Raw genomic sequence first — 226723 nt, 5'->3', positions numbered from 1 at the left:
TGCAGGATAAGGGTCGGAAGCTCGCGCTTCTTGGCGAGGACGACATCGTGTCCGTAGGATTTGCGCAGGCTATGGCTGCGATCGAATGCCAACTGCTCGGCAGCACTCAGATGAAAGGCTCCATCTGCAAACGTGCCAGTCGCATCATCTTCGGTGACGGGTCTGTAGAGTGCGGTGATCAATCGGTTCAGCATTTTTCACTCCCTGGGCTTCGCTCACTAAAGTCGGAAGAGCTCGGTTCCGTTCCCCTGACCGCGAGGAATATTCGTGAAATATTTACCATAGGATCAACACAGCCAGATGACGCGAACACGCTGCATACAGCCTCCCCCCCAGGGGTATCTTCCGAGGACGCCGCGTTTTGCAGGCGCCCTTCATCACCGGTACAGACAGGCGCCGCTGACGAAGTGGATAAAAACGTCGAGGATTGAACAGAAGGGTATTGCACCCATCGGAGATTCGTTCTAATTCGGCGCCACCACTCGCTTTTTTAGCATCGGATGGCCTCGTGGCGGAGTGGTGACGCAGAGGACTGCAAATCCTCGTACCCCGGTTCAATTCCGGGCGAGGCCTCCATCCCTTTCTCGATATATCGCAATGGGTTAGCATCGGCTTCAGCCGATCGACACGATCTGTCCGATCGCAACCGGTCGCGCACATTCCTCGATGTTGTTTAGGTATTGCGACTGGTGCACGAGAACGCCAGCGGATCTTCTTTCACGCCCGCCAGCCTTCCGCCAATTCGCGACTGAAGCTGTCGCCTGCCCGGATCAGCCCACCGGCCGCACCAGTTCTTCGACCAAGCCACGATACGCCTCTGCGGCCAGTTCCAACTCCGCGATGAGGGTCTCGTTCGATGTCGTCTGCGTCCTGAACCCGCTCGTGGTTAGCCACTCGATGTCCGCACGAAGGATTTGGATAGTGTCTTTATAGCGTTGGACGCGATTTTCCGGCTGCATGTTCGGCTCCTGTGAACCGGAACAACTACCGCGCTTTGCGTTCGAGGCAATAAGCGGGATGCCAGAGACCGGACGTTTATCGGCACCGGTCGCTGGTTTGTGTCAAGAATTCAAGGATTGGGCGCGAAGCGTGATGATGTCAGAGAGCAGACGCCGCGGCCGGCTTGCGTCCCCTGGCTGCCGCGGAAAGATCGATCGAGCTTATGGTCGCCACCAGGAACATGACCGGAATGCCGAATTCCAGCACTTCTTCGACGATACCCAACAGAAGATTGGTGTGATCGCTGACAATGACGCCAAAAGGCGCAAGCTTGCGATCCAGCCCATCGATCGACTTGGACACAATGGCAAGACCGATCGCCGCGATGATGTTCCAAGCCCAGGACGCGCGATACCTGACGCCGGAGAGAAGCTCAGGGCCGTTGCGAACGATCAGCCGGAACGCGACGGTTGCCACGAACAGGATCACCAGAACGCCAAAGACGCGCTCGACAGGTTGCGCCATGTTCGTCAGGTAGAGGTTGCTCTTGAGCATGCCGACACTGGTCAGCCGCTTGTCGAGGTCGAGTTCTCGCCCCATCATCAACAGCATGATGGCCGCAACCTGCCAGTCCCGCCGCCATATGTCGCCGGTGCGCGTCCACAGCCACACCATTGCGGTATAGGCGTAGAGCAAGGCCGTCGAAATCTCGAGCGCGCCGGTTTCCTTCGTCAGTGCTGTCGTAAAACCGTTACTCGCAAGGTCTATAGCGAACAGAACGGCAGCCCCGACCAATGCCAGTGTCAAAAGATACCAAGGACGGGAAGTAACAGCGTAGGCGTGGTGTGGGAGCATTTCGATTCTCAAAATTCATGTCGACGAGTGTTGATTGAGGGCGTGGACCGCTTAGCGGACCGCTGACCGGTGCCGTGCGCGCCGATTCTGGATGAAAACGGTCTACTACTGGAGAAGCCGGTAGTCCATGTTTTTGACGGCGGACAGATTCTGCTCGGCCCCTGTTTCCAAGGAAACCGGCAAACCCGAAAAACTGTCGAGCAGTCCTTCACGCCGTTGATTTATTGCTTCTATTAGCAAATTTCCTTTACATTTCTGCAGGCGCGTCTATTTCCGGCCCCTCACGGAATGATCGCAGCGAGGCCGACTTGAAGGATGATCCCGCCACACAACTCGCAGATATTGCGCGGCAACTCGCACTGCTTGCGGAGGCAGCCAAGGCATTGTCGCAGACGCCGCTGGTGGAACTGTCCGGTCAGCTTCTGCCGGCCGGCCGCGACAAGCCGGACGAGCCCAAAACCCCTCTCCCAAACAGCATCAATTAGACAGAACGGCTCGTATCGGACAAGCTTGCCGTGATCACATGGTCGCGCAGCGGTATGGGGTCTGCGCGGGTGCCGAGAGAGCCCCGCCCATAGCATCGACACGATGCCGCAACATTTCACGATCGGGTCGTAACCAGATATTAACGTTCCTCCATAGGGCTGCGTTAAACTATTTGTCCTAGAAATAGGCAGACGGCGATGTTGCCGCCATACCCTTGTCAGAGGATCGCCATGACGGCGATGGTTCGATATGAAGCTCTCATCTTCCGACGCCGTCATGGCGTTCACGACTATTATATCCCTCGTCAGCATCATTTATGTGGGGCATCTTTTCGTTGCCCTGTTTTGACGGTCTCACCGAGACACGCTGACTGACGGCCTCTCCTCGTCCCCCACAAGCCGCACGCTCGCCCTGATCAACATTCTCGCTCACGGATCAAAATCGTGTTAGAGTGTCTGAAGTCAGGTGTGGGAGACATCTGGCGGCTTGGGTAACGGGAAGAGGAGACCGTTATGCAGTATCTCGATTTTGTAGCCGCGTTGAATCCATTCGTTTTGTGCACTCTTGCTGTCGTGGTGGCCTGCGGCCTCTACGACCGCTGGGCGCAATCGAAATAGTGGATTGCATGCGCAGCCGGGAAATCGCGACGCGTTGCTCGTGTCAATAACCGGTACATCTGGAGGCGGCTTGATGGTCGACTGACGCGCCGCGCGTCGCGCGAGTTCGTTTTGTTGCCTTTGAGTTGCTCGTTGCTGCTGTTATTCAGACTGCATTTCTTATGATAGAGGTGCAGCTTTGCAGGATAACGCGGAATTCGAAGATACATCGGCAGGTCTCAGCGAAACGCTGAGGAAATTGATCGGTCGGATTGACGGCGGCACCGTGACGCTGCGTCAGTTGATGGATGGCGTCGGTGAACAGGGTCTTTTGCTGATCTGCGCGGTCACTTCCCTCCCCTTTCTGCTGCCCGTTTCGATCCCGGGTGTTAGCACCGTGTTCGGCGCGGCCATCATAATGATCAGCATTGCTGTGGTGCTGAACCGGATGCCTTGGCTTCCTCGTGCGATTCTCGATCGGGAACTCGACAGCGCAAAGCTGGTGCCGACCCTTGAGAAAGGTGTGAAAATCGTCTCCAGGCTCGACAAATATCTGAAGCACCGCATGGCCGGCATCACGACCGGGCCCATTGCCAACAGGGTCAATGGCCTCGCAATCACGTTCGCCGGTGTGCTGCTGATGTTTCCGCTCGGCCTCATCCCCCTGTCCAACACGCTGCCCGGCATTGCTATTCTGCTTCTGTCGACAGGCATGGTTCAGCGGGATGGTCTCGTCGTTCTCGGCGGTTATTTCTTCAACCTTGCAACGATCGTCTATTTCGGGGCGCTTGCTTATGGCGCGTTCGCCGCCGGCCAGGGCCTGGCGTCACTCGCCGGATAAGACTCATCCCGGGAGAAGCTCTCGCACCAGGCGACAGCTTCTCCCGGTCTGGTTGACGTCATGTCATTTCCGAAGCGAAGCTGCTTGTTTCTCGCGGCGTCTGCGACCCCACCAGACTTCCAGACGACGACGACGACGTCTGACGAAAGCGAGATCCTGCGACAGGATCAAGATACCCAGCGGCACCATCCAGAAGCCTAGAATCGGCAGGAAGCCCAGAATGCCGCCGACGATAAGAACGGTTCCGATGCAGAGCCGCGCCACGCGCGAGCGCGGCATCGGAATGGACCGCCCTGCGATGAAGAGACGACCCTGCCCCGGATCCATTCCAAACCGCCTGCCTTGAGGTTTTTCCACCACGTATACGGCTCCAACTAAACGCTTTTTTGTAGGGGCGAGATGGGGATGCATGGGGATAAAACAAGCCGGACCTAATTTTTTTGAAAAAACCGCTTGGCAAATGCGTGAAGCATTTGTATTACCCCGCTCACACCGCAAGCGCGGTTGTTCCCTGGTAGCTCAGCGGTAGAGCATTCGACTGTTAATCGACAGGTCGCCGGTTCGAATCCGGCCCGGGGAGCCAAATTCTGCGATAAGCGCCTGTTTTTGTTGATCCCTATCCGAAGACAGGCGCTTCTCCACTTCCCCTATTTTGACAAAGCGAAAAAGCAACTTGATATGGCGATTGGTTTCGCGTTCGGGGATGTGTAACGCTGTTGCGTGCAGTTCCACTGCCAAAGAAGAAAGCCGGTCGCGTCCGCTAAGTCGCAACGTGAGTCTTCTGTTTGCTCGCGCTCATCTCAAAGTCGTCTTCACTTCTGATCCGAGGGTGCGGGCGTGCCGGGAAGCGCATTTTCGCGGGATGGGGCAGCCGGCGTATCGTAATGCGTGCCCTGCGGATCGGGCGGCACACTGTTGGCGGTCGGAGCCTGCGTGACGCCGATGCTAACCGCGACGCCGACGGCGATCGCAACGGCCAAGCCGGCCAACGGAATCAGAGAGCGATGTCGGCTCTCCTTGTAGGAACCGTACGCAAGTGCGAGCCCAAGCATTGCTGCTCCGCCTGCGACGACGATAAACCACATGTAATTAGCCATTATTTTTCCTCCTGAAACCAGAACATGCGTATCTGGCCGAAGTTCCGCGTCCAGCGGAGACGCCTCACCGACGCGACTGTTGCAGGCTGGTGCCGCGCGACGTCGCGAGTGGCGACAGTTGTTCTCGTGCCTTGAAGTGAGCAGACAGGCTAATTCGATCGCGTTCGTTGGGGCGGTGTCACGACGCCCTGTCCCTGGGCACAGTGCCCGGCGATGCCGCCCCTTAAATGCTCCCAACACACATCCGAACCCGGAAAATCCGCTTGTCCTAATGGAACATTGCGCTAGGCTGGAGGTAGAGGACAGTTGACTTAGGGAGGAGACAACTATGCCGCAGCCGAACTGGCAAAAACCGGTCAAAGTCGCGTTTGGGAATCTTGGGACCGAGGTAATCAATGGGCCATCCGAGGCCCTCATCCTGCTACTGGACCACTGGCCGGATCTTCGGGGTCCGCATTTCGTGCGGGCGCGCAGTGCCTGCCGGGCTGCCCTCGACGGCCGTCGTTCGCCGGAGGACGCACGACAGTTTTTCGAGCAGGCCGTGAGCGAAGCGCAAATGCACGTAAACTGATTGGTCTGACTGCTGCGTTTTCAGTTCTGGCCGATTGACGAATGGTTGACCGCGAACCAACCATTCGATGACAGTGTTCGGCTTTAAAGTCCGATCATATCGCCCATGAGCTGGATCGGCGATCCGCTGAGAGCGATCGGTGCAAACAGGACGGAAAAGCAGACGCACGGCCCCGAATCACCAACGATCGGCCGGTGATCGAGCGTCTCGTCAGCGACCGATATGTCGCCCTGCGTGAAGTTTCCGCGGTGATCGTGGAATTCGCCTTCGATCACCAGCGTGAGTTCGAGACCGTTGTGGCCATGGTTTGGAAGTGCCCTCCCAGGACGGGCCCAGAGAAGACTTGCTTCCACGTCGGGCGACCGTTCGATAACATGCTCGCGCAGTCCCGGCAGCTTGCGCCGCCACGGAATAGAGGTCAGGTCCTTCCCCGTATAATCCCGCAACAGGGCCGGCAACTGGGAACCTTGCCCCGGTGGCAACACGCTCCATGCCGGCGGGTCCGATCTGACAATATCGCTGATGGCCCTGTCTCGAAATTCACGGGACAACGTCTCATCGCAGGTCATGTCTTCCAACCCATCGCCGGCCAGTCGTTGAAGGGCATCGACAAGCTGGGCATTGGGTTTCTGCATCTGCAGATGGGAACCTAACAAGACGTGGGCTGCCTTTGGCAGAGAGCCGGCTACGTATTGCGAGATCAGAAAATCGACTCTCTCAATATTCAGATGCATAAACTAAGCCGCAATCGTTGGCGTGAACGAAATTCAGTTCTCAAAATCAATGCCATCAGGTCGAATCGTCTGAAACCAAAACCGAGCGCTCCACTCTGCGTAGTGCAGGGCGAAGGATGTATTATACAGTTGCATCCGAGCCATGTCGATAAACCTGCCGGTATTGTCCGGTAGATGACAGTCCTCGGTATGGCGGGGGCGATCCCATCGCGCGCGACACGCGGAAAGGATTTTCTTGGCGCGGATGCCTTGCCCGCCGAATGCAGCCTGATTACATGATCCTTGAAAAAGAAGGCATTTCCCATGGCAATACAATCTTCTGTTCTCGACCTCATCGGCAATACGCCGCTCATCAGGCTGGCGGCTGCATCCGATGCAACCGGATGCGAAATTCTCGGCAAGGCCGAATTTCTCAATCCCGGTCAGTCGGTCAAGGATCGCGCGGCGCTCTATATCATTAGAGATGCCGAGAAGAAGGGGCTTCTGAAGCCGGGCGGAGTGATCGTCGAAGGGACCGCCGGCAATACCGGTATCGGTCTGACCCTGGTCGCAAAGGCATTGGGGTATCGAACCGTCATCGTCATTCCGGAGACCCAGAGCCAGGAGAAGAAGGACGCGCTGAGACTGATGGGCGCCGAGCTCGTGGAAGTACCAGCCGTTCCCTACAAGAACCCGAACAACTATGTGAAGGTTTCCGGTCGCCTTGCCGAGCAGCTTGCCAAGACGGAGCCTGCGGGCGCGATCTGGGCAAACCAGTTCGACAATGTTGCCAACCGGCAGGCCCATATCGAGATGACTGGCCCGGAGATCTTCGAACAGACGGGCGGCAAGGTGGACGGCTTCGTGTGCGCAGTCGGCTCCGGCGGTACGCTGGTCGGTACAGCCATGGCGTTGCGGGCGCTTAAGCCCGGCGTCAAGATCGGCATCGCGGATCCGGAAGGTGCCGCACTCTACGAATTTTATGCGCACGGCGAGATTAAATCCGAGGGAAGTTCGATCACCGAGGGCATCGGTCAGGGACGTATCACCGCCAATCTCGAAGGGTTTGCGCCTGACTATTCCTATCGCATTTCGGACGCTGAAGCGCTGCCGATCGTGTTCGATCTGATTGAGAACGAGGGGCTTTGCCTCGGCGGCTCTTCCGGCATCAACATCGCGGGCGCGATGCGCCTGGCAAAGGATCTCGGCCCCGGCCATACGATCGTGACGATCCTCTGCGACTACGGCAACCGCTATCAGTCCAAACTCTTCAACCCGGATTTCCTGCAGTCCAAGGGCCTGCCGGTTCCGGGCTGGCTCACGAAGAAGACCAAGATCGATATTCCGTTCGAAACCGTCTGAAACCGACCGCAGAGAACAGAACCGATGGCAACCGAACTCCTCTATCGCGACGACTTCTATCTCTCGACACTGGAGGCGGTTGTTACCGTGATCCACGAGGATGGCGGCATCGAATTCGACCGCACCTGCTTCTATGCGACATCTGGAGGGCAACCTGGTGATACCGGCAGTCTGGAACGCGCCGACGGAACCAGTATCAAGCTTGGTCAGACACGGCACGGCGAGACGAAGGACATCGTCGTCCACGTTCCGCTGGAAGGCGAACCGCGGCCGACGGTCGGCGAAACTGTTGTCATGCATGTCGACTGGGACAGACGGCACAAGCTGATGCGGATGCATACGGCCTGCCACCTGCTGTCGGTCGTCTGCTCCTACCCGATCACCGGTGCCGCAGTTGGCGAAGACGAATCGCGTGTCGATTTCGACATGATGGCCGTGATCGACAAGGATGAGGTCACCGCCGGCTTGATGGATCTCGTTGCGCAGAACCATCCGGTCTACCTGCAATGGATCACCGACGCGGAACTGGCGGCCAACCCTGGCATCGTCAAATCGAAGAACGTCCGGCCGCCGGTCGGGCTCGGACGCGTCAGCCTTGTCTGCATCGGCGAGGATTCGAGCGTTGACAGCCAGCCGTGCGGCGGCACACATGTTGCAAACACCGGGGAAGTGGGCGCTATCCACATTTCCAAAATCGAGAAAAAGGGCAAGGAAAACCGTCGCTTCCGGATCCGGTTCGGCGATATCGCCACGGATGCCTGAAGACACTCGTTTGTCCGAACCGGTTTCTCACCGAATACCGCGTTTTATCAAGGTAGGAGTTTTGACATGAGCGACACCAGCCGTTTCGTCGTTTCGTCCAAGTGGCTCGAAAACGAGCTCGGAAGCCCGAATTTGAGAATCGTCGACGCCTCCTTCTACCTGCCTGCCCACAACCGCGATGCAGATGCCGAATATGCGGCAGGGCATATTCCCGGTGCCGTGCGTTTCGATCACGACAAAGTCGCGGATCATTCCACCGGTCTCCCGCATATGGTGCCCTCGCCCGATGTGTTTGCCGATGCTGTCGGCAAGCTCGGCATCAGCGAGAATGACCGCATCGTCATCTATGACGGCCCGGGCATCTTTTCTTCGCCGCGCGGCTGGTGGCTGTTCCGAATCATGGGGGCGAAACAGGTGTTTATCCTGGACGGTGGCCTCGATGGCTGGAAGGCGGAAGGGCGCGCGCTCGAAACCGAGATCCCCTCGCCGGTTGCGTCCAATTTCGATGCGGAGCTTCGCCTCGACAAGGTCATCGACTACCATCAGATGATGTCGATCGTCAGCGATCGTACAAGCCAGATCGCCGATGCACGGCCGGCCGGACGCTTTACCGGCACAGAGCCGGAACCCCGCGCTGGCATGCGCTCCGGTCACATGCCGGGTGCCGTCAACGCTCCCTCCAGCAGCTTTTCGACAAACGGCAAGCTGAAGACGATACCCGAACTGCGCCAGGCTATTGAAGCCGCGGGAATCGATTTGGGGCGCCCGGTCGTGACGAGCTGCGGTTCGGGCATTACCGCTGCGATCATCACGCTTGCGCTGGAATCGCTCGGGCATGAGGACAACGCGCTTTATGACGGGTCTTGGACGGAATGGGGCGGACGCTCGGACACGCCGATCGAGACAGGACCGGCTAAGCCTACCCCTGCAATCTCGTCGCAGGCGTAACGATGGCGAAAAAGCCCGTACCGCTGAAGGCGCGCGTCACCGTTCTGGAAATGACGGCCGCGCCCAAGACCAGCATGCCGATTCCGGCCAACATTCAAACCGCCATCATACGCGCCACCGAAGTGCCGTTGCATTTCTACCGGTACCTATACCGGCAAGTCGGCAAACGCTGGCACTGGTACGATAGGCTGCGGCTGTCCGACGCCGAGCTTGCGGCCGCGATACACAACCCGCGCTGTTCGATCACGATCCTTCTGGTCGACGGATCGCCAGCCGGCTTCTACGAGCTGAACTCTACTGACGACAACGTCGTAGAGCTGTCCTATTTCGGCCTGTTCGAGCGGGCCCTCGGGCTCGGCATCGGCAAGTGGTTCCTGACGCAGGCTCTTTATTCTGCGTGGCAGAACAACCCGGAGAAGGTCACCGTCACCACCAATTCGCTCGACCATCCCCGGGCGCTGCAGCTCTACCAGATGATGGGTTTTTCGCCCGTCTCGACATACGAGGCCGAGATCGTGCCGATGACCAGCGCGGAACTGGTAAAGGTGCTGGACAGCTAGCTCGCGCAAGGATCGGGTGGCGCTTCGAAGCCCGACGGGTCATCTCCTATATATAGAAAAGGAGACGACCATGCCAATCTTCAACGCGATCCCGGGTGACCACGCAGAGCATCTATGGAACGGAGGCAGCGATTCCTACGGACACCAGCCGGAGACCATGATCTCGGATGGTCCCGGATATCCCTGCCGCCATTGCCTCAGGAATATCGGCGTGGGCGAAAGCCTGTTCGTTCTTGCCTATCGACCGTTTCCGACAACGCAGCCCTATGCCGAAACCGGTCCCATCTTCCTGCATAAGACGCCCTGCCCACGGTTTATCGCGGAAGAGGTTCTACCGCCAATTCTGGTCAGTCCGGATTACATCGTCCGGGGTTATGGAGAGAATGACAGGATCGTCTATGGCACGGGTGCGGTGACCCCGACGTCCGAAATCATGCGGCGCGCCGAAGACCTGCTTCAACGCGCCGATATCGCCTATGTCCACGTTCGCTCGGCCCGCAACAACTGTTTCCAGTGCCGGATTGACGCGGCTTAGCAGGAGCCCCTTATGCCTGCGGGTCTCCGCCGTCCCGCTCCAGCTTTTCGGCAAAATCGAGGAGCTGCCGCACGAGATCGCCCGCAGCCTTGTCGTTTTGTTCGATCCTGCGAGCCGACACTTCTCTCAGGTTGAGAAGCGCCGCTTCCACACTGCGCGGCAGAGCCGGGCCGCGGTCATGATGTGGCCCCCTGTCGTGATCGCGGTGGTGTTCGTGCCGTTCCTGCTTCAGCTTGATCTTTTCAGCCAGCTCGGACAAGCGCTCGAGGATGGTCGTTGCGAAACTGCGGTTCTCATCGAGATGCGCACGGCCCTCGTCAGTGATGGTGTAACGCTTCTTGTTGCCATCCGCTTCAGCCGTCACGTAGCCGGCTTCCTCAAGATAGGTCAGCGTCGGATAGATGACGCCGGGGCTGGGTGCGTAAAAACCATACGTCATATCTTCGATATGTTTTATGATCTCGTAGCCGTGGCGGGCTTCTTTCTCGATCAAGGCCAGGACGACCAGTCTGAGATCGCCCTGCATCAGAAAGCGACCGATACGTCCCTCGCCATCGTCGCCGAAGCCACGACCACCGCCCGGCCCGCCTTTTCCGCCAAAACCCCTACCCGCAAAGCCTTTGCTGAACGGACCGCCCCGCATGGTAAATAGTCCCTCGAAGCCCGAGCGATCGGCGTTGCAGCTTCTGTGGGTTTCAAATCGTTGAAACATCTTACTCTCCTTAGAGTATCTTTCGATATATCTAAAGCTAGCACATTTCCGCAATACTGCAAGCTGCCAGATATATCTAAGTCATATCCGTTTGATTTTTGTGGCGGATTTTTTTCGATCTATCTGCGGCGCGCGGTGCGGCCGATCCGGATTGACCGTCGCGTCGTTACCCGGCAGTCACCGAACTTTCGCCGACCGTCATTTTAGGGATGCGTCCGTGGGCGATTGTGCCTAAGCTCGCCTCCATCAGTGATCCGGAGGGAGATATTAGATGTCGCTTTTCACCAAAGACCTTTTCGAAAATCATGCGGTCTCGCGCCGATCCCTTCTCGGTGGCATTGCGGCCACATCGGCGCTGGTCATGCTCCACCCGTTTGCGGCACGCGCGGCCGCCAACCAGGCGCATCTGCGGCTGATGGAGACGACAGACATCCACGTGCATGTCTTCCCTTATGATTATTATGCCGACAAGCCGAACGACACACTTGGACTGGCCCGTACCGCCTCGATCATCGATTCGATTCGAGCCGAAGCCGGAAATTCGATGCTGATCGACAACGGCGACTTCCTGCAGGGCAATCCGCTCGGGGACTACATCGCCTATGAGCGTGGCATGAAGGAGGGCGACAAGCATCCGGTGATCACTGCGATGAACGTGCTGGGATATGACGTCGGCACGCTTGGAAACCACGAATTCAACTACGGCCTCGATTTCCTGTTCAAGGTTCTTGCAGGATCCGGCTTCCCGCATGTCTGCGCCAACCTGACCAAGGGCCAGCTTGCCTCCAGTGCCAAGGACGACGATCTCTTCTTCAAACCCTACGTGATCATCGAAAAGCAGATCCGCGACGGTTCCGGCCAGTCGACCCCGATCAAGGTCGGCTTCATCGGCTTCGTGCCGCCACAGATCATGACCTGGGATAGCAAGAATCTTGAGGGCAAGGCGCAGACGCGCGATATCGTCGATGCTGCCAAGGCCTGGGTGCCCGTCATGAAGGAGGAAGGCGCCGACATCGTCATCGCCCTCTCCCATTCCGGCATCGATGGTTCCGGCCAGAGCGATCGGATGGAAAACGCGTCTCTTTATCTCGCAGGGATCGAGGGTATCGATGCGATCTTCACCGGCCACCAGCATCTGGTCTTCCCCGGCCCGAAGGATTTCGAGGGCATTGCCGGCGCCGATGCCAAGAAAGGCACGCTGATGGGCAAGCCCGCCGTCATGGCCGGGTTCTGGGGCTCCCATATGGGTCTGATCGACCTGTTGATCGAAAAGGATGGCAGCGGCTGGAAGATCGTCGATTCCACCTCGGAAGTCAGACCGATCTATCACCGCGACGAAAATCGCAAGGTCGTTGCCGACGTCAAGGACAAGCCTGAGGTCACCGCGGCCATCAAGCCGGAACACGAGGCGACGCTTGCCTATATTCGCCGTCCGGTCGGCAAGACATCCGCGCCGCTCTATTCCTACTTCGCGCTGGTCGCGGATGATCCGTCGGTGCAGATCGTTTCGAATGCGCAGACCTGGTACATCAAGGACATGCTGAAGGATGGCGAGTACAAGGACCTCCCGGTGCTATCCGCCGCCGCTCCCTTCAAGGCCGGCGGTCGCGGCGGTGCGGATTACTTCACCGACGTCCCGACCGGCGACATCGCCATCAAGAATGTTGCGGATCTCTATCTCTATCCCAACACGGTTCAGGCCGTGCTGATATCGGGCGCGCAGGTGAAGAACTGGCTGGAAATGTCGGCTGGCATGTTCAACCAGGTCAAGCCGGGATCAAAGGATGTTCCGCTGCTCAACGCCGGTTTCCCGTCCTACAATTTCGACGTGATCGATGGCGTGACCTACCAGATCGACCTGTCCCAGCCGTCGCGCTTCGACAAGGATGGAAAGGTACTGGACGAGAATGCTCACCGTATCGTCGACCTGAAGTTTGACGGCAAGCCGATCGATCCGGCACAGAAGTTTGTCGTCGTCACCAATAACTACCGTGCCGGCGGTGGGGGCAAGTTTCCGGAGATCGCCAGCGACAAGGTCATTTTCGTCGCACCAGACACCAACCGCGACGTCGTTGTTCGCTACATCATCGATCAAGGGACGATCAATCCTTCGGCCGACGACAACTGGTCGTTCAAGGCGCAGCCCGGATCCACGGCCCTGTTCGAGACCGGACCCAAGGCGCGCCAGTTTGCCGGCAGTCTGAAGGGGACGAAGATCGAGGATGCCGGCGACGGCGAGAACGGTTTCGCGAAGTTCAGACTGGTTCTTTGAGGCGCCACATCCAGTCGTCCGGCCGAGGACCCGTGTTATTCGGCAGCCTGCCAATACGTCCTTCCCGGCTCCTGCTTCAGGAGTTCGGGAAGGTCATCATGGTTTGGACATGAGGACAGCTTGGCTGCAAACGATTCGATCAACCACTGTCCCGCGGGTCCGGGCGGATTGGATGCCTTTCGCAAGGCGTAGATCGGATATTGCCCCTGCTCGTAAGCGTCGATATCCAACGCGACCAGATCGCCGTTGCGGATGTCATCGAGCACCAGGGACGCCGGAAGCCCCCCCCAACCAAGCCCACCCTTGATCAGCTGATACTTGGTGGCGATGTCGCTGATGCGCCAGATCTTGTAGGACAGGACATTGAAGTTACGCCCTGCGGTAAGCCCTGACGCGTCGGTCACGACCAGTTGCGTCTCGTCGCGCACATCGGCAAGGGTGAGTGTGCGGTTGAGCTTCACCAGTGGATGGTCAGGCGCTGCGACCGGCAAGAGGTAGGAATGACCGATCCTTTCGGCAATCAGCGAATCGTCCTGCTTCAGGAGAGCGCCACCGATGCCGATGCCGGCCCGCCCACTGATGACCTGGCCCATCACCATGCCGAGTTCCCCGACGCTGAGGTTGAGGGCGACACTTGGAAATTTCTCTCGGAATTCGCGTAGCTGGCTGACCACCGCGTCGGCCGGCACCATCACGCTGACGGCCAGCGTGATCTCGGCTTCCAATCCCTGAGTGATGCTCTTTGCCCGAGACCGCATGATCTGCAGGTCGGCAACGATCCGCCGCGCATCCATCAGCATCGCCCGCCCGGCCTCGGTCAGTTTTGGCTGACGCGCCCCGGCCCGGTCGAACAACTGAATCTCGAGCTGCGTCTCGAGGTTGGCAATCGTGTAGCTGACAACCGACTGAGCCCGGTTCAGCAGGCGTGAGGCGGCCGAAAAACTGCCGCTTTCGGCAACTGGTATAAAGACCTGCAGCTGATCGAGGGTGGGATTCGCGTCCATGTGACCTATCCAGATTTTAGATGGAAAGCTTCGACATTATCTCCATTCCATCGATTGCGGTCTACTCCTATTTGTCTTCCCAGACAGGCGACCTCCAGTCTCCCACCGTCGAGAAATTCATAGGAAACAAAGCAATGCCATCCATCCTTCTCGTGACATCCAGCCCTCGCGGCAACGAATCACTGTCGACAAAGATTGCGACGGAATTTGTCGACAAGCTGAAGGTCCAGCATCCGGGCGCGACCGTTGTGACCCGTGATTTGGGTCAGAACCCGATCGCCCATCTCGACACCGTGACCACATCTGCGATCCGCAAGCCCGCAGATGCTCGCAATTCCGAGGAAGCGGCAGCAGCGAAACTGTCCGACGAACTCGTCGCCGAGTTGCTCGCCGCCGATACGGTCGTGCTTGCCACGGGCCTGATCAATTTCAATATCTATTCGACGCTGAAAAGCTGGATCGACAACGTTGCCCGCGCCGGCATGACGTTCCGCTACACAGCCGAAGGTCCGCAGGGACTTGCGACCGGCAAGAAGGTCTATGTCGTTCTGTCGGCTGCCGGCATCTATTCGGAAGGCCCGGCCATGGCGATGAACCACGCCGTTCCTTATCTCAAGACGGTTCTTGGCTTCATGGGCATGACGGATGTCGAAGTGATCTACATTGAAGGTACCGCATTCGGTCCGGAAGCGTATGAGAAGGCGATTGCCGCCGCACAGGATCGCACGCAGCAGCTTGCACTGGCCGCCTGATCCTAGACGTCCACACCGGTCGGTGAGACGAGACGCCCCTGACGGCCGTGGACATTGTCCCGGCCGTCTTTCTTTGCGTGATAGAGGCGTTGGTCCGCAACGCCGAACAGCGTGGCGAATGTGTCGCCATCGTCTGACGTGGTCGCCACTCCGATCGATACGGTGATGCACTTGCCATCCGGCCTGATGACAGACGCACAGATATCCTGGCGAAGCCGCTCGGAGAGTGCCAAGGCTCCTTCGTGGTTCGTGTTCGGCATGATCAGCACGAACTCCTCGCCGCCGAACCGCGAGAGATGATCGCGCGGCCGCGTTCGGGCCTTGAGCTGCGCTGCCACGTCCTTGAGCACCTCGTCCCCCTTCATGTGACCGAAGAGATCGTTCACGTCCTTGAACCGGTCTGCGTCGATGATCACGAGACTGAGCTGCTGCCGCATGTCGATACTTTGCTTGATCATCGCCGGCGCATCGGCTTCCAGCCGGTTGCGATCGAAAACGCCGGTCAACCGATCGACGCCGCTTGTGGCAAGCAGCGCCTGATACCGCTCGCGAAACGTCAGATCATGAAAAATGTCGGCAATTTCGCGCCGCGACAAGGCAAGCCTCGGGATCTGTTCGACCCTGAGATAGGCGAGCAGCAGCACGGAATAGATGATCACCGCGAGCATTTTGGCGTACCAACCGCCGAACAGGACCGACAGCGGCGCGTCGAACAGCAATCGCAGTCCGGAATAGAAGGCAAGCTGGTCAAAGCTTAGAACGATCGCACCGCTGACGGCAAATCGCAGGATGATATGGCGCCTGAAGATCCGGCCGAAACGCTCATAGAGAAGAATGATGGCGATGGCGTCGATATAGAGCAGCGCCGTGCCCCATACCATGAGTGAGCCCATCTCGTTGAGAAAGACCATGTCGGCAGGCCGTCCCGCAGGAAGGGTGACGACCGGATGCGCCTGCAGAATCTGCGCGATGAGAACCGTCAGGAGATTGCCGAGAAACAGTCCGTAGATGGGCTGGCGCACCGTCGAGGCATCCTCTTTCAAGTACAAGAGGAGGATCATCATCAGCTTGCCCGCGAAGAAGACGGACGATCCGGGCGATACCAGCCCGAACGGCAGCTCGACATAGAAGACCGCCGCGAGGTAGGTCTCCATGAAGTGCATCACACCGAGCGCAGCCAAGAACACGCCAAGGCCAAGCTGGCGCCTGAAATGCAGGAAGGCGGCCATGATCGTGAAATAGACGATCGCTTCTGCAACGAACAGAAAGAGGTTCAAAACCTGCATCATCACGCCTTTTAAGCCTGGCGGACCTCGCGTTCACATCCCAAAGCCATGACTTTGTTAGCTAATCGCAACACCAGTTATGCCGGTAAATTGCTGCGGCGCAATAGAGGATCTCGCGGGACGGACGAACAATCAGGCAGAGCGCGAAACGGCGCCATCCGAGAACAGCGAGGCGCCGTTCTGATCAATGATCTGCTGTGCCTTGCGAACGGCATATTCGGATGCGTCCTCCGCAGAGGTGAACATGTCTGCCCGCACGAAAGTGCGCACGAGTGTTTCGCCAGCGACATCTTTTTCGATGCGGCCGGCAAGCCGGAACTGGCTGCCTTCCTTGATCGGTGCAGGATAGATGCGGCATTCGGCATGCATCTGCGGCTCGGCTTCCCGTGCGGGCGCGGTTTCGGATTTCGGGCCGGAAAACATCGAAAGAAGAGAGGAAAGAAACGAAGCCATGGATGAGTGCTACCCTTTGCTCGGCACCGGCGGAATCCGAAGACCATTCCGGTGCGATTTCGACAAAATCAGATGATCAGGTTGGCAAGGATCTCGTTTTCGGTGATGTCCTCGTAACCAAGCCCCGCCGCCTCGAAGCGCTCGTGCAGACTGGCAAAGTTTCCGGACGCGGTCGTTTCAATACCGATGAGGATCGAGCCAAAGTTGCGGGCCGACTTCTTCAGGTATTCGAAACGCGCGATATCGTCTTCCGGACCGAGCAGGTTAAGAAAGTCTCGCAGGGCGCCCGGACGCTGCGGAAGGCGCAGGATGAAGTATTTCTTCAACCCCGCATAGCGCATCGCACGTTCCTTGACGTCCGGAAGGCGTTCGAAATCGAAGTTGCCGCCGGAAACGATGCAGACTACCCGCTTTCCGGCCAGCTTCTCGCGGCCGAGCATCTCGAGCGCGGTGATCGACAGAGCACCGGCGGGCTCCAGCACAAAGCCTTCGAGGTTGAGCATCTCCGTGAGCGTCACGCAGATCGCGTTTTCGGGAACGAGCAGAACCTGATCGGGAGAAAATCCCTTCAGCATCTCGAAATTCAGTTCGCCGATCCGCGCAACCGCAGCGCCATCCACGAAGTTGTCGACCTTCGGAAGTGTGACGAGCGACCCGGTCTGGAGGCTGGTCTTCAGGCTTGGAGCACCTGTCGGCTCGGTGAAAATAAAGTTTTCCTTCGCCACCACGTCGGAAAGATAGCCGCTCAGTCCTGACGCAAGCCCACCACCGCCGACCGGCATGATGACGAGATCAGGCGTTGCGCCTTCCGGCAGTTGCTCGAGGATTTCGGCAGCGACTGTCGCCTGCCCCTCGATGATATGAGCCGCATCGAACGGTGGCACCATCATGCCACCGGTCTCCTCCACATGGGCGCGTGCCGCGGCATAGCACTGGTCAAAGATGTCGCCGACGAGCTTGATGGTGATGTACTGGCCGCCGAAGATCCGCGTCTTGTCGATCTTCTGCTGCGGCGTCGTTACCGGCATGAAGACGACGCCCGGCACTTCGAAATGCCGGCACACGAAGGCAAATCCCTGCGCGTGATTGCCGGCCGAGGCACAGACGAAGGTGCGATCCTTTGCCCCGTCGGCGATCGCCTTGCGAAGAAAGTTGAAGGCGCCGCGGATTTTGTAGGAGCGGACCGGAGACAGGTCCTCGCGCTTCAGCCAGATCTCTGCGCCGTATTTACGGCTCAAATGTTCGTTGAGCTGAAGCGGCGTCTCCGGAAAGATCGTCCGCATTGCGGCTTTTGCTTCGTCGACACCGAGCTTCGTCACGCTAAACATCCCAATTCTTCACGATTTCATCCGCTATGCCACACGTGCCGTAACAAGACCAAGGCCGTTTTGCAGACTTTCCGTTCTGTGCGCGTTTTTGGGAACAAAAACATCGATGCCCCAGAATCTTCGGGTAATGGCGACGCGCTCTGCGCGGCACTATTGATGCAGGAGTTTGCCGATGAACCGGGTCGCTTCCGGCAGACCCGAGCGCCAATAGGTCCAGTCGTGGCCACCTTCACGCGCCATGAAACGGTGCGGCACGCCGAGCTTCTGCAGCTTGACCGTCAGTTCCGCATTGCCCACGAAGAAGCTGTCGGACGATCCGCAATCGATGAACAGTTCCGTTTTGCGGATTGCGTCTGGAGGCGTCTTGTCGACGAGATCGAGAACGCTGTTGGCGTAGTAAGGCTGGTTCAGCCGATCCGTGCCACTCAACCCCTCACCCCATGCCTTGCCGTACCGACGGTCATAGCCTGCCTGATCCATCGCTACAATCTGCTGATCGGTTCTGAACGCAGCACTCAGCGCTGCAGCACCGGCAAACAGATCCGGATATTTCAGCGCGTAGGCCATGGCTGCATAACCACCCATGGAGAGGCCCAGAATGCCGCGCGACTTCTTGCCTGCGATCACCGGGAACGAGCCCTCAACGTGCGGAATGAATTCCTTCACGAACATATCCTGCCACAGATATTTTCCGTCGGCATCGTTCATATAATAGGTGTTGAACTTGTTTTCCTCGTCCCGCCGACCCTCAGGCGTCACGGCAATGAAGGGCGGTACTTCGCCGCTTTCGATCAGTTTGTCGAAGATCAGGTTGGCGTTCCCATACCGGTACCAGTCCTGATTCTTTCCATCGCCACCACCGTGCATCAGATAGATGACAGGGTATCGCCGTTCGTCGGATCCGTAGCCTGGAGGAAGATAGAGCGTAAACTCGACATTCTTGCCAAGGATCCGGCTCGCCATCACCTGGCCTTCCTTTACGACGCCAGCCGCGAATGCATTCGCGCTGACGAATAGACCGGCCACAACGATCAAAATTGCCCTGAGCATACGTTTTTCTCCTACCGCTCCTGATGGAAGTAGAGGGCAAGGAGATCAATTCAATTTGGAAAGGTTAAGAATGATGGTGCGGACGACGGGGGTCGAACCCGTAAGACCTGAGGTCGGCAGATTTTAAGTCTGCTGCGTCTACCAATTTCGCCACGTCCGCCTGGTTTCCTGTTTCGTGAAGTTCGCCTTCGACGTCAAGGACGGAAATTGCAGGCGGCAGCAGGTGCGCAACAAAAAAGCGCGGAGCCGAGGCCCCGCGCTTTTTCACTTGAAGTGGGCAGATCAGGCGCTGAGCTTGGCTGCAGTCTTTGCAACATGGGCGCCCTGGAAGCGTGCGCCTTTGAGTTCAATCTCGGAAGGCTGGCGCGAGCCGTCGCCGTTGGTAATGGTCGTGGCGCCGTAAGGGGAGCCACCCATGACTTCTTCCGTGCCCATCTGGCCCTGGAAGGAGTAAGGCAGACCAACCACGGCCATGCCCTGGTGAAGGAAGGTCGGGATGAAGCCGAGAATCGTCGATTCCTGGCCGCCATGCTGGGTGGCCGACGAGGTGAACACGGAGCCGACCTTGCCGATCAGCTTGCCGGCGAACCACAGGCCACCGGTCTGATCCCAGAAATTGCGCATCTGCGAGGCAACCGAACCGTAGCGGGTCCCGGCACCCACGATGATCGCATCGTATTCAGCGAGCTCGTCCGGTGTGGCGATCGGAGCCTTCTGATCAAGCTTGAAGTGCGATGCCTTGGCAACCTCTTCAGGAACCAGTTCAGGAACGCGCTTGACGGTCACTTCGGCACCGGCCGAGCGAGCGCCTTCGGCGACAGCATACGCCATCGTCTCGATATGGCCGTACGAGGAATAGTAGAGAACCAGTACTTTTGTCATTGTTTTCAATTCCTTTGCAGGTGCTGGAATGATGATCGCAAGGCGGCGACGGACCACGTCACGATCATGGCAAGCAGGACGCTTTCCGATAACAGGCCTTGAGGCTTAGCTAGCGCAGTGTCACAGCACCGGCCAGAGGGCGATCTCTGCACGGACTGTCCACAATTGCTGAACGCGATCGAATGTTTGTCGTTTCATTCGCACGTCAGTTTTTGGATTGAACGATTGCAATCGTTTCCCGGCGCGCGCTAACGTTCCCGTGCAATGAGAAAGCGAGCGCCTCCATGTCCGATACCCTGTCATCCTCACCTACCCTCGTCAGCGCGGCGATGCTCGCCATCGGCGACGAGCTTCTTTCCGGCCGGACCAAGGACAAGAATATCGGCCACCTCGCCGACCTGCTGACGCTTTCAGGCATCGACCTGAAGGAAGTGCGCATCGTTGCGGACGAAGAAGACGCGATCGTTGAGGCTCTGAACGCTTTGCGTGCCCGGTACGATTACGTCTTCACGTCCGGCGGCATCGGCCCGACCCATGACGACATCACCGCGGATGCAGTCTCAAAAGCATTCGAAGTGCCCTGCATTCACGACCCGGAAGCGATGCGGTTGCTCGCCGAGATGTACAAGCGCCGCGAAATGGAATTCACCGAGGCCCGCCAACGCATGGCGCGGATGCCGCAGGGTGCCACGCATATTGCCAATCCGGTTTCGACGGCACCCGGCTTCGTCATCGGCAATGTCCACGTGATGGCCGGTGTACCGCAGGTGTTCCAGGCGATGATGGACAATGTTCTGCCGACGCTCAAATCGGGCTCGAAAGTGCTGTCGCGGGCAATTGCCTGCCCTTATGGCGAGGGCGATATCGGGACCCCGCTTGCGGCTGTGCAGAAGGCGCATCCGGAGACTAGCATCGGCTCTTATCCAAAATACGACGGCAAGCGCTTTTCAACCGAGCTGGTGGTCCGCGCCCGCGATCCGCAGGTTCTGGACGCGGCCGCGCAGGCTGTCGCGGACATGATTGCCAATATCGACGGCACCCGGATTGCCGACAACCCGACGGCGGACGCATGAGAGAGACCTGCGCGAGCTGGCCTTCCCCAAGTCGATCGACCAAGCCCGATCTGGGCATCACGTAACAATTAGAGACCGGATTTCGGCTCCCCGGCGCCGGTCAACAAGGGAGATGACGCCATGGCTTACAAAACCATTCTTGCTGTCCTCGACATTCCGCAGAACGCCCGGCAAATGGCGGATTTTGGCGCGGCCCTGGCTGAAACGTTTTCCGCCCACCTGATTGGCGTGCATGCCGAGACGCTTGCCGCCGTGCCGTTGATTGCGCCAATGGAGATCCCCGATCCCGCAGCGGTCCAGGTCCTGCAGGAGGTTGCCCAGAAGGAAACGGCCATGGTCGCCGACATCTTCAACACGGTGTCCACGCGTGAGGGACTGTCGCGCGAATGGCGCAGTTTCGTCTCCTCTGCCGGATATGGCGCGAGTTCGGTGATGGAGACTGCCCGGACCGCGGACCTCATCATTGCAAGCCAGAGCGACCCTTCGCATTCGGATCACCGGGCCGATCTCGAAACCTTCCTGTTCGAGAGCGGTCGCCCGATGTTGCTCGTTCCACACCGGATGACCGCCTTTAAGCCGATCGAGCGTGTTCTGATCGGTTGGAACGGCTCCAAGGAAGCGGCCCGCGCGACCTTCGATGCCCTGCCCTTCCTCAAGACCGCCACAAGTGTGGAAGTGCTCGTCGTCGACCCGCCGGAGCGCGGCGACCAGGCGGCAGAGTTTGCGGGAACCGAGATTGCCACAAGTCTTGCGCGACATGGCGTCAACGTCACTGTCACCACGCGGATCGGTAGCCGCGAGACGCCAGCCAAAGCCATCGAAAACCGGCTTTTGGACAACAGTATCGATCTGCTGGTCATGGGTGGCTACGGCCATTCCCGCTGGTGGGAAATGCTGTTCGGAGGGACGACACGCAGCGTTCTGGATTCAATGACCGCGCTGACGCTTCTGTCGCGATGAAGGGTCGGGCGGAAGTCGTCCTACCCACCTTGCCAGAAACATCCGTTTCCCGCTATTAGCGAGAGCCAAAGCAGATCTAAGCCAAGGCTCTCCAATGTCTCTTCCCGAAAAAGCTTTCCCCGTCTCCTGGGACCAGTTCCACCGTGATGCGCGCGCGCTGGCGTGGCGTCTCGCCGGTTTGGGTCAGGAGTTCAGAGCGATCGTCTGCATCACGCGCGGCGGCCTTGTGCCGGCGGCGATTATTTCGCGCGAGCTGAACATCCGCCTGATCGAGACCGTCTGCATCGCGTCCTACCACGACTACGTCAACCAGGGTGAGATGAACCTTCTGAAAGGGATTTCGCCCGAGCTCTGCGAAGACGGTGGGCTTGGCATCCTAGTGATCGACGACCTGACCGACACCGGCAAGACAGCCTCCGAGGTGCGTGCCATGCTGCCAAAGGCGCATTTCGGCTGCGTCTATGCAAAGCCGTCGGGCGTGCCGATGATCGATACGTTCGTGACCGAGGTCAGCCAGGATACGTGGATCTATTTCCCCTGGGATATGGGCTTCACCTACCAGGAGCCGATCGCCAAGGGCCACAAGGGCTGAACTGCCATACGACATCCAGACCGGCCCACCCGTGCCGGTCTGTCTTCGCGCAACCGGTTTCAGACGATCAGGAAATCCTGATAGCTCAGCGCCAGGCTCTTATCGAGATGCGCAATCATGATCGAGCCGCCGGACTTGCTGCCGTTGGCATCGTAGAACAGATTTCCGGTATCGGTTTCGTAGACCAGAAAATCGTTGCTGTCCTTCGCCGTTGGCGACGTGCTTTTCAGGAAATTGCCGCTGGAAATCGCTCCGTTCTTGGTGAAGGCGGTGAAGATCGCGTTCTCCAGATGGACTAGATCGTCCACGACCGAGAAGTCGGTGATCGTATCGACATTCGTTGAGCTGTTCAGCGCCGAACTGAAGACGAACGTGTCCTTGCCGCTGCCACCGGTCAGGGTATCGTTTCCGGTACCACCGATCAGCTTGTCGTTGCCGCCGTTGCCGATCAGCTTGTCTTGTCCAGCCCGACCTTCGAGGATGTTGGCGACCGCGTTGCCGACGATGACATCCACGCCCTTGCCGCCAATCGCGTTCTCGATCACCGTGCCCCGCGACAGCGAGAGATTGTTGATCCCGCCCGAGACGCTCGAGAATTTTTCGGCATTGAGGTCGATCCGCTGGTTTCCCGACGCCCAGCTGAAATTCAGCGTATCGCTGCCGCCGGTATCGACCAGGTTCATCGCGACATCCTTGCCGAGGAAGTCGGACTTGAGGTCGTAGGTCGTGTTGCCCGAACTGATCGCCGTGGTCCCGTAGAGGTTGCGGATGGCAAGGACGTCCACCATCATCGGCGTGATGGAGGAGGTGCCGGAGCCACCGGCCCAGACACTGACCTGATCGTCGAAATAGGACATCACCGTCAGTTGTGAGGAATCGTTTTCGAACCGATTGTCGATGCCCCAGGTGGCGTTGCCGTCATAGTTGCCCGCATGGCCGAGCCCCAGCGCATGACCGATCTCGTGCACATAGGTGGACATCGTGTAGCTGTCTGCGCCCGCGCCGTAGTCGGTGATCCAGCTTGCCGCCACATTGACGAAAGACGCCGTGGTGAAACCGCCGATGATCGACGTCGATCCGCCGTAAGCGCCGCCCTCCTTGTCGTCGAAGGAGATCTGTGCCGAACCGGCCACGAACTTGAACTTGATGCCGGAGGCTTCCGTCCAGGCAGTGAGAGCCCACTTGGCCAGCTGCTGGCCCTGGGTGGTCAGCGCACCGATGTTGACGGTCAATGTGCCGCCGGCCGCGATATTGAACTTGAAGGGCGTGCCGCCGTCGCTGGTCCAGAAATCAGTGGTCAACTGCTTGGCGATCGTATCGTAGCTTGCGAATTTCGGGGCGGTAACAACCGTCGTCTTCAGCGCATAGTCGCCTGACCATTCGTCGTGACTGCCGACGCGGATATAGTAGGTGCCACTCTTTTCGGCAAAGACGCTGAGCGTCGACTTCTCGAAGTCCGTGTCGAGACTGTTCTCGTCGATATCAATCGCGATGCCGTCCGCGTCCATGACCTGGAGACCGGCCCAGCCGACCGTCCCCGACATGTCGAACTGATAGGCTTTGCCTGCCGTAAGCGAGACCTTGATCCAATCGGCATCTCCGGTCGCCAGCGCGCCGGTGAACGTGTCGCCGGCAGCGATCTTGTAGGCCGTGGAACGGCTAGCCGCTGCGTCAGTCTCTTCCGTGTAAGTCGCCATTCAAGTCTCCCCCGGCCTTCCTGTGGCCATTCAAAATCCTGATGCCTCGACAAGCTGCCGGGCAAATGCCTTCAGAATATCGTCATTCAAAGCCGCGTCCGAGACGACGGTCGTCACGACCGGTCCGGAACGCCAGCCAGCAGCTCCGTCTGCCTTCCAGCGCAATCTCGCAGACACGCTGTTTGTGCGAGCGCGCGTTACCTCGAAGACGAACTGTCCATAACCAGGTCCTCGACCCGTCATCTGCTCGACTGTGGAGCGGACAGCATTACAGGCGGATCTCGAAACTGCAGTATCCATGGTATGCGCAAATTCGCAACGATACGAAGGTCGTTGCGTCGCATCGGCAAACGCGGGGAGCGAGCCGGAGGTACAGATCAGCGCGAGCCCGAGTGTGCGAAAGATTGCCTGACGACTATGCCGTGCAACGACGTCGCCGAACATCACGGGCTCCCTCTTTTGAACTCGCTTTTTGCGAAACCTACTTGCATCCCGGTTAGATATACGAAAACCGTTTACGGTACATTTGCGGAATACGAGGGATGAGAAATCGGAGCGATGGACTTACCCCTGCAAGACGTGCCGTTTGGAAACATTTCCGGCTGTCAACAGAGCGAACCGCATTTTCCCAACCTCGAAAATAATCCGAAATTGTCGCCAGTGTCACACAGATGCTTCAGAGCATAGGCAAAGTCCCTGCTTTACAGGCGTCGCACTGTCGAAGCAGTCCTGATCGCGAACGCCGTCCAATTGCGTGAACTTCGCGCAGTCCGGTACTTGACGTCGTAAATCACTGAGATTCCTCAACGTTTTTTCTTCCCCGTTATCCACAGCCAAACCTACAATATCTTGTGGTTACGAAACCACTAACAACTACGGCTTGACGAATCTCCCCTGGAGGTCGACATTGCCATCAGGTTGCGGCGGCGACTGGACCGGGAGTAACGAGGCCGGTTCTTTTTCGAGTCAAAATGGGTTTCCTGCAGGTCGTGGCGGTTCTTGAGGATCGCCTGGTGACGGATTTCCATGGCCGCTCGATGGTCTGCTGAAACGGTGCTGGCGCTGGCGGAAAGAAACTGTTAATACTATATTTAGTGTTTGCAGCCACCATCCATCACAAGATACAGACATGCCATCCATGATGTTTCACTGGGTGATAAAATTTTGACCGGCTGCCCATGATGGCGAGCAGCCGGCATGAACACGTGCGCCCCATCGAGTGGCGCCTCACTGACGAGGGATTAGGCAATGCGCATCGAACGTCGTTTCACCAAGCCGGAAACGGGCGCCTACGGAGAGATTGAATTCCGCAAGGCAACCAGCGAGATCCGTAATCCGGATGGCTCGATCGTCTTCCGGCTTGCGGATATCGACGTGCCCACGCAGTTCTCGCAGGTTGCGACGGACGTTCTGGCGCAGAAGTATTTCCGCAAGGCCGGCGTGCCTGCGCGCCTGAAGAAAGTCGAAGAAAACGACGTTCCGTCGTTCCTCTGGCGTTCGGTTGCCGATGAAAAGGCGCTGCGCGATCTTCCCGAAGGCGAGCGTTACGGTTCGGAAATCGATGCGCGCCAGGTATTTTCGCGTCTTGCCGGTACCTGGACCTACTGGGGCTGGAAGGGCGGCTATTTCACGTCGGAAGACGACGCGTCCGCGTTTATGGACGAGCTTGCCTATATGCTTGCCACCCAGCGCGTTGCGCCGAACAGCCCGCAGTGGTTCAACACCGGCCTGCATTGGGCCTATGGCATCGACGGTCCCGGCCAGGGCCATTTCTATATCGACCCGTTCACCGGCAAGCTGACCAAGTCGAAGTCGTCCTACGAGCATCCGCAGCCGCATGCCTGCTTTATCCAGTCCGTCGGCGATGATCTCGTCAACGAAGGCGGCATCATGGACCTCTGGGTCCGCGAAGCACGCCTGTTCAAATACGGCTCCGGCACCGGCTCCAACTTCAGCCATCTGCGCGGCGAAGGCGAAAAGCTCTCGGGCGGCGGTCGCTCCAGCGGCCTGATGAGCTTCCTCAAGATCGGTGACCGTGCAGCCGGCGCCATCAAGTCGGGCGGCACGACGCGCCGCGCGGCCAAGATGGTCGTGGTCGATATCGACCATCCGGATATCGAGGAATACATCAACTGGAAGGTCAAGGAAGAGCAGAAGGTTGCTGCCCTCGTCACCGGTTCCAAGATCGTCAGCCGTCATCTGAAGGCAATCATGAAGGCTTGCGTCAATTGCGAAGCCGATGGCGACGAGTGCTACGACCCGCTGAAGAACCCTGCCCTGAAGCGCGAAATCAAGGCCGCCAAGAAGGACCAGGTTCCGGAAAACTACGTCAAGCGCGTCATCCAGTTCGCCCGTCAGGGCTACAAGGATCTCGAGTTCAAGACCTACGACACCGACTGGGATTCGGAAGCATACCTCACTGTCTCCGGCCAGAACTCCAACAATTCCGTTTCGCTGAAGGACGACTTCCTCAAGGCGGTCGAGAATGACGGCGACTGGAACCTGACCGCTCGCAAGGACGGCAAGGTCATGAAGACGCTGAAGGCCAAGGACCTGTGGGAACAGATTTCCTATGCCGCATGGGCGTCTGCCGATCCGGGCATCCACTTCAACACGACGATGAACGACTGGCACACGTCGCCGGCCGGTGGACCGATCCGCGGCTCGAATCCGTGCTCGGAATACATGTTCCTCGACGACACGGCCTGCAACCTTGCCTCGCTGAACCTTCTTCAGTTCAAGAACCCGGCGACGAAGAACATCAACATTGCCGATTACGAGCATTCGGTCCGCCTGTGGACCGTCGTTCTCGAAGTCTCGGTCATGATGGCGCAGTTCCCGTCCAAGGAAATTGCCGAACTCTCCTACCAGTACCGCACGCTCGGCCTCGGCTATGCCAACATTGGTGGCTTCCTGATGTCGTCGGGCATTCCGTATGACTCGAAGGAAGGCCGCGCCATTGCCGGCTCGCTGACCGCGATCATGACCGGCGTTGCCTATGCGACGTCTGCCGAGATGGCCGGCGAACTCGGACCGTTCGCGAATTTCGCACCGAACCGCGAAAGCATGCTGCGGGTCATCCGCAACCACCGCCGCGCGGCTTACGGCGAAACCTCCGGCTACGAGCAGCTGTCGGTCGATCCGGTTGCGCTGATCCACTCGGAAAACCCGGACCAGGATCTCGTCATCCATGCAAAGGCTGCCTGGGACAAGGCGCTGCAGCTGGGTGAAAAGCACGGCTACCGCAACGCCCAGACAACCGTGATTGCGCCGACAGGCACGATCGGTCTGGTCATGGACTGCGACACGACCGGCATCGAGCCCGACTTTGCACTGGTCAAGTTCAAGAAGCTCGCCGGCGGCGGCTACTTCAAGATCATCAACGGTGCGGTTCCGGAAGCGCTTCGCAGCCTCGGCTATACCGAAAGCCAGCTTGCCGAGATCGAGGCCTATGCGGTCGGTCACGGCAACATCAACCAGGCTCCCGGCGTCAACCCCGGTTCGCTGAAGGCAAAGGGCTTCTCCGACGAGAAGATCGCTGCCATCAACGGCGCAACCAAGGCTGCCTTCGACATCAAGTTCGTGTTCAACCAGTGGACGCTCGGCACCGACTTCCTCAAGGAGACCCTCAAGGTTTCCGACGAGCAGCTCGCCGACATGAGCTTCAACCTGCTTGAGCATATCGGTTTCTCGAAGAAGGACATCGAAGCTGCCAACATCCACGTCTGCGGTGCGATGACGCTGGAAGGCGCACCGTTCCTCAAGGACGAGCATCTGCCGGTGTTCGATTGCGCCAACCCGTGCGGCAAGATCGGCAAGCGCTACCTGTCGGTTGAAAGCCACATCCGCATGATGGCGGCGGCCCAGCCGTTCATCTCCGGCGCGATCTCCAAGACGATCAACATGCCGAACGAGGCAACCGTCGAAGATTGCGGCGCAGCTTACATGCTGTCCTGGAAGCTGGCTCTGAAGGCCAACGCCCTCTACCGCGATGGTTCGAAGCTGTCGCAGCCGCTCAACGCCTCGCTGATCGACGAAGACGATGCAGAGGACGCGATCGAGGAGCTGATTGCAGCACCAACTGCCGCACAGGCCGTGACGATCACCGAAAAGATCGTCGAGCGGATCGTCGAACGCGTCACCCGCGAACGGGAAAAGCTGCCAAACCGCCGCCAGGGTTACACCCAGAAGGCCAATGTCGGCGGACACAAGGTGTATCTGCGTACCGGCGAATTCGGTGACGGCCGCATCGGCGAAATCTTCATCGACATGCACAAGGAAGGCGCCGCCTTCCGTGCGATGATGAACAACTTCGCCATCGCCATCTCGCTCGGTCTCCAGTACGGCGTGCCGCTTGAAGAATATGTGGAGGCCTTCACCTTCACCAAGTTCGAGCCGGCCGGCATCGTGACTGGCAATGACGCGATCAAGAACGCCACGTCGATCCTCGACTACGTGTTCCGCGAACTGGCCGTGTCCTATCTCGGCCGTCACGATCTGGCGCATGTGGATACGTCGGACTTCTCGCAGACGGCACTTGGCAAGGGTATCGAGGAAGGCAAGACCAACCTTCTCTCCACCGGCTGGACGCGCGGCTACAAGCCGACACTCGTCTCGGGTGGTTCCGACCGGTTGGCCGGCAACGAGCCGAAGGGTTCGGCAGGGGGCTCCGCGGCAAAGGCCTCGGTCGGCAGCGGCGGCGGCAACGTCACCTCGTTTGCCGGCTCGGCTGCCCGCAAGCTCGAGACCACGCTTGCGATCTCCACATCGGAAGTCGTGTCCTTCAAGCGCGACTACGAAGAGCGGCCTCGCGAAGTGGCGGATGATATCGCCGACGAGCAGCTTGCCGACGAAGGCCAGCAGGTCGCAACCGCCCTCTTCTCGGACAAGGCTGAGGCAGACGCTGCCGCTGCCAAGGCGGAAGCCAAGAAGAAGGAAGCCGATCGCCGCATGAAGTCGATCATGCAGGGCTACACCGGCAACATGTGCACCGAGTGCCAGAACTTCACCATGGTCCGCAACGGAACATGCGAAAAGTGCGACACCTGCGGCGCAACGAGCGGCTGCAGCTGAGTTGAGACGGGATTGGTGAGTGAGCGGCTAGCCCTCAACTGAGCCAAATTAGTCTAACCTGATCCCCGCACTGATCATGTTCAGTGCGGGGATTTTTCTTGCGGCCTTTTCCTCAAACACTGAATAAACTCTGTTCGTAGCTGTTCCCTCGAAACAGTCTTTCCCGTGTATGCCAAAAGCGAGGAACCGAGCTTAGAGCGCTGGCGACCCACGGCCAGCAACAGCATGACCTGCAATCCGGTTTGATCCTAGCGTGGCCCACCCCACTTCACAAAGCCGTGTCACCGCACTTCGCCTTGCGGCCATCAACCTCCCGTTAGCTTTTCGTTGACCATAATGGTCCCGTATTCGCCGGGCTGCGGTTTTCGCATCCCGCTGTCACAGTTTGCGTAAAGCGGGTTTGTCGTGTCCCAGTCTCTGTCGATTAAGTCTGTACCCGGTGCTGCACGCGCACTTGTGAACCTCGCCTCGCAAGCGGCCGGCAAGGCTGCACGGTCTGCGGGCGCAGCCGGGCTTGCGGTGGCGGCTTTGTTGGGATCGGCGTCGTTTGCCTTTGCCGAGGATCGGTCTCTCAAGCTTTATTTTACCCATACGGGCGAAAAGGCGACGATTACCTACAAGCGGGACGGCAGGCTGGATCAGAAGGGTCTTGCCCAGATGAACCGGTTCCTGCGCGACTGGCGCCGCAACGAGACGGCGCGAATGGATCCGAACCTGCTCGATCTCGTCTGGGAGATCTACGAGCGTTCCGGCACCAACAATTACATCCACGTCGTATCGGCCTATCGTTCGCCTGCCACCAACAACATGCTGCGCGGTCGCTCACGCTCCACCGGGGTTGCGCGCAAGAGCCAGCATATGCTTGGCAAGGCGATCGATCTCTACATTCCCGGCGTCAAGCTTTCGACGCTGCGGGCCATCGCTGTTCAGATACAGGGCGGCGGCGTCGGTTATTACCCGACATCCGGCTCGCCCTTCCTGCATGTGGATGTCGGCAATGTCCGAGCCTGGCCACGTCTGTCGCGGCAGGAGCTGGCGCGTATCTTCCCGAACGGCAGAACCATCCATGTTCCCGCCGACGGAAGACCGCTCCAGGGCTATAGCGTCGCGATGGCCGATCTCAAACGCCGTGGCAGCGGCAAGTCGATCGCTATTGCGCGTGCGACCATAGATATCGAGGCCGACGATGATGCAGGTGCCGGAAAACGGGTCGGCAGCGGCCTGATCACCGCGATGCTGCCAACACCACGCAGCCGCGCGCTTGCAGCACTCGACGAGCAGACGACGCCACGGCCATCGGCGCGTGCGACGGTTGCCGTGGCGCCGGTACCCGCCTTTGCCGATCTGGCATCTCTCGCAATCCCGGCCCCGGGCCTGCGTCCGGCGGCTGAAACCGCGTCATCGGCTCCTGCCGCCGTCATCGAAACCGCCTCGCTTGGTCCGGCACCGACGGCCGCATCGGCGTCCGCGCTCGGAAACAGCATGCCGATGCTGCCTCGCCCTGCACCGGGCTTCGTACCCGCCCTCGCCCTTGCTGCGCCGGCGAAAGGACTTCCAGAACCAAGACACTCGCTGGCATCGCTGCCGATCACCGGGCCGCAGATCGATCCGGAAGACGAGTTTGATGGCGAAGACGTTTTGATCTCCTGGGCGATCTCGCCCCCCGGCGCATCGACCGGAATGACCGCGCCGCTCGTCGTCGGCCGCACGCTGACGGATCTGACTGCAAAACCCAGCAACGCAGAGCCTCTGCCGCTCGGTATTGCCGAAGAGTTCGATCACAGCCGGTTCTGGTCGGACGGCTGATCGGCCACCGGTTCAGACCCATCGTTTTCATACCGATCATGAAGAGGGCCCGCGATTGCGGGCCTTTTGAGTTTATGGGATGAGCGATGGGGCAGAAGTTGTGGCTCGCAGCGTTTCCCGACGGACATCGATAGGCAAACCGTTGAGGCGGCTCAGCCCAAGTCCCCAACGAAAAAAGGCCCGCGTGAGCGAGCCTTTTCCGTTCCGGGTGTGACCGGATTAATCAGAACCTGTAGTTCACGCCAGCGGTAACCGAGTGGTCATGAACGTCCTTACGGGTTTCGACGCCCTGGTAGGAGCTCTTGACGTTGTCGGTCATGACATAGTTGTACTCGACGCGGGCCGAGATGTTGCCGGTCAGCTTCTGCTCGATGCCGGCACCCAGCAGGAGGCCAGGCTTCCAGCCGTCCGGGCCGGTAACATTGTCGCCATCGCGATACTTCGTCATGGCAAGACCGGTCGTGCCGTAAAGCAGCGTCTGGTCGAGCGGAACACCAGCCTTGACCTTTGCGGCCATGCGATGACGCTCGGACAGCTTGCCGCCGCGGGCCTTCACGTCGGCATCGCCGAGATAGGAGTAATCGAGTTCGCCACCAACGATAGCGCCGCCCAGGTCGTGGTTGTAGCCGCCGTGAACGCCGAGGTTGAGGCCCTTGCCGCTGGCAAACGGGTTGATCCTCGGCGACGTTACACCGCCGTGTCCACCGACATAAGCACCTGACCAACCGGCCGGTTCGCTCGCAGGTTCGCTGTAGGCGGGCGCCTCATAGGCGCTGGTGAGATCCGCAGCCATAACGGGGCTGGCGGCAAAGGCGGCGACGAGCGCCAGGGCAAGTGTCTTCTGGGTCATTGCGTTTACTCCATACAAAGCCTGCAAGTGGCGGATGCGCAGGCGATACAACCGGCTGAAAGCCGCGGGACGATCCAGGCAACCCAGCCCAGATAGCGAGGACAATCCCGCACCGTATTGCGATTTATTTTCACGAATTCATAAACGCATCGTTAACTGCGACCGTCCGGAACGACCTTTGTGCGATATCTTCAGATCACGATATTGGGATGCCAGAAAGCCCGCAAAATCGACGTTTTTTGGGAACCTTTTCGGGGGTCGTTAAATTGGATAGATTCGACCATCACAGAGGAGAACCGCACATGCTGACGAATACCGCACGGCAGTCCGTCCCGTCGCCGGAGGAGAATGTCCTGACCGTCCAGGAAGCGCTCGAGCCGCTGTTTCTTGCGCTTGAGGAAGAGGCGGAAGTAAGGATGATTGCAGCGGCCCTGAAGGCCGGCTGGACCGCGGAAGAGGCTGTCACAGCAATCGACGAACTGCGAATGAACGAACTGCTGCCGAACAACCCCTCGCACTAGGACCGGCCGAAATTATCGGTCGCCTCGCTTCTACCGCTCCCCTACACTGCTTCCGACTTACGTCGGAATGCAGCGAGGACAGATGTCGTTCAGAAGAATTTGCGTATATGGCGCGGGCGCGCTCGGAAGTGCATTTGCCGCAAAGATTGCGGCTGGATCAGGAGCCGACACGGAGCTGTCGGTTGTGGCGCGAGGCGCACAGCTTAAGGCAATCCGAGAGAACGGGTTAAACGTCGTTTATGAAGACATAGGCATCGATCCGGTCCGCGTACGGGTTGCCGCGACGGATGATCCGTTCAGTCTGCCTCCACAGGATATTATCATTACCGGTTTGAAGGGCCATCAGCTCGCAGCCGCAACAGATGGTCTGGCGGCACTGATTGGCGAAAGCACGCGCGTCGTGATGATCCTGAACGGAATTCCCTGGTGGTATTTCCATGGGGACATGGAAAGCGGGTTTGGAGGCCGGCAAATCCCCGAGCTCGACGCAGACAGCTGCATCTGGAACGCCATCGGTCCGGAACGCGTGATCGGTTGCGTCGCGTATCAAGGTGCGGAAATCATCGAACCCGGCAAGACCCGCCTGAACGGCAAAGGCCACTTCTTTCTCGGAGAACCCAGCGGCGAGATGTCCGGCGAACTGTCGTCGATCGTGGACCTTTTCCAGCGCTGCGATCTCGATGCCAAGGCAACGCCGCGGATCAGAGACGAGATCTGGGCGAAGCTTCGTGGCAACGCCGCCTTCAATCCCATCAGCGCCCTCACCCGCGCCTTGATGATCGACATGATGTCAAACCCGGATATCGCCGAAATCGTTCGGAAAATCATCAACGAGGTTCAGGCCGTCGGCACCGCCTTTGGTGCGAGGTTCACCCAGACGGCCGATGAAATGTTTGCGAGAGCGCAAGGTTTCGGGCCAGTAAAAACCTCGATGCTTCAGGATCTACTTGCGGGCAAGGCGCTGGAGATCGTGCCGTTGACGGGCATGGTCGTGTCGCTCGGAAAACTGGCCGGCGTGCCGACGCCCGTGTGCGAAACCATCTTTGCGCTGACCGCCCAACTGGACCGCCAGCACCTCACAAACTGAATCAAATCGCTCTCGACCTGAGTCCGGAAATTGCTTCAAGTCTTTGTAGAGACAGCTTTTTACGAAACCGAAAAAAGAAAAGTCCCGCTGCGGGGAACAGCGGGACCAGGTAGATTGGAGGTCAAATATTTTGTCGTTTTTGGGCGACGCGGGGGGAAACATCGCCTTGCTTTATCTGTCTTGCCAGCGGGCTGGTGGCTCAGCGCGTCGGCATCATGCTTAAATAACACCCAGGAACGCAGTAGGTTCCATAGATCTTTAACCGGGTGTCTGTAGGATTGTTGTACCCATATACTGGCATGAATGAGGCAAGCATGGCAGGTCCGAATTTTCGCTACACGCATTATGATCTCAAACCGCAGCGCGCCGGCACGATCATCGAAGTCACGCTCAATGGGGTGAACAACGTCCGCCTGATGACTGCTGCGAACTACCAGCGGTTTACGGAACAACTCGATTTCAAGTTCGTCGGCGGCGTTGCGAAGAAATCGCCGCTGCGGATCGCCGTTCCGGAAAACGGCCACTGGCATCTGGTGGTGGATATGGAAGGGCATCACGCTCTGGCCGAGTCTTCGGTGAGGCTCGTCGCGGCACCGGGTCAGGCGCAGAAACCAGGCATCGCCAGGGCTTCCTGAGGCTTAGCTGCCGCCGCGCTCCTTGCGCAGCTTCGACCACCAGTCGAGACGCTTTCTGATGTCACGCTCGAAGCCACGCTCCGGGGGATCGTAATAGGTCTGGCGGCCCATTTTTTCGGGGAAGTAATTCTGGCCTGAAAACGCGTCGGGCTCGTCGTGATCGTAGCGATACCCGTCATTATAGCCCTCGGCTTTCATCAGCTTGGTCGGGGCATTAAGGATATGCTTGGGTGGCAGAAGCGAGCCGTTTTCCTTGGCAGCACGGGTCGCTGCCTTGAAGGCCATATAGACCGCATTCGATTTCGGAGCCGTCGCCAGGTAGACGCAGGCCTGGGCGAGCGCCAGCTCGCCTTCAGGCGAACCTAAATAGTCGTAGGCATCTTTGGCGGCATTGCACACGACAAGCGCCTGCGGGTCGGCAAGGCCTATGTCCTCCACCGCCATCCGGACCAGACGTCGGCCGAGATAGAGCGGGTCCTCGCCGGCATCGAACATCCGCGCGAGGTAATACAGTGCTGCATCGGGATCCGAGCCACGCACCGACTTGTGGAGCGCGGAGATGAGATTGTAGTGGCCGTCCTGCGCCTTGTCGTAGACGGGGGCACGACGCTGGACGATCTCGGTCAGACCAACCGTGTCGAAGACCTCGCCCGCGCGCGCTGCACGCCAGATTTCCTCGGCCAGCGTCAGAACCGCACGGCCGTCTCCGTCCGCCATCCGGATCAGGCTTGTACGCGCGCCGTCATCGAGCGGCAGCGGCTTTGCCTCCACTTGCTCAGCGCGTTCCAAGAGTTCGCTGAGGCTGTCCTCGTCGTGACTGCGGAAAGTCAGAACCCGGGCACGCGACAAGAGAGCGGCGTTGAGTTCGAAACTCGGGTTCTCTGTGGTGGCACCGACGAGGATCACCGTTCCGTCTTCCATGACGGGCAGGAAACTGTCCTGCTGGGCGCGGTTGAAGCGATGGATCTCGTCGACGAAGAGAAGCGTCTGGCGGCCCTGCATGCGTCTCAGGCGTGCCGATTCGAACACCTTCTTCAGATCCGCGACGCCGGAAAAGATCGCCGAAATCTGCTCAAAAGCGAGCCCCGCCTCGCCTGACAGCAACCGGGCGACGGTCGTCTTGCCGGTACCGGGCGGCCCCCAGAAGATCATCGATCCAAGCGAGCCAGAATCGATCATGCGACGAAGCACACCATCGTCACCCGTCAGATGAGCCTGACCTGTCACCTCCGAAAGCGTCTTCGGCCGCAACCGGTCGGCAAGCGGCCGCCGGCCGGCGACCTCTTCTGGGACTTTCGGTGCAAACAGGTCGTCGCTCATCAGCCCTCACCGTTCATCGGAAGAACTGCCGGATACGCTGTCCCTTGCGTTCGATCTCGACCCGCCAGAACCCCGGATCGGTGCGGAGCATCTTCTCCATTACAGTCGTCGAAGCGACCGCCTCGCCGTTCAGCGAGACGACGATGTCCTGTGGTTGGAAGCCGAGACGACCGGCAGGCGAGCCGCGCGAGACGTCGGTGACGACGACCCCGCTCTTGTCCGTGGGCATGCGCAGTTCCGTGGCGAGTTTCGGTGACAGGTTGGCAATCCGAAGGCCCGCGAAGGGATTACGGCCTTCCAGCACCCGCTCGTCGCGCGGCGTGCTTTCCGGCGCGGAATTGAGCGCAAGCTGGAGGTCGCGCATGCCGTCGGGCGTCTGGACGCTCAATTTCGCTCCCTTGCCGAGGCCCGCCGTCGTCAGTCGGTAGCCGAGCGCATCGGGATGCTCGACTGGAATGCCATTGACGGCCGTGACAACCTCGCCGGGCTTCAATCCTGCCTTGTCGGCCGGACCGCCTTCGACGACACGCGACACCAGAGCGCCGCGGGCGGCCTTCAAGCCAAGCGCTTCGGCGACGTCAGAGGTCACGGCATCGAAGGTCGCGCCGACATAGGGACGGTCGAAGACCGACTTGCCTTCGGAGGCAGCCGCCAGGAAGACCTTGACAAGATTTGCCGGAATGGCGAAGCCGATTCCGTTCGATCCGCCGCCGCGCGAGAAGATCGCGGTGTTGATGCCGATCAGTTCGCCATTCATGTTCATCAGCGCGCCGCCGGAGTTACCGGGATTGATCGACGCGTCGGTCTGGATGAAGAAGCCGAAATCACCCGACGACACCTGGTTGCGGGCAAGCGCCGACACGATGCCGCTTGTGACGGTCTGGCCGACACCAAACGGATTGCCGATCGCGAGCACCAGATCACCGACCTCGGTGCGGTCCGAATCGGCAAGCGGCAGGACCGGGAAATTTTCCTTTGCCTTGATCCGCAACACGGCCAGATCGACGCTCTCGTCCTTCAGGACGAGTTCGCAGGGAAACTCCCGGCCGTCCGCCAAGGCGATCTTGATATCATCAGCGCCTTCGATGACGTGATTGTTGGTAACGACAAGACCGTCGCCGGAGAGAATGACACCGGAACCGAGCGAAGACTGCTTTTCCGAACGGTTCGGCATGCGCTGGCCGAAGAACTGCTCGAAGAAGGGGTCGCCGGAAAACAGGTTCGGGCGCTGCACGACGCGCTCGGCATAGACGTTGACGACGGCACCGGAGGTTTGCTTGACCAGCGGCGAGAACGAGAGCTGCATTTCCTGCCGGCTTTGCGGCACCGTCTTCTGGTCCTGCGCAAAGGCGCCAGCGGGCGCCAATACCGCGAGCAGGACGACGCTGAGCGAGAGCTGCCTGAGATGCCGTTCGAACGGTCGCTTGAGCTTGCTGGACATGTGATTCCTCTTACAAATTGCTGGATGACGTTGTAGCGCCGCAAGCGGCAAAAGAAAGGTGCCCGGAACCCGATGACGCGTCCTTGCGACCGCGTATATGGGTATCTGGCACAGGCAGGGAAAGACGCTGCCGGACAAAGCCCGCGGGCGGGTGTTGCTGCTTCCAGCTGATCCGCAAAAAGCATCGGCTTTTCAGCACGATCCTATCCTCCATCATCCTTGCTATCTCGCGCATGTGCATCATGTTTGTCCTTGGGAGTTTACGATGCCGTTTGGGATCGGCTCCAGAGACTGCACACAGGAGCGTTCCAGCATGAAAACCATATTCGCGGCCACCGGCGTGGCTGCACTTGTCCTGAGCGCCGGCCTTTCCCTTGCACCTCGCCCGGCAGCGGCGGCGAGCTTCGATTGCGAGAAGACCGATCTGGTCGCCGACGAGAAGGTGATCTGCGACACACGCACGCTGAACGATGCCGATGTGAAGATGGTCACCACATTCGACATCCTGACCAGCCTGCTCGCCATGGGCAATCGCGACCAGCTGCGCCAGGAACAAAGCGACTGGTTGAAGAAGCGTCGGGCTTGCGAGGCAGACGTCCAATGCCTGACGACGGCCTATGCGGAGCGGATGAAGCAGTTGCAGGAAGCGTTTAGCGGACTGAGCAAAGAGCCGCTTTAGTCCTTAAGCGACGTTCATTGGAAACAATCAAAGACAATGGCCTCGGTGTTGTGCACCGAGGCCTTTGAAGTTTTGAGATCTCTGTCTGCGGGGTTGGTTCGACCCGAGACTTACTCAGGCAGAATCCGGACCGCGCCCTTGTCCGCACTCGACGCAAATGCCGCATAGGCTTTGAGGGCCGTCGTGACGTTGCGCTTGCGGGGCGCTGACGGCTTCCAGCCGAGTGCATCCTGCTCGTGGCGACGCGCCGAGAGTTCAGCATCCGACACCGCCAGATGGATGGTCCGGTTCGGAATATCGATCTCGATCATGTCACCCTGACGGACCAGTCCGATCGCTCCGCCCTGGGCTGCTTCCGGGGAAGCGTGACCGATCGACAGGCCGGATGTGCCGCCGGAGAATCGGCCGTCGGTGATCAGCGCGCAGGCCTTGCCGAGGCCCTTCGACTTCAGATAGCTGGTCGGATAGAGCATTTCCTGCATGCCCGGTCCGCCCTTTGGACCTTCGTAGCGGATGACGACGACATCGCCGGCCTTGACCTCGTTGCTGAGGATCGCCTTGACGGACGCATCCTGGCTTTCGAAGACGACAGCGGGACCGCTGAACTTCAGGATCGACTCATCGACGCCCGCGGTCTTCACGATGCAGCCGTCGGCCGCGATATTGCCGTAGAGAACCGCCAGGCCGCCATCCTTGGAGAAGGGATTTTCAACCGAGCGGATGATGCCCGTGTCGCTATCCGTATCGAGCTCGTCCCAACGCGAAGACTGGCTGAAGGCAACCTGAGTGGGAACGCCTCCGGGTGCTGCCTTGAAGAAATCGCGGACGCTCTCGGAATTGGTGCGAGTGATGTCCCAGCGGTCGATCGCATCGCCGAGCGTTGCTTCGTGAACCGTGTAGCAGTCCCGGTTGATCAGACCGCCGCGTTCGAGTTCGCCCAGGATACGCATGATGCCGCCGGCGCGGTGAACGTCTTCCATGTGGACATCGCTCTTGGCCGGCGCGACCTTGGACAGGCACGGCACCTTGCGCGACAGCTTGTCGATATCCTCCATGCCGAAATCGACGCCGCCCTCATAGGCAGCCGCCAGGATATGGAGAACCGTATTGGTCGAGCCGCCCATGGCGATATCGAGCGACATGGCGTTTTCGAAAGCCTGCTTGGTGGCGATATTGCGCGGCAGGACCCGTTCGTCATCCTGCTCGTAGTAGCGGCGGGCGATATCGACGATCAGGTGACCGGCTTCGACGAACAGGCGACGGCGATCCGAATGGGTGGCGAGTGTCGAGCCGTTGCCGGGCAGCGACAGGCCAAGCGCTTCGGTCAGGCAGTTCATCGAGTTGGCGGTGAACATGCCGGAGCACGAGCCGCAGGTCGGACAGGCGGCCTTTTCGATGGCGGTGACGTCTTCGTCCGACATCTTGTCGTCAGCGGCTGCAACCATGGCATCGACGAGGTCGAGCGCAACGGTCTTGCCGTGCAGGACCACCTTGCCGGCCTCCATCGGGCCACCGGAGACGAAGACGGCCGGGATGTTCAGGCGCATGGCGGCATTCAGCATGCCAGGCGTGATCTTGTCGCAGTTGGAGATACAGACCATGGCGTCGGCGCAGTGGGCGTTGACCATGTACTCGACCGAATCGGCGATGATCTCGCGCGATGGCAGCGAGTACAGCATGCCGTCGTGGCCCATGGCGATGCCGTCATCGACGGCGATCGTGTTGAACTCCTTGGCGACACCGCCGGCTGCCTCGATTTCGCGGGCGACCAGCTGACCCAGATCCTTGAGGTGGACATGGCCCGGCACGAACTGCGTGAAGGAATTGACCACCGCGATGATCGGCTTGCCGAAATCGCCGTCCTTCATGCCGGTGGCGCGCCAAAGGCCGCGCGCGCCAGCCATGTTGCGGCCGTGGGTCGTGGTTCTTGAACGATAGACTGGCATGATGTTTCCTCGATCGCGTTCAGCCATTGCTATTTACCGCGTCGGATCACGCGGCGCAAAGGACCTTGTTTTCTCCGTCCTACTGCAGGCTAAAGCCAGTGTCACTACCAATGGGGCGAAAAACAGTACGGTACGGTACGGTTCTCATCAGCGCACTAGAAATCGGCCCGGCGATGTAGGCGCGGTCGGAGTTTCATAGCGGTTCTGCTCCGGCGTGGCGTTTGGGGAGCGAGGCAACGTCACCGTCCCTCACCCTCTCCTCGTGTCCACTATCGCTTCGCGCGGAGCTCGTCCGCCGTCACACCGAAATGGTCGAGAACGATGTTGAGGTTGCGGCGGTGCGACTTGAAGAAGACGTCGAACAGATCACCGGCCAGCGGCACGCTGCCGACGACAGAATCGACCGCAAGGTTGCCGATCATCTTTGCAAGCTTGTCGTTCGGCACACCCATGCGGCGGGCCTCGTTGACGATATAGAGGCCAATCAATGCGCCCCCGGCATCGCCCACGAGCGGAACAAGGCCCATGATGGAATCGGCACCAAACCGAAACCGGGTGCCGGGAATACCGATCGCCGTATCCATCATACGGGCGACGCCGTGGATACGCCGCAAACGCCGCAGTCGATCGATCCGGCCCGCATCGGTTTCCGTGAAGCGTTCGCTGGCAGCATCCCAGGTTTTCGTCGCCATACTCACTATCCTTGATTAATGTCAAAGCTGAAATGAGCATGCGATTTCCCGGTTCAAGGCTTAGCGTATGTTTCAACGCTAATTCTTTCACGCAAACGTGGTTTAATGCCTTTCCTCCGCCTCTGTGAAACCAAACCTGTCGGCGGTACGTATAAGCACAGGATAGGCTTTTGCCTGAAGGAGATCCGCCATGCCCGCATTTCGCCCACCCCGCATTTCGCCGACTGAGATCACGCCGCGCGACATCTATCTGTCGCGCCGGAATTTCGTGGGCACCGTCGCCGCGGGCGCCGGCCTTTCAGTCCTTGGAGGCTCAAGCGCATTCGCTGCGGCTCTCAGCGCATCGCCCGGCCCCTACAAGCTGGACGAAAAGCTGACGCCTAAAGAAGCCGTCACCACCTACAACAATTTCTACGAGTTCGGCGTCGGCAAGGAAGATCCCTCGCAGAATTCCAGCGCGTTCAAACCGACACCCTGGACCGTCAAGTTCGAGGGCATGGTGGGCAAGCCGAAGGAATTCGGTCTCGACGAGATCCTCAAGATGAAGCTCGAGGAGCGGACATACCGCATGCGCTGCGTCGAGGGATGGTCGATGGTGATCCCGTGGATCGGTTTCCCCCTGGCGGCGATCCTCGACCAGGTCGAGCCTCTTGGCAGCGCGAAATACGTGGCGTTCGAGACGGTCGTGCGTCCCGAGGAAATGCCCGGCCAAGGCGGTCTCTTCCAGGCTCTACCCTGGCCTTATGTCGAAGGCCTGCGCCTTGACGAAGCGCGCCATCCGCTGACCATTCTCGCTGTCGGTCTCTACGGCGAAACGCTGCCCAACCAGAACGGTGCGCCGATCCGGCTCGTGGTGCCGTGGAAGTATGGGTTCAAGGGGATCAAGTCGATCGTCAAGATCAAGCTGGTCGAAGAGCAGCCACAGACCACCTGGAAGAATTCGAACGCCCGGGAATACGGTTTCTATTCCAACGTCAATCCGGCCGTCGACCATCCGCGCTGGAGTCAGGCGACCGAACAGCGGATCGGCGAAGGCGGCTTCTTCGGAACCAAGCGCGTCGATACCCTGCCCTTCAACGGCTATGCGAACGAAGTGGCGAGCCTCTATACCGGCATGGACCTGAAAGCGAACTACTGACCATGCTCTCGATCCCAGCCCTGCCCCGCCGATACCATGCCGCCAGCATCTGGGCACTTTACGTCGTGGGGCTTTGTCCCGCGGCGTGGTACTTCTATCAGGCCGCGACGGGCGGGCTGGGTTTCAATCCGGTCAAGACGTTCGAGCACCTGATCGGCATCTGGGCGTTGCGTTTCATCATCCTGACGCTCGCCGTCACGCCCCTTCGCGATATTCTCGGGATCAACTGGATCCGCTATCGCCGTGCGCTAGGGCTGCTCGCCTTCTATTACGTCGTGTTCCATTTCAGCGTCTATCTTCTGCTCGATCTGCAGCTGAACTTCGGCGCTGTTGGCAGCGATATCGTGCGGCGCCCCTATATTACGATCGGCTTTGCCTGCCTGCTTCTGCTGATCCCGCTCGCGGTGACATCCAACAACTGGTCGATCCGCAAGCTCGGACAGACCTGGGTGAAAATGCACAAGCTGATCTATCTCGTGGCACTGGGCGGCGCGCTCCACTATGTGCTCGCGGTGAAGTCGGTGACGCTCGTTCCGTTTATCCATATCGCAGCGATCGGGCTGCTCCTCGCCTACCGGCCGCTCAGAAAACCGTTCCTCAACTGGAAGCGCGGCAAGAGCCGCCCGGCTCGGCCCGCGCCTACGACATAGTGGGCGGCGTCAACGCATGGCAGGTATGGCGCAGGCCTCGCCGCCGCGGAACAGCCGAGAACGGGTGAGGAAGCGCTTTTCACGCCCATTGTCGAGCGAGAACATGCCGCCCCTTCCGGGCACGACATCGATGATCAGTTGTGTGTGCTTCCAGGCCTCGAACTGGCTGCCGCTGATATAGACCGGCACGCCGCCGATTTCGCCGAGCTTCACGTCGTGGTCGGCAAGCATGAAATCGCCCTTCGGATAGCACATGGGTGACGACCCGTCGCAGCAGCCGCCGGATTGGTGGAACAGGATGTCTGGGTGGTCCGCCTGGATCTCGGCAATGAGGGTCAGCGCGGAATCCGTGGCCGTGACGCGCGGTTCGCCGTTGATTGTCGCATCCATCATGTCATTCCTGTTCGCATCGAGACATTGAAAAGGCTCCCGACCCTGCAGCCGGGAGCCCATGCTTCGGTTGAGATCGATCAGAAGAACCCGAGCTTCTTCGGGCTGTAGCTCACCAGCATGTTCTTGGTCTGCTGGTAGTGGTCGAGCATCATCTTGTGATTTTCGCGACCAATCCCGGACTGCTTGTACCCGCCGAATGCCGCATGCGCGGGATAGGCGTGATAGCAATTGGTCCACACGCGGCCGGCCTGGATCTCCCGGCCGAAGCGGTAGGCGCGGTTGCCGTCGCGCGTCCACACGCCGGCGCCGAGCCCGTACAGCGTATCGTTGGCGATCTCCAGCGCCTGCTTTTCGTCCTTGAAGGTCGTTACCGACACCACCGGTCCGAAGATCTCCTCCTGGAAGATCCGCATCTTGTTGTGGCCCTTGAAGATCGTCGGCTTGATGTAGTAGCCGTTCGCCAATTCCCCGCCGAGATCGTTCTTGACGCCGCCAGTCAGCACTTCCGCGCCTTCCTGCTTGCCGATGTCGAGATAGGACAGGATCTTTTCCATCTGCTCCGAGGATGCCTGCGCGCCAATCATGGTCGAGCTATCGAGCGGGTTGCCCTGCGTGATGGCTTCGACGCGTTTGACCGCCCGCTCCATGAAACGATCGTAAACCGATTCCTGGATCAGTGCGCGGCTGGGGCATGTGCAGACTTCGCCCTGGTTCAGCGCGAACATCGCAAAGCCTTCCAGCGCCTTGTCGAGGAAATCGTCGTCTTCATTCATCACATCGGCGAAGAAGATGTTCGGCGACTTGCCGCCAAGTTCGAGCGTGACAGGGATAAGGTTTTGGCTGGCATATTGCATGATCAGCCGGCCTGTCGTGGTCTCTCCTGTAAAGGCGATCTTGGCAATCCGGTTGCTGGTCGCAAGAGGTTTTCCGGCTTCGAGGCCGAAACCATTGACGATATTCAGCACGCCGGGTGGCAGGAGGTCACCGACGAGTTCCGCCCAGACCAGAAGCGAGGCCGGCGTCTGCTCGGCCGGCTTGATGACAACGCAGTTGCCGGCGGCAAGCGCCGGTGCAAGCTTCCAGGCGGCCATCAGAATCGGGAAATTCCACGGAATGATCTGGCCGACGACGCCAAGCGGTTCGTGGAAGTGATAGGCGACCGTATCGTGGTCGATTTCACTGATCGAACCTTCCTGGGCACGGATGCAGGATGCGAAATAGCGGAAGTGATCGATGGCGAGCGGGATGTCGGCTGCCATTGTCTCACGGATCGGCTTGCCGTTGTCCCAAGTTTCGGCCTGCGCCAGAACTTCCAGCTTGTCTTCCATCCGCTGGGCGATCTTCATCAGGATGTTCGAGCGGTCAGCCGGCGCCATGCGGCCCCATTTCTCCTTGGCGGCGTGTGCAGCGTCGAGCGCCGCATTGACATCCTTTTCGTCAGACCGCGGGATCTCGCAGATCTTGCCGCCGGTGATCGGCGTGACGTTGTCGAAATACTTGCCGCTGATCGGTTCTTTCCACTCACCGCCGATATAGTTGCCGTATTTCAGCTTGAACGGTGACTCAACGATTTTCTGATGCAGCATGTCATCCTCCCATGATGAACAGGTTCAAAGCGAACCCGATGGAACAGAATCTGCGCTTCTGGCGTGGTGAAAACAGGCCTCACCCGCGATACCGCGATGCACTCTGTCGCAAGTCTGCGACAAAACTCCCCGTCATTGAATGCCAAATCGCTTCATCTTGCGATGCAGGGTGGAACGGCTGACGCCGAGCACCTGGGCTGCCAGCGAGACGTTGCCGTGGACACGAGACAACGCCCGAAGAAGCGCCGAGCGCTCGGCATCGCCCAGGAGTTCTCGCGCATCCCGGCTCGATTCGTGAAGCAGATCGGAGGCCGGGATCCCTTCCGCAATCCGATCGTCGTCCAGACGCAGCGCCGATCGCGCAGCGCGCGTGGCACCGATCACAAGGTCGTCGCGATCTACAGCCAGGAGCGCCATTGGAGATCCCGTCTCACTCGGCACCATCACGAAACGGGCACCTTGAAACGCGTTTCGGAACAGGTTCAGCTCGATCCGGGATGCCGCCTCACGCACCGTCTGCGACAGGATGGCGATCGTGCCTTCGTTTGCGTCACTTCGGCACGTCGAGACATCGAGCGCGCCGGCCAGAACTCCACGGTGATCACGAATGGGCGCAGTCGTGCAGCTCAGATCGATATTGGATGCAAAGAAGTGCTGGTCGCGGATGATCGATATCGGCCGGTCGTCGGCGATTGCGGTGCCGATCCCGTTGGTGCCGATACTCTCCTCGGTCCAGACCGAGCCGGTCCAGAGGCCCAGCGCACGAAAATCCTTGTCGTCGCCCGCTGCGCCGCGACGGTCAAGCGCGATACCTTTGCTGTCGGTCATCAGGATGCAGCAGCCGACGCGACCGACGACCATGAACAGCCGGTCGAGCTCGTCCCTCGCCTGCCCGATAAGACGCTCCGACTGGTTTCGGGCGACGTCCAGTTCCTGCTCTGTCACCCGCTCCGGCATCCGCCGGTCCTCTGGCGCCAAGTGATGCATGGTCATGCAGCGGCGCCAGGACGCGACTACAGCTGAACTCGCGACAGGGGAACTGGCCGACGCGTAGACTTGGTCGGCATGGGAAACAGGGTCATGCATCGGGCTCCTCCCACCAAATGCGTTACGGCTCGATTGTCGCTAAAAAAACGGGATGTGGCAACAGCGATATAGGGAGCTTCAGTCATTCGGCGGGCCGGTCAGCCTGCCATCCCCCGGACTTGACAGTCACAGTCGCCGCAGGCTTCAGTCCGTGCAGCGGAGATGTTTTGATGACACCAGAATCGACTGTGGACGGCGGACGACTATCCTTGCTGGATGTCTATCTTTGCAACCAGCGGCCGTTTGGAGAGATCCACGGTATCACGCGTTTCGTCATCGAGTTTCTCTACTTCGGCATCAAGGAAGCGCGGGCCTGCCTGTTCGCCGGCCTGTTTTTTGTGTCGATCTTCATCGTTCCGCGAACGGGCGTGCTCGGCATCCCGCGCTACGACGTTCTGCTGATCATCGCGCTCGCCATCCAGTCCCTGATGATCTGGAGCAAGCTGGAAACCTGGGATGAGGCAAAAGCGATCGGCCTTTTCCACGTGGTTGGCTTTGCGCTCGAAGTGTTCAAGACCTCCGGCAGCATCCAGTCATGGTCATACCCTGACTTCGCCTATGCGAAAGTGCTGGGCGTACCGCTGTTTTCGGGCTTCATGTATGCCGCCGTGGGGAGCTACATCATCCAGGCCTGGCGGCTTTTCGATCTGCGGATCAACCACCATCCCAGCTACTGGATGGCTGGCCTGATCGCGATTGCGATCTACGCGAATTTCTTCACCCACCATTTCATCGGCGACTATCGCTGGTATATCGCTGCCTGCGCGCTCGGCCTTTACGCCCGCACCACCGTCACCTACCGGCCCTACGATCGCGACAGACGGATGCCGCTTCTGGTGGCCTTCGTGCTGATCGGCTTCTTCATCTGGCTGGCGGAGAACATCTCGACCTTTTTCGGGATCTGGAAATATCCGAACCAGATCGGGGCGTGGTCGGTGGTGCATCTTGGTAAATGGAGTTCGTGGTCCCTGCTGGTGGTGATGACATTCACGATCGTTGCCAATCTCAAGCACATCAAGCGGCAGATCCACGTCCCCGTCTGAGCCTCCACGCCTCGACAGTTGCGGCGATGCTAATACCAACGGCGTAAGCTGCGATATTCCACAGGGAAAACACACGTCCGAGCAACAACTTGCCGGCGACAGTCAGTCGGAACGCGTCCATTGCAGGCGTGTGGTAGAGCCTTGAGAGTTCGACGCTCAGGGCGATGAGAAATGCCGTAACAGCAAGCCTGCCGATATTCACCGATCCAGTCAGGGTGGCCGATGCAAGAAACACCATCGCACCCCAGAAAGCCGACCCACCGTATTTCACCACGAAGAATGGCAGACCGAGATCGTAGCCGAAGCGGCGCAGCAGAAGCCCCGCGGAGATCGCAAGCAGCGCGGCGAGGCAGCGTTGAACGCGTATGGATCGTGGTGCAGTCATGCTAGAGCCCGCCCCCTCATTTCCCAAAAGAAAAGGCCGGGCGTTTCCACCCGGCCTTTTCGAAAAGTGCGATCCTGGGATCGAATTATGCGGCTTCGGCAGTTTCTGCTTCAGCAGCAACGCGAGCCTTGTCGGCTGCGCCCTTGGCATCGACGTCGCGTTCGACGAATTCGATGACAGCCATCGGAGCGTTGTCGCCCTGACGATAGCCAGCCTTCATGATGCGCAGGTAGCCGCCGTTGCGGGTTGCGTAACGCGAAGCGATGGCATCGAACAGCTTGCGAACAGCGTCCTGATCCTGGATTTGCGAGATGGCCTGACGACGAGCGTGCAGGTCGCCGCGCTTGCCGAGGGTTACGAGCTTTTCGACGATCGGGCGAATTTCCTTCGCCTTCGGCAGGGTTGTTACGATCTGCTCATGGGTGATGAGCGAAGCCGCCATGTTGGCAAACATAGCTTTGCGGTGGCTTGCGGTGCGGTTGAGCTTACGGCCCGAATTTCCGTGACGCATGGTGTGTCTCCTTCACTTGCAGGCATTCGCCTGCAGTCTGATCCTGTTAGTATTGGTCTTCGTAACGCTTGGCGAGATCTTCGATGTTTTCCGGCGGCCATGCAGGAACTTCCATACCAAGATGGAGGCCCATGGATGCCAGAACTTCCTTGATCTCGTTCAGCGACTTGCGACCGAAATTCGGAGTGCGGAGCATCTCGGCTTCGGTCTTCTGGATGAGGTCGCCGATATAGACGATGTTGTCGTTCTTCAGGCAGTTGGCCGAACGGACGGAAAGTTCCAGTTCGTCGACCTTCTTGAGGAGTGCCGGGTTGAACGCGAGTTCGGTGACGGCTTCCTCTTCTGCTTCCTTCTGCGGCTCGTCGAAGTTGACGAAGACCGACAGCTGGTCCTGAAGGATACGAGCGGCGAAGGCTACGGCGTCTTCACCCGAGACCGAACCATCGGTTTCGATGGTCATGGTCAGCTTGTCATAGTCGAGAACCTGGCCTTCACGGGTGTTTTCCACCTTGTAGGACACTTTCTTGACCGGGGAATACAGGCTGTCGACCGGGATGAGACCGATCGGAGCGTCTTCCGCACGGTTACGATCGGCAGGAACGTAGCCCTTGCCGTTGTTGACCGTGAATTCCATACGGATCTCAGCACCCTCGTCGAGCGTGCAGATCACGTGGTCGGGGTTGAGGATCTCGATATCGCCAACCGTCTGGATGTCTCCAGCGGTAACCGAACCCGGACCCTGCTTGCGCACGACCATGCGCTTGGAATCGTCACCATCCATCTTGATGGCGATTTCCTTGATGTTCAGCACGATGTCCGTCACATCTTCCCGAACGCCGGGGATGGAGGAGAATTCGTGCAGAACGCCGTCAATCTGCACTGCGGTAACAGCAGCACCGCGCAGCGACGACAGAAGTACGCGACGAAGCGCGTTGCCGAGCGTCAGGCCGAAGCCGCGCTCGAGAGGCTCAGCAACAAGCGTTGCCTTTGTACGGCCGGAAGAGGAAAACTCCACCTTGTTCGGCTTAATCAGTTCCTGCCAGTTCTTCTGGATCATGACCTACTACCTTCCGTTCGTTACCACCATCCAATCGTGGTAACCGAGCACGAGGAACACCGGAAATACCCTTCCGGCTATACGGTGAAAGCCGCCTCGACTCTTTCAGGAGACGGAGCGGCTATTACCGGGTTCAGATGAAGATCGCTGCGAAGCGAGCTCCAAAAACGTCCATTAGACGCGGCGCTTCTTGCGCGGGCGGCAACCGTTGTGCGGGATCGGGGTCACGTCGCGGATCGAGGTGATCATGAAGCCGGCAGCCTGCAGAGCGCGCAGAGCCGATTCGCGACCGGAACCCGGACCGCAGACTTCGACTTCGAGCGACTTCATGCCGTGCTCCTGAGCCTTCTTGGCGCAGTCTTCGGCAGCGATCTGAGCTGCGAACGGGGTCGACTTGCGCGAACCCTTAAAGCCCTTGGCACCAGCAGACGACCAGGCAATTGCATTGCCCTGTGCGTCGGTGATGGTAATCATCGTGTTGTTGAACGTCGAGTTGACGTGGGCAACGCCCGACGTGATATTTTTGCGTTCGCGGCGGCGTACGCGTGTGGCTTCCTTGGCCATGGTATTCCTTTCGTTGATCTCTGCACCGCCGTAATGCCAGCGGCTCCACCTCAGATCAGACAGTCACGAAAAAGCGGACAGGAGCCCTGCCCGCTTTGCGACTATCGATCCAAAATTACTTCTTCTTACCAGCAATCGCCTTTGCCGGACCCTTGCGGGTGCGGGCATTGGTGTGCGTGCGCTGACCGCGGACCGGAAGGCCACGACGGTGACGCAGGCCGCGATAGCAGCCGAGGTCCATGAGGCGCTTGATGTTCATCGCGGTTTCGCGACGAAGATCACCTTCGACGCGATAATCGCGGTCGATGGTTTCGCGGATCTGCAGGACTTCAGAGTCGGTCAGCTGATGGACGCGCTTTTCAGCGGCAAGACCAACCTTCTCCATAATTTCCTGTGCGAATTTCGGGCCGATCCCGTGAATGTAGGTCAGCGCGATGACAACGCGCTTCGCAGTCGGGATGTTGACGCCAGCGATACGTGCCACGTCTATTCTCCTTGCGTTCCGGTTGCCATCCGGCAAGCGGTACTTCTTCCATGAAAGCGACCTTTGGATACGGTCGCCAGTTCAAACTTCATACGAGACAGGCAAAATGATCGCCCCGGATGTCCTTGCGGGAATCCGCGCCGATCGCTGTAAAACTGTCGCGAGTTGGCGCGGTGTGTAGCGGAATCAGTGCTTGAATGCAACTGCTCCACCCCAAGATTCTTTAACCCATCCAAGACAGTCTCAGAGACTGGCAAGGATCTTTTCGATATCGGCCGTGACAGTATCCATCTCGGCCATGCCATCGACAACCTTGAGCTTGCCTTTGGCATAGTAGTAACCAATGAGCGGCGAGGTTTCCTTGTAGTAAACCTCGAGACGCTTAGTCATAGTCTCGGCGTTGTCGTCCGGCCGACGCTTGAAGTGGGTCGAGCCACACTTGTCGCACGTGCCCTCCGACGAAGGCTTCTTATCCGAGTCGTGGTAGACCGTCCCGCACTGGGCGCAGGAATAGCGACCGGAGACGCGACGGACAAGCTCCTTATCGTCGACGCGAAGTTCAATCACGACGGACAGATCGAGCCCCTTGGCAGACAGCATCGCCTCAGTGGCGTCCGCCTGCACGAGCGTGCGGGGAAAACCGTCAAGGATGAAACCGTTCGCGCAGTCAGGCGCGTCTATGCGCTCGGAGACGATCGCGTTGACGATGTCGTCAGAGACGAGGTTGCCCGCATCCATGACTGCCTTGGCGCGCTTGCCGACTTCGGTCTCAGCTGCCACGGCTGCCCGCAGCATATCACCAGTGGAGAGCTGCGGAATGCCATGCTTCTCCACGATCCGCTGGGCTTGGGTCCCCTTGCCCGCGCCCGGCGGTCCTAAAAGAATCAGTCTCATCGTCCCCTCTTTCCACCGCGTAGTTTCGACTTCTTGATCAATCCCTCATACTGCTGCGCGATGAGGTGTCCCTGGATCTGCGCAACCGTATCAAGGGTTACACTGACCACGATCAAAAGCGAAGTACCACCAAGGGCTAACGGAACGCCCGTTCTGGCCACCAGGAATTCGGGAAGAATGCAGACCACGACGAGATAGATAGCGCCGACGACCGTGATTCGGGTCAGGACGTAATCGATATATTCCGCGGTACGCTCGCCGGGACGGATGCCGGGAATGAAGCCGCCGTGCTTCTTCAGGTTATCAGCCGTATCCTTCGGGTTGAAGACGATGGCCGTGTAGAAGAAGGCGAAGAACGCGATCAGCATGGCGTAGAACAGCATAAACAGCGGCTGGCCGTGGCCAAGAGCTGCAATGATCCCCGTCGCCCAGTCTGGCAGCTGTGAATTGCCGGCAAAGCCTGCAGCCGTTGCCGGCAGAAGCAGAAGCGAGGATGCAAAGATTGCCGGAATAACGCCCGCTGTATTGAGCTTCAGCGGAAGGTGCGAGGTATCGCCCTGGAACATGCGGTTGCCGACCTGACGCTTCGGATACTGGATCAGGAGCCGGCGCTGGGCGCGTTCAACAAACACGATCAGCGCAATGACGGCGATCGCGACGATGATAACGGTGAGAATCAGAGCCGTCGGCAGAGCGCCGGTACGACCGAGTTCCATTGTGTTGGCGAGCGCGCCAGGAAGGCCTGCGGCAATACCGGCAAAGATGATCAGCGAAATACCGTTGCCGATACCGCGCGAGGTGATCTGCTCACCAAGCCACATCAGGAACATCGTGCCGCCAAGCAGCGTGACGACCGTTGAGAGCGTGAAGAACCAGCCCGGGTTGGACACGATGCCCTGACCGCTCGAAAGGCCGGCAGCGATGCCGTAGGCCTGAAGCGAGCCGAGAATCACGGTGCCGTAGCGAGTGTACTGGTTGATGATTTTGCGACCCGCCTCGCCTTCCTTCTTCAGGTTCTCGAGCGACGGGACGACCGAAGTCATCAGCTGCACGATAATCGAAGCGGAAATGTAAGGCATGATACCGAGGGCGAAGATCGCCATGCGCTCGACAGCACCGCCGGAGAACATGTTGAAGAGGCCGAGAATGCCACCCGACTGACCGCTAAAGGCCTGCGCATAGGCTTCAGGGTTGAGGCCTGGCAGCGGAATATGCGTGCCCAAGCGATAGACAAGAAGCGCTGCCAGCGTGAACCACAGGCGTTTCTTGAGATCTTCCGCCTTGGCGAAAGTTTTGAAATTCAGATTTGAGGCCAGTTGTTCAGCTGCAGAAGCCATGCAATTCTCCGCCCGACCCATCCCCCGGCGGCATGTGCCTTCCGGAACGCAGTCTTGATTCTGTTTTCAGAAAGCTGGGGGCGCGAGATGCTGTCGCAATCGCCTGCCTCACCCATTTTTCCGTCTGATCCCGGTAGCTGACCGGCCGGACTGCCTTGGGGATCGTGAGGCTCACATATGGACATAAAATCACCCGGTGTGAAGCTCACACCGGGTGATTTTCAAACGATTTATTCAGCGGCTGTTTCAGCAACCACGAGCAGCTTGATCGAGCCGCCCGACTTTTCGATCTTTTCGACGGCAGCCTTGGAGGCACCGGCGACTTCGATCGAAACCTTGGTTGTCAGTTCGCCGCCGGACAGGACGCGAACGCCGTCCTTGAGGCGACGGATGACGCCGGCAGCCTTGAGAGCTGCTGCGTCGACAGTCGCGTTTGCGTCGAGTTTGCCAGCATCGATCGCAGTCTGGATACGGCCGAGCGATACGGTTGCGTATTCAGATGCGAAGATGTTGTTGAAGCCGCGCTTCGGAAGACGACGGTAGATTGGCATCTGACCGCCTTCGAAGCCGTTGATCGAGACGCCTGAACGGGCCTTCTGACCCTTGACGCCACGTCCACCGGTCTTGCCCTTGCCGGAACCGATACCGCGACCAACGCGGATACGGTCCTTCGAAGAGCCTTCGTTGTCCTTGATCTCATTCAGTTTCATGGTCAATTCCTCCGTCTCACTTCTCTTCGACGACGCGAACGAGATGCTGGACAGCACGGATCATGCCACGAACGGAAGGAGTATCTTCCAGAGTGCTGGTCCGATGCATCTTGTTGAGGCCAAGACCGATCAGCGTCGCGCGCTGTTCGGCCGGGCGGCGGATTGGGCTGCCGATCTGCTGAACGGTAACCGTCTTTGCTTCAGTCTTCTGCGTAGCCTTAGCCATGGTTCAGACTCCTCTTATTCTTCCGACGCATTGCCGGAAGCGGCGCGGCGCGACTGCAGGGTGGCATACTTGAGGCCACGCTGAGCTGCTACGTCCTTCGGATGCACCTGGTGCTTCAGAGCGTCGAACGTTGCGCGAACCATGTTGTATGGGTTCGACGAACCAGTCGACTTCGCAACAACGTCATGGACGCCGAGCGTTTCGAATACAGCGCGCATCGGGCCGCCGGCGATGATACCGGTACCAGCCTTGGCCGAGCGCAGCAGAACCTTGCCGGCGCCGTGACGACCATTGACGTCGTGATGCAGCGTACGGCCGTCACGCAGCGGTACGAAGATCAGATCGCGCTTTGCAGATTCGGTTGCCTTGCGGATGGCTTCCGGCACTTCGCGTGCCTTGCCATGACCGAAGCCAACGCGACCCTTCTGGTCGCCGACGACGACGAGAGCAGCAAAACCGAAACGACGGCCGCCCTTGACGACCTTGGCGACGCGGTTGATCGCGACCAGCTTGTCGACGAATTCGCTATCGCGTTCTTCGCGGTTCTGGCGATCGTTGCCCGAACCTCTTCTTTCCTGTGCCATTGTCCTTTTCCTTTTTCTTTTGCGGGTGGAACGGCAGGTTGAGATTGTCCGGCGTACCGGACGTGATGCGGTAAAACCGCAAATCGCCCGGCCTCCCCTTCTTCAGGCAGACCGGGCGAAATTTCTTAGAAGCTCAGGCCGCCTTCGCGGGCAGCTTCAGCAAGAGCCTTGATGCGGCCGTGGTAGATGAAGGCGCCGCGGTCGAACACGACTTCCGTCACGCCAGCCTTGGCAGCGCGCTCTGCAACCAACTTGCCAACGGCAGCAGCTGCTGCGACGTCCGCACCGGTCTTCAGCGACTTGCGCAGATCGACGTCGAGCGTGGAAGCGGCTGCAAGCGTGCGGCCGGCCACGTCGTCGATGACCTGAACGTAGATGTTTTTCGAGGAGCGGTGAACCGACAGACGCGGACGGCCATTTGCGACCTTCTTGATCTGACGGCGAACACGGCTCGCACGCTTTGTGAGTGCTTCTTTTCTGGTAGCCATGATCCCGCGTCCTTACTTCTTCTTGCCTTCCTTGCGGACGATCCGTTCCTCAGCGTACTTGACGCCTTTGCCCTTGTAGGGCTCTGGACCGCGGTATTCGCGGATTTCCGCTGCTACCTGACCGACCTGCTGTTTATTAATGCCGGAGACGATGATTTCCGTCGGCTTCGGCACGGCAATGGTGATGCCTTCCGGGGTCTGATAGACCACGTCGTGGCTGAAACCGAGAGCCAGCTGCAGGTTCTTGCCCTGCAGCGACGCGCGGTAACCAACGCCGTTGATTTCAAGCTTGCGCTCGAAACCGTCCTTCACACCCTTCAAGATGTTTTCGATCATCGTGCGGGACATGCCCCACTTCGAACGAGCATCCTTGGAATCGTTGACCGGAGTCACCGAAATGGCATTGTCTTTGATTTCAAGCTTGATTTCGTCGTTAGCGACGAAGAAAAGCTCGCCCTTCGGGCCCTTGGCAGTGACTTTCTGGCCATCAACCGAGGCCGTGATCCCTGCAGGAACCTGAACGGGCTTTTTACCGATACGAGACATTATTCAATCCTGTCTGTTCGCTAGGGAGATCCTTGCGCAGTCTTAGAAGACCGAGCAAAGAACCTCGCCGCCTACGTTCTGTTCGCGAGCCTGGTGATCGGCCATCACGCCCTTCGGAGTCGAAAGGATGGTGATGCCGAGGCCGTTCGCGACCTGAGGGATGGACTTGACCGAGACATAAACTCGGCGGCCCGGCTTGGACACGCGGCCGATCTCACGGATCACCGACGCGCCTTCGTAGTACTTCAGTTCGATTTCGATCTCGGCCTTGCCGTTGCCGAAATCGGTTTCAGTGTAACCGCGGATGTAGCCTTCAGCCTGCAGCACGTCGAGAACGCGAACGCGCAGCCTGGAGGCTGGCGTCGAAACGGTCGACTTGCGGCGGGAAGCGCCGTTGCGGATACGTGTGAGCATATCGCCCAAGGGATCAGTCATGGTCATCTAACGATCTCCTTACCAGCTCGACTTGACGATGCCCGGCACTTTGCCGAGGCTGCCGAGTTCGCGAAGTGCAATACGCGACATCTTAAGCTTGCGATAGAAAGCGCGTGGACGACCGGTGACTTCGCAACGGTTGCGGATACGCGTCTTCGAGCCATCGCGTGGCAGAGAAGCGAGCTTGATAGTTGCCTTGAACCGCTCTTCGATCGGAAGTTCCTGGTTCATGATGGTCGCCTTCAATACAGCACGCTTGGCTGCATGGTCCGCGACGGTCTTGCGGCGGCGCTTGTTCTTTTCAACTGCGCTGGTTTTCGCCATATCGGAGTTCCTTTTAAACGCTCGTCGTTACGGTTACTGGCGGAACGGGAAGTTGAACTCTTTCAGGAGAGCCCGTGCTTCGTCGTCGTTGGTAGCCGTCGTGCAAACGATGATGTCCATGCCCCACATCTGATCAACCTTGTCGTAGTTGATCTCCGGGAACACAATGTGTTCCTTGATGCCCATGGCAAAGTTGCCACGGCCGTCAAAGGACTTCGGGTTCAGGCCGCGAAAGTCGCGAACGCGCGGAAGCGCGATGTTGACCAGTCGATCCATGAATTCGTACATGCGGGCGCCGCGAAGCGTAACCTTGGCACCGATCGGCATGAATTCGCGAACCTTGAAGCCCGCGATGGAATTCCGTGCCTTGGTGATGACCGGCTTCTGGCCGGCGATCGCTGCGAGGTCGGCTGCTGCAACCGTTGGCTTCTTGCTGTCGGCAGTTGCTTCGCCCACACCCATGTTGATGACGATCTTGTCCAGCTTGGGGATCATCATGTCGTTGGAGTAGGAAAACTGCTCCTTCAGCGCGGCGCGGATGCGGGAAACGTATTCCGCCTTCAGCCGCGGCTCATACTTGGACTCAGCCATCGATCACATCTCCCGTACGCTTGGCGACACGCACCTTCTTACCGTCGACGACCGAGAAACCAACGCGAGTTGGCTTACCGTCTTTCGCGGCAACCGCGATGTTCGACAGATGGATGGACGCTTCCTTGTTGATGATGCCAGCTTCCTGCGTCTGCGACTGACGCTGGTGGCGCTTCACCATGTTGATGCCGCGAACGACCGCACGGTCTTCCTTCGGCATAACCTGGATTACTTCACCGGTGCGGCCCTTGTCCTTGCCGGTCAGTACGACGACGTTGTCGCCCTTCTTGATCTTCTGCATATCTCTCGCTCCTTACAGAACTTCAGGAGCCAGCGAGATGATCTTCATGTGGTTCTTGGCGCGAAGTTCGCGCGGAACCGGTCCGAAGATACGGGTGCCGATCGGCTCTTTCTTGTTGTCGATGAGGACCGCTGCGTTGTTGTCGAAGCGGATGACGCTGCCGTCGGCGCGACGGATGTCCTTGGCGGTACGCACAACCACCGCCTTCATCACGTCACCCTTCTTCACGCGGCCGCGCGGAATAGCTTCCTTGATCGAAACGACGATAACGTCGCCGATCGAAGCGTACTTGCGCTTGGAGCCGCCCAGCACCTTGATGCACATGACACGACGCGCGCCGGAATTATCCGCCACGTCGAGGTTTGTTTGCATCTGAATCATGTCAGGTCGCCTTTTTCTAATGACCAACTATCCGCGCGCATGAATACGAACGGAGCTGGCTATGAACACATTTTCAGTATGCGCGGGATCGGTCTTGCCAAGGTGGTTTCCCTAAGTGGGACCTTCCGTGCGCTGAAAGCAAAAGAACGCTCGTTTCCGAGCGTTCTACGCCAGTGGCGTGCTTCTTACAGGATTCTGTGTCCGACGCAAGGGCCTGACGCAAAATCCTGAAGTCTTTAAGCCTGGGCGTTGATAACCGTCCAGGTCTTGTCTTTGGAGATCGGGGCGCATTCCTGAATGGAAACTACGTCACCAACCTTGAACTGGTTGTTTTCGTCATGGGCCTTGTACTTCTTGGACCGGCGAACGGTCTTCTGAAGCAAAGGGTGAGCGAAGCGGCGCTCGACGCGGACAACAACGGTCTTCTCGTTCTTGTCGGAAACGACTACGCCCTGCAGAATGCGTTTCGGCATATTATTCTTCCTTTAGGCCTTGGCTTCTGCCGCCTTCTGGCGGGCAATGGTTTTCACGCGAGCGATATCCTTGCGGACCTCGGTGATGCGCGAGGATTTCTCGAGCTGGCCGGTGGCCTTCTGGAAGCGCAGGTTGAACTGCTCCTTCTTCAGGTCAGCAAGCTTGTCCTTGAGCTGGTCGGCGGTCAGGCCGCGTACGTCTTCGGCTTTCATCGTGCCTTCTCCTTAATCTGCGATGCGCTGTACGAAGCGCGTCGTGACCGAGAGCTTGGCAGACCCGAGGCGAAGTGCCTCGCGCGCGATCTCTTCCGAAACGCCGTCGATCTCGAACATGATACGACCAGGCTTGACCTTGCAAGCCCAGTATTCGACAGAACCCTTACCCTTACCCATGCGCACTTCGGTCGGCTTTGCCGTGACCGGTACGTCTGGGAATACGCGGATCCATACACGACCCGCACGCTTCATGTAACGTGTGATCGCGCGGCGAGCCGCTTCGATCTCACGTGCGTTGACGCGGTTAGGTTCCTGAGCCTTCAGACCGAATTCGCCGAATGCGAGGTCGAAGCCACCCTTGGCAACGCCCTTGATGCGGCCCTTGAACTGCTTGCGGAACTTGGTACGCTTTGGCTGCAACATTTTATTACTTCTCCGAGCTTATCTTTCGCCAGCGCTAATCAAGCGTTTTCACGTTCGCGGCGACGGTCGCCACGATCGCCACGCTCACGGCTTGCCGGACCCTGCGCATCGCCTTCCAGCGCGCGACGTTCCGACGCCATCGGATCGTGCTCAAGGATTTCACCCTTGAAGATCCAGACCTTGATGCCGCAGATACCGAATGCGGTTTCGGCTTCAGCCGTACCGTAGTCGATGTCGGCGCGCAGTGTGTGCAACGGCACGCGGCCTTCGCGGTACCATTCGGTACGAGCGATTTCCGCGCCACCGAGACGGCCGGCGCAAGTGATCTTGATGCCTTCGGCGCCAAGACGCATGGCGGACTGAACAGCACGCTTCATCGCACGGCGGAAAGCCACGCGGCGTTCGAGCTGCTGGGCGATCGACTGGGCAACGAGCGTTGCGTCGACTTCCGGCTTGCGCACTTCAACGATGTTGAGGTGCGTTTCGGAGTTGGTCATCGTGGAGATCTTCTTGCGAAGCTTCTCGATGTCCGCACCCTTCTTGCCGATGATCAGACCCGGGCGAGCCGAGTGGATCGTGACGCGGCACTTCTTGTGCGGACGCTCGATAACCACCTTGGCGATGCCGGCCTGCTTCAGCTCGGACATCAGGTATGCGCGGATCTTCAGGTCTTCATGAAGCAGCTGGCCGTATTCGGCGTTGTCGGCGAACCAACGGCTGTCCCATGTACGGTTGATGCCGAGGCGAAAACCGATAGGATTGATTTTCTGACCCATTATGCGGCCTCCCCTTTTTCCTCGACTTCGCGAACGACGATCGTCAGATGCGCGAACGGCTTTTCGATCCGCGATGCACGGCCACGGCCGCGAGCGTGGAAACGCTTCATCGTGATCGACTTGCCGACGTAGGCTTCCGCTACGATCAGCGTGTCGACGTCGAGGTCATGGTTGTTTTCGGCGTTGGCGATAGCGGACTCGAGAGTCTTCTTCACCGTGCCTGCGATGCGCTTGCGGGAGAACTCGAGTTCTGCCAGAGCGCGTTCAACCTTCTTGCCGCGGATCATGGCGGCAACCAGGTTTAGCTTCTGCGGGCTGACGCGAAGCGTACGGGCGACTGCCTGTGCTTCGTTGTCCTTCAGCCGGCGTTCGGTCTTTGCCTTCGCCATGATTACTTCCTCTTCGCCTTCTTGTCCGCGCCGTGACCGTAATAGGTCCGGGTGGGAGCGAATTCACCAAACTTGTGTCCGACCATGTCTTCGTTGACGCTGACCGGCACGTGCTTGTTGCCGTTGTAGACGCCGAACGTCAGACCGACAAACTGCGGCAAGATCGTGGACCGACGGGTCCACATCTTGATTACTTCACTGCGTCCGCCTTCGCGCACCTTCTCAGCCTTCTTGAGAAGATAGCCGTCAACAAACGGACCTTTCCAAACTGAACGAGCCATTTAACGACTTCCTCTCTTACTTCTTGACGTGGCGCGAGCGCATGATGAACTTGTCCGTGGACTTGTTCGAACGCGTGCGCTTGCCCTTGGTGGGCTTGCCCCACGGGGACACCGGATGGCGTCCACCAGAGGTACGGCCTTCACCACCGCCGTGCGGGTGGTCGACCGGGTTCATGACAACGCCGCGGTTATGCGGACGCTTGCCACGCCATACGGTACGACCGGCCTTGCCGTCGTTGATGTTGCCGTGATCGGGGTTGGAGACAGCACCGATCGACGCCAGGCAGGAGCCCGGAACGAGACGCTGTTCACCAGAGTTGAGGCGCAGGATCGCCATGCCGGCATCGCGGCCGACGAGCTGCACATAGGTGCCGGCGGAGCGAGCAATCTGACCGCCCTTGCCTGGCTTCATTTCGACGTTGTGAACGATCGAACCAACCGGGATGAACTGCAGCGGCATGGTGTTGCCGGGCTTCACGTCGACAGCCTTCGAGGAAGCGATGACCTTGTCGCCTGCAGCAAGACGCTGCGGAGCGATGATGTAGGCCTGTTCGCCGTCCGTGTAGGTGACGAGCGCGATGAACGCGGTACGGTTAGGGTCGTATTCCAGACGCTCGACCGTGCCTTCAATGTCGAACTTGCGACGCTTGAAGTCGACCAGGCGATAGGTACGCTTGTGACCACCGCCGATGAAGCGGGCAGTGATACGACCGTTGTTGTTGCGACCACCGCTCTTGGACAGACCTTCAGTCAGCGACTTGAGGGGCTTGCCCTTCCAGAGGCCCGAACGGTCGACGATAACCAGCTGACGCTGGCTCGGGGTCGTCGGATTATAGCTTTTCAGTGCCATTTTTCTTTACCTCAGAGACCGGTGGAGATGTCGATCGTCTGACCTTCGGCCAGGGTTACGACAGCCTTCTTGACGTCCTTCTGCTTGCCGATGAAGCCCTTGAAGCGCTTCACCTTGCCCTTGCGGACCAGCGTATTGACGGCAGTGACCTTCACACCGAAGAGAGCTTCCACGGCAGCCTTGATTTCCGGCTTCGAAGCAGTCTTGGCAACGTTGAAGACGATCTGGTTATACTCGGAAACCAGTGTCGACTTTTCGGTGATCGAAGGAGATACGATCACATCATAGTGGCGAATGTCGGTCACTTGAAACGCTCCTCGAGGGCTTCAACCGCAGCCTTGGAAAGCACGAGCTTACCGCGACGCAGGATGTCGTAAACATTGATGCCCTGGACCGGCAGAACGTCCACATTCGGGATGTTCTGGGCTGCGAGCTTGAAGTTGCTGTCGAGCTCAGCACCGCCGATGAACAGCACGTTGGTCAGGCCAAGCGATGCGAACGTACCGACGAGAGCCTTGGTCTTTGCTTCAGAAGCAACCAGGTTGTCGATGACGATCAGATCTTCAGACTTCAGCTTTGCAGACAGAGCGTGACGCAGAGCAAGAGCGCGAACCTTCTTGGGAAGATCATGCTCGTGGCTGCGAACGACCGGGCCGTGTGCACGACCACCGCCGCGGAACTGCGGAGCGCGAGCCGAATGGTGACGAGCGCGGCCCGTACCCTTCTGCTTGAACATCTTCGCACCGGTGCGAGCAATCTCGGAACGGCTCTTGGTCTTGTGCGTGCCCTGCTGCTTCTTAGCGAGCTGGTAACGCACCATGCGTGCGAGGATATCCTCGCGTGGGTCGAGGCCGAAAATCGCGTCCGACAGGGAAACCTGGCCGGCGTCTTTTCCCTCGAGGGTCTTGACGTTGAATTCCATAATAGCTGGCTCCCTTACTTCGCGGCCGACTTGACGGCGTCGCGAACTTCAATCCAGGCGCCCTTGGAGCCGGGAACGGCACCCTTGACGAGGATCAGTCCGCGGTCTTCATCCGTCGAGACGATTTCGAGGTTTTGCGTGGTGATACGCGTCTGGCCCATGTGACCAGCCATGCGCTTGCCCTTCCAGACCTTGCCCGGATCCTGGTTGTTACCAGTCGAACCGTGCGAACGGTGCGACACGGAAACACCGTGGGTCGCCCGCAGACCACCGAAGTTATGGCGCTTCATAGCACCGGCAAAACCCTTACCGATCGAAGTGCCGGTGACATCCACCAGCTGACCAGCAGCAAAATGATCGGCCTTCAGCTCAGTGCCAACGTCGATCAGATTTTCTTCGGAAACGCGAAACTCAACGAGCTTCGACTTCGGCTCGACGTTAGCGATGGCGAAGTTGCCACGCATAGCCTTGGAGGTGTTCTTTACCTTGGCGACGCCAGCACCGAGCTGAACGGCAACATAGCCATTCTTCTCAACAGTGCGCTGTGCGACGACCTGGCAGCTCTCCAGCCGCAAAACGGTAACCGGGATGTGCTCACCAGCGTCGTTATAGACGCGGGTCATTCCCACTTTCTGTGCAATTACACCCGAACGCATCGGTTCAATCCTTCTCACTCAGCTCGAGACATAAGCCTCAGAGCTTGATCTCAACATCGACACCTGCGGCGAGGTCGAGCTTCATCAGCGCGTCCACGGTCTGTGGTGTCGGGTCTACGATATCGAGAAGGCGCTTGTGTGTGCGCATCTCGAACTGCTCGCGGCTTTTCTTGTCGATGTGGGGGGACCGGTTAACCGTAAACTTCTCGATGCGAGTCGGAAGCGGAACGGGGCCCCGGACGCTTGCGCCGGTGCGCTTCGCCGTCGACACGATCTCACGCGTCGAAGCGTCGAGAATGCGGTGATCGAACGCCTTCAGGCGAATGCGGATATTTTGGCCGTTCATTCGACGTTATCCTTGTTTCTTGTTTCCACGTGCCAACGTTACAGCACGAGTTGTTCGTTATCCTAAGGCGGGACCACCAGTGTCAAAGATCGAACGGGTGCGCTAACAGCGGCAGTCCGTTCTCGTCTCCAGGCCGAAGGCCCACCTTAATGTCTTTGGCAATTGCCTGCCTCGATAAAACGAAGCAAGGCGCAAATAGCGCTCGCGCGCCATTTGCTACATTTTCATGTCATAAGCAAGTCAGCAGGGCCAACTTGCTTAAAAAAAGTGAACCGGGCGGGACCCGAAGAACCCGCCCTGCCCTCTGATTTGTTACTCGATGATCGAGGCAACGATGCCGGCGCCGACGGTACGACCGCCTTCGCGGATCGCGAAGCGGAGCTTTTCTTCCATCGCGATTGGAACGATCAGCTCGACTTCAACGGTGACGTTGTCGCCTGGCATAACCATTTCCGTGCCTTCAGGAAGCGAAACGATACCGGTCACGTCCGTTGTACGGAAGTAGAACTGAGGACGGTAGTTCGTGAAGAACGGCGTATGACGGCCGCCTTCTTCCTTGGTCAGGATGTAGGCTTCTGCCATGAACTTCTTGTGCGGCTTGACCGAACCCGGCTTGCACAGGATCTGGCCACGCTCAACGCCGTCACGCTGTACGCCACGGATCAGAGCGCCGATGTTGTCGCCGGCCTGGCCCTGGTCGAGCAGCTTGCGGAACATTTCAACGCCGGTAACAGTCGTCTTGGTCGTGGCGCGGATGCCGACGATTTCGACTTCTTCACCAACCTTGACGATGCCACGCTCGACGCGACCGGTCACGACCGTACCACGGCCCGAGATCGAGAACACGTCTTCGATCGGCAGCAGGAACGGCTGGTCGATCGGACGCTCAGGCGTCGGGATGTAGGCGTCAACAGCTGCCATCAGTTCGCGAACGGCGTCTTCGCCGATCTTCTTGTTCGAATCTTCAAGAGCGGCCAGAGCCGAACCCTTTACGATCGGAATGTCGTCGCCCGGGAAGTCGTAGGACGACAGAAGTTCGCGAACTTCCAGTTCGACGAGCTCGAGGAGCTCTTCGTCGTCGACCTGGTCAACCTTGTTGAGGAACACGACGATCGCCGGAACGCCAACCTGACGAGCAAGCAGGATGTGCTCGCGGGTCTGTGGCATCGGGCCGTCGGCAGCCGAGCAAACCAGGATCGCGCCGTCCATCTGCGCCGCACCGGTGATCATGTTCTTAACGTAGTCGGCGTGGCCGGGGCAGTCGACGTGTGCGTAGTGGCGGTTTGGCGTTTCGTATTCGACGTGTGCCGTCGAAATGGTGATGCCGCGGGCCTTCTCTTCAGGAGCAGCGTCGATCTGGTCGTAGGCCTTGAATTCGCCGAAGTACTTCGTGATCGCCGCAGTCAGCGACGTCTTGCCGTGGTCGACGTGACCGATCGTGCCAATGTTGACGTGAGGCTTATTGCGCTCAAACTTGCTCTTTGCCATTTCCGGCTCTCCATTTTGCGTGAGCCCTCAAGGGCTCCAATTCTTGTTGTCGCCCCGGCACGAGGCCGAGGCGTATTTTGGATCGGTATTCGGATTACTTCTGACCGGAATACTTAGCCTGGATTTCGGTCGCGACGTTCGACGGAACCGGTGCGTAGTGATCGAAGGTCATCGAATACTGTGCACGGCCCTGCGACATGGAGCGCAGGTTGTCGACGTACTTGAACATGTTCGCGAGTGGCACGTGAGCGTTGATAACGATCGCGATGCCGCGCTGTTCCTGGCCCTGGATCTGGCCACGACGGGAGTTCAAGTCGCCGATCACGTCACCGACGTAATCTTCCGGGGTCACAACTTCGACCTTCATCATCGGCTCGAGAAGCTGTGCGCCAGCCTTCTTTGCCGCTTCACGGAAGCAAGCACGCGATGCGATTTCGAACGCGAGGACCGAGGAGTCGACGTCGTGGAAGGCGCCATCCATCAGGGTTGCCTTGACGCCGAGCATCGGGAAGCCCGCGAGCGGACCCGAAGACAGAACGCTTTCGATACCCTTCTGAACGCCGGGGATGTATTCCTTCGGAATGGAACCACCAACGATCTTGGATTCGAACTTGAATTCGTCGCCATCCGGGTTCGGTTCGAAGACGATCTTGACGCGCGCGAACTGACCGGTACCACCGGACTGCTTCTTGTGCGTGTAATCTTCTTCGTGCGTGCGTGTGATGGTTTCGCGGTAGGCAACCTGCGGCGCGCCGACAGTAGCTTCTACCTTGAATTCACGGCGCATGCGGTCGACGAGGATGTCGAGATGCAGTTCGCCCATGCCGGCGATGATCGTCTGACCAGACTCTTCATCCGTCTTGACGCGGAACGAAGGATCTTCAGCAGCCAAGCGGTTGAGCGCGAGGCCCATCTTTTCCTGGTCGCCCTTGGTCTTCGGCTCGATGGCGATCTGGATGACCGGCTCAGGGAATTCCATACGCTCGAGGATAACCGGGTGCAGCGGATCACACAGGGTGTCGCCGGTCGTGGTTTCCTTGAGACCTGCGAGAGCCACGATGTCGCCTGCAAAGGCTTCTTCGATGTCTTCACGGGAGTTGGAGTGCATCTGCAGCATGCGGCCGACGCGCTCGCGCTTTTCCTTGACCGTGTTCATGACGGCCGTGCCCTTGGTGAGCTTGCCGGAATAGATACGGGCGAAGGTGAGCGAACCAACGAAGGGGTCGTTCATGATCTTGAAGGCCAGCATCGAAAGCGGCTCATCATCCGACGGATGACGGGCGATTTCGGCTTCGGTCTTGACGTCGATACCGTTGATGGACGGGATGTCGAGCGGCGAAGGCAGATATTCGACAACGGCGTCGAGCAAAGGCTGAACGCCCTTGTTCTTGAACGCAGTGCCGCAGAACATCGGATGGAACTTGACGTCGATGGTACCACGACGAACCAGCGCACGGATCTTGTCATTGTCCGGCATGATGCCGTTCAAGTAGTTTTCCATGGCTTCTTCATCGATATCGACGACCTGTTCGATCATCTTCTCGCGGTATTCGGCAGCCTTTTCCTTCATGTCGTCAGGAATCTCGACGACGTCCCAGGCAGCGCCGAGCGACTCGTCGCGCCAGATCAGGGCATTCATCTCGATGAGATCGATAACGCCCTTGAACTCGGTTTCTGCACCGATCGGGAGCTGCATGACAACAGCGATGGCGCCGAGACGGGTTTTGATCATTTCTACCGAGCGGTAGAAGTCAGCGCCGGTCTTGTCCATCTTGTTGCAGAAGATCATCCGCGGGACATGGTACTTCTCGGCCTGACGCCAGACGGTTTCCGTCTGCGGCTCTACGCCGGCGTTTGCGTCGAGAAGAGCGATCGCACCGTCGAGCACGCGCAGCGAACGTTCGACTTCAATGGTGAAGTCGACGTGGCCGGGAGTGTCGATGATGTTGAAGCGGCGCATCTTGCCGTCACGGCCCTTCCAGAAGGTCGTGGTCGCAGCGGAGGTGATGGTGATCCCACGCTCCTGCTCCTGCTCCATCCAGTCCATGGTGGCTGCGCCATCATGAACTTCGCCGATCTTGTGCGACTTGCCCGTGTAGTAAAGAATCCGCTCTGTGGTCGTGGTCTTGCCGGCGTCGATATGCGCCATGATACCAAAGTTGCGGTAGTCTTCGATTTTATATTCGCGAGCCATAGGACTGCCTTTCGAAACTCGATCGGGTGAAGATTACCAACGGTAATGCGAGAATGCGCGGTTTGCGTCCGCCATCTTGTGGGTGTCTTCACGCTTCTTGACGGCGCTGCCACGGTTGTTCGAAGCATCCATGAGTTCGCCCGAGAGGCGATCGATCATGGTGGTTTCGTTACGCTTGCGGGCAGCAGCGATCAGCCAGCGGATGGCGAGAGCCTGACGGCGCTCCGGACGAACGTCGACCGGGACCTGATAGGTTGCACCACCAACACGACGCGAACGGACTTCGACGTGCGGAGCGACGTTGTCGAGGGCTGTGTGGAAGATGCCGAGCGGATCGGCCTTGGACTTGCCCTGCACGGAGTCAAACGCACCGTAGACAATGCTTTCGGCGACAGACTTCTTGCCGTGAAGCATGATGGCATTCATGAACTTAGTGACGATCAAATCGCCGAACTTAGGGTCCGGATTGATCTCACGCTTTTCTGCACTATGGCGTCGGGACATATTACTCGTCTCTCAAACGGTTTAGACGCTTTATCACGCGGAGAACCTCGCGCAGCGCCGGAAAATTGGAAATCCGAAGGATTACTTCGGACGCTTCGCACCATACTTCGAACGGCGCTGCTTACGGTTCTTGACGCCCTGGGTGTCGAGAACGCCGCGGATGACGTGGTAACGAACGCCTGGCAAGTCCTTTACGCGGCCGCCACGGATCATGACGACAGAGTGTTCCTGCAGGTTGTGACCTTCACCCGGAATGTAGCCGATGACTTCGAAGCCATTGGTGAGGCGAATCTTGGCAACCTTACGCAGAGCCGAGTTAGGCTTCTTCGGGGTCGTCGTATAAACGCGGGTGCAAACGCCGCGCTTCTGCGGGTTTTCCTGCAGAGCAGGAACCTTGTTGCGCTTTACCTGTGCCTGGCGTGGCTTACGGATCAGCTGGTTTACGGTAGGCATATACCCATCCCTTGCAAAATCTTCTTTCAAGCCCCTTTCGGGACCATTCGGATGCCGTTTCCGGCGGCGACACACACATCTCCTCATGCACGAAACGTGGCCCGATCCGTATCCGGATGGACCACATAAGGCAGAGGACGCATTGAAAACGCGTCGTGCGTGCAGCATTCTTGTAGTCAACGTGCGTTTTTTGGAAACCTGTTTGAGGCGAACTCCGGAGAAAGACTCTCCAGACGCACATGTCTCACATGGTGTCCGATGCCGCGGCGTTTACTGACTTAACCCTTCTGCGTCAAGAGCTGGCCCGAAAATAATGGCGGAAAGCCTTGTTTACTGGGGTTTTCGATCGCCTGAAAAGCCGCCCCAAAACATTAAAGTTCGACCCCGGCATTTCCGTTTGGGAATCACTGAATATGGCAATAAAGGAGGTTTTGGAACATTCCTCGCTCTTGCCTCTTGATGACAATGAAGCGTCAGCCCCTTTACCTGGAGATTGCACATGGCAAACCCCGCCGATAACGACAACACGCTCGATGACCCGATGATTTTCATCATTATCGGCAAGGCTTACGAGACCAAGGGCGGCGAAGGCATCGAGATGCATGTCATTCTGCGCGCACCCGACGATGACTCCGCCGTACGCGAGGCGCTGAACGCGCTGACCGAAGAAGGCTTCCTGGAGGCCGACCTCGATCAGATCGGCGTCCTGACCGACGAGCCGCCGGAAGAGCCGCATGCATCCGCCTATCAGGGTGCGCTCGAAGGCGAAGTCGCGATCATCCGCTTCGACTAACCTGTTTCTGAATTTAGATAAAAGAAAACGCCCGGATCGCTCCGGGCGTTTTTTTGTCGTGCGTTCCTGAAAAGAGAGCGCCCGTTTCCGGGCGCCCTACCCTCGCAGCCTTATTCGGCCGGAGTCTTTTCCGGGTTCATGTTCTGCAGCATCGGTGTAGCCGAGCCAGCGCCTGAGCCCTTCTTGCGTTCCTCGAGGATGAGGTCGTCGCGCGAAGTGGCGATGCGGCGGATCTGCGTCATGGTGCCGCCAGTACCAGCCGGGATGAGACGGCCGACGATGACGTTTTCCTTCAGACCCTGCAGCGTATCCGTCTTGCCGGCAATTGCAGCTTCCGTGAGAACCTTGGTGGTTTCCTGGAAGGATGCAGCCGAGATGAAGGACGGCGTCTGCAGCGATGCCTTGGTGATGCCGAGCAGTACCGGGTCGCCGAAGGCAGGCTTCTTGCCTTCCTCGATGAGACGGTCATTGGCATCGTCAAGTTCGATCCGGTCGACATTGTCACCGACGATATACTGGCTGTCGCCGCTATCGGTGATCTCGACCTTCTGAAGCATCTGACGAACAATCACTTCGATGTGCTTGTCGTTGATGACAACGCCCTGCAGACGGTAGACTTCCTGGATTTCGTTGACCAGGTAGGAAGCGAGTGCTTCCACGCCCTTGATCGCCAGGATGTCGTGCGGCGCAGGATTGCCGTCGAGGATGTAGTCGCCCTTTTCGATGTAGTCGCCTTCCTGAAGGTGGAAGGGCTTGCCCTTCGGGATCAGGTATTCGACTGCTTCGACACCGTCTTCTGCAGGCTCGATCTGGACGCGACGCTTGTTCTTGTAGTCGCGGCCGAGGCGGATCGTACCATCGATCTCAGCGATGATGGCGTGATCCTTCGGACGACGAGCTTCGAACAGTTCGGCAACGCGCGGCAGACCACCGGTGATGTCCTTGGTCTTGGCGCTTTCCATCGGGATACGCGCCAGAACATCGCCCTGCGATACCTTGCTGCCCGGTTCTACGGACAGGATGGCATCGACGTTGAGGTTGAAGCGGGCGTCACCACCACGCGACAGCTTCATGATCGCACCCGAAGCGTCCTTGATGACGATTGCAGGCTTCAGATCGATACCGCGCGGGGTCGAACGCCAGTCGATAACCTGACGCTTGGTGATACCCGTGGATTCGTCGGTCGATTCCGAGACCGAAATCGAGTCGACCATGTCCTCGAAGAACACCGTACCGGCCACTTCCGTCATCATCGGACGTGTGTAGGGGTCCCATTCTGCAAGACGCTGACCACGACGAACCTTGTCGCCGTCATCGACATGCAGCTTCGAACCGTAAGCAACGCGCTGCGAGGAACGCTCGACACCACGCTCGTCGAGAATGGTAACCGACATGTTGCGGCCCATTGCGACGAGAACGTTTTCCGAGTTCCGCAGCATGTTGCGGTTCTTGATGAGGATCGTGCCCTCATAGGACGCTTCCAGGAACGACGAGTCGACCACGTTTGCCGTACCGCCCAAGTGAAACGTACGCATGGTCAGCTGGGTACCAGGCTCACCGATCGACTGAGCAGCGATAACGCCGACAGCCTCACCCATGTTGACCGGGGTACCGCGCGCAAGGTCACGGCCGTAGCAGATCGAGCATACGCCTGTCTGAACTTCGCAGGTCAGTGCAGAGCGGATACGGATCGACTGAATGCCAGCCTTTTCGATCTCGATGACATCGGGCTCGAGGATCATGCGACCAGCATCGACGATGCGCTCACCCGTGACTGGATGATCGATGTCGTCGAGGGCCGTACGACCGAGAACGCGTGTACCGATGGACGCAACAACCTGACCGGCGTCAACGATGGCGGTCATGGTGAGACCGCTCTCGGTGCCGCAATCGACCATGTTGACGATGCAGTCCTGGGCCACGTCGACGAGACGACGGGTCAGGTAACCGGAGTTCGCCGTCTTCAAGGCGGTGTCTGCGAGACCCTTACGGGCACCGTGGGTCGAGTTGAAGTACTCGTTAACGGTCAGGCCTTCTTTGAAGTTCGAGATGATCGGGGTCTCGATGATTTCACCCGACGGCTTCGCCATCAGGCCGCGCATGCCGCCCAGCTGACGCATCTGGTTCGGTGAACCACGGGCGCCGGAGTGGGACATCATGTAGATCGCGTTCATCGGCTTCTGGCGACCGGTCTCTGCGTCGAATTCGACAGCCTTAATGCGGGCCATCATGTCTTCGGCGACCTTCTCGGTGGCCTTACCCCAGGCGTCTACGACCTTGTTGTACTTCTCGCCCTGAGTGATCAGGCCGTCGTTGTACTGCTGTTCGTATTCCTTCACGAGGGCTTCGGTATCACCGACGATTTTCACCTTCGAGTCCGGGATGATCATGTCGTCCTTACCGAACGAAATGCCAGCCTTGCACGCATGGGTGAAGCCGAGCTGCATGATACGGTCGCAGAAAATGACCGTGTCCTTCTGACCGCAGTGGCGGTAGACCGTGTCGATCATCTTGGAGATGTTCTTCTTGGTCATTTCCTGGTTGCAGGTCTCGTACGGCACCTTGAAGTTCTTCGGCAGAAGTTCGCCGATGATCATACGACCAGGTGTCGTTTCATAGATCTTGGAAACCGGCTTGCCGTCCTCGTCGACCGTCTTGAAACGACCGCGAATCTTTGCGTGCAGGGTGACGACCTTGTTTTCCAGAGCATGGTGCAGTTCGCCCATGTCCGAGAATACCATGCCTTCGCCCGGCTCGTTCTGATTAAGGATCGACAGGTAGTACAGGCCGAGAACCATGTCCTGCGAAGGAACGATGATCGGCGCGCCGTTTGCCGGGTGCAGAATGTTGTTCGTCGACATCATGAGCACGCGGGCTTCAAGCTGGGCTTCCAGCGAGAGCGGCACGTGAACAGCCATCTGGTCACCGTCGAAGTCGGCGTTGAAGGCCGTGCATACGAGCGGATGCAGCTGGATAGCCTTGCCTTCAACCAGAATCGGTTCGAAGGCCTGGATGCCCAGACGGTGGAGCGTCGGTGCGCGGTTCAGAAGGACCGGATGCTCGCGGATGACCTCGTCGAGGATATCCCAAACTTCTGGCTTTTCCTTTTCAACCAGCTTCTTCGCCTGCTTGACGGTCGAGGAATAACCCTTGGCGTCGAGACGGGCGTAGATGAACGGCTTGAACAGCTCGAGCGCCATCTTCTTCGGCAGGCCGCACTGGTGCAGCTTCAGTTCCGGACCGGTCACGATGACCGAACGACCGGAATAGTCGACGCGCTTGCCGAGAAGGTTCTGGCGGAAGCGGCCCTGCTTGCCCTTGAGCATGTCGGACAGCGACTTCAGCGGACGCTTGTTGGCACCGGTGATGACGCGGCCACGACGGCCGTTGTCGAACAGCGCGTCCACAGATTCCTGCAGCATGCGCTTTTCGTTGCGGATGATGATGCCGGGAGCGCGCAGTTCGATCAGGCGCTTCAGACGGTTGTTACGGTTGATGACGCGGCGGTACAGATCGTTGAGGTCGGACGTCGCGAAACGGCCGCCGTCAAGCGGAACCAGCGGGCGCAGATCCGGTGGGATGACCGGAACGACCTTCATGATCATCCATTCCGGGCGGTTGCCGGATTCCATGAAGTTCTCGACGATCTTCAGGCGCTTCATCAGCTTCTTCTGCTTGAGATCCGATGTGGTCTCAGCAAGGTCCGTGCGAAGGTCACCAGCGATCTTTTCGAGATTCATCGATGCCAGCATCTCGTAGATGGCTTCAGCACCGATCATCGCCGTGAACTGATCTTCACCGAACTCGTCGATGGCGATCATGTATTCCTCTTCCGACAGAAGCTGATTTTCCTTCAGCGACGTCAGGCCAGGCTCAGTGACGATGTAGTTCTCGAAATACAGAACGCGTTCGACATCCTTCAGCGTCATGTCGAGCAGTGTCGAGATACGCGAAGGCAGCGACTTCAGGAACCAGATGTGGGCAACAGGCGCAGCAAGTTCGATATGGCCCATGCGCTCGCGGCGAACGCGCGACAGCGTGACTTCAACGCCGCACTTTTCGCAGATGATGCCCTTGTACTTCATGCGCTTGTACTTGCCGCACAGGCATTCGTAGTCCTTGATAGGTCCGAAAATGCGCGCGCAGAAAAGACCATCGCGTTCAGGCTTGAACGTACGATAGTTGATCGTTTCCGGCTTCTTGATCTCGCCGTAGGACCACGACAGGATCTTTTCCGGGCTCGCAATCGAGATCCGGATCGAATCGAAGTGCTGTGCGGGCACTGTCGGGTTGAAAAGGTTCATGACCTCTTGGTTCATGCCTGTCTCCTTGATGGGGCGTAACGCCCTCAGTCGGGTCGCGGTACCGGCAAATTCCCGGGATGCCGATCCTCGACCCATAAATGACAATAACCGCAGAATGCGGCAAAACTCCCCTCACCCGATGCAAACTCCACCGGCGGAGGGAATGGCGTGCGCGGTTGCCCCCGCACGCCCCTTGTCAAATTTTATTCAGCCGCGTCGGGCAGTGCGTCAGCCGTATCGAGCTTGGAATTTTCCAGTTCGACCGACAGACCCAGCGAGCGCATTTCCTTGACGAGAACGTTGAAGCTCTCCGGAATGCCTGCCTCGAACGTGTCGTCGCCTCGGACGATCGCCTCGTAGACCTTGGTACGACCTGCCACGTCGTCCGACTTCACCGTCAGCATTTCCTGCAGGGTGTAGGCGGCGCCGTAAGCTTCCAGAGCCCAGACTTCCATTTCCCCGAAGCGCTGACCACCGAACTGAGCCTTACCACCGAGCGGCTGCTGGGTGACGAGCGAGTACGGACCAATCGAACGCGCGTGGATCTTGTCGTCCACAAGGTGGTTCAGCTTGATCATGTACATGTAGCCAACAGTCACCTGACGGTCGAAGGCTTCACCGGTACGACCGTCGTACAGGGTCGACTGACCGCTTTCGTGCAGACCGGCCTTCTTCAGCATCGAAGCAACGTCTGGTTCATGCGCACCGTCGAAAACCGGCGTTGCGATGGAGACGCCCTTGCGGGACTGTTCGGCAAGTCTGACCAGCGAGTCATCGTCGAAGTCGACGACTTCGTTCTTGGCCTCACTGGCATACACGTCGGTCAGAACTGTCTTCAGCTCGCCGATGTCCATGGTCTTGCGGTATTCGTCGAGGAGCTCGCCGATCTTCTTACCCATGCCGGCGCAAGCCCAGGCAAGGTGGGTTTCGAGGATCTGACCGACGTTCATGCGCGAAGGCACGCCCAGCGGGTTCAAGCAGATGTCGACATGGGTACCGTCTTCGAGGAACGGCATGTCTTCGACAGGCACGATACGCGAAACAACGCCCTTGTTACCGTGACGGCCGGCCATCTTGTCTCCCGGCTGGATCTTGCGCTTCACAGCGACAAAGACCTTGACCATCTTCATGACGCCCGGAGGCATTTCGTCGCCGCGCTGGACCTTTTCGACCTTGTCCATGAAGCGATGCTCGAGCAGCGACTTCGACTCGTCGTACTGACCACGCAGTGCTTCGATCTCGCCCTGGACCTTTTCGTCTTCGACCGCGAACATCCACCACTGGGAGCGGGGATATTCGGAGACGACGGCGTTGGAGAGCTCGACGCCCTTCTTGAAGCCCTTCGGACCGGCGACAGACGCCTGACCACGGAGCATCTCGATCAGACGGCCGTAGACGTTACGGTCGAGGATCGCCTGTTCGTCGTCGCGGTCCTTGGCGAGGCGTTCGATTTCCTCGCGTTCGATCGCCATCGCACGTTCGTCCTTTTCGACGCCGTGACGGTTGAAGACGCGAACTTCGACGACGGTGCCAAACGTGCCCGGAGGCATACGCATGGACGTGTCGCGAACGTCGGAAGCCTTTTCACCGAAGATGGCGCGCAGAAGCTTTTCTTCAGGCGTCATCGGGCTTTCGCCCTTCGGTGTGATCTTGCCGACGAGGATGTCGCCCGGCTGAACTTCGGCGCCGATATAGACGATGCCGGCTTCGTCGAGGTTCTTCAGCGCTTCTTCCGATACGTTCGGAATGTCGCGCGTGATTTCTTCAGGACCAAGCTTCGTGTCGCGCGCCATCACTTCGAATTCCTCGATGTGGATGGAGGTGAACACGTCGTCAGACACGATGCGCTCGGACATGAGGATCGAGTCTTCGTAGTTGTAGCCGTTCCAAGGCATGAACGCGACGAGCGCGTTGCGGCCGAGAGCCAGGTCACCGAGGTCGGTCGAAGGACCGTCAGCGATGATGTCACCCTTGTTCAGAATGTCGCCGACGGCGACCAGCGGACGCTGGTTGACGCAGGTATTCTGGTTGGAGCGCTGGAACTTCTGCAGGCGGTAGATATCGACGCCGGACTTGCCGGATTCGAGATCTTCCGTCGCACGGATAACGATACGGGTCGCATCCACCTGGTCCACAACACCGCTACGGCGGGCAGCGATCGCCGCGCCGGAGTCACGCGCAACCACGGGCTCCATGCCGGTGCCGACGAACGGCGCTTCGGCGCGAACCAACGGAACCGCCTGACGCTGCATGTTGGACCCCATGAGGGCGCGGTTGGCGTCGTCGTTTTCGAGGAACGGGATCAGAGCCGCTGCGACGGAGACGAGCTGCTTTGGCGAAACGTCCATCAGGTTGACGGTGTCGCGCGGGGACAGCATGACTTCGCCGGAATGGCGGCAGACCACGAACTCTTCAACGAAGGTGCCTTCGGAGGTGAGTTCCGAGTTCGCCTGCGCAACGTAGTACTTCGCCTCTTCCATAGCGGAGAGATAGACGACGTCCTTCGTGACCTTGCCATCGATGATCTTGCGGTACGGGCTTTCGATGAAGCCGTACTTGTTGACGCGGGCAAAGGTTGCAAGCGAGTTGATTAGACCGATGTTCGGGCCTTCCGGCGTTTCGATCGGGCAAATACGGCCGTAGTGGGTCGGATGAACGTCGCGGACTTCGAAGCCTGCGCGCTCGCGGGTCAGACCACCCGGGCCAAGTGCCGAAAGACGACGCTTGTGGGTGATTTCCGAAAGCGGGTTCACCTGGTCCATGAACTGCGACAGCTGCGAGGAACCGAAGAATTCGCGAACCGCGGCAGCAGCCGGCTTCGCATTGATCAGGTCCTGCGGCATGACGGTGTCGATCTCGATCGACGACATGCGTTCCTTGATGGCGCGCTCCATGCGGAGCAGACCCAGACGGTACTGATTTTCCATCAGTTCGCCGACGGAACGAACACGGCGGTTGCCGAGGTTGTCGATGTCGTCGATTTCGCCCTTGCCGTCACGCAGTTCGACGAGCATCCGGACCACGGCCAGGATATCGTCCTTGCGCAGAACGCGCATCGTGTCTGGAGCGTCGACGTCGAGACGCATGTTCATTTTCACGCGGCCGACGGCGGAGAGATCGTAACGCTCCGAATCGAAGAACAGCGAATTGAACATGGCTTCGGCCGAGTCCATCGTCGGCGGCTCGCCCGGACGCATGACGCGGTAGATGTCGAACAGTGCATCCTGACGATGCTCGTTCTTGTCTGCGGCCAGCGTGTTGCGGATGTAGGCGCCAACATTGATGTGGTCGATGCCGAGAACCGGGATCTCGTCGAAACCGTGGTCGAGGATGACCTTGAGGGTCTTCTCGTCGATTTCGTCGCCGGCTTCGAGATAGATCTCACCCGTCGAGTAGTTGACGATGTCTTCGGCCAGATAGTTGCCGTAGAGATCGTCATTCGTTGCCTTGATGGCCTTGAGGCCCTTCTCGGTCAGCGAACGAAGCAGACGCGGGGTCAGCTTCTTGCCGGATTCCACAACGACTTCGCCCGTATCGGCGTCAACCATTTCCGACAGCGCCTTGGCACCCTTGAGGGTTTCGGCGTTGAACGGAATGCGCCAGCCTTCACCGTCGCGAACATAGTTGGACTTCGTATAGAACGTCGACAGGATTTCTTCGCCGTCCATGCCGAGTGCCATCAGCAGCGACGAGACGGGGATCTTGCGGCGACGGTCGATACGCGCGTAGACGATATCCTTGGCGTCGAATTCGATGTCGAGCCAGGAACCGCGATACGGAATGACGCGAGCAGCGAAAAGCAGCTTGCCGGAAGAGTGGCTCTTGCCCTTGTCGTGGTCGAAGAACACGCCTGGCGAACGGTGCATCTGAGACACGATGACGCGCTCGGTACCGTTCACGATGAACGTGCCGTTGTCGGTCATGAGCGGCATGTCGCCCATGTAGACGGACTGTTCCTTGATGTCCTTGATGGACTTCGCGCCCGTATCCTCGTCGATATCAAACACGATGAGACGCAGCGTCACCTTGAGAGGCGCTGCGTAGGTCAGATCGCGCTGACGGCATTCTTCGACGTCGAACTTCGGCGGTTCGAATTCGTAGGACACGAATTCGAGCATGGAAGCGCCGGAGAAATCGCTGATCGGGAAGACAGACCTGAACACGGAGTTCAAACCTTCGTCCGGACGACCACCCTTCGGCTCTTCAACCATCAGAAACTGATCGTAAGACGCCTTCTGAACCTCGATGAGGTTCGGCATTTCTGTGACTTCGGGGATTTTCCCAAAAAACTTGCGTACGCGCCTGCGACCGTTAAATGAAAGGGTCTGAGCCATCGTCGCTCCTTCAAAATTGCATCCGGGCCTGCAACGGACGGGGTTCGCTGGCCAGTCGATCCCGTCGAACATGGTATTCTCAAACTCGTCCTACTTCCCGAAAGCGAAAGGCCGGATTGCCTTCTCGGTTCGGTTCAGGACCATCCTCTTGAGAACCCATTACCCAGGGGCCGTTTTCACGATCCCTGGGTAATAGTTTCGGAGGAAGAATGCGGGGGAGACTGATCTCCCCCACCGTATTCCGATATTACTTGACGTCGACCTTGGCGCCTGCGTCTTCAAGCTTCTTCTTGAGGTCTGCAGCTTCAGCCTTGGAAACGGCTTCCTTGACAGCCTTAGGAGCGCCTTCGACGAGGTCCTTAGCTTCCTTCAGGCCGAGACCTGTGATTGCGCGGACTTCCTTGATGACGTTGATCTTGTTAGCGCCGGCTTCAACGAGGATAACGTCGAATTCGGTCTTTTCTTCTTCAACGACAGCAGCAGCACCGCCGCCAGCAGCAGCTGCTGCGACAGGAGCAGCAGCCGAAACGCCCCACTTTTCTTCGAGCATCTTGGAAAGCTCAGCAGCTTCCAGAACGGTGAGGGCGGACAGGTCTTCAACGATCTTTGCGAGATCAGCCATTTTATCAGTTCCTTATATTCGGTTCGAACTTGGTTTTGAACAGCGAAAAACCGCCTTACGCGGCTTCGTCCTTCTTTGAGTAAGCCGCAAACACGCGAGCAAGCTGAGCTGCTGGTGCGGATACAACCGTTGCAATGCGGGTAGCCGGGGCGTTCAAGAGGCCCAGCAGCTTGCCACGAAGCTCGTCCAGCGAAGGCAGGGTCGCAAGCGACTTGACTGCTTCTGCGTTGAGCGTGGTTGTTCCCATGGCTCCACCGAGGACAACGATCTTGTCGTTGGTCTTGGCGAAATCCACGACGACTTTGGGAGCAGTGATCGGGTCATTGCTGTAAGCAATGAGTGTCTGACCGGTGAAGAGATCGGAGATCCCTTCTGCTTCCGTACCCTGAAGAGCGATCTTGGCCAGGCGGTTCTTCGCGACTTTGACGGTGCCGCCAGCAGCACGCATTTTTGAACGGAAGTCGTTCATCTGCGCAACTGTGACACCAGCATAGTGGGCCACGACAACTGAACCAGAAGCCTTGAAGACTTCATTCAGCTCCGTGACGAATTCGCGTTTTTCCGCTCTTTCCACTGTCTGTCTCCAGTTGATAGGACCGCAATCCTGCAGGCCCTACCGGGTTTGCCTTTGCCTCGAACGATCGTTTGACGGACCGTCCGTGGCGGTTGAGGATCCTGTCCCCCCGCTCTGTCGCCACGAAGGCTTCAGGCTTAAGGCACACAAGGCTCGAACCGAATTGACAACGCCGGAGCGCCGAAAATCTGCGTTCTTACCCGTCTCATGCAGGCCAAGTGATTAAGGGAAAACCACCTGCAATCTCGGACAGGAATTCCGGATTTCTCCGGAAATTCCCGCTCCCCGAAGGGAGAGGGAATTCATGCAGCCGGAGCCCTGGGGCTCCGGCAATTCATTAAGCGGCTGTGACCGACGAAGGCTCGATCTTGACGCCTGGGCCCATCGTCGACGAAATCGCGACGCGCTTCAGGTAGTTGCCCTTGGCGCCAGCCGGCTTTGCCTTGATGACGGCGTCAGCAAAGGCACGGATGTTTTCTTCGAGTGCCTTGGCATCGAAGGAAGCCTTGCCGATGCCGGCGTGAACGATACCGGCCTTCTCGACGCGGAACTCGACAGCGCCGCCCTTGGAAGCCTTGACGGCTCCGGCAACGTCCATGGTCACAGTACCGACCTTCGGGTTCGGCATCATGCCACGCGGGCCGAGAACCTTACCGAGACGACCGACGAGCGGCATCATGTCAGGAGTTGCGATGCAACGATCGAAGTCGATCTTGCCGCCCTGAACGATTTCCAGCAGGTCTTCTGCGCCAACAATGTCTGCACCAGCAGCCTTGGCTTCATCAGCCTTGGCGCCACGTGCGAAAACAGCAACGCGAACGTCACGGCCGGTGCCGTTCGGCAGGTTGACAACGCCGCGGACCATCTGGTCTGCGTGACGCGGGTCAACGCCGAGGTTCATCGAGATTTCGACGGTTTCGTCGAACTTAGCCGTCGCACGTTCCTTGACCATCGAGATGGCTTCGGTGAGAGCGATGAGCGTTGTCGGATCCACGCCTTCGCGGATCTTCTTCATGCGCTTTGCGAGCTTTACCATGTTAAGCCACCACTTCCAGGCCCATGGAGCGGGCAGAGCCCTCAACCATCAGCATTGCGCCTTCGACGTCGGCTGCGTTGAGATCCTTCATCTTACCTTCGGCGATCGCACGGACCTGAGCCTTGGTGATGGTACCGGCCTTGCCACCCTTGCCAGGTGTCTTGGAACCGGAAGTGATCTTCGCTTCCTTCTTCAGCCAATAAGTAACCGGCGGCTGCTTCATCGCGAAGGTGAAGGACTTGTCCTGGTAGTAGGTGATGACGACCGGGATCGGCATACCCTTTTCCATTTCCTGCGTGGCGGCATTGAACGCCTTGCAGAATTCCATGATGTTGATGCCACGCTGACCAAGCGCCGGGCCGATTGGCGGGGACGGGTTAGCCGATCCTGCCTTGACCTGAAGCTTGAGCTGGCCTGCTACTTTCTTAGCCATTTCTCTGCCTTTCGTTATGGACCGATATCTTGGTCCGAAATGCCGGATTGACCGGCGGCTGCGGTTGCGTGGTGCGGCTTATCGAGGTCCGGCTAGACCCCTCACCTTCCACGCGGGTTGCGGCAAACGCCGCACAGGGCCGCCAACTCAATGGCAGCCCATATTCAAAAACAATCAGACCTTCTCGACCTGAGCGTATTCGAGCTCCACCGGAGTGGCGCGGCCAAAGATCGACACTTCGACCTTGAGGCGCGAACGCTCTTCATCGACATCCTGAACAACGCCGTTGAACGACGCGAACGGACCATCGGAAACACGAACCTGTTCACCAACCTCGAACGAGATCGAGGACTTCGGCCGCTCGACACCTTCCTGAACCTGACCGAGGATACGATCGGCTTCGGAGTCAGGGATCGGAACAGGCTTGTTGTCGGAACCAAGGAAGCCGGTAACCTTCGGCGTGTTCTTGATCAGATGGTAGGCTTCGTCCGTCAGGTTCGCACGAACCATGACGTAGCCTGGGAAGAACTTGCGTTCGCTATCGACCTTTCGGCCGCGACGCACTTCCACAACCTTTTCCGTCGGAACGAGGATCTGTTCGAACAAATGCTCAAGCCCCTTCTGGCGAGCCTTGTTCTCGATGTCCTCAGCGACCTTTTTCTCAAAGTTCGAATATGCGTGGACGATGTACCAGCGGGCCGCCATCTTAATACTCCAGGATCAAACGCTGACGTTCAGCACGAAGCCGAGCAACCAGCCAATAAGCTGGTCCGCAGCGAAGAAAAACAGCGCCGCAACCACGACCATGACCAGAACCATGATCGTCGAGATCGTGGTTTCACGGCGGGATGGCCAAGTGATTTTAGACGCTTCGGAACGAACCTGCTTGAAGAACGTTGCCGGATTGGTTTTGGATGCCATCGATTGCCCACGCAATTACGGCACGTAAAGCCGATATCGTTCAGCCCCACGCACCGCGTGTCTGTTGTTCCCTACATAAACACCCATTTCCCGTTAAACAAGAGGAAAAAGGTGCCTACATGATATTCCCAACTTTGGACAACAACCGCTCAGCGCCTATCAATTACAGTCGCAAGCTATGTGTTGTGCGAAGGCTGGCAGGGGCAGCCGGGCTTGAACCGACGACCTGCGGTTTTGGAGACCGCCGCTCTACCAACTGAGCTATACCCCTTCAAACCGAAGACTGACGGACCATCAAGATCCTCTCCGTCACCGGCTAGGCGCTCCCTTTAAGACGCTGCGCCGGACTTGGCAAGAGTGTTTTTCGAACTTTGCCAGGCTATGTGAATTTGCCGCCGACGTTGTCGCCGAGATCTCTTGCCGAGACCGGGGACAAGACTTGATCCGGCTTCCCTAGGAGAAGATCGCGCGTTGAAAGCTCGACGGCGCCCGTCGCCGTCCCGGTCGCCGGCACGCGCCTCTCTGTTGGCAGCGGAAGCCGTTGCCATGCCAGACGCGGCGGTTTTTCGACGAAGGCACCAGGTTCGTTGACGGTGCGGTCGCGGACGCGGGTAATGATCGATTCGATCGCGAGCGCGCGGCCTTCTTCGTGATAGAAATTGCCCTTGATCTGTACCGTGCCGGCCAATGCCTTGATGAAGGCGCGCAGCAGGTTCGCGTCAAGCGGCTCGGGGTTAGACCAGAACGAGTCGATCCCGCCCTGATGGGTCAACCCGGGCATGTCGTAAACTGCCGCACCGAGCGCAATCGTCGGAAGACCGGCTCTCAGGCTGTGCATCGCCGTCGTGGAGTTGGCAACGATCGTCCCGTGCGAATGCTTTAGGATCGCACCGAGCTCGCCCTTTTCGATAAACACGACCCGGTTTGACACATGATAGCGTGCGGCGATCTTCGACACGACCTTGCGCCAGCCCTCGAGATCGTTGTCTAGTGGATGCTGCTTGACGATCAACCGTGAACTTTCGGGCGCATGCAGCGAGAACGAATGGATAACCTGATCGATCATCTGAGAGAGATGCCGATAAGGAGAGTTTGCTCGGATCTGGTAGTCGCTCTGCAATTGCAGAGCCAGGAGGTAATTCTTGCCGGTTTCGCCGTCGAAAAATCCCTCTGGCAGATCGTGGCGCGAACGGAACATACGCGGCAGCCACGACAGATAGTCGATCAGCGGATCGTAGTATTTGTCCGAGCGGTAGAACGGGAACATCGGGCGGCCGAAATATGCCAGGAGATTATAGATGACCTCGTTTGTCGCCTCCTGTCCGAACGTGTGGCCGTAGCGCGCCTTGAGATCCGGTTCGGGAACCTGCTCGGCAACCTTGCGAATCACGTTCGGATCGTTGGGGAAGTGCGAGAAGCGGCCCATGCCATTGCGTTCGAGCGTGATCCAGTCCGGCCGAAGATAGCCGAACTCGACGGCATGACACTGAATGCCCAACCGACGCGCAACGCGTCCGGCAAAGCGATGGTAGGGCAGCCTGTCGGCGTAGTAGAGAATGTCGGTGATGCCTTCGCGACGGATGAGGTCAGCCAGATAGCGTGGCCAGGCCCTCAGCGTTCCGCGATAGTTGATCGCTCCGGACTTACGCCAGTAGGCCTGGTCTCCGAACGAGAAGTTCACACGTTTCGTACCGATCCCCTGCGCTTCGAACGCGTTTGCCAGCTCGAGCCAGAACACGGACGGTGGACCTTGGAGAAACAGGACTTTTGTCATTCGAAGCCAATACCGCTTGATTCGGGATCATGAAATTGAGGGTCGTCTAGCCTGATCGGGGTTCTCCCGACGTAATACACAGCTCCCCGTACGTGAGACGGATGCCAATTCACACAATTACCGTTAAACAGTTCCGGTACTTTCACGAAGGCACCACCGTCGTCAATGGCGCCTTTTACGCACGAAGCATATCCCAAGGTTACGTCGCCATGCATCAACGCCGATTCCTGCTGCTTCAAGGACCCGCCTCGCCGTTTCTCAAGAAGCTCGCGGAAGCCATTGAAAACAAAGGCGCGAAGGTATCGAAGATCAACCTATCCTTAGGTGATGTGGTGTTTTGGTGGCCGCGCAAAAGCGAACTGTTTCGCGAAAAGCCTGAACATTGGGCAGTGTATCTCGATCGCTACATAAGCGATCACAATGTAACCGATATCGTCATGCTTGGTGATGGTCGTGCGCCGCATCACAGCGCGGCTGCCGTTGCGTCAGCCAGAGCCGTTGACGTCCATATTCTCGAACACGGGTATCTGCGGCCCGACTGGCTGACGATAGAGCCGGATGGCATGTCGGCACATTCTCGCTTCCCGCAGGATGCGGAGCGTATCCGCATGATCGCGGAAAGCGCACCGGCCATTGACGGGGTCGGACGCTACCGCTCCAGCTTCTTGACCTACGCGCTCTACGATCTTGTCTATCACGTTCCCAATGTTCTCTTGGGATGGCTCGTTCATCCCCACTACCGGACCCATGGGCCCGTGCATCCGGTTGGGGAATATGCCGGCTGGATCTGGAAGGCGCTAAGGATGAAATCTCGGCGACGGAACGCCGATCTCGCGACCACAGCCGCCCTCACCCCGATTCAGACGGCGGATGGCGTGCGCTTGCCTCGGGTCTTCCTGTTTCCATTGCAGCTTCCTGGGGATTACCAGATCATCCGTCACGCCCCCGGCGGCGACCTCTTCGCCATCGTCGATTCGGTGATTGCTTCTTTCGCAAAGCACGCAGGCAGTAACGACCGCCTGCTGTTCAAGGTCCATCCGATCGACAATGGACTGTCGCGCTGGCCCGAGCGCATCCGGGCCGCCTCAAACCGCCACGGAATATCGGACCGTGTCTTCTATGCGGATGGGGGCGACACCGACGACCTTATCACCCGCGCGGCCGGCGTCGTCACAGTCAACTCGACCGTCGGACTGACCGCGCTATCGATGGCAAAGCCGGTAGTTGCGCTGGGCGCTGCGGTATACGACATCCCCGGGCTGACGTTCCAAGGGCCACTCGCGGAGTTCTGGACGAATCCGGGACGGCCGGACATGGAACTGTTCGACGCCTTCCAGCGGGCGCTTGCCGCGACGACGCAGGTCCGCGGTGGTTTCATCGGGAGAGACGCGATTGAAGCAGGCGCCGAGAATGTTGCAGCACGGCTGATGGAGCCTGCGCCACGCCTGCCGAAGAGCTGGGCCAAGCCAGGCGGCAGCACGCAGTTCCGCTATATGAATGAACTCTTTGGCTGAACGGCGTACGCGCTTCCTGCGGACGTCTCCTGACCGATTTCAACACGCTGTAACGAAAAAGGCCCCGCGGTTTCCCGCGAGGCCTTTTTCAAGTGGTTGATCTATCGATTACTCGATGATCGAGGCAACGATGCCGGCGCCGACAGTACGACCGCCTTCGCGGATCGCGAAGCGCAGCTTTTCTTCCATCGCGATCGGAACGATCAGCTCGACTTCAACGGTGACGTTGTCGCCTGGCATAACCATTTCCGTGCCTTCTGGAAGCGAAACGATACCGGTCACGTCCGTTGTACGGAAGTAGAACTGAGGACGGTAGTTCGTGAAGAACGGCGTATGACGGCCGCCTTCTTCCTTGGTCAGGATGTAGGCTTCTGCCATGAACTTCTTGTGCGGCTTGACCGAACCCGGCTTGCACAGGATCTGGCCACGCTCAACGCCGTCACGCTGTACGCCACGGATCAGAGCGCCGATGTTGTCGCCGGCCTGGCCCTGGTCGAGCAGCTTGCGGAACATTTCAACGCCGGTAACAGTCGTCTTGGTCGTGGCGCGGATGCCGACGATTTCGACTTCTTCACCAACCTTGACGATGCCACGCTCGACGCGACCGGTCACGACCGTACCACGGCCCGAGATCGAGAACACGTCTTCGATCGGCAGCAGGAACGGCTGGTCGATCGGACGCTCAGGCGTCGGGATGTAGGCGTCAACAGCTGCCATCAGTTCGCGAACGGCGTCTTCGCCGATCTTCTTGTTCGAATCTTCAAGAGCGGCCAGAGCCGAACCCTTGACGATCGGAATGTCGTCGCCCGGGAAGTCGTAGGACGACAGAAGTTCGCGAACTTCCAGTTCGACGAGCTCGAGGAGCTCTTCGTCGTCGACCTGGTCAACCTTGTTGAGGAACACGACGATCGCCGGAACGCCAACCTGACGAGCAAGCAGGATGTGCTCGCGGGTCTGTGGCATCGGGCCGTCGGCAGCCGAGCAAACCAGGATCGCGCCGTCCATCTGCGCCGCACCGGTGATCATGTTCTTAACGTAGTCGGCGTGGCCGGGGCAGTCGACGTGTGCGTAGTGGCGGTTTGGCGTTTCGTATTCGACGTGTGCCGTCGAAATGGTGATGCCGCGGGCCTTCTCTTCAGGAGCAGCGTCGATCTGGTCGTAGGCCTTGAATTCGCCGAAGTACTTCGTGATCGCCGCAGTCAGCGACGTCTTTCCGTGGTCGACGTGACCGATCGTGCCAATGTTGACGTGAGGCTTATTGCGCTCAAACTTGCTCTTTGCCATTGAATGCTTCCTGTGAACATAAGAGGTTGACCCGGCGACCGGGTTTGGTGTCGCCGTTTAAGGCTTTCCCAAGGATTGCGCAAGACATAATTACGCCGCCGCCCCGTACAAGGGGCAGGCCGAAAGATGGCGCTCTATCTGCCTGTATTTCAAGGCCTCGGCGTGTCGCCCTCCCCGTCTGCCGGAAGTATGGCCGCCGCAGAGATGGTGATGGCCTGATACGTAATCCTGACGTCCGATCCGGTTTTTGCGCGTGCCGCACGTGATCAACACGAGCACAAATCGACGCGATGTTTGAATGGATCAAACCGGTCGAAAATAGAAATCATTTGTCCGGGATATTGGAGCGGGTAGCGGGAATCGAACCCGCGTATTCAGCTTGGAAGGCTGCTGCTCTACCATTGAGCTATACCCGCGGGGGTGGTCCGATCTCGAAGACGAATGGTGGAGAGAGTTGGATTTGAACCAACGTAGGCGTAGCCAACGGATTTACAGTCCGTCCCCTTTAACCACTCGGGCATCTCTCCATTCGTCTGGATCGTTAGACCAAGTCTGCTGACCGTCTGGCTTGCCGCCCCTCGGTCTGCGCCGCGTATATGACGGCCTCATGTCCGTCTGTCAACACGACCTCTTTGAAAAAAGGAGGAAAAAATTGGATATCGTCATGACATCCGACGAAGGCTCGAGCGGAGGGCTTTGCCGAAACCGCGCTCCTCGATATAAGGCAGCATGAGCACAAAAGATCCTAAAGACAAAACCGCCCGCGACACCCATTACGCGACGCTTCGCCGGAATGTTCGCGATACCAAGCGCGAACGCGGCGAGATCCCGACGCCGCAGCAGGGCCGCGTCAAATCCAACAAGGGCGCCAAGGATTGGACGCCACCGCAGCTGCAGCCGGAACAGGTGCTGCTCTACGGTCTCCATACGGTTCGGGCTGCGATCCAGAACCCGGAGCGCAAGCTGATCAAGCTTTCGGTGACACAAAACGCCTTTATGCGACTGGAGATCGGCGAATCGAGCGAGCTGTCTTTTCCTGTCGAGTTCGTCTCGCCGCAGGATATCGACAAGGTGCTGGGTCCCGAGGCGATCCACCAGGGCGTGATGCTGGAAACGCGGCCCCTGCCCGTACGCCGGCTTGAAGCCCTTAAAGAGAGCCCGCTTCTCCTGGTACTCGACCAGGTAACGGATCCTCATAACGTCGGTGCCGTCATGCGATCGGCCGTAGCGTTCGGCGCAGGCGCCCTCATCACTACTCAGAGACATAGCCCGACCGAGTCAGGCGTGCTGGCAAAATCCGCATCCGGCGCACTGGAACTCATCCCGTATATCCAGATCACCAACCTCGCCGACGCACTGGAATCGATTCACAAGCTTGGTTTCCAGACGATCGGGCTTGATTCGGAAGGTCCTGCCCCGCTGGAAGGCACGTTCTCCGGTGAGCGGATTGCTTTGGTCCTCGGATCCGAGGGCAAGGGCTTGCGCCAGAAGACCCGCGAAACGGTGAATGCGTTGGCCCGGCTCGACATGCCCGGCGAGATCAAGTCGCTCAACGTCTCGAATGCCGCAGCGATTGCTCTTTACGCGACAAGGCAGCATCTCCTGAAGATCTCCTGAAATTACGTTAGCGGCCTGACGAAAACCGTCGGGCCGCTGCGCTCCATCCTGGCGCAAGCTTTATATGAGCACCTCCTAATTATCTTAAATGGGAGAGCTTGGATGGATCGCGGGACTTGGAAGCAACCTGTCATCCTGGAAATCTTCGGCCAACCGGGGCCGATCATCGTGCAAGGCACGCTGGATGCCGCTCTTATGCTGCTCAGCGGATGGCCGGCCGCACGCACAGAAGCGCATATGGCGGCGGTGATGGCGTGCCGCGATGTGCTGACGGGCCGAAGCGTAGCGGCCCTTGCCCGCGCCGATTTCATTGAGGCTGCACTAGAGGCCGGCTTTCATGTTCAACCGCAAACCTTTCTTGCCGATATCGATGCCGAACCAATCAAAGACGTCCCGGCCTCACTTGCGACCCTGCCGATCTCGCCGGACCGCCTCGCCCCCCTCGCACCGTTCCGGCGTCGCCTCAGTAAGTCGCCCCGCTTACGCGGGCTTACCCTTGCTTATACCGAACCCGATGCTGGCGGATCCGATTCACTTCCGTCATATCACCACCCGGTGATTAGCTGGAGCGAGCCGCATTCCGCGGCATCGGGGGCTGGGCCGGCCAGCCCACACACACCCTGCATGCGCGAATTATTGGCAGAGCTCTCGCGGACGATCGGCATGATTGCACGGCTCGGCGCCCGACGCGCCGCGGGCGTGCTGCGGCCCCAGCTTCGCCACGGAGCATCGGATCTTCCGGCCGCGGCGGATGCGCACCTTGGCAATTCCTGGGCCGTCGGTCGTCAGCAACCAATGGCATAGGCACGGTGATGTAGAGGCGAGACGAGCTTGCGCTGCTGAAGGCAAGGCAGTAGATCGTCTTCATGATGAGTATGCTTTCCATATTCGAGACGATCGCGCTCGATGCAGGCCGCACGATTCTTGAGATCCGTGGCCGTGGCGCTCATACCCACTACAAGCCTGACCACTCGCCGGTGACGGAGGCTGACGAAGCCGCGGAAGCGATCATTCTCGAAGCGCTTGCGCAGCATTGGCCGGCGATCCCCGCGGTTGCAGAAGAAGCCGTCGCCGCCGGGCAGATCCCCGATATTTCCGGTGGTCGTTTCTTCCTGATCGACCCGCTTGACGGCACACGTGAATTCATCAACGGCCGCGATGACTTCACCGTCAATATTGCGCTGATCGAAAATGCCCTTCCGACCGTTGGTATCGTGTATGCTCCGGCGCTCAACGTCGGCTATGGCGGCGCACAGAACCAAGCGTCCAAGCTCGCAATCGCCCCCGGTTTCACCATCGAAAACCGTCAGGCGATCCGCGCCCGCGTCATGCCACGGCGACCCATCGCCTGTGCCAGCCGGTCCCACCGAACTGTCGAAACGGATGATTTCCTGGCGCAATACGGCGACCTCGAAACCCTTTCCGTCGGTTCATCGCTGAAATTCGGTCTGCTGGCGGAAGGTGCCGCCGACATTTATCCGCGGTTCGGCCGGACGATGGAGTGGGACACGGCAGCCGGAGATGCGGTCCTGCGCGCCGCCGGTGGCAAGACCTGCGCTATCGACGGACAGCCGCTCCGGTACGGCAAGGTCGGTCGATCGGATGAGACTGATTTCGCCAATGGCGACTTCATCGCGACCGGTGCATCGGTTGAAGTCCTGTAGTTTTCCAAATTCTCTCGACCACGAAAAAAGGCGCCTCCTTTCAGAAGCGCCTTCCTAAGACAGCTCGATATCTCAGAGGAAGAAATCGCTGTCGTACATTTTGGTCTGGCCCGCGATCTTGATCTGGAAGTCGGCATAACCGTCGCCGTTCACATCGCCTGAGACGATGCCGCCGCTAAAGCGCAACTCGCCCGCCTCGCCCGAAAAGCCTTTCGAACCGATGAAATCGAAGGACTGATTACCGCCGAAGGTCGTATCCGCATCGATCGACCGGAGATCGATATAATCGTCTTCGGCGCGGCTGAAGTCCTGGATGATGTCGCGGCTGCTGTTTGCCTTGGAGTCTGCGATCGAGGTGAACACGAACGTATCGGCGCCGGATCCACCATAGAGATGGTCGTTGCCGGATCCGCCGTACAGCTTGTCGTTGCCGCTTCCACCGTAGAGGTCGTCGTTACCGGCGCCGCCGTAGAGCGTGTCATTACCGCCCTTGCCGTCGATCAAGTCGTTTCCATCATCGCCCCAAAGCTTGTTTGCGCCGGATGAGCCGTAGATCTTGTCGCTCGCACCGGTTCCGATGGCATTCTCGATGCTGACGAGCGTCTCTTTGTAACTGGTTCCGAGCGTCTGCGCCGAGCCCTTGCCGAGATCGATGGCGACGCCGAGACCGGCCAGATCATCATCCTCGTCCTGCGTCTCATAGCTGATCGTATCGGTCCCCGAGCCACCGTTGAAATAGTTGCGATAGCCGACCGAGAAGAAGGCGTCATTGCCCGTCTCGCCGTAATAGTCGCTGTGATAGGTGGAGACTTCGAAAGAGTCGTTGCCGCTGCCGGCATAGACGACATCATAGAGCTTGCTCGACGTCGAAAATCCTGTTGCGACGTAGCTGTCGTTGCCGGAGCCGAGATCGATCTTGTTGCCGCCTTCGAAGGAATTTTGCACCAAATCGTCGTCAGCGCCTGCATAAACCGTGTTGAAACCACCGTATTTGCCGACGAGGTTGAGGAAGATCCGGTCGTCGCCGCCATAGGTGTAGACGGTGAGATCAGAATCGTAATCATCCTGGTAGACGGTGTTGTCGTAATCGTTGCCGTAGAATGTGGGCATCCGTTTCCTCCGGTCCGCTCCTGGCATGAGAATCGCCGCGGATTGCTGTGCTTATGCTAGACTACGAATCCTGACGGAATCCGTAATATCCCGTTGTCTGCCATTCAGGTTCGTTAACGCGCAATGGCCGCCTTCGTCATCCCCTCGCTTCGACGCTTTATCTCAATCAGATGAAGTACCACGTTGAAAAATCTTTGCGGAACCTCTTTGATTTCCATGGGTTGGTAGGGCTCACAGGAGATACCGACCATGAAAAAAACAATTCTCACCGCAGCATTTCTCATGACCGCAACGGCAGCTTTCGCGCAGTCGGCTGCAGAAAGCACCGGCGCAAACTCGGTTCTGGGTCGCGCTCCGACCACCGCAGACTTTATCATGCAGGCGTCTGCGAGCGGTATGTACGAGATCGAGTCGAGCAAGCTCGCGCTGACCAAAGGCGACGACGCCACCAAGAAATTTGCGCAGCAGATGATTACAGACCATGAAAAGGCTTCTGCCGAACTCAAGGCGCTGATCGACAGCGGCAAGGTCCAGGGCAATCCTGTCACGGCATTGACCGAAGATGACAAGGAAGATGTCGACGAGCTGGCAAAGCTTGAAGGTGCCGATTTCATCGAGGAATATTTCGACGATCAGGTCGAAGCACATGAAGACGCGGTAGACCTCTTCAAGCGCTACGCTGAAGAAGGTGAAAATGCCGATCTAAAGGCCTTTGCCGCGAAGACACTTCCGGCCCTCGAGCATCACTACAAGATGGCACAGGACATGGATAAGTAAGAACTACCCTTCCACAACTGCCATACTCTAAAGAGACAGCCGCCCGATTCGTCGAGGCGGCTTTTTCTGTTGCTTCGCCCTCAGACCCGACGCCCCGGAGGTTCGTTGGAAGCTTACTGAGCAGCGAACCGTCAAACGGATGGTTTTGAAAACGCGAGATAGCGACGCACGAAGGATGCATTGACGTTTCCGTCAGGCCTCAACCGCTGCGTCACGCTTCTTCTTGCCGTCCAGTAACTGAGCGAAGAGTTCGGCCTGTCTTTCGGTTGCTGCTCGGATCGCATTGAGCTGCAAAAGCATGCTGCCAAACGCTGCGACGAGCACAGAGCCGATGAAGGCGGGTGCCGCCCAAGGCAGTGCTGCCAAGAGCGCGAGCAGGGCATAGGACCCCTGCCCGGCGCTGGCCATCAGCGCCACGAGGGCGCAGACCACCAGAACGATCCCGATCCAGCCAATCCACATCAAGACTTTTCCCATCAGTCTCCCCTTAAATTTAAGAGATCCTGACAGAGCGCATTCCATGTTGCAAGGATTGGCCGGCACGAGAAGAGATGCCGGAAAGACAACGGAGCGACGTGCGTCACACCCTGCTCTCCTCAGCCCGAGAAAAGCATGATCAACCGATCAAAATGAATGGGATAGAAGTGGTGCCCCCGACAAGGTTCGAACTCGTGACCCCCTGATTACAAATCAGGTGCTCTACCAACTGAGCTACAAGGGCACTTCTGGGGGTGGAATTACCAGATTCTGATTTCGTGTAAAGCGAAAATTCCGTTGATCGCGATAAACACTTTCGAGAAACGAGATACTCGTGGTCTACCCGCAGCCGGAATGGCTGACGAAGTACCGACGCCGCACCGAAGCGGCTTGTTCGTCCTGTCTTTTCTCCTATAGCTACCTGCTGGACGCCGTATGTTGACGATGCGGTGTTTCAGACCTGTATTCCCTGAGCGCATGTCCGCGTCACACCAAAGGCCTTCCCATGTCGATCGCGACCGAAAAGCTCGCATTCATCGCCTCAACGGCACCCGATGCCGAGGCAGCGTTTGACGAGCTGACCCGGCTTTACGGAAACGTTCCCCTGGTGGAGGCCGACGTGGTCGTGGCCTTGGGTGGTGACGGGCTCATGCTGCAAACGCTGCACGAGACCATGCATATCGGCAAAAGGGTCTACGGCATGAACCGAGGCTCGGTCGGCTTTCTGATGAACGATTTCGAAACGGTCGATCTTCCCGACCGAATCGCGCGTGCCGTCGAAAACGAGTTTCACCCGCTAAAGATGACGGCGACCGATGCCTGGGGTGCGATATCCCACTCGCTCGCGATCAACGAGGTCTACCTGTTCCGCCAATCCTATCAGGCCGCGAAGCTGAAGGTGGTGGTCGATGGGCACACAAGGCTGGAGGAACTGATCTGCGACGGCCTGATGGTCGCGACGCCTGCCGGCTCCACCGCCTACAATCTGTCGGCGCACGGGCCGATCCTGCCGCTGGAGGCGCCGCTTCTGGCGATGACGCCCGTCAGTGCGTTTCGTCCGCGTCGCTGGCGCGGTGCGCTTTTGCCGAACCGGGTCTGCGTCGATATCGAGATCCTCGAGCCGGAAAAGCGGCCGGTCAACGCTGTTGCCGACAATACCGAGGTGAAATCCGTCATCCATATCCGCATCGCGCAATCGACTGAATTGACGGCACGGCTTCTATCGGATCCCGACCATTCCTGGTCGGACCGTATTCTGGCCGAGCAGTTCAACGACTGACAACCACAAAATGAAACGAAAACGGCCGGATCGCGAGATCCGGCCGTTTGTGATTCGGAATGCCTTTAAACCTTACTCGGCGTCGCCGCCGAGATCGGGCTTGCCGCTGATGCGGTGTGCAAGGGCTGCTTCCATGAACTCGTTCAGTTCGCCGTCGAGAACGTCGCCAGGCGCCGTGCTTTCGACGCCGGTGCGCAGGTCCTTGACCAACTGGTATGGCTGCAGGACGTAGGAACGGATCTGGTGACCCCAGCCGATGTCGCTCTTCGAGGCAGCTTCCGCATTGGCGGCCGCTTCGCGCTTCATCAGTTCCGCTTCGTACATGCGGGCACGCAGCATGTCCCACGCCTTGGCGCGGTTCTTATGCTGCGAGCGTTCCTGCTGGCAGGCGACGACGATACCGGACGGAATGTGCGTGATACGCACGGCCGAGTCGGTGGTGTTGACGTGCTGCCCGCCGGCACCCGACGAACGATAGGTGTCGATGCGGCAATCGCTCTCGTTGATCTCGATGTTGATCGAGTCGTCGACCACAGGATAGACCCAGATCGACGAGAACGACGTGTGGCGGCGTGCCGCGCTGTCGTAGGGCGAAATGCGCACCAAGCGATGGACGCCCGACTCGGTCTTCAACCAGCCGAACGCATTGTGTCCCTTGACGAGTATGGTCGCGGACTTGATGCCGGCCTCTTCGCCATCGTGCACTTCCAAGAGCTCGACCTTGTAGCCCTGGCGCTCGGCCCAGCGGGTGTACATCCGCAGCAGAATGTTCGCCCAGTCCTGGCTTTCCGTGCCACCGGCACCGGAATGCACTTCGACATAGGTATCGTTGCTGTCTGCCTCGCCCGAAAGCATCGCCTCCACCTGCCGGCGGTTGGCTTCGGTGCGCAACGTCTTCAGCGCTTCCTCGGCCTCTTTAACGATCGAGTCGTCGCCCTCGTCTTCCCCCATCGCGATGAGTTCGACATTGTCGTTGAGCTGCTGATCGAGCGCTCGCACGCCGTTGATGCTGTCATCCAGCTGCTGACGCTCGCGCATCAGCTTCTGCGCTTCGGAGGCGTCGTTCCAGAGGTTTGGATCCTCTGCCTTGTTGTTCAACCAGTCCAGTCGTCTTACCGCCTGATCCCAGTCAAAGATGCCTCCTCAGCAGGCTTATGGCCTGCTTGATTTCGTCGGTTACGTTGATGATTTCCGCGCGCATGGCGTAATGCTTCTCTCGTCTTTTCGTTGTTGACCGAAGTTGCGGTGGACATAGTTGCGCCGGCCCCGGAAGTAAACCCCGGGCCGGCGCGACGATGTCCTAGAGGATGTCAGTATGAGGATCAAAACAGGCCGGAGGCACCGGACGTGATGGCCTGCTGTGCCTGTGGCGAGGAGTCCAGGATCTGGTCCTGCGTCATGTATTCGCCGCCACCGATGACCTGGAAGACGTCGGCCGGGCCGGTGCCGGGCTTGAAGGCTTCGGTGATCGTATCCGGCTCGCCTTCCATGGCCATCATGCCCGTCTTGCGGTTGACAGCGACGAACTGCATGCCTTCCGGCACCAGGAATTTTTCAGCCGGCATATGCTTTGCCGCCGCTTCGATAAACTGACCGAAGATCGGCGCTGCAAGTCCGCCCCCCGTGCTGCCGCGTCCGAGCGGAGCCGGTGTGTCGAAGCCGATATAAAGGCCGGCCACGATGTTCGGCGTGAAGCCGACGAACCAGGCGTCCTTCTCGTCATTGGTCGTTCCGGTCTTGCCGGCGACCGGACGGTCGGTCAGATGGATCTTGCCGGCCGCGCTGCCGCGCTGCACGACGCCTTCCATCATCGAGGTGATCTGGTAGGCGGTCATCGGATCGAGAACCTGCTCGCGGTTGTCGGCCAGAACCGGCTCTTCCTGGTTCGCCCAGCTGTTGGCATTGCAGCCTTCGCAGGTGCGCTCTTCATGGCGGAAAATGGTCTTGCCGTAACGGTCCTGAATGCGGTCGATCACGGTTGGCTTGATCTGCTTGCCGCCGTTGGCGATGACCGCATAGGCCGACACCATCCGCATCACGGTCGTTTCGCCGGAACCGAGCGACATGGCCAGAACAGGCAGCATCTTGTCGTAGATGCCGAAGCGTTCGGCATATTCCGCCACCAGTTCCATGCCCATGTCTTGCGCCAGGCGGACAGTCATCTGGTTGCGCGACTTTTCGATACCGGTGCGCAGCGTTGCCGGACCGTTGCCGTCCTTGTCACCGTAGTTCGACGGACGCCAGACCTGGCCCCCTGTAACAATCTCGATCGGCGCGTCAAGCACAACCGATGCCGGGGTGTAGCCGTTGTCGAGCGCTGCAGAATAGACGAAGGGCTTGAACGACGAACCCGGCTGACGCATCGCCTGGGTGGCGCGGTTGAATTCCGACTGTGCATAGGAGAAGCCGCCGACCATGGCGAGAACGCGGCCGGTATTCGGGTCCATCGCGACAAAGCCGCCCTGTACCTTCGGAGGCTGACGCAGCCGGAAGGTCTTGGCTTCTTCATTGATCGGCTCGACATAGACGACGTCGCCCGGGCTCAGCACGCCATCGGGACCTTTCGCCGTCCGGCGAGAACCCTTGGCGTCGCGATAGGCCCATTTCATGGCGTCCGCGGGGATCGTTCCCGTCACGCGCTCTTCGGTCACCTTGCCGCCACCATCGGCAGCGGGACGCAGACCGATCTCGGCGGACTTGGCGGACGCGCTGATCACGACGGCAAGCTGCCATTCCGGGACATCGCGCAGGTCAGGCGCCTTGCCGTCGGTGATCGCCTTGGCAAGCGAGACACCCCAATCCGGTGAAATGTCGACCGTGGTCACCGGGCCCTGAAAACCGCGGCGTTCGTCGTAATCAAGAAGCCCGTTCTGCAGCGCGGCGCGCGCAGCAAGCTGAAGCTCGGGATTGATCGAGGTGCGGACGGACAGGCCGCCTTCATAGAGCGACTTGTCGCCATACCGGCCAATGATCTGGCGACGCACCTCTTCGGAGAAATAGTCGGACGCGAACAGATGCGTACCACTCCGGCGCTGCTTGACGCCAAGCGGCTGGGTCTTGGCATCGTCGGCGTCCATCTGGGTAATGTAGCCGTTTTCCGCCATGCGATCGACAACCCAGTTGCGGCGATCAAGCGCTGCCTGCTGATGGCGGAAAGGATGATAGTTGTTGGGGCCTTTCGGCAGCGCCGCGAGATAGGCTGCTTCCGCCGTCGTCAGTTCCGTCACCGACTTGTCGAAATAGGTCAACGCCGCACCGGCGATGCCATAGGAGTTAAGGCCGAAGAAGATCTCGTTGAGGTAGAGCTCGAGGATCTTCTCCTTCGAGTAGGCCTGTTCGATGCGGAACGACAGGATCGCTTCCTTGACCTTGCGGTCCATCGTCTGGTCTGCCGACAGAAGGAAGTTCTTTGCCACCTGCTGGGTGATCGTGGACGCACCTTCCGGACGACGGCCTGAGCCGAAGTTCTGGAGATTGTTCACAACCGCGCGGCCAAGGCCGAAGATATCGACGCCGGGGTGGTTGTAGAAATTCTTGTCTTCAGCAGACAGGAAGGCCGCCTTGACCCGGTCGGGGATAGCCTGGATGGGGAGGAACAAGCGACGCTCGCGCGCATATTCCGTGACCAGCGCACCGTTGCCGGCATGGACACGCGTGGCAACCGGAGGCTCATAGGCAGCAAGGACCGCATAATCGGGCAAATCCTTGGATACACCATTCAAATAGATGGCAACCGCTGCAGCAACGCCCAGAAAAAGGACGCAGGCCATTCCAAAGAAGTATCCAATCAATCTGATCATGTCGAAGCTACCGTTCGGCTTTCGGGTTGCTGCGCAAGGCGCAACATCGCATGGTTCTCGGCGTTTTGCACGGTGATTACGCCAGCGCAAGGCGTCGAGGATAAAAGGCGCGTTATCCGCCCTGCCTCGTGCAGCAGGGTGTAACCGTCTGAATGTGCGTAAAATAGGGCTTCAACCAAGGTATTTCCGCAACTTAGCTTGTATACCGGGATATTCCCGGGCCGTTGTTGCACGTCAGCCACGCCGCATGGGACGCAGCACTCCCTTCACCCGCCGTTGGCGACAGAGTGACCGCGATACCGATCGACGGCTGCGGCAATCAGGTCTGCAATCCGGTTGCGCCAGTTCTGATCGAGCAGAAGTTTTTCGTCTTCCTGATTGGACAGAAAACCCAGCTCGAGCAGGACGGAGGGAATATCCGGCGCCCGCAGCACCTGGAAGCTTGCCTGCCGATGCGGGTTGTTGATGAGCCCGATCTGCCCCTCGAACGACTTGACGACATTGTCCGCCATGGCGATCGAGAAGGCCTGGGTCTCGCGCCGCGTCAGGTCGAGAAGGATATCCGCCACGTCCGACGGTCCGTTCTGAATGCTGTAGCCGGCGAGCTGGTCAGAAAAATTTTCTCGCGCCGCAAGGTTTTCCGCCATCCGGTCCGATGCCTTGTCGGAGAGGGTATAGACGGTGGCACCGCGGATATCCTTTTGCGTCAGCGTATCGGCGTGAAGGGATATGAAAAGGTCGGCGCGATGTTCCCGCGCCGTCGCCACCCGCTCCGACAGCGAAAGAAACGTGTCGTCGTCACGTGTCAGAAATGCCTTCACGCCGGATAGCCGGTTCAAGCGCTCGGCAAGCGTCTTTGCGAAATCGAGGGTAATGACCTTTTCCTGCGTCTTCGTCGTCAGCGCAGTCGCACCGGCATCGATCCCGCCATGGCCTGCATCGACCGCAACGGTGAAAACGCCGTCGTCGGCCATCAGTGGCGTCGGCTCCGAGTCAGTTTGCGTCGTGGCGCGCCAGTCCTGGCCTTTGAGGAGAACGGCAAATTCTTCCTTCGAGACGACCTCGGCATCAAGGACGAGGCGCCAGACGCCGTTCTCACCGGGCCGAACATCCGCCGTCGAGAGCTTCACTGGCCGGTTGGTGGTCAGCACGATCCGGGCGCTCTGTTCATCCATGGTGCCGAAGCGGATATCCTTGAACAGACCGCGCGGCGATAGATCTTCGGGCGGAAACCCGAAGGCGGTCGCCGAGAGGTCGACAATGACGCGTTCGGGGCCGCCGACATAGTGCACTGAAAACTCAGGCTTCGATTCGAAGTCGATGACAATGCGGCTGCGTGCCGCGTCGCCGGCAATGCGGGCTCCGAATGCGAGGATCGGCTTCGTGGTTGCCGCCATCGCAGGCGCCAACGCTGCCCCAGCCAACAACATGACCAAACCAAAAGCGATTCGCCTTACGACACCGGTTGCACCGGTCGCGAAATCGTATCTGGACGTCTCATGTGATACACGCAACGCACCCGTCGGTTTGCCCACCCTCACATAAGTCCCCTAACCTGACTTCGCACATTCGGAATGCAGCAACGGCAGCCGCTGCAGCCGCATGTTTTTAACATAGCAATTTCATGCAGATCGGATGCGAATCATCTCGTCCGCCCGTTGTTTTTGCATAGAATGGCAATTCGATCGACAATATGGCAAAGGCGGCTTTTCCCTTGCTATTGTGACAGATAAACCATACAACGCGAGCGAAGGTTGAAGTGTTGACGGGATAGTCTGCCGATAGGCTGCCAGCTGATAATGATCTGGCGCCATGGACCGACAGACATCCGCCGTCGCTACGCTTCATCCTGATACACGATCCGCCCGGCGGTGGCCGGAAACATATCGGGTGGCATGCCACCCACCGCTCCATCGAGCAAATCTCATTGGAGCAAATTCATCGGGCCCCGTTTGGGGCCTATGGTAAAGTCATTCTCGTTTGGTTTTTGATGGCGCGGCACAATTTTCAGAACCGGGAGAGATCAGGGACGCCTTTGGCTCCGTCTTCTTTCCGGTTGCCCGCACAATCCCACCCGACGGGATCCTTTTTATCCGGCGGAACGACCATTTCGCATGACAAGCCTGTTGTCGGGGAAATCCTCGCGGCAGGCTTTTGTGCATTTGCTCGGCGCCGAGGAGCAGAATTTACATGGCAGACAAAATGCTTATCGACGCGTCTCACGAAGAGGAGACGCGGGTAGTCGTTGTACGCGGCAACCGTATCGAAGAATTCGATTTTGAATCGGAACACAAGAAACAGATCCGGGGCAATATCTATCTGGCCAAAGTGACGCGCGTTGAGCCGTCGCTGCAGGCCGCGTTCGTCGATTACGGTGGCAACCGCCACGGCTTCCTGGCTTTTGCGGAAATCCACCCCGACTACTACCAGATCCCGCTGGCCGACCGGCAGGCGCTGATGCAGCAGGAAGCTGAAGACCAGCGCCGCATTGCGGAAGCCGATTCGGCGGATCCTGGCGATCCGGTGGTCGATCTCTCCCAGCAGGACCAGCCGGATGTCGGCATCGTCCCTGTCAACGCCGTAGAAGAACCGGTTGAAGCTGCAGTTGAAGACGCCCCGGCTGCCGAGGACGCACCGGTTGCAGACGTGGTCGAGAAGAAGGCCAAGCCGAAGCGCACCCGCTCGCGCAAGAAGGTTGTCGAGCCGACTGCCGAAGATGCGCCAGCTACTGAAACTGTCTCCGAAGAAGAAGCGCCCTCCTCCGACGAAAACCCGTCTTCCGACGACGAGGGTTCAAAGCCCGGCGAGATGGCCGCAATGGTCGACACCGATTCGATTTCCGAGGATGCCGGTGGGCGTGGCGGTAACGAAGATGACGATGATGGTGACGACGATCACCACGAGAAGGAAGAGATCGAATCCGTTGGCGCCGAAGACGCCATGGAAGAGGTTCCGGATCGCATCCAGCGCAAGCCGCGCAAGCAGTATCGCATCCAGGAAGTCATCAAGCGTCGCCAGATCCTGCTCGTGCAGGTCGCCAAGGAAGAGCGCGGCAACAAGGGCGCAGCTCTCACGACCTATCTGTCGCTCGCAGGCCGCTACTCGGTTCTGATGCCGAACACGGCACGTGGCGGTGGCATTTCCCGCAAGATAACCCAGCCGACCGACCGCAAGCGTCTGAAGGAAGTCGCTCGCGAATTGGACGTGCCGCAGGGCATGGGCGTCATCCTGCGCACCGCCGGTGCCAACCGCACCCGCGTCGAAATCAAGCGCGACTTTGAATATCTGATGCGCCTCTGGGAGAACGTCCGTACGCTGACGCTCGCCTCGACCGCACCTTGCCTCGTTTACGAGGAAGGCTCGCTGATCAAGCGCTCGATCCGCGACCTTTATAATAAGGACATCAACGAGGTCATCGTCTCCGGCGAAGAAGGCTATCGTGAAGCGAAAGACTTCATGAAGATGCTGATGCCGAGCCATGCCAAGGTGGTTCAGCCCTACCGCGACCTTCACCCGATCTTTTCCCGTTCGGGCATCGAGGCACAGCTCGACCGCATGCTGCAGCCGCAGGTGACGCTGAAGTCCGGTGGCTATCTCATCATCAACCAGACCGAAGCTCTGGTTGCAGTCGACGTGAACTCCGGTCGTTCGACCCGCGAACATTCGATCGAAGACACAGCACTCCAGACAAACCTTGAAGCTGCCGAAGAAGTCGCACGCCAGCTTCGCCTGCGCGACCTTGCCGGTCTGATCGTCATCGACTTCATCGACATGGAAGAAAAGCGCAACAACCGCGCTGTCGAGAAGAAGCTGAAGGATTGCCTCAAGAATGATCGCGCCCGCATCCAGGTCGGCCGTATCTCGCATTTCGGCCTGCTCGAAATGTCGCGCCAGCGTATCCGCGCATCGGTTCTCGAATCGACCACGCAGATCTGCTCGCATTGCGGCGGCACAGGTCATGTGCGCTCGCAGTCGTCGGTTGCGCTTCATGTTCTGCGCGGCGTCGAGGAATACCTGCTGAAAAACACCACACACGACATCACCGTGCGGACCACGCCTGACATCGCGCTGTTCCTGCTGAACCACAAGCGCGGCAGCGTGGTGGATTACGAGAACCGCTTCGGTGTGTCGATCTTCATCGAATCCGACGTCACCATCGGTTCGAACCACTTTGCAATCGATCGCGGCGAAGCCGTCGAGAACCCGGTCAAGATCGAAAGCCTGATGCAGTTTGCGGCGATCCCCGTTGAAGACGAGGACGACGACATCATCATCGAGGTTGATGAAGAGGAAGAAGACGAGGAGATCGTCGCTGCTGCGCCTGCCGCCAAGCAGGACCGCGAGCGGACCGAAGGCGATGATCAGAACGGACGCAAGCGCAAGCGTCGCAGGCGTCGTCGCAACCGCAACGGTGAGAAGAATGGCGAAGGCCAGACGCTCGACGCTGCCGGCGATGCCGAATCGGGTGCCGATGACGAAGACGATGAAGACGGCGATGAGAACGAAGCAGTGGCTGCCGACGGAACTGCGCCTGTCGCAGACGGCGACGACTCGGATGAGAACTCGCGTCGCAAGCGCCGTCGTCGCGGCAAGCGTGGCGGACGTCGCAACCGGACCGAAGACGGTCAGGAGCTGAACGCGTCTGACGACGAGACCGAAGCCGCAGAGGGTGACGACAGTTCTGAAGCCGGCCCGGCCCAAACTGCCGCTGCTGACGCGGACGCTGATGTCGGTGCTGCAACCGAAGCTGCGCCTGTTGACGTTGCCGCAGCGCCGGTCGAGCCTGCGCCGAAGCCACGCCGTTCGCGCCGTGGCAAGGCGTCTTCTAAGACGGAAGAGGTTTCGTCCGAAGTTGAGGCTGTTGCCGAACCTGATGCCGTCGTCGAGACTGCTGCCGAAGCTCCGGCTCCTGCCCCGGTCGAACTTCCGGTGGAAGCTCCGGTCGCAGCGATCGTCGAACAGGTCGATGCAGCCCTTGGCGAACAGACACCTGCCGAGGCCCCTGAAGCTACGCCGGCCGCTGAAGCCTCACCTGTCGCAGAAGCCCCGCAGGCCGAAGAAGCCGCGCCGGTCGCAGAGCCTGCTCCACAGGCTGTCGCTGCCGATGATGCGGACGAATCGAAGCCTGCCCGCGCGAACCGCGCCTCCAACATCTCTTCGTCCAGCGAAGCGGTGGTGAAGAGCTCCGATCCTGCCAAGGCAGCGACCGAGAGCGACGGCGATCCGGCCAAGCCCAAAAAGGGCGGCTGGTGGCAGAAGCGCGGCTTCTTTTGAGCCGTAACCCATCCTAGAAATCGAAACGGCCGCGTCTGACGCGGCCGTTTTTTTGTCTGCGGCATGTCCTCAGAAAATGATTCAAGTCGCTTGCTGATTGATTCCGGAAATGGATCCAAGGCTTTGATTGTGAGTGCTTTTTCTACCGCCTGCCCTACGGAGTCGGCCACTGTTGCGCAGTCCCGGGCACCCCTGCCGTTTTTACTCTATCGCCTCGCGCCACGCTGGCTTAGTTTTGGCGCAAACAGACATGATGGTGCGGCGTTTCGCGCGAAGCCACGCCCAATAGACCGACGAGGAAACGAATGACCCGCCTTCTCAACCCGATACTGAAGACGCTTGCTGCCGGTTCGATGCTGGCCGCAACGGCGTTTGCCGTTCCGGCCTTTGCGCTTGATGACCAGCAGAAGAAGGAGATGGGCGAATTCATCCGGGAATATCTTATCCAGAACCCGGAAGTGATGATCGAGGTCCAGAACGCGCTGGAGGCCAAGCAGCAGAACCAGCGCGTCGACCAGTCCACCAAGGCGGTCGCGGCCAACAAGGAGGCGATCTTTGCCTCCCCCACCGACATCACGCTTGGCAATCCGAAGGGCGACGTCACGGTCGTTGAATTCTTCGATTACAATTGCGGCTACTGCAAGCATGCGCTGGCCGACATGGACACCATTCTCAAGAAGGACAAGAACGTCCGCTTCGTGCTGAAGGAATTCCCGATCCTCGGCCCGGACTCGATTGCTGCGCACAAGGTGGCCAATGCGGTGCGTCTGGTCGCCCCGACAAAGTATGCCGAGTTCCACCGCACGCTGCTCGGCAGCCGCGAGCAAGCGTCCGAAGAGACCGCGCTCTCTGTCGCCACCGCGCTTGGGATCGACGGAGCAGCACTGCGGAAGTCGATGAAGGACAATCCCAACGACGATCTCGTACGCCAGGCCTATCAGTTGGCCACCGCGATCGGCATCACCGGCACGCCGACTTATGTTGTCGGAGACGAGGCCGTGTTCGGTGCTGTTGGCCTCGATACGATCGAGGAAAAGGTCGCCAATGTGCGCGCTTGCGGAAAGGCCAGCTGCTGACGGCCGAGATTTCGAGCGGGATGCTGCATTCTTGCCCGTTCGCCGGTGGATGCATGGCGTTTAGGCGCGTCAGGGGCTTTCCCTTGCCGTCCCAGCGGTTTATACGTGGCCGCTGAATTCTGGGTGGAACAAATAGTTATCTCGATGAGCAAACCGATTTTCGTCCTCAACGGTCCCAACCTCAACATGTTGGGAAAACGCGAACCTGGCATCTACGGCGGCAAGACCTTGGCCGATGTCGAGCAGGAATGTGCGGCCGTTGCTGACGAACTCGGACTGACTGTCGAGTTTCGCCAGAGCAATCACGAGGGCGTCCTCATTGATTGGATACATGAAGCCGGCGAGCGGGCTTCTGGTGTCGCCATCAATGCCGGCGCCTTCACCCATACCTCGATCGCCCTTCATGATGCGATCAAGGCCATTTCCGTACCGGTGGTGGAACTTCATATCTCGAATGTGCATGCGCGGGAGGAATTCCGCCACCATTCCATGATTGCACCGGCCTGCAAGGGCATCATCTGCGGGTTCGGCACGCAGAGTTACGTGCTCGCGCTGCACGCCTTGAAGTCCACCATCGCCTGACAACATAACAAAACAGTAGGGTTTGCCATGTCTGAGAAGAAAGCCGGTATCGACAAGGGACTGATCCGCGATCTCGCGAACATCCTCAACGACACCGATCTCACCGAGATCGAAGTCGAACAGGACGACCTGCGCATCCGTGTTTCGCGCGCAGGCACCCCCCAGTACGTTCAGGCTCCGATTGCAGCCGCTCCGGCGCTTGCCGCCGCTCCTGCCGCAGCAGCACCCGTTGCCGCCGCCGGCCCGGACCTCAAGAACGCGCTCACCGCTCCGATGGTCGGCACTGTCTACCTTGCACCTGCTCCCGGTTCGCGCAACTTCGTTGAAGTCGGCGCAACGGTGAAGGAAGGCCAGACCCTCGTCATCATCGAAGCAATGAAGACGATGAACCAGATCCCCTCGCCGAAGTCCGGCAAGGTTACGGAAATCCTGGTCACAGACGGGCAGCCTGTCGAATATGGCCAGCCGCTCGTTATCATCGAGTAAGGCGATCTCATGATCTCGAAAATCCTCATAGCCAACCGCGGCGAGATTGCACTTCGCGTCCTGCGCGCCTGCAAGGAACTCGGCATCGCGACCGTCGCCGTTCACTCGACGGCCGATTCGGATGCGATGCATGTGCGCCTCGCCGACGAGAGCGTCTGCATCGGCCCGCCGCCTTCGCGTGACAGCTATCTGAACATCCACCAAATTGTTGCCGCCTGCGAGATCACCGGTGCCGACGCCGTTCATCCCGGTTACGGCTTCCTGTCCGAGAACGCCAAGTTCGCAGACATTCTGGAAGCACACGGCATCACCTTCATTGGACCGACCGCCGAGCACATCCGCCTGATGGGCGACAAGATCACTGCCAAGAAGACAGCAGTGGAGCTTGGCATTCCGGTCGTTCCCGGTTCGCCCGGCGAAGTTCTGCCTGAGAACGCGCTCGAAATTGCCCGCGAAATCGGTTTCCCGGTGCTGATCAAGGCGACCGCCGGCGGCGGTGGCCGCGGCATGAAGGTGGCAAAGACCGAGGCCGAGCTCGAGGAGGCCGTGTCCACGGCCCGTTCCGAAGCGCTCGCAGCTTTCGGCAACGATGCCGTCTACATGGAAAAGTATCTCGGCAAGCCGCGGCATATCGAGATCCAGGTCGTCGGTGATGGCGAAGGCAATGCCATTCATCTGGGTGAACGCGACTGCTCGCTGCAGCGCCGCCACCAGAAGGTCTGGGAAGAAGCCAATTCGCCGGCCCTCGATGTCGAACAGCGCATGAAGATCGGCCAGATCTGCGCCGACGCCATGAAGAAGATGAAGTATCGCGGCGCCGGTACGGTCGAATTCCTCTACGAAAACGGCGAGTTCTATTTCATCGAAATGAACACCCGTCTTCAGGTCGAGCATCCGATCACCGAAGCGATCACCAATATCGACCTGGTGCACGAGCAGATCCGTGTTGCCTCCGGAAACGGCCTGTCCGTGACCCAGGAAGAGATCCAGTTCCAGGGCCATGCGATCGAGTGCCGCATCAATGCCGAGGATCCACGGACCTTCGTTCCGTCGCCCGGCACGATCACGCATTTCCATGCTCCCGGCGGTCTCGGCGTTCGCGTCGATTCGGGTGCCTATGCCGGCTACAAGATCCCGCCTTACTACGACAGCCTTATCGGCAAGCTCATCGTGCACGGACGCACCCGCGCCGAATGCATGATGCGCCTTCGCCGCGTGCTGGACGAGTTCGTCGTGGATGGTATCAAGACCACGCTTCCCCTCTTCCAGGAACTGGTGGACAATCCGGATATCTTGAGCGGCAACTACGATATTCACTGGCTGGAGAACCATCTGGCCGGCGACAAGTCTCACTAGACGCTACCTACCGGATCCACACGATCCGTTAGCGGTTCATAAGATGCTGTCGACCATTCCGCGCCAGATGAGGCGCGGAATGCGATGGCCGGATCAAGGAGACCGATGGCAGGGCGTCGTGGCAAATATTACCCGGCAATAACCCCGGAAATTCTGTTGCGAGCCTATTCCATCGGGCTTTTCCCGATGGCGGAAGCCGCCGATGATCCGGAGATATTCTGGGTCGATCCCGAGATGCGGGGTATCCTGCCGCTCGACGCTTTTCACGTCTCCAAGAGCCTGCAGAAAACGGTCCGCAAAAAACCCTTCGACATCCGTTTCGACACCGACTTTGAGGGCGTCATCGCGCTTTGCGCGCAACCGGCCGATGACCGGCCGAGCACCTGGATCAACGAGACGATCCGCAAGCTCTATCGCGAACTCCACCACATGGGCCATGCCCATAGCGTCGAGGCTTATGACGGCGATGAACTCGTCGGCGGGCTTTACGGCGTTTCGCTTGGCGCTGCTTTCTTCGGCGAGAGCATGTTTTCGCGCCGAACCGACGCGTCCAAGATCTGCCTCGTGCATCTGGTGGAACGGATGAAGGCCAAGGGGTTCGAGCTGCTCGATACGCAGTTCACGACAGAACACCTGAAGACCTTCGGGGCGATCGACGTTCCGAAGGATGACTATCTCAAGCTGCTGCATGCGGCAGTCAACTCGCCGCATCTCGAATTTTGATCTGTCCGGAAATCGTTGATTTCAATTGGTCGCGCGGGCGGGTGCCGGCACGTCGGAAGTCTGCTTGCAGCCTGTCAGCCAGACGTCATAGATTGGGTGCTCGACGGCGTTGAGGCCGGGGCTGTCCGCAAACATCCAACCGGTGAAGATGCGGCGGATCTTGCGGTCGAGTGTGATCTCGTCGACTTCGATAAACCCGTCGATCTTTTGGGCTTCCGTTTCGTCTCGGGAATAGCAGACCTTCGGCGTCACCTGAAGCGCGCCATACTGCACCGTCTCGTTGAGATAGACGTCGAATGTGGTGATGCGGCCGGTGATCTTGTCGATGCCGTTGAAGACGGCAACCGGATTTTCGATCCGCGCAGCCGAGGCATTTCCCCCTGTCAGAACCGAGACGACGGCCAGAAAGACGCCAATCGATCGTGTGCGTGGGGAAAGCTTGGTACGTGTCATTATTGGTCCCGTCTCGAAAAGGCGTCCTTGGAATGCCCGATCGAGGACTAGTTGTGGAATATGGCCAAAACAGGTGCCAGTCAGGCTCAGTTGCCGGGCGTCCAGGCGTCATAGTCGCCGGTGACGCGAGGACGTTCACCATTGGCCGACAGAGAACCCTGAGGCCGGTATGCAAGCGGCGATCCGGTGAGGTTCGGCTTGTGCGACTTCTGCCATTCGCGCGCCTTGTAATCCTCCTGCGACGGAGGCGTATCGGTGCGGTAATGCATCCAGCCGTGCCAGCCTGGCGGGATCGCGGAGGCTTCGGCGTAATCCTTGTAGATCACCCAGCGCTTCGGCTTACCCCAGGAGGTCATCGGGCCTTCGAAATAGACGTTGCCCAACTCATCGTCGCCCACCTTCTTGCCATGGCGCCAGGTGAAGAAACGCGTGCCCATGGTTTGGCCGTTCCACCAGGTGAAGATCTGCAGCAGGAGATTTTTCATGGGCTTGTCCATAGGATTGGCAAACAGGTGACCAGTCGAACTGGCTCCACCGCTTATGCCGCCAGACAGCGGTGATGTCCAGCATTTCCGAGATGTAGACCTCTATTTGAACTTCATCTTGAAGCCCGCATGGCTCTTGGCAAAACCCAACCGCTCGTAGAAGCGATGGGCATCCGTGCGCGCCGCATTGGAGGTCAGTTGCACGAGGCGGCAGTCGCGCCGCTTTGCCTCTTCGATCGCGTAACCGATCATCTGCGCGCCGATCCCCTTCCCGCGCATGTCGGGTCTCGTCTGCACGGCTTCGATAATCATCGACAGCGAGCCGCGACCGGTCAGCGTTCGGTTGAACAGGATCTGGAACGTGCCGACAACGTCGCCGTCCCGCTCGGCAACGAAAAGCTGCTCGTTCTGGGAGGCATCGATCATGTTGAAGGCGCGCAGGTAATCGTCGTAGGCGTCTGCATCGGTCGTATCGCCGTGGCCACCGACATCGTCGGAAGCAAACATTGCGATCAGTTGGGAGAGGTCCGATTCGCGAGCCCTGCGAATGATGATGCCGTCCATGTCACCCTCCCCTGATCCGAGCCGTCTAAAGCGACTGGAGCCGCTTTTCCATGATGATCGCCGGCAGGCCGGAGTTCGGCGCGCCCCATTCCTCCATGCGGTCGACTTCGGCAAAGCCAAGCCGCTGGTAGAAGGAGGCGGCACGCACATTCGGCAGCGACACCTCGACCCGCATGATTTCCGCATCCGGGAAGCAGGTCTCGATTTCGGCAAACAGATCCCGACCGATGCCGTCATTCTGGCAGGCGGGCGCGACGTAGAGCTGATGCAGCATCACCGTCTTTGCCATCTTGGGATAGACGGCGGCGTAAGCGATGCCGCCGATCTTGCTTCCATCGTCGGCGACGAGAAACTCGCCGTCCTTCTTGATCAGCCGCGTGCGGATGGCGACCGGCGAATGCCAGTTGCGCACCATCTTCTCGACGGCGTCTGAACCGTAGAACGGGTCGTAGGACTGATGAAACGTCTCGGCGAGAAGGACGCGGATCTTCTCCACGTCCTCGTCGCCCGCTGTGCGAATGAAGTAGACCAACAGGTTAGTCCTCGATGCCCAGCTTGGCCTTGACCAGAGCCTGGACGGCCTGTGGATTAGCCTTGCCGCCGGTCGACTTCATCACCTGTCCCACGAACCAGCCGGCAAGCGTCGGCTTGGCCAGAACCTTGGCGACCTGATCGGGATTGGCGGCGATGATGTCGTCCACCGCTTTTTCGATGGCGCCGGTATCGGTGACCTGCTTCATACCGCGGCTCTCGACGATGTCAGCCGGGTCACCGCCTTCGGAAAAGACGATCTCGAACAGATCCTTGGCGATCTTGCCGGAGATGACTTCCGACTTGATCAGATCGATGATGCCACCAAGCTGGGCGGGAGAAACCGGAGTCTCTTCAATGCCTTTGCCCGCTTTGTTCAAGGCGCCCAGCAAGTCGTTGATGACCCAATTGGCCGCCATCTTGCCGTCGCGGCCCTCAGCCACGGCTTCGTAATAATCGGCGATTGCCTTCTCAGACACCAGAACCGAGGCGTCGTAGATCGAAAGGCCAAGTTCAGCCACGAAGCGAGCCTTCTTGTCGTCAGGCAGCTCGGGCAGGTCCTTGGCAAGCTCTGCCACGAACGCGTCGTCAAAGACGAGCGGAAGCAGGTCCGGATCCGGGAAATAGCGATAGTCATGCGCGTCTTCCTTGGAGCGCATCGACCGCGTTTCGCCCTTGCCCGGATCAAACAGGCGGGTCTCCTGATCGATCGAGCCGCCGTCCTCGAGGATGGCGATCTGGCGACGGGCTTCGTATTCGATCGACTGGCCGATGAAGCGGATCGAGTTGACGTTCTTTATTTCGCAGCGCGTGCCGAAACCTTCGCCCGGACGACGCACGGACACGTTGACGTCGGCGCGCATCGAGCCCTCGTCCATGTTGCCGTCGCACGTGCCGAGATAGCGCACGATCGAGCGCAGCTTGGTCATGTAGGCCTTTGCCTCGTCGGACGAACGCATGTCCGGCTTCGACACGATCTCCATCAGAGCGACGCCTGACCGGTTGAGGTCGACATAGGACATGGTCGGATGCTGGTCATGCATCGACTTGCCGGCATCCTGTTCCAGATGCAGGCGCTCGATGCCGATCTCGATATCCTCGAACTGACCCTGACGGTCGGGACCGAGCGAGATGACGATCTGGCCTTCGCCGACGATCGGATCCTTGAACTGCGAGATTTGGTAGCCCTGCGGAAGGTCGGGATAGAAATAGTTCTTGCGGTCGAAGATCGAACGATTGTTGATCTGCGCCTTCAGGCCAAGCCCGGTGCGGACAGCCTGGCGGACGCATTCCTCGTTGATCACGGGCAGCATGCCGGGCATGGCCGCATCGACCAGCGAGACGTTGGCATTGGCAGGCTTGCCGAACTCGGTCGAAGCGCCGGAGAACAGTTTCGAATTGGAGAGAACCTGGGCGTGCACCTCCATGCCGATGATCACTTCCCAATCGCCAGTGGCGCCGGGAATGAAGCGTTTCGGATCGGGCGTGCGGACGTCAACTAGGGTCATCTTATGCTCGTTCGGGCTTAGTTTCGAAGTGCTTTGTGGGTAGAGCAAATGTTGGCGAGGTGCAAGCGTAGGCCAAGGCTTGCCGGGTGAAACATCTGATACCGCCGGGGATGAATCTTAACCGGAGCGCGGTTAGCAAAGCTTCATGACCCTCAACCTTGCGCTGACACTTCTCGTTCTCTGCATCCTCTTCAACGCAGTCGTCTTTTCCATCTACTGGATCGACAAGCGGGCCGCCAGGAATGGACGCTGGCGGGTCAGCGAAACCACGCTCCTCCTGCTTGCATTTGCCGGCGGAAGTCTGGGCGCCGTGGCGGCTCAGCGCATGTTGCGTCACAAGACGCACAAGGAGCCGTTCAGGACCATCCTTGCCGCCATCGTCACGCTACATGTCTGCGTGAGTATCGTGCTGATCCTTGCGGTGTCCGGAATGCTCGCATCGATCTGGACGCTGCTCGTCGGCGTTTAAAAATTCGGCCCGTAGGTGCCCGGATCGTCGGATACGAGTTGCTTCGACAGTCCGATGGACTGGATATCGCGATCGATCTTCGGCTGGTAGGCGCTCGAAAGCCAATGGACGCTGTATCCCTGCTTTTCGAAGAAACCGACTGCCCCGTCGTTCTGCGCATGGGTCTCGACCCGCGCCTTGTCGAACCCGCGACGAACGATATCGGCCTCGATATCGGCGAGCAGCGCCTTTCCGAGCCCCTGCCCCTCAAACTGCGGCTCGATCCAGAAGTCGGTGATCAGGTCGTCGCGATTCTCACAGGCCGCCCAACCCGCAACCGTGCCGTGCGCCTCGATCACGAAAATCGTCAGCCAGGACGAGGAAACGAAGTCGCGGAATGCGGCAAGCGCACTTTCGCGCATGCTGGACGGATCGCCAACGGCGCCCATCGCTTTTTCCCAGCTGAGCAAGCCGATCTGAACTAGCGCGGCTTCGTCGTCCTGGCGTGCGTTGCGAATGACTGCCATGGAGTCTCCTGTCTCAGGAACAGTAGATCATCGGCGTGCGATTCGGGCTAGAACCGCACTGGGTTGGCAGATGCCGGACAGCCGACCTGCCGCTACCACCATTTCGCAGGCGTGAACTTGCCTGCCGCCTGTTCGATCACGTGCGCTGTGCGGAACAGGGTTTCCTCGTCGAACGGCTTACCGATCAGCTGCAGGCCAAGCGGCAGGCCCTTCTTGTCGAGACCGGCCGGTACGGCGATGCCGGGAAGGCCTGCCATGTTGACCGTCACGGTGAAGATGTCGTTCAGGTACATCGCGACCGGATCGGCAGCGAGTGCCTCGTCGGCAATGCCGAAGGCAGACGACGGTGTCGCTGGTGTCAGGATGGCGTCGACACCGGCATGGAAGCAGAGTTCGAAATCGCGCTTGATCAGCGTGCGGACTTTTTGCGCCTGCAGGTAGTAGGCGTCGTAATAGCCGGCCGAAAGAACGTAGGTGCCGATCATGATGCGGCGCTTGACCTCAGTACCGAAGCCGGCAGCACGGGTCTTCTCGTACATGTCGGAAATGTCCTTGCCGTCGACGCGCAGGCCGTAGCGAACGCCGTCATAGCGGGCAAGGTTGGACGAGGCTTCAGCGGGCGCCACGATGTAATAGGCAGGCAGCGCGTATTTCGTGTGCGGCAGCGAGATATCGACGATCTCGGCACCGGCATCCTTCAGGAAGGCAATGCCCTTCTGCCACAGGGCCTCGATGTCTTCAGGCATGCCGTCGACGCGATATTCCTTCGGAATGCCGATCTTCATGCCCTTGACCGACTGGCCGAGCGCCTTCTCGTAATCCGGAATAGGCAGATCGACCGAGGTCGTGTCCTTGCGGTCGACGCTTGCCATCGACTTCAGCATGATCGCGGCATCACGCACGTCGCGTGCAATGGGGCCGGCCTGATCGAGCGAAGATGCGAACGCGACAGTGCCCCAGCGCGAGCAGCGGCCATAGGTGGGCTTGATGCCGACGGTGCCGGTAAAGGCGGCCGGCTGGCGGATCGAGCCGCCGGTATCGGTCGCGGTCGCACCGGCGCAAAGATGCGCGGCGACGGCAGCGGCTGAACCGCCCGAGGAGCCGCCCGGAACCAGCTGAGTGTTCGAGCCTTCGGCTTTCCAGGGATTGACCACCGGTCCGTAATGCGAGGTCTCGTTGGAGGAGCCCATGGCGAACTCGTCCATGTTGAGCTTGCCAAGCATGACGGCGCCGTCATCCCACAGGTTCTGAGTGACGGTCGATTCGTATTCGGGCTTGAACCCGTCGAGTATATGGCTGCAGGCCTGGGTGTGGACGCCCTTGGTGGCAAACAGATCCTTGATGCCGAGCGGAATACCTTCCAGCGCCCCGACTTGACCCGAAGCGCGACGGGCATCGGATGCCCCGGCCATCTCCAGCGCCATCTCGGGCGTGACGGTGATGTAGGCGTTCAGGACGGAATTTGCAGCGTCGATGGCGCCCAGATATGCGTTGGTCAGGTCGACGGAGGTGAATTCCTTCGATGCCAGTTTGTCGCGGGCTTCGGCAATGGTCAGGCTGGTCAGGTCGGTCATGATTTTTCGTGCTCTCGAAAGGCTAAAACGGGTCGGCGGCGCTTGGGCTAAAGCGGCTTATTCAACGACCTTCGGCACCATGAAGAAATTGCGGTCGGTTGCCGGCGCGTTGGCGACGATCTCGTCTGCCTTGTTGCCGTCGGTGACGACGTCGGCGCGCAACCGCATTTCCATCGGCATCACCGAGGTCATAGGCTCGACGCCGGAGACGTCCACTTCCGAGAGTTGCTCGACGAAATCGATGATACCGTTCAATTCGCCAACCATGCGATTGGCCTCATCCTCCGTAACCGCAATACGGGCGAGGCGCGCGACGCGCTTGACGGTGGCGAGATCGACGGACATGGCAGGGCTCCGGTGGTAAAATTCACCTTCGCTATAATGGCCATGCCCGTCCTTCGCAACAGGCAGGGCGCCGGTTTCCTGGCGCGCCTTAACTGAAATGCCCGTTCAGCAGGTCAGCGTCACGCCGACGCCCGGCACCTCGACGGCGGTGCGGCTGCCTTCCATGCCCTTGACGAACTTATCGGGTGTCTGCTCGATCATCGGGAACGTGCCGTAGTGGCAGGGAATGGCGTGCTTGAAATCGAAGAAGCGCTGGCAGGCAACGGCTGCGACAGCACCGCCCATGGTGAAGCGGTCGCCGATCGGCACGATGCCGATATCCGGCTGGTGCAACTCGTTGATGAGTCCCATGTCGGTAAAGATATCCGTATCACCCATGTGCAGAACCGACATCTCGTCGTCGAAATGCAGCATCAGTCCGTTCGCGGAACCGAGCGAGTGGGACACGCCGAGCTCGTCGATCTGGCCGGACGAATGGAGCGCCTGTGTGAAGGTCGCGGTGAAGCCCTCGAAGCCGACTGTGCCGCCGGTATTGCCCATCTCGAGCTTCTCGACGCCTTTTCCACCCAGCCAGGAAGCAAGATCGGCGTTGGCCAGAACGATGGCGCCCTTTTCCTTGGCGATCGCGACCGTATCACCGACATGATCACCATGACCGTGGGTGAGAAGGATATGCGTGACACCTTCGGTCACGTCTTTCAGATCCTGGCCGGCAAAGGTCGGGCTATGAGTCAGGAACGGGTCGATCAGGATCTTTGCCTTTGCCGTTTCGATGCGGAAGGCGGCATGGCCGAGCCAGGTAATTTTCATGGGGAAGTGTCCTTGAGGATGGCAAAAAGAGAGGTGATGACACCAAATCAAAATTCATAGATGGAACTTCGAAAGGGAGGTTTCGAAGCACCGAAAGCGGATGAGACTCTGAACTCAGTTGTCTCACCTCACACCTCATCAAATAACGCGGCGCTTTCACATTTCAAAGGTCTAGGACAATGATTGCGCGAGCAGCGCCCGTATCGGAATTGACACACAGGCGGCGCCACGTTGCCACGGACTTGCCACTGGGTTAAGCGGTCGCATCCCGATATGATCGTCGCATGCTCGCTGCGATTGCGTCACATCCGAACCCCTAAGGAAACCGACATGGCCGACGACGATTATATTTATGACGAGGCTACCGGCGAATGGCTGTCTGCAGCCGATGCGGCTGCGAAGGCTTCCGCTGCATCCGAGGTGCGTGACTCAGCCGGCAATATTCTTGCCGATGGCGATGCGGTCACTCTCATCAAGGATCTCAAGGTGAAGGGTGCCGGTCAGACGCTGAAACAGGCCACCGTCATCCGCTCAATCCGTCTCACCGACAATCCGGAAGAGATCGATTGCCGGCACGATGCGATCAAGGGCCTCGTGCTGCGCACCGAATTTGTGCGCAAGAAAACCTAAGGTCAGCATATGGCAATTCTGACCATAGAAGAACTCGCCGCGACACTTGCGCCCGGCAAGGCTGTTGCAGGGCTCGATCTCGGTACCAAAACCATCGGGCTTGCGATGTCCGATCTCGGCCGGCGGTTTGCCACGCCCCGCACCGTCATCAAGCGCGTCAAATTCACCAAGGATGCCGAGGTTCTGCTGGCGTTTGCGGAGAAGGAGAAGGTCTCGGCCTTCATTCTGGGCATGCCGATGAACATGGATGGTTCGGCCGGGCCACGCGCCCAGGCAACCCGCGCCTTTGTGCGGGCGATGTCGGACAAGACTGCCATTCCTTTCGTCTTCTGGGACGAGAGACTATCGACGGTCGCGGCCGAACGGGCACTTCTGGAGATGGACGTGTCGCGGGCCAAGCGCGCCGAACGCATCGATTCGGCGGCCGCGAGCTTTATTCTTCAGGGTGCCTTGGACAGGCTTTCGTCCCTTGCCAGAGAAACCGGCAACGACGTCCCCACCTGACGGCTACGCCACCAGGCTGCAATCTGCTTGCGCTTGCGGAAGGCGATGATGGCGAAAACGACAAGACTGTCGAATGCGATTGCGCGGGCAACCAGGGGCGGGATGGTTTCGGGCGGAATTCCGAGGACGTCGCCATAGACCTGAAAGACCAGATCATGGGTCTGACGGGTCAGCATGAAGAAGCCGAAGCTCATGTCGTAATAGGAAAGCCCGTACCAGCTGCCCAGCAAAAGCACGGGCCCTGCCCACAAGATCAAGAGCAACTTCATGCGGTTTCGCCTTCTGGTTCCGCTGGAGACAGGTCCAGCGTTACGACCCATCTCGACAGCGCCATCAGGCTGAGGACCAGAGCAGGAATGGCAATGTCGAGCGCCAGCACTGCGAAGATCGTCGTCATGACGATCAGCAATGCGATGCTCGTTGTGGAAGTTGCATTCTTGCCCATGGACGGCCGCGATTTGGTTAAGAAATTATTAACCAGAGATTTAGTCCGCATGGCGAAAGCTGCAATTCAAAACGCCAAACATGGTTAATTTCCAGAGCGTCGCTGTGGAGAACGTCTGCTGCTCAGCCGTAGATGGCGCGAACCAGGCGGCGGACGGAAGACGCTACCTTTTCCCAGTCTTTCTCGGACTTTAACGGTATGCCGGCGAACTGGCCGCTGACGGCAGACGAGACGACCAGATGCTGGATGGCGGCAAACAGGATGGCATTCGTGGTCGCGACATCGACACCCTTCGGGGGTGTGAGCGAGCCGCGCATCTTGTCCAGCCACTTTGAGAGAGCCTTGGTGCGTGATTCGGTCAGACGCCGCACCTGTGGCGTATCCTGCGAGACTTCCCAGGCGACGATCTTGCAGACGAGCGGGTCCTCGCGCAGCGCATCCATGAAATAGATGGCGAGCTTTTCCATCAGGTCGCCGTAGGTCAGAAGAAACATGCCGCCGGTATCTTCGGGAATGCGATCCTTGACCCAGTTGCCGAGATCGGCGCCGATCGCGTCGATGAGGCCGTTCAGCCCGCCGTAATAGCGATAGATCAGCTGCTTGTCGCAGCCGGCGCGCCGTGCGACCGCATTGACGCCGAAGCCTTGAAACCCTTCCTCGGCCAGCAGCGTGCGGGCAGCAATGAAGATCGCCCGCTCCGTGCCGGCCCGGTTCCGCGGACGTATGGCCTGAGCTGATGCAGCACCGGTCTCGGTATTCGTCTCGGCTATCTGAAGCATCGCCCGCCTGTTTCGCAACTCTTTGTTAACCATGGCGATACCCCGCGGTTTCCCGTCATCGCAAGCGGCAGACGACGCCATGCACAGGATAGAAGGCGGAAAACGGTGTAGTTGCCGCAACCGGGCGGGCAGCCTAACGTCTCGTCTGTCGGCGATCGCAGCTTACGTTGCTGGCGGGTAGAGAAGATCGACGATGTAGCGGGCGTCGAAGCGGGCATCGAGCATGCCATAGGTCGAGCGCCAACCGCCGGCGAGACGTGTTTCGAGGAAGGCATCGGCGATCTTGCCGGCACCGAGGCGCGCAAGCTCTGCGGCACCGGCGGCCAGCGCCAGCTGCTCGATCAGAAGCCTCGCAGCGCCCTCGTCGCGTTCGCACAGCGCCATCGCGGCACGCAAGACTTCCACGGTCTTCTTGCCCGATGCGCCGAGATCCCGCTCGAAACCGGCCAGAACCGTATCGAACAGATCGCGGCCTCGCGACAGCACGCGCAAAACGTCGAGCGCCATGACACTGCCCGAGCCTTCCCAGATCGCATTCACCGGCGCCTCGCGGTAATGCCGGGCAATCGGACGCTCCTCGACATAGCCATTGCCGCCCAGGCACTCCATTGCCTCGGCGATCAGCGATGGCGCGATCTTGCAGTTCCAGTATTTGATGACTGGCGTCATGACGCGGGCATAGGCCGCATCGCCGGGGTTGCCGCGGGCGCGATCAAACGCATCGGCCAGCCGGAATGACAGAGCGGTCGCTGCCGCGACATCGAGCGCCATATCGGCGAGCACGCGCGTCATCAGCGGCTGGTCGATCAGGTTCTTGCCGAACACGGCACGACCGCGGGTATGATGGACCGCTTCGGCCAGCGACGCGCGCATCATGCCGGCAGACGCGACAGCACAATCGAGACGGGTCAGCGTCACCATATCGAGGATGGTGCGGATGCCTCCACCGGACTCACCGAGCAGATAGCCGAAGGCATCGGTAAACTCGACTTCGGACGATGCATTGGAGCGGTTGCCCAGCTTGTCCTTCAGCCGCTGGAAGTTCAAGCCATTGGCCGAACCGTCCTCAAGAAGCCGCGGCACGAGGAAACAGCCGATTCCCTCATTTGTCTTTGCCAGCATGATAAAGCCGTCGCTCATCGGCGCCGACATGAACCACTTGTGGCCGGAAAGGCGGTAGATCCCCTCGCCCACACGCTCGGCGGTAGACCGGTTGGCGCGCACGTCGGTGCCGCCCTGCTTTTCGGTCATGCCCATGCCGACCGTGATGGCGGACTTCTGCATGGCCGGCCGATTGGTCGAATCGTATTTGCGCGACAGAACTTTCGGCGCCCATTCCTTGTGGACGCGTGGGGAAGCCATCATCGCCGCAATCGAAGCGCTCGTCATCGTCAGCGGGCACAGATGACCGCATTCCAGCTGGGCGGACAGATAAAAGCGGGTGGCGCGAACCTTGTGTTCGTGGGCGCGCTGCTCCGGAATGGTCTCCCAGATCGACGAGTGCAGGCCGCTCTGCATCGAACGGCGCATCAGGGCATGCCAGGCAGGATGGAACTCGACCGTGTCCTGCCGCTCGCCGCGCGGACCATGGGTGCGCAGTTTCGGCGGATTTTCGTTCGCCATCCGCGCCAGTTCCTGGGCTTCCGGAGAGGTCACGTAATTGCCGAGCTGGTCGTATTCGTCGCGGATCGCGCGGTTCAGATCGCCGGTCAGGTCGACCACAAGGGGATCGGAGCGGTAGGCATTGATCCCCGACCAGGGCTTCGGCTGGTTCAGTTCGCCAAATTTTTCTTCATCGCGCGACATGTCGTTCATGGGCCGGTTCTAGCGGAAGTTAAAGGGCGTGGGAACGGTAGCGCAGAAGGAATTTCAGCGTTCTCAACAAACGGCTTGCGGTTGGGAATCACGGAAACGGGGGAAAACAGCAGTGACATAACCTCCCATCCCGCTTGCGGCCTTTCCCCCCAGACCTTATAGACCGCCGAACGCAAGCGGAGACGCCCCCTATGGTCTTCTTTCCCCACCGCCATCTTCTTGGCATCAAGGGTCTCACCCGGCAGGACATTACGACGCTTCTCGACAAGGCCGACGAGGCCGTGCAGATTTCCCGGCAGCGGGAAAAGAAGACGTCCACGCTTCGGGGCCTCACCCAGATCAATCTCTTCTTCGAAGCCTCGACGCGCACGCAGTCCTCGTTCGAGCTTGCCGGCAAACGGCTTGGCGCCGACGTGATGAACATGTCCGTCAGCAATTCGTCGGTGAAAAAGGGCGAAACGCTGATCGATACGGCGATGACGCTGAATGCCATGCACCCGGACGTGCTGGTTCTCAGGCATTCGTCGGCCGGTGCCGCGGCCCTGCTTGCCCAGAAGGTGACCTGCTCGGTGGTCAATGCCGGCGATGGTCAGCATGAACATCCAACGCAGGCGCTGCTCGACGCTTTGACCATCCGCCGCGCCAAGGGCAAGCTGTCGGGCATCATCGTCGCCATCTGCGGCGACGTTTTGCATTCGCGGGTCGCCCGCTCCAACATCATCCTCTTGAATGCCATGGGCGCCCGCGTCCGGGTCGTCGCGCCATCGACGCTTCTTCCCTCAGGCATCCGCGACATGAGCGTCGAGGTCTTCCACTCGATGGAAGAAGGTTTGCGGGATGCGGATGTGGTGATGATGCTGCGCCTGCAGCGCGAGCGCATGGCCGGCTCCTTCGTGCCGTCGGTGCGCGAATACTTCCACTTCTACGGTCTCGATGCGGAAAAGCTCAAAGTCGCCAAGGGTGATGCGCTGGTCATGCATCCGGGTCCGATGAACCGCGGCGTCGAGATCGCTTCCGATGTCGCCGACGGTCCGCAGAGCGTCATCGAGCAGCAGGTCGAAATGGGCGTCGCCGTCCGCATGGCGGTCATGGAAACGCTCCTGACCTCCAATCAGGGAGAGCGCGCATGAGCACGACCATGTCCAACGGCACCGTTCTCAGGAACCTACGCATCATCGATCCATCGCGCAATCTCGATGAAACCGGCACGATCATCATCGGCGCAGACGGCCGCATCCTCGCGGCCGGAAAGGATGCCCAGAACCAGGGCACACCCGACGGCGCCACGGTGCGCGATTGCCAGGGTCTTGTCGCCACGCCAGGACTTGTCGATGCGCGCGTCTATGTCGGCGAGCCGGGTGCGGAACATCGCGAGACGATCTCATCGGCCAGCCGCGCCGCTGCTGCCGGTGGCGTCACCTCGTTCATCATGATGCCGGATACCGATCCTGTTCTCGACGATATTGCGCTCGTTGAATTCGTGCAGAAGACGGCGCGTGACAAGGCGATCGTCAATGTCCACACTGCCGCAGCGCTCACCAAAGGGCTTGCCGGCAAGGAGATGACCGAGTTCGGCCTGCTGCAGCAAGCCGGTGCCGTGGCCTTTACCAATGGCCGTCACGGCCTGTCCGATTCGCTGCTGCTGCGCCGCGCGATGACCTATGCGCGCGAGTTCGATGCGGTCATCTCGCTCGAACTGCGCGAGAAATATCTTGGCAACGGCGTCATGAACGAGGGCTTGTTCGCCTCCTGGCTCGGCCTGTCGGGCGTGCCGAAGGAAGCGGAGATCATTCCGCTTGAACGCGATCTGCGCATCGCCGGCCTCACCCGCGCCAAATACCACGCGGCAAAAATCTCGGTGGCGGAATCGGCCGAAGCCATGCGGGCTGCCCGCGCACGCGGTGCCAACGTCACCTGCGGCGTGTCGATCAACCATCTGTCGCTCAATGAAAACGACATCGGCGAATACCGCAGCTTCTTCAAGCTGTCGCCGCCGCTGCGTTCCGAAGACGATCGAATCGCCATGGTCGAGGCGCTCGCCGACGGCAGCATCGATATCATCGTGTCCTCGCACGATCCGCAGGACGTCGACACCAAGCGTCTTCCCTTCGCCGATGCCGCCGATGGCGCGATCGGGCTTGAAACCATGCTGTCGGCTGCCCTTCGCCTGCATCACGACGGTCGCGTGCCGCTGATGCGGCTGATTTCTGCGATGTCGACCCGCCCGGCCGAGATCTTCGGTCTCGATGCCGGTACGCTGAGACCGGGCGCAAAGGCCGATATCACGCTGATCGATCTCGACGAGCCTTGGATCGTCGCCAAGGATATGCTTCTGTCGCGCTCGAAAAACACGCCGTTCGAGGACGCGCGCTTTTCCGGCCGGGCCGTCGCGACCTATGTCGGCGGAAAATGCGTCTACAAACTGGGATAGAGATGGGGCGGGCCAACCCCTCGCCTGCTTGCGGGAAAGGGTTGGAACGGGGCAAACCCGACTAGGGGCTTTGGGGGAAACACATGATAACCGACCTTCTAACCTGGCAGATCACGCTGCCGATCGCAGCCGGCGCGCTTGTTCTCGGCTATCTCTTGGGCTCGATCCCGTTCGGCCTGCTTCTCACCCGCGCCGCCGGTCTCGGCGACATCCGCTCGATCGGTTCCGGCAATATCGGTGCGACCAACGTTCTTCGCACCGGAAATAAGAAGCTCGCCGCCGGCACGCTTCTGCTCGATGCCTTGAAGGCGACGGTCGCAGCGCTGATCGGCTGGTACGCGTTCGGGCCGGAAGCGGGCATTCTTGCGGGCTTTGCAGCCTTCATGGGTCACCTCTATCCGGTCTGGCTCGGTTTCAAGGGCGGCAAGGGTGTCGCGACCTATATCGGCACGCTGCTCGGCGTTGCGCCGCTGATGGTTCTGGTGTTTGCGGCCGTCTGGCTGTCGGTTGCCAAGCTCAGTAAGTACTCATCGCTGTCCGCCCTGGTTGCAACCCTTGTCATTCCGGTTGTGCTGTGGTTCATACAGGAACCAAAGATTGCTGCCGTCATGGCTCTCATGACGATCATCTCCTTTATCAAACACAAGACCAATATCGAGCGGTTGATTGCCGGCACCGAAAGCAAGATCGGCCAAAAGGGCTAGTCCCTTAAAGGACCGATCATGCCGGGAAGCGGCGCAAGACGTATCGGAATTGCGCTCACCGAACGGCAGAAGATCGCGTGGCTGCGGTTGATCCGCTCCGACAATGTCGGCCCGGCGACATTCCGGGATCTCATCAATCATTGCGGCTCGGCGGAAAATGCGCTGGCCATGTTGCCGGAGCTGTCAGCGCGCGGCGGATCGACACGGGCAATCCGCATCGCCAGTGCCAGTGAGGCCGAACGCGAGCTGGAGATAGCACGCCGCCAGGGCGCACAGTTCATCGGCATCGGTGAACCCGACTACCCTCCCGCGTTGCGACAGATCGAGGCAGCGCCGCCGCTCGTTGCGGCAAAGGGCGATCTCTTCACCGCCAACCGCCCCTCGGTCGGCATTGTCGGCTCGCGCAACGCCTCAATCGCCGGGGCGAAGTTTGCGGCGGCGATTGCCAGAGATTGCGGCCGCGCCGGTTATGCGATCACGTCGGGACTTGCGCGCGGCATCGATGCGGCGGCGCACCGCGCCAGTCTCGATACCGGCACGATCGCGGTTCTGGCCGGCGGCCTCGACCGTCCCTATCCGCCGGAAAACGTCGCCCTGCTCGATGAGATCACCGCCGGCAGGGGCCTTGCCGTTTCAGAGATGCCATTCGGGTGGGAGCCCCGGGCGCGTGATTTCCCCCGTCGCAACCGGCTTATCGCTGGAATTTCGCTGGGCCTTGTTGTTGTCGAAGCGGCTGAGCGTTCAGGTTCGCTGATCACCGCAAGGCTTGCTGCCGATTTCGGCCGGCTGGTGTTTGCCGTCCCCGGCTCGCCACTCGATCCGCGCTGCCACGGTACGAACGGACTTCTCAAGCAGGGCGCCATCGTCACGACCGGCGCTTCGGATGTGCTGGACGCGTTGGCGCCGCTGTCCGATCTCGATAGATTTCAAAATACCGTCATCGAAGAGCCCGGCAGAGGCAGCACACTCCTGCCGCCCGATGACGACGACAGGACGCGCATCATTTCGGCGCTTAGTCCGACACCGGTCGATATCGACGATATCATCCGGCATACGGGTGTTGCCGCGGCCAGTGTCTATCTTATTCTGCTGGAACTCGATCTTGCCGGTCGGCTGCACCGGCACCCGGGCGGCATGGTCTCACTTGCTATGGAAGACTGATCGCGGTCGTCGCCCGGCCTGCACGTCGCCAGCCTCGACATAGGCCATCTCGATGAGGTAGCACAGCATATCAGCCCCCTCGCTGAGCGCGACCTGCCGCAACTCTGCCAGCATCTGCCGGATGTAGGCGATGTTGCGTGAATTCTCGTCGCCCCGTCCGTCCTTGTCACCGTGAGAGACCATTTCACATCCTGACAAATAGGGCGCGACACCGCCTAATATAACTATTCGTCACCTTATCAGCGCAGCTTAGAGATGTTTATTTAAGATTGCAACTAATTGCACATCACTCTCAGGTTGCAGTTCGTTGTATCCTACTAATTAACGATGACCTCTTGACCCCGGGACAAACGCCCGCCATGTCGGGAGACCAGATTTCCGCCTGGATCGTTACGAGACCGGGCAAAGCTCTATTGCAGAGAAACAAGATGAATGTAGTCATTGTAGAATCTCCAGCCAAAGCCAAGACCATCAACAAGTATCTTGGCTCGGGTTACAAGGTTCTCGCGTCTTTCGGCCACGTCCGCGACCTTCCTGCCAAGGACGGGTCGGTTTTGCCTGACCAGGACTTCGAGATGCTCTGGGAAGTCGACAGCGCATCCCAGAAGCGGATGAAAGATATTGCCGACGCCGTGAAAGGTTCGGACGCCGTTTATCTCGCGACCGACCCGGATCGCGAGGGTGAAGCGATTTCCTGGCATGTCCTCGACCTTTTGAAGAAGAAGAAGGTGATCGGCGATAAGCTGGTGAAGCGCGTCGTATTCAACGCCATCACCAAGAAGGCGGTTCTCGATGCGATGGCCAACCCGCGCGATATCGACGTGCCGCTGGTAGACGCGTATCTCGCCCGCCGCGCGCTCGACTATCTCGTCGGCTTCAACCTGTCTCCGGTCCTGTGGCGCAAGCTTCCGGGTGCCCGTTCTGCCGGCCGTGTGCAGTCGGTCGCGCTTCGCCTCGTCTGCGACCGCGAAACCGAGATCGAGCGCTTCGTTTCGGAAGAATACTGGAATATCTCTGCGCTTCTGAAGACACCGCGAGGCGATGAGTTCCTGGCCAAGCTGGTGCAGGCCGACGGCAAGCGTCTGCAGGGCAAATCGATCACGAACGGCGAGGAAGCCGGCCGCGTGAAGACGCTGCTCGATGGCGCCGCCTATAGCGTCGAGACCGTTGAAGCGAAGCCGGTCAAGCGCAATCCGGGCCCTCCGTTCACCACGTCGAGCCTGCAGCAGGCCGCGTCCTCGAACATCGGCTTCGGCGCGTCGCGCACGATGCAGGTCGCGCAGAAGCTCTATGAAGGTATCGATATCGGTGGCGAGACTGTCGGTCTCATCACCTATATGCGTACCGATGGCGTGCAGATGGCGCCTGAGGCGATTGAGCAGGCTCGTAGCGCCATCGTCGAGCAGTTCGGCCCGCGTTACATGCCCGAAAAGCCGCGCTTCTACTCCACCAAGGCGAAGAACGCGCAGGAAGCCCACGAAGCGATCCGTCCGACCGACTTCAACCGCACGCCGGACAAGGTTCGCCAGTATCTCGATGCAGATCAGGCGCGGCTTTACGAGCTGATCTGGAAACGCGGCATTGCCAGCCAGATGGCATCTGCTGAGATGGAGCGCACAACCGTTGAGATCTCAGCGACAAACGGCGCCGAGAAGGCTGGCCTTCGGGCCGTCGGTTCGGTCGTGCGCTTCGACGGCTTCCTCGGCGCCTATGTGGACCGCCGCGAAGAGGATGACAAAAGCGAGGACGACGACGAAGACGGTCGCCTGCCCGAGATCAACGCTCGCGAAAAGCTCGACAAGAACAAGGTCAACTCGAGCCAGCACTTCACCGAGCCACCACCGCGCTATTCGGAAGCATCGCTGATCAAGAAGATGGAAGAGCTCGGCATCGGCCGTCCCTCCACCTATGCCGCGACGCTGAAGACGCTGTCCGATCGCGAATACGTGATCATGGACAAGCGCAAGCTGATCCCGCATTCCAAGGGACGGCTGGTGACGGCGTTCCTAGAGAACTTCTTCACGAAATACGTCGAATACGATTTCACGGCGGATCTCGAAGAGAAGCTCGACAGGATCTCGGCTGGCGAACTGGACTGGAAGCAGGTTCTGCGGGAGTTCTGGCAGGACTTCTTCGGCCAGATCGAAGACACCAAGGAACTGCGCGTCACCAACGTGCTCGATGCCTTGAACGAAGCGCTTGCACCGCTGGTCTTCCCGAAGCGGGAAGACGGTTCGGATCCGCGCATCTGCCAGGTCTGCGGCACAGGCAACCTGTCGCTGAAGCTCGGCAAGTACGGCGCATTCGTCGGCTGCTCGAACTATCCGGAGTGCAACTTCACCCGTCAGTTGTCGTCCGAAGGCGGCGCGGATGCGGAAGCTTCCGGCCTCAACGAACCGAAGGAACTTGGGACCGATCCGATGACCGGCGAGCAGCTGACGCTGCGGTCGGGTCGTTTCGGACCTTATATCCAGCGCGGCGACGGCAAGGAAGCCAAGCGTTCCTCGCTGCCCAAGGGCTGGCTGCCTGACGATATCGACCATGAAAAGGCGCTGGCACTGATCAACCTGCCGCGCGACGTGGGCAAGCATCCGGAATCGGGCAAGATGATTTCGGCAGGTCTTGGCCGTTACGGGCCGTTCCTGCTGCATGACGGTGGCTATGCGAACCTGGAAACGATCGAGGACGTGTTCTCGATCGGTCTCAACCGCGCCGTCACCGTGATTGCCGAGAAAAAGGAAAAAGGCCCCGGCGGACGCGGTCGTGGCACACCGGCAGCGCTCAAGGACCTTGGCGCGCATCCGGACGGCGGCGCGATCACCGTGCGCGACGGCAAATACGGGCCTTACGTCAACTGGGCCAAGGTCAATGCCACGCTGCCGAAGGGCATGGACCCGCAGTCGGTAACGATGGAACAGGCGATGGCGCTGATCATCGAAAAGGGCGGCAAGGCATCGTCGGGCAAGGCCAAGGCGAAAGCGCCTGCCAAGAAGGCCACAGCAAAAAAGGCTGCTGCCAAGACAGAGGCGGACGCAACGACCGAGACCGCCACAAAGAAGTCGCCTGCCAAGGCTAAGACCGCAGCCAAGAAGGCGCCTGCCAAGAAGGCACCTGCCAGAAAGACAACCGCATCGAAGGCGAAGAAGACGGACACGTGAGAGAACCGAACGAGCGATCCAATCGCCAGCAGAAACGCGCCGCGAAGGCTGACCGTGGCGACAGCCAGTCGGCGAGCAGACCGGTAATTGTCCAGGGTGCGGTTCCTCCGCGCGATGTGCTGCTCCAGTTCATCGCTGACAATCCCGACAAGGGCTCGAAACGGGAGATTGCCAAGGCTTTCGGCCTGAAAGGCGATACGCGGATCGAGCTCAAGGATCTGCTGCATTCGCTCGAGGAAGACGGTCTTCTCACCAAGAACCGCAAGTCGCTCTCGCGTCCGGGCGCCCTGCCCCCGGTCACCGTGCTCGACATCACCACCCGCGACAAGGATGGCGAACTGATCGGCCGGCCGACGGAATGGCCGGAGGATCTGGGTGCTGCCCCTGCCGTGCTCATCCGTCAGTCGCATGACAGCCGCGGAAAGGGCAAGGCGCCAGCCGCGGGTCTCAACGATCGCATTCTGGCAAAGATCTTCCCGAACAAGGACCGCTCAGGTCCGGCCTATACGGCCCGCGTCATCAAGGTCATCGACAAGCGCCGCGGCGCGGCCCTCGGCGTCGTCCAGAGACTGGCTGACGGCGAAATGCGTCTTCTGCCGACCGAGAGGCGCGGCGAGGAAATGGTGATCGAACCCGAGGACATTGGAGACGCCAAGGACGGCGACCTGGTCGAGTCGGAAGTCGTTCGCAACGGCCGGTTCGGCCTGCCCCGCGCCCGCGTCCTCAACATTGTCGGTTCCGTCGGTTCCGAAAAGGCGATCTCGATGATCGCCATCTATTCGCACGGCATTCCGCACATCTTCCCGAACGAGGTGATGGAAGAAGCGCAAGCTGCAAAGCCGGCGAGCATGTCGAAGCGCGAAGACTGGCGCGACGTGCCGCTCCTGACGATCGATCCCGCCGACGCCAAGGATCACGACGACGCTGTTTATGCCGAGCCAGACACCTCGCCCGACAATCCGGGCGGCGTCATCGTCACCGTCGCGATCGCCGATGTCTCCTGGTATGTCCGCACCGGCAAGCCGCTCGACCGCGAGGCGCAGAAGCGCGGCAATTCCGTCTACTTCCCCGACCGCGTCGTACCGATGCTGCCGGAACGCATTTCCAACGATCTCTGCTCGCTGCGTGAGGGCGAAGACCGGCCGGCGCTTGCCGTGCGCATGGTCTTTTCCAAGGAAGGCCGCAAGGCCGGCCATACGTTCCACCGCATCATGATGAAAAGTGCGGCCAAGCTCTCCTACCAGCAGGCTCAGGCCGCCATCAACGGCGAGACCGACGACAAGACCGGTCCGTTGCTGGAGCCTGTCCTGAAGCCGCTGTGGGACGCCTACCGGATCATGACGATCGGCCGCGACCGTCGACAGCCGCTCGAACTCGATATGCCCGAGCGCAAGATCATGCTGAAGCCGGATGGCACGGTGGATCGTGTGATCGTGCCAGAGAGGCTCGACGCGCATCGGCTCATCGAAGAGATGATGATCCAGGCAAACGTCTGCGCCGCCGAAACGCTCGAGAAGAAGAAGCAGTCGCTGATCTACCGGATCCATGATGGCCCCTCGCTTGCCAAGCAGGAGACGCTGCGCGAGTTCCTGAACACGCTGGGCATTTCCATGGCTCGCGGCGGCCAGATGCGCTCCAACTCGTTCAACGGCATCCTGTCGCAGGCACAGGGCACGCCGCACCAGATCATGGTCAACGAGATGGTGCTGCGCTCCCAGAGCCAAGCGGTCTACAGCCCCGACAATATCGGCCATTTCGGCCTCAACCTGATGAAATACGCGCACTTCACGTCGCCGATCCGGCGCTATGCGGATTTGATCGTGCATCGCGCGCTGGTCGGGTCGCTCGGCCTCGGCGAAGGTGGGATCACGCCGGGCGAAGAAGCCCAGCTCGAAGATATTGCGGCAGAGATCTCCACCTTCGAGCGCCGCGCCATGGCGGCCGAACGCGACACGGTAAACCGTCTTGTCGCGCACCACCTCTCGACGAAGATCGGCGAGGAATTCCAGGGCCGCGTGTCCGGCGTGACCAAGGCAGGCCTGTTCGTGGCCCTGCCGACCTATGGCGCCGATGGTTTCGTGCCGGTGTCAACGATCGGCGACGATTACTATATCTATGACGAGGCGCATCAGGCGCTGACAGGCGAACGTTCCGGTCTCGGCTACCAGATCGGCGATACCGTCGATGTGAAGCTGAAGGCGGCAGTTCCGCTTGCCGGTGCACTTCAGTTTGAAATGCTGAGCGAAGGCAAGAAGCTGCCGGGCGGCGCCCGCTCGTTCCACAAGTCTGCGCGACGAGACAAATCTGGCGGACGGCCCAAAAAGCCAGGTACGCGCCCCTTCCGTGGCGGCAGGAGATAGCAATGCAGTCAGATGGCGAACAGACGGTCCGCTTCGGCGGGTCGGACCCGGTCGATCGACCTCTTGGCCGATCCATCAAACGGGGCCTCACCTGTCGCTGTCCTGCCTGTGGAGAGGGCCGGCTTTTCCGTGCCTTCCTGAAGCCAGTCGATCATTGTTCCGTCTGCGGTGAAGATATCTCCCACCATCGTGCAGACGACCTTCCGGCCTATCTCGTCATCGTCGTGGTTGGTCACGTGCTGATGACCGGCTACATGCTGACCGATATGATCCTGCGTGTCTCTCCTTGGGTCCACCTCGCCATCTGGGCACCGCTTGCGGTGCTTGCCGCCATCGCGACGATCCAGCCCATCAAGGGCGGTGTCATCGGCCTGCAATGGGCAAACCGCATGCATGGGTTCGGCGGCGGCGAGGACGGGACCGATTCGACCAGCGGTCCGAGCAACAGACCGAACTGATCATGGACCACCGTTCGTTACCACCTTCCCGTCCTATTTCATGCGTACGGACGTCCAGTCCGAAGCCGACTTGTAAGGAAGTCTGAATGCCTCAGCCGACGACCGACGAAAACGGCCATGTCGCGGAGATCCACTGGCCATCCCTGATCGCAGCCACCGCCGCCGTCAGCGCCGTGGGAATAGCCATGGGGCTCGGCCTGCCGCTGCTGAGCATCATCCTTGAAAAACGCGGTATCTCATCGACGCTGATCGGGTTGAACGCTGCCATGGCAGGCGTTGCAGCCATGGTTGCCGCCCCGATCACGACGAAATGTGCTCATGACTTTGGTGTGGCGCGCAGCATGATGATCGCCGTGGTGATCGCCGCCTTCAGCGCCATCTGTTTCTACTATGCTGACCAATTCTGGATGTGGTTTCCGCTACGCTTTACGTTCCATGGCGCGACCACGGCTCTGTTCATCCTTTCCGAATTCTGGATCAATGAAGCCGCGCCACCCAGACGACGCGGATTGGTCCTCGGCATATACGCAACGGTGCTGGCGGTCGGGTTTGCGATCGGGCCGATGCTGTTTTCGCTTCTCGGCAGCGATGGCGTGCTTCCGTTCATCGTCGGCGCACTCATTATCATGACGGCCATCATACCGATCTTTCTCGCCCGTCACGAAAGTCCGAAGCTAGACAGCAAGCCCGAGCGGCACTTCTTCCACTATATATTCCTCGTTCCCAGTGCGACGGCAGCCGTCTTCGCCTTTGGTGCAGTCTCGGTTGGCGGACTGTCGCTGTTTCCGATCTATGCGTTGCGCGAACAGATGACCGAATCGCATGCGGCCATCCTCTTGACGGTGATGGGACTGGGCAACATGGCCTTCCAGATCCCGCTGGGGATGATTTCGGACCGCATGCGTGACCGCAGGCCGCTTCTGACCGGCCTCGCCGTGCTGGGCGTTCTCGGCTCGCTGACGATCCCCTTCCTGATCGGCAACTGGATGATGACCGCGGTTCTCCTATTCATGTGGGGCGGCTGTATCTCCGGCCTCTACACCGTTGGCCTCGCGCATCTGGGCGCTCGCCTTCGAGGTGCCGATCTGGTCGCTGCCAATGCCGCCTTCATCTTCTGCTATGCCGTCGGCACGGTTGCAGGACCACAGGGCATCGGCGCTGCCATGGATGTCGCGGGCAATGACGGCTTTGCCTGGGCGCTGGCCGGTTTCTTCGGCTTTTACGTGGTTGTTTCGGGGGCTCGATGGTTTTTACCAACGAAACAAGGTTGACATTCTGACCGCGATTTGTAATTTCGCCCCAGATTTCGCCGTCGACCGTCTGCGTCCGCGGCTCCACTTTTCTTAAAGGCGCTAAGACCATGGCAAAAGCTACGACCATCAAGATCAAGCTGCTGTCGACGGCTGATACCGGTTTCTTCTACGTGACCACGAAGAACAGCCGTACGATGACAGACAAGATGACCAAGACGAAGTACGATCCGGTTGCCCGGAAGCACGTCGAATTCAAGGAAACCAAGATCAAGTAAGATCTGGTCCCTTAAAGGCATGAAAGAAGGCGCAGGCTGATCAGCCGGGCGCCTTTTTCTTTGCCTACTGTTTTCACGAGTGAGTACCAAAACGCAAAAAGCGCCACCGTCATTTCTGACAGCGGCGCTTTGATTGGGGGTCGACCGGCTTGCAATCGCGGCACGAGGAGCCGTTGAAATTGCTTGCCAGTCGACCGACCCCACGACCCAGGAGATGCGGCGGACCTGAGCATCATGGGGTATCTCGACGTAAGCTGAAGGAACCCTTCGCCCCGTTGAAACCAAAATTGCGCAAAATCAATGGAAAATCAACACATACTTAGATCAGTACGAAACTGTTTGGATATGATGGTTAAAATCCACACGCGTCTTTGTAGAAAGACGCTATTCCGGCTCTTCAATTGTTAGGTTTATTCTGAGCCAAAGCGTTTTTAGCTTTATCCACTCTACGGTGTTTGGTGCGAGCTCGAAGATTAGCCCGGCTTCGAGACGGAAGTAAAAGGCGATTATAAATCGTCAGCGAGAAGCAGGACTTTCTCGCTTCTGTGTAGATGCTACCGTATTGTTCGGCAATGCTCAAACAAAGCACCGGTCTTCCATTCCCGTATGCGTTTTATTTGGCTCGAAGCCGCGTACGAATCGTCAAATTTAATTGAGGAAACTGGGGGACGAGCGCTTCTTTATCAAAAAGCCTCGCTGCAAGACGAAAGATATTATATTAGCGTATTTTAATATACGACGATTCTCGTGCAAATCTTAAGCGGCGGCTGCAACGACTCGGTTGCGACCGCTGTTCTTGGCGTCGTACAGCGCACGGTCGGCTTGTTTCAACAACTGCTCCGGCGTTTCCGCTCCACTGCGGCTACAGGCAATGCCAAGCGAAGCTGTGATGTTCAGGCTGGCGCCAGTGCTTTTCAGCACGAACGGCGTCTGCTCGATGATGTTGCGCAATCGTTCGGCAATCAAAGCCGCGGCGGCGCTATCCGTATCGGGCATAACCACAACGAATTCCTCGCCACCGAACCGGCAGGCGAGATCCGCGCCGCGTACTGTGGACCGGATACGGGCCGCAACTTCCTTCAGCACCTCGTCACCGGCGTCGTGGCCGTGCGTGTCGTTGACCGATTTGAAGCGATCGATGTCGGTGATGCAGACGGACAGCGGCCGCCCACGGGCTGTTGCGCGGGCAAACAGCACCTTCATGTGATTGTCGAGATAACGGCGATTGTGCAGACCGGTCAGGGCATCTGTCACAGCCAGTTCGATCGTATGGCGCACGCTTAACCGCAGGCGGTCGTTGTAACGCTTACGCTTGATCTGCGTCAGGGTCCGGGCCACGAGTTCATTCGGATCGATCGGCCGGATGATGTAGTCGTTGACGCCGAGATCGAGCGCCCGGACGATGACCTGGTCGTCGCCATGTTCCGTCACCAGCAGCAACGGCAGGAATCGGGTCCGCTCCAGCGATCGGAGTTGTGAACAGAGCCTCAGCGGATCGTAGTCATCGAAATTCGTATTGACGATCACCAGATCGAACGGGTTTTCAGCCGCTTCGAAAAGGGCTGCCTGCGGATCGGAGATGGCAGTGATATCCGCGACCGGTTTCAGCGCCCTGACGATGCGTTCCTGCGAGCTTCCGCGGCCATCGACCAGTAGGACCTGCGCGACGTCGTCCTGAGCGTCCTGCCCCGCTGCACTCTTCATCATGTCCTGCAGCGTGAGATCCTGCGCGGTGTCGGACCGGATGCGCAGCTCGTCACTCAGCGTCTTCAGCCGCACGAGGCTTTTGACACGGGAAATCAGCTGCAGGTCGTTGACCGGCTTGGTCAGAAAATCGTCGGCACCGGCTTTCAGGCCGCGCACGCGGTCGGAGGGCTGGTCCAGCGCGGTGACCATGACAACAGGGATATGGGATGTCCGCGGATTGGCTTTCAGCCGCTCGCAGACTTCGAACCCGTCAATGCCCGGCATCATGATGTCGAGCAGGATGACATCGACATGGGCCTGTTCACAGATCGCCAGCGCCTTGTAGCCGTCATCGGCAGTCAAAACGTCGAAATATTCCGCAAGCAGGCGTGCCTCGAGCAGCTTCACGTTTGCGGGAATGTCGTCGACTACCAGGATCCGTGCCGTCATGTCATTCTCCGACCTTACGCGTCGCCAAGATACGTCTTGATGGTCTCGATGAACTTCGGCACCGAGATGGGCTTCGAAACATAGGCTTCGCACCCGCCCTGTCGGATTCGTTCCTCGTCGCCCTTCATCGCGAATGCGGTGACGGCGATGACCGGTATGACGTGCAGTTCGTCGTCTTCCTTCAGCCACTTGGTCACTTCCAGACCCGATACTTCGGGCAGCTGGATATCCATCAGGATCAGATCCGGACGGTGACGGCGGGCAAGATCCAACGCCTCCATGCCATTGCGCGTCTGGATCGTCTCGTAGCCGGACGCTTCGATCAAATCGCGGAAGAGCTTCATGTTCAGCTCGTTGTCTTCGACAATCATGACCCGTTTGGGCATGTCGATCCGTTCCTTAAATCGCGCCTTGCAAGCGTGCTTTCAGTCTATAAGCTTTCCGAACACGAGATTCTTTAAGCCACTAGCGGCACACGTTAAGGGCATTTGGTTGAGAAATAGGTAACTTGAGCAGGCGATGAGGTTCGATCCGTTGAATAACAAGGCACCCGCCGCAGCCCCCGAAGAGACGGCCGGCGCAATCCTCAGCTGGCTTGCGGACGAGCCCGACATGTTTTCAAGGTTTCTGGCGCTGTCCGGTCTCCAGCCCGGTCAGCTGCGTTCTGTGATCGACGATCCGGGCTTTCTCGGCGGAATGATCGATTTCCTGATGAGCCACGAACCGACCCTGATGGCTTTTTGCGAAGCGACTGAGACGAGACCAGAAACGGTCGCCGCAGCCTCACACTATTATTCCAAGCCTGCACTCGATTCGGGCGACTACTGAGATGGAGAACTCTTCCGGCGTTGCCCTCGATTTCTCCCATGTCCAACTGGGCGACCGCCCGCTGGTCGTATGCGACGTCGATGACGTCGTTCTGGACTTCGCGGCACCTTTCACCGAGTTCATCAAGGCAGAGGGGCTGGAGCTGCTGCCGCGCTCCTTCCGCCTCACCGGCAATATCGTTTCGGTCGAAACGCAGGTCCCTATCGAGGAAGCGGACGTCAAACGCCTGATCGGCGCGTTCTTCGACCGCCAGGAAGACTGGCAGACGCCCTCTGCGCTTTCGATCGAGACCCTTAAGGCGATCGGTAAGGCTGCAGACGTCATCTTCCTCACTGCCATGCCGCCACGCTATCAGGAACAGCGTCGCCGGCTTCTCGACCGGCTCGACCTCACCTTCCCTCTCGTCGCGACGGAGGAGAAGAAAGGCCCTGTCATGCAGATGATCCATGCCGCGCGCCCCCTTCCCTCGGTCTTTATCGATGACATGGCCCACAACCTGCATTCGGTCCGCGACCACGTCGAGAACTGCCTGCTGATTCACATGATGCCGGACAGTCCTCTGCACCAGCTTGCTCCGAAGCCTGATCAACCGATCATCCGGGCCACAGACTGGCCGCATGCCGCAGAGATGATCGACGCCTACATCCTGTCCCACATCCCGCATCATCGAACCGCAAAATAGTGGTTGAAGGATGTGCGTTCTACTCTTGAGAGGTTGCAGCTTACGGCCTATTGTCGGAATGTTCAACCTTTGTTCCGCCGATGACAGTCGTACCAAATCACAAGCCCGGCTTCTGTCGAGACTGCTTTACCGAGCAGAAGGCAGAGGTGCGACGGTGTCGCGCCTGCGGCAGTCCACGGCTGGTGTATCACCGCGAACTTCATGACCTGACGCTTGCGCATATCGACTGCGATGCCTTTTACGCCACCATCGAGAAACGCGACGACCCGAGCCTTGTGGACAAGCCGGTGATCATTGGCGGCGGCAAGCGTGGCGTGGTGTCGACCGCCTGCTACATCGCCCGCATCAGCGGCGTCCGGTCGGCAATGCCGATGTTCAAGGCGCTCGAACTCTGCCCGGATGCGGTCGTCATCAAGCCGAACATGGAGAAATACGTGACTGCCGGCCGACAGGTGCGGCAGATGATGATGGATCTGACGCCGCTGGTGCAGCCGATCTCGATCGACGAGGCGTTTCTGGAACTGGCAGGCACCCAGCGTCTGCACCACGATCAGCCCAGCCGCATTCTCGCAAAGCTCGCAAAACGCGTCGAATCCGAGATTGGCATCAGTATTTCCGTCGGGCTCTCCTACTGCAAGTTCCTCGCCAAGGTCGCTTCCGACCTCGAAAAGCCGCGGGGTTTTTCGGTGATCGGTCGCGCAGAAGCCGTGGAGTTTCTGGCGACCCGACCGGTCACGACGATCTGGGGCGTCGGCCGGGCTTTTGATGCGACGCTGGAGGCGGACGGCATCCGCACCATCGGGCAGTTGCAAGCCATGAACGAGGCCGACCTGATGCGCCGCTACGGCACGATGGGCCAGCGCCTCTATCGTTTGTCTCGCGGTATCGACGACCGCGAGGTGCATCTCAACGACCCGGCGAAAAGCGTGTCGGCCGAGACCACGTTCTTCGACGACATCTCCCGCCACGACGACCTGGTCCCGATCATGCGCCGGCTTTCGGAAAAGGTGTCTAAACGACTGAAGAGCGAGGACCTTGCAGGCCAGACGGTGGTGTTGAAATTGAAGACCGCGGAGTTCAAGAGCCGCACCCGCAACAAGCGGCTGGAAGACCCGACCCAGCTTGCCGACCGCATCTTTCGCACCGGTATCTCCATGCTGGAGCGGGAGACGGATGGTACAAAATTTCGCCTGCTCGGGATCGGCGTCACCGATCTGACCGACCCTGCCCGTGCAGATCCGCCGGATCTCGTGGATGTTCAGGCCGGACGCCGGGCGGCTGCGGAAGCGGCCATGGACAAGCTGCGTGAGAAGTTCGGAGCTGCGGCCGTCGAGACCGGCTATACGTTTGGCGACAAGCGCCGCGACCGATAGTTTCAATCAAACGTGATTAAATCTTTCCTGCTAAACTTGACGAGATCAGCGCGGATGCAAACCTTCGTTAAACCTCGCTCGGTAAAATGCGGCTCAAGTTTTGCGTATGAGGTTTAGCATGATGCGTCGCCTGGTTTTGGGGTTCTGTCTGATGTCTGCGACGATGCTGTCGCCTCCAGCGTTTGCAGCGGACAGTGCTCCCCTGCAGATCATCGTTTCCAAGGACAAGCAGTCGCTGACCGTCTACGAGGGCGAGACCGTGGTCGCCAGGTCGCGGATATCGAGCGGCAAGGCCGGGCACGATACGCCGACCGGCATCTTCTCCATCCTTGAGAAGCGGAAATACCACGAGTCGAACATCTATTCGAATGCACCGATGCCGTTCATGCAGCGAATCACCTGGTCAGGTATCGCGCTGCACGAGGGCAATGTTCCGAACTATCCAGCGTCGCACGGCTGCGTGCGCCTGCCGAGCGGTTTTGCGACCAAGCTTTACGGCCTGACCGAGCGTGGTGCGCATGTGATCGTGACCGACGCGGACGTGGTGCCGCAGCGCATCGAGGACGTCGTGCTGTTTTCGCCGCGCAAGCCTTTGCCTGCCGGCGCGCTGATGACCGATGTCGATCTTCGCACCGCATCGATCAAGGCCTCGCCGAAGAAGCCGGTGGAAGTGGCGATGAATGTCGCGCCGGCCAATCCGAACCGCGCCACGGATGCTCTTCCGACGCAGCCTGATGATCTCGAGGAAGCGCAGACGCACGCGCTGCGCATCCTGATCACGCGGCGTACCGACCGCGAGACGCTGATGGACGCCCAGAAGTTGCTGGAAGAAATGGGTTTTGAGACCGGCGGCTCCGACGGCTATGTCGGGCCGCTGACCCGCAGCGCCGTTGCCGGCTTCAAACGCTGGAAAGGCCTGAAGCAGACGGGCCCGATGATAAGCGGCGAGTTCATCGACGCGCTTTACGCCTCTGCCGGCCAGCCGAAGCCACCTGCCGGCCAGATCATGGTGCGGCAGAATTTCGAACCGCTGTTTGAGGCCCCTGTCGGCATCAAGGCGCCGGAAGTGGCCCTCGGCACGCATCTCTTCACTGTCGACAAGATCGATCGCTCGATCGAATCAGCCGATTGGCACGCGGTGACGTTGCCGAACGTGCTGTCCGATGCGACGATGAAGCGGCTGGGGATCACCGTGGCGGCCGATGCGAAACTGCCGGGTGCCGCAAAAGCCGCACTCGACCGGATCGAGATTTCGCAGGACGTTCGCGACCGGATCGAGACGCTAATGGCGGATGGGACGTCGGTCACGATCAACGACGAATCGCTTGGACCGGAGACAGGCAAGGGCACCGATTTCGTCACGCTGACCAAGTCGTCGAAAAGCGAGATGGTGGCAGTTCAGGATATTGGCTCAACGCCTGCCGCCGAGCCGCGCGCCAAGCGCAGTGTCATCCGTTACCAAGGCGGCGTCGGCCTCTACTGAGGCCAACGCCACCGCGGTCGGTTAGACCAGTTCCACATCCAGCACACCGGGCGCCGCCTTCAGAGCGGCGGCGATTTCCGGCGAGATACGATACCGTTCCGTCAGTTCCACCTCGATCTCGCGCTTGCCATCATCCTTGATGACGATAAACGAGACGAGGCCATCGCCGCGGGCATTAAGATGCCGGGCGACCGTCTTCAGCGGCCCTGAGTCGCGCACGAAGACCCGCAGCGCCTTCTGCATGCGGACCGACTGTTCCTCCAACGACTGCACCGTCTGGATCCGCAGGCCAATGCCTTCCGGACGCTCGTCGGCCTGAACGGTGATGACAAGCGATTTTCCGGGCTCAAGCAGATCGCGGTACTGAGCAAGCGCTTCGGAAAACAGCACCGCCTCGAACTGACCGGTGGAATCGGAAAACATGACGATGCCCATCTTGTTGCCGGTGCGCGTCTTGCGTTCCTGCCGACCGGTGACGGTCCCGGCAAGACGGCCGGCGGTGGCGCCTGCCCTCACCGCCGTCGAGAAGTCGGCGAAGGTCTGGACGCGCATCTTGTCGAGCACCGCACCGTAGGTATCGAGCGGATGGGCCGACAGGTAGAAGCCGAGCACCTGATACTCCCGCATCAGCATTTCAGACGGCATCCACGGATTGAAGGTTGGAAGCACGAGTTTTTCCGGACCGCTTGCCGCACCCGAGCCGAAGAAATCGGACTGACCGGAGACCTTCTCCTCCTGGGCGCGCTGGGCATAGCCGATGACGCGGTCCATACCGGCGCTGAGCTGCGCCCGATCGAAGCCGAAGCAATCGAAGGCGCCAGCGGCGTTGAGGCTCTCAAAGACGCGGCGGTTGATCTGCTTTGGGTCGATGCGCAGGCAGAAATCCTCGATCGACGCGAAGGGCGTGTCGCCGCGGACTTCGACGATGTGATCGACGGCGTTTTCGCCGACGCCCTTGATGGCGGCGAGCGCGTAATAGATGCGGTTGTCACCTGTCTCGAAGCGGCGGAACGAGGTCTGAACCGATGGCGGAATGACCTTGATGCCGAGCCGGCCCGCGTCTTCGCGGAAATCGTTCAGCTTTTCAGTGTTCGCCATATCGTAGGTCATCGACGCGGCGAGGAACTCGACCGGGTAATGCGCCTTCATATAGGCCGTCTGGTAGGAGACGATGGCGTAGGCGGCGGCGTGAGATTTGTTGAAGCCGTAGTTGGCGAACTTCGCCAGCAGTTCGAAGATGTTCTTCGCCTGCGGCTTCGACACACCGTTCTTGATGGCGCCACTGACAAAGCGCTCGCTCTGCTGGTCCATCTCGGCCTTGATCTTCTTGCCCATGGCGCGGCGCAGAAGGTCGGCTTCGCCGAGCGAATAGCCCGACAGGACCTGGGCGATCTGCATCACCTGTTCCTGATAGACGATGACGCCCTGGGTTTCCTTGAGCAGATAATCGATCGACGGATGGACCGATTCGATTTCTTCCTCGCCGTGCTTGCGGGCATTGTAGGTCGGGATGTTTTCCATCGGACCCGGGCGATAAAGCGCCACCAGCGCAATAATGTCCTCGATACAGTCCGGCTTCATGCCGATCAGCGCCTTGCGCATGCCGGCGCTTTCCACCTGGAACACGCCGACGGTCTCGCCGCGTGACAGCATCTGGTAGGTCAGTTCGTCATCGAGCGGGATCTTGGCGAGATCCACAACGATATCGCGCTTCTTGCAGAATTCGACCGCGGTTTTCAGAACCGTCAGCGTCTTCAGTCCGAGAAAGTCGAACTTGACCAGACCGGCCTGCTCGACCCATTTCATGTTGAACTGGGTGACCGGCATGTCGGAGCGCGGGTCGCGGTACATCGGCACCAGCTTCGACAGCGGGCGGTCACCGATGACGATACCGGCGGCGTGGGTCGAGGCGTGGCGGTAGAGACCTTCGATCTTCTGGGCGATATCGAGAAGACGGCCAACGACCGGCTCCTTGTCGACCTCTTCCTGAAACTTCGGCTCTTCCTCGATCGCCTTTGCCAAGGTGGTCGGATTGGCCGGGTTGTTGGGCACCAGTTTGCAGATGCGATCGACCTGGCCATAGGGCATTTCGAGAACGCGGCCGACGTCGCGCAGTGCTGCGCGGGCCTGCAGCGAACCGAAGGTGATGATCTGCGCCACCTGCTCGCGGCCATATTTGCGCTGCACGTAGCGGATCACTTCTTCGCGGCGATCCTGGCAGAAGTCGATGTCGAAGTCGGGCATCGAGACGCGGTCGGGATTGAGGAAGCGTTCGAACAGCAAAGAGAAGCGCAGCGGATCGACGTCGGTGATCGTCAGCGCATAGGCAACCAGCGAGCCTGCACCGGAACCGCGGCCCGGACCGACCGGGATGTTCTGCAGCTTTGCCCATTTGATGAAGTCGGCAACGATCAGGAAGTAGCCCGGAAACTTCATCTTCTCGATGACGCCGAGCTCGAAATCGAGCCGTTCGCGATAATCCTGCTCGGTGAAGCCCGCGGTGATACCGAGTTCGGCCATCCGGTTCTCGAGACCTTCGATGGACTGGCGGCGAAGCTCGGCCGTTTCGGCGCGCTCTGCCTCTGCCGGATCGTCGGTGGCGCCGGTAAAGCGCGGCAGGATCGGGCTGCGGGTATGCAGAATAAAGGAGCAGCGCTTGGCGATCTCGACCGTGTTTTCGAGTGCTTCCGGCAGATCGGCGAACAGCTTTGCCATTTCGGCGCGGCTTTTCAGATAATGGTCCGGCGTCAGGCGAAAGCGGGTATCGTCGGATACGATCGCATTGTGCGCGACTGCCATCAGGGCATCGTGGGCGTCATAATCGGACTGGCCCGGGAAGAAGGCTTCGTTGGTGGCGACCAGCGGCACATCCTGATCGTAGGCAAGATCGATCATCCGCTGCTCATGGCGGCGGTCGTAAGTGCCGTGACGCTGCAGTTCGATATAGAGACGATCGCCAAAGATCTGCTTCAGGGACAGGAGGCGCGCCTTGGCGAGCGCGGTGTTGCCATCCTTCATTGCCACGTCGACAGGGCCACCGGCAGCACCTGTCAGCGCGATCAGTCCTTCGGTGCCGCCATCTTCCAGCCAGGCGCGGCAGATATGCGTTGCCGCCTGCCCTTCTCCATCGAGATAGGCGCGGCTGACGAGATCCACCAGCCGCTCGTATCCCTTGGCATTGGCGGCAAGCACAACGATTGCCGGCAGCTTCGCCAAATGGCCGTTGCGGCGCTCGTCTGGCTGATCCTCCATGTCAATCGACAGCTGGCAACCGATGATCGGCTGAATGCCATCACCGATGGATTTTTGGGCGAATTCCAGCGCGACGAAGAGATTGTTGGTATCGGTGACGGCGATCGCGGGCTGATTGTCCGCGATGGCCTTGGAGAGGATTTTCTTAAGCGGCAGCGCACCTTCCAGAAGCGAATAGGCGGAATGGACGCGCAGATGCACGAACTGTGGCGTCGCTCCCAAATCCTCCGATTCCGATTGTAAAGTCGCTGCGTCCGCCATCTGATACCCATTCCTTGAATCGGGTCATTGTCCGGCGCGGGGGCTTCAGAGTCGAGTCAAGAATGGTCTTCTCAACCTCTTTCCGCTTGCGCCCGCCAGCTGGGCGAGCACGGACCGGCTCACATCACCAGCATGATCATCGACAAGCTGGCAACGAAAGTTGCAATGGAGGCGAATGCGGCAATATCACGAAGAAGGTCAGTCATCGTCGTCTCCCGTGTTCGTTTATGTTGGCACTTTGTTCTCTTTTCGTGCCAACGTCAATAGTAGAACAAAACGGGAATAGAAGATTCTGACCGATGGTTAATGCTGCTTGCTGGCTGGAGGTAACCAGCGCTCCATAGGACCAAGCCGTTGCCGGCCGACGCACGCGGTCGGCAGCCAAACGCCAGCCATCGCTGCGGATCGCTGACGTGACGTCATTCCATGGCAGCAGTGTCCATCGCACGCCCCTTCGAGGATGTGACGATGGACACTATCGGATCAGGGGCACGCTATGGGGATCAGTGCGTTCGCTAGAACTCGACGACTTTGCCGCCTTCGATCGTGACGCGACGATCCATGCGGGCAGCAAGATCATGATTGTGAGTGGCAATCAGTGCAGCAAGCCCTGACTGGCGCACCAGCGCCTCCAGCGCTTCGAACACGTAGGATGCCGTCTTCGGGTCGAGATTGCCGGTCGGTTCGTCGGCCAGCAAAAGGCGGGGCGCGTTGGCCACCGCACGGGCAATCGCCACGCGCTGCTGTTCACCACCCGACAGTTCCGACGGGCGGTGTTCGCCGCGATGACCGATTCGCATGTAATCGAGAAGCTGGCCCGCGCGTTCGCGCGCTTCCCCCTTCGAAAGGCCGCCAATCAACTGCGGCATCATGATGTTTTCGATCGCCGTGAATTCCGGCAGGAGATGGTGAAACTGGTAGACGAAGCCGATGTCGGAGCGACGGATCGAGGTGCGCTCTTCATCCGACAAACCGTTGCAGGCCCGACCGCCGATCGTCACATCGCCAGCGTCCGGATGTTCAAGCAGGCCTGCCAGATGCAAGAGCGTCGATTTGCCGGTACCGGACGGGGCGACGAGCGCCACGATCTCGCCGCTCACGAGCGAGAAGTCTGCCCCGTTGAGGATCGACAGGCTCGTCTCCCCCTGGCCGTAGTGACGTTCGACGCCTGAGAGATTGAGGACGGTTTTACGCGGGACAGCCATGGAGACCTATTCGTATCGGAGGGCCTGGACAGGATCGAGCTTCGAGGCTCTCCATGCCGGGAAAATGGTGGCGAAGAAGGACAGGACCAGCGCCATGATGACGACCGAGAAGGTCTCGCCAAAACTCATTTCGGCCGGAAGCTGGCTGAGGAAATAGAGCTCCGGATCAAAGAGGATGGTGCCCGAGACCCAGGAGAAGAACTGTCGGATCGATTCGATGTTGAGGCAGACGATAACGCCGAGCGCGACGCCGGCAAACGTGCCAACGATGCCGATAGCAGCACCCGTCATGAAAAAGATCCGCATGATGGCGCCGGAACTCGCGCCCATCGTGCGCAGGATTGCGATATCGGAGCCCTTGTCCTTCACCAGCATGATCAGGCCCGAGATGATGTTGAGTGCCGCGACCAGCACGATCAGGGTCAGGATCATGAACATCACGTTGCGTTCAACCTGAAGCGCCGAGAAGAACGTCTGGTTGCGTTGGCGCCAGTCGGTAATGAAAATCTGGCGACCGGCAGCCTGCTCCACCAGCGGACGCATGTCCTCGACATTGTCGGGGTGATCGATGAACAGTTCGATCGACTGCACCAGCCCTTCGGCATTGAAATAGAGCTGCGATTCCTCAAGCGGCATGTAGATGATCGTCGCGTCATATTCCGACATGCCGATCTCGAAGACACCCGACACCGGATAGGATTTAACGCGCGGATTGACGCCCATCGGTGTCACGTCGCCTTCGGGCGAAATCAGAGTGATCTGGTCGCCGGCCGAAATGCCGAGCTGCGAGGCAAGCCTGGACCCGACGAGAACGCCCTGCCCCGATGCAAAGCCGACGATATCGCCCTGCTTGATGTTGCCGGCGACTTCCGTGACCTTTTCAAGGTCTTCCGGCCGTACGCCGCGCACAAGAGCGCCGGAACCGGCGCCACCCTTGCCGGATGCCAGCGTCTGTCCCTCGACAAGCGGCAGGGCCATCTTGACGCCGGGAACGGCAGCGAATTTCTTGGTCAGTTCGGCGTAATCGGTGAACGGCTGGTCGATCGGCTGGATCACCATATGGCCGTTGATTCCGAGAATGCGGGAAATCAGTTCGGTGCGGAAACCGTTCATGACCGCCATAACGATGATCAGGGTGGCGACGCCGAGCATGATGCCGACGAAAGAAAAGCCCGCGATGACCGAGATGAAGGCTTCCTTGCGGCGCGAGCGCAGGTAGCGCCAGGCGACCATTCGCTCGAACGACGAGAAAGCGCCAGCCCGCGGAGACTTGTCGACCTTCTCTGGTTCACCACTCGTCGCGATGCTCGCCATTCACGCTTCCTTACACATGGAGCGCGCGGGAGGCTTCCCGCGCTGCTGTATCAGATATGCCTGCCTAGCCTGTCGTCAGACTGGCCCGGCGAGACGTCGGTGTCCGATCATCCGGCGACGCGGTTGAGCGCCGCTTCGAGCGTCATGACGTCACGGGCTGCGGACTTGCGGTCCTTGACCTCGACCTCGCCGTTGGCGGCGGAGCGCGGACCGACGATTATCTGTACCGGAACACCGATCAGATCCGCTGTCGCGAACTTGGTGCCGGCGCGTTCGTCGGTATCGTCAAGCAGCACGTCCTTACCGGCCTTGTTGAGCTTTGCGTAGAGATCTTCCGACAGACGATCGCATGCCTCGTCACCGGGCTTCATGTTGATCACCACGACATCGAACGGCGCAACGGATGCCGGCCAGATGATTCCGTTATCGTCATGCGATGCTTCGATGATGGCGGGAACAAGGCGTGTCGGCCCGATGCCGTAGGATCCCATGTGGACAAGATGTTCCTTGCCATCAGGGCCCTGCACCTTTGCGCCCATCGGCTCGGAATATTTCGTGCCGAAATAGAAGATATGGCCGACTTCGATGCCGCGGGCAGAGAGGCGATCGGCATCCGGGATCTGATCGAAGGCCGATTCGTCGTGCATTTCGGACGTTGCAGCGTAGACCGATGTCCACTTGTCAAAGATCGCCTGCATGCCGGCGACATCGTCGAAATCGGTGTCTTCGCCGGGAATGTCGAAATTGACGAAGTCGCGGTGCGAAAACACTTCCGACTCACCGGTTTCGGCAAGGATGATGAACTCGTGGCTGTGGTTGCCGCCGATCGGGCCGGTATCGGCACGCATCGGAATGGCGCGCAGTCCCAGCCGATCGAAGGTGCGCAGATAGGCCGCGAACATCTTGTTATACGAATGGACGGCGTCTTCCTTGTTCAAATCGAAGGAATAGGCATCCTTCATCAGGAATTCGCGCGAACGCATGGTGCCGAAACGCGGACGGATCTCGTCGCGGAACTTCAGCTGAATATGATAGAGGTTGAGCGGCAAGCTTTTGTAGGACTTGACGTAGGACCGGAAGATATCCGTGATCATTTCCTCGTTCGTCGGTCCGTAGAGCATCGGCCGCTCCTGGCGGTCCTTGATGCGCAGCATTTCCTTGCCGTAGGCGTCGTAGCGACCGCTTTCCTGCCACAACTCGGCCGACTGCAGCGTCGGCATCATCAGCTCGACGGCGCCTGCCCGGTTCTGCTCTTCGCGGACGATCTTGTTGACCTTGTCCAGCACGCGCTTGCCAAGCGGCAGCCAGGAATAGATGCCCTGGCTCTGCTGACGGATCATGCCCGCACGCAGCATCAGCCGGTGCGAGACGATTTCCGCTTCCTTGGGGTTTTCCTTCAGGATGGGCATAAAATAGCGGGACAGACGCATGGACGTTTCCGGTTTCCGAGGCGTTCCCCAGATAACAAGGGAATCGGCCGTTTCTTGGTTTAAACTTTGACGGCGTACATAGCCGTTCGAGGGCGCAAATGGAACCCATAGCGCACGCTGCGGAACAGCAGATTGCGCTTGCAACGACTGGAGCTCAACGGTTTGATGACAAGCCCTGCGACAAATTCGTCCACGGGAAATTTTTGCCAAACTGTGTCAAAAATGCAAAAAAATCGAGTGACAAAGCACATTCGTTGGGCTAGGTTCAGCTCACAAAAGAGGCAAGGAGTTCAAATTCTTGCCAGTTCGCGGTCAAGTCTTGGGAGGATCAGATCTCTGGCGCGCTCGTCGCAGCCCCGGCAACGGAATGAGTATCACGCGAAACTGAAAAACAAGGCTTAACCGCCTTGTTTTTTTTTGGCCTGCTCACAGGCCGGGCCGCTTCTGCAGAAATCCAGAACGAAAGCTGCAATTCGTCGCTGCTATGCCTGAAGAAAATGACAGCCGGATGACACGTCCGCCAGCAGCGCCCTACTCAAATGTCGGCATGAAGTTGGGAATGCTGTCGATCCCGAAGCCGAAATAGGTGGAGGCGAGATGGTAGGTGAGGTAGAGCGCCGCCGAGATCACGGTCGTCAACAAGATGACCCTGCCTCCGCGGAATCGAACGGGCGCACTTTCAACCGTCCCGATCATCACTTCCCCATCATCCTGCTGACTGCGATAGCCAAGCGGCAGGACGGCGAACAGAACCGTCCACCAGAGAATGAAATAGATCGCAGCGACGGTCAGCAATGGCATGATGTGTCTCCTCCGCACTACCTATAGAACAGAGGATGCCGGGCGCAAAGGACGAGGTCGATATTTCCCGTCCGGCCAAGCTCTGCGAGATTGATTCCGCAGACGCAGCCAACATGCTGAAATGCTGACACATCTGCCCGGCCCCGAACCCTCTTGACGCTTACAGCGAGAAGAAGGTGTCGGAGGCCGCGGGCAGACTTGGTTTGGCGACGGCGCCTTAGACCTTGGAGACGAACACCGTCACGACCGGCTTCTTGCCCCAGGCCAGGTTGGCGGCGGAGCGGACGGAGCGACGCACGGCTTCGCGTAGCATGTCGAGATCCTTGCGGCGGGCGCGCGGAATGCTTTCGATGGCATTGAGGACCGCGTCATAGAGCGTGTCTTCCATGTCCTCGCCCTCATAGTCGAGCTCGGGCATGCCGAAGGCGACGACATCGGGATCGCTCAGGAAGTCGAAGCGGCTGTCGAGCAGGACGTTGACGGAGACGTGACCGGCAAAGGAGAGCTTGCGGCGGTCGCCGATGCCCATTTCCTCGAAGTCGCCGATCAGCTTGCCGTCCTTGAAGACGCGGCCATGGGGCGCATCGTCGATGACCTGGGCCGGACCTGGTGCGAGACGCAGGATATTGCCGTTGCGAACACGCGGTATGTTTTTGATGCCGGCGGTGGCGCCAAGCGCTGCCTGGGCGGTAAGGTGGGCTGCCTCGCCGTGAACAGGCACGAGGATCTCCGGTCTCGTCCACTCGTACATCTTCAGAAGTTCATTGCGGCGCGGGTGGCCGGAAACATGCACAAGCGCATCCGAGTCGGTGATGATCTTGATGCCCTGTTCGATCAGCGCGTTCTTGATCTCGATGATCGGCTTTTCGTTGCCCGGAATGGTGCGCGAGGAGAATACGACCGTATCGCCAGCTGCGAAGGCGACGTTGCGCATCTCGTCGCGGGAGATCTTGGCAAGCGCTGCGCGCGACTCGCCCTGGCTGCCCGTCAGGATCACGACGACCTTGTCGCGCGGGATGTAGCCGAACTCGTCTTCGGAGATGAAGGGCTTGATGCCTTCCATGATACCGAGATCACGGGCAACGGCAACGACGCGCTTCAGCGACGAGCCGAGCAGCAGCACTTCGCGGCCGGCGGCGTCCGCTGCTTCGGCGATCGAGCGGATGCGGCCGACATTCGACGAGAAGGTGGTGATCGCCACCCTGCCCGCAGCATTTTGGATGACCTGGCGCAGGCCTTCCGACACTTCTTCTTCGGAGGGGGAAACGCCTTCGCGCAGCGCATTGGTGCTGTCGCACATCAGTGCGAGAACGCCCTCGTCGCCGATCGCGCGGAAACGGTTCTCGTCGGTCAGTGGCCCGAGCGACGGCGCATGGTCGATCTTCCAGTCGCCGGTATGGACGACATTTCCGAGCGGCGTGCGGATGACCAGCGACATCGGCTCTGGGATCGAGTGGTTGACGCCGACGGCTTCGATCTCGAACGGGCCGACATTGATGCGGTCGCCAGCCTTGAAGATGGTGATCGGGATTTCGGCGCGCGTGCCTTCGTAATTCCGCTTTGCTTCCAGCATGCCCGCGGTAAACGGCGAGGCGTAGACCGGCACGTTGAGGCCGGGCCACAGATCATTCATGGCGCCGTAATGATCCTCATGCGCGTGCGTGATGATCATCGCCTTGATGTTTTTCTTCTGGGCCGTCAGAAACCGGATATCGGGTAGGACAAGATCCACGCCTGGCAGGTCCGGACCTGGAAAAGTGACGCCGCAATCGACCATGATCCACTGCCGCTTGTCCGGCGTTCCGTAGCCGTAGAGAGCGAGGTTCATGCCGATCTCACCCACGCCGCCAAGCGGCAGGAACACCAGTTCGTCCTGTTTAGCCATTTTTATTGTTATTCCGTTCTTGCAAAAAATACATCGCCTGCTGCGATCGGCATCAAAGAGCCATGGCCGGTATCAAGCAGCAGAAATCCAGTGTCATCGATACCTGCGAATGTGCCGTTTAGCGAGCGCTCAGGTAGATTTACCGTAATTTTCTCACCAATTCCGCATGCGACGCGGCGCCATCTGTCGACGACTGTGGTAATACCCCGACCCTCGTCCCATTCCTCCAGAACTGTCGCCATCTCCCTGAAAAGATGTGCGAAGACATCCTCTGGCGACGCAGAAGACCCTTGGTCGTGGAGACGTGTGACACCGTAGGGTGCGCTATCGGGCATGTGGCGAATATTGATGCCGATGCCAATCACGAGCGCACGGTGGCCGCCCGGAAGCGCTTCGCTTTCAATGAGGATACCGCAGGTTTTCTTGCGGCCGATCAGGATATCGTTCGGCCATTTGACCTCGAGCGGCTCTCCACCGGTGGGAAGAACGGCCCGCAGGGCGGCGTGAACAGCGACAGCGACAGCAAGCGGGAGCGACGAGAGGCGCTCTGGTGGCGCCGGATCGATCAGCAGCAGCGAGGCATAGAGATTGCCGGGCTCTGACGTCCAGGCGCGGCCGCGGCGACCACGGCCGTCTGTCTGGCGGCTGGCGGTCAACCACAACAAACCGGCTTCGCCCGCACGGGCGCGGGCGAGGCATTCTGTGTTGGTGGAGCCGACCTCGTTCAGGGCTTCGTGACGAAACGCATCGAGCGACAGGCTTCGGCCCCTCAACGTCATCCTCAGAAGAACGACTTCGCTGCAGCGCTGGCGGCCGAGCCGATCGGTCCACCGATCAGCACATAGGCGACGACGAACAGGCCGGACAGGCCGAAGATCAGACGTAGTTCGCCGGAGACACGGGCGAACTGACCCTTCGGCTCATCAAACCACATCAGCTTGACGATGCGCAGGTAGTAGTAGGCGCCGACGACGGAAGAGAGCACGCCGATGATTGCCAGCGCATAGAGCTTAGCCTCGATCGCCGCCACGAACACGAAGTACTTGGCGAAGAAGCCTGCGAGCGGCGGAATGCCGGCCATCGAGAACATCAGCGCCGTCAGCACCAGCGCCATGAAGGGCTTGGTCGAGGAAAGACCTGCGAGATCTTTCACGGTTTCGACATAGGTACCGTCTTCGCGGCGCATCGCCATGATGCAGGCAAAGGTGCCGAGCGTCATCACCATGTAGATGGTCATGTAGAGCACGACGCCGGAGACGCCGGTCTCTGTGCCGGCAGAAAGGCCGACCAGTGCGTAGCCCATGTGGCCGATCGAGGAATAGGCCATCAGGCGCTTGATGTTCTTCTGGCCAATCGCTGCGAATGAACCGAGCAGCATGGATGCGATCGCCACGAAGACGATGATCTGGCGCCAGTCAGACAGTATCGGCAGGAAGGCTTCCGATACGACGCGAACCAGGATTGCCATGGCCGCAACCTTGGGCGCCGACGCGAAGAAGGCCGTCACCGGTGTCGGTGCACCTTCGTATACGTCAGGCGTCCACATGTGGAACGGCACGGCAGAGATCTTGAAGCAGGCGCCGGCGAGGATGAAGACCATGCCGAAGATGAGGCCGAGGCCGCGCTCTTCAGACGACAGAACGGTAGCGATTTCGTCAAAGCCGGTATTGCCGGTGAAGCCGTAGACCAGCGACATGCCGTAGAGCATCATGCCCGACGACAGGGCGCCGAGGACGAAGTACTTGAGGCCCGCTTCCGTGGAGCGGAGGTTGTCGCGGCTGAAGGCAGCGACAACATAGAGCGCCAACGACATCAGCTCGAGGCCGAGATAGAAGGCGAGCAGGTCGTTGGCCGAGATCAGCACCATCATGCCGAGCGTCGCGAGAACCAGGAGAACCGGGAATTCGAACTTGTCGAGTTCCAGCGCCTTGGCCTGTCCCATCGACATGACCATGGCGGTGATCGATCCGATCAGTGCCAGGATCTTCATGAAGCGGGCGAACGTATCCGATACGAAGGCGCCGCCAAAGGCCTGGCCGTCGCCGGTCATGAAGATCAGCATGGCGCCTACGACCGCCAGAAGGGCGATCGCAAGACCGGTGACCAGCGGGGCGGATTTCTCGCCGGAGAAGACGCCAATCATCAGAAGGGCGAGCGCGCCTACGGCCAGGATGACTTCCGGCAGGGCCAGACGCAGGCTTTGGCTCAAGAGTTCAGCGGTCATGTCCAGTTTCGTCCCGTCTCAGTGCACATTGAGTGCAAGGTTCTTTGCTGCGGCCAAGGCTGCGGAGTAATTGTTCACCACGAGATCCACCGAGGCTGCGGTCGCGTTAAGGACCGGCATTGGATAGAAACCGTAGAAAATCGTGAGCGCGACCAGTGGGTAGAGCAGGAACTTCTCTCGCGTCGAAAGGTCGAGAAGTGCCTTCAGCTTTTCCTTTTCCAGTGCCCCGAAAATGACCCGGCGATAAAGCCAGAGCGCATAGGACGCGGAAAGGATGACGCCGGTGGCGGCAAACAGTGCCACCCAGGTGTTGACCCGGAAGACGCCCATGATCGTCAGGAATTCGCCGACAAAGCCGGATGTGCCCGGAAGACCGACATTCGCCATGGTGAGGATCATGAAGGCGACGGCGTATTTCGGCATGTTGTTGACGAGACCACCGTAAGCCGAGATCTCGCGGGTATGGAGGCGGTCGTAGACAACGCCGACGCAGAGGAAGAGCGCGCCGGAGACGATGCCATGCGACAGCATCTGGAAGATCGCACCCTGAACGCCCTGCTGGTTTGCCGCAAAGATGCCCATCGTGACGTAGCCCATATGGGCAACCGACGAATAGGCGATCAGCTTCTTGATGTCGTCCTGCATCATCGCCACCAGTGAGGTGTAGATGATGGCAATGACGGACAGCGCGAACACCATCGGCGCGAAGTACTCGGATGCCAGCGGGAACATCTGCAAGAGGATACGGATCATGCCGTAGCCGCCGAGCTTCAGCATGACGCCGGCCAGGATGACCGAACCTGCGGTCGGAGCCTGAACGTGCGCATCCGGAAGCCAGGTGTGGACCGGCCACATCGGCATCTTGACCGCGAAGGCTGCAAAGCATGCAAGCCACAGCCAGGTCTGAACGCCGGCCGGGAAGCCGAACTTCAGAAGCTCGGTCATATCGGTCGTGCCGGCCTGCCAGTACATGGCCATCACGGCCAGCATCATCAGAACCGAACCAAGCAGCGTATAGAGGAACAGCTTGTAGGATGCGTAGACGCGATCCTTGCCGCCCCAGACGCCGATGATGATGAACATCGGGATCAGAGTCGCTTCGAAGAAGATGTAGAAAAGCACGATATCGAGGCCGACGAAGACGCCGGTCATGGCCACCTGCAGGAGCAGGAAGGAAATCATGTATTCCTTGACGCGCTTCTCGATCGCTTCCCAGCTGGCAAGCACGCAGAACGGCATCAGGAATGTCGTCAGGATGACGAACAACATGGAAATGCCGTCGACGCCGAGATGATAGGAAATCCCCGTGCTCAGCCACTCATGCTTTTCGACCATCTGGAAGCCCGGGTTCGAATTGTCGAAACCGATCCAGATGAACAGAGAGACGATAAAGGTGACGACCGTCGTCAGGAGCGCGATGTTGAGCACGTTGCGGCGACCGTTCGCCCCCTCGCCGTTTGTCAGCAAGAGGAGGAGAACGCCGACCAGCGGCAGGAAGGTGACCGTCGAGAGAATTGGCCAGTCGGTCATTACATTGAGCTCCCGAGCATCATCCATGTGACGAGGGCGGCGACGCCGATCAGCATCGCGAACGCGTAGTGATAAAGGTAACCGGACTGCAGCTTGACCACCCGGTCGGTGATATCGACCACGCGGGCGGCGACGCCGTTGGGGCCGTAGTTATCGATGACGGCGACGTCACCCTTCTTCCACAGGAAGCGGCCGAGAGCCTTGGCCGAGCGGACGAAGAGGAAGTCGTAGAGTTCGTCGAAATACCACTTGTTCAGCAGGAACTGGTAGAGGCCCTGCTGCGAAGCGGCGAGACGCTTCGGGGTTTCTGGCGACTTGATGTAGAAGTACCAGGCGGTGACAAGTCCGATCAGCATGGCGATGAATGGCGACAGCGCCACCAGTGCCGGCACGTGGTGGAACTCGTGCAGCAGTTCGTTCTGCTCCGACGTGAACAGCGCGCCCTTCCAGAAGGCGTCGTAGTCGTGGCCGTAGAAGAATTCCTTGAACACGACACCAGCGAGCACTGCGCCGGCTGCCAGGATGTAGAGCGGCACCAGCATGACGTTGGGGCTCTCATGGACGTGATGCATCACTTCATGGCTCGCACGCGGCTTGCCGAAGAAGGTGAGGAAGATCAGGCGCCACGAATAGAAGCTCGTGAACATCGCGGCAATGACCAGCAGAGTGAAGGCAAAGCCTGCAACCGGCGAATGGGACGCGTAGGTTGCCTCGATGATGAAGTCCTTCGAGAAGAAGCCTGCAAAACCGATCGGCGTGAACGGAATGCCGACGCCGGTGATGGCAAGCGTGCCGATCAGCATCATGGCGAAGGTCAGCTTGATGTGGCTGCGCAGGCCGCCCATGTGGCGCATGTCCTGCTCGCCATCGACGGCGTGGATGACCGAGCCGGCGCATAGGAACAGGAGAGCCTTGAAGAAGGCATGCGTGAACAGGTGGAATACAGCGGCGCCATAAGCGCCGACGCCAAGCGCCACGAACATGTAGCCGAGCTGCGAACAGGTCGAGTAGGCAATAACGCGCTTGATGTCGTTTTGCACGAGGCCGACGGTTGCCGCGAAGAAAGCGGTGATCGCGCCGATGATGGTGACGATGGTCAGCGCATCCGGCGACAGTTCAAACACTGGCGACATGCGGGCGACAAGGAAGACGCCGGCGGTGACCATGGTTGCTGCGTGGATGAGGGCCGAGACCGGGGTCGGGCCTTCCATCGCGTCCGGCAACCAGGTGTGCAGCAGGAACTGCGCCGACTTGCCCATGGCGCCCATGAACAGCAGCAGGCAGACGACGGTGAGTGCTGTCGCCCGTGTCAGTTCCATGCCGAAGATGTTGGCGATGACCTGGGTGGCTTCAGGCGCACCTTCAGCCGGCAGGTAGTTGGCGGCTGCGGCAAAGATGGTTTCGAAGCTGATCGAACCGAACAGAACGAACAGGCCGGCGATCCCGAGAATGAAGCCGAAGTCGCCGACGCGGTTGACGATGAACGCCTTCATGGCCGCAGCCGATGCGGACGGCTTCTTGTACCAGAAGCCAATCAGCAGATAGGACGCGAGACCCACGCCTTCCCAGCCGAAGAACATCTGCGCCAGGTTGTCGGACGTGATCAGCATCAACATCGCGAAGGTAAACAGCGACAGGTAAGCGAAGAACCGCGGGCGATGCGGATCGTGGTGCATGTAGCCGATCGAGTAGATATGTACGAGCGTCGACACGGAGTTGACCACGACGAACATGATCGCGCTCAGCGTATCGATGCGGAACGCCCATTCGACGTCGATGCCGCCCGACTGCATCCACTGCATCACCGGAACCTTGATGACTTCGCCGGCTTCGCCGTGGTGAAGGGCCACGTTGAAGAAGACGATCCAGGAGAGGATCGCCGCGATGATCATCAGACCGCTGGTGACGTATTCGGAAGCCTTGGCACCGATCTGGCGGCCGAACAGGCCGGCGATCAGGAAGCCGATCAGGGGAAGAAAGACGATTGCCTTGTAGATCATGACCCGATCAGCCCTTCATCATATTGACGTCTTCGACCGCGATCGAGCCGCGGTTGCGGTAGAAGACGACGAGAATTGCAAGACCGATGGCGGCTTCCGCAGCAGCGACGGTCAGAATGAACAGTGCGAACACCTGGCCGACGATGTCGTTCAGGAAGGATGAGAAGGCCACCATGTTGAGGTTGACCGCGAGCAGGATCAGCTCGACCGACATCAGGATGATGATGACGTTCTTGCGGTTCAGGAAGATGCCGAACACGCCGAGCGTGAACAGGATGGCACTGACCGTGAGATAGTGGGAAAGACCGATTTCCATGTTTGTTGTTCCTTGTTCCCGCTACCTTCAGAGACCCTGGCCGGACTTGACCTTGACCACCTCGACGGCGGTTTCGGGCGTCCGTGCGACCTGCCTGGAAATATCCTGGCGCTTGACGTTGGTGCGATGGCGCAGCGTCAGCACGATGGCGCCGATCATTGCGACCAGAAGCACCATGCCGGCGAGCTGGAAGAAATAGACGTAATTCGTATAGAGCACATCGCCGAGAGCGGCCGTGTTGGTGCGCACGGCAGGGTTCGGGATCGGCATTGTGATGGAACTCGCCGCCTCAGGCGCCAGAACCGAGCCGCCGATCACGACGATCAGTTCAGCCGCGAGGATCAGCCCGATGACGATGCCGATCGGCGCGTATTGAAGAATACCGGAGCGCAGTTCGGCAAAGTCGATGTCGAGCATCATCACGACGAACAGGAAGAGAACCGCGACCGCGCCGATATAGACGACGAGCAGGATCATCGCCAGGAACTCGGCCCCGGTCAGCAGGAACAGTCCCGCCGAGTTGAAGAAGGTGAGGATGAGGAAGAGCACCGAATGGACCGGGTTCTTGGCCGAGATGACCATGAACGCCGACGCCACCGCGATGAACGCGAAGATGTAGAAAAAGATAGCCTGCAGACCCATCGTGGTGCCTTTTCGTTCCTCATCGGGCGGCGCTTCCAAAAAGCCCCCTGCCCGTCAGAACCCGGCGCTTCGAACGCACCGAGATTAAATGACCAATGCTTGCCCGGCGCCCGATCAGAGCGACGGCATGCTCGCCCTGTTACCGGTAGGGCGAGTCGATCCCGATGTTGCGCGCAATTTCACGCTCCCAACGATCGCCGTTTTCGAGAAGACGTGCCTTGTCGAAATACAGTTCTTCGCGGGTTTCCGTCGAGAATTCGAAATTCGGACCTTCGACGATAGCATCGACCGGGCAGGCTTCCTGGCAGAAGCCGCAGTAGATGCACTTCACCATGTCGATATCGTAACGAACCGTGCGGCGCGTACCGTCGTTGCGGCGCGGGCCGGCTTCAATGGTGATCGCCTGGGCGGGACAGATCGCCTCGCACAGCTTGCAGGCGATGCAACGCTCTTCGCCATTCGGATAGCGGCGCAGTGCGTGTTCACCACGGAAGCGCGGCGAGACCGGGCCCTTTTCGAACGGGTAGTTGATCGTCGCCTTCTGCTTGAAGAAATACCTCATCGACAGGAAGAAGGCGCCGACGAATTCCTTCAGGAACAGCGAGTTGATAGCCTGGGCAATAGCCATCTTATTCTCCAATGATGCCGAGTGACGAACGGGCCATGATCATGCCCATCCCATCAGTTTCAGCACGAATGCAACGATCACGACCATGGCGAGCGACAGAGGCAGAAACACCTTCCAGCCGAGACGCATGAGTTGGTCGTAGCGATAGCGCGGTACGAAGGCCTTCACCATAGCGAACATGAAGAAGACCATGGAGCCTTTCAGCATGAACCAGATGATGCCGGGAACCCAGTTGAGGAACCAGACGTCTACCGGCGGCAGCCAGCCTCCGAGGAAAAGAATAGTGGTCAGCGAGCACATCATCAGGATGGCGGCATATTCGCCGAGCATCAGCATCATGTATGGCGCTGACGAATACTCGACCATGTAACCGGCGACAAGTTCGGATTCCGCTTCCGGCAAATCGAACGGGGGACGGTTGGTTTCTGCCAAGGCCGAGATGAAGAAGATCACGAACATCGGGAACAGTGCCAGCCAGTGCCAGTCGAGGAACGAGGCCGGCAGACCCATCATCGTGCCGAGGCCGTCATGCTGTGCATTGACGATGTCGGTCAGGTTGAGCGAGCCGACGCAGAGCAGGACCGAGACGATGACGAAGCCGATAGAGACTTCGTAGGACACCATCTGCGCTGCGGAGCGGAGCGCACCGAGGAACGGGTATTTCGAGTTCGATGCCCAGCCGGCCATGATGATGCCGTAGACTTCGAGCGACGAGATCGCGAAGACGTAGAGGATACCGACATTGATGTTGGCGATAACCCAGTTCTGGCTGAACGGGATGACCGCCCAGGTAGCCAGCGCCAGCGTCACCGAAATCAGTGGAGCCAGAAGGAAGACGCCCTTGTTGGCGCCAGCCGGAATGATCGGCTCCTTCAGGATGAACTTCAAAAGGTCGGCGAAGGACTGGAACAGACCGAACGGACCAACGACGTTGGGACCACGGCGCAGCTGAACGGCCGCCCAGATCTTGCGGTCGGCGAGAAGGATATAGGCAATGAAGACCAGAAGGCAGACCAGGAGCAGAAGAGACTGCCCAACCATGATCAGTGCCGGCCAAACGTAGGTCCAGAAGAACGAATCCATGTTCATATTACTCCGCCGCAACCTGGAAATTGTTGCGGGCCAGTGCCGAGCACTCCGCCATGACGGCAGATGCGCGGGCGATCGGGTTGGTCAGATAGAAATCCTTGATCGGCGTCGTGAAGCCGCCCTTGGAAAGCTCAACGGATTTCAGGCCGAGGGTGGCGATGTCGTTGACCGAACCGGTCGCGATCTCGTCGAGATCCGCAAAATGCGGGTGATCCGCATAGAGCTTCGCACGCAGAGCATAAAGCGAATCGAACGGCAGCTTCTTGCCGAGCACATCGGACAGGGCGCGGATGATTGCCCAATCCTCGCGGGCTTCGCCCGGCGCGAAGCCGGCACGGTTGCCCATCTGGACGCGGCCTTCGGTGTTGACCCAGGTTCCAGACTTTTCCGTGTAGGTCGCTGCCGGCAGGATGACGTCGGCGGTATGCGCGCCGTTGTCGCCGTGGCTGCCGATATAGACGGTGAACTTGGCGTATTTCGTCGAGAACTCCATCTCGTCGGCGCCAAGCAGGAAGAGAACGTCCATCGACTTCAGCATGGTTGCGGCATTGGCACCCTTGGCACCCGGCACGAAGCCGAGATCGAGGCCACCTACGCGCGATGCTGCGGTGTGCAGGACGCCGAAACCGTTCCACTCGTCGGTCAGCGCGCCAACGGAACCGGCAAGCTTTGCCGCTGCCTGGAGAATCGCGAGACCATCCGGACGCGAGAGAGCCCCCTGCCCTACGATGATCATCGGGTTCTTCACGCCGCGCAGCTTTTCCGCAAAGCTGTTGCTTCCCGACGAAAGCTCGGCAAGCGAGTCCGGGCCGGCGCCGAGATAATCATAGGCGTAGCGGAGTTCGCTTACTTCGCCGATCACGCCGATCGGGAAGTTGCCGCGACGGAAACGCTTGCGAATGCGGGCGTTTAGAACCGAAGCTTCATAGCGCGGGTTGGCGCCGATCAGGAGCAAGCCACCGGCCTGTTCGATGCCTTCGATGGTCGGGTTGAAGATGTAGCTGCCGCGACCAAGCGACGGATCGAGCGCCGTCCCGTCCTGGCGACAATCGAGGTTTTCCGAACCGAGCGAGTTCATCAGCGACTTCAGCGCGTACATTTCCTCGACCGAAGCCAGATCGCCGGCAATTGCGCCGATCTTGTCCCCTGATGTCGCGGAAACAGCGGTCTTGATCGCTGCGAAGGCTTCGGCCCAGCTTGCAGCCTGCAGACGGCCGTCCTTGCGGACGTAAGGGCGATCGAGGCGCTGGGTCTTCAAACCGTCCCAGATGAAGCGGGTCTTGTCCGAGATCCACTCTTCGTTCACCTGCTCGTTGACGCGCGGCATGATGCGCATCACTTCGCGGCCGCGGGTGTCGACGCGAATTGCGGAGCCGACGGCATCCATGACGTCGATCGATTCGGTCTTGTTCAGTTCCCAAGGACGGGCCGTGAAGGCGAACGGCTTGGAGGTGAGCGCACCGACGGGGCAGAGATCGACGACGTTGCCCTGAAGCTCCGAGGTCATCGCATGCTCAAGGTAGGTCGTGATTTCGGCATCTTCGCCGCGGCCGATCAGGCCAAGCTCGGAAATGCCGCCGACTTCGGTCGTGAAGCGAACGCAGCGCGTGCAGTGGATGCAGCGGTTCATCACGGTCTTGACGAGCGGGCCGATATACTTGTCTTCGACGGCGCGCTTGTTTTCGGTGTAGCGCGAGCTATCGATGCCGAAGGCCATCGCCTGGTCCTGCAGGTCGCATTCGCCACCCTGGTCGCAGATCGGGCAATCCAGCGGATGGTTGATCAGCAGGAATTCCATCACGCCTTCGCGGGCCTTCTTGACCATCGGCGTGTTGGTGAAGACTTCCGGCAGTTCGCCATTCGGGCCGCCGCGAATATCGCGCACGCCCATCGCGCAGGATGCCGCCGGCTTTGGCGGGCCACCCTTTACCTCGATCAGGCACATGCGACAGTTGCCTGCCACGGACAGACGCTCGTGGAAACAAAAGCGCGGGATTTCGGCGCCGGCTTCCTCACACGCCTGAAGCAGCGTGAAATGATCCGGGACTTCGATTTCCTTGCCGTCTACCTTCAGCTTCGTCATCGTCTTAACTACGTCCTCAGTTCATCCATCAGCCGTCTCGCCGAGGGACACATTCCTTACTTCAACAGCGCCCTCGCCTGGCCGACCCAGTCGCCCCGCGAAATGCGCCCATCGAAACCCAAGTCGTCTTCGAACCGGGCAATATCTGTTTCGGACCAAGCGGCGATCGCGGCAAGCCCGCCAACACCTTTGTCCTTCGAATTCTTTCCAACCTTCGGGCTGATGCCGTCCGGTTACTCCGCTGCTTCCAGAACTGCGCCGTGCGAGGTCGAGTCCTTCGTGTACTGGTCGATACGCGCCTCGATTTCAGGGCGGAAATTGCGGATCAGGCCCTGGACCGGCCAAGCGGCCGCATCACCCAGCGCACAGATCGTGTGACCCTCGATCTGCTTCGAGACCTGAAATAGCATGTCGATTTCGCGCTTCTGCGCGTTGCCGCGCACCATGCGCTCGAGAACGCGCATCATCCAGCCCGTGCCTTCGCGGCAAGGTGTACACTGGCCGCAGCTCTCGTGCTTGAAGAAGGCTGCGATGCGCCAGATCGCCTTGATGACGTCGGTCGACTTGTCCATGACGATCATGCCGCCCGTGCCGAACGACGATTTCACGTCGCGCATGCCGTCAAAGTCCATGATGGCATCGGCCATGTCTTCGCCGCGAACGATCGGGCAGGACGCGCCGCCGGGAATGACGCCGAGAAGGTTATCCCAACCGCCGCGGATACCGCCGCAATGATGCTCGATGATCTCGCGGAACGACAGACCCATCGCCTCTTCAAAGGTGCAGGGCTTGTTGACGTGACCAGACACCATGAACAGCTTGGTGCCGACATTGTTCGGACGACCGATCGACGAGAACCACGAGGCTCCGCGGCGCAGAATGGTCGGCGCAACAGCGATCGATTCGACGTTGTTGACGGTCGTCGGGCAGCCGTAGAGACCCATATTGGCCGGAAACGGAGGCTTCAGGCGCGGCTGGCCCTTCTTGCCTTCGAGGCTTTCGAGGAGCGCCGTCTCTTCGCCGCAGATATAGGCACCGGCGCCGTGATGGACGTAGATGTCGAAATCCCAGCCGTTCTTGTTGTTCACGCCGAGAAGACCGGCAGCATAGCATTCATCGATCGCCGCCTGGAGGTCTTCACGCTCGCGCATGTATTCGCCGCGGACATAGATGTAGGCGGTATGCGCGTTCATGGCGAAACCGGCGATCACGCAGCCTTCGATCAGCGTATGCGGATCGTTGCGCATGATTTCACGGTCCTTGCAGGTGCCGGGTTCCGATTCGTCGGCATTGACGACAAGGTAGTGCGGGCGACCATCGGACTCCTTCGGCATGAAGGACCACTTGAGCCCGGTCGGGAAGCCTGCGCCACCACGACCGCGAAGACCGGAAGCCTTCATCTCGTTGATGATCCAGTCGCGGCCTTTCTCGATGATGATCTTCGTACCATCCCAGTGGCCACGGCTCATCGCGCCCTTCAAGGACTTGTCCTTGAGACCGTAGATATTGGTGAAAATGCGATCCTGGTCTTGCAACATGATCTATCTACCTACTCGACCGACTTTATCACATCGGATGTCATCATCAGCATGCCCGTAGTGACGGACCGAAACTTTGCCGCGCCCATCATCAGGAGCTTTCCCCTTCAGGCTTCGGCTTGCGGCTGCGCTTCGGCTTCGTCTCGCCCGAGGGAACGCCGAGCTCTGCCGGTGCGCCTTCGGCCTTGCTGCCGGTTGCCGCTGGCGCCGTGTCGGTTGTCGTCGGCGAACCTTCGCCCTTCTCGGCAACCTTGACGTTTTCGGCAGCAGCCTTCGGCGCCGTGACCGGCGTCTTCAGCGACTTGTCGGTCTCAGGCGCCGTATCCTTTGGACGACCGGCATTTGCCGGCGGCACGGATGCGCCTTCGGTCACAGCCTGTGGCTGCGGCTCGAGATTGGTGCGAACAGGCTTGATATCGTCGACCAGCGTGATCGGAGCACCGATCGGTGCCGACTCATGACGGTCGATCTGCGGACCGGTCTTGACCTCGGCGCCCTTGCCTGCCTCGAACGTGTCGATGATTTCTTCAAGACGCTCGGGGGTCAGGTCCTCGTAGGCATCCTTGAAGATGATCACCATCGGCGCGTTGACGCAGGCGCCCTGACACTCGACCTCTTCCCAGGACAACGTGCCGGTTGCATTGAGATGCAGCGGATCGTGGTGGATCTTCTTCTGACAGACCTTGATCAGGTCTTCCGAACCGCGAAGCATACAAGGCGTCGTGCCGCAGACCTGGATATGCGCACGGGTGCCGATCGGCTTCAGCTGGAACTGGGTATAGAAGGTCGCGACTTCGAGAACGCGGATATAGGCCATGTCGAGCTTGGCGGCGATATGCTCGATGGCGGAACGGGTGACCCAGCCATCCTGCTCCTGCGCACGCATCAACAACGGAATGACGGCCGACTGCTGCCGGCCTTCCGGGTATTTCCTGATCGTTGCCTCTGCCCAGACCGCATTCTCCTCGTTGAAGGAGAAGTTTGCCGGCTGGAACTGTTCTTCGGCTAGTCGACGAACGGACATGCTTTCAACGCCTTATCAGTTTATGACCCCGCACCGCGATCTCGTGAGGGTCACGAATTCGCAGGCATAGGCCGTCTTGTCTTTCTGCATGAACACGATCAGCTTCGTGCCGTTGAGTACGGATGTCTTGATCTCGTATCCCTCGGACAGGAGCGTAGCCATCGACGCCGAACCGCCGCTGACACTCGACAGCGCCTCCTGCGCCTGCGAGACCGCAGGAGCAGAGAGCACGAGAGCAGCGGCTGCGACGGCGCGAAGCATCATCAGCGGTCAACCTCACCGAACACGATGTCCAGAGAACCGAGCACCGCGGACACGTCCGCCAGCTGGTGTCCGCGACAGATGAAGTCCATCGCCTGGAGATGTGCATAACCCGGAGCGCGGATCTTGCAGCGGTAGGGCTTGTTGGTGCCGTCGGCGACCAGGAACACGCCGAATTCGCCCTTTGGCGCTTCGACGGCCGCGTAAACTTCGCCGGCCGGAACGTGGTAGCCTTCGGTGTAGAGCTTAAAGTGGTGGATCAGCGCTTCCATCGAACGCTTCATCTCGCCACGCTTTGGCGGCACGACCTTGCCGTCGGTCGAAGACACTGGGCCGGTCTTTGCGTCGCTGAGCAGACGATTGACGCACTGCTTCATGATCTTGCAGGATTCGCGCATCTCGATCATGCGGATCAGGTAGCGGTCGTAGCAATCGCCGTTCTTGCCGATCGGAATATCGAAGTCGAGGTCGGCGTAGCATTCGTAAGGCTGCGACTTGCGCAGATCCCATGCCGCGCCCGAACCGCGCACCATGACGCCGGAGAAGCCCCAGGCCCATGCATCATCGAGACTGACGACGCCGATATCGACGTTGCGCTGCTTGAAAATACGGTTGCCGGTCAGAAGGTCGTCGATGTCGTCGAGCTTTGCCGGGAATTCATCGCACCACTGGCCGATGTCTTCGACCAGTTCCACCGGCAGGTCCTGATGGACGCCGCCCGGACGGAAGTATGCCGCATGCATGCGGGCGCCGCAGGCGCGCTCATAGAACACCATCAGCTTTTCGCGTTCTTCGAAGCCCCAAAGCGGCGGGGTCAGAGCGCCGACGTCCATGGCCTGCGTCGTGACGTTCAGAAGATGCGAGAGGATACGGCCGATTTCCGAATAGAGAACGCGGATCAGCTGACCGCGGATCGGGATCTCGAGGCCGAGCAGCTTTTCGACCGCGAGCGAGTAGGCATGCTCCTGGTTCATCGGCGCGACGTAATCGAGCCGGTCGAAATAGGGCAAGGCCTGCAGATAGGTCTTGGTCTCGATAAGCTTTTCGGTGCCGCGATGCAGGAGACCGATATGCGGATCGACACGCTCGACGATCTCGCCATCCAGTTCCAGCACCAGACGCAGAACGCCGTGGGCAGCCGGATGCTGCGGACCGAAGTTGATATTGAAGTTCCGGACGTTGTGTTCCGTCATTTCAGCGCTCCGCGCTTTGGAAAATGGGCAACCGCCCGAAATTCTGCTTCATCGTCATGTCAATCAATTCAGACGGACGCAGACTTAGTAGGAACCGATCTTTCGGGGAGTGCAACCATGTTGCTGTCCTCTCCTGATATTTTCGACCGATATCACATTACCACGTCTAATCGACCCGCCTGCCCGCTCCCTCAACCAAGTCCACCCAACCCGGCAATTACCAAATCAACCGCGTCAGGTCTTCGCCTTCTCGTCACCGGGAAGAACGTAATCCGTCCCTTCCCAAGGTGAAAGGAAATCGAAGTTGCGGAATTCCTGCCGGAGTTCGACCGGTTCGTAGACGACGCGCTTGACGCTGTCGTCGTAGCGAACCTCGACGAAGCCGGTCGTCGGGAAGTCCTTGCGGAGCGGATGCCCCTCGAAACCGTAATCGGTGAGAATCCGGCGAAGATCCGGGTGACCGGTAAAGAGGATACCGTAGAGATCCCAGGCCTCGCGTTCGAACCAGTCGGCGCCCGGATAAACCGAGAATGCCGAAGGCACCGGTTCGTCCTCGCCCGTTGCAACCTTGATCCGGATACGCAGGTTCCGGTGCGGCGACAGCAGGTGGTAGACCACATCGAAACGCTTCGCACGGGCCGGATAATCGACGCCGCAGATATCGATGAAGCTGATGAAACCGCATTTCGGATCATCACGCAGGAAGGTCAGAAGCTCGATGATGTTGTCGCTGGTGGCAATCAGGTTCAGCTCGCCATAGGACATCACCGCGTCTTCGACCAGCGTCGAGCGCGATTCGCGAATGTAGGTCGAAAGCTCGCTCAGGGTCTCGGTCATCATATCCTCCTCAAGCCCTCAACGCTCGATCGTTCCGGTGCGCCGGATCTTCTTCTGCAGCAGGAGCACGCCGTAAAGCAGCGCCTCTGCCGTGGGGGGACAGCCCGGCACGTAGATGTCGATCGGCACGATGCGGTCGCAACCGCGAACGACGGAGTAGGAATAGTGATAATACCCACCGCCGTTTGCGCATGATCCCATCGAGATGACGTAACGTGGCTCCGGCATCTGGTCATAGACCTTGCGAAGCGCAGGCGCCATCTTGTTGGTCAGCGTTCCCGCTACAATCATCACGTCCGACTGGCGCGGCGAAGCGCGTGGCGCAAAGCCGAAACGCTCGACGTCATAACGCGGCATGGAAAGCTGCATCATTTCGACGGCGCAGCAGGCCAGACCGAACGTCATCCACATCAGCGAGCCGGTACGGGCCCAGTTGATCAGCTCGTCGGTGGAGGTGACGAGAAAACCCTTGTCGGCGAGCTCATTGTTGATCTCGCCAAAGAACGCGTCGTCGCTGCCAATTGGCTTGCCGGTATTCGGGTCGATAATACCCTTGGACTTCGGCGCGACGAGAGTTGTGCCGCTATCGACTACTCCCATTCCAGCGCTCCTTTTTTCCATTCGTAGATAAAGCCGATCGTGAGGACACCCAGGAACACCATCATAGACCAGAAGCCGAACCAGCCGATTTCACCGAAGGACACAGCCCAAGGGAACAGGAAGGCAACTTCGAGGTCGAAAATGATGAACAGAATCGACACGAGATAGAAGCGGATGTCGAACTTCATGCGGGCATCGTCGAAGGCATTGAAGCCGCATTCGTAGGCGGAAAGCTTTTCCGAATCAGGCGCCTTGTAGGCAACGGCGAAAGGCGCGATGAGAAGCGCCAGACCGATCACCAAGGATATACCGATGAAGATCGCGATCGGGACGTAGGAAGTGAGGAGTTCACTCATGATATTCGATCCCTGCTTGCCTTTAGCGCCGGGCGACGCTCGAACATGAATTCGACAAGCGTACGTGCATTGCAACAAGGCGTGACTAGCGCAGCGTGAGGAAAGGCGCAAGCCCTTTGAGTCCCCCTCACCTACCAATAATACTCCACTGGAAAACACCAGTTCGTTCGCCAACAAATCAGTACCCGACATGTTCCCGGCCAAGGGTCTGCCGACGGTCTTCTAACGATGGAGTTTCATTCAGGAATAGCGATTCGAGAGGCGCGGCGGACGGACGTTGCAACTCTCAGCGCGACAGGTGGGTTCGACGACCCGATCATTCCCCATCCCGGTGAGGATAGAGACGCTTGATCAGTTTTGAGGAAAGAAAGTAAATGGCGCGAGTGACGGGGCTCGAACCCGCGACCTCCGGCGTGACAGGCCGGCACTCTAACCAACTGAGCTACACCCGCGCATATTGCCGACTTTACGGCGCCGCATCATTTGGACACGACGTTCGAGGAAGAAGAATGGCGCGAGTGACGGGGCTCGAACCCGCGACCTCCGGCGTGACAGGCCGGCACTCTAACCAACTGAGCTACACCCGCACATTTCTTCAGAAACTTTCGTCTCTCACCAGGCAGCCTCGACTGCTCGGTTGGCCGCTTCCTAAGAGGTTCGACGGGAGGTGTCAAGCAAGTTTGAAGACAAAATAATGACGCCACTCACTTTCCCACATCGAGGCCCGTGGTTTGTCGTTAAGAACCCTTATCTGCCACGGATTTTGTCGAAAATTCAAAAAAATGTCGTCAAAGCTCTTGCGGTTTTCGCGCGATCCGCATAGATCACGGCCACCGAAGCGGCAGACGAAACGGTCTGCAGTTTAGGGGCGATTAGCTCAGTTGGTAGAGCGCCTCGTTTACACCGAGGATGTCGGCGGTTCGAGTCCGTCATCGCCCACCATTCTTCGGCCTTCCCTCCCAGATAGTTTCCGTAGAATGCTCTCGCGCTGATAATGGCACATATTTGCCCATCACTGCTTTTTGGACGATTGCGTTGACCAGAAATAGGCGGCGGCTCTAAGCGGCTCATCCGCTCCGACAGAATACTGCGCGACATCAACGCCAGGTTCCAACCGATTCGTTATCCAGTCTCAATCATTCGATCACGGGCAAATGACGTTGGCGAGCTACACAATTGTGTGTTTGCATCGCTGAAGCGCTACGTTGCAAAAGACTGTCGGCCTGCACGACTATACGCGTTGTAGCAGTTGGACGGCCGGCGAACACTCTCCGGTCTCTTGTTTTGCACGCCTGTCCGGCAGCACTTCAACCGGGACTGGCGCAGAAGCGAGCGGCATGCCATTGTCCAGCCATGAAAGCTGCCGCTGTCGCCTTTATTCTCCTCTCCTGCTGCGCCGTCTTCGTCGGCGGCATAGAGCTGTTCAAATATCGCCAAGGGGTCAAGCAACTCGCGGCGACCTACGCGCAGAGGCAGCCTTAGCAACACCGCAGAAGCTCTCGTTTACTCGAAGCGCTTACCGGTTCAATCAAAGATGCTGAGTCGTTTGCTGATGTTTAGGTTCGGCATCACGCCGTAAGCCTGGCCGGTCCTGTAGGTGGTCTGCAGACAATAGTATGCGAAAATCCACAGGAAAAGGCTTGCCATAATCGAGATGGCAACGATCTGTATCCGCATTTATTTCCCTCCCCCAGCTCCTCCCCTCGATAGTGTTTCAAAATAAAACAACTCTCCATAGCAGCACGAGGACTTGGTGCAGTGCAGCATTATATTTTGCGGAGCTCCGGTTTATACTTTCTCATACTGCAGCGGAGGTGCAGCAGCATCGGGATCGTTGAACGGTTTGCAACGAGATCCGAAAGGGCTTGTTAAACGTCCATTAGGGGCACATTTCCCATTGTGTTCTCACGTTATATCTCATTCTCGAAACGAACGGTATCATGCGCAAGGTCATAGGGTGGCTCACCCAGAAACGTTCCAGCCAGGGGAGCGTCCCACGTCCCCGTCGGCGTATCGACCTTGGCGTAGACGCGCCGACCTATCCAATCTACGCGATCGGCGACGTGCATGGCTGCCTGGAGCTCCTCAAGGAAGCCGAGGCGAAGATCGCCCGCGACATCGAAGAAACGCGCCGTGCGGGCGTGGTGGTTCTTCTTGGCGACTATGTGGACCGCGGCCCGGCATCCTCGGGTGTTCTCGACTCTCTGATCAAGCCGAGCGAATACGGTCTGCGCCGAATGCCGCTATGCGGAAACCATGACGATGTGTTCCGCCTCTTCCTCGATGATCCGGAGACGCATGGCGAATGGCTAAGCCTCGGCGGAGAGCAGACGCTGGCGTCCTACGGGCTCGACGTGCATGACCAGAACTTTCGCCAGCGCAGCCGCAATGGCACGCTGAAGCAGCTGCTGGCTGAAGTCGTGCCCGACGCGCACCGCCAGTTCCTCACCGATTTGCCGATCAGCATGAAGGTCGGACAACTCCTGTTCGTCCACGCCGGCATTCGGCCGGGTGTCGCGTTGAAAGACCAGGAGGAGGCTGACCTGATGTGGATCCGCGATCCATTCCTTGCGAAAGGACCAAACCTGCCATCCACCTTCGTGATCCACGGCCACACGCCGCAGACTGAGCCCTCGCTCGGACCGAACAGAATCGGCATCGATACCGGGGCATTTTATTCGGGCAAGCTGACGATCTTGAGGATTGCGGGCGAAGAGACGCGGTTTATCTAGCGACGTCTGGAAAACCAGGCCGCCACGAACGGCTTCACCAGTGGACCGAACAGGCCAAGGCCAGTGATGGAAAAGCCGAAATAGACTTTCTTCGACCGCCGATCGATGCCGCGAACGATCTTTTCGGCAACGGCATTCGCCTTCCACGGCGGCGCGGCACCCATCAGAGCCCGTGCCCGCGCCGGGCGTTTGGCGAGTTCCCTCTCGAACTGCGGCGTTTCGGTATCCGGCGGGAAGCACAGCGCTATGGTGACGCCATATCCAACCGACTCAGCCTGGAGGGCCTCGGCGAAACCCGTGAGCGCCGACTTGGAGGCACAATAAGCTGTGTAGCCGGGTATGCCGATCAGTGCCGCACCCGAGGACACGATCATGATTGCGCCCTGCCCGCGGCTCTTCATGCCCGCGTAGACTGCGCGTACGGCATTCGCCGTACCGAGCAGGTTGACGTCTATCTGGCGGGAAAAGTCGCTCTGCGATTGCTGGTCGAAAAATGCCGGCTCTACCATCCCGGCCGAGGCTACAAGAACGTCGCACGGTCCGAATGCGGCCTCGCAGGCATCAACAGCACGCGAGATCTCGCTATCGTTTGCGACATCCGCGTTTTCGCATCTGATGTCAGCCTTGCCCGTACTGCGGAGGTCGACAACAGCGCTTTCAAGCATTGCCGCCGTGCGCGCGATGATCGATACGCGCGCACCCCGGCATGCGTAGATCCGCGCCACTTCCAGTCCGATGCCGCTTGATCCACCCGTTATGATCACGTGCATCGTCGTCGCCACAGCCTCAGGTGTTGTCAGGCGACTGGAGAAGCGGCGCAAGCTGCATCAGTTTTTCCGGGCTGAGAGAGGCAAGACCGAAATTCCTGTCCTGCAGGTCCTTCAGGCGTCTTGCGGTCGATTCCACCGCGTGGCGAATCTGCTCTTCCGTATGGTCGCTGGTGATAAAGAATCGCAACCGGGCCATGCCTTCCGGGACGGCGGGATGAATGATCGGCAAAGCATTGACGCCATCTTCCAGCAATTCGTTCGACAGCTGGATGGAGCGAAGCGAATCACCGACGAGGATCGGCACGACGGAGAAGCCGAGGCTCAATCCTGTGTCGAGACCGGCTTCCCGGGCGAGCTTCAAAAACAGCGAACCGTTCCGGTGCAACTGCTCGGCCCGATCCGGTTCCTCGCGCAGAATATCGAGGGCCGTGGCTGCAGCCGTTGCCAGAACAGGCGCAAGCCCGACGCTGTAGACGAAACCGCCCGCTTCTGCCTTGAGGATGTCAGCCAGCGCCCGGCTACCGGCAATATATCCGCCGCAGCTCGACGTTGTCTTCGACAGGGTGCCCATCCAGATATCGACGCTCTTCGGGTCGATATCAAAATGTTCAAACGAGCCGCGACCGGTCTTGCCGAGAACGCCGAGGGAATGGGCCTCGTCGACCATCAGCCAGAAGCCGTACCGATTGCGCAGCTCGATCAGGCGCGGCAGGTCGGCGATGTCGCCATCCATCGAATAGACGCCCTCGACAATCACGAGCACGCGCCGGAAATCGCCGGCGAGCGTGTTGAGCACCGTCTCAAGATTATCGACGTCATTGTGCTTGAACAGGCGCCGCGTGGCGCCGGAAAGCTTGATGCCGGCCAGCGCGCTGTTGTGGATGAATTCGTCGTGGATGACGAGGTCCTTGGGGCCGACGACACAGCTGATTGCCGCAACGTTGGTAAGGTAGCCGCTGACGAAACAGACTGCAGCATCAACGCCGTAAACGCTGGCAAGCTTTTCTTCGAGTTCCGCATGCACCGGGCGCTCGCCTGCGACCAGACGGCTGGCGGAGGCAGAAATGCCGAAACGATCGATCGCAGCCTTGGCGGCTTCGGTCACCCTCGGGTCCGTGTTGGTACCGAGATAGTCGTAGGAAGCAAAATTCGCATAGACTTCCCCGTCCATGGTCGTCGTCGCGCCGGCGGCTTCGTCGTGCGAGCGATAGAACGGGTTGTCGACGCCGATGATTTCGCTCGCCTTGCGCTGCACCATGACCCGTTGATATTCGGGCAAGGCGTCAAAGCCGACCGGAGGGCGGGCCGGTTGCTGCGGCTGTGCATTGAGCCGCGTCGTGCGATTGCGCCCGACGTTTTCGTTGGCCTTGCGCATCTGGTCGATAAAATTGCCCTTCCCCCCAAGGCTCAGCTTGGAGGGCCGGGTTTCATCCGAACTGCTGTCTGTCACTGCGTTGCGGCTTTCTGCTGCGTCGAATGGCTCTTGACCAGCCGGTCGATCACTTCGTTCTGGACGGTGTCGTCCTCGCCGTTGCGCTTGGCGACACGCTCTCTCAGACGGCTTACCACGTCGCTGACGGACGTGTCTTCCCCTACTCCGCTCAGCGGAATATCAAAGCCCGTCTTCTGCTGGAAGCTCATACCGAGCTCCATCGCCATCAGACTGTCGAGACCGATATCCTTCAGCACCTTTTCCGGCGTGATACTGTCTTCCGTGACACGCAGGATCGTGGCGATTTCAGACGCGACGAGGTTGTGAAGAAGCTGCTGCGCTTCATCCGCCGATTTGCCACGGATCAGATCCTCAAGATCAATCCGGTCGCCATCGGAGGCCGATTGCTGATTGCCGGCCGAACGGATCGCCGTCTCGAAGATCGAGGCGTTAGAAATCGGCAGCATCCGCACTGCCTGCCAGTCGACTTCGGCAATCATCACGGCTGCCGCATCAATGGTGCCGGTGTCTGACGCCATGTAGCGTTCGACCTGCTCCAGCGCATCGCGCGCCTTCATCGCCGTCTTGCCGATTCGCTTGGACAGGATTTCGTTGACCTCGGCATTGCGTGCAAGGAAACCGGTATCGGCAATGGCGCCAAAGCCGACTGCGAGACCCGGCTTGCCGGCCGCGCGACGTGCACGGGCAAGACCTTCGAGATAGCCGTTGGCAATGACGTAGTTGGCTTGGCCCGGGTTACCGAGCATGGTCGTGGCCGAGGAGAAGACGAGGAAGAGATCGAGATCGTCGCCCGCCGTCAGCTTGTCGAGGAGAGCCGCACCGCGAACCTTGACCTCGACAACCGGTCGGTTGCGCTCGGGCGTCAGGTTGGACAGAAGCGCGTCGTCGAGCACCATGGCCGCGTGAACGATGCCCTTGATCGGAGCCTGCTTGCGCAGGCTGTCGAGGAGCTTCGAAAGAGCCGGCTCGCTGGTGATGTCGCAGGCGTGGACAGATGCCTTGACGCCCTTGGCCTTCCATTTGGCGATCGCCGCCTCGGTTTCAGCGTCGGCGATACCCTTGCGCGAGCAAAGTGCAATCTGCTTGGCACCGCGTGCGGCAAGCCAGTCTGCTGCAACGAGACCGAAGCCGCCGATGCCGCCGGCAACCACGTAGATGCCATCGGCATCGAAGGCGACCGGCTTTTCGTTTGAAATCACCACCTTGTCCTTGCCGGCAACCGGCGGACGGATGACAATCTTGCCGATCTGGCCGGCATTCTGCATCAGACGGAAGGCACTGCCGATCTCGTCATAGCCGAAGGCGCGATAGGGCAGCGGAGACAAGTCGCCCCGTTCGAACAGGACGCCGATCTCGGTAAAGATCTTCTTCGTGATCGCCGGCAGCTTCACCAGCAACTGGTCGGCGTCGATGCCGAAATAGCTGATGTTGCGACGGAACGGACGAAGGCCGATCTTGCGGTCGGAATAATAGTCGCGCTTGCCGAGTTCGAGGAAGCGACCGAATGGCTTCACCAGTTCCAGGCTGCGTTCCATCGCTTCCGAGAACAGCGAGTTGAGCACCAGGTCGACACCTTCGCCGCCAGTGACGCCGCGCACGCGGGCCACGAAATCCAGCGAGCGGCTGTCGAACACATGGTCTGCACCAAGCGCTTCCAGGAAGCGGCGTTTTTCCACCGTACCGGCCGTCGCGATGACAACTGCACCCTTCAGCTTGGCGATCTGCAATGCGGCAAGGCCGACACCGCCAGCTGCGCCATGGATGAGGATGGTTTCACCGGGTTCGATATGGCCGAGCTGAACCATGGCGTAATAGGCGGTTAGGAATGCCACCGGAACCGTTGCTGCAGCCTCAAAGTCGAGGCGTGCGGGGAACTTCGTCACGCCGTCACGGCGAACCTTGACGTGCGTGGAGAACGCGGCCGGGCCGATGCCCATGACACGGTCTCCGGCAACGAGATCCGTCACCGACGCACCGACCGAGATGACGCGGCCGGACATTTCCATGCCGATGGTTGCGCCGGCAAAACCGTCTTCGAGCGCTTCTTCCGGAAGCAGGCCCATCGCCCACATGACGTCACGGAAGTTGAGACCGGCGGCTTCCACCGCGAGAACGATCTCGTCGGCATCGGGTACCGGCTCGGAGGCGCTCTCCCAGATGATGCTGTCGACGCGTCCATTCACCGTCTGACGGATCGTGGCTGCAGTGAAATCGGCGCTTTCTGTATCCTTCGGCCCGAACGGACCGCTCGATGCGCGGATTTCCGACAGCGAACCATCGCGCAGGATCCACTCACGGTTGGCACTGGCGGAGGCCAGGATCTCGCCGACATAGATGCCGAGTTCCGCGCTGTCAGTTTCGAGATCGAGAAGATGGGTGGCGACGGCATCGTATTCGTTCTGAAGAACGCGGGCGAACGTCCACAGCCCTGCGTTGCCATCATCGGTCGTTTCAGCCGCAAGCGGCGAGCCGCCGGGCGCAACGATCACCAGACGGCACTGGTCGCCCGACGCGAGGCTGGCGCCATGGCGAGTAAAGGCTTCAACGATACGCTTGAGGTTTTCAAGACGTGCAAGCGCGACATCGGAGGCTTCGCGCTCACCCAGGCGTTCGGCGAGGAAGATGGCTTGCACGGGTTTGCCATCGAATCCGGCAAGCGACTGCGAAATCGCAGTCTCGTCCGCATCCGCGCTGAGCAGGACGACGGTGTCGCCGTCACCAAACGCTGCAGCACGGGCGACATCTTCAGCGAAGACGAGCGCAGACGGGATCGACGGCAGTGCCTGCAACTGGTCGGCCGCGGCCGAGGATGCGCCTGCAACGATCAGCAGCCCTTCGGCCACATCTTTCTCTTCGACAAGCGGGGCGGCAAAGCCGAGACCTGTCAGAAGGTCGGTTACCTGTTCGGTTGTCGCGAGACGCCCGACCGGGAATTCCGGCGACTGACTTGCAGCAAACCAGTCATCCGACAGGCCGAAGGCAAAGTCGTTGGACGCCGACGGTGCACGGTCGACGAACAGGAATGCAGCGCCTCTTGCGGCAGCGCCTCGGACAGCCGAACGAAGGCTATCGTCGGCGACCAGAACCGCCTGGCTTTCAAGTCCGGCGGCAACGATCACATCGATGCCGCGGAGATCGGTCAGGGCCTTCGGCTCGATCACCGAGACATGTGCATGCTGTTCGAAGGCAAGTTCGAGTGTACGGCGAACGCTTTCGCGCGGCTCGACGATGGCGAGCGTCGCCGAGTGATCGACGGCAAGCGACGCAAGCTTGCTGCTGACGGATACGGATGTGGAGCCGAGCTCGACAATGACCCGGGTCCGGCCGCCATTGGCCCGACAGGCTTGCTCGACAAGATGCAGCGCCAGATCGGAGCGCTTGCGCCCAAGTGGCGAGTGAACAAGCACGTGTTCGAGCGTTGCTTCGCTGGTGTGGCGCGCTTCGGAGACGTCTTCGCCGCTATGGAGGCCGCCAAGCGACAGGTGTTCCAGAGCATCGCGATAGGCATTGTGCAGCAGCACGGCCTCGGCGATACGCCCGGAATCCTCACGGTAGATTTCCTGCAGAAGTTCAGAGACGGCCGGCATGGTGAATTCGGACGGCACGCGCCAGCCGGATTCCTCGGACGACGCGATCCCGGCATCTTCCAGAATAAACAGACAGCTTGCCAGGAAAGCCCGGAAATTGGGTTCGCCCGGGAACTCGGTGACGGAGACGAACCCGTCCTGTGATGCGAGCGACAGCGCGATCTCGTGGCAGGCACGGTAAATCATCGCATCCAGCATCAACGACGCAGTGTCCTTGGCTTCTGCATCCGTCGTCGCGGCCAGTAGACCGCCGGCAAACCCGATCCGAGCGAAATTGCCTGACATCGTCGACGGCACGGCTTCGTAATGGAACGCCACCGAGGCCAAGGTGTGATGACGACGCAACGAGGTGCGGCGGAACCGGCAGTCGTCGAACGACGCGACGATTTCGCCATCTTCCCCGAACATGCGGAAGTTGACTTTGATCGAGAAGCCGCTGAACCGTTCGATCTCAATGACTGCACGGGTAATAGGCTTGGCCCGCGCCCCCACCCGAACCGAACCAAATCGTACAGGGATATAGGGAGAGCCGGCATCGCTGCCCGATAACTGGTCGAACATGGCAACAAGGCCATGAAACACCGCGTCCACCGAGAACGGGTTGAGGTTGTAGGTCAGATAGGGGTGGGCCGGAGCCTCGGCCGCTTTCAGATCGACCTCGACGGTGTTGCGACCAAAGACGCGCGCTTCGCGCAGCAGCTGGAAGTGCGGGCCGTATTGGAGGCCGAACTTTTCGGCAGTCCCGTAGACCTCCAGCGAGGAGAGCTTCGCGCTTTCGCCTTCGTTGGCACGCCAGATCTGACGGTCAGATGCATGCTCTACCGGCTTGCGGCAGCGGGCCACCGCATGCACGGTCCAGTCGTCGCTGCTCAGTCGTTCGCGCGAGCGGATCTCGATATCGCCTGTCTCGGGCGACAAAATCGTCGATAGCTCGAGCAGCCGGTCGGTACGAAGTTCGAGCGGACGCACGATCTCCATATTCGTCAGTTCGACGTCGTCGGACCCGAAATGCACCTGGGCGGCTGTGACGGCGATCTCGACAAATCCGCTACCCGGAAGGATCGCGCGCGAATCGACGACGTGCTCAGCCAGATCCGGGAAAAGCTGCGCGTCGACATGGTTCTTCCAGTGGGCGCTGTTGGGATCGGTGCGCCATCCGAGCAGCGAGTAGCTGCCGCGGTGTTCGCGGCCGAAGATATCAACCTCATCGGTCGTGTTCGCCATCTTCAAGACGGACGGCTCGAGCGGCAGGACCGGGAGGCCTGCAAACGCATCGCGCTTGCTGCTACGGCGCGACACGCTCGGCGAGACGCCGTGGGCGATGGCGCGGGCAAACGACTGCGCGACCGGGTCACGTCCCTCGATCGGGGTCTCTCGCTGCAGGGTACCGATCACGACAGCCGAATGCGACGCATGCTTCGCGATTTCACTGACATAGTTCGACAGAATCGAACGCGGCGAGATCTCGATGAAGAGGTTGCAGCCGAGATCCAGTGCAGTTTCGGCGGCAGACTTGAAGAGAACCGGGTCACGGACGTTGCGCCACCAGTAATCGGCATCCAGGCCGCGGCAGTCGTAGATGCCGCCGGTGACCGTCGAAACATAGGTGCAAGCGCCACTCTTCGGCTCGATCGTCGGCAGGTCCGCGAGAAAAAGATCGCGCGCGCTGTCGATGATCGGGTGATGGAACGGGTAGTTGATGTCGAGAACATGGACGACGGTCTGCGCCTTGCGTGCCGCATCGCGAAACGCCTGGATCTCGTCAGTCGGACCGGAAATCGTGACCGAGTTCGGTGCATTGATGGCGGCGACGCCGATCTCGTTCAGACCATGGGTCTTTGCGAAGGCAAGCGCCGTCTCCTCGTTCATCACAGCGGCAGCCATCTTGCCCTTGCCGGCAAACAGATCCTGCGACTTGGAGCGCTTGGCGACGATCGCCACGGCTTCCGCAGCGGTCAGGGCCTTGGCGGCATAGGCAGCTGCAATTTCGCCCACGGAGTGGCCGAAGACGACATCCGGGCGAACCCCGAGATTAGCGAGGCAATCCGAGATGGAAGCCTGGATCGCAAACAGCATAGGCTGAGCGATCTTGGTATCGGCAAGCCTACTGCCGATATCGTCGGCAAACAGCAGATCCGAGAGCTTTTCGCCCAGGTGATACTCGAACAGCGCGCTGAAGGACTGGAAGCACTGGCGGAAATGGCGGCTTTCACGATAGGCCTCAACACCCATTCCAGCCCACTGCGCACCATTGCCGGAAAACACGAAAGCTGTCTTGCCGGCATGGGACGGCGCTTCTCCGCGCTCCCCCTGCGAAGCCGTTCCGGCCAAATGCGTTTCGATCGCCTTGAGAACCCTGCCCTCGTCCTTGGCTTCGACGGCGAAGCGATAACGCATCGGGTCGCGATTGGCGCTGGAGGCGGCGATCATCCGACGTGCCTTGACAGCATCGGAGCGTTCGAGGGCCGACTGGTAGTTTCCCAGAAGCGACTTCAGGGCGGTGGCGCTATGGGCGCTGGCAAAGAAGAACTGGCTGTCGGCCTTGGTGGGCAGCGCCGGCGTGTCGACCGGATCGGGATCGCCGATCACGACGTGGGCGTTGGTGCCGCCGAAGCCGAACGAGTTGATGCCGGCGAGCCGAGCGCCCTTGGCAGGCATCAGCTTCATCGCGGACATGTTGACCCGCACGTTGAGCGAGGCGAAGTCGATATCCTCGTTGGCTTTTTCGATATGAAGCGTCGCGGGCAGGAAATCGTTTTCCAGCGCAATCATCGCCTTGATCAGGCCGAACAGACCAGACACCGGTTCGGTATGACCGATATTCGACTTGATCGAACCGATCGGTAGCGGGGCCGGACGGTTCTGGCCGATTACAGTGCCAATGGCCCAGACTTCCGCCGGGTCGCCCACACGCGTTCCCGTGCCGTGGCCTTCGATAAAGGCGACGCGGTTCACGTCGATGCCGTTACCCTGGTAGATGGAGCGCAGAAGATCGGCCTGCGCATCACGCGATGGCAGACTGATGCCGTTGGTGCGGCCCGAAGAATTCACGCCTGTTGCGTGGATCTTGGCGTAGCTGCGGTCATTTTCCCGCTTCGCGCGATCGCTGCGACGAAGGACGATCGCCACCCCGCCTTCGGCGCGGACATAGCCATGGCCGTTGGTGTCATAAGCACGGCAAAGCCCTTCGGGCGACAGCATGCGCGCCTGCGCGAAGCCGACGAAGGAGAGCGGGTTGACCAGGATATTGACGCCGCCGACGATCGCGGTGTCGATATCACCGCGCTCGAGCGAGCGCACCGCCTGATCCAGCGCCACCAACGACGACGAGCAGGCGGTGTCGATGGTCATGCTCGGCCCATTGAGGCCGAAGACGTGCGAAATGCGGTTCGAGACGATCGAGAGCGTGTTGCCCGTCATGAAATACGGGCTACCGGATGCCGGATCCTCCGACGACAGCGTACTGTTTTCGAGACTGGACGCGCCGATATAAACGCCGACCTTTTCCTTGGCGAGCGTGCTTGCCGGAAGATTGGCGTCTTCCAGCGCCTGCCAGACCAGTGTCAGAAGCACGCGCTGCTGCGGGTCCATCTGCATGGCCTCGCGCTGCGAAATGCCGAAAACGGCAGGATCGAAGTCATACAGCCTGTCGATAACGCCTGCGGCAAACGTATAGGTCTTTCCAGCGACACCCTGTGCCGGATGCCAGAAACGTGCCAAGTCCCATCGATCTCCAGGGATCTCCGAAACGGTGCAACGGCCGCCGCTCAGGATCGTCTTGAGTTCCTTGACGGAGCTTGCACCCGGCGCCACACAGGCTCTACCAATAATTTCGATCGTCATTGTCACTCTGTTTTCACAGCTAAAATGGCGGATGCGGAATGCCCGCATCGGACAACTTTAACAACATACTTATTAGCGGATGTCACGAGAAAAGCTAATACACATATGGCCCAAGGCGGGTTCAGGGGTTCGCAAAAAGCACAAAGTTATTGCATAAACAAGCCATTACATAACCTGCCTCCTGTTTATACTAGCATGGGTTGGATCGCCAGATACCTTACAGCAACAATCAACCATACAGTGAACAGAAAGCGGCACCACGCCTGCAAATGGAGTTGAGAAGGCGAGACAGCTTACAGCTCCGACCAGCGTAAACTCGTCCGCCAGGCGCTGATGAGCGCCGGTCGAATCGAAAATATGGCGAAGCTCTAGATTTGAAGCCTGTTAGTAATGTGGTAAGCGCAGGCATCATCGCAGGCATTCCTCGATCGGAACAAGACTATGCCGCAAGAGGAGAGGCCCGCAATTTCGACCCCTGCCGAACAGCGTCGCCGACGCGGCGGCCGGTTGTTCGTTCTTGCGGTATTCCTTCTCGTTGTCTTCAGCGGGCTTGCGGCGACCGTCCTTTTCGTCAACGAAGGGCGCAACTATAAGCGTCTGGTGCGCCAGTTCGGCCTGCAAACCTATCTGCTTCCTCCTCCTCCCGCACCGGCTGTTCGCATCGGGCGCCAGCGACGGCTTGCGGCGAGTAGCAAGCAGCTGCCCAGACTGGTCCGGCCGCTGGCGCACGACACGTCGCGTCTCATCCCACCCGTTACGACATCAACCGAGGAACGCTGCCAGGCACTGGCGGGCATAGGCGGCGAACCGCCGAACTTCTTGGCGGGCGCCAATGTATGGGAGTGCACGTTCTTCCTGCCGCTGGGCCCGGGTGAAGATCCGGCGTCTCTGTTCATCCAGGCGAAAGGGGTTGGAGAGGATGACCTGCGCACCTTCCGGATCAAGCTCAGTTTCACGGATGAGCGCCACGACGGTGCGCTGTTGCAGACTGCACTGACCACGCTCGACGGTTACGGCCTGTCGCTGACACCGCAGAGCCGGTCATATCTCGAGGCAAGGCTTTCCGCCCGCACGGCGTTTAAATCCGATCTCGAAAACTACCGCGCCACCTTTGTCCCCGAAATGATGGACCAGAGACGGTTCAACCTGCTCCTCGTTGCCCATCCCGTTACCACGGCATGCCCGGTACCGACGCCGGAACCTGGCAGGGCGTCACAGCGAGCGATCGTCAGCACGCGGATCGGCTGCCTGACGCTCCCAGTGGGGCAAGTTTTTTCGCCGCAAGGCTAGCCACGCTACGCAACCGTCAGATTGCGTTAAAGCCTGATCAAATCCAGCCGCTCTCCGAGTTCGCGCTGCGCCGTTTCCACCAGGCTGAGCTGGTGGGTGAACAGCACCGTCTGGAACTTGTCGCCGGCAGCAGCCAGTGTGCGGATGCCGGCAGCGGTGCGTTCGTCGTCGAATGTCTGGAAGATGTCGTCGAGGATCAGCGGTGCCGGTTCGTTGCGGCTGCAGTAATCCTCGAGGAACGCCAGACGCAGCGCCAGATAGAGCTGGTCGCCGGTCCCTTCGCTGAGGCCCGATAGCGGAACCTGCTCACCGGTGTTTCGCTCGACAGCCAGCTGCAGCTCGTCCTTTTCGTCATAGAGCTGCACGAGCTTGGCAAACCGTCCGCCGGTGAGATCCGCAAAAACCTTGCCGGCCCTTTGCATGACTGGATCGGCCTGCTGCTCGCGGTAGGTTTCCATCGAGGACGACAGAAGGCTTGCGGCAAGCTTCAGCACTACCCACCGACGCGCAAGGTCCCTCGCCTCGGTTTCGGCCGCATGCTTCTGGAACACAGCGCGCTCGGCGCCGATGCCGCTTTCCAGTTCGCGGCGGCGGCGGGCATTGTCTGCCTCAGCGGTGCGCAGGGAAGAAATCCGGTCGATCTGCCTGCTATCGGCGCTCTCCAGCTGCTCGATCTCGAGCCCTGCGGTCACCTTGTCGAAAACGACCAGCGCCTCGCGCACCGCTGCTTCGTCGTCACCATCGGCGTGCTCGTTGAAACGGGAGCGGCACTGCAGCAGCTGTCCGTTCAGCCGGCTTCGCTGGCGCAGTTCTTCCAGCACCTGCTCGAGGTCGGCGACGTCTCGCGAGGCGGATGCGGCAAGGGCCGCAAGCTCGTCCTGCAGGGTCTTTTCGCGCGTGGCGTAGCGATCCAGAGAGAGCGTCGCACGCTCCAGGTCAGCCGACATGGCCGCCTTGTGCTTGGCGGCGGCATTGGCGTCCATTGCCCGGTCGTTGAGCAGGCCGGCGGCGACGTCTGCCGGCACAGTGATCAGGTCGGGTGCCACCTTGGTGCAGAGGCTGCGGATCTCTTCGTCGAAGGTTTCCATGTCGCGCTGCATGCCGCGCACACGGCGGCGGCGGTTTTCGCGCTCGGCCAGAATATCCGGCACGCTGCGCCAGACATCGAGCGCTGCCGCTGCCATGTCGACCGTCGCCTCATCCGGCAGGCCGGCCATGGTCGCAGCGTTGGAGAATGCGGCCCGCCAGCTATCGACCTCACGACGAAGAACGGTCTCGCGCTCTTCGAGGCGTTGCAGCGCATCGACAGCGGAATGGCGCTTGCCCTCCAGCGAGCGGCTTTCCGTCCAGCGTTCCGCTATCTCCGCCAGTCTGCGGTCGAGAGCGCGCGCCAGGGCCGCAGGCGGCAAGGCGGTTGCGGCAAGCCCGATCGCGTCCGCAAGACCGACCAGCACCGGCTTCAATCGCTCTTCCTTCAGCCGCGCGGTCTGCAGCGCGTCGCTTGCATCCTTCAGCGCATCGACCTGATGCGACAGGGCTTCGACGCCGCGGCGCCATTCGAGCATGCGCTCCGGCGATAGCGGCGAGACGGGCACCGAGCGGAACAGGTCCTCGAATTCTGTGATCGCATCCGACAGCGCGATATCGCTTTCGCGCGCTTCGGCGCGGGCGTTCGTCAACTGCTGCTCGATCTCGTGCTGGCGCAGGCTGAGCTGCGCGTGGCGGGAAACGCGCTCGGCGTCTGTCAGGGCAGCGTCAGCCAGTTCGTCAGCGTTCTGCACGGCCTTCTGGACATCGGCTAGCTGACCCGCTGATGGCTTTGCTCCGAGCGCGGCAAGACCCGCGTCGCGCTGTTTCCGGGCTTCAACAAGATCGGCACGCGAAACGATGCGGCCCTGCCCTTCCAGCGCCGCCATCTGATCCGCCACGGTCTTGGCTTCTGCCTTCACCGTCGTCAGCGTCTGGGTGATCCTCGCATGCACGGCGCGTGCATCGTCGATCAGCTTGCGGTGGCTGCTGAGCGCTGCGAGATCCGGCAGCGGGCTCGCAAGCAGGGCGTCGATGTCCTTGACCGGCGGATCGAGCCTTGCGACGGCGGCGGCGAGATCGCTCTCTGCCCGCGATACGCGAACCTGCAGGTTTTCGATGCCTGCGAGATCACTCAGTTCGGGGCGGAGCGCCGTGAGCTGCTCGGCCCATGGTTTCGGATCGATCAGCCGGCTGTCCGGATTGGCCTCATCCAGACGCCGCAGCGCCTCGCGCTCTTCTTCCAGCCGGAGATGCAGCTGTTTCAGGCTGCGGTCGAGTTCGCTGCCTTCCTCGAGAAGGGTCTTCAGCCGCACCAGATCGGCATCGGCCGGCTGGTGGCGTTCCAGGTCGTCGGTCCTGACGAGACCTAACCTCCGCCCCAGCTGCACCAGCCGGGTGTCGAAATCCTCGACCTCGCCGCGAACCCTTGCGATATCCTCGCGGGCTTTCAGATAGACGCCCTTGTCGGCGTGGCGGGCGAGAATGCTGCCGGCAGCGGCGATCAGCGCGTCGTCGACATGGAGGGCGGCGATCTCATCGCCCAGCCGCGAAACTTCCGTTTCCGCCGCCCGATGGGCGTCGTCGTTGCGACGCGACTCGTCCAGCGCCCGCTCCAACGCATCCTCGAAGCCCGGCGGCAGCGAGCCCAGCGCCTGATACTGCGCCAGCTGGTCCTGCTCGCGATCGATTTCGCGCAGCACCGGCTCCAGCCGCATCAGCTTGCGCAGCCGTTCCAGGGTCTGCTTGGTGGTTTCGCGCTCGGTCTTGATGGTGGCGAGTTCAGCTTCCAACTCGGCCTGCTCGGCGAGCAGCTTCTTCCAGTCACCGGACTTCAGCTCGTTGTCGCGCTCGGCCTTGCGCGCCTCGTCATGGCTGTCGAGGACCTGGTAGAACAAACGGTCCTTGGAGCGGCGCGACGCGTAGATGGTGTCGGCCTCGGCATCGAAGCTCTTGCGCAGGTCGGAGAGGCCGGTAAGGCCCGACGCTGCGGAAAACAGCAGGCTGCCGATCTCGCCGCCGCTTTTCAGCATGCTCTGGCCGCCAGCCCGGAGCGACGCCGAATCAAGCCCGAATGCGCGCTGAAAAACGTCGCGGTTCAGCGTGCCGAGAAAGGGCGCCAGCGCATCCTCGGGAAGCGCATCCTCCGCGTCGCTTGCCGCGAGCAGCGTGTTCTTGCGGCCGCGACGACGGCGAAAGCCCAGCTTGCTGCCATCGCGCGTCTCGATTTCCGCGCCAACCCTAAGTGCGGTCGCGTCGTGCAGAAAACTGTATTCGGCAGCCGTCGGAAAGCCGAACAGCAGATCCGAGATCGCCGACAGCGCCGAAGACTTTCCGGCTTCGTTCGGACCATAGATGACATGCAACTGAGCATCGGGGCGAAACGCAAGCGCGCGATCGGTAAGCGCGCCGTAGCGCAGGATGTCGAGACGGGTGAAACGCATGGGACTACCCTACCCTTGCCGCGCGCGACAGAAGCAGCTCGCGCGCCTCCGCCAACAGCGCTGCCGCATCATCACCCAGTGCCAAATCGCCGGCACCGATACCGCCCGGCAGACGCGCGGCGATCTCGGCAATCCGGGCCTCGGCCTCGCTGACCAGAAGCGGCGAAAACTCCGCCGTCGGCAGCAGGCCTTCGAGCCCGAGCAGATCGGTGGATTTGCCCGTCGATGCGATCTCGGCTTCGAGTTTCACTTCCAGCTTTTCCAGCCAGATATCCTCATGGCCGCGGTGGCAGGCGGCTTGCACCTCGTCCCGAAAATCGGCCGCTCTCGCCAAGATCTCGTTGCGGAAGCGACTGCGCCCACTAATGCGGATGCGCAGCGCAAGCGGGCGGCTTTCCATGGCATCGATGACAGAACCAAGCAGGTCTTCAAGCCGACGCAGGATCGCCGCCGGCGTCTCGTCCGGCTCGACGAGAACTGCGAGTTCGGCAAACCTTGCGCTGTCGGTCACGATGCGCTCATAGGCGATGCGCCCGTCCTCGACGGTCACGAGCACGGCGCCCTTTGCGCCCTGCTCGCGGATCGATCGTCCCTGAAGGTTGCCGGGGAAAACCACCAGCGGGTCTTCGGCGACGATTTCGAAATCGTGGACATGGCCGAGCGCCCAGTAATCGTAGCCACGCGACCGCAGATCTTCGACGGAACAGGGCGCATAGGCTGCGTGCGGCTCGCGGCCGGTCAGCGACGTATGCAGCACGCCGATGTTGAACCAGCCGGACTCCGGCTTCGGATAGGCAAGCGCCAGGTTTTCATTGGCCGAGCGCTCGGCAAAACCCTGGCCGTGCAGCGCGACCTTCAGATGATCCAGCTTGAACGTTCCGGGCTTTGCCGTCGGGAATTCGCTGACATTCTTCGGCAGCGTGATTGTCTTGGTGATGACGCTTTCGGCGTCGTGATTGCCCTTCAGCAGGAAGACCGGAATGCCGGCGCGTTCCAGCCGGGCGATCTCGCGGTTGAAGAACAGGCCGATCTTGTTGTCCTTCCAGTCGCCGTCATAGACATCGCCGGCGACGATAAAGAAGTCGACCTTGCGCTCCACCGCCTCGTCCACCAAGCCCGAGAACGCCTTGCGGCTTGCCTCGATGAAGATATCGGCGAGTTCGGCATCCTTCAGCGCCAGGCCCTGAAAGGGACTGCCTAGATGCAGATCGGCGGCATGGATGAAGCGGAATGAGGTCATCGACTCGGCTGCTGGAACACATCGGGAACGACAGACTTAAGTCACGCATCGGCAATAAAAAAGGCCGGGTGCGAAAACACCCGGCCTTTTCCTGTTGATGAACGGTTTAGTTGGTCGCCTTGATCTCAACCGGGAAGAACAGCGTCTCACCAGAACTGTCATCGACGCCGTCATTGTCGGTGATGGCGAAGGCCTTGCCGGACTTGTCGAAGGCGAAACCTTCGAGCTTGTCGACCACGTATCCGTTGGTGGCGTTCTTCAGGTCGGGGAGGAAGTCGTGCACTTCCTGCTTGGTGACGAGCGGCAGTTCTCCGCCAAGCTTTGCCGGCTTCAGATCGGCGATCGCCACGCGGTAGAGCTTCTTGAGCTTTGCCTTGTCGCCGATCAGGTTGTCGCGCTCGATGATGTAAAGGTAGTCACCGCGGGCGGTGATTTCCGACAGGCCGACCCAGCCTTTTTCGGTCTTGTCGAGCGGGTAGCGAACGGCGGCCCATTCCTTGGACTTCGGCTTGTAGGACAGAAGCTTCACCTGGCCCTTCGGATCGTCCTTCCATTCGCGCTGGATTGCCATCCAGAGTGTCAGGTCGTCGCCGGAACCGGTTGTGGTGATGCCTTCGAGACCGAAGCGGGTTTCACCTGCCAGAAGTTCTGCCGGAAGCGCGATCTCGGACTTGATCTCGCCCTTGGCGCTGACGTTGTAGATGCCGTGACCGACGAACTTGGCACTGTCGCCTTCGGAAGCGAGCCAGAAGCCGCCCTTGCCGTCGAGTGCGATACCTTCAATATCGAGTTTCTGGGCCGGCTGACCGTTGCGGGTCACACGCACGACACTGGTGATTTCGGCCGGCTTCTTGGTGGCGTCGATGGTGAAGATCGAGGGCTGCATGGCATAGACGCTATCGCTCACGCCATAGAGAATGCCGTCCTTTTCCGCATCACCGACGAGGCCCGACATGGCGCCCCAGCCGAGCGGCTTGCCGTCGACATCCTTGGAGACGAGCATCGGATAGGCCCTTTCGCCTTCGCTAAGCTCGTAGATCATGACATGCGAGCGGGCACCGCCGTCTTCGCCGAGATCGGCTTCGTTGGCGGAGGCGAGCAGGTTGCGGCCGGGAATGGCGACAGCACCTTCAGGCGAGATGCCGGATGGCAGAAGCTGCACCAGTTCCGGCTCCGCACCGGTATCCTTGTAGACCGCGATCATTGAACCGCGTTCCGACAGGACAAAGAAATACTTCTGACCGTTGAAGGTCGCAGCTTCCAAGCCTTCCGGCTCGATGCCCTTGTTCTTGGCACGCTTTTCCGGGAAGTGACCGACGCGGGCGACAGCATATTCAAGCGACGTTCCGGCGTCATAGAGAACCTTGCCGGTACGATCGAAAATGGTGAAGCCGCGCGACCCGCCCTTGTAGTCACCCTCGTTGGCGACAACGAAGCGATCGGTGCCGAGCCACTTTACTGCATCCGGTTCGCGCGGAATGGCCGTGAGCTTCCCGGAGAAGGTCAGCGCGCCGTCGGTCTTGGTATCGACGCCATCGAGATCAACCGTGCCCGCCGTGAAATGGGCGGTAACCTTTGCGGTCTTGCTGTCGACGATGACGATGTGGTTGTTTTCCTGCAGCGTCACGACGATTTCGCCGTTGGCGTTGATATTGACGAATTCAGGCTCGGGATCCTCAGGAGCGACGGTGGACAGTCCCGTCAGATCGACGTGACGGATGCTGTCGCAGACGGGCACCCCGTTGTTCAGGGTGACGATCTGCAATTCGCCGGCCGGCAGCTGCGGAAGAGCGCCGTCGTTGAGCTTTTCGTCGCGCTGGTTCTCGATGGCAATGGCCGCAAACGTGCCATCCGGCGAGACGACGATGCTATCCGGCTGGCCGCCGAGATCGCAGGTGGCCTCGATCTTGCGGGAGGCGATATCGACCACCCCGAGCTGGCCCGCGGGCTTGGTGAGGTCCTTGGTCCGGTCGATGGTGACGAGAACCTTCGCACCGGTTGCGGCGACCGAGTTCGGCTCGCCGTCGATCTTGACCGACCCGGCGGCCTTCGGAGCCTTCGCATCGGTGATGTCGATAAAGCCGATCGTGCCGCCAGGCGCATCGGAATAGATGAGCGTGTTGCCGTCTGCGGTCGCCGTGATGATTTCCGACGAGGTCGCCTTGTCCTCGCCCTTGGGCAGGTTCTGGGCGACCGGGAAGGATGCAATGCGGTTGAAGACTTGCTCGGCGCCGGCAGGAGCTGCAACGGAGCCGAGGAGGAGCGCGGTCAAAGCGGCGCGTGTCGAAAATGTCATGGGAAGCCTCCGTGAAACTACACTCGGCTTGTGCTGCACTGTCATGACAGGCGGATGACACTTTTTGGCGTTGAACGACGGTCTGTTGGATTGGCCAAAACAAATGCGTCCAGCAATGCAAAAGGCCCGGTTTTCACCGGGCCTTTCGAGACGTTTTGCATCATGGCGGCAAGCCGCCAGATGCTTTCGATTAGCTGTTAACAGCTTCCTTGAGACCCTTGCCGGCCGAGAACTTCGGCACGTTACGAGCAGGGATATCGACTTCAGCGCCCGTGGACGGGTTGCGGCCCTTGGATGCTTCGCGACGCGAAACGGAGAAGCTGCCGAAGCCAGCGAGGCGGATGTCGCCACCATTCTTCAGTTCGGCCTGGACAGTCTCGAAAACGGCATCGACTGCAGAGGCGGCATCAGCCTTGGAGAGGCCGGCTTTTTCGGCCACTGCGGACACCAGTTCGGTCTTGTTCATATTTCCACCCTTTCAACGGTTTTGGAACGACTCATTTGGTCGGCGCCGACAATAGTTTTGCGTCGGCACTTGGCAACCCAAAGGCTCCGAAAAAGCCTGAAAAACAAGGGGTCTTGGGCATTTTTCACAAAAAAAGCCGGCTTTCGCCGGCTTTTTTATCTGTTCGTGGCGGCTTCAAGGCACCGCTTAGTGAGCGATCGTTGTCGACGAGTCGTCGGCACCGTCAACTGTCGCAATGACCGGAGTCTCTACCGTGCCATCCCACTCGATCGGTTCGGGAAGGCGAACCAAAGCGTGCTTGATCACCTCGCCCATACGCGACACCGGGATGATCTCCATTCCGTTTTTCACGTTGTCCGGAATGTCCGCGAGGTCCTTCGCGTTCTCTTCCGGGATCAGCACAACCTTGATGTTGCCGCGCAGAGCCGCAAGGAGTTTTTCCTTGAGACCACCGATCGGCAGCACCCGGCCGCGCAACGTGATTTCGCCGGTCATGGCGACATCCTTGCGAACAGGAATGCCGGTCATGATCGAAACGATCGCGGTTGCCATGCCGACACCGGCCGACGGACCGTCCTTCGGCGTCGCACCTTCAGGCACGTGCACGTGGATGTCCGACTTGTCGAAGCGCGGCGGCTCGATGCCGAAATCGACGGCACGGGAGCGGACATAGGAGGCCGCAGCCGAAATCGATTCCTTCATCACGTCCTTGAGGTTGCCGGTGACGGTCATGCGACCCTTGCCCGGCATCATGACGCCTTCGATGGTGAGAAGCTCACCGCCGACTTCCGTCCAGGCAAGACCCGTGACGACGCCGACCTGATCCTCACCTTCGGCTTCGCCGTGACGGAAACGCGGAACGCCAAGGTAATCCGAGATGTTGGCAGCGGTCACCGCAACCGACTTCGTCTTGCCCTTGATGATCTCGGTCACGGCCTTGCGGGCGAGCTTCATCAGCTCGCGCTCGAAGGAGCGAACGCCGGCTTCACGCGTGTACTGCTGGCTGATCGCCATCAGGGCATCGTCCGACACCGAGAATTCCTTCGGCTGCAGCGCATGGTCCCGGATAGCCTTCGGCAGAAGGTGACGCTTGGCAATCTCGCGCTTCTCATCCTCGGTGTACCCGGCGATGCGGATCACTTCCATGCGGTCCATCAGGGGACCTGGGATGTTCAGCGTGTTCGCCGTGGTGATGAACATCACGTCGGACAGATCGTATTCGACCTCGAGGTAGTGGTCCATGAAGGTCGAGTTCTGCGCCGGATCGAGCACTTCGAGCAGGGCCGACGACGGATCTCCGCGGAAGTCCGAGCCCATCTTGTCGATTTCGTCGAGCAGGAAGAGCGGGTTGGACTTCTTCGCCTTCTTCATCGACTGGATGACCTTGCCGGGCATCGAGCCGATGTAGGTGCGGCGGTGACCACGGATTTCGGCTTCGTCACGAACGCCACCGAGGGCCATGCGCACATACTCGCGGCCGGTCGCCTTGGCGATTGACTGGGCAAGAGACGTCTTGCCGACGCCCGGAGGACCGACGAGGCAGAGGATCGGGCCCTTGAGCTTGGTAGCGCGGGCCTGCACGGCGAGATACTCGACGATGCGTTCCTTGACCTTGTCGAGACCGAAGTGATCCAGTTCGAGGACCTTTTCAGCCGCGTTAAGATCGGTCTTGATCTTCGACTTCTTGGACCACGGAATACCGAGCAGCCAGTCGAGATAGTTGCGCACGACGGTGGCTTCCGCCGACATCGGGCTCATCTGCTTCAGCTTCTTCAGCTCGGCATCGGCCTTTTCCTTGGCTTCCTTGGAAAGCTTGGTCTTGCCGATGCGCTCTTCCAGTTCGGCCATCTCGTCACGGCCTTCGTCGCCGTCGCCGAGTTCCTTCTGGATCGCCTTCATCTGCTCGTTGAGGTAATACTCGCGCTGGGTCTTTTCCATCTGGCGCTTGACGCGCGAGCGGATGCGCTTCTCGACCTGGAGGACGGAGATTTCGCCTTCCATGAAGCCGAGGGCCTTTTCAAGCCGCAGCTTGATCGAGACAGTTTCGAGCATTTCCTGCTTTTCGGTGATCTTGATCGACAGGTGCGAGGCAACCGTGTCGGCCAGCTTCGAGTAGTCCTCGATTTGGCTCGCGGCACCAACGACTTCCGGCGAGATCTTCTTGTTGAGCTTAACGTAGTTTTCGAATTCGGAAACCACGGAGCGCGACAGCGCTTCCACCTCGACGGCGTCCTCATCGGGCTCGGCCAGAATCTCGGCCTTGGCTTCGTAGAACTCTTCGCGGTCGCTGTATTCGGAGATCTGGGCGCGCGCCTTGCCTTCGACCAGAACCTTCACGGTTCCGTCCGGGAGCTTCAGGAGCTGCAGCACATTGGCCACCGTGCCGACCTTGTAGATCTGCTCAGGCTCAGGATCGTCGTCGCTGGCATTGATCTGGGTGACGAGCATGATCTGCTTGTCGGAACCCATGACCTCTTCAAGCGCCCGAATGGACTTTTCCCGTCCGACGAACAGCGGCACGATCATGTGCGGGAAGACCACAATGTCGCGCAGAGGCAGGACCGGATAGGTCTCAGCGCCGGATGCCGCAGACGTTGAATTCGTCATGTCATTTCCTTTCCATCGTCCCGTTGCCGGGATGGCTTGAGAAATTACCCAAGCACTTCACTCCCGCTAAAAGTGGAGTTTTCACAGATCGTTTTCAAGCCTTGCAAGGTCGCTGCACTGCACCTTGTGCAACCAGCCGTCAGACAAAGCGCCCACGCATAACGCCTTACGCAAAATGTCAGCTCTTCAGCACGGACGCGCTACCGTCCTTGCCGACAAACCTTTTCGAGACGAGGTCCGAAATCAACGGCACACGCACAAAAGGTGCGAAGCAGCCGGAACGGAAAGGTTCATCCCTGACCCTGTCTAAATCAAGCGGATTATCTTGCAACTCTTTGCAGTGCAAAAATCGTGTAATACGGCCTAAAACAATAGCCGAGGCTAAAACGAAAAAGAGGCCCCAATGGGGCCCCTTCTCAATGTTGCTATGACCGCTGAGGATCAGGCCGAAACGTTGGCCTTTTCTTCCTGCCTGTCGGCGTAGATGTAGAGCGGACGTGCATTGCCCCGCACCACATCGTCGGAAATGACCACTTCGCGAACGCCTTCCAGCGCCGGCAGCTCGAACATCGTGTCGAGCAGGATCTTTTCCATGATCGAGCGAAGACCACGAGCACCCGTCTTGCGGATGATGGCGCGCTTGGCGATCTCGCGCAGCGCGTCCTCGTGGAACGTCAGTTCGACGTCTTCCATCTCGAACAGGCGCTGGTACTGCTTGATCAGCGCGTTCTTCGGCTCCGACAGGATCTGGATCAGCGCATCCTCATCGAGATCCTCGAGCGTTGCCAGAACCGGCAGACGACCGATGAATTCCGGAATGAGACCGAACTTGACCAGATCTTCCGGTTCGAGTTCGCGCAGCACTTCGCCAACGCGACGATCGTCCGGAGACTGGACGGATGCACCGAAACCGATCGAGGTCTTCTCGCCACGGGCCGAGATGATCTTGTCGAGACCGGCAAACGCGCCGCCGCAGATGAACAGGATGTTCGTCGTGTCGACCTGCAGGAATTCCTGCTGCGGATGCTTGCGACCACCCTGCGGCGGAACCGATGCAACCGTGCCTTCCATGATCTTCAGAAGCGCCTGCTGGACGCCCTCGCCCGACACGTCGCGGGTGATCGAAGGGTTGTCCGACTTGCGGGAGATCTTGTCGACTTCGTCGATGTAGACGATGCCGCGCTGGGCGCGCTCGACATTGTAATCAGCCGACTGAAGCAGCTTCAGAATGATGTTTTCCACGTCTTCACCGACATAGCCGGCTTCCGTGAGTGTCGTCGCGTCGGCCATCGTGAAGGGCACGTCGATGATGCGCGCGAGCGTCTGGGCAAGATAGGTCTTGCCGCAACCCGTCGGACCGACGAGCATGATGTTCGACTTCGCAAGCTCGACATCGCCGCCCTTTGAGGCATGCGCGAGACGCTTGTAATGATTGTGGACTGCGACCGACAGAATACGCTTGGCCTGCTTCTGGCCGATGACGTACTCGTCGAGGACCTTGATGATGTCCTGCGGCGTGGGAACGCCTTCACGGGACTTCACCATCGAAGACTTGTTCTCTTCGCGAATGATGTCCATGCACAATTCGACGCATTCATCGCAGATGAATACGGTCGGGCCGGCAATCAGCTTGCGGACCTCGTGCTGGCTCTTTCCGCAGAAGGAGCAATACAGGGTATTCTTGGAGTCGCCGCCGTTGCCGCCGCTGACTTTGCTCATATCACTTTCCTTCCAGCACTCCGCCTATCCGCCTGTCCAGACGGTCGCGGTCAACTTTGTCGCTGTCGACACGCGCGGACGCTATGCCGCGCCTGTCTTCGCTCAAGGGGTACTCTACCGGCCTCAAACTCGCTTTCGCAGGTCCAGAATGACCGGCTGCAACGAAACCCCTAAGACGCCAATGCTATGTCATAAACACTCAACACAGCCTTAATAGGTACTAATAGCGCGTTCCGTGCCACTTGAAACCCCCGAAATCACTCAAATCCGGGTGAGCAGCACGGATGCCACTATTGCCTCAAGATGCCGAAACGCCTTCCATTTCCTGACGCGTGGTCAGGATCTTGTCGACGACGCCCCAGTCCTGAGCTTCGTCGGCGGTCATGAAGTGGTCACGATCGAGGGTTTTTTCAACTTCCTCAAGCGTACGGCCGGTGTGCTTCACGTAAACGTCGTTTAAACGGCGCTTCATCTTCAGAATGTCGCGGGCATGACGCTCGATGTCGGATGCCTGGCCGGTAAACCCGCCGGACGGCTGATGAACCATGATGCGCGAGTTCGGCATTGCAAAGCGCATGCCCTTCTCGCCGGCGCACAGCAGCAGCGAGCCCATGGATGCGGCCTGGCCGATGCAGAGCGTCGACACGGCCGGCTTGATGAACTGCATCGTGTCGTAGATCGACATGCCGGCGGTGACGACACCACCTGGCGAATTGATGTAGAGCGCGATTTCCTTCTTCGGATTTTCGGCCTCGAGGAAAAGCAGCTGGGCGCACACGAGCGACGCCATGTAATCTTCCACCGGACCGGTGACGAAGATGATGCGCTCCTTCAGGAGGCGCGAGTAGATATCGTAGGAGCGTTCACCGCGATTGGTCTGCTCAACGACCATCGGCACCAAGGCCATTGCGGTATCAACTGGATTTCTCATGTCCGTCCTTTGTCAAATGCATCGCCGAAGGCGGCGATGCGCTCCGGAATCATTGGAATGGGTTATCTCCTACATAGAGTGTCACCGCCGGGTACTTCAAGACGGAGAGCCCGATATCCTTAATCGGCTTGGGATGCGCGAGGCTGACCGATAATGCAACAACTCTCATATACCAGAGGCAAAAGAGAAGTATCGACGGCCATCCAAGCATTTTTGATCGAGCAGGGTAAAGCAGATATGAATAAATGACAGCATTCTAATCAAAATAACCGACGCAAAACAGCAACGCAGCCTTAAAGACTTGGCCGCATACTGAAGCGGCCGGGAATGAATGACGGAGCTGGACGTGGATATCTTGACGGGTCTGTTGATCTGGGCCGCTGAAGCGGTGACGCTCGCCGTCCTGCTCTTTTCACGCTGGTACTATGAGCGCGAACCACTTTATCTCAGCTGGGGCAGCGGCTTCGCTGTGCACGGGATTGGCGCAGCTCTGGTCGCAATGCGCGGCGACATTCCGGACTTCGTTTCGATCGAGGTCGCCAATACCATGGTTCTTGCGGGTATCGGCCTGTGGGCTGCGGGCCTGATGCAGCTCGACCGCCGGCCCGTGGAACCCTATGTTGGCATTCCGGCCCTGATCTGGATTGCCGGGATGTTTCTAGACCCCGTCCGCGGCGACTTCGCCAGTCGCGCCATCCTTCACCACGTCGCGGCCATGGTCGGTCACGCCATGATCATCGGCATTCTGCTTTACCATCGCGGTCCGCCCAGCATCACCCGTCGCGTGTTTGCCAGCGTCATCGGGATACAGTTCTTCTCCTGCGCGCTGATTGTCCTGATGGTGTTCATCGGTAGACCGGATGCGCTTGTCGCTGCGTCGCATTCGCCGTGGCTCTATCTCCCGACGGCTTTCGTCTTTGTCGGCAGCATCGTCTGCGGGGCGCGACTCCTGACCGAGCGGTCCGAGCTGACCCTGAAAGAGCTGGCGCGGACCGACCCGCTGACCGGCGTGCTCAACCGCCGCGGTCTGCTGGAAGAGTTTCACCGGTCGAAGGGCGTTGATGCGGTGGATGGCAGCATGATTGCTTTCATCCAGTTCGATCTCGACGTGTTCAAGCAGATCAACGACGTCTACGGTCATCAGGCCGGCGATGACGTGCTCTCCGCCTTTGCACGGATTGGTGCGGCGGCTCAGCGCGGCCGCGGCTCGTTCGGACGCATGGGCGGCGAGGAATTCGCGTCTATCATCCGCGTTTCCGATATGGTCGAAGCAGCCAGTATCGCAGAGGCAATCCGCTCGACGCTCAGACGCCATCCAATCAGTGTCGGCGAACACAGGATAGCCGTGACGGTCAGCGCCGGCATCTCGCTGTGCTCCACGAAGGACGCTGATATCGACGCGTTGCTAACCGCTGCCGACAAGGCTCTTTACGTGTCGAAGACCAGCGGCCGCGACCGCACCGCTGTTCATACGGATCAGGAAATCATGATCGTACCGTCAACGGATTTTGCGTCCCCAACCCCATTTGCCGCAGATCCTTTCGAAGACATCAGCGTGTCCCAACAGGTGGCGTCGCTGAAACGCATCGTCGTCCTCAGCCAATAGTGCCGTTGCCCACGACCGCCTAAAGTCTTGCAATGGCGCGACAATGCTCCACACTCTCTCCGAGCAAATTCAAAAATGCGGAGAGACATGCGATGCTGAAGCAAATTTCCGGGACTGTTCTTGCCGGTTTCCTCACGATCTCGGTAGCATTGGCGCAGCAGGCATCGGACAGGACCGCGCCGGAAAAGGCTTCGGCAGTCAGGTTGGCAAAGCGGGTCGAGACGAAGCGCTACATGGTCGCCGCCGCCAATCCGCTCGCCGCGGAAGCGGGTCGTGCAGTGATCGAGAAAGGCGGCAGTGCTGCCGATGCGCTGGTTGCCGTGCAGACCGTGCTCGGCCTCGTGGAACCGCAGAGTTCCGGCCTCGGCGGCGGCTCCTTCCTAGTCTATTACGACGCAGCCTCGAAGAAACTGACAACGTTAGACGGCCGCGAGACGGCGCCGATGGAAGCGACGCCAAAGCTCTTTCTCGACGATCAGGGTCAGCCGTTGAAGTTCATGGCAGCCGTGGTCGGCGGTCGGTCGGTCGGCACGCCGGGCACGGTGCGGCTGCTGGAGACGGTCCACCGTAAATACGGCAAGGCGAACTGGGCGGGATTGTTTACTGCCGCCGAGCGCCTCGCCACTGACGGCTTTGAGGTCTCGCCCCGGCTCGGCACGCTGCTTGCGGCCGAAGGTGACAAGCTGAAGACCGATGACGCTACGATCCGCTATTTCTTCGACGATGGCGGCGCACCGCTGAAAATCGGCACTCTCCTCAAGAACCCCGCCTATGCAGAAACGCTGCGAACGATCGCATCTGGCGGCGCCGATGCCTTCTATTCCGGCCCGATTGCGCAGGCGATCGTCAAGGCCGTGCGCGAGGCAAAGGGCAATCCCGGCGTTCTCTCGCTGTCCGATTTCGCCAATTACAGGATCAAGGAGCGGGAACCGGTCTGCCTTGCCTATCGCGCTCTCGATATATGCGGCATGGGCCCACCCTCCTCCGGTGGCGTTGCCGTCGGCCAGATGCTGGGCATTCTCGAAAACTTCGATCTGAAGGGGCTCGGGCCGGACAATGTTGAAAGCTGGAGGCTGATCGGCGATGCGCAGCGTCTGGCGTTTGCGGACCGCGAAAGATATCTGGCCGATCCAGATTTCGTGCCGGCACCGATCAAGGGTCTCCTCAAAAAGGAATATCTCGGCGAACGGGCAAGACTGCTCGACACGGACAAGGCACTTGCCAAGGATGCCGTGACGGCTGGCGAGCCGACCTGGGATCACGCGCTCCTGTTCGGCCGCGGCGAGGCGATCGAACTTCCCTCCACCAGCCATATCTCAATCGTCGACAAGGACGGCAACGTCGCCAGCATGACGACGACGATCGAGAACGGTTTCGGATCGCGGCTGATGGTCAACGGGTTCCTGCTCAACAACGAACTCACCGACTTTTCCTTCAAGACGCATGATGGCAGACTGCCGGTCGCCAACCGCGTCGAGCCGGGCAAACGCCCCCGCTCCTCGATGGCGCCGACGATCGTGATGAAGGACGGCAAGCCGCTGATGGCCATCGGGTCGCCCGGCGGCAGCCAGATCATCGGATATGTGGCGCAGGCGCTGGTCGCCTATATAGACTGGGGCATGCCGGTGGAGCAGATCGTCGCCCAGCCGCATCTGATCAACCGTTTCGGGACATACGATATCGAAGCCGGAACGCGGGCCGAGACGCTGATGGAGCCGCTGAAGTCACTCGGCTACGAGGTGAAGGCCGGTGAAATGACGTCTGGCCTGCAGGCAATCGAGATCACCGACCGAGGACTTGCGGGAAGTGCCGATCCGCGGCGCGAGGGTATCGCGACAGGCGAATGACGGGCTTTCGTGGGCCCGCGGATTGAGTTACCCATTCCACATGACCGCGATCCCCGATTTCCTCTGCATCGATCCAGAAACCCGCCGCGTCTCGCTGGATGGCCGCAACCCGGCCTTCTACAGCGATCCGAACCGTGTTTACGGGCTTTTGCATCAGCACTGTCCGACGTTCTTCTGGGAGGAGCAGCGGCAGTGGTTCTTCACCGGCTACGACCATGTGAACCTTCTCCTGCGCGACCGCCGATTCGGCCGGCAGATCCTGCATGTCGCCAGCCGCGAGGAGCTGGGCCTCCCCGAGCCGGAAGCGCATCTTGCGAATTTCGACCTGGCCGAACGATACTCGCTGCTGGAGATCGAACCGCCGGAACATACGCGGCTGCGGACACTGGTAAACCGCGCCTTCGTCTCCCGTCATATCGAAAAGCTGAGGCCGGAGATTACCGAGCTTGCGGAGCGTCTGATCGACGCGTTCGACGGCCAAGGCCGGGTGGAACTGCTCTCGGCCTTTGCCGACATCATTCCCGTGACGATGATTGCCCGGATGATCGGAATTCCGGACGAGATGGGGCCGCAGTTGCTGAAATGGAGCCATGCCTATGTCGGCATGTACATGTTCAAGCGCTCGCGGGAAGACGAACATGCGGCGGACAGGGCGGCCGGGGAGTTCGCAGCCTATGTGAAAACGCTGATTGCCGAGCGCCGCAGGGAGCCGCGCGAAGATCTGCTGACCCACATGATCCATACGGAGCACAAGGGCCAGTATCTGGCCGATGACGAACTCGTCTCAACCACGATCGTGCTCTTGAACGCCGGCCACGAGGCGACCGTGCACCAGATCGGCAATTCGGTTCGGGTGATTTTGGAAAGCGGTCTCTCGCCGGCCGAGCTCTTCCGCGACGAGGCCGCGACGGAGCGGACGGTGGAAGAGACGCTGCGGCTGTGCGCGCCCGTCCATATCTTCCAGCGCTGGGCGCTCGAAGACGCGGAAATCGACGGCGTTTCCCTGAAGCGTGGCGACAAGGTGAGCCTGATCCTCGCCGCCGCCAATCTCGACAGCAAGAAATTTTCAGATCCGCTGACGTTCAAGCCGGATCGTCAGGAAGGCCAGAACCTGTCCTTCGGCGCCGGCATCCACTTCTGCATCGGCGCACCACTGGCGCGGCTGGAACTGAATACCGTTCTGCCCATCCTGTTTCGCCGCCTGCCCGGCCTCAAACTGGCCGGGGTGCCGACGGTGAAGGATGTCTACCATTTCCACGGGCTGGAGCGGCTCGATCTCACCTGGGGGTAGGAGCAGCCGGAGGACCCGCCGTCAGGCTTACAGCCTGATGACGTAATCCTTGCGGGTCGTCTCCACCACTTCCCAGGTGGCAACCAGACCTGGCCGCAGAACCATGCTGTCGCCGGCCTTCAGATGCAGCGGTTCTGCGCCTTCTTCGGTGATGATCGAGTAGCCGAACTGGATGTGGAAATATTCCCACTCGTCATAGACGATCTTCCACTTACCCGGCGTCGCTTCCCAGACGCCTGCATAGATGCCGCCGTCGGCCTCCTCGAAATTCCAGGTGAGGAATTTCGGATCGCCGAAGATGACGCGGTCGGGCGCGGGTGCGCCCTCCTCCGGTTCGATTGCGGTCAAATCGAATGTCAGCCAGTTCTTCATGAGTGTCTCAAGTCCTTGCTAATGCTTGGTCGAGGTCGGAGATCAGGTCTGCGACATCCTCGATGCCAACAGACAGGCGGACCACGTCAGGTCCGGCACTGGCAGCAATCTGCTGCTCCTCGGTGAGTTGCCGATGGGTGGTCGATGCCGGGTGGATGACCAGCGAGCGGGTGTCGCCGATATTGGCAAGGTGCGAGAAGAGCTTGAGGCTCTCCACGAAGATCTTGCCGGCCTCGTAGCCGTTCTTCAGGCCAAAGGTGAAGACAGCGCCGGCACCATTCGGCGAATAGCGCTTCTGCAGAGCATTGTTCGGGTCGTCAGGCAGGCCGGCGTAGTTCACCCATCCAACCTTCGGATGGCGGCTCAGCCACTCGGCAACCGCAAGCGCATTATCGCAATGCCGCTGCATGCGCAGCGAGAGCGTCTCGATCCCCGTCTGGATCTGGAAGGCGTTGAAGGGCGAGATGGCCGGCCCGAGGTCGCGAAGGCCGAGCACGCGCGCGGCGATCGCAAAGGCGATGTTGCCGAAGGTCTCGTGCAGAACCATGCCCGAATATTCCGGCCGCGGCTCGGACAGGACCGGGTAGTTGCCGGAGCGCGACCAGTCGAACGTGCCGCCGTCGACGATGATTCCGCCCATGGAATTGCCGTGGCCGCCGAGAAATTTGGTGAGCGAGTGCACGACGATATCGGCGCCGTGTTCGAGTGGCCGCACGAGATAGGGGCTCGCCATCGTGTTGTCGACGATCAGCGGGATTCCGAAACGCTGGGCCACCTCCGAAATCGCCGCGATATCGACGAAGGTGCCGCCGGGGTTTGCCAGGCTTTCGACGAAAATCGCCTTGGTGCGATCGTCGATCTCGTTTTCAAAACTTTCCGGATCGGCGCTATCGGCCCAGCGCACCTGCCAGCCGAAATTCTGAAACGCGTTGCCGAACTGGTTGATCGAGCCACCGTAAAGCTTGCGCGCCGCGACGAAGTTGTCGCCGGGCTGCATGATCGTGTGGAAAACCAGCAGCTGCGCCGCATGGCCGGACGCGACGGCAAGGGCTGCCGTGCCGCCTTCGAGCGCCGCCACCTTTTCCTCCAGCGCGGCCTGCGTCGGGTTCATGATGCGGGTATAGATGTTTCCGAATTCCTTCAGCCCGAACAGAGCGGCTGCATGTTCGGTATCCTTGAAGACGAAGGACGTGGTCTGGTAGATCGGCACCGCCCGGGCGCCGGTCGTCGGATCGGGCTCGGCGCCGGCATGAACAGCGAGCGTTGAAAATCCGGGATTGCCGGAACTGCGTGAATTCGGGTTGGCCATGCCGGTCTCCTCTAGGGTCGTTTCATCACAGCAGAGCCTGCGGGCCGACGGCGATCAAGAAATATCGTTGCAGCATTCGCAGCGATTGCGAAAAGAGTCCGCGAATTACCTGCCCCGCTCCCTTACCCTATCCGAGAAGACGGGCAAGCCTTGGGTACTCGATCGCCGGGCAGCGATCCATGATTACCTGGATACCGGCAGCCTCCGCCTTGACTGCGGCCTGATCGTCGCGGACGCCAAGCTGCGCCCATATGACCTTGGGCGGCTGATCGAGCGCCAGTGCTTCGTCCACCACACTATCCAGATATTCCGAGGCGCGGAACACATCGACCATATCGACGGGTTCGGGCACATCCGCGAGGCTCGCATAGACCTCCTGACCTAGGATCTGCTTGACGGCATGGCCGGGATTGACCGGAAACACCCGGTAGCCGCGCTGCAACAGAAATCCCATGACGCGGTTGCTGGGCCGGTCGGGATTGGGCGATGCGCCGACCAGCGCAATCGTCTTCGTGCTTTTCAAGACGCCAGCGATGACGTCGTCGTCATACCGATCGTGAGCCATGGTTCTAATCTCCTCATGCAGTCACCTGGACATAGGAAAGCAATGGAAATCTTCCAACTCGGTTCCGGAATCACATTTTCCCACCAGCCAGGCGTCCGGCCTGCTGCGGCTCAAACCAAGGTATCCCTTCTCAAGAAGTCGTGTAAGAGACGAAACACCGGCCGAATATTTGTGAGGTATTATTTTACCTCATCAGTAAGTCGTTCTAAACGTTGAGCTATTTTTCCGACCGCTCCGGGCCGGCTGCTTGACGCTTTTTAGGCTCCGTCGTATAAGCCGCCCAGATCGCGGACCTCTCGAAGGCCCGCTTTCTTTTTTGTCGGCATAGCCGAGCAAATCAAGCAACAAAAAACGCCCTTACGGCCGGTCTTCCGGTGGTCTTGGGTTCAGATGAGAGAGAAAAACAATGTCAACCTTCGTTCAGAAGCCTGCAGAGGTGGAGAAGAAGTGGATCATCATCGATGCCGAAGGCCTCGTTGTCGGTCGCCTCGCCACCCTCGTTGCCAATCGCCTTCGCGGCAAGCACAAGGTCACCTACACACCTCACGTCGACGACGGTGACAATGTCATCATCATCAACGCTGAAAAGGTTGTCCTGACCGGCAAGAAATACACAGACAAGAAGTACTACTGGCACACCGGTTACCCGGGTGGCATCAAGGAGCGTACTGCACGCGCCATCATCGAAGGCCGCTTTCCTGAGCGCGTCGTCGAAAAGGCGATTGAGCGTATGATCCCGCGCGGCCCGCTCGGCCGTCGCCAGTTGAAGAACCTGCGTGTATACGCCGGCTCCAACCATCCCCATGAAGCGCAGCAGCCGGTCGCTCTCGACGTGGCATCGCTGAACAGCAAGAACGTAAGGAGCGCCTGATCATGGCCGATCTTTCCTCTTTGAAGGACCTCGCTCCGGCTGAAAGCCAGGCACCGGTTCACGTCCGCAAGGTCGATGCACAGGGCCGTTCCTATGCAACCGGCAAGCGCAAGAACGCGATTGCCCGCGTTTGGGTCAAGCCAGGCTCCGGCAAGATCATCATCAACGGTCGCGACTTCTCGGCGTATTTCGCCCGTCCGGTTCTGCAGATGATCCTTCAGCAGCCGCTGGTTGCCGCTGCCCGCACAGGTCAGTTCGACATCATTGCCACCGTCACCGGTGGTGGTCTTTCCGGTCAGGCCGGTGCCGTTCGTCACGGCGTCTCCAAGGCCCTCACCTACTTCGAACCAGGCCTTCGCCCGGTTCTGAAGAAGGGTGGCTTCCTGACCCGCGACAGCCGCGTCGTCGAGCGTAAGAAGTACGGTAAGGCGAAGGCCCGCCGGTCCTTCCAGTTCTCGAAGCGCTAATCGCTTCAAGACTTTGCATTTCGAAAGGCGGGGCTTCGGCTCCGCCTTTTTCGTTTCGGGCTTTCTTCATTGCGGGTCTTGTCATCCCGGCACTCCCACTGCACTTTCTCTGCGATCCGGGAGAATGCAATGGCTTCAAAATCCATCGACAACGCCTTTACCGCCAAGTCCCTGCGCGATGCTGCCACCGACCCGACCTATGCGGGCGCGCTGTCCTTCATGCGGCGGCGCTATACCAAGGACCTGATAGGCGCCGATGCGGTCGTCCTCGGCATTCCCTTCGATGCTGCGGTCTCCAACCGGCCAGGCGCCCGGTTCGGACCCCAGGCCATTCGCCGGGCCTCGGCTATCTTCGACAACGACCCGCAATATCCGTTCTCGCGTGATCTCTTCGAAGCCATGTCCGTGATCGACTATGGTGACGTCATGCTCGACTACGGTCATCACTGGAAGACGCCGCGGCTGATCGAGGCCGAGGCGACGAAGATCATCGAGTCGGGCGCGTTTTTGCTTTCGCTCGGCGGCGATCATTTCGTCACCTGGCCGCTCTTGAAGGCGCATGCGGCGCGCCACGGCCCCCTCGCGCTCGTGCATTTCGATGCCCATCAGGATACCTGGAGCGACGATGCTGACGAGGCCGGCGACATCGAACGGATCGACCACGGATCGTTCGTGGCGCGCGCCGTGCGACAGGGCGTGATCGAGCCGCAGGATTCGATCCAGATCGGCATCCGCACTCATGCGCCTGAGGATTTCGGCATCAGGATCATGCTCGGCCATGAGGTGGAGGACCTGAGCGCCCAGGCCATCGCCGACGCGATCCTTGCTCATGTCGGCGACCGCCCGTGTTACCTCACCTTCGACATCGACTGCCTTGACCCGGCTTTTGCACCCGGAACCGGCACGCCAGTTGCGGGCGGGCCGTCTAGCGCGAAAATCCTGTCGGTGCTGCGCAAACTCGGCGCCCTCGATATTTGCGGCGCCGACGTGGTGGAGGTGGCACCGGCCTATGACCATGCCGATATCACCGCCATTGCCGGGGCAACGGTTGCGATGTATATGCTTGGCCTGCGCGCGGAGCGACTTTCCGCCCGCTGACACATTGAATCAAGCAGCTGGCAAACTGATTCCGGCTCTCACCCCAAGGCACTGACATTTCAGGGATAATGACCATGACGGCAAAGATCTTCATCGACGGCGAACACGGCACGACAGGGCTGCAGATCCGCACCCGTATGGCCGACCGCCGCGACGTCGAGCTCCTGTCGATCCCGGAAGCCGAACGGCGCAACGCGGCGATGCGCGAGGACCTGCTCAACAGCGCCGATATCGCGATCCTGTGCCTGCCGGACGAGGCTTCGAAAGAAGCCGTGACGATGCTTGCCGGCAACAACAACGTGCGGGTAATCGACACCTCGACCGCCTACCGGGTCGATCCGAACTGGGCCTATGGTTTCGCCGAACTGGACAAGGCACAGGCCGACAAGATCAAGGCTGCCCGCAACGTCGCCAATCCCGGCTGCTATCCGACCGGCGCGATCGCGCTTCTACGTCCGCTGCGCGCTGCCGGTCTCCTGCCCGACGGCTACCCGGTCTCGGTCAATGCGGTGTCCGGCTATACGGGCGGCGGCAAGCAGCTGATCGGCCAGATGGAAGACGCGTCACGCGAGGACGCCATCTCCGCCAACAACTTCCTCTACGGCCTGACGCTGAAGCACAAGCACGTGCCCGAGATGAAGGAACATGGCCTGCTCGATCGCGCGCCGCTGTTCTCGCCGTCCGTCGGCCGCTTTGCGCAGGGCATGATCGTGCAGGTGCCGCTGTTCCTCGAAGACCTCAAGGATGGTGCCACGATCGAGAGCATTCATAGCGCTCTCGGCGCCCACTATGCGGGACAGGATATCGTCACCGTCGTGCCGCTCAACGAAAGCGCGACGCTTGCCCGCGTCGATGCCGAGGAACTGGTGAATACAGACCGGATGAAACTGTTCGTCTTCGGCGCGGCTGGCAGCCCGCATGTCAATCTTGTGGCGCTGCTCGATAACCTCGGCAAGGGTGCCTCCGGTGCCGCTGTCCAGAACATGGACCTGATGCTGTCGGCCTAACCATTCCGAATTTGAAATCAGAGCCGCGGTGAACTCAGTTCGCCGCGGCTTTTCCGTCTTCAAGTGCATATTCTCCGACATAGCCACGCAGATGGGTGATGGCATAGCCGAGGACAACAAGCGCGCCGCCCTGATGCGCCAGCGCCAAATCCAGCGGCACCTGATAGACCAGCGTCAGGATGCCGATCACGGCCTGCAGACAGACCAGCAGGAACAGGATGACGGCGCGTCCGGTGTGGACAGATCCGGGCGTCTTCGACAGCGAGACGACCATATGGACCAGCGCTGCTGCCAGAAGCACATAGGCGCCGCAGCGGTGGACGAACTGCACGGTCTTCGGGTTTTCGAACAGATTGATCCACCAGGGATCGCGCAGAAAGAGGTCGGCCGGAACGAAGGCGCCGTCCATCATCGGCCAGGTGTTGTAGCTGAGACCGGCGTCCAAGCCTGCAACGAGTGCGCCGAGATAAATCTGGAACAGCGCCAGAAACGCGAGGCCGCCGGCGGCGATATAGGAGTGACGCGTCGGGGCTGCGCCCTGCTTCTGGGGCGTGAGGCCGCGCATGATCCAGACGCAGGCAGAAAAGATCAGACAGGCGATGACCAGATGTGTGGCGAGGCGGTATTGCGACACGCTGACGAGCTTGGTGAGGCCCGACGACACCATCCACCAGCCGACGAAGCCCTGAAATCCGCCAAGTGCCAGCGTGCCGACCAGCGGCCAGCGCAGACGTTTCTCAATGCGACCGGTCACCCAGAAGAAGATCAGCGGCACAGCGAAGACCAGGCCGATCGAGCGCGCCAGGAACCGGTGCGCCCATTCCCACCAGAAGATCGTCTTGAATTCGTCCACCGTCATGCCGGCATTGACCAGCTGGTATTGCGGAATGCGCTGATAGAGCTCGAACTCCTCCTGCCATTCGGCCGCATTGAGAGGCGGAATGACGCCGTGGATCGGTTTCCACTCGGTGATCGAAAGGCCCGAATCGGTCAGCCGGGTCGCGCCGCCCACAAGGACGAGACAGAAGAGCACGAAGACGACGAAGCCGAGCCAGATACGCACCGATCTGCGGTCGCGCACGCGGCGTCTTGCTGCGGGATGGATGACATCGATGATGACGCTATCAGTCGCCGACATGCGGAAACTCCTGTCGCTCGAAGAAAGATCAGCCTTGCACGCGCTTGAGAGCACCATGCGGGCGGTAATCTTTCCGCTCCTGGCGTTGATTTGCCCCAAGGACACGTGCAAAACAAGCCCCGATGCTTTGCGGCATCGCGTCGCGGGAGGAGAAACGCGTTGGTCCCACGCCTGAGAAGTTTCATCGGCACGATCATGATCATCGTGCTCGTCATCGTCTACGCGCTGGCTGCAACCACGGTCGCGACGCTGTTGCTCGCGACATCGCCGTGGTGGGTGCATTTCCTCTACTTCCTGCTGTCGGGGCTTTTGTGGATCCTGCCGGCCATGCTGATCATCAAGTGGATGGCGGGCGCACGGCCGAAAGTCTAGGTTATGCCTGGGTTCACCCCGCATTAACCAGCCGTGATAGTATTGGCGGCGGGCGACACAGCAATAAACAGATTGTTGGTGCACGCTGCCTATTCTCCCCGCTGAAAGACAGCGGAGCGCGCCATGCAAACCTCGAGACTGATTGAAGAGCTTGCGCCGGCAGGGACATCGGGATCGCCTTCCCGTGAGACTGTCCCGTTGCGTTTCGCGCAGATCGAAATGGCAGTCACGACGGACATGGCGGATCTGAAGTCCGACTGGCACCGTCTGCAGGCGATCAAGCTCAATTCGCTGCATCAGGGTTTCGACTGGTGCGAAGCCTGGGCGAAATCCCAAGGTCGCACGCTTGCAGTCGTCGTCGGTCGCATCGACGGTCGCGCCGTGTTTATCCTGCCGCTCGATATCGTGCTTGAAAAAAGCATCCGCGTCGCCCGCCTCCCCGGCAACCATTACAACAATCTCAATACCGGCCTGTTCGATCCGGCACTCGAGGTGGCTTCCGCTGCCGAGCTGAAGCCGTTCCTGCACATGCTGCGCACGGCGCTTTCTCCTTACGCCGATCTCATGGTGCTCGATTGCGTGCCGCTCTCCTGGCGCGCCAGTCGGCATCCGCTGAGTGCGCTTGCGACGACCGAGAACCAGAACCATTCGTTCCAGCTGCCGCTTTTTCCGAATTTCGAGACGACGCTGGCACAGCTCAACGCCAAGACGCGGCGCAAGAAATTCCGCTCACAGAGCCGCAAGATCGAAGCTGCCGGCGGCTACGATCACTTGATCGCGCTAGACGGGGACGAAAAGCACGCGCTGCTCGATACGTTCTTCCGCCAGAAGGCGGCACGGCTGAAGATGTTCGGCCTGCCCGATGTCTTCCACGCGTCCGAGATCCGAGAGTTTTTCCATCGCCTGATGGACGCGCCGACTGATGGGACAGACACGTCGCTCACCCTTCACGCGATCCGCATGCGGGGTGAGCACGAGGGACATGTCGTGGCTATCGCCGGCGTGTCGCGCAAGGGCGACCATGTGATCTGCCAGTTCAGCTCCATCGACGACAGCATCTGCCCCGAGGCAAGCCCCGGCGAGTTGCTGTTCTGGCTGATGATCGAGAAAAGCTGCCGCGAAGGCGCGGCACTGTTCGATTTCGGCGTGGGCGACCAGCCCTACAAGCGCAGCTGGTGCAGCCAGGAAACAGTCCTGCACGATATCCTCATCGCCATCACCCCGAAGGGTTCCGTCCTCAAACCGCTGATGGTTCTGGCAACGAGGGCGAAGGCTGCGGTGAAGCACAACCCGCGACTTTACGCTCTTTTGCAGAAACTGCGGGCCGCCAAAACGAACAAGGCGGCCTGAAAGCCGCCTTGTAGATCGTGGTTCATGCGGTGTGGCTCACGCCACCTGTCGTCCAGCCTTGCGCGGCGAACTGCGGTCATTGGCGTCAGACATTACCAGCAGGTTGCGAATTCCCTCGCCTTGGAAGTCCTGGACGATCTTTGCGACATCCTCTTCCTTGAACTCAGGCACGGAGAGAATGACCTCCGCCTTTTCGTTGCGGGTCAGTCGCGACAGCATCGGCGCTTCCGCCGGGCCGCATTCGATCAGCACCAGATCATAGGCGTCTGCGAGTGCATCGACGACCATCGGCAGCCGATCGGCGCCCCGCATGGCGCGAACCGGATCGGCAGAACCGAACGGGATGATATGCGCATCCGAGAGACGGTCCGGGTGGATGGCTTCCCCGAACGCAACCTCGCCGCACAGCAGATCGGTGATGCCGGCAAGTTTGACGTCCTGCGCCATCAGCCGTGTCGGGCAAGCCGAGCCGGTCATGTCGATCAGGGCGACGGTGCGACCGCGCTCCGAAATTTCACGGGCCAACATCACGGTCGCCGTCGAGCCTGCATCGCCACCGGGCGACACGACCAGGCCGATCGGCACCGCACGGCGCTGGAGGTAGCGGGCAACGGACGCGATCGTGAAGGATTCCTCCTCCCCGTCGTTCGCCGGCGGCGCCACGGCAATTTCTTCGACCGGTGGCTCGGCAGCGATCGAAGCCTCCTGCTTCTGATCAACTTCCGCGCCCTTCGCGGCAGCGGAATCCTTGCGGGAGGCAGCCAGCATTTCCTTTGCCGCCGCGAACAGTCTGTGTTCACGCTTTGGCCGATCCGCAACAGTTTCTGCCGCAACCGGAGCTGCGGCGGGTGTTGTTGCAACCAAAGCGCCTACAGGGGTCGGTTCGGGCTCGGCCGGGGCCGGGGCCGGTTCGACCGCAGGCGTTGCGACCTCGTGTGGGGTCAGCAGGAAATCGTCCTCGCGACGGCGATTGAGAGGGCGGAGCGCTCGGCCGCTGAACAGTTCGGCGATGATGACGACCAGGCAGCTGACGATCAGTGTCGCAAGCGTCGCCACGATGACGATCGGGATGACCTTCGGAAAGAAGGGTTCCGACGGTTCGACCGCGCTCGACACGATCCGGGCATCCGCAGGGCTTGAATTGGCGTCGCGGCGCGACGTCGCCTCGCGGTAGCGCACGAGATAGGTTTCGAGCAGCTGGCGCTGGGCAGACGCTTCGCGTTCCAGGGCCCGCAGCCCGACTTCCTCTTCACCGGCCTTGGCCGAATCAGCCTTCAAGCCGTTCATCTGCTGCGTCAGCTGACGCTCGCGGAGCCGTGCAATCTCTCTCTCGTTGTCGAGGCTTGCCAGGATCTTCTGGGTTTCACGCTCGATCTGCTGATTGATACCGCTGAGCTGCGCGCGAAGTCCCCGAAGACGCGGATGGTTGTCGAGCAGGGATGTCGAGAGATCATTGATCTGCGCCTGCAAATTGGTCTGGGTTTCCTTCAGACGCTGGATGACCGCCGATCCCGCGACGTCCGCCAGCGTGTCCGAAGCGCGGCCGGCTCTCAAACCAGCGCGGACGTTTTCCGAACGGGCCTCGGCATTGGCGAGATCGGCGCGAACGCGGGCAAGTTCGGTCGATATATCGTTCAACTGCTTGCTGGAAAAACTGTTGGCTTCGCTGGTCTGGAAAAGGCCGTTCGAGGAGCGGTAGTCCGCCACCTTCTTTTCGGCATCGTTGACGCGGGTCGTCAGGTTGGCGATTTCCGGCTCCAACCAGCGGGCGGTTTCGGCATGGGTGTCGACCTTCGAGCCACTCTGGATCTGAAGATAGGCTTCGGCCATCCGGTTCGGCACATCCGCCGCGAGCTTCGGATCATGCGAGGCAAATTCGACGGCGATGACGCGCGAGCCCTCGACCGGATAGACCGACAGCTTTTCGCGGAACTTCTGGATGACCCGGTCTTCCGGATCGATCGCCATCGGATCCTGCTTCAGGCCGACCATCACCAGGAGGTCCGGCAGTGCCGACTGTCCAGCCGGGTCGAATTCCGGGCGATCGGAAAGCTTCAGATCGCGCGCAACCCGCTTGATGAGGTCGGTCGATTGCAGCAGCTGGGCCTGGCTGGTGATGTTCAGCGTGTCGAGAACCGGATCGTTGGAACTGCCTGCCCCTTCCCCGCCGGAGAGGTTCGGCGATCGCGATTCGATCAGCAGCCTGGTTTCGGCCTTGTAGCTGGGTTTGATCAGCGAGGCGCCGACCAGCGCCAGCGCGCCCGCCGCGATCGTCACGGCGAGGATCTTCGCCTTGCGTTCCCAGACGGCCGCGATGACCTGCCTGAGGTCGATATCCACATCCTGATGGCCGCCGTTTACGCCAGACATTGCCCGCTCCAAACTGGTCTATTTGGGCGGACAGTAAATTATCATGGTAACGCTACAGTTAATGAGCCGCGGCTTCGAAGAAAAACCGGACTCTGATCTTGCAGGCATTATTTCCGAGGGTCGTCGCGCCTCTCTTTACCGGGCATTAACCCTAATGGATCGATAACAGGCTCGAAATCGTCGAACCACCACCCCGAGCCTGGGACGCGAACATGCTATTCGCCCAAGACAAGAAAAATCCGACGCGCAACCAGCGCGCCAAAACCGTTCTGGCTCTTGCGGCGGCAGCCGTTGCGATGACGCTGTCGGGCTGCGCCTCCTACAAGCCGGCTCCCAAAAGCTTTCAGGAAGCGACGATCCAGCCTTACCGGCTGGACAGCGGCGATCGGCTGCGTGTCAGCGTCTTCGAACAGCCGAGCCTTTCCAACACCTATACCGTCGATCAGGCCGGCTATATCGCCTTCCCGCTGATCGGTCAGATCACGGCCCGGGGCCAGACCATGCCGACGCTCGAGGGTGCAATCGCCGCCAAGCTCAAGCAGGGCTATCTGCGCGATCCCGACGTGACGATCGAAATGGATCGTTACCGCCCGGTTTTTGTCATGGGCGAAGTCGGACGACCCGGACAGTATTCCTATGTGCCCGGCATGACGGCACAGAACGCCATCGCAATCGCCGGAGGCTTTACCTCTCGCGGAAACCAGCGCGATGTCGACGTCACACGCAAGATCAACGGCGAGGTCATCACGGGCCGTACGACGATTTCCTCACAGGTCCTCGCTGGCGACACGGTCTACGTCCGCGAGCGGCTGTTCTGACATCATCATGTCGGCTGAGGCCCCTCCCTTGCGCATCCTCCATTGTTTCAGGTCGCCCGTCGGCGGGATCTTCCGCCATGTGCGCGACCTGGTGGATGAACATCGGGCTGCCGGCCACGAGGTCGGCATCCTCTGCGACAGCTCGACCGGTGGCGAGCACGAGGACAGGTTGTTCGACACGATCCGGCCGCAGCTTTCGCTTGGCCTGACACGAATTCCGATGCGCCGTTCGATCGCTCCTTCCGATCTTGCGGCACTCTACAGAAGCTACAAGCATATCAAGAGCTTGCGGCCGGACATATTGCACGGACACGGCGCCAAGGGCGGCGTTCTGGCGCGATTGATCGGCTCAGCCTTGCGGGTTAACAGGTATTGCGTGGCCCGCCTCTATTCGCCGCACGGCGGCAGTCTGCATTTCGACCGGTCCAGTCTTTCGGGCAAGGTCGTGCTGCAGCTCGAACGGTTCCAGGAACGCTTCGGCGATGCCCTGGTCTTTGTCTGCGATTACGAGCGCCGCACCTACGAGGAAAAGGTCGGAAAACCGCTCAAGACTGCGCGCGTGATCTATAACGGCATTGGCGAGGCCGAGTTCGAGCCGGTCCCGTCGGTCATTTCCGCGGTCGACTTTCTCTATATCGGCATGCTGCGCGACCTGAAGGGGCCGGATGTCTTCATCGACGCCTTTGCCCGAACGGAACGCGCGGTCGGTCGGCCGCTCTCGGCGCTGATGGTCGGCGACGGTCCGGACCGTGAGCGCTATGAAGCCATGATTTCCGAACGTGGCCTTGGCCGCCGGCTGACGATGATGCCGGCCATGCCCGCCCGCAAGGCGTTTGCCCTTACAAATTTCGTCGTCGTTCCGTCGCGGGCGGAAGCGATGCCCTATATCGTGCTGGAAGCGCTCGCCGCCGGGAAGCCTGTCATCGCATCGCGTGTCGGCGGCATTCCCGAAGTGCTGGGAGTGAAAAGTGCGGCCCTTGCCGTCCCCGGCGACGCCACAAGCCTTTCCGACGTGATGACGCAGGCACTGCAGACACCGGAGTGGCATGACCGCGTCATGCCGAAGCCGTCCGATTTTAAGGCAGTGTTTTCCGCCTCCGTTATGGCGGACGACATGCTTCACTTGTACCAGGATCTACTCGGCCAAATCCCTGACCGAAGGTACAGCTAAAGGCTTCTTTAGCTTCTTTTTGCTACTGGACTGAGACTACTTCTGCGCCTTCGCGGCAGCTGAGTCGAGGATCCTGGCATGAGCCCGCTGAACAAGCCCGATGAATTCGACGTCGAAAGCCTTCGCCGCAAGGTCTCAGAGATGCGTGCGAGCGAGGAGAAGGAAGCGGGCGCGGTCCTCAATCCCTTCGCACGCCAGATCGCCCAGCAGTTCCGCGAAACCAGCTATTCGCCATCCCTGCTGGTCGGACTGATCCGGCTTACCGAATTTGCCGCGATCCTGATTGTCGGCCTCATCGTCGACCTGATCTACGGCGCGACCGAGATGTCGCTTTCCCGCCTGGTCATCATCACCTTCGGTTCTGCCATCACGCTTCTGCTTCTGCAGATTGCCGACACCTATCAGATCCCCTCCCTGAGGTCCGCCAACAGGACCTTGAAGCGGGTTCTCATCACATGGGCCTTCGGTTTTGTCCTGACCAATCTCGCGCTCAGCTTTGCCGCGGGCGGCTGGGTGCCCGTGACCGGTCTCATCGTCTGGTTCTCCGTCAGCTGCGTCGTCCTTGCCGCCGAGCGGCAGGCGATCGCGCTTGGCATCCGCCACTGGGCGCGCAACGGCGTTATGGAACGCCGCGCCGTAATCGTCGGCGGCGGCGAACCTGCCAAGCAACTGGTGCGCGCCCTGGAACGCCAGTCGGATAATGACATCCGCATCTGCGGCATCTTCGACGACCGCAACAGCGACCGCTCGCCGACCGTCGTTGCCGGCTACCCGAAGCTTGGTACCTTTGCCGAGCTTGTGGAATTCTCGCGCCTTGCCCGTATCGACATGCTCATCATCGCGCTTCCTGCCAGCGCCGAGCAGCGTATCCTGCAGCTTCTGCGCAAACTCTGGGTTCTGCCGGTCGATATCCGGCTTGCGGCGCATGCGAACCGCCTGCGCTTCCGCCCACGGGCCTATAGTCACGTGGGCACCGTTCCGATGTTCGATATTTTCGACAAGCCGATCCGCGACTGGGATTCGGTCGCAAAGCGCATCTTCGATATCGTCTTTGCCGTGTTCGCGATCGCCTGCCTCTGGCCCGTCATGCTGGCTGCCGGCATTGCCGTGAAGCTCAGCTCGAAAGGGCCGATGCTGTTTCGCCAGAAGCGCCACGGCTTCAACAATGAGATCATCAACGTTCTCAAATTCCGCTCGATGTACACGAGCATGAGCGACCAGACCGCGATCAGGGCCGTGACCAAGGGCGATCCGCGGGTCACGCCCGTCGGCCGGTTTCTGCGCAAGTCCTCGATCGACGAGCTACCGCAGCTGTTCAACGTGCTGAAAGGAGAGCTGTCTCTCGTTGGTCCCCGTCCGCATGCGGTCAGTGCCCAGACTGGCGAACGCAGATATGTGGACGTCGTCGAAGGCTACTTCGCCCGCCACCGCGTGAAACCCGGCGTGACTGGCTGGGCGCAGATCAACGGACTGCGCGGCGAGTTGGACAGCGACGAAAAGATCCGTGCCCGCACCGCCCACGATCTCGACTATATCGAGAACTGGTCGATCCTGTTCGATCTCAAGATCCTGTTCCTGACGCCGATCCGGCTTCTCAACACGGACAATGCATATTGACGACGCTGGCCGCACATGAGACCCGGCCGTTCAACGTCCAGCTGGCCGTCGTCGCCCTCGTGGCAAACGGCATGCTGGCCTTTGGCGTCTTTCTGTCCGGCTTCGTCATGTCGGAGCCTGCCCCTTACGAACTGATGATGGTGGCCCAGATCGGCCTCTGGTTCCTGTTTGGGCTCAGAATCTCGCGCACCGTCGCGATGCTGATGGCGATGCTGCTGATCTTCAACATCAGCGGCCTGTTTTCCATCTTCGTGATGAAGGATTCGTCCGGCGCCGGTATGTATTATGCGGTCTCGATCTTTCTTGCGCTCACCGCCGTGTTCTTTGCAGCGGTCATAGAGAACGACCATCGGCGGCTGAAGATCATCTTTCATGCCTGGGTGGCGGCCGCCATCATCACGGCCACTCTCGGCATCCTCGGCTATTTCGACGCGTTTCCCGGGGCCCATGTCTTTACCCGCTATAACCGCGCCATGGGCGCCTTTCAGGACCCCAACGTGTTCGGCCCCTATCTGGTCGGCCCGCTCCTCTATCTCCTTTACCGCATGCTGACCGGCCCGGTCATCCGTACCCCCCTTCTCATCCTCGGCATGCTGGTGCTGGCGATCGGCATCTTTCTGTCGTTTTCACGCGCGGCCTGGGGCCTCCTGCTGTTCGGTGCCATCGCACTGATCGTCCTCATGCTCCTCAAGGAGCGCACGACGGCATTCCGCCTGAAGATCCTGGTCATCTCGATTTGTGCCGGCGTGGCACTCGTGCTCGCCCTTGCGATCGCTTTGCAGATCCCGCAGATCGCCGACCTGTTTTCCAACCGTGCGAAACTGGTGCAGGATTACGACGGCGCGCGGCTTGGTCGCTTCGAGCGGCATAAGATCGGCTTCCTGATGGCGATGGAGCGACCGCTCGGCATGGGACCGATGGCGCTTGGAAAAATCTTCGGCGAAGACGAGCACAATATCTGGCTGAAGACACTCACGACCTATGGCTGGGTGGGTGCGGTGACGTATCAGATCATGATCTGGTCCAGCCTGTGGATGGGTTTCCGCTATATGCTGCGCGAGAGGCCGTGGCAGCCTTTTCTGATGATTGCATGGGTCCTGATCCTGGGACATGCGATGATCGGCAACGTCATCGACACCGACCACTGGCGGCATTTCTATCTCTCGCTCGGCATTCTCTGGGCGTGCGTCGCCCTGGAAAACCGCTATCAGCGAAACACCACTGCCGCGATGCAGCCGTTACAGGCCTGAGTTGTTGCCTCTAGCGCAAGTCCTTGACATTGGATCGCGTTGCGCCAGATTTCTCGTATGTTGACCGCATCACAAATTCGCGCTGCGCGCGCACTCACCGGCATCTCGAAAGACGCGCTTTGCGCCGCTTCGGGCCTGTCCTCCGTCGAATTCGACAACGCGGAGGCCCATGACGCCCTGCCCGACCCAACCATCAGTGAGAGACTGAGGGCATTCTTCGAGACAAGGGGCGTTATATTCCTGGCAGCCGGCGACGGCGGATCCGGAATGGGACCGGGTGTGAGACTGAGGCAAGACGGTCAGGAAGAGGGCATGCGTCCCGAAGATCTCAACGCCGCAAACGACGATTGAAAAAAACCTGAAACTCGCTGGAACATATTGAGCTCATAGGCGTTTCCCGGCCAGAATTGCATAGTCGGGGAAATTCATGACGCGTTCCAATAATCTGTACTTCATCATCGGCGCTCTCGTTGTTCTGGTCGTCGGTCTGGGGTTCTATGTCTACCGCGAAGAAACCAAGCCTAAGGGCGTAGAATTCAGCATCGGCCAGGATGGCGTCAAGGTCGAGGAAAAGTAGTTTTTCCGGGAAAACCGAGCTTAAGAAGTTTCTCTATTAAACGTCGTTTTTATATGCACTGGATATTGGAGGATACCATCCTCCAATATCTGTGAGGGGGCACAATGTCGCATATTACACCCGTCGATCTTCAGCAGTCCGGAATGAAGAAGGTGTGGAGCGTAACTGACTTCGCCCGCCGTTACCGTCTCGACAAGGACGAGGAAAACCGTCTTCTGCAGCTCCTGGGGTCGTTTGCTTCCGAGCAGGAGCTTCTGATGAATGCGAGCCGGACAGCGCGTTTTCGCTAACGCGAACTACTATCACGTCTGCTACGCCTATACTTGCTAATTGATCGCAGGCGGAACTTTACCACTCACAAATCAGTTACATCCCCGTGAATATCTTGCGCCGCAGGCCCTGCCACGGCTCCATACACGGAGGATACAATGATCAATGTTTTCGCAAAGGCAGGCCTGGCCTTGGCCTTGTCCGTCTGCACCCTTGGTGCGGCCACTGCCCCGGCATCGGCCCAAGACGTACAGCTGCGCATCGGACCTGACGGCGTGCGCCCGGTGATCCGCGACAGGGATCGCGATTACGACAGACGCGATCGCCGCATGGGCTGCAGCCCTGGCGAAGCACGCGCCGCCGCTCGCGACGAAGGCTTCCGTCAGACGGAGATCGTCCGCGCCACTCGCCGCAGCATCACCGTCCAGGGCATGACCCGTCGGGGTCCCGACCGGATCACCTTCGCCAATCGCCCTGGTTGCCCGGAAATCTAAGACTGACTGAAAAGGCCCCGCAAGTGCGGGGCCTTTTTTGCTCGAGCTATATCTCGACAACAGCGGCAAAAATGAAAAAGGGTCAGCTCGTGTCTCGGAGCTGACCCTTTTAGGTCGAAATGCACTGGCCGTTACCGCCAGAAATCCAGAACTTAGAATACGAATGCGTAGAGCAGCACGATTACAAGGATCGGAACGCCCATCGCCCAAAGTACAACACCCTTCAACATCACATTCTCCTTTGTTTTCCTATCTGACAACGCGTCGGGAACACTGACGTTCCAGCCAAATGCAAATTGTAGTCAGATAAGTCGAACGCGGTTCGGGATGATCCATCATTCGTTCACAGGTTCTGGTGAGTGACGTCGCAACAGGTTGGTGTGACGAGAGACGAGTTCACCCATGGCGAGCTCATGTCAAAGCGGCTCTGGGGGAGCCTGTCGCCGAAGGAAGAATGGTCGGAATGGCCGGATTCGAACCGACGACCCCTTGACCCCCAGTCAAGTGCGCTACCGGGCTGCGCTACATTCCGCCACATCGCTTCGAGCCGGCGGACCGGCGTCGCGTGAAGCATGCATTCCATACTGACATGATCTTCACCACGCAAGGAAAAAATCGGCTTTCAATGGATCTCGGATCGACGGTCTTGCTTCAACAAGAAAGCCGGCCCCATTGTCTGGAGCCGGCCTATCAGGACGCCTTGGCGACTACCCTATCAGTAGGGCGAGTAGCACAGCTGGCGCGGGCCGTTATAGGGCTGGAACGTATTGTCATAAGCCCTGTAGGACCGGTAGCGGTTGGCGCACCAGTTGACGTGCGCGCTATTGGCGTTCACGTAACGACGTGGCTGCACGTAACGCGGTTCGGCGTAGCGCGGCTGGGATGCAATGGCACCGCCAATCAGAGCGCCAGCAGCAAGACCGCCGATGATCGCACCTGAATTGTGGCCACGGTAGTGGCGACCGCGGTAATAGTCGCCTCGGCGGTAGTCGCGATGGTGACGATAGTAGCGACGACCTTCCCAACGATCACGATGCCGCCACTGAACCTGCTGGACCTGATCAACGCTCTGCGGCGCTTCGATGGTCTTCGGTGCGTTGACGACAGGGAAGGCGTGTGCCGGTACCATGCTCGTCAGTGCCGTCATGGCCGAGACGACAATGATTGCGAGTTTTTTCACGTTTGCATCTCCTCTAGTGTTTCCTCGTAGGTAAATGTTGTACCTTCGCGTTTGAACCAGAGGTGAACGGTAAATTTACAGTGAGTTCATGTAAGCAGGTATCGGATCAACGAACCTGGTCCAGCAGGCGCTTGCATTCGAGAAGGTCAAACAGTGCCTCCTGCAGCAGGGCACGGTCTTCCTTGCCGACGCTCGATTTTCCAACCGAGACTTCCAACTGGTCCTCCCCGGCACCGCCGAAACCGAAGAACCGGCCGCTTGGCTTTACCTTCGGGCGCCCGACGACCTGATCTTCTTCCTGGGTGGAAATTTTCGGCTCGGCATTCTTCTCGCTGTTGGCCGCCATGATGGCTTCCATCGTGGCGATATCACCCGATGCGATTGCTGAGACGAACTTGTTGCCATTCGTCTTCAGGAGCTTCTGAACGCCCTTGATCGTGTATCCGTGGTCGTAGAGAAGGTGACGGATCCCCTTCAACAGATCCACGTCCTCCGGGCGGTAGTAGCGACGGCCGCCTCCCCGCTTCATCGGCTTGATTTGCGGAAACCGCGTTTCCCAGAAGCGCAGCACGTGTTGCGGCAGGTCGAGATCGTCAGCGACTTCGCTGATGGTGCGGAATGCGTCCGGGCTCTTGTCCAAGTGTCAATCTCCAGGGATCGAACGGCCGTGCGGCGCGAAAGGGGTCAGCACGAAAGGCTGGACGTGATTTAGCGTCGAATCGCACATTTCTCAACGGCTTGCACCGAAAGATTCAAGTGTGTTCACAAGATTGGTGTTTTGGCAGGGGTGCCAGCGTGCAAAACGGGCGTGTCAGCTCGCAGGGCTTGCCGGCTTCTGCTTGACCTTGCGCAATGTGTGCGCCTTGAGGATGCGTTGCTTCAAAACATTGGATGCCTTGAAGGTCATCACCCGGCGGGGTGAGATCGGTACTTCCTCGCCTGTCTTCGGATTGCGACCGATGCGCTCGTTCTTGGCGCGCACCTGAAATGTCGCAAACGACGAAAGCTTGACCATTTCGCCGCGAACGATGGCGTTGCAGATTTCGTCGATTACCGTTTCGACGAGTTCCGCCGATTCCGTGCGAGAGAGGCCAACCTTGCGAAAAACCGATTCCGCCAGATCCGCGCGTGTGACTGTCTTGCCGGCCATGGTCCCCCGCCTGATTTAATGTGATATTATCAAAGCCCGCAAACAGTATTTTGGTTGTGCCCCACGGTCAAGCGCCCCCGGGCCAAGCATCTGTTCGGCATTGATTATTTCATAATATGGCTCAGGTTTTCAGCCGGCATCACCAGCGGATCAGGACGGCCCCCCAGGTGAAGCCGCCACCCATGGCTTCCAGCATCACAAGATCGCCCTTCTTGATGCGACCGTCGGCACAGGCAACTGAAAGCGCAAGCGGGATCGATGCCGCAGACGTGTTGCCGTGAATGTCGACGGTGACGACGACTTTCTCGGTGGGAATGTTGAGCTTCTTGGCAGATCCATCAATGATACGACGGTTGGCCTGGTGCGGTACCAGCCAGTCGATATCCTCGGCAGTCGTGCCGGTCGCCTCGAATGCGTCCTCGATCACGTCGGTGATCATAGCCACCGCATGCTTGAAGACCTCACGGCCTTCCATCTTCAGGTGCCCGACCGTGCCGGTCGTCGATGGGCCGCCATCGACGTAGAGCTTGTCCTTGTGGGATCCGTCCGAGCGCAGATGCGCCGTCAGGATACCGCGGTCGGCAATCGTGCCCTCGCCTTCCTGAGCCTCCAGCACAACGGCGCCGGCGCCATCGCCGAACAGCACGCAGGTTGTGCGGTCGTTCCAGTCCAGAATGCGGGAAAAGGTTTCGGCGCCGATCACCAGCGCGCGCTTCGCAAGCCCGCCACGCAGGTGGAGGTCTGCCGTCGTCATCGCGTAAACGAAGCCGCTGCAGACCGCCTGCATGTCGAAAGCGTAGCCATGCTTCATGCCGAGCCGGTTCTGGATCTCGACGGCGGTCGCGGGAAAGGTGTTGTTCGGCGTCGAAGTCGCCAGAAGGACCAGATCGATGTCGTCAGGTGTCAGGCCAGCACTATCGAGCGCTGCCCGCGCCGCCTTCTCACCGAGCGATGCCGTCGTTTCGTCGTCGCCGGCGATGTACCGCTGGGTGATGCCGGTGCGCTGGACGATCCACTCGTCCGACGTGTCGACCATCGTCTCCAGCTCGCGATTGGTGACGACCCGTTTCGGGAGCGCTGCCCCGTAACCGCGAACAACTGATCGAATCATAGTCAAATCACATCCTAACGTCATGCGGCTTCAGGGCCGGCCGGCGGCAGGCGTCTGGCATGATAAATCTTCAAATCCTGCGAAATTTTGGCGTTGAGGTCGTTTCGCGCCATGTCGTAGCCGACTGCGATCGCGGCTGCGATGCCTTCGGCGTTGGCGCTACCGTGGCTCTTGATCACAATACCGTTGAGGCCGAGAAAGACGCCGCCATTGACCTTGTTCGGGTCCATCTTCTCGCGCAAGCGATCGAATGCTGGCTTGGCGAGAAGGTAGCCGATCCGGGCAAGCAGCGTGCGCGACATGGATTCGCGCAAAAGCGTGGCGATCTGGCGCGCAGTTCCCTCAGCGGTCTTCAGAGCGATATTGCCGGTAAAGCCTTCGGTCACCACAACGTCGACAGTGCCCCTGCCGATGTCGTCGCCCTCGACGAAGCCGTGATAGGAGAGATGCGGCAGGTTGGCTTCGCGGATAAGCCGACCGGCTTCCTTCACCTCTTCCTGCCCCTTGACCTCTTCGACACCCACATTGAGAAGCCCGACGGTGGGGCAATCCACTTCGAACAGGGCCCGCGCCATGGCACCACCCATCAGCGCGAAATCGAGCAGCTGCTGGCTGTCAGCGCCGATCGTCGCGCCGATGTCGAGGACGATGCTTTCGCCCTTCAAGGTTGGCCAGATGCCTGCAATCGCAGGGCGTTCGATACTCGCCAATGTGCGAAGACAGAATTTCGACATCGCCATCAGCGCACCGGTATTGCCGGCGGACACAACGACATCAGCTTCGCCAAGCTTCACGGCTTCGATGGAACGCCACATGGTCGAGACATAGCGACCACGGCGTAGCGCCGCACTCGGCTTCTCGTCCATGGCAACGGCCAGTTCGCACGCGTGGAACACGGACCGTTCACGCAGTTTCGGATAGCGTGCAAGCCACGGCTCGCATTCGGCTTTCAGTCCGTAGAGGAGAAAACTGACGTCGGGATGGCGTTCGAGCGCCTTCGCGGCGCCCGCCATGACAACCTCGGGGCCAAAGTCGCCACCCATGGCGTCAATCGAAATTCTGATCACGCGTCCCTGATCCTTGTTTTAACCGGCCGCACGCGCCTGCAAGACATGCCTGCGCCGACTTTTGCTTCTTCAGTGGGCACGCTCATGCGCCGCCCTGCCGGCGAAATCGTGGCCAAAATATAGGTTTTGTTTCTGCTTACAACCGGTCTCAGTCTTTTTTCCAATCCTTGAGCGCGGCAAACGGATTGGGTTTGGTCGCCGGATCGTTCGGGTCGCTCTCGATATGGTCCTTGAAATCGATGCCCGGCCTGCGCGGATAAGGGTCTATCGCCAGTGCCACGAACTCGGCAACGACCTCGCCCGCATCGATCGTATCGCCGACAAACATTTCCGGCAGGTCCGGACCATCAGGATCGACCACCATCTCGGCGCTTTCGGCCGTGACGACGCGCGCAAGCTTGGATCCCTCAGGCACAAAGACCTGATCGAAATCCTCTGAAATGGTCGACGACACAGGATCAAGCGTCACCACGCAAGCCTGGGTGACAGCGGCCTTGACGTGGCCCTTGAGGCGCACGCCGTCCTTCTTCCAGCGGGCAATGTAGATTTCCGCCTTCAACGAATTGACCGATACGACGTCCCAGAGAACGGCCAAGTCCTTCCGTTCGTTTTCATCGGCTTCGACAGTAACGGTGACCGGATTGGCGGAAATATTTCCAACCTTCACGGCATAGGAGAACGGAGGCTTGCCGCCTCTGGCTTTGCTGGGTTCTTGATCGCTTTTCATTGTTCCTCGCCTTCCCGGACCGGCTGCGGCACGACCAGCAGCCCACGGGAAATCGTATCTTCCGAGACCGCTGACATAGCGGTTTCGGTGGTTGTCATCCAGTGCGCAAGTGCGCTCATGTCTTGTATATCGGTGGCTTTAGGATGGATATTACGATGCAGCGCTGCGGCAAGCGCGGTTTCGTCGCCGCTGTCGAGAGCTGCGGCGTAGGTTTCTAGCCGACCGTAGAACATGCCCGCGAGCTTCTTCATCCGCTTCGGAACCCCCTGGTCGCCGATTCCGAGCTCGCGAATCGAATGGTCGATATCCTGAAAGAAGGCATCGACGATCTCCTGCGCCAGTTCCTGCCCGCTCGGCCCCGACTTCGCCGTCCGGCGAAAAAACAGGATCATCACGATGGACAGCATTTCAAACCGGCCCATCACGGTATCGGGTACGCCGAAATCCTCGTAGAAGACGGGGATGCGCGCTGCCGACGTCAGGGCGTAGTATTGCCGGTTGACGATGGTCTGATTGCTGTTTTTCTTTTTGAACAGGCCGAATATCATCGTGTTTCCTGCATTTGCCTTCATGTTTGCGTCATGGTCGAAGCTGGCGATGTTGCATGCAAACGAAAGCTGGTTTACCGAAGCAGGCACGAATTGCAATGCATTCGCCATCGGCGGGCTTCGGTTCGGCTATCCGGAAGCGGCAGTCAGCTGTCCCCGGAATAGCCACAATGGTATGAGCAGCAGAGTAACCGGCTTCCGCCGGCACATCGACATGTGGGGGATACCGTTGAAGAAGCGGGTTTTCGGATACGAAATGAAAGCGTTGAGCAAAACGGCGGCGGCCCTTGTCGTTGCATCGATTGCAGTTTCCGGCTGCACGTCCATGGAAATCGGCGACACGATGTACAACGGCTATGTCGTTGACCAGCAGTCGCTGAACCTGATCCCTGTCGGTTCAAGCCGCGAGCAGGTGATCCTGACCATGGGTACACCGTCGACGACCGCTACCTTCGATACGGAAGTGTTCTATTACATTTCCCAGAAGCGCCACCGTCGGGCAGCCTTCATGAAGCCGCAGATCGTCGAGCAGAGCGTGCTTGCCATCTATTTCGACAAGAACGGCGTGGTCGCCCAGCGCGCCAACTACGCACTTCAGGACGGCAAGGTGTTCGACACGATCTCGCGCACGACGCCAACCGGCGGCCGCGACCTTACCTTCCTGCAGCAGCTTCTGTCGGGTGGTTCCGGAGCAGCAAGCGGCGGTGCCGGCCAGATCCGCAACATGCTGCAGAGCATGGGCAACTAACAAGCGCATTTCCGAATATCAAAAAGCCCGCGATACCAATGGTACCGCGGGCTTTCTTTTGTCTGGATGAGACCTGGTTCTAGTGGGCGAGAACCGCGAGCAGCAGAAGGGCGACGATGTTGGTGATCTTGATCGCCGGGTTGACGGCAGGGCCTGCCGTATCCTTGTAGGGGTCACCCACCGTATCGCCTGTCACCGAAGCCTTGTGGGCTTCGGATCCCTTCATGTGGCGCGTGCCATCCTTATCGACGAAACCGTCCTCGAAGCTTTTCTTGGCATTGTCCCAGGCGCCGCCGCCCGAGGTCATCGAGATCGCGACGAACAGGCCGTTGATGATGACGCCGAGAAGCGAGGCACCGAGCGCTGCAAAGGCGGACGCCTTGTCGCCGCCCGAGACGAGAAGCACGCCGAAATAGACGAAGATCGGCGCGAGAACCGGGAGCAGCGAGGGCACGATCATTTCGCGAATCGCAGCCTTGGTCAGGATATCGACCGCGCGGCCGTAGTCGGCTTTTCCGTTCCTTGCATGATGCCGGGCTTTTCGCGGAACTGCCGGCGAACTTCCTCGACAATCGAGCTTGCCGCCTTGCCGACCGCCGTCATGGCGATGCCGCCGAACAGATACGGGATGAGACCGCCAAACAGCAGGCCCGCCACCACATACGGATTCGACAGGCTGAACGAGATCTGGCCTACCCCCTGGAAGTACGGATATTTATCGGCGTTTGCCACGAAGTACTGGAGATCGTTGGCATAGGCCGCAAACAGCACCAGTGCGCCGAGACCGGCCGAGCCGATCGCGTAGCCCTTGGTGACGGCCTTGGTCGTATTGCCGACGGCATCCAGAGCATCCGTGGCTTTGCGAACATCCGGCGGCAGATGCGCCATTTCGGCAATGCCGCCGGCATTGTCGGTGACAGGGCCGAAGGCATCGAGTGCCACGATCATGCCGGCAAGGCCGAGCATGGCGGTGACGGCAATGCCTGTGCCGAACAGTCCGGCGAGCTGATAGGTGGAGATGATGCCGCCAACGATGACGAGTGCCGGCAGTGCGGTCGATTCCAGCGAGACGGCCAGCCCCTGGATGACGTTGGTGCCGTGGCCCGTGACGGAAGCCTGGGCGATGGAATTGACCGGCCGCTTGTTGGTGCCGGTATAGTATTCGGTGATGACAACGATCAGCGCTGTCACGACCAGCCCGACGAGGCCGCAGGCAAACAGTCTGGCGCCGGTGATGTCCATGCCGGCAACCGTGCCGATCGTGCCCCAACCGATGGTGATCGAGGTCGCGATCGCAAGCCCGACGATGGACAGCAGCCCCGTCACGATCAGTCCCTTGTAGAGGGCGCCCATGATCGAGCCGTTGGTGCCGAGCTTGACGAAGAACGTGCCGACGATCGAGGTGATGATGCAGGTGCCGCAGATCGCCAGCGGATAGAGCATCGCCTGGTCGATGACGGCGCTGCCGGCAAAGAAGATTGCCGCGAGCACCATGGTCGCAACGACCGAGACTGCGTAGGTCTCGAACAGGTCGGCCGCCATGCCGGCGCAGTCACCGACATTGTCGCCCACATTGTCGGCGATCGTTGCCGGGTTGCGTGGATCGTCTTCCGGAATACCGGCTTCCACCTTGCCGACGAGATCGCCGCCGACATCGGCGCCTTTGGTGAAGATGCCGCCGCCAAGGCGCGCGAAGATTGAGATCAGCGAGGCGCCGAAGCCGAGTGCCACAAGGGCATCGATCACTTCGCGTGAACCGACCGCATGGCCGAGCACGGTTGTCAGGATGAAAAAGTAGATGGACACGCCGAGCAGTGCGAGGCCCGCGACAAGCATGCCGGTGATGGCGCCAGACTTGAAGGCAATGTCGAGACCTGCTGCCAGACTATGGGATGCCGCCTGCGCCGTGCGCACATTGGCCCGCACCGAGACGTGCATGCCGATGAAGCCGGCAGCGCCCGAGAGAACGGCGCCGATGATGAAGCCGATGGCTGCCGTGCCAGACAGAAGAAACCATGTGAGACCCGCAACCAGCACACCGACGATGGCGATGGTCATATACTGGCGAGACAGATAGGCCTGTGCGCCTTCGCGGATATAACCGGCGATCTCCTGCATCCGCTGATTGCCTTGATCGGCGGCAAGTACGGAACGCGTGGCCCATGCAGCATAAATGATCGACAGCAGACCGCAGACGATCACACCTAGAATTACAGTCATGCGAATTTTCCTCTCCCTGACCGGCTGCGGCCGATGCCGCCCCGGCATTCTGCACCCTCCAGCAACGGCTTTCCCCTCCCAAGGAACGCAGCTGTTGCCATGCGCGGGTGAGATTGCGGTGAGGAACAACCGCCGTCAAGCGCTACGACGGTAATAGAACCGGGTCAGTTGGCTTTTGCGACGGGCCTGCGCAGCATCAGCGCCAGAATGAGAAGAAGGCAAAAGATCGCGACCGGCCAGATCACCAGGTTGATGAATGACCAGCCCCAGGTGACGAACACCTTGCCCGAGGAGAAGGAGGACAGCGCCACCGTGCCGAAGAGGACGATGTCGTGAAACCCCTGCACCTTGTCGGCCTCCTGCGGGCGATAGCTGGAGGCGACGATCGTGGTCGAGCCGATGAAACCGAAATTCCAACCTATCCCGAGCAGGACCAGCGCCAGCCAGAAATTCCACAATTCCACGCCCATATGGGCAACGATCGCGCAGCCCATCAGCGTGACGAGGCCGGCGGCGACCACTTTTTCCGCGCCGAAGCGGGTGATCAGCATGCCGGTGAAAAAGCTCGGTCCGAACATGGCGAGCACATGCCACTGGATGCCGAGCGCCGCCAGTTCTGTCGGAAAGCCGCAGCCGATCACCATGGCGAGCGGCGCACCAGTCATCACGAAGGTCATCAGCGCGTAGGTGCAGATACCGCAGACCATGCCGGTCATGAACCGCTGGGTCACGACGATTTCCCGCAGCGACCGTGCCGGCGGCTGCTGGGTTGAGAGCGACGCATCCGCCTTGGTCGGAAGACGCAGGAAGGCCATGATGCAGATACCGGCAAGGCAGAGCGGGATCAGCATCAGGAACGCACCGGCGAAGGTCACCGGCGCCAGCCAATCCTTTGCGGCGATGGAGAGCTGCGGTCCGACGATCGCCGAGACGATACCGGCCCCGAGGATCCAGGAGATGGCTCGCGGCTTATAGGCTTTGGGAGAAATATCGGCAGCGGCGAAGCGGATCTTCTGGGTGAAGCCGGCGCAGGACCCGACCAGCAGAAGCGCGAAGGCAAACAGCCAGAAATCACCACGAAACAGCGCGATTGCCGCAAGCCCGCCGCCGATCGCGCCGAGCATTCCGCCCGACATGAAGGCCGCCTTGCGGCCCAGGAACTTGGACGCGATGGCAATCAGCACCGCACCGACGGCGGTGCCGAGGTTGAACGCGGTGATCGGCGCTGTCGCGAGCGACTTGTCGTCGCCGAGAAGCTGATAGCCGGCAAGAGCGCCGATCGACACGGTCAGAGGTGTGGCAGACCCCAGGATGGCCTGGGTGCCTGCGAGCAGAAAGACGCTGCGGCGGGCGGTGCTCAAGTCAATTCTTTGACGCTCGACCGCTTCGTCCATCTGATGCTCTTTCCGGGATGTTACTTCTTCGCGTCGCCGCGGATTTGCTTGGCAATCCGGTCGAGAACCGCATTGACGACCTTCGGCTCGTCTTCCTCGAAGAACGCGCGGGCAATCTCGACATATTCGGTGACGATGACAGCCACCGGGACATCCTTGCGCTCGACGATCTCGAACGTTCCGGCACGCAGGATGGCGCGCAGGGTGGAATCGATCCGCGACAGCAGCCAGTCTTCCTGCAGCGCCGAGCGGATCAGCGGGTCGATCTTGTCCTGATCGCGTACGACGCCGGCGACGATCGAGCGGAACCAGGAGGCATCCGCCTTCAGATAGGTATCGCCATCGAGTTCCTGGCCGAGGCGATGGGCCTCATATTCGGCCACGACCTCGAGAACGCCGGTGCCGCCGACATCCATCTGATACAGGGCCTGAACGGCTGCCAAACGCGCCGCGCCACGCTGATTTGCCGGCTTGACCGGATGCTCGCCTTCTTTGGACATTCTATCAACCACCATTCAGCTTTTCGCGCAGTGCGATCATGGTGAGGCAGGCACGGGCCGCAAAGCCGCCCTTGTCCTTCTCGGACCGCTTGATGCGCACCCAGGCCTGCTCGTCGTTCTCGACGGTCATGATGCCGTTGCCGATCGCCAGCGATTCGGAGACCGCAAGATCCATCAGCGCGCGCGAGGATTCGTTCGAGACGATGTCGAAATGGTAGGTTTCGCCACGGATGACCATGCCGAGCGCGACAAAGCCGTCATAGGACGTGCCGTCCTGATCGCCAGCATCGAGCGCCATCGCGATTGCCGGCGGAATTTCGAGCGCGCCGGGAACCGTCACCACGTCGTAGGTCGCACCCGCATCCTTGAGAGCGGTCGTTGCGCCATCGAGCAGCGCGTCCGCCATGTCGTCATAAAACCGTGCTTCCACGATCAGGATGTGAGGTGCGTTTTCTTGCGGCATGATTTCACCTTGGTTACATCGGCGCGTTGGGCGACAAGCCGAATAGTCGGCGGTCAAAACATGCCCGGCCGGGAATGGCAAGTGGTTTTCGCTGAACGCTGCGTTGCAGGGCGCGAATACCTATTCTGCAACGTCATCGGGGCGGAACAGGAGGAGCGCAGCTTGCACGCTGCCGCCTGTTTCCGCATGTCGTCGGGTCAGCCTCAGCCTGTCGGGAACTGGGCCAGCCTTGCTGCGTAGCGGGCCATCGTATCGACTTCGAAATTGACGAAATCGCCGGCCTGGCGATCGCCCCATGTGGTGACGCCCAGCGTGTGCCTGATCAGCAGCACGTCGAAATCGGTGCCATCGACCGCATTGACGGTCAGGGATGTGCCATCGAGCGCAACCGATCCCTTAGGCGCGACGAAGCGGGCAAGGCTTTCCGGCGCCCGCAGGCGGATGCGTACCGCTTCGCCTTCAGAGGTCACGGACAGGATCTCCGCCTTGCCGTCGACATGGCCGGAGACGATGTGGCCGCCCAGTTCGTCGCCGATCTTCAGCGCCCGCTCCAGATTGACGCGGGTCCCGGATGTCCAGCCAGCGATCGTCGTCAGCCGCAGCGCTTCTTCCCAGGCTTCCACTTCGAACCAGCGCTCATTGCTGCCGTCCTCGGGCAAGTTGGTCACGGTCAGGCAGACACCTCCATGGGCGATCGAGGCGCCCATCGCGATGGTCTTCGGATCGTAGCTCGTGGCGATGCGGAGCTTGACGCCCTCGTCCATCGGGGTCGTCGCCGCTACGGTTCCGACATCGGTGACAATTCCGGTAAACATCGACGACCTCTATGACTGCTCGATTTTCTGAAAATCGTAGGAACGGTCGGGACCGAACGCATCCTGACGAACCAGCTTGAACCCTTCCGGCATATCGGATGGCGACAGAGGCGATTCAAGACCACCCTCACCCACCGTCGTCGGTCCCTGCGAGACCACGATCCGGTCGACGAGGCCGGCATCAAGGAATGCCTTTCCGATCGTCGCGCCGCCTTCGACAAACAGCAGGGAAATTCCGCGTGTCGCCAACTGGTCGAGAAGTGCTGCGAGATCGCCTGCCTCGATCACATCGACACCTGCGGCCAGAAGTTTCTCGCGCTTTTCGGACTCTTGCGAGACCGGCACGCAGGCGACGATCACAGGCACGTCGCGGGCAGACTTCACCAGAAGGCTGTCGAGCGGCAGTTCGAGACGGCGATCTAGAATAATGCGGACGGGCGATCTGTCGCTCATCTCGGGAAGCCGGACCGTCAGTTGCGGATCGTCGGAACGGACGGTTCCCATACCGACCAGGATCGCATCGCTTTCGGCGCGCATGACATGCACCTGGGCACGGGCGAGCGGCCCGGTGATCAGTACTTCCTCGCCACGGCGTCCCAGCATTCCATCGGCCGAGACGGCAAGCTTGAGCGTGACGTAAGGGCGGTGGCGGATCTGGCGGGAGAGATAACCGGCGAGCGCGCGCTTGCCGTCATCTTCCATGAGGCCAAGCTCGGTCGCGATGCCGGCATCGTGCAGGATCTTCAATCCCTGACCGGAGACGCGCGGATCGGGATCGGCGACGCTGACGACAACGCGGGAAACACCGGCCGCCACGAGCGCATTGGCGCAGGGCGGGGTCTTGCCGTGATGGGCGCAAGGTTCGAGCGTCACATAGGCGGTCGCACCCCTCGCCTTCTCGCCGGCAACGGCGAGTGCGCGGGCTTCCGCATGTGGTCGGCCGTCGCGGGCAGTAACCGCTGCGCCGACAATCGCTCCGTCCCTGACGAGCACGCAGCCGACCGATGGATTGGTCATGGTCTGGCCTTCATGCCAGCGCGACAGCCTCAGCGCTGCGGCCATGAACCGCTGGTCGTCGGCCTCCGACATGGCGTCAGGACTCCAGCCCGGGATCGCGGGCAATCTTGGCGTTGATCTCGGAAATCACTTTCTCGAAGTCCTCCGCATGGGAGAAGTCGCGATAGACGGATGCGTAGCGCACGAAGGCAACGTCATCGAGGCTTTTCAGCGATTCGAGCACCTGCAGGCCGATCTCTTCGGAGGAGATCTCGCTCTCGCCCGAGCTTTCGAGGCGCCGGACGATGCCGGAGACGGCACGCTCGATGCGGTCGGGATCGACGGGCCGCTTGCGCAGCGCGATCTGGAACGACCGCACCAGCTTGTTGCGGTCGAACGGTACCTTGCGGCCGGTCTTCTTCGACACCAGCAGCTCGCGCAACTGCACGCGCTCGAATGTCGTGAAGCGACCGCCGCAGTCAGGGCAAATGCGCCGCCGCCTTATGGAGGTGAAATCCTCGGCCGGACGCGAGTCCTTAACCTGGGTATCTTCCGAACCGCAATAGGGGCAGCGCATCGCTTTTCCTTAGAGGTATGGGTACATCGGGAAGCGATTGGTAAGCGTCATCACCTTTTCGCGGACACCCGCTTCCACCACCGCATTGCCCTCGTCCGAATTGGCAGTCTTCAGGCCGTCAAGCAGTTCGACGATCAGGTTGCCGATTTCGGTGAACTCGGCTTCCTTGAAGCCGCGCGTCGTGCCAGCCGGCGTGCCGAGGCGGATACCGGACGTGACGAATGGCTTTTCAGGATCGAACGGAATGCCGTTCTTGTTGCAGGTGATATAGCCGCGGCCAAGCGCTGCTTCGGCCCGCTTTCCGGTCGCGTTCTTCTTGCGCAGATCGACCAGCATCAGGTGGTTGTCGGTACCGCCGGAGACGATGTCGAGACCACCTGCCACGAGCGTTTCCGACAGGGCCTTGGCGTTCTTGACGATCTGAGCTGCATAATCCTGGAATTCAGGCTGCAGCGCTTCGCCGAACGCCACCGCCTTGGCGGCGATGACATGCATCAGCGGGCCGCCCTGCAGGCCGGGGAAGACAGCCGAGTTGAATTTCTTCGCCAGATCCTCGTCATTGGTAAGGATCATACCGCCGCGCGGTCCGCGCAGCGACTTGTGGGTCGTGGTGGTCGCGACATGGCAGTGCGGGAACGGCGACGGATGCTGGTTGCCGGCAACGAGACCGGCGATATGCGCCATGTCGACCATGAGATAGGCGCCGACTTCGTCGGCGATCTCGCGGAAACGCTTCCAGTCCCAGGTGCGGGAATAGGCCGTGCCGCCGGCGATGATCAGCTTCGGCTTGGTCGTGCGGGCCTTCTCGGCCACGGCATCCATATCGAGAAGGTTGTCGCCTTCACGAACGCCGTAGGACACAACGTTGAACCACTTGCCGGACATGTTGACCGGCGAGCCGTGGGTCAGGTGTCCCCCCGAGTTGAGATCGAGGCCCATGAATGTGTCGCCCGGCTGCAGCAGCGCCAGGAACACGGCTTGGTTCATCTGCGAACCGGAATTGGGCTGGACGTTGGCGAAGTTGACGCCGAACAGCTTCTTGGCGCGTTCGATGGCAAGCTCTTCGGCGATGTCGACGAACTGGCAGCCGCCGTAGTAGCGCTTGCCCGGATAGCCCTCGGCATACTTGTTGGTCATGATCGAGCCCTGGGCTTCGAGCACGGCACGCGACACGATGTTTTCCGAGGCGATCAGTTCGATCTCATGGCGCTGACGGCCAAGTTCCTTCTCGATCGCGCCGAAAATATCCGGATCGGATTCGGCCAGCGGGCGGGAGAAGAATGCTTCGGTATTGGACATGTGCGAGGCTCCTCGAAGGGTGGCAGGCGATGTGACGCGTCTTAGCCTTCCCTTCCGATCAGGGCAATACACGGAGCGACATTTGCGCGTCCAACTCCGTTTCGAGACAACGGCAAAAGGCCGCACCACCCTTTTGGGCGATGCGGCCTTTCAATCGAATTGGTCGTTCGTCAGCGACGTCCTGCTTATTGCGGCAGGAGATCCTGTTCGGTGATCGCACCGGAGGCACGCTCCACGCCGGTCGTGGTCTGCAGAGCCAGTTCCTGGTTGCCGTCGCGCTGGTAGATGTCGTCGCGGAACTGGACGACCTGGTCCTTTGCCGACCATGCCGTGACATAGACGATATAGACCGGAACTTCCTGGCTGAGCTTGATCGGGTTGTTCTGGCGAGCAGCGATAACCCGTTCGATTTCCTGACGCGACCAGCCGGGCGTGTCACGCAGCAGCCAGGTCACGAGATCGCGCACGTTCTGGATACGCATGCAGCCCGAGGACTCAAAGCGCATCAGCTTGTTGAACAGGCCCTGCTGGGGCGTGTCGTGCATGTATTCGTTGTTCGGGTTGTGGAAGTTGATCTTCGTCGAGGACATCGCGTTGATCTTGCCCGGATCCTGGCGGAACATGAAGTTCGGCGCCTTGGGGGCATTCCAATCCACGGTTTCCGGCGACACTTCCTGGCCACGACCGTCGATCAGACGGATGTTGTTGCGCGTCAGGTAGGTCGGGTCCTTGCGCATCAACGGCACGATGTCTTTTTCGACGATCGAGCGCGGTGCGGTCCAGTAAGGATTGAGGATGACTTCGTAGATCTTCGAATTGATCGCATGGGTCGGGCGGTCGATACGGCCGACGACCGCATTGGTGCGCAGCGCCACGCGATCGTTCTCGACCGCTTCAACATAGGCCGCCGGGATGTTGACCATGACGTAACGCGAACCGAGATCACCCGACATCGACTGCAGGCGAACCCGGTTGGTTTCGAGCTGCATCAGACGTGTCTGGGCCGGAACGTTCATCGCCTTGACGCTGAATTCGCCAAGCACGCCATCTGCCGGCAGGCCGTGACGGGCCTGGAAGCGCTTGACCGCACCGTCGACATTGCTGTCGAACGAGCTGGACATGCCTGCGGACTGATCGAGATCGCCGGCGATCATCAGGCGACGGCGCAGGTTCTGCACCGACGGATCAACGACGCCGAGCTGCAGGCGCACGGACGAATTGACATCTGGCCAGCCACCTGCAGAGACAATCTGCTGATAGAAGGCAATTGCCTGCTGGATGTTTGCCGGGCCTTCGGAACCAAGGATCGGATTGTTGGAGACGACACCGACGGCCGAGCGCGAACCACGCGCATCGAACTGGTCATCCCAGTTGCCACGACGGGGCGCGGTCATGATGCCATCGAGCGTCGACTGCGCCAAAGCCGGCGCGGCCAGAACGGCGGCACCCACGGAGACGGCCGAACGCAACATGGCGCGGCGGGAAAGCAATTCCGATCCGATCTTTTTCGACATCATCCTGTCCATCTGGTCCCAGAGGCTTCAAAACAAAAGCGCTACAGGGATATGGTTAATAAACGCGCAAAATTTCGCGGCTGGGCTGCTGGAAATGCTCGGGGGGTCATCTGGAGTAGCACGAGTTTCCCGAACCTGTTCAAGCATGGCGGTCCCATAGCAATATGGCCAATTCGTGTCAGTTGCCGCAGCGTCACAAAGCCGTGTGAAAGCGTGACTTTTCGGCCTCCTTCGAGATACTCAACGGGAAATGTGGCAGGCGCGAACTCGAAGCCATTTCGGGAGGTTGGGAGTGCGCTGTGGAGCGAGAGAACGCTGCGTTCCGGTGTTCTGAAAGAGCCTGCATCAGGCGACCATGATAGAGGACATCTGGAGCTCTGAAACGGGATCGGCGGAGCGTATTGCTACGCTCCGCCCGATATGTGTGTCGTGCCACTGCATGACTGGAGGAAATGCAGGCGCCGACAGTTGTCTTTGCCGTGCCGCCGTCGCGCCTCCGGTGGTTCAGGAGCGCGGCGCGGCGATGGCAGATATTACATGCGGTAAGCGATGCTGTCGTTCCAGAAACGGTCGAGGCGCTGCAGCAGCTTGTTCATCTGCGAGAACTCGCCCTCGCCGATGCCGCCGACCTTTTCGATCGAGCCGACGTGGCGATCATAGAGCTTGGCGACGGTTTCTGCGACTTCCTGGCCTTCCTTGGTCAGGCTGATGCGGACCGAGCGGCGGTCGATGCGCGAACGCTGGTGGTTAATGAAACCGAGGTCGACCAGCTTCTTGACGTTGTAGGAAACGTTGGAGCCGAGATAGTAACCGCGCGAGCGCAGTTCACCGGCAGTCAGTTCCGAGTTGCCGATGTTGAAAAGGAGAAGTGCCTGGATGGCGTTGACGTCGTCGCGACCCTGGCGGTCGAACTCGTCCTTGATGACGTCGAGCAGGCGGCGGTGAAGGCGCTCGACCAGGTGGAGCGATTCCATGTAAAGCGAACGGATCGGGTCTTCGTTGAAGTCTGCTGCGACCGGTGCCTGCGGCTTCATTTTCGTGTTCATCATGACTGCCTCACTGTTTTGCTTGGCGGTGTGTTTGTTTATTCCCGCCTTGAGACAGACACTAACGAAAGCGCATAAAATTCGACTTAAAACAAAGGGTTAACAAAATCTTGCAGAAGTTTTTCCAATCGTCGGCAGTCTAGCTGCCTCCCCCTCACCCTTATTTCCGCCCTATTGAAATCAATGGGTTAGGTCGAAATTTCAGGCCAAATAAAGGCGCCAAAGCTTTAGGGTCAAGGTGAATCAATCCTTACCCGCTCCGCCTTGCGCCGCTCTTCCAGCCATAAAGAGAGCCGAAACACGCCGTAAATGGCGGCCACGAGGCCGTGCAGGATGGGCACAAGAGTGTTCCGTCCGAAGATTTCTGGCCAGACGAGATACATCAGCACCTGCGAGAACGCTGCGATAGTCCAGAGCACCGCGCCCCAGGACACGGTGAGCCACAAACCGAGCGAGGCAACCGGAAACAGAACGGCAAGCGAGGCCGCCGCCACTTTCCATGGCGGCGCCAGAAGATCAAAGCGCGCCATGCCGTGCAGCGAATAGCCGACCAGCATCGCCCAGTACTGGATGCCGAACCATAGGCAGGCAACCGCGATAATCCTGAGGAAGACGACGAAAAGGATTTCCGTCAGCGTGCGCTTGGGTACCGTGGGTGAATCAGATTCCATGCCGGCGATCATATCGGGAGACGTCGCGAGCCGCCAGCAGGCCGCATGGCAGCAATGCGCAGTAAGCCCCATTCATAAACAGTTTCTCGCGTGTTAGAGCGTTTGACCTGACACAAGCCTGCTCCGGCAGAATGTTTCAATCCAGCCAGGAAACGCTCTCGTCAGCAGCGAGCAATAAGAACGGAGTATCCGTCATGGACAAGACCCACCTCGTCGACCACGTCACCGGTCATCGCCGCATGCGGCGCAACCGCAAGGCAGACTGGACGCGACGCATGGTGCAGGAGAACCGGCTGACCGTGGACGACCTGATCTGGCCGATCTTCATCGTGCCCGGCACCGGCATCGTTGATCCGATCAAGTCGATGCCCGG

Annotated in this window: 213 protein-coding genes, 11 tRNA genes and 1 pseudogene (2 of these 225 only partly in view); 76 read left to right on the top strand and 149 right to left on the bottom strand. The window is 59.7% G+C overall.

The features are described 5' to 3' along the window. Positions 1 to 194, bottom strand: partial view of a hypothetical protein gene (locus J3A65_RS08225; RefSeq protein ID WP_062457584.1) — the 5' portion only. 4 nt of this gene lie to the left of the window's left edge; 194 of the gene's 198 nt are visible here — the first part of the coding sequence; it begins with the start codon at positions 192 to 194; its stop codon lies beyond the left edge, outside the window. 308 nt (positions 195 to 502) lie between these two features. Between J3A65_RS08225 and J3A65_RS08220 the strand changes: the two genes are divergently transcribed. Further along, positions 503 to 576 (top strand) — tRNA-Cys (locus J3A65_RS08220). A 194-nt stretch (positions 577 to 770) separates the two neighbouring features. Here the strand turns inward: J3A65_RS08220 and J3A65_RS08215 are convergent. Then, positions 771 to 959, bottom strand: a complete 189-nt coding sequence (locus tag J3A65_RS08215; protein WP_062580327.1) for a hypothetical protein — start codon at positions 957 to 959, stop codon at positions 771 to 773. A gap of 139 nt (positions 960 to 1098) precedes the next feature. After that, positions 1099 to 1794, bottom strand: coding sequence for a hypothetical protein (locus J3A65_RS08210; protein ID WP_139283852.1), 696 nt, complete (start codon positions 1792 to 1794; stop codon positions 1099 to 1101). A 308-nt stretch (positions 1795 to 2102) separates the two neighbouring features. On the opposite strand from J3A65_RS08210, the gene J3A65_RS08205 reads away from it, so the two are divergent. Together J3A65_RS08205 and J3A65_RS08200 are read left to right on the top strand one after the other, a co-directional pair. Next, positions 2103 to 2279 carry a hypothetical protein gene (locus J3A65_RS08205; protein ID WP_156461831.1) on the top strand — a complete coding sequence of 59 codons (177 nt, stop codon included), beginning with the start codon at positions 2103 to 2105 and terminating at the stop codon, positions 2277 to 2279. 796 nt (positions 2280 to 3075) lie between these two features. Continuing rightward, positions 3076 to 3717 carry an exopolysaccharide biosynthesis protein gene (locus tag J3A65_RS08200; RefSeq protein WP_062580325.1) on the top strand — a complete coding sequence of 214 codons (642 nt, stop codon included), beginning with the start codon at positions 3076 to 3078 and terminating at the stop codon, positions 3715 to 3717. 63 nt (positions 3718 to 3780) lie between these two features. Here J3A65_RS08200 and J3A65_RS08195 read toward each other — a convergent pair whose 3' ends face one another. Further along, complete coding sequence (locus J3A65_RS08195; protein ID WP_062457597.1) at positions 3781 to 4044, bottom strand: PGPGW domain-containing protein; 264 nt, start codon at positions 4042 to 4044, stop codon at positions 3781 to 3783. A 181-nt stretch (positions 4045 to 4225) separates the two neighbouring features. On the opposite strand from J3A65_RS08195, the gene J3A65_RS08190 reads away from it, so the two are divergent. After that, a tRNA-Asn gene (locus J3A65_RS08190) sits at positions 4226 to 4300 on the top strand. Between the two features lie 229 nt (positions 4301 to 4529). On the opposite strand, the gene J3A65_RS08185 is transcribed toward J3A65_RS08190, so the two are convergent. After that, positions 4530 to 4814 (bottom strand): hypothetical protein, encoded by a 285-nt coding sequence (locus J3A65_RS08185; RefSeq protein WP_156461830.1) that lies wholly within the window; start codon positions 4812 to 4814, stop codon positions 4530 to 4532. 328 nt (positions 4815 to 5142) lie between these two features. On the opposite strand from J3A65_RS08185, the gene J3A65_RS08180 reads away from it, so the two are divergent. Beyond that, positions 5143 to 5385: a DUF982 domain-containing protein gene (locus tag J3A65_RS08180; protein ID WP_062457603.1), complete on the top strand. Its 243-nt coding sequence runs from the start codon at positions 5143 to 5145 to the stop codon at positions 5383 to 5385. 83 nt (positions 5386 to 5468) lie between these two features. Here the strand turns inward: J3A65_RS08180 and J3A65_RS08175 are convergent, their stop codons facing one another. Further along, positions 5469 to 6020 carry a cupin domain-containing protein gene (locus J3A65_RS08175; RefSeq protein WP_245341494.1) on the bottom strand — a complete coding sequence of 184 codons (552 nt, stop codon included), beginning with the start codon at positions 6018 to 6020 and terminating at the stop codon, positions 5469 to 5471. Positions 6021 to 6422: 402 nt separating this feature from the next. On the opposite strand from J3A65_RS08175, the gene J3A65_RS08170 reads away from it, so the two are divergent. The 5 genes from J3A65_RS08170 to J3A65_RS08150 all read left to right on the top strand — a co-directional run bounded on the left by J3A65_RS08170 (position 6423) and on the right by J3A65_RS08150 (position 10265). Next, complete coding sequence (locus J3A65_RS08170; protein WP_209900669.1) at positions 6423 to 7460, top strand: cysteine synthase A; 1038 nt, start codon at positions 6423 to 6425, stop codon at positions 7458 to 7460. 24 nt (positions 7461 to 7484) lie between these two features. After that, positions 7485 to 8222 carry an alanyl-tRNA editing protein gene (locus J3A65_RS08165; protein WP_209900667.1) on the top strand — a complete coding sequence of 246 codons (738 nt, stop codon included), beginning with the start codon at positions 7485 to 7487 and terminating at the stop codon, positions 8220 to 8222. Positions 8223 to 8288: 66 nt separating this feature from the next. After that, entirely contained in the window at positions 8289 to 9170 is an 882-nt protein-coding gene (gene sseA / locus J3A65_RS08160; protein WP_209900664.1) for a 3-mercaptopyruvate sulfurtransferase, read from the top strand. A 2-nt stretch (positions 9171 to 9172) separates the two neighbouring features. Then, positions 9173 to 9730 (top strand): GNAT family N-acetyltransferase, encoded by a 558-nt coding sequence (locus tag J3A65_RS08155; protein ID WP_062457620.1) that lies wholly within the window; start codon positions 9173 to 9175, stop codon positions 9728 to 9730. A 70-nt stretch (positions 9731 to 9800) separates the two neighbouring features. Then, complete coding sequence (locus J3A65_RS08150; RefSeq protein WP_209900662.1) at positions 9801 to 10265, top strand: DUF1203 domain-containing protein; 465 nt, start codon at positions 9801 to 9803, stop codon at positions 10263 to 10265. A 10-nt stretch (positions 10266 to 10275) separates the two neighbouring features. On the opposite strand, the gene J3A65_RS08145 is transcribed toward J3A65_RS08150, so the two are convergent. Next, positions 10276 to 10977 carry a PadR family transcriptional regulator gene (locus tag J3A65_RS08145; protein ID WP_209900661.1) on the bottom strand — a complete coding sequence of 234 codons (702 nt, stop codon included), beginning with the start codon at positions 10975 to 10977 and terminating at the stop codon, positions 10276 to 10278. A gap of 271 nt (positions 10978 to 11248) precedes the next feature. On the opposite strand from J3A65_RS08145, the gene J3A65_RS08140 reads away from it, so the two are divergent. After that, a complete protein-coding gene (locus tag J3A65_RS08140) occupies positions 11249 to 13249 on the top strand; it encodes a bifunctional 2',3'-cyclic-nucleotide 2'-phosphodiesterase/3'-nucleotidase (RefSeq protein WP_192086669.1) in 2001 nt (666 codons plus the stop codon). A gap of 35 nt (positions 13250 to 13284) precedes the next feature. Here J3A65_RS08140 and J3A65_RS08135 read toward each other — a convergent pair whose 3' ends face one another. Further along, positions 13285 to 14253, bottom strand: coding sequence for a LysR family transcriptional regulator (locus tag J3A65_RS08135; protein WP_209900658.1), 969 nt, complete (start codon positions 14251 to 14253; stop codon positions 13285 to 13287). 134 nt (positions 14254 to 14387) lie between these two features. Between J3A65_RS08135 and J3A65_RS08130 the strand changes: the two genes are divergently transcribed. Next, entirely contained in the window at positions 14388 to 15005 is a 618-nt protein-coding gene (locus J3A65_RS08130) for an FMN-dependent NADH-azoreductase (RefSeq protein ID WP_062581389.1), read from the top strand. Positions 15006 to 15007: 2 nt separating this feature from the next. Here the strand turns inward: J3A65_RS08130 and J3A65_RS08125 are convergent, their stop codons facing one another. The 6 genes from J3A65_RS08125 to wrbA all read right to left on the bottom strand — a co-directional run bounded on the left by J3A65_RS08125 (position 15008) and on the right by wrbA (position 20004). Next, the gene (locus J3A65_RS08125; RefSeq protein WP_209900656.1) at positions 15008 to 16294 is read right to left on the bottom strand and encodes a GGDEF domain-containing protein; all 1287 of its coding nucleotides are present in this window, start codon (positions 16292 to 16294) and stop codon (positions 15008 to 15010) included. A 129-nt stretch (positions 16295 to 16423) separates the two neighbouring features. Beyond that, entirely contained in the window at positions 16424 to 16744 is a 321-nt protein-coding gene (locus J3A65_RS08120) for an HlyU family transcriptional regulator (protein ID WP_062457634.1), read from the bottom strand. 68 nt (positions 16745 to 16812) lie between these two features. After that, complete coding sequence (gene ilvA, locus J3A65_RS08115) at positions 16813 to 18072, bottom strand: threonine ammonia-lyase (protein ID WP_209900654.1); 1260 nt, start codon at positions 18070 to 18072, stop codon at positions 16813 to 16815. Between the two features lie 150 nt (positions 18073 to 18222). After that, positions 18223 to 19122 carry an alpha/beta hydrolase-fold protein gene (locus J3A65_RS08110; protein ID WP_062457640.1) on the bottom strand — a complete coding sequence of 300 codons (900 nt, stop codon included), beginning with the start codon at positions 19120 to 19122 and terminating at the stop codon, positions 18223 to 18225. Positions 19123 to 19196: 74 nt separating this feature from the next. Continuing rightward, a tRNA-Leu gene (locus J3A65_RS08105) sits at positions 19197 to 19282 on the bottom strand. A gap of 122 nt (positions 19283 to 19404) precedes the next feature. Further along, entirely contained in the window at positions 19405 to 20004 is a 600-nt protein-coding gene (gene wrbA / locus J3A65_RS08100) for an NAD(P)H:quinone oxidoreductase type IV (RefSeq protein ID WP_209900651.1), read from the bottom strand. 284 nt (positions 20005 to 20288) lie between these two features. Between wrbA and J3A65_RS08095 the strand changes: the two genes are divergently transcribed. From J3A65_RS08095 to gpt, 3 genes are all read left to right on the top strand, one after another. After that, entirely contained in the window at positions 20289 to 21077 is a 789-nt protein-coding gene (locus tag J3A65_RS08095) for a competence/damage-inducible protein A (protein ID WP_092662066.1), read from the top strand. A 120-nt stretch (positions 21078 to 21197) separates the two neighbouring features. Further along, entirely contained in the window at positions 21198 to 22037 is an 840-nt protein-coding gene (locus J3A65_RS08090) for a universal stress protein (protein ID WP_209900649.1), read from the top strand. Positions 22038 to 22131: 94 nt separating this feature from the next. Beyond that, complete coding sequence (gene gpt / locus J3A65_RS08085; RefSeq protein WP_092662062.1) at positions 22132 to 22629, top strand: xanthine phosphoribosyltransferase; 498 nt, start codon at positions 22132 to 22134, stop codon at positions 22627 to 22629. A gap of 59 nt (positions 22630 to 22688) precedes the next feature. On the opposite strand, the gene J3A65_RS08080 is transcribed toward gpt, so the two are convergent. After that, positions 22689 to 24326: a M10 family metallopeptidase C-terminal domain-containing protein gene (locus J3A65_RS08080; protein ID WP_209900647.1), complete on the bottom strand. Its 1638-nt coding sequence runs from the start codon at positions 24324 to 24326 to the stop codon at positions 22689 to 22691. A gap of 30 nt (positions 24327 to 24356) precedes the next feature. Continuing rightward, positions 24357 to 24770, bottom strand: a complete 414-nt coding sequence (locus J3A65_RS08075; protein ID WP_062457657.1) for a hypothetical protein — start codon at positions 24768 to 24770, stop codon at positions 24357 to 24359. Positions 24771 to 25574: 804 nt separating this feature from the next. Here J3A65_RS08075 and J3A65_RS08070 point away from each other — a divergent pair. Together J3A65_RS08070 and J3A65_RS08065 are read left to right on the top strand one after the other, a co-directional pair. Beyond that, a complete protein-coding gene (locus J3A65_RS08070) occupies positions 25575 to 29399 on the top strand; it encodes a vitamin B12-dependent ribonucleotide reductase (protein WP_209900645.1) in 3825 nt (1274 codons plus the stop codon). A gap of 405 nt (positions 29400 to 29804) precedes the next feature. After that, a complete protein-coding gene (locus J3A65_RS08065) occupies positions 29805 to 31205 on the top strand; it encodes a DUF882 domain-containing protein (RefSeq protein ID WP_244474035.1) in 1401 nt (466 codons plus the stop codon). 223 nt (positions 31206 to 31428) lie between these two features. On the opposite strand, the gene J3A65_RS08060 is transcribed toward J3A65_RS08065, so the two are convergent. Further along, positions 31429 to 32055 (bottom strand): outer membrane protein, encoded by a 627-nt coding sequence (locus J3A65_RS08060; protein ID WP_062457663.1) that lies wholly within the window; start codon positions 32053 to 32055, stop codon positions 31429 to 31431. A gap of 302 nt (positions 32056 to 32357) precedes the next feature. On the opposite strand from J3A65_RS08060, the gene J3A65_RS08055 reads away from it, so the two are divergent. From J3A65_RS08055 to J3A65_RS08045, 3 genes are all read left to right on the top strand, one after another. After that, positions 32358 to 32576, top strand: coding sequence for a hypothetical protein (locus J3A65_RS08055; protein ID WP_062457666.1), 219 nt, complete (start codon positions 32358 to 32360; stop codon positions 32574 to 32576). 82 nt (positions 32577 to 32658) lie between these two features. Beyond that, positions 32659 to 33663, top strand: a complete 1005-nt coding sequence (locus tag J3A65_RS08050; protein WP_209900643.1) for a 2-dehydropantoate 2-reductase — start codon at positions 32659 to 32661, stop codon at positions 33661 to 33663. Positions 33664 to 33977: 314 nt separating this feature from the next. Further along, the gene (locus J3A65_RS08045) at positions 33978 to 34298 is read left to right on the top strand and encodes a DUF1883 domain-containing protein (RefSeq protein ID WP_062457672.1); all 321 of its coding nucleotides are present in this window, start codon (positions 33978 to 33980) and stop codon (positions 34296 to 34298) included. A 3-nt stretch (positions 34299 to 34301) separates the two neighbouring features. Here J3A65_RS08045 and J3A65_RS08040 read toward each other — a convergent pair whose 3' ends face one another. Together J3A65_RS08040 and J3A65_RS08035 are read right to left on the bottom strand one after the other, a co-directional pair. Then, the gene (locus tag J3A65_RS08040) at positions 34302 to 35618 is read right to left on the bottom strand and encodes a replication-associated recombination protein A (RefSeq protein WP_209900641.1); all 1317 of its coding nucleotides are present in this window, start codon (positions 35616 to 35618) and stop codon (positions 34302 to 34304) included. Between the two features lie 13 nt (positions 35619 to 35631). After that, a complete protein-coding gene (locus tag J3A65_RS08035) occupies positions 35632 to 37059 on the bottom strand; it encodes a DegQ family serine endoprotease (protein ID WP_209900639.1) in 1428 nt (475 codons plus the stop codon). A 313-nt stretch (positions 37060 to 37372) separates the two neighbouring features. On the opposite strand from J3A65_RS08035, the gene J3A65_RS08030 reads away from it, so the two are divergent. Continuing rightward, positions 37373 to 37738: a hypothetical protein gene (locus J3A65_RS08030; RefSeq protein ID WP_062457681.1), complete on the top strand. Its 366-nt coding sequence runs from the start codon at positions 37373 to 37375 to the stop codon at positions 37736 to 37738. A 110-nt stretch (positions 37739 to 37848) separates the two neighbouring features. Here the strand turns inward: J3A65_RS08030 and ilvD are convergent, their stop codons facing one another. After that, positions 37849 to 39684, bottom strand: coding sequence for a dihydroxy-acid dehydratase (gene ilvD, locus J3A65_RS08025; RefSeq protein WP_209900637.1), 1836 nt, complete (start codon positions 39682 to 39684; stop codon positions 37849 to 37851). A 269-nt stretch (positions 39685 to 39953) separates the two neighbouring features. Next, entirely contained in the window at positions 39954 to 40376 is a 423-nt protein-coding gene (locus J3A65_RS08020) for a DUF4112 domain-containing protein (RefSeq protein WP_092662047.1), read from the bottom strand. Between the two features lie 190 nt (positions 40377 to 40566). On the opposite strand from J3A65_RS08020, the gene msrP reads away from it, so the two are divergent. Together msrP and msrQ are read left to right on the top strand one after the other, a co-directional pair. Beyond that, the gene (msrP, locus tag J3A65_RS08015) at positions 40567 to 41514 is read left to right on the top strand and encodes a protein-methionine-sulfoxide reductase catalytic subunit MsrP (RefSeq protein ID WP_209900635.1); all 948 of its coding nucleotides are present in this window, start codon (positions 40567 to 40569) and stop codon (positions 41512 to 41514) included. Positions 41515 to 41516: 2 nt separating this feature from the next. Continuing rightward, positions 41517 to 42164 carry a protein-methionine-sulfoxide reductase heme-binding subunit MsrQ gene (msrQ, locus tag J3A65_RS08010; RefSeq protein WP_192086678.1) on the top strand — a complete coding sequence of 216 codons (648 nt, stop codon included), beginning with the start codon at positions 41517 to 41519 and terminating at the stop codon, positions 42162 to 42164. 9 nt (positions 42165 to 42173) lie between these two features. Here msrQ and J3A65_RS08005 read toward each other — a convergent pair whose 3' ends face one another. The 3 genes from J3A65_RS08005 to J3A65_RS07995 all read right to left on the bottom strand — a co-directional run bounded on the left by J3A65_RS08005 (position 42174) and on the right by J3A65_RS07995 (position 45229). After that, entirely contained in the window at positions 42174 to 42554 is a 381-nt protein-coding gene (locus J3A65_RS08005) for a DUF779 domain-containing protein (protein ID WP_209903387.1), read from the bottom strand. A gap of 80 nt (positions 42555 to 42634) precedes the next feature. Next, positions 42635 to 44143 (bottom strand): aldehyde dehydrogenase, encoded by a 1509-nt coding sequence (gene adh / locus J3A65_RS08000; protein WP_062580275.1) that lies wholly within the window; start codon positions 44141 to 44143, stop codon positions 42635 to 42637. A gap of 132 nt (positions 44144 to 44275) precedes the next feature. After that, positions 44276 to 45229 carry a helix-turn-helix domain-containing protein gene (locus J3A65_RS07995; protein ID WP_209900634.1) on the bottom strand — a complete coding sequence of 318 codons (954 nt, stop codon included), beginning with the start codon at positions 45227 to 45229 and terminating at the stop codon, positions 44276 to 44278. A 170-nt stretch (positions 45230 to 45399) separates the two neighbouring features. On the opposite strand from J3A65_RS07995, the gene J3A65_RS07990 reads away from it, so the two are divergent. Continuing rightward, on the top strand, positions 45400 to 46272 hold the full coding sequence (locus tag J3A65_RS07990; RefSeq protein WP_209900632.1) for a DUF817 domain-containing protein: 873 nt from the start codon (positions 45400 to 45402) through the stop codon (positions 46270 to 46272). On the opposite strand, the gene J3A65_RS07985 is transcribed toward J3A65_RS07990, so the two are convergent. The 32 genes from J3A65_RS07985 to rpsL form a co-directional block, all read right to left on the bottom strand. Beyond that, positions 46244 to 46657, bottom strand: a complete 414-nt coding sequence (locus J3A65_RS07985; protein WP_209900630.1) for a DUF2809 domain-containing protein — start codon at positions 46655 to 46657, stop codon at positions 46244 to 46246. The genes J3A65_RS07990 and J3A65_RS07985 overlap by 29 nt on opposite strands. An 85-nt stretch (positions 46658 to 46742) precedes the next feature. Next, positions 46743 to 47168: a 50S ribosomal protein L17 gene (rplQ, locus tag J3A65_RS07980; protein ID WP_062457711.1), complete on the bottom strand. Its 426-nt coding sequence runs from the start codon at positions 47166 to 47168 to the stop codon at positions 46743 to 46745. 46 nt (positions 47169 to 47214) lie between these two features. Next, positions 47215 to 48225: a DNA-directed RNA polymerase subunit alpha gene (locus J3A65_RS07975; RefSeq protein ID WP_062457714.1), complete on the bottom strand. Its 1011-nt coding sequence runs from the start codon at positions 48223 to 48225 to the stop codon at positions 47215 to 47217. Positions 48226 to 48399: 174 nt separating this feature from the next. Beyond that, positions 48400 to 48789: a 30S ribosomal protein S11 gene (gene rpsK, locus J3A65_RS07970; RefSeq protein ID WP_007766864.1), complete on the bottom strand. Its 390-nt coding sequence runs from the start codon at positions 48787 to 48789 to the stop codon at positions 48400 to 48402. Between the two features lie 115 nt (positions 48790 to 48904). Next, a complete protein-coding gene (rpsM, locus tag J3A65_RS07965) occupies positions 48905 to 49273 on the bottom strand; it encodes a 30S ribosomal protein S13 (protein WP_062457717.1) in 369 nt (122 codons plus the stop codon). 243 nt (positions 49274 to 49516) lie between these two features. Then, positions 49517 to 50167, bottom strand: a complete 651-nt coding sequence (locus J3A65_RS07960; RefSeq protein WP_209900627.1) for an adenylate kinase — start codon at positions 50165 to 50167, stop codon at positions 49517 to 49519. Then, complete coding sequence (secY, locus tag J3A65_RS07955; RefSeq protein ID WP_209900625.1) at positions 50164 to 51504, bottom strand: preprotein translocase subunit SecY; 1341 nt, start codon at positions 51502 to 51504, stop codon at positions 50164 to 50166. Before secY ends, J3A65_RS07960 begins: the two co-directional genes overlap by 4 nt. Before the next feature lie 230 nt (positions 51505 to 51734). Next, the gene (rplO, locus tag J3A65_RS07950; protein ID WP_062457725.1) at positions 51735 to 52214 is read right to left on the bottom strand and encodes a 50S ribosomal protein L15; all 480 of its coding nucleotides are present in this window, start codon (positions 52212 to 52214) and stop codon (positions 51735 to 51737) included. Between the two features lie 16 nt (positions 52215 to 52230). Beyond that, entirely contained in the window at positions 52231 to 52440 is a 210-nt protein-coding gene (gene rpmD, locus J3A65_RS07945) for a 50S ribosomal protein L30 (RefSeq protein ID WP_062457727.1), read from the bottom strand. Between the two features lie 14 nt (positions 52441 to 52454). Then, positions 52455 to 53024: a 30S ribosomal protein S5 gene (rpsE, locus tag J3A65_RS07940; protein WP_062457730.1), complete on the bottom strand. Its 570-nt coding sequence runs from the start codon at positions 53022 to 53024 to the stop codon at positions 52455 to 52457. A gap of 125 nt (positions 53025 to 53149) precedes the next feature. Next, positions 53150 to 53512 (bottom strand): 50S ribosomal protein L18, encoded by a 363-nt coding sequence (gene rplR / locus J3A65_RS07935; RefSeq protein WP_062457734.1) that lies wholly within the window; start codon positions 53510 to 53512, stop codon positions 53150 to 53152. A 12-nt stretch (positions 53513 to 53524) separates the two neighbouring features. Further along, complete coding sequence (gene rplF / locus J3A65_RS07930; RefSeq protein WP_062457738.1) at positions 53525 to 54058, bottom strand: 50S ribosomal protein L6; 534 nt, start codon at positions 54056 to 54058, stop codon at positions 53525 to 53527. A 42-nt stretch (positions 54059 to 54100) separates the two neighbouring features. After that, a complete protein-coding gene (rpsH, locus tag J3A65_RS07925; protein ID WP_062457741.1) occupies positions 54101 to 54499 on the bottom strand; it encodes a 30S ribosomal protein S8 in 399 nt (132 codons plus the stop codon). A gap of 12 nt (positions 54500 to 54511) precedes the next feature. Then, positions 54512 to 54817, bottom strand: coding sequence for a 30S ribosomal protein S14 (rpsN, locus tag J3A65_RS07920; RefSeq protein ID WP_062457744.1), 306 nt, complete (start codon positions 54815 to 54817; stop codon positions 54512 to 54514). 33 nt (positions 54818 to 54850) lie between these two features. Then, positions 54851 to 55408 carry a 50S ribosomal protein L5 gene (gene rplE, locus J3A65_RS07915; RefSeq protein ID WP_062457747.1) on the bottom strand — a complete coding sequence of 186 codons (558 nt, stop codon included), beginning with the start codon at positions 55406 to 55408 and terminating at the stop codon, positions 54851 to 54853. After that, positions 55401 to 55709 carry a 50S ribosomal protein L24 gene (rplX, locus tag J3A65_RS07910; RefSeq protein WP_062457750.1) on the bottom strand — a complete coding sequence of 103 codons (309 nt, stop codon included), beginning with the start codon at positions 55707 to 55709 and terminating at the stop codon, positions 55401 to 55403. Before rplX ends, rplE begins: the two co-directional genes overlap by 8 nt. Positions 55710 to 55721: 12 nt before the next feature. Continuing rightward, positions 55722 to 56090 (bottom strand): 50S ribosomal protein L14, encoded by a 369-nt coding sequence (rplN, locus tag J3A65_RS07905; protein ID WP_052638136.1) that lies wholly within the window; start codon positions 56088 to 56090, stop codon positions 55722 to 55724. 236 nt (positions 56091 to 56326) lie between these two features. Beyond that, positions 56327 to 56563: a 30S ribosomal protein S17 gene (gene rpsQ, locus J3A65_RS07900; RefSeq protein WP_062457753.1), complete on the bottom strand. Its 237-nt coding sequence runs from the start codon at positions 56561 to 56563 to the stop codon at positions 56327 to 56329. 12 nt (positions 56564 to 56575) lie between these two features. Beyond that, positions 56576 to 56776 (bottom strand): 50S ribosomal protein L29, encoded by a 201-nt coding sequence (gene rpmC, locus J3A65_RS07895; RefSeq protein ID WP_007770142.1) that lies wholly within the window; start codon positions 56774 to 56776, stop codon positions 56576 to 56578. A 12-nt stretch (positions 56777 to 56788) separates the two neighbouring features. Continuing rightward, a complete protein-coding gene (gene rplP, locus J3A65_RS07890) occupies positions 56789 to 57202 on the bottom strand; it encodes a 50S ribosomal protein L16 (protein WP_062457756.1) in 414 nt (137 codons plus the stop codon). A gap of 38 nt (positions 57203 to 57240) precedes the next feature. Then, a complete protein-coding gene (gene rpsC / locus J3A65_RS07885) occupies positions 57241 to 57978 on the bottom strand; it encodes a 30S ribosomal protein S3 (RefSeq protein WP_062457759.1) in 738 nt (245 codons plus the stop codon). Next, positions 57978 to 58367 carry a 50S ribosomal protein L22 gene (rplV, locus tag J3A65_RS07880; RefSeq protein ID WP_062457763.1) on the bottom strand — a complete coding sequence of 130 codons (390 nt, stop codon included), beginning with the start codon at positions 58365 to 58367 and terminating at the stop codon, positions 57978 to 57980. The genes rpsC and rplV overlap by 1 nt, the downstream gene beginning before the upstream one ends. A gap of 2 nt (positions 58368 to 58369) precedes the next feature. Then, positions 58370 to 58648, bottom strand: coding sequence for a 30S ribosomal protein S19 (rpsS, locus tag J3A65_RS07875; RefSeq protein WP_062457765.1), 279 nt, complete (start codon positions 58646 to 58648; stop codon positions 58370 to 58372). 16 nt (positions 58649 to 58664) lie between these two features. Then, positions 58665 to 59498: a 50S ribosomal protein L2 gene (gene rplB / locus J3A65_RS07870; RefSeq protein WP_062457768.1), complete on the bottom strand. Its 834-nt coding sequence runs from the start codon at positions 59496 to 59498 to the stop codon at positions 58665 to 58667. An 11-nt stretch (positions 59499 to 59509) separates the two neighbouring features. After that, entirely contained in the window at positions 59510 to 59803 is a 294-nt protein-coding gene (locus tag J3A65_RS07865; protein WP_062457771.1) for a 50S ribosomal protein L23, read from the bottom strand. Then, a complete protein-coding gene (rplD, locus tag J3A65_RS07860; protein ID WP_062457774.1) occupies positions 59800 to 60420 on the bottom strand; it encodes a 50S ribosomal protein L4 in 621 nt (206 codons plus the stop codon). The genes J3A65_RS07865 and rplD overlap by 4 nt, the downstream gene beginning before the upstream one ends. 14 nt (positions 60421 to 60434) lie before the next feature. Then, entirely contained in the window at positions 60435 to 61076 is a 642-nt protein-coding gene (gene rplC / locus J3A65_RS07855; protein ID WP_062580268.1) for a 50S ribosomal protein L3, read from the bottom strand. 37 nt (positions 61077 to 61113) lie between these two features. After that, entirely contained in the window at positions 61114 to 61422 is a 309-nt protein-coding gene (gene rpsJ, locus J3A65_RS07850; protein ID WP_003547547.1) for a 30S ribosomal protein S10, read from the bottom strand. Positions 61423 to 61734: 312 nt separating this feature from the next. Then, positions 61735 to 62910: an elongation factor Tu gene (gene tuf / locus J3A65_RS07845; RefSeq protein ID WP_092662037.1), complete on the bottom strand. Its 1176-nt coding sequence runs from the start codon at positions 62908 to 62910 to the stop codon at positions 61735 to 61737. 94 nt (positions 62911 to 63004) lie between these two features. Then, positions 63005 to 65104, bottom strand: a complete 2100-nt coding sequence (fusA, locus tag J3A65_RS07840; protein ID WP_062453161.1) for an elongation factor G — start codon at positions 65102 to 65104, stop codon at positions 63005 to 63007. A 33-nt stretch (positions 65105 to 65137) separates the two neighbouring features. Next, complete coding sequence (rpsG, locus tag J3A65_RS07835; protein ID WP_062453162.1) at positions 65138 to 65608, bottom strand: 30S ribosomal protein S7; 471 nt, start codon at positions 65606 to 65608, stop codon at positions 65138 to 65140. An 81-nt stretch (positions 65609 to 65689) separates the two neighbouring features. Then, positions 65690 to 66061, bottom strand: a complete 372-nt coding sequence (rpsL, locus tag J3A65_RS07830) for a 30S ribosomal protein S12 (RefSeq protein WP_042618537.1) — start codon at positions 66059 to 66061, stop codon at positions 65690 to 65692. Positions 66062 to 66560: 499 nt separating this feature from the next. Between rpsL and J3A65_RS07825 the strand changes: the two genes are divergently transcribed. Continuing rightward, a complete protein-coding gene (locus tag J3A65_RS07825; protein ID WP_062453163.1) occupies positions 66561 to 66854 on the top strand; it encodes a hypothetical protein in 294 nt (97 codons plus the stop codon). A gap of 110 nt (positions 66855 to 66964) precedes the next feature. Here J3A65_RS07825 and rpoC read toward each other — a convergent pair whose 3' ends face one another. The 10 genes from rpoC to J3A65_RS07775 form a co-directional block, all read right to left on the bottom strand. Beyond that, on the bottom strand, positions 66965 to 71173 hold the full coding sequence (gene rpoC / locus J3A65_RS07820; protein WP_062580264.1) for a DNA-directed RNA polymerase subunit beta': 4209 nt from the start codon (positions 71171 to 71173) through the stop codon (positions 66965 to 66967). 188 nt (positions 71174 to 71361) lie between these two features. Continuing rightward, positions 71362 to 75492, bottom strand: a complete 4131-nt coding sequence (rpoB, locus tag J3A65_RS07815) for a DNA-directed RNA polymerase subunit beta (RefSeq protein ID WP_062454716.1) — start codon at positions 75490 to 75492, stop codon at positions 71362 to 71364. Between the two features lie 247 nt (positions 75493 to 75739). Continuing rightward, complete coding sequence (gene rplL, locus J3A65_RS07810) at positions 75740 to 76114, bottom strand: 50S ribosomal protein L7/L12 (RefSeq protein ID WP_062453165.1); 375 nt, start codon at positions 76112 to 76114, stop codon at positions 75740 to 75742. Positions 76115 to 76169: 55 nt separating this feature from the next. Continuing rightward, positions 76170 to 76688: a 50S ribosomal protein L10 gene (rplJ, locus tag J3A65_RS07805; RefSeq protein ID WP_062453166.1), complete on the bottom strand. Its 519-nt coding sequence runs from the start codon at positions 76686 to 76688 to the stop codon at positions 76170 to 76172. A 337-nt stretch (positions 76689 to 77025) separates the two neighbouring features. Beyond that, the gene (gene rplA, locus J3A65_RS07800) at positions 77026 to 77724 is read right to left on the bottom strand and encodes a 50S ribosomal protein L1 (RefSeq protein WP_062453167.1); all 699 of its coding nucleotides are present in this window, start codon (positions 77722 to 77724) and stop codon (positions 77026 to 77028) included. A gap of 1 nt (position 77725) precedes the next feature. Next, complete coding sequence (gene rplK / locus J3A65_RS07795; protein ID WP_062453168.1) at positions 77726 to 78157, bottom strand: 50S ribosomal protein L11; 432 nt, start codon at positions 78155 to 78157, stop codon at positions 77726 to 77728. Positions 78158 to 78331: 174 nt separating this feature from the next. After that, positions 78332 to 78862, bottom strand: coding sequence for a transcription termination/antitermination protein NusG (gene nusG, locus J3A65_RS07790; RefSeq protein ID WP_062453169.1), 531 nt, complete (start codon positions 78860 to 78862; stop codon positions 78332 to 78334). A 15-nt stretch (positions 78863 to 78877) separates the two neighbouring features. Further along, positions 78878 to 79078 carry a preprotein translocase subunit SecE gene (secE, locus tag J3A65_RS07785; RefSeq protein ID WP_062453170.1) on the bottom strand — a complete coding sequence of 67 codons (201 nt, stop codon included), beginning with the start codon at positions 79076 to 79078 and terminating at the stop codon, positions 78878 to 78880. 195 nt (positions 79079 to 79273) lie between these two features. Continuing rightward, a tRNA-Trp gene (locus J3A65_RS07780) sits at positions 79274 to 79349 on the bottom strand. Between the two features lie 108 nt (positions 79350 to 79457). Beyond that, entirely contained in the window at positions 79458 to 80852 is a 1395-nt protein-coding gene (locus J3A65_RS07775) for a capsular biosynthesis protein (RefSeq protein WP_209900623.1), read from the bottom strand. A 209-nt stretch (positions 80853 to 81061) separates the two neighbouring features. Here J3A65_RS07775 and J3A65_RS07770 point away from each other — a divergent pair, with 209 nt between their 5' ends. Continuing rightward, positions 81062 to 82366: a capsular biosynthesis protein gene (locus J3A65_RS07770; RefSeq protein ID WP_209900621.1), complete on the top strand. Its 1305-nt coding sequence runs from the start codon at positions 81062 to 81064 to the stop codon at positions 82364 to 82366. 108 nt (positions 82367 to 82474) lie between these two features. Here J3A65_RS07770 and tuf (J3A65_RS07765) read toward each other — a convergent pair whose 3' ends face one another. The 3 genes from tuf (J3A65_RS07765) to J3A65_RS07755 form a co-directional block, all read right to left on the bottom strand. Next, a complete protein-coding gene (tuf, locus tag J3A65_RS07765; RefSeq protein ID WP_092662037.1) occupies positions 82475 to 83650 on the bottom strand; it encodes an elongation factor Tu in 1176 nt (391 codons plus the stop codon). A gap of 342 nt (positions 83651 to 83992) precedes the next feature. Beyond that, a tRNA-Gly gene (locus tag J3A65_RS07760) sits at positions 83993 to 84066 on the bottom strand. 26 nt (positions 84067 to 84092) lie between these two features. Next, a tRNA-Tyr gene (locus J3A65_RS07755) sits at positions 84093 to 84177 on the bottom strand. A gap of 202 nt (positions 84178 to 84379) precedes the next feature. Here J3A65_RS07755 and J3A65_RS07750 point away from each other — a divergent pair. The 3 genes from J3A65_RS07750 to cysQ all read left to right on the top strand — a co-directional run bounded on the left by J3A65_RS07750 (position 84380) and on the right by cysQ (position 86931). Next, complete coding sequence (locus tag J3A65_RS07750; protein ID WP_092662035.1) at positions 84380 to 85267, top strand: RNA methyltransferase; 888 nt, start codon at positions 84380 to 84382, stop codon at positions 85265 to 85267. Between the two features lie 102 nt (positions 85268 to 85369). Continuing rightward, positions 85370 to 86071 (top strand): DUF982 domain-containing protein, encoded by a 702-nt coding sequence (locus J3A65_RS07745; RefSeq protein WP_113167067.1) that lies wholly within the window; start codon positions 85370 to 85372, stop codon positions 86069 to 86071. A 62-nt stretch (positions 86072 to 86133) separates the two neighbouring features. Next, entirely contained in the window at positions 86134 to 86931 is a 798-nt protein-coding gene (gene cysQ / locus J3A65_RS07740; RefSeq protein ID WP_209900619.1) for a 3'(2'),5'-bisphosphate nucleotidase CysQ, read from the top strand. A gap of 72 nt (positions 86932 to 87003) precedes the next feature. Here cysQ and J3A65_RS07735 read toward each other — a convergent pair whose 3' ends face one another. Continuing rightward, entirely contained in the window at positions 87004 to 88041 is a 1038-nt protein-coding gene (locus tag J3A65_RS07735; protein WP_062580084.1) for a calcium-binding protein, read from the bottom strand. 249 nt (positions 88042 to 88290) lie between these two features. On the opposite strand from J3A65_RS07735, the gene J3A65_RS07730 reads away from it, so the two are divergent. Beyond that, positions 88291 to 88818, top strand: coding sequence for a DUF4142 domain-containing protein (locus J3A65_RS07730; RefSeq protein WP_062453178.1), 528 nt, complete (start codon positions 88291 to 88293; stop codon positions 88816 to 88818). 192 nt (positions 88819 to 89010) lie between these two features. Here the strand turns inward: J3A65_RS07730 and J3A65_RS07725 are convergent, their stop codons facing one another. Continuing rightward, entirely contained in the window at positions 89011 to 89295 is a 285-nt protein-coding gene (locus tag J3A65_RS07725) for a hypothetical protein (protein ID WP_139283848.1), read from the bottom strand. A gap of 168 nt (positions 89296 to 89463) precedes the next feature. Then, a tRNA-Thr gene (locus tag J3A65_RS07720) sits at positions 89464 to 89539 on the bottom strand. 261 nt (positions 89540 to 89800) lie between these two features. Here J3A65_RS07720 and J3A65_RS07715 point away from each other — a divergent pair. Further along, positions 89801 to 90574: an NAD kinase gene (locus J3A65_RS07715; RefSeq protein WP_062580078.1), complete on the top strand. Its 774-nt coding sequence runs from the start codon at positions 89801 to 89803 to the stop codon at positions 90572 to 90574. Between the two features lie 72 nt (positions 90575 to 90646). Here J3A65_RS07715 and prfB read toward each other — a convergent pair. From prfB to J3A65_RS07700, 3 genes are all read right to left on the bottom strand, one after another. Then, positions 90647 to 91775, bottom strand: a protein-coding gene (gene prfB / locus J3A65_RS07710; protein WP_209900617.1) for a peptide chain release factor 2 whose coding sequence is annotated in 2 segments (ribosomal slippage) — positions 90647 to 91705 and positions 91707 to 91775 — 1128 coding nt in all. Because the reading frame shifts where the segments join, the coding sequence is not laid out codon by codon here. 121 nt (positions 91776 to 91896) lie between these two features. Next, on the bottom strand, positions 91897 to 94374 hold the full coding sequence (locus tag J3A65_RS07705; protein ID WP_209900615.1) for a penicillin-binding protein 1A: 2478 nt from the start codon (positions 94372 to 94374) through the stop codon (positions 91897 to 91899). 266 nt (positions 94375 to 94640) lie between these two features. Then, entirely contained in the window at positions 94641 to 95804 is a 1164-nt protein-coding gene (locus J3A65_RS07700; RefSeq protein ID WP_062453183.1) for an N-acetylmuramoyl-L-alanine amidase, read from the bottom strand. Positions 95805 to 96564: 760 nt separating this feature from the next. Between J3A65_RS07700 and J3A65_RS07695 the strand changes: the two genes are divergently transcribed. From J3A65_RS07695 to aat, 6 genes are all read left to right on the top strand, one after another. Next, positions 96565 to 99648, top strand: coding sequence for a ribonuclease E/G (locus J3A65_RS07695; protein ID WP_209900613.1), 3084 nt, complete (start codon positions 96565 to 96567; stop codon positions 99646 to 99648). Positions 99649 to 100001: 353 nt separating this feature from the next. Next, positions 100002 to 100724 (top strand): DsbA family protein, encoded by a 723-nt coding sequence (locus J3A65_RS07690; RefSeq protein WP_245341631.1) that lies wholly within the window; start codon positions 100002 to 100004, stop codon positions 100722 to 100724. A 144-nt stretch (positions 100725 to 100868) separates the two neighbouring features. Beyond that, positions 100869 to 101306 carry a type II 3-dehydroquinate dehydratase gene (gene aroQ, locus J3A65_RS07685; RefSeq protein WP_209903385.1) on the top strand — a complete coding sequence of 146 codons (438 nt, stop codon included), beginning with the start codon at positions 100869 to 100871 and terminating at the stop codon, positions 101304 to 101306. A gap of 27 nt (positions 101307 to 101333) precedes the next feature. After that, entirely contained in the window at positions 101334 to 101792 is a 459-nt protein-coding gene (accB, locus tag J3A65_RS07680) for an acetyl-CoA carboxylase biotin carboxyl carrier protein (RefSeq protein WP_113111008.1), read from the top strand. Between the two features lie 9 nt (positions 101793 to 101801). After that, entirely contained in the window at positions 101802 to 103148 is a 1347-nt protein-coding gene (gene accC / locus J3A65_RS07675; protein WP_062580065.1) for an acetyl-CoA carboxylase biotin carboxylase subunit, read from the top strand. Between the two features lie 105 nt (positions 103149 to 103253). Continuing rightward, a complete protein-coding gene (gene aat, locus J3A65_RS07670) occupies positions 103254 to 103871 on the top strand; it encodes a leucyl/phenylalanyl-tRNA--protein transferase (RefSeq protein ID WP_062453189.1) in 618 nt (205 codons plus the stop codon). Positions 103872 to 103892: 21 nt separating this feature from the next. Here aat and J3A65_RS07665 read toward each other — a convergent pair whose 3' ends face one another. From J3A65_RS07665 to gatB, 5 genes are all read right to left on the bottom strand, one after another. After that, positions 103893 to 104324: a DUF2155 domain-containing protein gene (locus J3A65_RS07665; protein WP_062453190.1), complete on the bottom strand. Its 432-nt coding sequence runs from the start codon at positions 104322 to 104324 to the stop codon at positions 103893 to 103895. A gap of 86 nt (positions 104325 to 104410) precedes the next feature. Then, entirely contained in the window at positions 104411 to 104809 is a 399-nt protein-coding gene (locus J3A65_RS07660; RefSeq protein ID WP_062454718.1) for an NADH:ubiquinone oxidoreductase subunit NDUFA12, read from the bottom strand. Positions 104810 to 104911: 102 nt separating this feature from the next. Beyond that, complete coding sequence (locus J3A65_RS07655; RefSeq protein ID WP_062453191.1) at positions 104912 to 105373, bottom strand: GNAT family N-acetyltransferase; 462 nt, start codon at positions 105371 to 105373, stop codon at positions 104912 to 104914. Between the two features lie 25 nt (positions 105374 to 105398). After that, the gene (locus J3A65_RS07650; protein WP_209900609.1) at positions 105399 to 105905 is read right to left on the bottom strand and encodes a GNAT family N-acetyltransferase; all 507 of its coding nucleotides are present in this window, start codon (positions 105903 to 105905) and stop codon (positions 105399 to 105401) included. A gap of 4 nt (positions 105906 to 105909) precedes the next feature. Beyond that, positions 105910 to 107412 carry an Asp-tRNA(Asn)/Glu-tRNA(Gln) amidotransferase subunit GatB gene (gene gatB, locus J3A65_RS07645; protein ID WP_062453193.1) on the bottom strand — a complete coding sequence of 501 codons (1503 nt, stop codon included), beginning with the start codon at positions 107410 to 107412 and terminating at the stop codon, positions 105910 to 105912. A gap of 145 nt (positions 107413 to 107557) precedes the next feature. On the opposite strand from gatB, the gene J3A65_RS07640 reads away from it, so the two are divergent. Further along, on the top strand, positions 107558 to 107881 hold the full coding sequence (locus J3A65_RS07640) for a DUF1294 domain-containing protein (protein ID WP_113111014.1): 324 nt from the start codon (positions 107558 to 107560) through the stop codon (positions 107879 to 107881). On the opposite strand, the gene J3A65_RS07635 is transcribed toward J3A65_RS07640, so the two are convergent. The 4 genes from J3A65_RS07635 to J3A65_RS07620 form a co-directional block, all read right to left on the bottom strand. Next, a complete protein-coding gene (locus J3A65_RS07635; RefSeq protein ID WP_209900606.1) occupies positions 107878 to 108387 on the bottom strand; it encodes a GNAT family N-acetyltransferase in 510 nt (169 codons plus the stop codon). The genes J3A65_RS07640 and J3A65_RS07635 overlap by 4 nt on opposite strands. A gap of 92 nt (positions 108388 to 108479) precedes the next feature. Then, complete coding sequence (gene gatA, locus J3A65_RS07630) at positions 108480 to 109961, bottom strand: Asp-tRNA(Asn)/Glu-tRNA(Gln) amidotransferase subunit GatA (protein WP_174196001.1); 1482 nt, start codon at positions 109959 to 109961, stop codon at positions 108480 to 108482. A 57-nt stretch (positions 109962 to 110018) separates the two neighbouring features. Beyond that, complete coding sequence (gene gatC, locus J3A65_RS07625) at positions 110019 to 110306, bottom strand: Asp-tRNA(Asn)/Glu-tRNA(Gln) amidotransferase subunit GatC (RefSeq protein WP_209900604.1); 288 nt, start codon at positions 110304 to 110306, stop codon at positions 110019 to 110021. Positions 110307 to 110411: 105 nt separating this feature from the next. Continuing rightward, positions 110412 to 111116 (bottom strand): metal-dependent hydrolase, encoded by a 705-nt coding sequence (locus J3A65_RS07620; protein ID WP_062453198.1) that lies wholly within the window; start codon positions 111114 to 111116, stop codon positions 110412 to 110414. 330 nt (positions 111117 to 111446) lie between these two features. Here J3A65_RS07620 and J3A65_RS07615 point away from each other — a divergent pair, with 330 nt between their 5' ends. Next, positions 111447 to 111746, top strand: a complete 300-nt coding sequence (locus J3A65_RS07615; protein WP_209900602.1) for an alkylphosphonate utilization protein — start codon at positions 111447 to 111449, stop codon at positions 111744 to 111746. A gap of 9 nt (positions 111747 to 111755) precedes the next feature. After that, positions 111756 to 112250 carry a Holliday junction resolvase RuvX gene (gene ruvX / locus J3A65_RS07610; protein ID WP_209900600.1) on the top strand — a complete coding sequence of 165 codons (495 nt, stop codon included), beginning with the start codon at positions 111756 to 111758 and terminating at the stop codon, positions 112248 to 112250. Here ruvX and J3A65_RS07605 read toward each other — a convergent pair. Together J3A65_RS07605 and J3A65_RS23465 are read right to left on the bottom strand one after the other, a co-directional pair. After that, positions 112187 to 112519: a DUF6105 family protein gene (locus J3A65_RS07605; RefSeq protein ID WP_062453201.1), complete on the bottom strand. Its 333-nt coding sequence runs from the start codon at positions 112517 to 112519 to the stop codon at positions 112187 to 112189. The genes ruvX and J3A65_RS07605 overlap by 64 nt on opposite strands. After that, positions 112516 to 112647 (bottom strand): hypothetical protein, encoded by a 132-nt coding sequence (locus tag J3A65_RS23465; RefSeq protein WP_256413734.1) that lies wholly within the window; start codon positions 112645 to 112647, stop codon positions 112516 to 112518. Before J3A65_RS23465 ends, J3A65_RS07605 begins: the two co-directional genes overlap by 4 nt. On the opposite strand from J3A65_RS23465, the gene J3A65_RS07595 reads away from it, so the two are divergent. Next, positions 112646 to 112783, top strand: a complete 138-nt coding sequence (locus tag J3A65_RS07595) for a hypothetical protein (protein WP_209903673.1) — start codon at positions 112646 to 112648, stop codon at positions 112781 to 112783. The two genes, J3A65_RS23465 and J3A65_RS07595, sit on opposite strands and share 2 nt — an antisense overlap. 34 nt (positions 112784 to 112817) lie before the next feature. Here the strand turns inward: J3A65_RS07595 and J3A65_RS07590 are convergent, their stop codons facing one another. Both J3A65_RS07590 and J3A65_RS07585 read right to left on the bottom strand, forming a co-directional pair. Beyond that, positions 112818 to 113474: a TetR/AcrR family transcriptional regulator gene (locus J3A65_RS07590; RefSeq protein ID WP_092662014.1), complete on the bottom strand. Its 657-nt coding sequence runs from the start codon at positions 113472 to 113474 to the stop codon at positions 112818 to 112820. 162 nt (positions 113475 to 113636) lie between these two features. Further along, entirely contained in the window at positions 113637 to 115289 is a 1653-nt protein-coding gene (locus tag J3A65_RS07585; protein ID WP_062453204.1) for an acyl-CoA dehydrogenase family protein, read from the bottom strand. Positions 115290 to 115480: 191 nt separating this feature from the next. Between J3A65_RS07585 and J3A65_RS07580 the strand changes: the two genes are divergently transcribed. From J3A65_RS07580 to dprA, 4 genes are all read left to right on the top strand, one after another. Beyond that, complete coding sequence (locus tag J3A65_RS07580; protein ID WP_062453206.1) at positions 115481 to 116419, top strand: aspartate carbamoyltransferase catalytic subunit; 939 nt, start codon at positions 115481 to 115483, stop codon at positions 116417 to 116419. 8 nt (positions 116420 to 116427) lie between these two features. Further along, positions 116428 to 117720 carry a dihydroorotase gene (locus J3A65_RS07575; protein WP_209903383.1) on the top strand — a complete coding sequence of 431 codons (1293 nt, stop codon included), beginning with the start codon at positions 116428 to 116430 and terminating at the stop codon, positions 117718 to 117720. 83 nt (positions 117721 to 117803) lie between these two features. Next, on the top strand, positions 117804 to 118424 hold the full coding sequence (plsY, locus tag J3A65_RS07570) for a glycerol-3-phosphate 1-O-acyltransferase PlsY (protein WP_113111019.1): 621 nt from the start codon (positions 117804 to 117806) through the stop codon (positions 118422 to 118424). 18 nt (positions 118425 to 118442) lie between these two features. Next, on the top strand, positions 118443 to 119585 hold the full coding sequence (gene dprA, locus J3A65_RS07565; RefSeq protein ID WP_209900598.1) for a DNA-processing protein DprA: 1143 nt from the start codon (positions 118443 to 118445) through the stop codon (positions 119583 to 119585). Here the strand turns inward: dprA and J3A65_RS07560 are convergent. Beyond that, positions 119565 to 119768, bottom strand: coding sequence for a hypothetical protein (locus tag J3A65_RS07560; protein ID WP_062453210.1), 204 nt, complete (start codon positions 119766 to 119768; stop codon positions 119565 to 119567). The two genes, dprA and J3A65_RS07560, sit on opposite strands and share 21 nt — an antisense overlap. Positions 119769 to 120013: 245 nt before the next feature. On the opposite strand from J3A65_RS07560, the gene topA reads away from it, so the two are divergent. The 5 genes from topA to rpmG all read left to right on the top strand — a co-directional run bounded on the left by topA (position 120014) and on the right by rpmG (position 127089). Further along, the gene (gene topA, locus J3A65_RS07555; RefSeq protein WP_209900596.1) at positions 120014 to 122743 is read left to right on the top strand and encodes a type I DNA topoisomerase; all 2730 of its coding nucleotides are present in this window, start codon (positions 120014 to 120016) and stop codon (positions 122741 to 122743) included. Further along, entirely contained in the window at positions 122740 to 125103 is a 2364-nt protein-coding gene (gene rnr / locus J3A65_RS07550; protein ID WP_209900594.1) for a ribonuclease R, read from the top strand. The genes topA and rnr overlap by 4 nt, the downstream gene beginning before the upstream one ends. Before the next feature lie 2 nt (positions 125104 to 125105). Beyond that, positions 125106 to 125561: a DUF983 domain-containing protein gene (locus J3A65_RS07545; protein WP_113167085.1), complete on the top strand. Its 456-nt coding sequence runs from the start codon at positions 125106 to 125108 to the stop codon at positions 125559 to 125561. Positions 125562 to 125647: 86 nt separating this feature from the next. After that, positions 125648 to 126832 (top strand): MFS transporter, encoded by a 1185-nt coding sequence (locus tag J3A65_RS07540; protein ID WP_062453213.1) that lies wholly within the window; start codon positions 125648 to 125650, stop codon positions 126830 to 126832. 89 nt (positions 126833 to 126921) lie between these two features. Further along, positions 126922 to 127089: a 50S ribosomal protein L33 gene (rpmG, locus tag J3A65_RS07535; protein ID WP_007626161.1), complete on the top strand. Its 168-nt coding sequence runs from the start codon at positions 126922 to 126924 to the stop codon at positions 127087 to 127089. Positions 127090 to 127845: 756 nt separating this feature from the next. Here rpmG and J3A65_RS07530 read toward each other — a convergent pair. Next, positions 127846 to 129225 carry a PleD family two-component system response regulator gene (locus tag J3A65_RS07530; protein WP_062453214.1) on the bottom strand — a complete coding sequence of 460 codons (1380 nt, stop codon included), beginning with the start codon at positions 129223 to 129225 and terminating at the stop codon, positions 127846 to 127848. 14 nt (positions 129226 to 129239) lie between these two features. Further along, positions 129240 to 129611 carry a response regulator gene (locus J3A65_RS07525; protein ID WP_062453215.1) on the bottom strand — a complete coding sequence of 124 codons (372 nt, stop codon included), beginning with the start codon at positions 129609 to 129611 and terminating at the stop codon, positions 129240 to 129242. A 133-nt stretch (positions 129612 to 129744) separates the two neighbouring features. Between J3A65_RS07525 and J3A65_RS07520 the strand changes: the two genes are divergently transcribed. The 4 genes from J3A65_RS07520 to J3A65_RS07505 all read left to right on the top strand — a co-directional run bounded on the left by J3A65_RS07520 (position 129745) and on the right by J3A65_RS07505 (position 133591). After that, positions 129745 to 130053 carry a DUF3572 domain-containing protein gene (locus J3A65_RS07520; protein WP_113111024.1) on the top strand — a complete coding sequence of 103 codons (309 nt, stop codon included), beginning with the start codon at positions 129745 to 129747 and terminating at the stop codon, positions 130051 to 130053. A gap of 1 nt (position 130054) precedes the next feature. Next, the gene (locus J3A65_RS07515) at positions 130055 to 130735 is read left to right on the top strand and encodes a hypothetical protein (RefSeq protein ID WP_113111025.1); all 681 of its coding nucleotides are present in this window, start codon (positions 130055 to 130057) and stop codon (positions 130733 to 130735) included. Between the two features lie 80 nt (positions 130736 to 130815). After that, positions 130816 to 132108 carry a DNA polymerase IV gene (locus J3A65_RS07510; RefSeq protein ID WP_209900592.1) on the top strand — a complete coding sequence of 431 codons (1293 nt, stop codon included), beginning with the start codon at positions 130816 to 130818 and terminating at the stop codon, positions 132106 to 132108. Positions 132109 to 132226: 118 nt separating this feature from the next. Continuing rightward, positions 132227 to 133591, top strand: coding sequence for a L,D-transpeptidase family protein (locus J3A65_RS07505; protein ID WP_209900589.1), 1365 nt, complete (start codon positions 132227 to 132229; stop codon positions 133589 to 133591). A 21-nt stretch (positions 133592 to 133612) separates the two neighbouring features. Here J3A65_RS07505 and dnaE read toward each other — a convergent pair whose 3' ends face one another. The 24 genes from dnaE to J3A65_RS07385 form a co-directional block, all read right to left on the bottom strand. Continuing rightward, positions 133613 to 137104, bottom strand: coding sequence for a DNA polymerase III subunit alpha (dnaE, locus tag J3A65_RS07500; protein WP_209900587.1), 3492 nt, complete (start codon positions 137102 to 137104; stop codon positions 133613 to 133615). A 515-nt stretch (positions 137105 to 137619) separates the two neighbouring features. Beyond that, positions 137620 to 138309, bottom strand: a complete 690-nt coding sequence (locus J3A65_RS07495) for an ABC transporter ATP-binding protein (protein WP_062453220.1) — start codon at positions 138307 to 138309, stop codon at positions 137620 to 137622. Positions 138310 to 138315: 6 nt separating this feature from the next. Then, positions 138316 to 139623, bottom strand: a complete 1308-nt coding sequence (locus J3A65_RS07490; RefSeq protein ID WP_062453221.1) for a lipoprotein-releasing ABC transporter permease subunit — start codon at positions 139621 to 139623, stop codon at positions 138316 to 138318. A 107-nt stretch (positions 139624 to 139730) separates the two neighbouring features. Beyond that, the gene (gene proS, locus J3A65_RS07485) at positions 139731 to 141053 is read right to left on the bottom strand and encodes a proline--tRNA ligase (protein WP_062453222.1); all 1323 of its coding nucleotides are present in this window, start codon (positions 141051 to 141053) and stop codon (positions 139731 to 139733) included. Positions 141054 to 141584: 531 nt separating this feature from the next. After that, positions 141585 to 141854 carry a DUF1467 family protein gene (locus J3A65_RS07480; RefSeq protein WP_113167090.1) on the bottom strand — a complete coding sequence of 90 codons (270 nt, stop codon included), beginning with the start codon at positions 141852 to 141854 and terminating at the stop codon, positions 141585 to 141587. Positions 141855 to 142071: 217 nt separating this feature from the next. Then, positions 142072 to 143739 (bottom strand): ribonuclease J, encoded by a 1668-nt coding sequence (locus J3A65_RS07475; RefSeq protein ID WP_209900585.1) that lies wholly within the window; start codon positions 143737 to 143739, stop codon positions 142072 to 142074. Positions 143740 to 143747: 8 nt separating this feature from the next. Continuing rightward, positions 143748 to 144518 carry a biotin--[acetyl-CoA-carboxylase] ligase gene (locus tag J3A65_RS07470; protein WP_092661994.1) on the bottom strand — a complete coding sequence of 257 codons (771 nt, stop codon included), beginning with the start codon at positions 144516 to 144518 and terminating at the stop codon, positions 143748 to 143750. Positions 144519 to 144520: 2 nt separating this feature from the next. Then, positions 144521 to 145963 carry an NADH-quinone oxidoreductase subunit NuoN gene (gene nuoN, locus J3A65_RS07465; RefSeq protein WP_209900583.1) on the bottom strand — a complete coding sequence of 481 codons (1443 nt, stop codon included), beginning with the start codon at positions 145961 to 145963 and terminating at the stop codon, positions 144521 to 144523. 18 nt (positions 145964 to 145981) lie between these two features. After that, entirely contained in the window at positions 145982 to 147493 is a 1512-nt protein-coding gene (locus J3A65_RS07460; protein WP_062580009.1) for an NADH-quinone oxidoreductase subunit M, read from the bottom strand. Further along, positions 147493 to 149493, bottom strand: a complete 2001-nt coding sequence (nuoL, locus tag J3A65_RS07455; protein ID WP_209900581.1) for an NADH-quinone oxidoreductase subunit L — start codon at positions 149491 to 149493, stop codon at positions 147493 to 147495. Before nuoL ends, J3A65_RS07460 begins: the two co-directional genes overlap by 1 nt. A gap of 7 nt (positions 149494 to 149500) precedes the next feature. Further along, a complete protein-coding gene (gene nuoK, locus J3A65_RS07450) occupies positions 149501 to 149809 on the bottom strand; it encodes an NADH-quinone oxidoreductase subunit NuoK (RefSeq protein ID WP_062453229.1) in 309 nt (102 codons plus the stop codon). 27 nt (positions 149810 to 149836) lie between these two features. After that, on the bottom strand, positions 149837 to 150451 hold the full coding sequence (locus tag J3A65_RS07445; protein ID WP_092661988.1) for an NADH-quinone oxidoreductase subunit J: 615 nt from the start codon (positions 150449 to 150451) through the stop codon (positions 149837 to 149839). 139 nt (positions 150452 to 150590) lie between these two features. Beyond that, on the bottom strand, positions 150591 to 151079 hold the full coding sequence (nuoI, locus tag J3A65_RS07440; RefSeq protein WP_062580005.1) for an NADH-quinone oxidoreductase subunit NuoI: 489 nt from the start codon (positions 151077 to 151079) through the stop codon (positions 150591 to 150593). A 39-nt stretch (positions 151080 to 151118) separates the two neighbouring features. Then, positions 151119 to 152162: an NADH-quinone oxidoreductase subunit NuoH gene (gene nuoH / locus J3A65_RS07435; protein WP_062454722.1), complete on the bottom strand. Its 1044-nt coding sequence runs from the start codon at positions 152160 to 152162 to the stop codon at positions 151119 to 151121. Between the two features lie 7 nt (positions 152163 to 152169). After that, complete coding sequence (nuoG, locus tag J3A65_RS07430) at positions 152170 to 154251, bottom strand: NADH-quinone oxidoreductase subunit NuoG (protein ID WP_209900579.1); 2082 nt, start codon at positions 154249 to 154251, stop codon at positions 152170 to 152172. Positions 154252 to 154484: 233 nt separating this feature from the next. Next, a complete protein-coding gene (gene nuoF, locus J3A65_RS07425) occupies positions 154485 to 155789 on the bottom strand; it encodes an NADH-quinone oxidoreductase subunit NuoF (RefSeq protein WP_092661984.1) in 1305 nt (434 codons plus the stop codon). A 91-nt stretch (positions 155790 to 155880) separates the two neighbouring features. Beyond that, positions 155881 to 156813 carry an NADH-quinone oxidoreductase subunit NuoE gene (nuoE, locus tag J3A65_RS07420; protein WP_113167095.1) on the bottom strand — a complete coding sequence of 311 codons (933 nt, stop codon included), beginning with the start codon at positions 156811 to 156813 and terminating at the stop codon, positions 155881 to 155883. 15 nt (positions 156814 to 156828) lie between these two features. Next, positions 156829 to 157074, bottom strand: coding sequence for a hypothetical protein (locus J3A65_RS07415; protein WP_113111260.1), 246 nt, complete (start codon positions 157072 to 157074; stop codon positions 156829 to 156831). A 2-nt stretch (positions 157075 to 157076) separates the two neighbouring features. Continuing rightward, positions 157077 to 158267, bottom strand: coding sequence for an NADH-quinone oxidoreductase subunit D (locus J3A65_RS07410; protein WP_062453235.1), 1191 nt, complete (start codon positions 158265 to 158267; stop codon positions 157077 to 157079). A gap of 234 nt (positions 158268 to 158501) precedes the next feature. Continuing rightward, positions 158502 to 159104, bottom strand: coding sequence for an NADH-quinone oxidoreductase subunit C (locus tag J3A65_RS07405; RefSeq protein ID WP_184654921.1), 603 nt, complete (start codon positions 159102 to 159104; stop codon positions 158502 to 158504). 18 nt (positions 159105 to 159122) lie between these two features. Further along, positions 159123 to 159704 carry an NADH-quinone oxidoreductase subunit B gene (locus J3A65_RS07400; RefSeq protein WP_062453236.1) on the bottom strand — a complete coding sequence of 194 codons (582 nt, stop codon included), beginning with the start codon at positions 159702 to 159704 and terminating at the stop codon, positions 159123 to 159125. After that, on the bottom strand, positions 159695 to 160060 hold the full coding sequence (locus J3A65_RS07395) for an NADH-quinone oxidoreductase subunit A (protein ID WP_062453237.1): 366 nt from the start codon (positions 160058 to 160060) through the stop codon (positions 159695 to 159697). The genes J3A65_RS07400 and J3A65_RS07395 overlap by 10 nt, the downstream gene beginning before the upstream one ends. Positions 160061 to 160435: 375 nt before the next feature. After that, positions 160436 to 160512 (bottom strand) — tRNA-Asp (locus tag J3A65_RS07390). Between the two features lie 58 nt (positions 160513 to 160570). Further along, positions 160571 to 160647, bottom strand: a tRNA-Asp gene (locus J3A65_RS07385). Between the two features lie 279 nt (positions 160648 to 160926). Here J3A65_RS07385 and J3A65_RS07380 point away from each other — a divergent pair. Further along, a tRNA-Val gene (locus J3A65_RS07380) sits at positions 160927 to 161002 on the top strand. A gap of 998 nt (positions 161003 to 162000) precedes the next feature. Further along, on the top strand, positions 162001 to 162792 hold the full coding sequence (locus J3A65_RS07375; protein ID WP_209900577.1) for a metallophosphoesterase family protein: 792 nt from the start codon (positions 162001 to 162003) through the stop codon (positions 162790 to 162792). On the opposite strand, the gene J3A65_RS07370 is transcribed toward J3A65_RS07375, so the two are convergent. Genes J3A65_RS07370 through J3A65_RS07360 form a run of 3 tightly spaced genes read right to left on the bottom strand, consistent with a single transcriptional unit; the run spans position 162789 to position 172445 of the window. Then, the gene (locus tag J3A65_RS07370) at positions 162789 to 163562 is read right to left on the bottom strand and encodes an SDR family oxidoreductase (RefSeq protein WP_209900576.1); all 774 of its coding nucleotides are present in this window, start codon (positions 163560 to 163562) and stop codon (positions 162789 to 162791) included. The genes J3A65_RS07375 and J3A65_RS07370 overlap by 4 nt on opposite strands. 16 nt (positions 163563 to 163578) lie before the next feature. Continuing rightward, a complete protein-coding gene (locus tag J3A65_RS07365) occupies positions 163579 to 165012 on the bottom strand; it encodes an aminotransferase class I/II-fold pyridoxal phosphate-dependent enzyme (RefSeq protein ID WP_062453239.1) in 1434 nt (477 codons plus the stop codon). After that, complete coding sequence (locus tag J3A65_RS07360; RefSeq protein WP_209900574.1) at positions 165009 to 172445, bottom strand: type I polyketide synthase; 7437 nt, start codon at positions 172443 to 172445, stop codon at positions 165009 to 165011. The genes J3A65_RS07365 and J3A65_RS07360 overlap by 4 nt, the downstream gene beginning before the upstream one ends. 441 nt (positions 172446 to 172886) lie before the next feature. Between J3A65_RS07360 and J3A65_RS07355 the strand changes: the two genes are divergently transcribed. Next, positions 172887 to 173735 carry a DUF6030 family protein gene (locus J3A65_RS07355; protein ID WP_062453241.1) on the top strand — a complete coding sequence of 283 codons (849 nt, stop codon included), beginning with the start codon at positions 172887 to 172889 and terminating at the stop codon, positions 173733 to 173735. A gap of 26 nt (positions 173736 to 173761) precedes the next feature. Here the strand turns inward: J3A65_RS07355 and J3A65_RS07350 are convergent, their stop codons facing one another. From J3A65_RS07350 to clpP, 7 genes are all read right to left on the bottom strand, one after another. Further along, a complete protein-coding gene (locus tag J3A65_RS07350; RefSeq protein WP_209900572.1) occupies positions 173762 to 177205 on the bottom strand; it encodes a YhaN family protein in 3444 nt (1147 codons plus the stop codon). A gap of 4 nt (positions 177206 to 177209) precedes the next feature. Continuing rightward, positions 177210 to 178445: a DNA repair exonuclease gene (locus J3A65_RS07345; RefSeq protein WP_209900570.1), complete on the bottom strand. Its 1236-nt coding sequence runs from the start codon at positions 178443 to 178445 to the stop codon at positions 177210 to 177212. 106 nt (positions 178446 to 178551) lie between these two features. Beyond that, positions 178552 to 180741: an esterase-like activity of phytase family protein gene (locus tag J3A65_RS07340; protein ID WP_209900568.1), complete on the bottom strand. Its 2190-nt coding sequence runs from the start codon at positions 180739 to 180741 to the stop codon at positions 178552 to 178554. A gap of 190 nt (positions 180742 to 180931) precedes the next feature. Further along, positions 180932 to 181207 carry a DNA-binding protein HupB gene (gene hupB, locus J3A65_RS07335; protein ID WP_062453245.1) on the bottom strand — a complete coding sequence of 92 codons (276 nt, stop codon included), beginning with the start codon at positions 181205 to 181207 and terminating at the stop codon, positions 180932 to 180934. A 186-nt stretch (positions 181208 to 181393) separates the two neighbouring features. Next, positions 181394 to 183814 (bottom strand): endopeptidase La, encoded by a 2421-nt coding sequence (lon, locus tag J3A65_RS07330; protein WP_062453246.1) that lies wholly within the window; start codon positions 183812 to 183814, stop codon positions 181394 to 181396. A 441-nt stretch (positions 183815 to 184255) separates the two neighbouring features. Then, entirely contained in the window at positions 184256 to 185533 is a 1278-nt protein-coding gene (clpX, locus tag J3A65_RS07325) for an ATP-dependent Clp protease ATP-binding subunit ClpX (protein WP_062453247.1), read from the bottom strand. 298 nt (positions 185534 to 185831) lie between these two features. Beyond that, positions 185832 to 186464 carry an ATP-dependent Clp endopeptidase proteolytic subunit ClpP gene (gene clpP, locus J3A65_RS07320; protein ID WP_062453248.1) on the bottom strand — a complete coding sequence of 211 codons (633 nt, stop codon included), beginning with the start codon at positions 186462 to 186464 and terminating at the stop codon, positions 185832 to 185834. Between the two features lie 346 nt (positions 186465 to 186810). On the opposite strand from clpP, the gene J3A65_RS07315 reads away from it, so the two are divergent. The 3 genes from J3A65_RS07315 (at position 186811) to J3A65_RS07305 (ending at position 191208) form a co-directional block, all read left to right on the top strand. Next, positions 186811 to 188070, top strand: coding sequence for a GGDEF domain-containing protein (locus tag J3A65_RS07315; protein ID WP_209900566.1), 1260 nt, complete (start codon positions 186811 to 186813; stop codon positions 188068 to 188070). Positions 188071 to 188162: 92 nt separating this feature from the next. Beyond that, positions 188163 to 189917, top strand: a complete 1755-nt coding sequence (gene ggt / locus J3A65_RS07310; RefSeq protein WP_209900564.1) for a gamma-glutamyltransferase — start codon at positions 188163 to 188165, stop codon at positions 189915 to 189917. 40 nt (positions 189918 to 189957) lie between these two features. Beyond that, positions 189958 to 191208 (top strand): cytochrome P450, encoded by a 1251-nt coding sequence (locus J3A65_RS07305; RefSeq protein ID WP_209900562.1) that lies wholly within the window; start codon positions 189958 to 189960, stop codon positions 191206 to 191208. A 27-nt stretch (positions 191209 to 191235) separates the two neighbouring features. Here J3A65_RS07305 and J3A65_RS07300 read toward each other — a convergent pair whose 3' ends face one another. The 3 genes from J3A65_RS07300 to J3A65_RS07290 form a co-directional block, all read right to left on the bottom strand. Continuing rightward, positions 191236 to 191580 (bottom strand): cupin domain-containing protein, encoded by a 345-nt coding sequence (locus J3A65_RS07300; RefSeq protein WP_174195971.1) that lies wholly within the window; start codon positions 191578 to 191580, stop codon positions 191236 to 191238. Positions 191581 to 191587: 7 nt separating this feature from the next. Next, positions 191588 to 192889: an O-acetylhomoserine aminocarboxypropyltransferase gene (locus tag J3A65_RS07295; RefSeq protein ID WP_209900560.1), complete on the bottom strand. Its 1302-nt coding sequence runs from the start codon at positions 192887 to 192889 to the stop codon at positions 191588 to 191590. A gap of 127 nt (positions 192890 to 193016) precedes the next feature. Further along, positions 193017 to 193454, bottom strand: coding sequence for a CoA-binding protein (locus tag J3A65_RS07290; protein WP_209900558.1), 438 nt, complete (start codon positions 193452 to 193454; stop codon positions 193017 to 193019). 406 nt (positions 193455 to 193860) lie between these two features. On the opposite strand from J3A65_RS07290, the gene rplM reads away from it, so the two are divergent. The 4 genes from rplM to argC all read left to right on the top strand — a co-directional run bounded on the left by rplM (position 193861) and on the right by argC (position 196897). Beyond that, on the top strand, positions 193861 to 194325 hold the full coding sequence (gene rplM, locus J3A65_RS07285; RefSeq protein WP_062453255.1) for a 50S ribosomal protein L13: 465 nt from the start codon (positions 193861 to 193863) through the stop codon (positions 194323 to 194325). 2 nt (positions 194326 to 194327) lie between these two features. After that, positions 194328 to 194792 (top strand): 30S ribosomal protein S9, encoded by a 465-nt coding sequence (gene rpsI / locus J3A65_RS07280; RefSeq protein WP_062453256.1) that lies wholly within the window; start codon positions 194328 to 194330, stop codon positions 194790 to 194792. 129 nt (positions 194793 to 194921) lie between these two features. Beyond that, positions 194922 to 195890, top strand: a complete 969-nt coding sequence (speB, locus tag J3A65_RS07275; RefSeq protein ID WP_209900557.1) for an agmatinase — start codon at positions 194922 to 194924, stop codon at positions 195888 to 195890. A 74-nt stretch (positions 195891 to 195964) separates the two neighbouring features. Further along, on the top strand, positions 195965 to 196897 hold the full coding sequence (argC, locus tag J3A65_RS07270) for an N-acetyl-gamma-glutamyl-phosphate reductase (RefSeq protein WP_062453258.1): 933 nt from the start codon (positions 195965 to 195967) through the stop codon (positions 196895 to 196897). A gap of 34 nt (positions 196898 to 196931) precedes the next feature. Here the strand turns inward: argC and J3A65_RS07265 are convergent, their stop codons facing one another. Next, on the bottom strand, positions 196932 to 198035 hold the full coding sequence (locus J3A65_RS07265; protein WP_209900555.1) for a COX15/CtaA family protein: 1104 nt from the start codon (positions 198033 to 198035) through the stop codon (positions 196932 to 196934). A 159-nt stretch (positions 198036 to 198194) separates the two neighbouring features. Here J3A65_RS07265 and J3A65_RS07260 point away from each other — a divergent pair, with 159 nt between their 5' ends. Both J3A65_RS07260 and J3A65_RS07255 read left to right on the top strand, forming a co-directional pair. Then, the gene (locus J3A65_RS07260) at positions 198195 to 198407 is read left to right on the top strand and encodes a DUF2842 domain-containing protein (protein WP_062453259.1); all 213 of its coding nucleotides are present in this window, start codon (positions 198195 to 198197) and stop codon (positions 198405 to 198407) included. Between the two features lie 123 nt (positions 198408 to 198530). Beyond that, positions 198531 to 199757, top strand: a complete 1227-nt coding sequence (locus J3A65_RS07255) for a GNAT family N-acetyltransferase (RefSeq protein ID WP_209900553.1) — start codon at positions 198531 to 198533, stop codon at positions 199755 to 199757. A 36-nt stretch (positions 199758 to 199793) separates the two neighbouring features. On the opposite strand, the gene J3A65_RS07250 is transcribed toward J3A65_RS07255, so the two are convergent. Beyond that, complete coding sequence (locus J3A65_RS07250) at positions 199794 to 202127, bottom strand: exopolysaccharide transport family protein (protein WP_209900551.1); 2334 nt, start codon at positions 202125 to 202127, stop codon at positions 199794 to 199796. A 296-nt stretch (positions 202128 to 202423) separates the two neighbouring features. Between J3A65_RS07250 and J3A65_RS07245 the strand changes: the two genes are divergently transcribed. From J3A65_RS07245 to J3A65_RS07210, 8 genes are all read left to right on the top strand, one after another. Then, on the top strand, positions 202424 to 202945 hold the full coding sequence (locus J3A65_RS07245; protein WP_062454730.1) for a polysaccharide biosynthesis/export family protein: 522 nt from the start codon (positions 202424 to 202426) through the stop codon (positions 202943 to 202945). A 7-nt stretch (positions 202946 to 202952) separates the two neighbouring features. Continuing rightward, the gene (locus J3A65_RS07240; protein WP_209900549.1) at positions 202953 to 204116 is read left to right on the top strand and encodes a glycosyltransferase family 4 protein; all 1164 of its coding nucleotides are present in this window, start codon (positions 202953 to 202955) and stop codon (positions 204114 to 204116) included. A 78-nt stretch (positions 204117 to 204194) separates the two neighbouring features. Then, positions 204195 to 205733: an undecaprenyl-phosphate glucose phosphotransferase gene (locus tag J3A65_RS07235; protein ID WP_062453263.1), complete on the top strand. Its 1539-nt coding sequence runs from the start codon at positions 204195 to 204197 to the stop codon at positions 205731 to 205733. After that, positions 205730 to 206983 (top strand): O-antigen ligase family protein, encoded by a 1254-nt coding sequence (locus J3A65_RS07230; RefSeq protein WP_245341493.1) that lies wholly within the window; start codon positions 205730 to 205732, stop codon positions 206981 to 206983. The genes J3A65_RS07235 and J3A65_RS07230 overlap by 4 nt, the downstream gene beginning before the upstream one ends. 57 nt (positions 206984 to 207040) lie before the next feature. Beyond that, complete coding sequence (locus tag J3A65_RS07225; RefSeq protein WP_209900547.1) at positions 207041 to 207334, top strand: DNA-binding protein; 294 nt, start codon at positions 207041 to 207043, stop codon at positions 207332 to 207334. 76 nt (positions 207335 to 207410) lie between these two features. Beyond that, the gene (locus tag J3A65_RS07220) at positions 207411 to 207560 is read left to right on the top strand and encodes a hypothetical protein (protein ID WP_092661949.1); all 150 of its coding nucleotides are present in this window, start codon (positions 207411 to 207413) and stop codon (positions 207558 to 207560) included. 104 nt (positions 207561 to 207664) lie between these two features. Further along, entirely contained in the window at positions 207665 to 207850 is a 186-nt protein-coding gene (locus J3A65_RS07215) for a hypothetical protein (RefSeq protein ID WP_062453266.1), read from the top strand. A 138-nt stretch (positions 207851 to 207988) separates the two neighbouring features. Then, positions 207989 to 208324, top strand: coding sequence for a hypothetical protein (locus J3A65_RS07210; protein ID WP_062579960.1), 336 nt, complete (start codon positions 207989 to 207991; stop codon positions 208322 to 208324). A gap of 455 nt (positions 208325 to 208779) precedes the next feature. Here J3A65_RS07210 and J3A65_RS07205 read toward each other — a convergent pair. The 8 genes from J3A65_RS07205 to J3A65_RS07170 form a co-directional block, all read right to left on the bottom strand. Then, positions 208780 to 208856 (bottom strand) — tRNA-Pro (locus tag J3A65_RS07205). Positions 208857 to 209039: 183 nt separating this feature from the next. Continuing rightward, a complete protein-coding gene (locus tag J3A65_RS07200; protein WP_062579958.1) occupies positions 209040 to 209504 on the bottom strand; it encodes a BA14K family protein in 465 nt (154 codons plus the stop codon). Positions 209505 to 209610: 106 nt separating this feature from the next. Further along, complete coding sequence (locus J3A65_RS07195; protein ID WP_062453269.1) at positions 209611 to 210144, bottom strand: MerR family transcriptional regulator; 534 nt, start codon at positions 210142 to 210144, stop codon at positions 209611 to 209613. A gap of 171 nt (positions 210145 to 210315) precedes the next feature. Continuing rightward, positions 210316 to 210654 carry an integration host factor subunit alpha gene (locus tag J3A65_RS07190; RefSeq protein WP_062453270.1) on the bottom strand — a complete coding sequence of 113 codons (339 nt, stop codon included), beginning with the start codon at positions 210652 to 210654 and terminating at the stop codon, positions 210316 to 210318. Between the two features lie 139 nt (positions 210655 to 210793). Next, the gene (locus tag J3A65_RS07185; RefSeq protein WP_209900545.1) at positions 210794 to 211765 is read right to left on the bottom strand and encodes a beta-ketoacyl-ACP synthase III; all 972 of its coding nucleotides are present in this window, start codon (positions 211763 to 211765) and stop codon (positions 210794 to 210796) included. A 20-nt stretch (positions 211766 to 211785) separates the two neighbouring features. Then, entirely contained in the window at positions 211786 to 212832 is a 1047-nt protein-coding gene (gene plsX, locus J3A65_RS07180; RefSeq protein WP_062453272.1) for a phosphate acyltransferase PlsX, read from the bottom strand. Between the two features lie 148 nt (positions 212833 to 212980). After that, the gene (locus tag J3A65_RS07175; protein WP_209900543.1) at positions 212981 to 213559 is read right to left on the bottom strand and encodes a DUF177 domain-containing protein; all 579 of its coding nucleotides are present in this window, start codon (positions 213557 to 213559) and stop codon (positions 212981 to 212983) included. Next, a complete protein-coding gene (locus J3A65_RS07170) occupies positions 213556 to 214107 on the bottom strand; it encodes a ubiquinol-cytochrome C chaperone family protein (RefSeq protein WP_062579953.1) in 552 nt (183 codons plus the stop codon). The genes J3A65_RS07175 and J3A65_RS07170 overlap by 4 nt, the downstream gene beginning before the upstream one ends. A 223-nt stretch (positions 214108 to 214330) precedes the next feature. Between J3A65_RS07170 and J3A65_RS07165 the strand changes: the two genes are divergently transcribed. Continuing rightward, positions 214331 to 214855, top strand: a complete 525-nt coding sequence (locus J3A65_RS07165) for an outer membrane protein assembly factor BamE (RefSeq protein WP_062454732.1) — start codon at positions 214331 to 214333, stop codon at positions 214853 to 214855. A 79-nt stretch (positions 214856 to 214934) separates the two neighbouring features. Here J3A65_RS07165 and J3A65_RS07160 read toward each other — a convergent pair. From J3A65_RS07160 to J3A65_RS07110, 11 genes and pseudogenes are all read right to left on the bottom strand, one after another. After that, positions 214935 to 217075 (bottom strand): annotated as a pseudogene (locus J3A65_RS07160) (sodium-translocating pyrophosphatase). A gap of 164 nt (positions 217076 to 217239) precedes the next feature. Continuing rightward, the gene (locus tag J3A65_RS07155) at positions 217240 to 218469 is read right to left on the bottom strand and encodes an MFS transporter (protein WP_062579950.1); all 1230 of its coding nucleotides are present in this window, start codon (positions 218467 to 218469) and stop codon (positions 217240 to 217242) included. Between the two features lie 20 nt (positions 218470 to 218489). Continuing rightward, positions 218490 to 218969 carry a transcription antitermination factor NusB gene (gene nusB / locus J3A65_RS07150; protein ID WP_062453277.1) on the bottom strand — a complete coding sequence of 160 codons (480 nt, stop codon included), beginning with the start codon at positions 218967 to 218969 and terminating at the stop codon, positions 218490 to 218492. A 4-nt stretch (positions 218970 to 218973) separates the two neighbouring features. After that, positions 218974 to 219432 (bottom strand): 6,7-dimethyl-8-ribityllumazine synthase, encoded by a 459-nt coding sequence (gene ribH / locus J3A65_RS07145; protein ID WP_062579948.1) that lies wholly within the window; start codon positions 219430 to 219432, stop codon positions 218974 to 218976. A gap of 203 nt (positions 219433 to 219635) precedes the next feature. Further along, positions 219636 to 220247 (bottom strand): riboflavin synthase, encoded by a 612-nt coding sequence (locus tag J3A65_RS07140; protein ID WP_062579946.1) that lies wholly within the window; start codon positions 220245 to 220247, stop codon positions 219636 to 219638. 9 nt (positions 220248 to 220256) lie between these two features. After that, complete coding sequence (ribD, locus tag J3A65_RS07135; protein ID WP_174195961.1) at positions 220257 to 221336, bottom strand: bifunctional diaminohydroxyphosphoribosylaminopyrimidine deaminase/5-amino-6-(5-phosphoribosylamino)uracil reductase RibD; 1080 nt, start codon at positions 221334 to 221336, stop codon at positions 220257 to 220259. A gap of 4 nt (positions 221337 to 221340) precedes the next feature. Continuing rightward, positions 221341 to 221820 (bottom strand): transcriptional regulator NrdR, encoded by a 480-nt coding sequence (gene nrdR, locus J3A65_RS07130; protein ID WP_062453281.1) that lies wholly within the window; start codon positions 221818 to 221820, stop codon positions 221341 to 221343. A 9-nt stretch (positions 221821 to 221829) separates the two neighbouring features. Next, complete coding sequence (gene glyA / locus J3A65_RS07125) at positions 221830 to 223119, bottom strand: serine hydroxymethyltransferase (protein WP_062453282.1); 1290 nt, start codon at positions 223117 to 223119, stop codon at positions 221830 to 221832. Between the two features lie 185 nt (positions 223120 to 223304). Continuing rightward, the gene (locus tag J3A65_RS07120) at positions 223305 to 224633 is read right to left on the bottom strand and encodes a L,D-transpeptidase family protein (RefSeq protein ID WP_062454734.1); all 1329 of its coding nucleotides are present in this window, start codon (positions 224631 to 224633) and stop codon (positions 223305 to 223307) included. A gap of 533 nt (positions 224634 to 225166) precedes the next feature. After that, positions 225167 to 225679 (bottom strand): MarR family winged helix-turn-helix transcriptional regulator, encoded by a 513-nt coding sequence (locus J3A65_RS07115; RefSeq protein WP_209903378.1) that lies wholly within the window; start codon positions 225677 to 225679, stop codon positions 225167 to 225169. Between the two features lie 233 nt (positions 225680 to 225912). Next, entirely contained in the window at positions 225913 to 226350 is a 438-nt protein-coding gene (locus J3A65_RS07110) for a DUF6163 family protein (RefSeq protein ID WP_062454738.1), read from the bottom strand. Between the two features lie 194 nt (positions 226351 to 226544). Between J3A65_RS07110 and hemB the strand changes: the two genes are divergently transcribed. Further along, a protein-coding gene (gene hemB / locus J3A65_RS07105; protein WP_244474015.1) for a porphobilinogen synthase crosses the window boundary here: on the top strand, positions 226545 to 226723 show its 5' end (the start). The gene runs 832 nt beyond the window's last position; the window shows 179 of its 1011 coding nt (coding positions 1-179); the start codon lies at positions 226545 to 226547; its stop codon lies beyond the right edge, outside the window.

The sequence above is a fragment of the Rhizobium sp. PvP014 genome, assembly GCF_017876855.1.
Classification (GTDB): Bacteria; Pseudomonadota; Alphaproteobacteria; order Rhizobiales; family Rhizobiaceae; genus Neorhizobium; species Neorhizobium soli.
Note: the sequence above shows the minus strand (reverse complement) of the source record. Positions and strands in the feature narration are given on the sequence as shown.

What these genes read in the sequence shown, in the direction of transcription:
- J3A65_RS08215 (WP_062580327.1), bottom strand. Translation starts at nt 959, where the DNA reads ATGCAGCCGGAAAATCGCGTCCAACGCTATAAAGACACTATCCAAATC.
- J3A65_RS08210 (WP_139283852.1), bottom strand. Translation starts at nt 1,794, where the DNA reads ATGCTCCCACACCACGCCTACGCTGTTACTTCCCGTCCTTGGTATCTT.
- J3A65_RS08195 (WP_062457597.1), bottom strand. Translation starts at nt 4,044, where the DNA reads ATGGATCCGGGGCAGGGTCGTCTCTTCATCGCAGGGCGGTCCATTCCG.
- J3A65_RS08185 (WP_156461830.1), bottom strand. Translation starts at nt 4,814, where the DNA reads ATGGCTAATTACATGTGGTTTATCGTCGTCGCAGGCGGAGCAGCAATG.
- J3A65_RS08180 (WP_062457603.1), top strand. Translation starts at nt 5,143, where the DNA reads ATGCCGCAGCCGAACTGGCAAAAACCGGTCAAAGTCGCGTTTGGGAAT.
- J3A65_RS08175 (WP_245341494.1), bottom strand. Translation starts at nt 6,020, where the DNA reads ATGCAGAAACCCAATGCCCAGCTTGTCGATGCCCTTCAACGACTGGCC.
- J3A65_RS08170 (WP_209900669.1), top strand. Translation starts at nt 6,423, where the DNA reads ATGGCAATACAATCTTCTGTTCTCGACCTCATCGGCAATACGCCGCTC.
- J3A65_RS08165 (WP_209900667.1), top strand. Translation starts at nt 7,485, where the DNA reads ATGGCAACCGAACTCCTCTATCGCGACGACTTCTATCTCTCGACACTG.
- sseA (WP_209900664.1), top strand. Translation starts at nt 8,289, where the DNA reads ATGAGCGACACCAGCCGTTTCGTCGTTTCGTCCAAGTGGCTCGAAAAC.
- J3A65_RS08155 (WP_062457620.1), top strand. Translation starts at nt 9,173, where the DNA reads ATGGCGAAAAAGCCCGTACCGCTGAAGGCGCGCGTCACCGTTCTGGAA.
- J3A65_RS08150 (WP_209900662.1), top strand. Translation starts at nt 9,801, where the DNA reads ATGCCAATCTTCAACGCGATCCCGGGTGACCACGCAGAGCATCTATGG.
- J3A65_RS08145 (WP_209900661.1), bottom strand. Translation starts at nt 10,977, where the DNA reads ATGTTTCAACGATTTGAAACCCACAGAAGCTGCAACGCCGATCGCTCG.
- J3A65_RS08140 (WP_192086669.1), top strand. Translation starts at nt 11,249, where the DNA reads ATGTCGCTTTTCACCAAAGACCTTTTCGAAAATCATGCGGTCTCGCGC.
- J3A65_RS08135 (WP_209900658.1), bottom strand. Translation starts at nt 14,253, where the DNA reads ATGGACGCGAATCCCACCCTCGATCAGCTGCAGGTCTTTATACCAGTT.
- J3A65_RS08130 (WP_062581389.1), top strand. Translation starts at nt 14,388, where the DNA reads ATGCCATCCATCCTTCTCGTGACATCCAGCCCTCGCGGCAACGAATCA.
- J3A65_RS08125 (WP_209900656.1), bottom strand. Translation starts at nt 16,294, where the DNA reads ATGATGCAGGTTTTGAACCTCTTTCTGTTCGTTGCAGAAGCGATCGTC.
- J3A65_RS08120 (WP_062457634.1), bottom strand. Translation starts at nt 16,744, where the DNA reads ATGGCTTCGTTTCTTTCCTCTCTTCTTTCGATGTTTTCCGGCCCGAAA.
- ilvA (WP_209900654.1), bottom strand. Translation starts at nt 18,072, where the DNA reads ATGTTTAGCGTGACGAAGCTCGGTGTCGACGAAGCAAAAGCCGCAATG.
- J3A65_RS08110 (WP_062457640.1), bottom strand. Translation starts at nt 19,122, where the DNA reads ATGCTCAGGGCAATTTTGATCGTTGTGGCCGGTCTATTCGTCAGCGCG.
- wrbA (WP_209900651.1), bottom strand. Translation starts at nt 20,004, where the DNA reads ATGACAAAAGTACTGGTTCTCTACTATTCCTCGTACGGCCATATCGAG.
- J3A65_RS08095 (WP_092662066.1), top strand. Translation starts at nt 20,289, where the DNA reads ATGTCCGATACCCTGTCATCCTCACCTACCCTCGTCAGCGCGGCGATG.
- J3A65_RS08090 (WP_209900649.1), top strand. Translation starts at nt 21,198, where the DNA reads ATGGCTTACAAAACCATTCTTGCTGTCCTCGACATTCCGCAGAACGCC.
- gpt (WP_092662062.1), top strand. Translation starts at nt 22,132, where the DNA reads ATGTCTCTTCCCGAAAAAGCTTTCCCCGTCTCCTGGGACCAGTTCCAC.
- J3A65_RS08080 (WP_209900647.1), bottom strand. Translation starts at nt 24,326, where the DNA reads ATGGCGACTTACACGGAAGAGACTGACGCAGCGGCTAGCCGTTCCACG.
- J3A65_RS08075 (WP_062457657.1), bottom strand. Translation starts at nt 24,770, where the DNA reads ATGTTCGGCGACGTCGTTGCACGGCATAGTCGTCAGGCAATCTTTCGC.
- J3A65_RS08070 (WP_209900645.1), top strand. Translation starts at nt 25,575, where the DNA reads ATGCGCATCGAACGTCGTTTCACCAAGCCGGAAACGGGCGCCTACGGA.
- J3A65_RS08060 (WP_062457663.1), bottom strand. Translation starts at nt 32,055, where the DNA reads ATGACCCAGAAGACACTTGCCCTGGCGCTCGTCGCCGCCTTTGCCGCC.
- J3A65_RS08055 (WP_062457666.1), top strand. Translation starts at nt 32,358, where the DNA reads ATGCTGACGAATACCGCACGGCAGTCCGTCCCGTCGCCGGAGGAGAAT.
- J3A65_RS08050 (WP_209900643.1), top strand. Translation starts at nt 32,659, where the DNA reads ATGTCGTTCAGAAGAATTTGCGTATATGGCGCGGGCGCGCTCGGAAGT.
- J3A65_RS08045 (WP_062457672.1), top strand. Translation starts at nt 33,978, where the DNA reads ATGGCAGGTCCGAATTTTCGCTACACGCATTATGATCTCAAACCGCAG.
- J3A65_RS08040 (WP_209900641.1), bottom strand. Translation starts at nt 35,618, where the DNA reads ATGAGCGACGACCTGTTTGCACCGAAAGTCCCAGAAGAGGTCGCCGGC.
- J3A65_RS08035 (WP_209900639.1), bottom strand. Translation starts at nt 37,059, where the DNA reads ATGTCCAGCAAGCTCAAGCGACCGTTCGAACGGCATCTCAGGCAGCTC.
- J3A65_RS08030 (WP_062457681.1), top strand. Translation starts at nt 37,373, where the DNA reads ATGAAAACCATATTCGCGGCCACCGGCGTGGCTGCACTTGTCCTGAGC.
- ilvD (WP_209900637.1), bottom strand. Translation starts at nt 39,684, where the DNA reads ATGCCAGTCTATCGTTCAAGAACCACGACCCACGGCCGCAACATGGCT.
- J3A65_RS08020 (WP_092662047.1), bottom strand. Translation starts at nt 40,376, where the DNA reads ATGGCGACGAAAACCTGGGATGCTGCCAGCGAACGCTTCACGGAAACC.
- msrP (WP_209900635.1), top strand. Translation starts at nt 40,567, where the DNA reads ATGCCCGCATTTCGCCCACCCCGCATTTCGCCGACTGAGATCACGCCG.
- msrQ (WP_192086678.1), top strand. Translation starts at nt 41,517, where the DNA reads ATGCTCTCGATCCCAGCCCTGCCCCGCCGATACCATGCCGCCAGCATC.
- J3A65_RS08005 (WP_209903387.1), bottom strand. Translation starts at nt 42,554, where the DNA reads ATGGATGCGACAATCAACGGCGAACCGCGCGTCACGGCCACGGATTCC.
- adh (WP_062580275.1), bottom strand. Translation starts at nt 44,143, where the DNA reads ATGCTGCATCAGAAAATCGTTGAGTCACCGTTCAAGCTGAAATACGGC.
- J3A65_RS07995 (WP_209900634.1), bottom strand. Translation starts at nt 45,229, where the DNA reads ATGCATGACCCTGTTTCCCATGCCGACCAAGTCTACGCGTCGGCCAGT.
- J3A65_RS07990 (WP_209900632.1), top strand. Translation starts at nt 45,400, where the DNA reads ATGACACCAGAATCGACTGTGGACGGCGGACGACTATCCTTGCTGGAT.
- J3A65_RS07985 (WP_209900630.1), bottom strand. Translation starts at nt 46,657, where the DNA reads ATGACTGCACCACGATCCATACGCGTTCAACGCTGCCTCGCCGCGCTG.
- rplQ (WP_062457711.1), bottom strand. Translation starts at nt 47,168, where the DNA reads ATGCGTCACGGAAATTCGGGCCGTAAGCTCAACCGCACCGCAAGCCAC.
- J3A65_RS07975 (WP_062457714.1), bottom strand. Translation starts at nt 48,225, where the DNA reads ATGATCCAGAAGAACTGGCAGGAACTGATTAAGCCGAACAAGGTGGAG.
- rpsK (WP_007766864.1), bottom strand. Translation starts at nt 48,789, where the DNA reads ATGGCCAAGGAAGCCACACGCGTACGCCGCCGCGAACGCAAAAATATC.
- J3A65_RS07960 (WP_209900627.1), bottom strand. Translation starts at nt 50,167, where the DNA reads ATGAGACTGATTCTTTTAGGACCGCCGGGCGCGGGCAAGGGGACCCAA.
- secY (WP_209900625.1), bottom strand. Translation starts at nt 51,504, where the DNA reads ATGGCTTCTGCAGCTGAACAACTGGCCTCAAATCTGAATTTCAAAACT.
- rplO (WP_062457725.1), bottom strand. Translation starts at nt 52,214, where the DNA reads ATGAAACTGAATGAGATCAAGGACAACGAAGGCTCTTCGAAGGACCGT.
- rpmD (WP_062457727.1), bottom strand. Translation starts at nt 52,440, where the DNA reads ATGGCTAAGGCTACGCAGAAGACTGAAGCAAAGACGGTTACCGTTCAG.
- rpsE (WP_062457730.1), bottom strand. Translation starts at nt 53,024, where the DNA reads ATGGCACAGGAAAGAAGAGGTTCGGGCAACGATCGCCAGAACCGCGAA.
- rplR (WP_062457734.1), bottom strand. Translation starts at nt 53,512, where the DNA reads ATGGCTACCAGAAAAGAAGCACTCACAAAGCGTGCGAGCCGTGTTCGC.
- rplF (WP_062457738.1), bottom strand. Translation starts at nt 54,058, where the DNA reads ATGTCTCGTATCGGTAAAAAGCCCGTTCAGGTTCCTGCAGGGATCACG.
- rpsH (WP_062457741.1), bottom strand. Translation starts at nt 54,499, where the DNA reads ATGACCATGACTGATCCCTTGGGCGATATGCTCACACGTATCCGCAAC.
- rpsN (WP_062457744.1), bottom strand. Translation starts at nt 54,817, where the DNA reads ATGGCGAAAACCAGCGCAGTTGAAAAGAACAAGCGCCGCCGCAAGACC.
- rplE (WP_062457747.1), bottom strand. Translation starts at nt 55,408, where the DNA reads ATGGCTGAGTCCAAGTATGAGCCGCGGCTGAAGGCGGAATACGTTTCC.
- rplX (WP_062457750.1), bottom strand. Translation starts at nt 55,709, where the DNA reads ATGCAGAAGATCAAGAAGGGCGACAACGTCGTCGTACTGACCGGCAAG.
- rplN (WP_052638136.1), bottom strand. Translation starts at nt 56,090, where the DNA reads ATGATTCAGATGCAAACAAACCTCGACGTGGCGGATAATTCCGGCGCG.
- rpsQ (WP_062457753.1), bottom strand. Translation starts at nt 56,563, where the DNA reads ATGCCGAAACGCATTCTGCAGGGCGTAGTCGTTTCCGACAAGAACGAG.
- rpmC (WP_007770142.1), bottom strand. Translation starts at nt 56,776, where the DNA reads ATGAAAGCCGAAGACGTACGCGGCCTGACCGCCGACCAGCTCAAGGAC.
- rplP (WP_062457756.1), bottom strand. Translation starts at nt 57,202, where the DNA reads ATGTTGCAGCCAAAGCGTACCAAGTTCCGCAAGCAGTTCAAGGGCCGC.
- rpsC (WP_062457759.1), bottom strand. Translation starts at nt 57,978, where the DNA reads ATGGGTCAGAAAATCAATCCTATCGGTTTTCGCCTCGGCATCAACCGT.
- rplV (WP_062457763.1), bottom strand. Translation starts at nt 58,367, where the DNA reads ATGGCGAAGGCAAAGACCGAACGCCGGCTGAAGGACAACGAAGCACAG.
- rpsS (WP_062457765.1), bottom strand. Translation starts at nt 58,648, where the DNA reads ATGGCTCGTTCAGTTTGGAAAGGTCCGTTTGTTGACGGCTATCTTCTC.
- rplB (WP_062457768.1), bottom strand. Translation starts at nt 59,498, where the DNA reads ATGGCACTGAAAAGCTATAATCCGACGACCCCGAGCCAGCGTCAGCTG.
- rplD (WP_062457774.1), bottom strand. Translation starts at nt 60,420, where the DNA reads ATGGAATTCAACGTCAAGACCCTCGAGGGAAAAGACGCCGGCCAGGTT.
- rplC (WP_062580268.1), bottom strand. Translation starts at nt 61,076, where the DNA reads ATGCGTTCGGGTGTAATTGCACAGAAAGTGGGAATGACCCGCGTCTAT.
- rpsJ (WP_003547547.1), bottom strand. Translation starts at nt 61,422, where the DNA reads ATGAACGGCCAAAATATCCGCATTCGCCTGAAGGCGTTCGATCACCGC.
- tuf (WP_092662037.1), bottom strand. Translation starts at nt 62,910, where the DNA reads ATGGCAAAGAGCAAGTTTGAGCGCAATAAGCCTCACGTCAACATTGGC.
- fusA (WP_062453161.1), bottom strand. Translation starts at nt 65,104, where the DNA reads ATGGCTCGCGAATATAAAATCGAAGACTACCGCAACTTTGGTATCATG.
- rpsG (WP_062453162.1), bottom strand. Translation starts at nt 65,608, where the DNA reads ATGTCCCGACGCCATAGTGCAGAAAAGCGTGAGATCAATCCGGACCCT.
- rpsL (WP_042618537.1), bottom strand. Translation starts at nt 66,061, where the DNA reads ATGCCTACCGTAAACCAGCTGATCCGTAAGCCACGCCAGGCACAGGTA.
- J3A65_RS07825 (WP_062453163.1), top strand. Translation starts at nt 66,561, where the DNA reads ATGGCAAACCCCGCCGATAACGACAACACGCTCGATGACCCGATGATT.
- rpoC (WP_062580264.1), bottom strand. Translation starts at nt 71,173, where the DNA reads ATGAACCAAGAGGTCATGAACCTTTTCAACCCGACAGTGCCCGCACAG.
- rpoB (WP_062454716.1), bottom strand. Translation starts at nt 75,492, where the DNA reads ATGGCTCAGACCCTTTCATTTAACGGTCGCAGGCGCGTACGCAAGTTT.
- rplL (WP_062453165.1), bottom strand. Translation starts at nt 76,114, where the DNA reads ATGGCTGATCTCGCAAAGATCGTTGAAGACCTGTCCGCCCTCACCGTT.
- rplA (WP_062453167.1), bottom strand. Translation starts at nt 77,724, where the DNA reads ATGGTAAAGCTCGCAAAGCGCATGAAGAAGATCCGCGAAGGCGTGGAT.
- rplK (WP_062453168.1), bottom strand. Translation starts at nt 78,157, where the DNA reads ATGGCTAAGAAAGTAGCAGGCCAGCTCAAGCTTCAGGTCAAGGCAGGA.
- nusG (WP_062453169.1), bottom strand. Translation starts at nt 78,862, where the DNA reads ATGGCGGCCCGCTGGTACATCGTCCACGCATATTCGAACTTTGAGAAA.
- secE (WP_062453170.1), bottom strand. Translation starts at nt 79,078, where the DNA reads ATGGCATCCAAAACCAATCCGGCAACGTTCTTCAAGCAGGTTCGTTCC.
- J3A65_RS07775 (WP_209900623.1), bottom strand. Translation starts at nt 80,852, where the DNA reads ATGACAAAAGTCCTGTTTCTCCAAGGTCCACCGTCCGTGTTCTGGCTC.
- J3A65_RS07770 (WP_209900621.1), top strand. Translation starts at nt 81,062, where the DNA reads ATGCATCAACGCCGATTCCTGCTGCTTCAAGGACCCGCCTCGCCGTTT.
- tuf (WP_092662037.1), bottom strand. Translation starts at nt 83,650, where the DNA reads ATGGCAAAGAGCAAGTTTGAGCGCAATAAGCCTCACGTCAACATTGGC.
- J3A65_RS07750 (WP_092662035.1), top strand. Translation starts at nt 84,380, where the DNA reads ATGAGCACAAAAGATCCTAAAGACAAAACCGCCCGCGACACCCATTAC.
- J3A65_RS07745 (WP_113167067.1), top strand. Translation starts at nt 85,370, where the DNA reads ATGGATCGCGGGACTTGGAAGCAACCTGTCATCCTGGAAATCTTCGGC.
- cysQ (WP_209900619.1), top strand. Translation starts at nt 86,134, where the DNA reads ATGATGAGTATGCTTTCCATATTCGAGACGATCGCGCTCGATGCAGGC.
- J3A65_RS07735 (WP_062580084.1), bottom strand. Translation starts at nt 88,041, where the DNA reads ATGCCCACATTCTACGGCAACGATTACGACAACACCGTCTACCAGGAT.
- J3A65_RS07730 (WP_062453178.1), top strand. Translation starts at nt 88,291, where the DNA reads ATGAAAAAAACAATTCTCACCGCAGCATTTCTCATGACCGCAACGGCA.
- J3A65_RS07725 (WP_139283848.1), bottom strand. Translation starts at nt 89,295, where the DNA reads ATGGGAAAAGTCTTGATGTGGATTGGCTGGATCGGGATCGTTCTGGTG.
- J3A65_RS07715 (WP_062580078.1), top strand. Translation starts at nt 89,801, where the DNA reads ATGTCGATCGCGACCGAAAAGCTCGCATTCATCGCCTCAACGGCACCC.
- J3A65_RS07705 (WP_209900615.1), bottom strand. Translation starts at nt 94,374, where the DNA reads ATGATCAGATTGATTGGATACTTCTTTGGAATGGCCTGCGTCCTTTTT.
- J3A65_RS07700 (WP_062453183.1), bottom strand. Translation starts at nt 95,804, where the DNA reads ATGTTGTTGGCTGGGGCAGCGTTGGCGCCTGCGATGGCGGCAACCACG.
- J3A65_RS07695 (WP_209900613.1), top strand. Translation starts at nt 96,565, where the DNA reads ATGGCAGACAAAATGCTTATCGACGCGTCTCACGAAGAGGAGACGCGG.
- J3A65_RS07690 (WP_245341631.1), top strand. Translation starts at nt 100,002, where the DNA reads ATGCTGGCCGCAACGGCGTTTGCCGTTCCGGCCTTTGCGCTTGATGAC.
- aroQ (WP_209903385.1), top strand. Translation starts at nt 100,869, where the DNA reads ATGAGCAAACCGATTTTCGTCCTCAACGGTCCCAACCTCAACATGTTG.
- accB (WP_113111008.1), top strand. Translation starts at nt 101,334, where the DNA reads ATGTCTGAGAAGAAAGCCGGTATCGACAAGGGACTGATCCGCGATCTC.
- accC (WP_062580065.1), top strand. Translation starts at nt 101,802, where the DNA reads ATGATCTCGAAAATCCTCATAGCCAACCGCGGCGAGATTGCACTTCGC.
- aat (WP_062453189.1), top strand. Translation starts at nt 103,254, where the DNA reads ATGGCAGGGCGTCGTGGCAAATATTACCCGGCAATAACCCCGGAAATT.
- J3A65_RS07665 (WP_062453190.1), bottom strand. Translation starts at nt 104,324, where the DNA reads ATGACACGTACCAAGCTTTCCCCACGCACACGATCGATTGGCGTCTTT.
- J3A65_RS07660 (WP_062454718.1), bottom strand. Translation starts at nt 104,809, where the DNA reads ATGAAAAATCTCCTGCTGCAGATCTTCACCTGGTGGAACGGCCAAACC.
- J3A65_RS07655 (WP_062453191.1), bottom strand. Translation starts at nt 105,373, where the DNA reads ATGGACGGCATCATCATTCGCAGGGCTCGCGAATCGGACCTCTCCCAA.
- gatB (WP_062453193.1), bottom strand. Translation starts at nt 107,412, where the DNA reads ATGACCCTAGTTGACGTCCGCACGCCCGATCCGAAACGCTTCATTCCC.
- J3A65_RS07640 (WP_113111014.1), top strand. Translation starts at nt 107,558, where the DNA reads ATGACCCTCAACCTTGCGCTGACACTTCTCGTTCTCTGCATCCTCTTC.
- J3A65_RS07635 (WP_209900606.1), bottom strand. Translation starts at nt 108,387, where the DNA reads ATGGCAGTCATTCGCAACGCACGCCAGGACGACGAAGCCGCGCTAGTT.
- gatA (WP_174196001.1), bottom strand. Translation starts at nt 109,961, where the DNA reads ATGACCGACCTGACCAGCCTGACCATTGCCGAAGCCCGCGACAAACTG.
- gatC (WP_209900604.1), bottom strand. Translation starts at nt 110,306, where the DNA reads ATGTCCGTCGATCTCGCCACCGTCAAGCGCGTCGCGCGCCTCGCCCGT.
- J3A65_RS07620 (WP_062453198.1), bottom strand. Translation starts at nt 111,116, where the DNA reads ATGAAAATTACCTGGCTCGGCCATGCCGCCTTCCGCATCGAAACGGCA.
- J3A65_RS07615 (WP_209900602.1), top strand. Translation starts at nt 111,447, where the DNA reads ATGGCCGACGACGATTATATTTATGACGAGGCTACCGGCGAATGGCTG.
- ruvX (WP_209900600.1), top strand. Translation starts at nt 111,756, where the DNA reads ATGGCAATTCTGACCATAGAAGAACTCGCCGCGACACTTGCGCCCGGC.
- J3A65_RS07605 (WP_062453201.1), bottom strand. Translation starts at nt 112,519, where the DNA reads ATGAAGTTGCTCTTGATCTTGTGGGCAGGGCCCGTGCTTTTGCTGGGC.
- J3A65_RS07595 (WP_209903673.1), top strand. Translation starts at nt 112,646, where the DNA reads ATGACGATCAGCAATGCGATGCTCGTTGTGGAAGTTGCATTCTTGCCC.
- J3A65_RS23465 (WP_256413734.1), bottom strand. Translation starts at nt 112,647, where the DNA reads ATGACGACGATCTTCGCAGTGCTGGCGCTCGACATTGCCATTCCTGCT.
- J3A65_RS07590 (WP_092662014.1), bottom strand. Translation starts at nt 113,474, where the DNA reads ATGCTTCAGATAGCCGAGACGAATACCGAGACCGGTGCTGCATCAGCT.
- J3A65_RS07585 (WP_062453204.1), bottom strand. Translation starts at nt 115,289, where the DNA reads ATGAACGACATGTCGCGCGATGAAGAAAAATTTGGCGAACTGAACCAG.
- J3A65_RS07580 (WP_062453206.1), top strand. Translation starts at nt 115,481, where the DNA reads ATGGTCTTCTTTCCCCACCGCCATCTTCTTGGCATCAAGGGTCTCACC.
- J3A65_RS07575 (WP_209903383.1), top strand. Translation starts at nt 116,428, where the DNA reads ATGTCCAACGGCACCGTTCTCAGGAACCTACGCATCATCGATCCATCG.
- plsY (WP_113111019.1), top strand. Translation starts at nt 117,804, where the DNA reads ATGATAACCGACCTTCTAACCTGGCAGATCACGCTGCCGATCGCAGCC.
- dprA (WP_209900598.1), top strand. Translation starts at nt 118,443, where the DNA reads ATGCCGGGAAGCGGCGCAAGACGTATCGGAATTGCGCTCACCGAACGG.
- J3A65_RS07560 (WP_062453210.1), bottom strand. Translation starts at nt 119,768, where the DNA reads ATGGTCTCTCACGGTGACAAGGACGGACGGGGCGACGAGAATTCACGC.
- topA (WP_209900596.1), top strand. Translation starts at nt 120,014, where the DNA reads ATGAATGTAGTCATTGTAGAATCTCCAGCCAAAGCCAAGACCATCAAC.
- J3A65_RS07545 (WP_113167085.1), top strand. Translation starts at nt 125,106, where the DNA reads ATGCAGTCAGATGGCGAACAGACGGTCCGCTTCGGCGGGTCGGACCCG.
- J3A65_RS07540 (WP_062453213.1), top strand. Translation starts at nt 125,648, where the DNA reads ATGCCTCAGCCGACGACCGACGAAAACGGCCATGTCGCGGAGATCCAC.
- rpmG (WP_007626161.1), top strand. Translation starts at nt 126,922, where the DNA reads ATGGCAAAAGCTACGACCATCAAGATCAAGCTGCTGTCGACGGCTGAT.
- J3A65_RS07530 (WP_062453214.1), bottom strand. Translation starts at nt 129,225, where the DNA reads ATGACGGCACGGATCCTGGTAGTCGACGACATTCCCGCAAACGTGAAG.
- J3A65_RS07525 (WP_062453215.1), bottom strand. Translation starts at nt 129,611, where the DNA reads ATGCCCAAACGGGTCATGATTGTCGAAGACAACGAGCTGAACATGAAG.
- J3A65_RS07520 (WP_113111024.1), top strand. Translation starts at nt 129,745, where the DNA reads ATGAGGTTCGATCCGTTGAATAACAAGGCACCCGCCGCAGCCCCCGAA.
- J3A65_RS07515 (WP_113111025.1), top strand. Translation starts at nt 130,055, where the DNA reads ATGGAGAACTCTTCCGGCGTTGCCCTCGATTTCTCCCATGTCCAACTG.
- J3A65_RS07510 (WP_209900592.1), top strand. Translation starts at nt 130,816, where the DNA reads ATGACAGTCGTACCAAATCACAAGCCCGGCTTCTGTCGAGACTGCTTT.
- J3A65_RS07505 (WP_209900589.1), top strand. Translation starts at nt 132,227, where the DNA reads ATGATGCGTCGCCTGGTTTTGGGGTTCTGTCTGATGTCTGCGACGATG.
- dnaE (WP_209900587.1), bottom strand. Translation starts at nt 137,104, where the DNA reads ATGGCGGACGCAGCGACTTTACAATCGGAATCGGAGGATTTGGGAGCG.
- J3A65_RS07495 (WP_062453220.1), bottom strand. Translation starts at nt 138,309, where the DNA reads ATGGCTGTCCCGCGTAAAACCGTCCTCAATCTCTCAGGCGTCGAACGT.
- J3A65_RS07490 (WP_062453221.1), bottom strand. Translation starts at nt 139,623, where the DNA reads ATGGCGAGCATCGCGACGAGTGGTGAACCAGAGAAGGTCGACAAGTCT.
- proS (WP_062453222.1), bottom strand. Translation starts at nt 141,053, where the DNA reads ATGCGTCTGTCCCGCTATTTTATGCCCATCCTGAAGGAAAACCCCAAG.
- J3A65_RS07480 (WP_113167090.1), bottom strand. Translation starts at nt 141,854, where the DNA reads ATGCCATTGCTGACCGTCGCTGCGATCTATTTCATTCTCTGGTGGACG.
- J3A65_RS07475 (WP_209900585.1), bottom strand. Translation starts at nt 143,739, where the DNA reads ATGGCTAAACAGGACGAACTGGTGTTCCTGCCGCTTGGCGGCGTGGGT.
- J3A65_RS07470 (WP_092661994.1), bottom strand. Translation starts at nt 144,518, where the DNA reads ATGACGTTGAGGGGCCGAAGCCTGTCGCTCGATGCGTTTCGTCACGAA.
- nuoN (WP_209900583.1), bottom strand. Translation starts at nt 145,963, where the DNA reads ATGACCGCTGAACTCTTGAGCCAAAGCCTGCGTCTGGCCCTGCCGGAA.
- J3A65_RS07460 (WP_062580009.1), bottom strand. Translation starts at nt 147,493, where the DNA reads ATGACCGACTGGCCAATTCTCTCGACGGTCACCTTCCTGCCGCTGGTC.
- nuoL (WP_209900581.1), bottom strand. Translation starts at nt 149,493, where the DNA reads ATGATCTACAAGGCAATCGTCTTTCTTCCCCTGATCGGCTTCCTGATC.
- nuoK (WP_062453229.1), bottom strand. Translation starts at nt 149,809, where the DNA reads ATGGAAATCGGTCTTTCCCACTATCTCACGGTCAGTGCCATCCTGTTC.
- J3A65_RS07445 (WP_092661988.1), bottom strand. Translation starts at nt 150,451, where the DNA reads ATGGGTCTGCAGGCTATCTTTTTCTACATCTTCGCGTTCATCGCGGTG.
- nuoI (WP_062580005.1), bottom strand. Translation starts at nt 151,079, where the DNA reads ATGGCTATTGCCCAGGCTATCAACTCGCTGTTCCTGAAGGAATTCGTC.
- nuoH (WP_062454722.1), bottom strand. Translation starts at nt 152,162, where the DNA reads ATGGATTCGTTCTTCTGGACCTACGTTTGGCCGGCACTGATCATGGTT.
- nuoG (WP_209900579.1), bottom strand. Translation starts at nt 154,251, where the DNA reads ATGACGAAGCTGAAGGTAGACGGCAAGGAAATCGAAGTCCCGGATCAT.
- nuoF (WP_092661984.1), bottom strand. Translation starts at nt 155,789, where the DNA reads ATGTTGCAAGACCAGGATCGCATTTTCACCAATATCTACGGTCTCAAG.
- nuoE (WP_113167095.1), bottom strand. Translation starts at nt 156,813, where the DNA reads ATGTCCGTTCGTCGACTAGCCGAAGAACAGTTCCAGCCGGCAAACTTC.
- J3A65_RS07415 (WP_113111260.1), bottom strand. Translation starts at nt 157,074, where the DNA reads ATGCTTCGCGCCGTCGCAGCCGCTGCTCTCGTGCTCTCTGCTCCTGCG.
- J3A65_RS07410 (WP_062453235.1), bottom strand. Translation starts at nt 158,267, where the DNA reads ATGACGGAACACAACGTCCGGAACTTCAATATCAACTTCGGTCCGCAG.
- J3A65_RS07405 (WP_184654921.1), bottom strand. Translation starts at nt 159,104, where the DNA reads ATGACCGAGACCCTGAGCGAGCTTTCGACCTACATTCGCGAATCGCGC.
- J3A65_RS07400 (WP_062453236.1), bottom strand. Translation starts at nt 159,704, where the DNA reads ATGGGAGTAGTCGATAGCGGCACAACTCTCGTCGCGCCGAAGTCCAAG.
- J3A65_RS07395 (WP_062453237.1), bottom strand. Translation starts at nt 160,060, where the DNA reads ATGAGTGAACTCCTCACTTCCTACGTCCCGATCGCGATCTTCATCGGT.
- J3A65_RS07375 (WP_209900577.1), top strand. Translation starts at nt 162,001, where the DNA reads ATGCGCAAGGTCATAGGGTGGCTCACCCAGAAACGTTCCAGCCAGGGG.
- J3A65_RS07370 (WP_209900576.1), bottom strand. Translation starts at nt 163,562, where the DNA reads ATGCACGTGATCATAACGGGTGGATCAAGCGGCATCGGACTGGAAGTG.
- J3A65_RS07360 (WP_209900574.1), bottom strand. Translation starts at nt 172,445, where the DNA reads ATGACGATCGAAATTATTGGTAGAGCCTGTGTGGCGCCGGGTGCAAGC.
- J3A65_RS07355 (WP_062453241.1), top strand. Translation starts at nt 172,887, where the DNA reads ATGCCGCAAGAGGAGAGGCCCGCAATTTCGACCCCTGCCGAACAGCGT.
- J3A65_RS07350 (WP_209900572.1), bottom strand. Translation starts at nt 177,205, where the DNA reads ATGCGTTTCACCCGTCTCGACATCCTGCGCTACGGCGCGCTTACCGAT.
- J3A65_RS07345 (WP_209900570.1), bottom strand. Translation starts at nt 178,445, where the DNA reads ATGACCTCATTCCGCTTCATCCATGCCGCCGATCTGCATCTAGGCAGT.
- J3A65_RS07340 (WP_209900568.1), bottom strand. Translation starts at nt 180,741, where the DNA reads ATGACATTTTCGACACGCGCCGCTTTGACCGCGCTCCTCCTCGGCTCC.
- hupB (WP_062453245.1), bottom strand. Translation starts at nt 181,207, where the DNA reads ATGAACAAGACCGAACTGGTGTCCGCAGTGGCCGAAAAAGCCGGCCTC.
- lon (WP_062453246.1), bottom strand. Translation starts at nt 183,814, where the DNA reads ATGACGAATTCAACGTCTGCGGCATCCGGCGCTGAGACCTATCCGGTC.
- clpX (WP_062453247.1), bottom strand. Translation starts at nt 185,533, where the DNA reads ATGAGCAAAGTCAGCGGCGGCAACGGCGGCGACTCCAAGAATACCCTG.
- clpP (WP_062453248.1), bottom strand. Translation starts at nt 186,464, where the DNA reads ATGAGAAATCCAGTTGATACCGCAATGGCCTTGGTGCCGATGGTCGTT.
- ggt (WP_209900564.1), top strand. Translation starts at nt 188,163, where the DNA reads ATGCTGAAGCAAATTTCCGGGACTGTTCTTGCCGGTTTCCTCACGATC.
- J3A65_RS07305 (WP_209900562.1), top strand. Translation starts at nt 189,958, where the DNA reads ATGACCGCGATCCCCGATTTCCTCTGCATCGATCCAGAAACCCGCCGC.
- J3A65_RS07300 (WP_174195971.1), bottom strand. Translation starts at nt 191,580, where the DNA reads ATGAAGAACTGGCTGACATTCGATTTGACCGCAATCGAACCGGAGGAG.
- J3A65_RS07295 (WP_209900560.1), bottom strand. Translation starts at nt 192,889, where the DNA reads ATGGCCAACCCGAATTCACGCAGTTCCGGCAATCCCGGATTTTCAACG.
- J3A65_RS07290 (WP_209900558.1), bottom strand. Translation starts at nt 193,454, where the DNA reads ATGGCTCACGATCGGTATGACGACGACGTCATCGCTGGCGTCTTGAAA.
- rplM (WP_062453255.1), top strand. Translation starts at nt 193,861, where the DNA reads ATGTCAACCTTCGTTCAGAAGCCTGCAGAGGTGGAGAAGAAGTGGATC.
- rpsI (WP_062453256.1), top strand. Translation starts at nt 194,328, where the DNA reads ATGGCCGATCTTTCCTCTTTGAAGGACCTCGCTCCGGCTGAAAGCCAG.
- speB (WP_209900557.1), top strand. Translation starts at nt 194,922, where the DNA reads ATGGCTTCAAAATCCATCGACAACGCCTTTACCGCCAAGTCCCTGCGC.
- argC (WP_062453258.1), top strand. Translation starts at nt 195,965, where the DNA reads ATGACGGCAAAGATCTTCATCGACGGCGAACACGGCACGACAGGGCTG.
- J3A65_RS07265 (WP_209900555.1), bottom strand. Translation starts at nt 198,035, where the DNA reads ATGTCGGCGACTGATAGCGTCATCATCGATGTCATCCATCCCGCAGCA.
- J3A65_RS07255 (WP_209900553.1), top strand. Translation starts at nt 198,531, where the DNA reads ATGCAAACCTCGAGACTGATTGAAGAGCTTGCGCCGGCAGGGACATCG.
- J3A65_RS07250 (WP_209900551.1), bottom strand. Translation starts at nt 202,127, where the DNA reads ATGTCTGGCGTAAACGGCGGCCATCAGGATGTGGATATCGACCTCAGG.
- J3A65_RS07245 (WP_062454730.1), top strand. Translation starts at nt 202,424, where the DNA reads ATGACGCTGTCGGGCTGCGCCTCCTACAAGCCGGCTCCCAAAAGCTTT.
- J3A65_RS07240 (WP_209900549.1), top strand. Translation starts at nt 202,953, where the DNA reads ATGTCGGCTGAGGCCCCTCCCTTGCGCATCCTCCATTGTTTCAGGTCG.
- J3A65_RS07235 (WP_062453263.1), top strand. Translation starts at nt 204,195, where the DNA reads ATGAGCCCGCTGAACAAGCCCGATGAATTCGACGTCGAAAGCCTTCGC.
- J3A65_RS07225 (WP_209900547.1), top strand. Translation starts at nt 207,041, where the DNA reads ATGTTGACCGCATCACAAATTCGCGCTGCGCGCGCACTCACCGGCATC.
- J3A65_RS07220 (WP_092661949.1), top strand. Translation starts at nt 207,411, where the DNA reads ATGACGCGTTCCAATAATCTGTACTTCATCATCGGCGCTCTCGTTGTT.
- J3A65_RS07215 (WP_062453266.1), top strand. Translation starts at nt 207,665, where the DNA reads ATGTCGCATATTACACCCGTCGATCTTCAGCAGTCCGGAATGAAGAAG.
- J3A65_RS07210 (WP_062579960.1), top strand. Translation starts at nt 207,989, where the DNA reads ATGATCAATGTTTTCGCAAAGGCAGGCCTGGCCTTGGCCTTGTCCGTC.
- J3A65_RS07190 (WP_062453270.1), bottom strand. Translation starts at nt 210,654, where the DNA reads ATGGCCGGCAAGACAGTCACACGCGCGGATCTGGCGGAATCGGTTTTT.
- J3A65_RS07185 (WP_209900545.1), bottom strand. Translation starts at nt 211,765, where the DNA reads ATGATTCGATCAGTTGTTCGCGGTTACGGGGCAGCGCTCCCGAAACGG.
- J3A65_RS07175 (WP_209900543.1), bottom strand. Translation starts at nt 213,559, where the DNA reads ATGAAAAGCGATCAAGAACCCAGCAAAGCCAGAGGCGGCAAGCCTCCG.
- J3A65_RS07170 (WP_062579953.1), bottom strand. Translation starts at nt 214,107, where the DNA reads ATGATATTCGGCCTGTTCAAAAAGAAAAACAGCAATCAGACCATCGTC.
- J3A65_RS07155 (WP_062579950.1), bottom strand. Translation starts at nt 218,469, where the DNA reads ATGGACGAAGCGGTCGAGCGTCAAAGAATTGACTTGAGCACCGCCCGC.
- nusB (WP_062453277.1), bottom strand. Translation starts at nt 218,969, where the DNA reads ATGTCCAAAGAAGGCGAGCATCCGGTCAAGCCGGCAAATCAGCGTGGC.
- ribH (WP_062579948.1), bottom strand. Translation starts at nt 219,432, where the DNA reads ATGCCGCAAGAAAACGCACCTCACATCCTGATCGTGGAAGCACGGTTT.
- J3A65_RS07140 (WP_062579946.1), bottom strand. Translation starts at nt 220,247, where the DNA reads ATGTTTACCGGAATTGTCACCGATGTCGGAACCGTAGCGGCGACGACC.
- ribD (WP_174195961.1), bottom strand. Translation starts at nt 221,336, where the DNA reads ATGTCGGAGGCCGACGACCAGCGGTTCATGGCCGCAGCGCTGAGGCTG.
- nrdR (WP_062453281.1), bottom strand. Translation starts at nt 221,820, where the DNA reads ATGCGCTGCCCCTATTGCGGTTCGGAAGATACCCAGGTTAAGGACTCG.
- glyA (WP_062453282.1), bottom strand. Translation starts at nt 223,119, where the DNA reads ATGTCCAATACCGAAGCATTCTTCTCCCGCCCGCTGGCCGAATCCGAT.
- J3A65_RS07120 (WP_062454734.1), bottom strand. Translation starts at nt 224,633, where the DNA reads ATGTCGAAAAAGATCGGATCGGAATTGCTTTCCCGCCGCGCCATGTTG.
- J3A65_RS07115 (WP_209903378.1), bottom strand. Translation starts at nt 225,679, where the DNA reads ATGAACACGAAAATGAAGCCGCAGGCACCGGTCGCAGCAGACTTCAAC.
- J3A65_RS07110 (WP_062454738.1), bottom strand. Translation starts at nt 226,350, where the DNA reads ATGGAATCTGATTCACCCACGGTACCCAAGCGCACGCTGACGGAAATC.